188 protein-coding genes, 2 tRNA genes and 6 pseudogenes (2 of these 196 only partly in view) are annotated in these 230,686 nt (G+C 71.0%); 87 read left to right on the top strand and 109 right to left on the bottom strand.

What is annotated here, in order from left to right; genetic code table 11:
* The 4 genes in view from IH68_RS0116815 to IH68_RS0116830 are tightly spaced (at most 49 nt apart) and all read right to left on the bottom strand, a layout consistent with a single transcriptional unit that may run on beyond the window.
* Positions 1-854 carry the 5' portion of a maleylacetate reductase gene (locus tag IH68_RS0116815; protein ID WP_030935660.1) on the bottom strand. It extends 229 nt beyond the left edge of the window, so the window shows 854 of its 1,083 coding nt (coding positions 1-854); it begins with the start codon at positions 852-854; the stop codon falls past the left edge of the window.
* Entirely contained in the window at positions 851-1,726 is an 876-nt protein-coding gene (locus IH68_RS0116820) for a dioxygenase (RefSeq protein WP_030935663.1), read from the bottom strand. Before IH68_RS0116820 ends, IH68_RS0116815 begins: the two co-directional genes overlap by 4 nt.
* A gap of 26 nt (positions 1,727-1,752) precedes the next feature.
* Positions 1,753-2,346, bottom strand: a complete 594-nt coding sequence (locus IH68_RS0116825) for a hypothetical protein (RefSeq protein WP_030935666.1) — start codon at positions 2,344-2,346, stop codon at positions 1,753-1,755.
* 49 nt (positions 2,347-2,395) lie between these two features.
* A complete protein-coding gene (locus IH68_RS0116830; protein WP_030935668.1) occupies positions 2,396-2,908 on the bottom strand; it encodes a hypothetical protein in 513 nt (170 codons plus the stop codon).
* A gap of 127 nt (positions 2,909-3,035) precedes the next feature.
* Here IH68_RS0116830 and IH68_RS0116835 point away from each other — a divergent pair, with 127 nt between their 5' ends.
* Positions 3,036-3,380: a cupin domain-containing protein gene (locus IH68_RS0116835; RefSeq protein ID WP_030935670.1), complete on the top strand. Its 345-nt coding sequence runs from the start codon at positions 3,036-3,038 to the stop codon at positions 3,378-3,380.
* On the opposite strand, the gene IH68_RS0116840 is transcribed toward IH68_RS0116835, so the two are convergent.
* Positions 3,370-4,374 (bottom strand): LacI family DNA-binding transcriptional regulator, encoded by a 1,005-nt coding sequence (locus IH68_RS0116840; protein WP_030935673.1) that lies wholly within the window; start codon positions 4,372-4,374, stop codon positions 3,370-3,372. The genes IH68_RS0116835 and IH68_RS0116840 overlap by 11 nt on opposite strands.
* Positions 4,375-4,496: 122 nt before the next feature.
* On the opposite strand from IH68_RS0116840, the gene IH68_RS0116845 reads away from it, so the two are divergent.
* Positions 4,497-5,654, top strand: a complete 1,158-nt coding sequence (locus IH68_RS0116845; RefSeq protein ID WP_030935677.1) for a Gfo/Idh/MocA family protein — start codon at positions 4,497-4,499, stop codon at positions 5,652-5,654.
* Here IH68_RS0116845 and IH68_RS0116850 read toward each other — a convergent pair.
* Positions 5,638-6,252: a poly-gamma-glutamate hydrolase family protein gene (locus tag IH68_RS0116850; protein ID WP_051833493.1), complete on the bottom strand. Its 615-nt coding sequence runs from the start codon at positions 6,250-6,252 to the stop codon at positions 5,638-5,640. The two genes, IH68_RS0116845 and IH68_RS0116850, sit on opposite strands and share 17 nt — an antisense overlap.
* Positions 6,249-7,292 (bottom strand): LacI family DNA-binding transcriptional regulator, encoded by a 1,044-nt coding sequence (locus IH68_RS0116855; RefSeq protein WP_030935683.1) that lies wholly within the window; start codon positions 7,290-7,292, stop codon positions 6,249-6,251. The genes IH68_RS0116850 and IH68_RS0116855 overlap by 4 nt, the downstream gene beginning before the upstream one ends.
* 118 nt (positions 7,293-7,410) lie before the next feature.
* On the opposite strand from IH68_RS0116855, the gene IH68_RS0116860 reads away from it, so the two are divergent.
* From IH68_RS0116860 to IH68_RS0116885, 6 genes are all read left to right on the top strand, one after another.
* Positions 7,411-8,577: a phytanoyl-CoA dioxygenase family protein gene (locus IH68_RS0116860; protein ID WP_030935686.1), complete on the top strand. Its 1,167-nt coding sequence runs from the start codon at positions 7,411-7,413 to the stop codon at positions 8,575-8,577.
* Between the two features lie 27 nt (positions 8,578-8,604).
* A complete protein-coding gene (locus tag IH68_RS0116865; protein ID WP_030935688.1) occupies positions 8,605-9,381 on the top strand; it encodes an SDR family oxidoreductase in 777 nt (258 codons plus the stop codon).
* Positions 9,382-9,487: 106 nt separating this feature from the next.
* A complete protein-coding gene (locus IH68_RS0116870; protein ID WP_030935690.1) occupies positions 9,488-10,492 on the top strand; it encodes a Gfo/Idh/MocA family oxidoreductase in 1,005 nt (334 codons plus the stop codon).
* Between the two features lie 160 nt (positions 10,493-10,652).
* Positions 10,653-12,014 (top strand): protoporphyrinogen/coproporphyrinogen oxidase, encoded by a 1,362-nt coding sequence (locus IH68_RS0116875; protein ID WP_078912485.1) that lies wholly within the window; start codon positions 10,653-10,655, stop codon positions 12,012-12,014.
* Positions 12,011-13,027: a Gfo/Idh/MocA family protein gene (locus IH68_RS0116880; RefSeq protein ID WP_030935693.1), complete on the top strand. Its 1,017-nt coding sequence runs from the start codon at positions 12,011-12,013 to the stop codon at positions 13,025-13,027. Before IH68_RS0116875 ends, IH68_RS0116880 begins: the two co-directional genes overlap by 4 nt.
* A 42-nt stretch (positions 13,028-13,069) precedes the next feature.
* Positions 13,070-13,513 carry a GNAT family N-acetyltransferase gene (locus IH68_RS0116885; RefSeq protein ID WP_234341393.1) on the top strand — a complete coding sequence of 148 codons (444 nt, stop codon included), beginning with the start codon at positions 13,070-13,072 and terminating at the stop codon, positions 13,511-13,513.
* On the opposite strand, the gene IH68_RS0116890 is transcribed toward IH68_RS0116885, so the two are convergent.
* From IH68_RS0116890 to IH68_RS0116910, 5 genes are read right to left on the bottom strand one after another with little or no spacing between them, the layout of a single operon-like run.
* Entirely contained in the window at positions 13,494-14,531 is a 1,038-nt protein-coding gene (locus IH68_RS0116890; protein ID WP_030935697.1) for a Gfo/Idh/MocA family protein, read from the bottom strand. The genes IH68_RS0116885 and IH68_RS0116890 overlap by 20 nt on opposite strands.
* Before the next feature lie 24 nt (positions 14,532-14,555).
* Positions 14,556-15,458 (bottom strand): sugar phosphate isomerase/epimerase family protein, encoded by a 903-nt coding sequence (locus IH68_RS0116895; RefSeq protein WP_030935700.1) that lies wholly within the window; start codon positions 15,456-15,458, stop codon positions 14,556-14,558.
* A gap of 1 nt (position 15,459) precedes the next feature.
* Positions 15,460-16,374 (bottom strand): ATP-binding cassette domain-containing protein, encoded by a 915-nt coding sequence (locus IH68_RS0116900; protein WP_030935703.1) that lies wholly within the window; start codon positions 16,372-16,374, stop codon positions 15,460-15,462.
* Positions 16,375-16,379: 5 nt separating this feature from the next.
* Entirely contained in the window at positions 16,380-17,456 is a 1,077-nt protein-coding gene (locus IH68_RS0116905; RefSeq protein WP_030935706.1) for an ABC transporter permease, read from the bottom strand.
* Complete coding sequence (locus IH68_RS0116910; protein ID WP_030935709.1) at positions 17,456-18,475, bottom strand: sugar ABC transporter substrate-binding protein; 1,020 nt, start codon at positions 18,473-18,475, stop codon at positions 17,456-17,458. Before IH68_RS0116910 ends, IH68_RS0116905 begins: the two co-directional genes overlap by 1 nt.
* Positions 18,476-18,769: 294 nt before the next feature.
* Between IH68_RS0116910 and iolC the strand changes: the two genes are divergently transcribed.
* From iolC to galE, 7 genes are all read left to right on the top strand, one after another.
* Positions 18,770-19,747, top strand: a complete 978-nt coding sequence (iolC, locus tag IH68_RS0116915; protein WP_030935712.1) for a 5-dehydro-2-deoxygluconokinase — start codon at positions 18,770-18,772, stop codon at positions 19,745-19,747.
* Between the two features lie 14 nt (positions 19,748-19,761).
* The gene (locus IH68_RS0116920) at positions 19,762-20,649 is read left to right on the top strand and encodes a Cgl0159 family (beta/alpha)8-fold protein (RefSeq protein ID WP_030935714.1); all 888 of its coding nucleotides are present in this window, start codon (positions 19,762-19,764) and stop codon (positions 20,647-20,649) included.
* Positions 20,650-20,686: 37 nt separating this feature from the next.
* On the top strand, positions 20,687-21,601 hold the full coding sequence (gene iolB, locus IH68_RS0116925) for a 5-deoxy-glucuronate isomerase (RefSeq protein ID WP_030935717.1): 915 nt from the start codon (positions 20,687-20,689) through the stop codon (positions 21,599-21,601).
* Positions 21,601-23,478: a 3D-(3,5/4)-trihydroxycyclohexane-1,2-dione acylhydrolase (decyclizing) gene (iolD, locus tag IH68_RS0116930; protein ID WP_030935721.1), complete on the top strand. Its 1,878-nt coding sequence runs from the start codon at positions 21,601-21,603 to the stop codon at positions 23,476-23,478. The genes iolB and iolD overlap by 1 nt, the downstream gene beginning before the upstream one ends.
* 38 nt (positions 23,479-23,516) lie before the next feature.
* Positions 23,517-25,010 (top strand): CoA-acylating methylmalonate-semialdehyde dehydrogenase, encoded by a 1,494-nt coding sequence (locus IH68_RS0116935; protein WP_030935725.1) that lies wholly within the window; start codon positions 23,517-23,519, stop codon positions 25,008-25,010.
* Between the two features lie 32 nt (positions 25,011-25,042).
* Entirely contained in the window at positions 25,043-25,825 is a 783-nt protein-coding gene (locus IH68_RS0116940) for a GntR family transcriptional regulator (protein ID WP_030935728.1), read from the top strand.
* A 186-nt stretch (positions 25,826-26,011) separates the two neighbouring features.
* Positions 26,012-27,049 carry a UDP-glucose 4-epimerase GalE gene (galE, locus tag IH68_RS0116945; RefSeq protein WP_037884950.1) on the top strand — a complete coding sequence of 346 codons (1,038 nt, stop codon included), beginning with the start codon at positions 26,012-26,014 and terminating at the stop codon, positions 27,047-27,049.
* On the opposite strand, the gene IH68_RS0116950 is transcribed toward galE, so the two are convergent.
* Entirely contained in the window at positions 26,997-28,802 is a 1,806-nt protein-coding gene (locus tag IH68_RS0116950) for a glycoside hydrolase family 15 protein (protein ID WP_030935734.1), read from the bottom strand. The genes galE and IH68_RS0116950 overlap by 53 nt on opposite strands.
* Before the next feature lie 172 nt (positions 28,803-28,974).
* Between IH68_RS0116950 and IH68_RS0116955 the strand changes: the two genes are divergently transcribed.
* From IH68_RS0116955 to IH68_RS0116975, 5 genes are all read left to right on the top strand, one after another.
* A complete protein-coding gene (locus IH68_RS0116955; RefSeq protein ID WP_030935736.1) occupies positions 28,975-30,264 on the top strand; it encodes a nucleotide sugar dehydrogenase in 1,290 nt (429 codons plus the stop codon).
* 161 nt (positions 30,265-30,425) lie between these two features.
* Positions 30,426-31,865 (top strand): glycosyltransferase family 2 protein, encoded by a 1,440-nt coding sequence (locus IH68_RS0116960; protein ID WP_037884951.1) that lies wholly within the window; start codon positions 30,426-30,428, stop codon positions 31,863-31,865.
* Positions 31,862-32,017, top strand: a complete 156-nt coding sequence (locus IH68_RS56385; RefSeq protein WP_159403682.1) for a hypothetical protein — start codon at positions 31,862-31,864, stop codon at positions 32,015-32,017. The genes IH68_RS0116960 and IH68_RS56385 overlap by 4 nt, the downstream gene beginning before the upstream one ends.
* Positions 32,014-34,182, top strand: coding sequence for a polysaccharide deacetylase family protein (locus tag IH68_RS0116970; protein WP_051833495.1), 2,169 nt, complete (start codon positions 32,014-32,016; stop codon positions 34,180-34,182). Before IH68_RS56385 ends, IH68_RS0116970 begins: the two co-directional genes overlap by 4 nt.
* A complete protein-coding gene (locus IH68_RS0116975) occupies positions 34,179-35,051 on the top strand; it encodes a hypothetical protein (protein WP_234341398.1) in 873 nt (290 codons plus the stop codon). Before IH68_RS0116970 ends, IH68_RS0116975 begins: the two co-directional genes overlap by 4 nt.
* A 40-nt stretch (positions 35,052-35,091) precedes the next feature.
* Here IH68_RS0116975 and IH68_RS0116980 read toward each other — a convergent pair whose 3' ends face one another.
* Together IH68_RS0116980 and IH68_RS0116985 are read right to left on the bottom strand one after the other, a co-directional pair.
* Positions 35,092-35,748 (bottom strand): TetR/AcrR family transcriptional regulator, encoded by a 657-nt coding sequence (locus IH68_RS0116980; RefSeq protein WP_030935744.1) that lies wholly within the window; start codon positions 35,746-35,748, stop codon positions 35,092-35,094.
* Positions 35,749-35,836: 88 nt separating this feature from the next.
* Positions 35,837-37,078, bottom strand: coding sequence for an FAD-dependent oxidoreductase (locus IH68_RS0116985; RefSeq protein WP_037884885.1), 1,242 nt, complete (start codon positions 37,076-37,078; stop codon positions 35,837-35,839).
* Positions 37,079-37,203: 125 nt separating this feature from the next.
* Here IH68_RS0116985 and IH68_RS0116990 point away from each other — a divergent pair, with 125 nt between their 5' ends.
* The 3 genes from IH68_RS0116990 to IH68_RS0117000 are packed head-to-tail and all read left to right on the top strand — an operon-like array spanning position 37,204 to position 41,033.
* A complete protein-coding gene (locus IH68_RS0116990) occupies positions 37,204-38,583 on the top strand; it encodes an exopolysaccharide biosynthesis polyprenyl glycosylphosphotransferase (protein WP_051833499.1) in 1,380 nt (459 codons plus the stop codon).
* Between the two features lie 12 nt (positions 38,584-38,595).
* Positions 38,596-39,834 (top strand): hypothetical protein, encoded by a 1,239-nt coding sequence (locus tag IH68_RS0116995; RefSeq protein ID WP_063763522.1) that lies wholly within the window; start codon positions 38,596-38,598, stop codon positions 39,832-39,834.
* On the top strand, positions 39,831-41,033 hold the full coding sequence (locus IH68_RS0117000; RefSeq protein WP_063763523.1) for a glycosyltransferase: 1,203 nt from the start codon (positions 39,831-39,833) through the stop codon (positions 41,031-41,033). Before IH68_RS0116995 ends, IH68_RS0117000 begins: the two co-directional genes overlap by 4 nt.
* On the opposite strand, the gene IH68_RS0117005 is transcribed toward IH68_RS0117000, so the two are convergent.
* Both IH68_RS0117005 and IH68_RS0117010 read right to left on the bottom strand, forming a co-directional pair.
* Positions 41,004-41,777, bottom strand: coding sequence for a polysaccharide deacetylase family protein (locus IH68_RS0117005; RefSeq protein ID WP_078912487.1), 774 nt, complete (start codon positions 41,775-41,777; stop codon positions 41,004-41,006). The two genes, IH68_RS0117000 and IH68_RS0117005, sit on opposite strands and share 30 nt — an antisense overlap.
* Positions 41,774-43,927 carry a glycosyltransferase gene (locus IH68_RS0117010; protein WP_030935761.1) on the bottom strand — a complete coding sequence of 718 codons (2,154 nt, stop codon included), beginning with the start codon at positions 43,925-43,927 and terminating at the stop codon, positions 41,774-41,776. Before IH68_RS0117010 ends, IH68_RS0117005 begins: the two co-directional genes overlap by 4 nt.
* Before the next feature lie 280 nt (positions 43,928-44,207).
* On the opposite strand from IH68_RS0117010, the gene IH68_RS0117015 reads away from it, so the two are divergent.
* Entirely contained in the window at positions 44,208-44,933 is a 726-nt protein-coding gene (locus IH68_RS0117015; RefSeq protein WP_037884886.1) for a TetR/AcrR family transcriptional regulator, read from the top strand.
* 45 nt (positions 44,934-44,978) lie between these two features.
* Positions 44,979-45,980 (top strand): glycoside hydrolase family 43 protein, encoded by a 1,002-nt coding sequence (locus IH68_RS0117020; protein WP_078912528.1) that lies wholly within the window; start codon positions 44,979-44,981, stop codon positions 45,978-45,980.
* Positions 45,981-46,048: 68 nt separating this feature from the next.
* On the opposite strand, the gene IH68_RS0117025 is transcribed toward IH68_RS0117020, so the two are convergent.
* The 6 genes from IH68_RS0117025 to IH68_RS0117050 all read right to left on the bottom strand — a co-directional run bounded on the left by IH68_RS0117025 (position 46,049) and on the right by IH68_RS0117050 (position 54,145).
* Positions 46,049-47,902 carry an RICIN domain-containing protein gene (locus tag IH68_RS0117025; RefSeq protein WP_030935769.1) on the bottom strand — a complete coding sequence of 618 codons (1,854 nt, stop codon included), beginning with the start codon at positions 47,900-47,902 and terminating at the stop codon, positions 46,049-46,051.
* Positions 47,903-47,969: 67 nt separating this feature from the next.
* Complete coding sequence (locus IH68_RS0117030; protein WP_030935772.1) at positions 47,970-49,706, bottom strand: amylo-alpha-1,6-glucosidase; 1,737 nt, start codon at positions 49,704-49,706, stop codon at positions 47,970-47,972.
* Between the two features lie 143 nt (positions 49,707-49,849).
* Positions 49,850-50,674, bottom strand: a complete 825-nt coding sequence (locus IH68_RS0117035; protein WP_030935774.1) for a carbohydrate ABC transporter permease — start codon at positions 50,672-50,674, stop codon at positions 49,850-49,852.
* Positions 50,671-51,654 carry a carbohydrate ABC transporter permease gene (locus tag IH68_RS0117040; RefSeq protein WP_030935777.1) on the bottom strand — a complete coding sequence of 328 codons (984 nt, stop codon included), beginning with the start codon at positions 51,652-51,654 and terminating at the stop codon, positions 50,671-50,673. The genes IH68_RS0117035 and IH68_RS0117040 overlap by 4 nt, the downstream gene beginning before the upstream one ends.
* A 19-nt stretch (positions 51,655-51,673) precedes the next feature.
* Positions 51,674-52,921, bottom strand: a complete 1,248-nt coding sequence (locus IH68_RS0117045; RefSeq protein WP_030935782.1) for a sugar ABC transporter substrate-binding protein — start codon at positions 52,919-52,921, stop codon at positions 51,674-51,676.
* Positions 52,922-53,131: 210 nt separating this feature from the next.
* Complete coding sequence (locus IH68_RS0117050) at positions 53,132-54,145, bottom strand: LacI family DNA-binding transcriptional regulator (protein WP_030935785.1); 1,014 nt, start codon at positions 54,143-54,145, stop codon at positions 53,132-53,134.
* Positions 54,146-54,650: 505 nt separating this feature from the next.
* Here IH68_RS0117050 and IH68_RS0117055 point away from each other — a divergent pair.
* On the top strand, positions 54,651-58,265 hold the full coding sequence (locus IH68_RS0117055; RefSeq protein ID WP_030935786.1) for a LamG-like jellyroll fold domain-containing protein: 3,615 nt from the start codon (positions 54,651-54,653) through the stop codon (positions 58,263-58,265).
* A 209-nt stretch (positions 58,266-58,474) separates the two neighbouring features.
* Here IH68_RS0117055 and IH68_RS0117060 read toward each other — a convergent pair whose 3' ends face one another.
* Positions 58,475-59,074 carry a TetR/AcrR family transcriptional regulator gene (locus IH68_RS0117060; protein WP_030935788.1) on the bottom strand — a complete coding sequence of 200 codons (600 nt, stop codon included), beginning with the start codon at positions 59,072-59,074 and terminating at the stop codon, positions 58,475-58,477.
* A 327-nt stretch (positions 59,075-59,401) separates the two neighbouring features.
* On the opposite strand from IH68_RS0117060, the gene IH68_RS0117065 reads away from it, so the two are divergent.
* A complete protein-coding gene (locus tag IH68_RS0117065) occupies positions 59,402-60,052 on the top strand; it encodes a peroxiredoxin-like family protein (RefSeq protein ID WP_030935791.1) in 651 nt (216 codons plus the stop codon).
* 224 nt (positions 60,053-60,276) lie between these two features.
* On the opposite strand, the gene IH68_RS0117070 is transcribed toward IH68_RS0117065, so the two are convergent.
* The gene (locus IH68_RS0117070; RefSeq protein ID WP_030935793.1) at positions 60,277-61,836 is read right to left on the bottom strand and encodes a sigma-70 family RNA polymerase sigma factor; all 1,560 of its coding nucleotides are present in this window, start codon (positions 61,834-61,836) and stop codon (positions 60,277-60,279) included.
* A 588-nt stretch (positions 61,837-62,424) separates the two neighbouring features.
* Between IH68_RS0117070 and IH68_RS0117075 the strand changes: the two genes are divergently transcribed.
* The gene (locus tag IH68_RS0117075) at positions 62,425-63,261 is read left to right on the top strand and encodes a class II glutamine amidotransferase (RefSeq protein ID WP_030935796.1); all 837 of its coding nucleotides are present in this window, start codon (positions 62,425-62,427) and stop codon (positions 63,259-63,261) included.
* A gap of 42 nt (positions 63,262-63,303) precedes the next feature.
* Here the strand turns inward: IH68_RS0117075 and IH68_RS0117080 are convergent, their stop codons facing one another.
* The 6 genes from IH68_RS0117080 to IH68_RS0117110 all read right to left on the bottom strand — a co-directional run bounded on the left by IH68_RS0117080 (position 63,304) and on the right by IH68_RS0117110 (position 96,228).
* Entirely contained in the window at positions 63,304-63,672 is a 369-nt protein-coding gene (locus IH68_RS0117080) for an amphi-Trp domain-containing protein (protein WP_030935799.1), read from the bottom strand.
* Positions 63,673-63,882: 210 nt separating this feature from the next.
* Entirely contained in the window at positions 63,883-65,016 is a 1,134-nt protein-coding gene (locus IH68_RS51765; protein WP_051833503.1) for a hypothetical protein, read from the bottom strand.
* A gap of 19 nt (positions 65,017-65,035) precedes the next feature.
* On the bottom strand, positions 65,036-92,986 hold the full coding sequence (locus tag IH68_RS49845) for a scabin-related ADP-ribosyltransferase (RefSeq protein ID WP_159403683.1): 27,951 nt from the start codon (positions 92,984-92,986) through the stop codon (positions 65,036-65,038).
* Positions 92,987-93,024: 38 nt separating this feature from the next.
* Complete coding sequence (locus IH68_RS0117100; protein WP_030935805.1) at positions 93,025-93,423, bottom strand: WXG100 family type VII secretion target; 399 nt, start codon at positions 93,421-93,423, stop codon at positions 93,025-93,027.
* A 166-nt stretch (positions 93,424-93,589) separates the two neighbouring features.
* Positions 93,590-94,054 carry a YbaB/EbfC family nucleoid-associated protein gene (locus tag IH68_RS0117105; RefSeq protein WP_051833505.1) on the bottom strand — a complete coding sequence of 155 codons (465 nt, stop codon included), beginning with the start codon at positions 94,052-94,054 and terminating at the stop codon, positions 93,590-93,592.
* A 227-nt stretch (positions 94,055-94,281) separates the two neighbouring features.
* Positions 94,282-96,228: a hypothetical protein gene (locus IH68_RS0117110; RefSeq protein ID WP_159403684.1), complete on the bottom strand. Its 1,947-nt coding sequence runs from the start codon at positions 96,226-96,228 to the stop codon at positions 94,282-94,284.
* A 2,254-nt stretch (positions 96,229-98,482) separates the two neighbouring features.
* On the opposite strand from IH68_RS0117110, the gene IH68_RS0117115 reads away from it, so the two are divergent.
* Positions 98,483-99,070: a hypothetical protein gene (locus IH68_RS0117115; RefSeq protein WP_159403685.1), complete on the top strand. Its 588-nt coding sequence runs from the start codon at positions 98,483-98,485 to the stop codon at positions 99,068-99,070.
* 30 nt (positions 99,071-99,100) lie between these two features.
* On the top strand, positions 99,101-99,511 hold the full coding sequence (locus IH68_RS0117120) for a hypothetical protein (protein ID WP_030935813.1): 411 nt from the start codon (positions 99,101-99,103) through the stop codon (positions 99,509-99,511).
* 408 nt (positions 99,512-99,919) lie between these two features.
* Here IH68_RS0117120 and IH68_RS0117125 read toward each other — a convergent pair whose 3' ends face one another.
* The 9 genes from IH68_RS0117125 to IH68_RS0117165 form a co-directional block, all read right to left on the bottom strand.
* On the bottom strand, positions 99,920-100,465 hold the full coding sequence (locus IH68_RS0117125) for a hypothetical protein (RefSeq protein WP_030935815.1): 546 nt from the start codon (positions 100,463-100,465) through the stop codon (positions 99,920-99,922).
* Positions 100,465-100,755 carry a WXG100 family type VII secretion target gene (locus tag IH68_RS0117130; protein WP_030935821.1) on the bottom strand — a complete coding sequence of 97 codons (291 nt, stop codon included), beginning with the start codon at positions 100,753-100,755 and terminating at the stop codon, positions 100,465-100,467. Before IH68_RS0117130 ends, IH68_RS0117125 begins: the two co-directional genes overlap by 1 nt.
* A gap of 68 nt (positions 100,756-100,823) precedes the next feature.
* On the bottom strand, positions 100,824-101,159 hold the full coding sequence (locus IH68_RS0117135) for a WXG100 family type VII secretion target (protein WP_030935824.1): 336 nt from the start codon (positions 101,157-101,159) through the stop codon (positions 100,824-100,826).
* A gap of 134 nt (positions 101,160-101,293) precedes the next feature.
* Positions 101,294-104,602: a right-handed parallel beta-helix repeat-containing protein gene (locus IH68_RS0117140; RefSeq protein ID WP_030935827.1), complete on the bottom strand. Its 3,309-nt coding sequence runs from the start codon at positions 104,600-104,602 to the stop codon at positions 101,294-101,296.
* Entirely contained in the window at positions 104,599-107,799 is a 3,201-nt protein-coding gene (locus IH68_RS55215) for a hypothetical protein (RefSeq protein WP_159403686.1), read from the bottom strand. The genes IH68_RS0117140 and IH68_RS55215 overlap by 4 nt, the downstream gene beginning before the upstream one ends.
* 11 nt (positions 107,800-107,810) lie before the next feature.
* Positions 107,811-109,148 (bottom strand): type VII secretion protein EccB, encoded by a 1,338-nt coding sequence (gene eccB / locus IH68_RS0117150; RefSeq protein WP_030935833.1) that lies wholly within the window; start codon positions 109,146-109,148, stop codon positions 107,811-107,813.
* Between the two features lie 10 nt (positions 109,149-109,158).
* The gene (gene eccD, locus IH68_RS0117155) at positions 109,159-110,565 is read right to left on the bottom strand and encodes a type VII secretion integral membrane protein EccD (protein WP_030935836.1); all 1,407 of its coding nucleotides are present in this window, start codon (positions 110,563-110,565) and stop codon (positions 109,159-109,161) included.
* A gap of 145 nt (positions 110,566-110,710) precedes the next feature.
* Complete coding sequence (locus tag IH68_RS0117160) at positions 110,711-114,682, bottom strand: type VII secretion protein EccC (RefSeq protein WP_030935839.1); 3,972 nt, start codon at positions 114,680-114,682, stop codon at positions 110,711-110,713.
* Between the two features lie 43 nt (positions 114,683-114,725).
* Positions 114,726-115,400 carry a response regulator transcription factor gene (locus IH68_RS0117165; protein ID WP_051833510.1) on the bottom strand — a complete coding sequence of 225 codons (675 nt, stop codon included), beginning with the start codon at positions 115,398-115,400 and terminating at the stop codon, positions 114,726-114,728.
* 845 nt (positions 115,401-116,245) lie between these two features.
* Here IH68_RS0117165 and IH68_RS0117170 point away from each other — a divergent pair.
* From IH68_RS0117170 to IH68_RS0117185, 4 genes are all read left to right on the top strand, one after another.
* Positions 116,246-116,740, top strand: a complete 495-nt coding sequence (locus IH68_RS0117170; RefSeq protein ID WP_030935843.1) for a MarR family winged helix-turn-helix transcriptional regulator — start codon at positions 116,246-116,248, stop codon at positions 116,738-116,740.
* A gap of 136 nt (positions 116,741-116,876) precedes the next feature.
* Positions 116,877-117,494 carry a DsbA family protein gene (locus tag IH68_RS0117175; RefSeq protein ID WP_030935846.1) on the top strand — a complete coding sequence of 206 codons (618 nt, stop codon included), beginning with the start codon at positions 116,877-116,879 and terminating at the stop codon, positions 117,492-117,494.
* 47 nt (positions 117,495-117,541) lie between these two features.
* Complete coding sequence (locus IH68_RS0117180) at positions 117,542-118,348, top strand: MBL fold metallo-hydrolase (RefSeq protein ID WP_030935848.1); 807 nt, start codon at positions 117,542-117,544, stop codon at positions 118,346-118,348.
* Positions 118,349-118,350: 2 nt separating this feature from the next.
* On the top strand, positions 118,351-118,761 hold the full coding sequence (locus IH68_RS0117185; RefSeq protein WP_107057477.1) for a nuclear transport factor 2 family protein: 411 nt from the start codon (positions 118,351-118,353) through the stop codon (positions 118,759-118,761).
* 28 nt (positions 118,762-118,789) lie between these two features.
* On the opposite strand, the gene IH68_RS0117190 is transcribed toward IH68_RS0117185, so the two are convergent.
* The 5 genes from IH68_RS0117190 to IH68_RS0117210 all read right to left on the bottom strand — a co-directional run bounded on the left by IH68_RS0117190 (position 118,790) and on the right by IH68_RS0117210 (position 121,999).
* The gene (locus IH68_RS0117190; protein WP_030935854.1) at positions 118,790-119,434 is read right to left on the bottom strand and encodes a dihydrofolate reductase family protein; all 645 of its coding nucleotides are present in this window, start codon (positions 119,432-119,434) and stop codon (positions 118,790-118,792) included.
* A 103-nt stretch (positions 119,435-119,537) separates the two neighbouring features.
* Positions 119,538-120,533 (bottom strand): helix-turn-helix domain-containing protein, encoded by a 996-nt coding sequence (locus IH68_RS0117195; protein ID WP_063763524.1) that lies wholly within the window; start codon positions 120,531-120,533, stop codon positions 119,538-119,540.
* Positions 120,534-120,605: 72 nt separating this feature from the next.
* Entirely contained in the window at positions 120,606-121,139 is a 534-nt protein-coding gene (locus tag IH68_RS0117200; RefSeq protein WP_030935863.1) for a 2,4'-dihydroxyacetophenone dioxygenase family protein, read from the bottom strand.
* Between the two features lie 289 nt (positions 121,140-121,428).
* A complete protein-coding gene (locus IH68_RS58025) occupies positions 121,429-121,623 on the bottom strand; it encodes an amino acid synthesis family protein (protein ID WP_234341421.1) in 195 nt (64 codons plus the stop codon).
* A gap of 76 nt (positions 121,624-121,699) precedes the next feature.
* On the bottom strand, positions 121,700-121,999 hold the full coding sequence (locus IH68_RS0117210; RefSeq protein WP_267883733.1) for an amino acid synthesis family protein: 300 nt from the start codon (positions 121,997-121,999) through the stop codon (positions 121,700-121,702).
* A gap of 190 nt (positions 122,000-122,189) precedes the next feature.
* Between IH68_RS0117210 and IH68_RS0117215 the strand changes: the two genes are divergently transcribed.
* Positions 122,190-124,478: a transglycosylase domain-containing protein gene (locus IH68_RS0117215; protein WP_051833513.1), complete on the top strand. Its 2,289-nt coding sequence runs from the start codon at positions 122,190-122,192 to the stop codon at positions 124,476-124,478.
* A 10-nt stretch (positions 124,479-124,488) separates the two neighbouring features.
* On the opposite strand, the gene glpK is transcribed toward IH68_RS0117215, so the two are convergent.
* Positions 124,489-126,003, bottom strand: coding sequence for a glycerol kinase GlpK (gene glpK, locus IH68_RS0117220; protein ID WP_030935871.1), 1,515 nt, complete (start codon positions 126,001-126,003; stop codon positions 124,489-124,491).
* A 42-nt stretch (positions 126,004-126,045) separates the two neighbouring features.
* Positions 126,046-126,813 (bottom strand): IclR family transcriptional regulator, encoded by a 768-nt coding sequence (locus IH68_RS0117225; protein WP_030935874.1) that lies wholly within the window; start codon positions 126,811-126,813, stop codon positions 126,046-126,048.
* Positions 126,814-126,954: 141 nt separating this feature from the next.
* On the opposite strand from IH68_RS0117225, the gene IH68_RS0117230 reads away from it, so the two are divergent.
* Positions 126,955-127,389, top strand: a complete 435-nt coding sequence (locus tag IH68_RS0117230) for an ATP-binding protein (protein WP_030935876.1) — start codon at positions 126,955-126,957, stop codon at positions 127,387-127,389.
* Positions 127,390-127,419: 30 nt separating this feature from the next.
* Here IH68_RS0117230 and IH68_RS0117235 read toward each other — a convergent pair whose 3' ends face one another.
* From IH68_RS0117235 to IH68_RS0117245, 3 genes are all read right to left on the bottom strand, one after another.
* Positions 127,420-127,797: a hypothetical protein gene (locus IH68_RS0117235; protein WP_030935879.1), complete on the bottom strand. Its 378-nt coding sequence runs from the start codon at positions 127,795-127,797 to the stop codon at positions 127,420-127,422.
* Positions 127,798-127,881: 84 nt separating this feature from the next.
* Complete coding sequence (locus IH68_RS0117240; RefSeq protein WP_030935882.1) at positions 127,882-128,949, bottom strand: ferritin-like domain-containing protein; 1,068 nt, start codon at positions 128,947-128,949, stop codon at positions 127,882-127,884.
* Between the two features lie 91 nt (positions 128,950-129,040).
* Positions 129,041-129,484 carry a cupin domain-containing protein gene (locus IH68_RS0117245; RefSeq protein ID WP_078912493.1) on the bottom strand — a complete coding sequence of 148 codons (444 nt, stop codon included), beginning with the start codon at positions 129,482-129,484 and terminating at the stop codon, positions 129,041-129,043.
* A 166-nt stretch (positions 129,485-129,650) separates the two neighbouring features.
* Between IH68_RS0117245 and IH68_RS0117250 the strand changes: the two genes are divergently transcribed.
* The 3 genes from IH68_RS0117250 (at position 129,651) to IH68_RS58030 (ending at position 132,128) form a co-directional block, all read left to right on the top strand.
* Positions 129,651-130,559: an RNA polymerase sigma-70 factor gene (locus tag IH68_RS0117250; protein ID WP_030935888.1), complete on the top strand. Its 909-nt coding sequence runs from the start codon at positions 129,651-129,653 to the stop codon at positions 130,557-130,559.
* A gap of 101 nt (positions 130,560-130,660) precedes the next feature.
* On the top strand, positions 130,661-131,407 hold the full coding sequence (locus IH68_RS0117255; RefSeq protein ID WP_030935891.1) for an SDR family oxidoreductase: 747 nt from the start codon (positions 130,661-130,663) through the stop codon (positions 131,405-131,407).
* 256 nt (positions 131,408-131,663) lie between these two features.
* Positions 131,664-132,128, top strand: a complete 465-nt coding sequence (locus IH68_RS58030) for a sigma factor-like helix-turn-helix DNA-binding protein (protein ID WP_234341400.1) — start codon at positions 131,664-131,666, stop codon at positions 132,126-132,128.
* A 147-nt stretch (positions 132,129-132,275) separates the two neighbouring features.
* Here the strand turns inward: IH68_RS58030 and IH68_RS0117265 are convergent, their stop codons facing one another.
* Positions 132,276-133,238, bottom strand: coding sequence for an RNA polymerase sigma-70 factor (locus tag IH68_RS0117265; protein WP_051833515.1), 963 nt, complete (start codon positions 133,236-133,238; stop codon positions 132,276-132,278).
* A 225-nt stretch (positions 133,239-133,463) separates the two neighbouring features.
* On the opposite strand from IH68_RS0117265, the gene IH68_RS0117270 reads away from it, so the two are divergent.
* A complete protein-coding gene (locus tag IH68_RS0117270; protein WP_030935897.1) occupies positions 133,464-134,051 on the top strand; it encodes a DinB family protein in 588 nt (195 codons plus the stop codon).
* Between the two features lie 193 nt (positions 134,052-134,244).
* Here IH68_RS0117270 and IH68_RS0117275 read toward each other — a convergent pair whose 3' ends face one another.
* On the bottom strand, positions 134,245-134,895 hold the full coding sequence (locus IH68_RS0117275; protein ID WP_030935900.1) for a response regulator: 651 nt from the start codon (positions 134,893-134,895) through the stop codon (positions 134,245-134,247).
* A gap of 85 nt (positions 134,896-134,980) precedes the next feature.
* Entirely contained in the window at positions 134,981-135,931 is a 951-nt protein-coding gene (locus tag IH68_RS49855; RefSeq protein ID WP_324607674.1) for a sensor histidine kinase, read from the bottom strand.
* A gap of 249 nt (positions 135,932-136,180) precedes the next feature.
* Here IH68_RS49855 and IH68_RS0117285 point away from each other — a divergent pair, with 249 nt between their 5' ends.
* Positions 136,181-136,906 carry a class I SAM-dependent methyltransferase gene (locus tag IH68_RS0117285; protein WP_037884890.1) on the top strand — a complete coding sequence of 242 codons (726 nt, stop codon included), beginning with the start codon at positions 136,181-136,183 and terminating at the stop codon, positions 136,904-136,906.
* Positions 136,903-137,553 carry a DedA family protein gene (locus tag IH68_RS0117290; protein WP_030935907.1) on the top strand — a complete coding sequence of 217 codons (651 nt, stop codon included), beginning with the start codon at positions 136,903-136,905 and terminating at the stop codon, positions 137,551-137,553. Before IH68_RS0117285 ends, IH68_RS0117290 begins: the two co-directional genes overlap by 4 nt.
* A gap of 137 nt (positions 137,554-137,690) precedes the next feature.
* On the opposite strand, the gene IH68_RS0117295 is transcribed toward IH68_RS0117290, so the two are convergent.
* The 8 genes from IH68_RS0117295 to IH68_RS0117335 all read right to left on the bottom strand — a co-directional run bounded on the left by IH68_RS0117295 (position 137,691) and on the right by IH68_RS0117335 (position 149,793).
* Positions 137,691-140,660 (bottom strand): aminotransferase, encoded by a 2,970-nt coding sequence (locus IH68_RS0117295; protein ID WP_030935910.1) that lies wholly within the window; start codon positions 140,658-140,660, stop codon positions 137,691-137,693.
* Positions 140,661-140,710: 50 nt separating this feature from the next.
* A complete protein-coding gene (locus tag IH68_RS0117300; protein ID WP_030935912.1) occupies positions 140,711-141,151 on the bottom strand; it encodes an Lrp/AsnC family transcriptional regulator in 441 nt (146 codons plus the stop codon).
* Positions 141,152-141,585: 434 nt separating this feature from the next.
* Complete coding sequence (locus tag IH68_RS0117310; RefSeq protein ID WP_037884892.1) at positions 141,586-144,615, bottom strand: glycoside hydrolase family 2 TIM barrel-domain containing protein; 3,030 nt, start codon at positions 144,613-144,615, stop codon at positions 141,586-141,588.
* Positions 144,616-144,947: 332 nt separating this feature from the next.
* Positions 144,948-145,928: an NADPH:quinone reductase gene (locus IH68_RS0117315; RefSeq protein WP_030935918.1), complete on the bottom strand. Its 981-nt coding sequence runs from the start codon at positions 145,926-145,928 to the stop codon at positions 144,948-144,950.
* 15 nt (positions 145,929-145,943) lie between these two features.
* On the bottom strand, positions 145,944-146,507 hold the full coding sequence (locus IH68_RS0117320; protein WP_051833517.1) for a PadR family transcriptional regulator: 564 nt from the start codon (positions 146,505-146,507) through the stop codon (positions 145,944-145,946).
* Positions 146,508-146,650: 143 nt separating this feature from the next.
* Positions 146,651-148,210 (bottom strand): alpha/beta hydrolase, encoded by a 1,560-nt coding sequence (locus tag IH68_RS0117325; protein WP_107057498.1) that lies wholly within the window; start codon positions 148,208-148,210, stop codon positions 146,651-146,653.
* A 5-nt stretch (positions 148,211-148,215) separates the two neighbouring features.
* Complete coding sequence (locus tag IH68_RS0117330) at positions 148,216-149,436, bottom strand: serine hydrolase domain-containing protein (RefSeq protein WP_037884893.1); 1,221 nt, start codon at positions 149,434-149,436, stop codon at positions 148,216-148,218.
* Between the two features lie 283 nt (positions 149,437-149,719).
* Positions 149,720-149,793: transfer RNA gene (locus IH68_RS0117335), tRNA-Pro, on the bottom strand.
* Positions 149,794-149,893: 100 nt separating this feature from the next.
* Between IH68_RS0117335 and IH68_RS0117340 the strand changes: the two genes are divergently transcribed.
* The 4 genes and pseudogenes from IH68_RS0117340 (at position 149,894) to IH68_RS0117355 (ending at position 153,970) form a co-directional block, all read left to right on the top strand.
* Positions 149,894-150,433, top strand: a complete 540-nt coding sequence (locus tag IH68_RS0117340; RefSeq protein ID WP_030935926.1) for a DUF309 domain-containing protein — start codon at positions 149,894-149,896, stop codon at positions 150,431-150,433.
* Positions 150,434-150,516: 83 nt separating this feature from the next.
* Positions 150,517-151,293 (top strand): precorrin-6A synthase (deacetylating), encoded by a 777-nt coding sequence (cobF, locus tag IH68_RS0117345; protein WP_030935928.1) that lies wholly within the window; start codon positions 150,517-150,519, stop codon positions 151,291-151,293.
* A 64-nt stretch (positions 151,294-151,357) separates the two neighbouring features.
* Positions 151,358-153,440: pseudogene (locus tag IH68_RS49860) on the top strand (MDR family MFS transporter).
* 44 nt (positions 153,441-153,484) lie between these two features.
* A complete protein-coding gene (locus IH68_RS0117355; protein ID WP_030935930.1) occupies positions 153,485-153,970 on the top strand; it encodes a hypothetical protein in 486 nt (161 codons plus the stop codon).
* Here IH68_RS0117355 and IH68_RS0117360 read toward each other — a convergent pair.
* The 4 genes from IH68_RS0117360 to rpmG form a co-directional block, all read right to left on the bottom strand.
* Positions 153,957-154,703 (bottom strand): cobalt-precorrin-6A reductase, encoded by a 747-nt coding sequence (locus IH68_RS0117360; protein ID WP_030935931.1) that lies wholly within the window; start codon positions 154,701-154,703, stop codon positions 153,957-153,959. The two genes, IH68_RS0117355 and IH68_RS0117360, sit on opposite strands and share 14 nt — an antisense overlap.
* Before the next feature lie 94 nt (positions 154,704-154,797).
* Complete coding sequence (gene ykgO / locus IH68_RS0117365) at positions 154,798-154,920, bottom strand: type B 50S ribosomal protein L36 (protein WP_030935932.1); 123 nt, start codon at positions 154,918-154,920, stop codon at positions 154,798-154,800.
* Positions 154,921-154,955: 35 nt separating this feature from the next.
* Positions 154,956-155,216, bottom strand: coding sequence for a type B 50S ribosomal protein L31 (locus tag IH68_RS0117370; protein ID WP_030935933.1), 261 nt, complete (start codon positions 155,214-155,216; stop codon positions 154,956-154,958).
* Positions 155,217-155,288: 72 nt separating this feature from the next.
* Positions 155,289-155,453 (bottom strand): 50S ribosomal protein L33, encoded by a 165-nt coding sequence (gene rpmG / locus IH68_RS0117375; RefSeq protein ID WP_030935936.1) that lies wholly within the window; start codon positions 155,451-155,453, stop codon positions 155,289-155,291.
* Between the two features lie 123 nt (positions 155,454-155,576).
* Here rpmG and IH68_RS0117380 point away from each other — a divergent pair, with 123 nt between their 5' ends.
* Entirely contained in the window at positions 155,577-156,431 is an 855-nt protein-coding gene (locus IH68_RS0117380) for an HAD-IIA family hydrolase (RefSeq protein ID WP_030935939.1), read from the top strand.
* Between the two features lie 5 nt (positions 156,432-156,436).
* Here the strand turns inward: IH68_RS0117380 and IH68_RS0117385 are convergent, their stop codons facing one another.
* Both IH68_RS0117385 and IH68_RS0117390 read right to left on the bottom strand, forming a co-directional pair.
* Positions 156,437-157,210 carry a sulfite exporter TauE/SafE family protein gene (locus IH68_RS0117385; protein WP_030935942.1) on the bottom strand — a complete coding sequence of 258 codons (774 nt, stop codon included), beginning with the start codon at positions 157,208-157,210 and terminating at the stop codon, positions 156,437-156,439.
* Positions 157,211-157,392: 182 nt separating this feature from the next.
* Positions 157,393-158,580 (bottom strand): thiolase family protein, encoded by a 1,188-nt coding sequence (locus IH68_RS0117390; RefSeq protein WP_030935944.1) that lies wholly within the window; start codon positions 158,578-158,580, stop codon positions 157,393-157,395.
* 165 nt (positions 158,581-158,745) lie between these two features.
* Between IH68_RS0117390 and IH68_RS0117395 the strand changes: the two genes are divergently transcribed.
* The 5 genes from IH68_RS0117395 (at position 158,746) to IH68_RS0117415 (ending at position 162,017) form a co-directional block, all read left to right on the top strand.
* Entirely contained in the window at positions 158,746-159,555 is an 810-nt protein-coding gene (locus IH68_RS0117395; RefSeq protein ID WP_030935948.1) for an alpha/beta hydrolase, read from the top strand.
* A 98-nt stretch (positions 159,556-159,653) separates the two neighbouring features.
* Positions 159,654-160,136, top strand: a complete 483-nt coding sequence (locus IH68_RS0117400; protein ID WP_030935951.1) for a Dps family protein — start codon at positions 159,654-159,656, stop codon at positions 160,134-160,136.
* A gap of 42 nt (positions 160,137-160,178) precedes the next feature.
* Entirely contained in the window at positions 160,179-160,502 is a 324-nt protein-coding gene (locus IH68_RS0117405) for a DUF3140 domain-containing protein (RefSeq protein WP_030935954.1), read from the top strand.
* Positions 160,499-161,146: an endonuclease gene (locus IH68_RS0117410; protein ID WP_030935956.1), complete on the top strand. Its 648-nt coding sequence runs from the start codon at positions 160,499-160,501 to the stop codon at positions 161,144-161,146. The genes IH68_RS0117405 and IH68_RS0117410 overlap by 4 nt, the downstream gene beginning before the upstream one ends.
* Before the next feature lie 58 nt (positions 161,147-161,204).
* Positions 161,205-162,017 (top strand): SAM-dependent methyltransferase, encoded by an 813-nt coding sequence (locus tag IH68_RS0117415; RefSeq protein WP_030935958.1) that lies wholly within the window; start codon positions 161,205-161,207, stop codon positions 162,015-162,017.
* Here IH68_RS0117415 and IH68_RS0117420 read toward each other — a convergent pair.
* From IH68_RS0117420 to IH68_RS0117460, 9 genes are all read right to left on the bottom strand, one after another.
* Positions 162,007-162,915 (bottom strand): NAD(P)-dependent oxidoreductase, encoded by a 909-nt coding sequence (locus tag IH68_RS0117420; RefSeq protein ID WP_234341403.1) that lies wholly within the window; start codon positions 162,913-162,915, stop codon positions 162,007-162,009. The two genes, IH68_RS0117415 and IH68_RS0117420, sit on opposite strands and share 11 nt — an antisense overlap.
* Positions 162,912-163,601, bottom strand: a complete 690-nt coding sequence (locus IH68_RS0117425; RefSeq protein ID WP_030935965.1) for an SDR family NAD(P)-dependent oxidoreductase — start codon at positions 163,599-163,601, stop codon at positions 162,912-162,914. Before IH68_RS0117425 ends, IH68_RS0117420 begins: the two co-directional genes overlap by 4 nt.
* Positions 163,598-164,473, bottom strand: coding sequence for a cupin domain-containing protein (locus tag IH68_RS0117430; protein ID WP_030935968.1), 876 nt, complete (start codon positions 164,471-164,473; stop codon positions 163,598-163,600). The genes IH68_RS0117425 and IH68_RS0117430 overlap by 4 nt, the downstream gene beginning before the upstream one ends.
* Positions 164,470-165,837 carry an amidohydrolase family protein gene (locus IH68_RS0117435; RefSeq protein WP_030935971.1) on the bottom strand — a complete coding sequence of 456 codons (1,368 nt, stop codon included), beginning with the start codon at positions 165,835-165,837 and terminating at the stop codon, positions 164,470-164,472. Before IH68_RS0117435 ends, IH68_RS0117430 begins: the two co-directional genes overlap by 4 nt.
* Before the next feature lie 22 nt (positions 165,838-165,859).
* Entirely contained in the window at positions 165,860-166,858 is a 999-nt protein-coding gene (locus tag IH68_RS0117440) for an alpha-ketoacid dehydrogenase subunit beta (protein WP_030935974.1), read from the bottom strand.
* Positions 166,846-167,826 carry a thiamine pyrophosphate-dependent dehydrogenase E1 component subunit alpha gene (locus tag IH68_RS0117445; RefSeq protein ID WP_030935977.1) on the bottom strand — a complete coding sequence of 327 codons (981 nt, stop codon included), beginning with the start codon at positions 167,824-167,826 and terminating at the stop codon, positions 166,846-166,848. The genes IH68_RS0117440 and IH68_RS0117445 overlap by 13 nt, the downstream gene beginning before the upstream one ends.
* Complete coding sequence (locus tag IH68_RS0117450; protein ID WP_030935981.1) at positions 167,826-169,160, bottom strand: M24 family metallopeptidase; 1,335 nt, start codon at positions 169,158-169,160, stop codon at positions 167,826-167,828. Before IH68_RS0117450 ends, IH68_RS0117445 begins: the two co-directional genes overlap by 1 nt.
* 52 nt (positions 169,161-169,212) lie before the next feature.
* Positions 169,213-169,869 carry a helix-turn-helix domain-containing protein gene (locus IH68_RS0117455; protein WP_030935984.1) on the bottom strand — a complete coding sequence of 219 codons (657 nt, stop codon included), beginning with the start codon at positions 169,867-169,869 and terminating at the stop codon, positions 169,213-169,215.
* A 158-nt stretch (positions 169,870-170,027) separates the two neighbouring features.
* Positions 170,028-171,209, bottom strand: a complete 1,182-nt coding sequence (locus IH68_RS0117460) for a sensor histidine kinase (protein WP_051833522.1) — start codon at positions 171,207-171,209, stop codon at positions 170,028-170,030.
* A gap of 96 nt (positions 171,210-171,305) precedes the next feature.
* Here IH68_RS0117460 and IH68_RS0117465 point away from each other — a divergent pair, with 96 nt between their 5' ends.
* The 3 genes and pseudogenes from IH68_RS0117465 (at position 171,306) to IH68_RS57130 (ending at position 172,857) form a co-directional block, all read left to right on the top strand.
* Positions 171,306-171,773: a DUF4333 domain-containing protein gene (locus IH68_RS0117465; protein WP_324607675.1), complete on the top strand. Its 468-nt coding sequence runs from the start codon at positions 171,306-171,308 to the stop codon at positions 171,771-171,773.
* A 28-nt stretch (positions 171,774-171,801) separates the two neighbouring features.
* A pseudogene (locus IH68_RS57125) lies at positions 171,802-172,413 on the top strand (ABC transporter ATP-binding protein); the annotation flags it as partial.
* Between the two features lie 6 nt (positions 172,414-172,419).
* On the top strand, positions 172,420-172,857 hold the full coding sequence (locus IH68_RS57130; protein WP_234341423.1) for a response regulator transcription factor: 438 nt from the start codon (positions 172,420-172,422) through the stop codon (positions 172,855-172,857).
* Here IH68_RS57130 and IH68_RS0117475 read toward each other — a convergent pair.
* The 3 genes and pseudogenes from IH68_RS0117475 to IH68_RS0117485 all read right to left on the bottom strand — a co-directional run bounded on the left by IH68_RS0117475 (position 172,854) and on the right by IH68_RS0117485 (position 175,833).
* Positions 172,854-173,744, bottom strand: coding sequence for a Cof-type HAD-IIB family hydrolase (locus IH68_RS0117475; RefSeq protein ID WP_030935992.1), 891 nt, complete (start codon positions 173,742-173,744; stop codon positions 172,854-172,856). The genes IH68_RS57130 and IH68_RS0117475 overlap by 4 nt on opposite strands.
* Before the next feature lie 79 nt (positions 173,745-173,823).
* Positions 173,824-175,229 (bottom strand): annotated as a pseudogene (locus IH68_RS49865) (cytochrome).
* A gap of 136 nt (positions 175,230-175,365) precedes the next feature.
* Positions 175,366-175,833 carry a potassium channel family protein gene (locus tag IH68_RS0117485; RefSeq protein WP_030935994.1) on the bottom strand — a complete coding sequence of 156 codons (468 nt, stop codon included), beginning with the start codon at positions 175,831-175,833 and terminating at the stop codon, positions 175,366-175,368.
* A 151-nt stretch (positions 175,834-175,984) separates the two neighbouring features.
* Here IH68_RS0117485 and IH68_RS0117490 point away from each other — a divergent pair, with 151 nt between their 5' ends.
* The 6 genes from IH68_RS0117490 to IH68_RS0117515 all read left to right on the top strand — a co-directional run bounded on the left by IH68_RS0117490 (position 175,985) and on the right by IH68_RS0117515 (position 181,206).
* Complete coding sequence (locus tag IH68_RS0117490) at positions 175,985-176,227, top strand: hypothetical protein (RefSeq protein ID WP_234341404.1); 243 nt, start codon at positions 175,985-175,987, stop codon at positions 176,225-176,227.
* Between the two features lie 97 nt (positions 176,228-176,324).
* Positions 176,325-177,155 (top strand): hypothetical protein, encoded by an 831-nt coding sequence (locus tag IH68_RS0117495; RefSeq protein ID WP_030935998.1) that lies wholly within the window; start codon positions 176,325-176,327, stop codon positions 177,153-177,155.
* Between the two features lie 113 nt (positions 177,156-177,268).
* The gene (locus IH68_RS0117500) at positions 177,269-178,078 is read left to right on the top strand and encodes an SAM-dependent methyltransferase (RefSeq protein ID WP_030936000.1); all 810 of its coding nucleotides are present in this window, start codon (positions 177,269-177,271) and stop codon (positions 178,076-178,078) included.
* 39 nt (positions 178,079-178,117) lie between these two features.
* On the top strand, positions 178,118-179,521 hold the full coding sequence (locus tag IH68_RS0117505) for a glutamine synthetase family protein (protein ID WP_030936001.1): 1,404 nt from the start codon (positions 178,118-178,120) through the stop codon (positions 179,519-179,521).
* Between the two features lie 2 nt (positions 179,522-179,523).
* Positions 179,524-180,654, top strand: coding sequence for an amidohydrolase family protein (locus IH68_RS0117510; RefSeq protein ID WP_030936003.1), 1,131 nt, complete (start codon positions 179,524-179,526; stop codon positions 180,652-180,654).
* 15 nt (positions 180,655-180,669) lie between these two features.
* Positions 180,670-181,206: an NUDIX hydrolase family protein gene (locus tag IH68_RS0117515; protein WP_107057478.1), complete on the top strand. Its 537-nt coding sequence runs from the start codon at positions 180,670-180,672 to the stop codon at positions 181,204-181,206.
* On the opposite strand, the gene IH68_RS0117520 is transcribed toward IH68_RS0117515, so the two are convergent.
* The 3 genes from IH68_RS0117520 to IH68_RS0117530 all read right to left on the bottom strand — a co-directional run bounded on the left by IH68_RS0117520 (position 181,169) and on the right by IH68_RS0117530 (position 182,892).
* Positions 181,169-181,999 (bottom strand): DUF427 domain-containing protein, encoded by an 831-nt coding sequence (locus tag IH68_RS0117520; protein ID WP_030936009.1) that lies wholly within the window; start codon positions 181,997-181,999, stop codon positions 181,169-181,171. The genes IH68_RS0117515 and IH68_RS0117520 overlap by 38 nt on opposite strands.
* Positions 182,000-182,075: 76 nt before the next feature.
* Positions 182,076-182,492 (bottom strand): hypothetical protein, encoded by a 417-nt coding sequence (locus tag IH68_RS0117525; protein ID WP_159403687.1) that lies wholly within the window; start codon positions 182,490-182,492, stop codon positions 182,076-182,078.
* Positions 182,493-182,532: 40 nt separating this feature from the next.
* The gene (locus IH68_RS0117530; RefSeq protein WP_030936014.1) at positions 182,533-182,892 is read right to left on the bottom strand and encodes a hypothetical protein; all 360 of its coding nucleotides are present in this window, start codon (positions 182,890-182,892) and stop codon (positions 182,533-182,535) included.
* Positions 182,893-182,960: 68 nt separating this feature from the next.
* Between IH68_RS0117530 and IH68_RS0117535 the strand changes: the two genes are divergently transcribed.
* From IH68_RS0117535 to IH68_RS0117550, 4 genes and pseudogenes are all read left to right on the top strand, one after another.
* Positions 182,961-183,932, top strand: coding sequence for a Clp protease N-terminal domain-containing protein (locus IH68_RS0117535; RefSeq protein WP_030936016.1), 972 nt, complete (start codon positions 182,961-182,963; stop codon positions 183,930-183,932).
* Between the two features lie 202 nt (positions 183,933-184,134).
* Positions 184,135-185,088: pseudogene (locus IH68_RS0117540) on the top strand (sigma-70 family RNA polymerase sigma factor); the annotation flags it as partial.
* A gap of 64 nt (positions 185,089-185,152) precedes the next feature.
* A complete protein-coding gene (locus IH68_RS0117545; RefSeq protein ID WP_030936021.1) occupies positions 185,153-185,710 on the top strand; it encodes a dihydrofolate reductase family protein in 558 nt (185 codons plus the stop codon).
* Entirely contained in the window at positions 185,707-186,018 is a 312-nt protein-coding gene (locus IH68_RS0117550) for an EthD family reductase (RefSeq protein ID WP_030936024.1), read from the top strand. Before IH68_RS0117545 ends, IH68_RS0117550 begins: the two co-directional genes overlap by 4 nt.
* A gap of 21 nt (positions 186,019-186,039) precedes the next feature.
* Here the strand turns inward: IH68_RS0117550 and IH68_RS0117555 are convergent, their stop codons facing one another.
* The gene (locus tag IH68_RS0117555; protein ID WP_030936029.1) at positions 186,040-186,372 is read right to left on the bottom strand and encodes a DUF2218 domain-containing protein; all 333 of its coding nucleotides are present in this window, start codon (positions 186,370-186,372) and stop codon (positions 186,040-186,042) included.
* Between the two features lie 50 nt (positions 186,373-186,422).
* Entirely contained in the window at positions 186,423-187,154 is a 732-nt protein-coding gene (locus IH68_RS0117560) for a flavodoxin family protein (protein WP_030936030.1), read from the bottom strand.
* Between the two features lie 176 nt (positions 187,155-187,330).
* Between IH68_RS0117560 and IH68_RS0117565 the strand changes: the two genes are divergently transcribed.
* Together IH68_RS0117565 and IH68_RS0117570 are read left to right on the top strand one after the other, a co-directional pair.
* Positions 187,331-187,783, top strand: coding sequence for an SRPBCC family protein (locus tag IH68_RS0117565; RefSeq protein WP_030936032.1), 453 nt, complete (start codon positions 187,331-187,333; stop codon positions 187,781-187,783).
* 8 nt (positions 187,784-187,791) lie between these two features.
* Entirely contained in the window at positions 187,792-188,121 is a 330-nt protein-coding gene (locus IH68_RS0117570) for a TfoX/Sxy family protein (protein ID WP_030936035.1), read from the top strand.
* 12 nt (positions 188,122-188,133) lie between these two features.
* Here the strand turns inward: IH68_RS0117570 and IH68_RS0117575 are convergent, their stop codons facing one another.
* From IH68_RS0117575 to IH68_RS0117590, 4 genes are all read right to left on the bottom strand, one after another.
* Entirely contained in the window at positions 188,134-189,117 is a 984-nt protein-coding gene (locus IH68_RS0117575) for an aldo/keto reductase (RefSeq protein ID WP_030936038.1), read from the bottom strand.
* Positions 189,118-189,207: 90 nt separating this feature from the next.
* Positions 189,208-189,870: an NUDIX domain-containing protein gene (locus IH68_RS0117580; RefSeq protein WP_030936039.1), complete on the bottom strand. Its 663-nt coding sequence runs from the start codon at positions 189,868-189,870 to the stop codon at positions 189,208-189,210.
* A 57-nt stretch (positions 189,871-189,927) separates the two neighbouring features.
* Positions 189,928-191,376: an alpha-amylase family glycosyl hydrolase gene (locus IH68_RS0117585; RefSeq protein WP_030936040.1), complete on the bottom strand. Its 1,449-nt coding sequence runs from the start codon at positions 191,374-191,376 to the stop codon at positions 189,928-189,930.
* Positions 191,373-194,108 carry an MGH1-like glycoside hydrolase domain-containing protein gene (locus tag IH68_RS0117590; RefSeq protein ID WP_030936042.1) on the bottom strand — a complete coding sequence of 912 codons (2,736 nt, stop codon included), beginning with the start codon at positions 194,106-194,108 and terminating at the stop codon, positions 191,373-191,375. Before IH68_RS0117590 ends, IH68_RS0117585 begins: the two co-directional genes overlap by 4 nt.
* Before the next feature lie 165 nt (positions 194,109-194,273).
* On the opposite strand from IH68_RS0117590, the gene IH68_RS57135 reads away from it, so the two are divergent.
* A complete protein-coding gene (locus IH68_RS57135) occupies positions 194,274-194,507 on the top strand; it encodes an FAD-linked oxidase C-terminal domain-containing protein (RefSeq protein ID WP_199931898.1) in 234 nt (77 codons plus the stop codon).
* On the opposite strand, the gene IH68_RS0117600 is transcribed toward IH68_RS57135, so the two are convergent.
* From IH68_RS0117600 to IH68_RS58040, 3 genes are all read right to left on the bottom strand, one after another.
* Positions 194,450-196,084, bottom strand: coding sequence for a serine/threonine-protein kinase (locus IH68_RS0117600; RefSeq protein ID WP_030936046.1), 1,635 nt, complete (start codon positions 196,082-196,084; stop codon positions 194,450-194,452). The two genes, IH68_RS57135 and IH68_RS0117600, sit on opposite strands and share 58 nt — an antisense overlap.
* Positions 196,085-196,556: 472 nt before the next feature.
* Positions 196,557-197,645: an FAD-dependent oxidoreductase gene (locus IH68_RS0117615; protein ID WP_030936050.1), complete on the bottom strand. Its 1,089-nt coding sequence runs from the start codon at positions 197,643-197,645 to the stop codon at positions 196,557-196,559.
* Positions 197,642-197,797, bottom strand: coding sequence for a hypothetical protein (locus IH68_RS58040; protein WP_234341406.1), 156 nt, complete (start codon positions 197,795-197,797; stop codon positions 197,642-197,644). Before IH68_RS58040 ends, IH68_RS0117615 begins: the two co-directional genes overlap by 4 nt.
* A 123-nt stretch (positions 197,798-197,920) precedes the next feature.
* On the opposite strand from IH68_RS58040, the gene IH68_RS0117625 reads away from it, so the two are divergent.
* A complete protein-coding gene (locus IH68_RS0117625; protein ID WP_037884896.1) occupies positions 197,921-198,484 on the top strand; it encodes a GntR family transcriptional regulator in 564 nt (187 codons plus the stop codon).
* Positions 198,485-198,503: 19 nt separating this feature from the next.
* On the opposite strand, the gene IH68_RS0117630 is transcribed toward IH68_RS0117625, so the two are convergent.
* Positions 198,504-198,998, bottom strand: a complete 495-nt coding sequence (locus IH68_RS0117630) for a PaaI family thioesterase (protein WP_030936055.1) — start codon at positions 198,996-198,998, stop codon at positions 198,504-198,506.
* Positions 198,999-199,098: 100 nt separating this feature from the next.
* Between IH68_RS0117630 and IH68_RS0117635 the strand changes: the two genes are divergently transcribed.
* A complete protein-coding gene (locus IH68_RS0117635) occupies positions 199,099-199,566 on the top strand; it encodes a winged helix-turn-helix transcriptional regulator (protein ID WP_030936057.1) in 468 nt (155 codons plus the stop codon).
* Positions 199,567-199,615: 49 nt separating this feature from the next.
* On the opposite strand, the gene IH68_RS0117640 is transcribed toward IH68_RS0117635, so the two are convergent.
* A complete protein-coding gene (locus tag IH68_RS0117640) occupies positions 199,616-200,164 on the bottom strand; it encodes a DUF1062 domain-containing protein (RefSeq protein ID WP_030936060.1) in 549 nt (182 codons plus the stop codon).
* A gap of 190 nt (positions 200,165-200,354) precedes the next feature.
* On the bottom strand, positions 200,355-202,334 hold the full coding sequence (locus IH68_RS0117645; protein ID WP_030936063.1) for a heavy metal translocating P-type ATPase: 1,980 nt from the start codon (positions 202,332-202,334) through the stop codon (positions 200,355-200,357).
* 96 nt (positions 202,335-202,430) lie between these two features.
* On the opposite strand from IH68_RS0117645, the gene IH68_RS0117650 reads away from it, so the two are divergent.
* Positions 202,431-202,790 (top strand): ArsR/SmtB family transcription factor, encoded by a 360-nt coding sequence (locus IH68_RS0117650; protein WP_030936065.1) that lies wholly within the window; start codon positions 202,431-202,433, stop codon positions 202,788-202,790.
* Here IH68_RS0117650 and IH68_RS0117655 read toward each other — a convergent pair.
* Both IH68_RS0117655 and IH68_RS0117660 read right to left on the bottom strand, forming a co-directional pair.
* Positions 202,787-203,956 carry an acyltransferase family protein gene (locus IH68_RS0117655; protein WP_030936066.1) on the bottom strand — a complete coding sequence of 390 codons (1,170 nt, stop codon included), beginning with the start codon at positions 203,954-203,956 and terminating at the stop codon, positions 202,787-202,789. The two genes, IH68_RS0117650 and IH68_RS0117655, sit on opposite strands and share 4 nt — an antisense overlap.
* Positions 203,957-204,090: 134 nt before the next feature.
* A complete protein-coding gene (locus IH68_RS0117660; protein WP_030936067.1) occupies positions 204,091-205,008 on the bottom strand; it encodes an SGNH/GDSL hydrolase family protein in 918 nt (305 codons plus the stop codon).
* A gap of 288 nt (positions 205,009-205,296) precedes the next feature.
* Between IH68_RS0117660 and IH68_RS0117665 the strand changes: the two genes are divergently transcribed.
* The 8 genes from IH68_RS0117665 to IH68_RS0117700 all read left to right on the top strand — a co-directional run bounded on the left by IH68_RS0117665 (position 205,297) and on the right by IH68_RS0117700 (position 215,438).
* Positions 205,297-205,548, top strand: coding sequence for a hypothetical protein (locus tag IH68_RS0117665; RefSeq protein WP_030936072.1), 252 nt, complete (start codon positions 205,297-205,299; stop codon positions 205,546-205,548).
* Positions 205,549-205,563: 15 nt separating this feature from the next.
* Positions 205,564-206,757 (top strand): flotillin family protein, encoded by a 1,194-nt coding sequence (locus tag IH68_RS0117670; RefSeq protein ID WP_030936075.1) that lies wholly within the window; start codon positions 205,564-205,566, stop codon positions 206,755-206,757.
* 170 nt (positions 206,758-206,927) lie between these two features.
* Positions 206,928-208,049: a PP2C family protein-serine/threonine phosphatase gene (locus IH68_RS0117675; protein WP_030936077.1), complete on the top strand. Its 1,122-nt coding sequence runs from the start codon at positions 206,928-206,930 to the stop codon at positions 208,047-208,049.
* Between the two features lie 87 nt (positions 208,050-208,136).
* Positions 208,137-209,768, top strand: coding sequence for a PucR family transcriptional regulator (locus IH68_RS0117680; protein WP_051833524.1), 1,632 nt, complete (start codon positions 208,137-208,139; stop codon positions 209,766-209,768).
* A 198-nt stretch (positions 209,769-209,966) separates the two neighbouring features.
* Positions 209,967-211,427, top strand: coding sequence for an amino acid permease (locus tag IH68_RS0117685; protein WP_030936084.1), 1,461 nt, complete (start codon positions 209,967-209,969; stop codon positions 211,425-211,427).
* Between the two features lie 238 nt (positions 211,428-211,665).
* On the top strand, positions 211,666-212,361 hold the full coding sequence (locus tag IH68_RS0117690; protein WP_030936086.1) for a transglycosylase SLT domain-containing protein: 696 nt from the start codon (positions 211,666-211,668) through the stop codon (positions 212,359-212,361).
* Positions 212,362-212,521: 160 nt separating this feature from the next.
* Positions 212,522-214,549: an ArnT family glycosyltransferase gene (locus IH68_RS0117695; RefSeq protein WP_234341408.1), complete on the top strand. Its 2,028-nt coding sequence runs from the start codon at positions 212,522-212,524 to the stop codon at positions 214,547-214,549.
* 43 nt (positions 214,550-214,592) lie between these two features.
* Complete coding sequence (locus IH68_RS0117700; protein ID WP_030936092.1) at positions 214,593-215,438, top strand: trypsin-like serine peptidase; 846 nt, start codon at positions 214,593-214,595, stop codon at positions 215,436-215,438.
* A gap of 220 nt (positions 215,439-215,658) precedes the next feature.
* Here the strand turns inward: IH68_RS0117700 and IH68_RS0117705 are convergent.
* Positions 215,659-215,735, bottom strand: a tRNA-Pro gene (locus IH68_RS0117705).
* Between the two features lie 154 nt (positions 215,736-215,889).
* On the opposite strand from IH68_RS0117705, the gene IH68_RS0117710 reads away from it, so the two are divergent.
* Both IH68_RS0117710 and IH68_RS0117715 read left to right on the top strand, forming a co-directional pair.
* Entirely contained in the window at positions 215,890-216,597 is a 708-nt protein-coding gene (locus IH68_RS0117710; RefSeq protein ID WP_030936095.1) for a transketolase, read from the top strand.
* A 53-nt stretch (positions 216,598-216,650) separates the two neighbouring features.
* A complete protein-coding gene (locus tag IH68_RS0117715) occupies positions 216,651-217,574 on the top strand; it encodes a transketolase family protein (protein ID WP_030936098.1) in 924 nt (307 codons plus the stop codon).
* A 222-nt stretch (positions 217,575-217,796) separates the two neighbouring features.
* Here IH68_RS0117715 and IH68_RS0117725 read toward each other — a convergent pair whose 3' ends face one another.
* The 7 genes from IH68_RS0117725 to tdh form a co-directional block, all read right to left on the bottom strand.
* Entirely contained in the window at positions 217,797-219,068 is a 1,272-nt protein-coding gene (locus tag IH68_RS0117725; RefSeq protein ID WP_051833528.1) for an MFS transporter, read from the bottom strand.
* Between the two features lie 327 nt (positions 219,069-219,395).
* Complete coding sequence (locus tag IH68_RS0117730) at positions 219,396-219,755, bottom strand: MmcQ/YjbR family DNA-binding protein (protein ID WP_030936102.1); 360 nt, start codon at positions 219,753-219,755, stop codon at positions 219,396-219,398.
* Between the two features lie 78 nt (positions 219,756-219,833).
* The gene (locus tag IH68_RS0117735) at positions 219,834-220,367 is read right to left on the bottom strand and encodes a GNAT family N-acetyltransferase (protein ID WP_030936106.1); all 534 of its coding nucleotides are present in this window, start codon (positions 220,365-220,367) and stop codon (positions 219,834-219,836) included.
* A complete protein-coding gene (locus tag IH68_RS0117740) occupies positions 220,364-220,948 on the bottom strand; it encodes a helix-turn-helix domain-containing protein (RefSeq protein WP_030936108.1) in 585 nt (194 codons plus the stop codon). The genes IH68_RS0117735 and IH68_RS0117740 overlap by 4 nt, the downstream gene beginning before the upstream one ends.
* Before the next feature lie 121 nt (positions 220,949-221,069).
* Positions 221,070-221,972 (bottom strand): LysR family transcriptional regulator, encoded by a 903-nt coding sequence (locus IH68_RS0117745; RefSeq protein WP_030936111.1) that lies wholly within the window; start codon positions 221,970-221,972, stop codon positions 221,070-221,072.
* Between the two features lie 36 nt (positions 221,973-222,008).
* A complete protein-coding gene (locus tag IH68_RS0117750) occupies positions 222,009-223,202 on the bottom strand; it encodes a glycine C-acetyltransferase (protein WP_030936114.1) in 1,194 nt (397 codons plus the stop codon).
* A 36-nt stretch (positions 223,203-223,238) separates the two neighbouring features.
* A complete protein-coding gene (gene tdh / locus IH68_RS0117755; protein WP_030936117.1) occupies positions 223,239-224,267 on the bottom strand; it encodes an L-threonine 3-dehydrogenase in 1,029 nt (342 codons plus the stop codon).
* 194 nt (positions 224,268-224,461) lie between these two features.
* Here tdh and IH68_RS0117760 point away from each other — a divergent pair, with 194 nt between their 5' ends.
* A complete protein-coding gene (locus tag IH68_RS0117760; protein ID WP_159403688.1) occupies positions 224,462-224,662 on the top strand; it encodes a hypothetical protein in 201 nt (66 codons plus the stop codon).
* A gap of 129 nt (positions 224,663-224,791) precedes the next feature.
* Here the strand turns inward: IH68_RS0117760 and IH68_RS0117765 are convergent, their stop codons facing one another.
* Positions 224,792-225,199: a RidA family protein gene (locus tag IH68_RS0117765; protein WP_030936122.1), complete on the bottom strand. Its 408-nt coding sequence runs from the start codon at positions 225,197-225,199 to the stop codon at positions 224,792-224,794.
* A 137-nt stretch (positions 225,200-225,336) separates the two neighbouring features.
* Here IH68_RS0117765 and IH68_RS0117770 point away from each other — a divergent pair, with 137 nt between their 5' ends.
* The 3 genes from IH68_RS0117770 to IH68_RS0117780 all read left to right on the top strand — a co-directional run bounded on the left by IH68_RS0117770 (position 225,337) and on the right by IH68_RS0117780 (position 227,071).
* Positions 225,337-225,717 (top strand): winged helix-turn-helix transcriptional regulator, encoded by a 381-nt coding sequence (locus IH68_RS0117770; RefSeq protein ID WP_030936124.1) that lies wholly within the window; start codon positions 225,337-225,339, stop codon positions 225,715-225,717.
* A 668-nt stretch (positions 225,718-226,385) separates the two neighbouring features.
* Positions 226,386-226,715, top strand: coding sequence for a CBS domain-containing protein (locus tag IH68_RS0117775; RefSeq protein WP_030936126.1), 330 nt, complete (start codon positions 226,386-226,388; stop codon positions 226,713-226,715).
* Between the two features lie 62 nt (positions 226,716-226,777).
* Positions 226,778-227,071, top strand: coding sequence for an SCO5918 family protein (locus IH68_RS0117780; protein WP_030936129.1), 294 nt, complete (start codon positions 226,778-226,780; stop codon positions 227,069-227,071).
* A gap of 6 nt (positions 227,072-227,077) precedes the next feature.
* On the opposite strand, the gene IH68_RS49870 is transcribed toward IH68_RS0117780, so the two are convergent.
* Complete coding sequence (locus IH68_RS49870) at positions 227,078-227,674, bottom strand: hypothetical protein (RefSeq protein ID WP_159403689.1); 597 nt, start codon at positions 227,672-227,674, stop codon at positions 227,078-227,080.
* Positions 227,675-228,097: 423 nt separating this feature from the next.
* Between IH68_RS49870 and IH68_RS58045 the strand changes: the two are divergent.
* Both IH68_RS58045 and IH68_RS0117790 read left to right on the top strand, forming a co-directional pair.
* Positions 228,098-228,384 (top strand): annotated as a pseudogene (locus IH68_RS58045) (MFS transporter); the annotation flags it as partial.
* 208 nt (positions 228,385-228,592) lie between these two features.
* Positions 228,593-229,198 carry a GOLPH3/VPS74 family protein gene (locus IH68_RS0117790; RefSeq protein WP_030936134.1) on the top strand — a complete coding sequence of 202 codons (606 nt, stop codon included), beginning with the start codon at positions 228,593-228,595 and terminating at the stop codon, positions 229,196-229,198.
* A 116-nt stretch (positions 229,199-229,314) separates the two neighbouring features.
* On the opposite strand, the pseudogene IH68_RS53190 reads toward IH68_RS0117790, so the two are convergent.
* The 3 genes and pseudogenes from IH68_RS53190 to IH68_RS0117800 form a co-directional block, all read right to left on the bottom strand.
* Positions 229,315-229,495 (bottom strand): annotated as a pseudogene (locus IH68_RS53190) (TetR/AcrR family transcriptional regulator); the annotation flags it as partial.
* A gap of 90 nt (positions 229,496-229,585) precedes the next feature.
* The gene (locus IH68_RS0117795; RefSeq protein WP_030936136.1) at positions 229,586-230,167 is read right to left on the bottom strand and encodes a GAF domain-containing protein; all 582 of its coding nucleotides are present in this window, start codon (positions 230,165-230,167) and stop codon (positions 229,586-229,588) included.
* 60 nt (positions 230,168-230,227) lie between these two features.
* Positions 230,228-230,686, bottom strand: partial view of a GTP-binding protein gene (locus tag IH68_RS0117800; protein WP_030936139.1) — the 3' portion only. 141 nt of this gene lie beyond the right edge of the window; the window shows 459 of its 600 coding nt (coding positions 142-600); its start codon lies off the right edge, out of view; it ends in the stop codon at positions 230,228-230,230.

The following is a 230,686-nucleotide window of genomic DNA, read 5'->3' on the forward strand; positions in this document are numbered from 1 at the left end:
CGGGCGACGGCGGCCGCCGCGTCCGGGGCCGCGGACGCGTTGTACGCCAGGGCGTACGGCAGGACCACGGTGTGGGTCTCGGCGTGGGGCAGACCGAAGGTGCCGCCGAGGACGTGGCACAGCTTGTGGTGCAGGCCCATGGTGGTGGCGCCGAGGCAGGAGCCGCACAGCCAGGCGCCGTACAGGGCGCGGCCGCGGGCCTCCAAGGAGTCCGGGTCGGCAGCCACCTCGGGCAGGGCGCCCGCCATGGCCCGAACGCCCTCCTGGGCCATCAGCGCGATCAGGGGCGAGGTGTCGGGGGCGTACAGCGCCTCGACGGCGTGGGCGATCGCGTTGACGCCGCTGGTGACGGAGAGCGGCACGGGCAGCGAGAGGGTCAGTTCGGGGTCGTAGACGACGCTGCGTGGGAGGACGACGGGGTCGCGGCCGGTGCGTTTGGCGCCGTGTTCGGTCAGGCCCCAGACCGGGGTCATCTCCGAACCGGAGTATGTGGAGGGCACGGCGATCAGCGGCAGGCCGGTGCGCAGGGCGATCGCCTTGCCGAGGCCGATCGAGGAGCCGCCGCCGACGGCCACACAGCCGTCCGCACCCGCCGCCCGGGCCGCCTCGACGCCCCGGTCGGCGACCTCGACGGGCACATGCATCCGGGCACCGTCGTGCAGGCCCGCGCAGGCGGGGCCCAGCGAATCGGCGACCGCGCGTGCCGTCTGCGCGCCGTGGCTGCCGCACACCACCAGCAGCCGGCGCAGGCCGAGCGCCGCCGCCTCGCCGGCGGTCGCGGTCGTGGCGGCCCCGGGCCGGAAGACGACCCGCACGGGCCGGGACTCGTAGGAGAAGTCGAGGCGGTGTTTCACGAATGCTCCAGTACGAGGTCGAAGCGGGCGTGGCGGAACGGGTTCGGGACGCCGAACTCCCGCGCCAGGGAGGAGTCATCCGTTCGGGTGAACTCCTGGACCAGGCTCGGCTTGACGGCGAACACCGCGTCCGAGTCGAGGTAGTCGCTGCCCGCGACGAAGATGTGCGTGGTCACCGGTACATGATCTTCGGCCGAGGCGATGAAATGGATGTGCGCGGGCCGGTAGGGGTGGCGGGCGGTCGCACGCAGCAGGTCGCCGACCGGGCCGTCGGTGGGGATCGGGTACGGGCTCGGTACACAGGTGCGGAACCAGAAGCGGCCCTCCGCGTCCGCGGTGAACAGCCCGCGCCCGTTGCCGGGAGGCTGTACTTCCGGGCGCTGGACGTCGTAGAAGCCGTTCCCGTCGGCCTGCCAGACGTCGACGACCGCGCCCGGCAGCGGAGTTCCGTCCCGGGACAGGACCCGGCCGCTGACCACGCACGGCTCGCCGCCGCCCACCAGGTCGATGTCGGCGCCGAGTTCGCGGGCCGGGGACTCGGTCATGTGGAAGGGGCCGAGAACCGTCGACTCGGTGGCTCCGGCGGCGCGGTCGGCGTTGTTGCCATGGATTGTCTCGACGAGCATCGACAGGCCGAGGACGTCCGACAGGAGGATGAACTCCTGCCGGGTGTCCGTGCAGGTCTGCCCGGTCGCCGTGAGGAAGCCGATGGCCCGCTCCCACTCCTGCTGTGTCAGCCGGGTCTCACGGGCGAAGGCGTGGAGGTGGCGGATCAGACCGGTCAGCAGTTCGCGCAGGCGCGGGTCGGTGGTGGCGTGCAGACTTCGTACCGCCTCGTCCGTGACCGTCGTGTCGGTGGCGTCGGTGGTCATGTCGGCTCCCTTCACCGGTGTGCGGGTCAGCCGAACCAGACGACGAGCCGTACGTCCTCGTCGCCGTACCTGGCCGCCAGGTCCCGCATGGCGCTCCATACCTGTGCCCAGCATCCCTCGTCCGGAGGGGCGAGCATCCGCGCCGTGAGGATCACGGGGCGGTGCGCCACGTCGTCCAGGCGCACCTCGGCGCCGGGGGGCCACTCCGGCGGGGCCAGCAGCAGGTTTCCGCCGAACGTGTCGGCGGCCGCCGCGCGCAGGCCCGGAGTCACCCGCACGAGTTCGTCACCGTCCGGCAGGGCCCGCACCGCCCAGTTCCAGGCCGGGCCGTGGGCGAGCGGGGCGTCCCAGTCGACCTCCTCGACCTCGGCCCAGGTGGCGTAGGTGTGGTCGTGCTGGAATTCCCCGATGGCCGACTCCCGTACCGGATCGGAGATCCCGTCCGGCAGGCCGCGGCCCGCGAAGAGCGGACGTTCCACGTCCCCCGCCCCGCGGACGCCGAAGAGACACTCCCAGGCGACGTAGTCCCGGGGTGGCTGGAAGTCCAGCAGATCGGCCGTGAACCGCCAGTGCCCGTCGGGCGAGCGGCTTTCGATGACACCGTCGATGTCCGTACCCACGAGGGATGACCATACGACAGTCCGGGCGCCAATCGGCCCCCGGGAGCCGTTACTTGATGATGGCGTTCGCGACGACCACGACGACGCCGAGCAGCGCGTCGACCACTCCGGTGCACAGGGCGACGGCCCAGGAGCGTCCCGACCGCCGTGCCGCCACCACCCCCAGGCCGAACAGCAGTCCGATGTTCAGCGTGAACGCCGGATCCTCCACCCCGTCCGCCGGCCACCAACCCCAGCCCGCCCCCGCGAGGATCGCCACGGTCGGCAGCACCGCCGTGACCAGGGGCCACTCGTCGGCGAGGGCGCGCAGGGCGTCCCAGCGGCGGTGCGGTGCGCGCTCGGCGATGTAGTGGGCGTAGCCGTGGGCGAGGGCGGAGGCGAGCGCGGTCACCAGCAGCCAGATGGCGTCGTAGCGGCGGCTGACGCGGGAGCTGTGGCCGTACTGGCTGAGCGCCGCGACCATCGAGCAGGCCAGCACGGCACCGTAGACACCGCCGAAGAGGACTCCCTCGCCGCTGTCGTGCTGCCGTTGCCCGGGGGCGGCCGTCGTTGTCCGCGCCATGTCCTCCACGATCACCCGGTACCTGCCCGGCCGCCAGTCGCGACCCGACGAAGTGTCCTCCTACCTGGGACGATGCCGCACACAGTGTCCATGCACAGGCTCCGGGCGGTCTCGCTAGGGTCGGTCCATGACGCACAGCTTCGTTCTTCACATCCCCGACGCCGAGCTCGAGCCCGAGCCCCTCGACCCGGAGCAGATCGTCTCCGGGACGCCGGAGGTGACCGGGAAGGTGGTGTGGGAGTCGGCGGACGGCCGTCAGGTCCGCGGGGTCTGGCAGATCACGCCGGGCGTCGTCACCGACACGGAGGCGGACGAGCTGTTCGTGGTGATCAGCGGGTCGGCGACCATCGAGGTCGAGGGCGGGCCGACACTGACGGTGGGGCCCGGGGACATGGCCGTCCTGCGTGCGGGCGACCGCACGACGTGGACGGTGCACGAGACGCTGCGGAAGGCGTACGCCATCAGTCTGTGAGCGGTGCCGCCGTGGTGCCGCGGATCTCCAACGTCGGTGCGGTCAGGTGAAGTCGGCCCGCTCCCCCGGAGCGTTCGAAGCGGTCCAGGAGGCAGCGGGCGGCGCGGCGGCCGACCTCGTGGCTGCCGTTGTCGACCGTGGTCAGCCAGACGTGGCGCAGCCGGGCGATGCTCGTGTTGTCGTAGCCGACCACGGACACGTCACGCGGGACGCGCAGGCCGAGCTCCTCGGCCGCCGAGAGCGCGCCGACGGAGGTGATGTCGTTGACGGCGAAGAGGGCGGTGGGCCTCTGCGGGCGGCTGAGCAGCCGGACGGTGGTGCGGTAGCCGCCCTCCTCGGTCATGTCTGCGGCCTCCACCAGGGCCTGGTCCGCGAGGCCGTGCGCCCGCATCGTCGCCTCGAAGCTGCGGCGGCGCAGTTCGCCGACGGCGCCGTAGCCCGCGATGTGGGCGATGCGGCGGTGGCCGAGGCCGATGAGGTGTTCGGTGACCAGGCGGGCGCCCCGCTCGTCGTCGCCCGCCACGACGTCCACGCCCGCCGGGGCCGCCTCGCGGGCGCCCGCGACGACGACCGGGATCCGCTCGGCGGCCGTGCCGAGGGCGGCCGGGTCGGGCAGCGTGCCGACGACGACGAGGCCGTCCACCCGCAGGTCGAGGAGCGGGTCGGCGGGGTCCTGGCCGGTGCGGCGGTTGAGGCGGGCGTCGGCGAGCAGCATGCGCAGGCCGTTGTCGTGCAGCAGTGAGTTGAGGCCGTCGAGCAGGTCGACGAACCAGGGGTTGCGCAGGTCGTTGAGGAGCACGCCGACCGTGCGGGTGCGCTGCTCGCTGAGGCTGCGCGCAGCGGCGTTGGGCCGGTAGCCGAGTTCCCGCACCGCCCGCAGCACGGCCTCCCGCTTCTCGGGCCGCACCTGCTCGGAGCCGCGCAGCACGAGCGAGACCAGCGACTTGGACACTCCGGCCTGCTCGGCCACGTCGCGGATCGTCGGCGGTTTCATGCTGTGGACCGTTCCATGGGCTGGTGCGACTTGTCAAAGAGAACGGGGAGGGTTGACAGCCACTGAGCGGGGGCTTCAGGGTGGCCTGGACAGATTATGGACCGGTCCAAAGAGGGGCTGTCATGGTGGATTCGCTCGGTGTCGCCGTCGTCGGGTTCGGCTGGATGGGCCGGGTGCACACCCAGGCGTACGCCCGCGTCCTGCACCACTACCCGCAGCTGGGGCTGCGCCCGCAGCTCATCACGGTCGCCGAGGAGGTGCCCGGCAGAGCCGAGGAGGCGGCCACGCAGTTCGGGTTCGCCTCGACCACCCGGGACTGGCGTGATGTCGTCAAGGACCCGCGCATCCAGGCGGTCAGCATCACCGCCCCGAACTTCCTGCACCGCGAGATCGGCGTCGCCATGGCGGAGGCGGGCAAGCACATCTGGATCGAGAAGCCGGTCGGTCTGAGCGCGGCGGACGCCAGGGCGGTCGCCGACGCGGTGGCCACCGCAGGCGTCCAGGGCGCCGTCGGCTTCAACTACCGCAACGCGCCCGCCGTCGAGGCCGCCCGCGAGCTGATCGCCTCCGACGCCATCGGCACCGTCACCCATGTCCGCATCCGCCTGTTCAGTGACTACGCCGCCCATCCCGAAGGCGCCCTGACCTGGCGCTACGAGAAGGAGCGCGGCGGCAGCGGCGTCCTGGGCGACCTCGCCTCGCACGGCGCGGACCTGGCCCGCTACCTGCTGGGCGACATCGAGGCGCTGACCGCCGACACGGCCGTGTTCATTCCGGAGCGGGCCCGGCCCACCGGCGCCACCGCCGGTCACACCCGAGCCACGGGCGGCGAGCTCGGCCCGGTCGAGAACGAGGACTACGTCAACTGTCTGCTGCGCTTCGCCTCCGGCGCGCGCGGTGTGCTGGAGGCCTGCCGGGTCTCGGTCGGCGAGCAGAACAACTACGGCTTCGAGGTGCACGGCACGAAGGGCGCGGTCTTCTGGGACTTCCGGCGCATGAACGAGCTGGGCGTCAGCCGCGGCACGAGCTACCAGGACCAGCCCGTCAGCACGGTCTACGTCGGCCCGGGCGACGGCGAGTTCGGGGCGTTCCAGCCGGGCGCGGCGAACGCCATGGGCATGGACGACCTGAAGGTGATCGAGGCCCACCGCTTCCTGCGCTCCATCGCGGAAGGCGAGCCGCACGGGGCCACGCTCCCGGACGCCGTGCACAGCGCCGCCGTACTGGAGGCGATGGTGCACTCGGTCGAGAGCGGCTCCTGGGTCAGTCTCCGGGCATAGCCGCGGTCAGGGACTCCACGCCCTTGGCCAGGGCGTCGATCACCGACCGCGGGGGTGTGTCCGGCACTCCCGGCGCCCATCGCCTTCGCTCGGTCCTGGCCGCGAGCGGGAGTTCCACCTGGACCCCGCCTTGGCGGGTCAGGTTCACCGGGTTCCTGGAGTGCAGGCCGCGCAGGGCCACGGGGATCTCGTCCAGGTCGGTGACCGGGTCGAACTCCGGCCGCAGGGCGTCGAGTTCGCCGGCGACGAGGCGGGCGGCCCGCCGGTTGCCGCCGCCGAGGAGGATGGCCCGGGGAGTCGCACTCCTGTTGTGGCCGTGCAGGGAGACCGTGAGCGCCACCCGGGACAGGAAGTCCCGCAGCAGCGTGCAGTGCCCGACCGCCATGCGCGGGGAGGGGATGTGCACCGGATCGGGCACGCCCGGCTGGGTGAAGACCAGGCTGGTGGCACCGCACCGCTCGGCCACCGACCGCGCCAGCTCGGCCGTACCGCCTTCGTTGCTGCCGTGCAGCGCCAGCAGTCCCAGCTCGCTGCCCGTCGTGAGCGTGGCGAGCAGCCGGACGCCCTCGATCTCCACGTATTCGCTGCTCGTCGTCACCCGGCTCCTCGGTTCGTCGCCTGCGGGGGCATGTTGTACGGCGTCACCACCTGGATCGCCGACGGCAGCGTAGGCCCCGCGGGCGGCAGGGCGCCGTGGGCGCGCATCACGATGTGGCAGGCCTCGCGCACGTCCTGGCGCAGATCGTGGTGGAGGACGGCGGACAGGCGGTGCTCGCGCAGCAGCCGGGTGTTGTCGTGGTCGAGGTCGTGCGCGACGAACACCGCGCACTCGCGGCCCAGATCCTCGAAGGCGCGCAGGGTGGCGTTGTTGCCGCCGCCGATCGAGTAGACGGCACGGATGTCCGGGTCGCGTTCGAGGGCGGCGCGGACCAGGTCGTACTGGGTGGCGTCCAGGCCGTGTCCCTCGGCGATCTCGACCAGGGTACGGTCCGGGTGACGGCTGCGCATGGCGCTGCGGAAGCCCATCTCGCGCTCTTCCTCGTTGCGGAAGAAGCCGCTGCTGAGGCTGGTGAGAACGTTGCCGGGCCGCTCGCCCAGCCACTGGCCCATGAGGTAGGCGGCGGTCGCGCCTGCGGCCCGGTTGTCGATGCCGACGTAGGCGAGGCGGGCGGTGGCGGGCAGGTCGGTGACCAGGGTGACGACGGGAATGCCGGCGGCGGCGAGGCGGCCGACGGCGGCCGTCACCTGAGGGACGTCCGGCGCCTTGAGGATCACGCCCTGCGAGCCGCGGCGGGCGATCCGGTCCAGCGTCCTCGTCAGCTCCGCCACCGGGCCGGTCTCGCGGAAGTGGAAGCGCGAGCGCACCACGGCCGGGTGCAGGGACGGCAGCTCCGCCTCCAGCGCGGCGCGTACGGCGGTGGAGAAGCGCTCCGGCGTCTGCATCACGATGTCGATCATGAAGGTGCGGCCGACGAGCCGGACCTGGGTGCGCTGGCGGTCCAGGTCGGCGATGGCCTGCTGGACCTCCCGCGCGGTGCTCTCGCGGACGCCGCCCCTGCCGTTGAGGACCCGGTCGACGGTGGCCTCGCTCAGGCCCGCCTGACGTGCGATCTCCCGGATCGGGAAGGGATGGCCCACCGCGGGCTCCTCTCGCCGGCTCTTGAGGGGTTTTTGATGGCTGACTGCTGGTTGTTCGACGGGTTTGTAATGACAAGAATGACAGGGCTGAGTCGCCCCTGTCACCGAGAGGACACCGATGTCCTTCACCGCCGTACACCACCGTGCCTGGCTCTCCGAGCAGGACTGCGACCTCCACTCGTTCCGCGCGCTCGTCGAGCGGACGGCCGACCCCGCCGACTACCCGCACGCCTCCGGGGTGGAGCGGAACGTCCTGCTGTACGACGCCGAACGCCTCGGTGCCGCCGAGGACCGCCGGGGCATCCAGGAGGAGCTCGTCAGGGCCCTCACCGACGGACCCGGAGTGGTGGTCTTCCGGGGCGCCTTCCCCGATCACGCGGTGGTCGACCGGGCCACCGAGGTGTTCGACGCGCTGATCCGCGAGCAGTACGCGGCGGGCACCACGGCCGGCGACCACTTCGCCAAGCCCGGCGCGAACGAGCGGGTGTGGAACGCACTGGAGAAGGCGGCCCTCTACGACCCGGTGGCGTTCGCCGACTACTACGCCAACCCGGTCCTCGCACTGGTCTGCGAGGCCTGGCTCGGCCCCGGCTACCAGGTGACCTCCCAGGTCAACGTGGTCAACCCGGGGGGCCTCGCGCAGACCGTGCACCGCGACTACCACCTCGGCTTCCTCTCCGACGAGACCGCCGCGGCCTATCCGGCACACGTCCACCGCCTCTCCCCCGTGCTCACCCTGCAGGGCGCGGTCGCGCACTGCGACATGCCCGTGGAGTCGGGGCCGACGCTGTACCTGCCCTTCTCGCAGGCGTACGAGCCGGGCTATCTGGCGTGGCGGCGCCCGGAGTTCCAGGCGTACTTCAAGGAGCACCACGTCCAGCTGCCGCTCGCCAAGGGCGACGCCGCCTTCTTCAACCCGGCGCTGTTCCACGCCGCCGGGACCAACCGCACCACGGATGTGCGGCGCATGGCCAACCTGCTCCAGGTGTCCTCCGCCTTCGGCAGGGCGATGGAGACCGTGGACCGGGAGGCGGTGACGAACGCGGTCTACCCCGTGCTGCTGCGCCGCAAGGCGGACGGAGCGGACGAGGGCTGGCTGGAGAACGTGATCGCCGCGAGCGCCGAGGGCTACCCCTTCCCCACCAACCTCGACAGCGACCCGCCGGTCGACGGCCTGGCCCCGCCCTCGCAGGCGGACCTCGTACGCCGGGCGCTTCGCGAAGGCCGGCTGCCGCGGGCTCTGCGGGACGAGCTGCGGGCGAGCACCGAGCGCCGCACCAGCTGACGTCAGCCGAAAGGACAACAAGGATCCATGGGACTTCTCGACGACAAGGTCGTCCTCGTCAACGGCGGCAGCCAGGGAGTCGGGGCCGCCATCGCGCGCGCCGCCGTGCGTGAGGGTGCGGTCGTGGCCGTCACCGGCCGGCGTGCGGAACCCGGCGAGGCGCTGGTGACCGAACTGACGGCCGCCGGCGGCAAGGCGATGTTCGTGCGCGCCGACCTGTCCGACGCCGAACAGGCGAAGACCGCAGTGGGCGAGGTGGTCGCCGCGTACGGGCGGATCGACTGCCTGGTCAACTCCGCCGGTCTGACCTCCCGGGGCACGCTGCTGGACACCACGCCCGAGCTGTTCGACCAGCACATCGCGATCAACCTGAAGGCGCCGTTCTTCGCGATGCAGGCCGCCGTCGCCGACATGGTCTCCCGCAAGGCGCCCGGCACGGTCGTCAACATCATCACGTCCTCGGCGCACGGCGGCCAGCCGTTCCTGGCGCCGTACGTCGCCGCCAAGGCCGGCCTGATCGGCCTGACCCGCAACGCCGCGCACGCGCACCGCTGGGACCGGGTGCGGATCAACGGCCTCAACATCGGCTGGACGGCCACCGAGGGCGAGGACGCCACCCAGAAGACGTTCCACGGCGCCGACGACGACTGGCGCGAGGCGGCTGCCGCCAAGCTGCCGATGGGCAAGCTGGGGCAGCCGGACGAGATCGCGGACTTCGTGGTGTTCCTGCTGTCGGAGCGGTCGGGCGTGGTCACGGGATCGGTGATCGACTGGGACCAGAACGTTCTGGGCGGCCTGGACTGATATTTCAAGCCCGTCCGGCGATTGAGGACGAGCCCGAAGGGCGATCGGGGTCCGGGGCGGAGCCCCGGCAACGGACAGCAACAAACACCAGAAAGCAGCGGAGCTCATGCGTATCGGAATCCTCGGCCTCGGCCGCATCGGCGCCTTCCACGCCGAAACCCTCTCCGGACTCGACGCGGTCGAGTCGCTCGTCCTGACCGACCCGTTCACGGACGCCGCCAAGTCCGCGGCGGAGCGGTTCGGCGGCGAGGTCGTGGACTCCCCGGAGGCCCTGCTGGCCGCCGGCGTCGACGGCATCGTGGTCGCGGCCGCGACGGACGCCCACCCCGGGCTGATCCTGGCCGGGGTCGAGGCCGGCATCCCCGTCTTCTGCGAGAAGCCCGTCGCCAAGACGATGGCCGAGGGCGTCCAGGTCCTCAAGGCCGTCGAGGGCAAGGACGTGCCGATCCAGATCGGCTACAACCGCCGCTTCGACGCCGGTTTCGTCGCCGCACGTGCCGCCGTGCAGAGCGGCGAGCTGGGCAAGCTGCACACCGTACGGTCGACCACGCTGGACCCGGCGCCCCCGCCGGCCGGATACATCGCCGCCTCGGGCGGCATCTTCCGCGACTGCTCCGTCCACGACTTCGACATCATCCGCTGGGTGACGGGCCGCGAGGTCGTCGAGGTGTACGCCGTCGGCGGCAACCGGGGCGCCGAGTACATCAAGGAGGCGGGCGACGCCGACACCACCGGTGCGATCCTCACCCTCGACGACGGCACCATCGCGGTGGTCTCCAACTCGCGCCACAACGCCCGGGGTTACGACGTCCGCATGGAGATCCACGGCTTTACGGACTCCATCGCTGTGGGTCTGGAGGACAAGCTGCCGCTGCGCTCCGTCGAGCCCGGCGTGACCTTCCCGGCCGGTACCCCGCACGACTTCTTCATGGACCGCTTCACCGCGGCCTACCGCGCCGAACTCACGGCGTTCACCGAGGTCGTGGCCGGCACCCGCCCCTCGCCCTGCACGATCGCGGACGCCCTGGAGGCCGGCTGGATCGCCGACGCGTGCACGCTGTCGCTGCACGAGCACCGCCCGGTGACCATCGCCGAGGTCCGCACCGCCTGAGCGGCGGCTGCAGTCTCTCGTGCTCCGGGCGCCGGCCCGGCCTCCGGCGCCCGGAGCACGAGTGTGCGAATCGCCACGTTGTCCTTGTCGGTCACGACCACGAGATCTCCCCGTACGACCATGAGATCCACGCACGTCGGACCGAACGAGGAGCAACGACATGAGTACCGGCGAGATATCCCGGCCGCACGCCGACAACCGTCAACCCGCCCTGTCCGGCGGGCAGTTACGCAGCGAACGGCGTGTGGTCGTCATCGGCGCCGGGCCGGGCGGCCTCACGGTCGCCCGTGAACTGGAGCGTGCCGGGCACCGGGTGACCGTTCTGGAGGAGCAGGAGACGGTCGCCGGGAAATGCCAGAGCGTGCACGTCGACGGCCGGGCCCACGACCTGGGCGGCCACATCTGCACCAACCGGTACGAGCGGACGGCAGAATTGCTGACGGAACTGGACATGGAGACGGAGCGCACCACCCGCTACCGCGTCCTCGACGCCGAGGGGCGCACCGCGACCCGCCAGGCCATGTCGTTCCTCCGCGACGGCGCCTTCCAGCGCTACCGGGCGCTGCGCGAGCGGGACTTCCCGCGCATCGCCGAACCCGGGCTCGCCCACTCGGCGCGGGCCCTGGCCGCCCCGGTCACCCGCTGGCTCGCCGAGCACGGCCTCGAGTCCATGGCCGAGTCGTTCGGCACCGGATACACCGCGGCCGGGTACGGCTACCTCGACGAACAGGTGCCCGCGCTGTACTTCGTCAAGTACGCCGAGATGACCGGACTGCTGTCCGACACTCCCCAACTCCTCGGCCACGCAGGCGCGTTCACCGTCACGGGCGGATTCGCCACCCTGTGGCAGCGGGTCGCCGAGAAGCTGAAGGACGTACGGTGCGCGGTGCGCGTGGAGTCGGTCGAGCGGCACGAGGGCGGGGTGCGGGTGCGCACGGACTCCGGTCCGGTGGAGGCGGACGACCTGGTGCTCGCCGTCACCCTGGACCGCATCCTGCCGGTCCTGGACGCCACCGACGAGGAGCGCGACCTCGCCGGGCGGATCCGCAGCAACGCCTACCACACCACCCTCGCCACCGCGTCCGGCCTGCCCCAGAACGCCTTCTACTTCCTCGACCGCCACACCGCGACCCGCGAGGCGGCCGGCCACTGCGTCTCGTACCACCACCGCTACCCGGGCAGCGACGTGCGGACCTTCTACTCCTACGGCCGCCCCGAGGACGTCTGCGCGCTGCTGGGGGACGACGTGGCGGGGCTCGGCGGGCGGCTGGAGGAGGTGCATCTGCACCGCCAGTGGGCGTTCATGCCGCACTTCGGCAGCGACGACCTCGCGGACGGCGCCCTGGACCGGCTCGACGCGCTTCAGGGCCGCGGCCACACCTATTACGTCGGAGGCCTGCCCGCCTTCGAACTCATCGAATGCACCATCGCCCACGCCCAGGACCTGGCCCGCCGCCATTTCCCGTCCGTCGGCGGCACACTGACCCTGCACGAACGGACAGAGAAGGAAACGACCTCATGAGCGAACCGGTCCGCGAACCGCTCCGCATCGGCGTCCTGGGCGCCGCCCGGATCACCGAACGCGCCCTGATCGACCCGGCCCGCACCACAGGCCACCGCCTGGTCGCGGTGGCCGCCCGCGACCGCTCCCGCGCCGAGGCCTTCGCCGCCGAGCACGGCGTGGAGCGGGTCGCGGACTCCTACGCCGCGCTGCTCGCCGACCCCGAGGTCGAGGTCGTCTACAACCCGCTCGCCAACGGCCTGCACGGCCCGTGGAACCTCGCCGCCCTCGCGGCCGGCAAGCACGTCCTGAGCGAGAAGCCGTCGGCGAGCAACGCCGAGGAGGCCGCCGAGGTGCGGGAGGCGGCGGCCAAGGCCGGCACCGTCTTCATGGAGGGCTTCCACTACCTCTTCCACCCGGTCACCCGGCGCCTGCACGAACTCCTCGCCGACGGTGAACTGGGCGAGCTGCAGCGGGTGGAGACCACGGTCGCCATCGAGGCTCCCGCAGACGCCGACCCGCGCTGGTCCCTGCCGCTGGCCGGCGGCGCCGTGATGGACCTGGGCTGCTACAGCCTGCACGCCGTGCGGATGCTGGCCCCCTGGGCGGGCGGCGCACCGAGGCTGGTCTCCGCGCGCGGCGGGGAGCGCGCGGGCGCGCCCGGGGTCGACGAGTGGCTGGACGCCGACCTGGCCTTCCCGAACGGCGCCACCGGCTCCGCGCGCTGCCACATGGCGTACGACAGGCTGGAGATGAGCTGCCGGATCATCGGCAGCCGCGGTGAGGCGCTGGCCCCGAACTTCGTCCTGCCCCAGATGGACGACCGGATCGTGGTCCGCACCGCGGACGGCGAGCGGACGGAACGGCTCGGCACCCGGTCCTCGTACACGTACCAGCTGGAGGCGTTCGCGGCGCGGGTGCGGGAGGGCACGCCGCTGCCGCTGGACGCGGACGACGCGCTGGCGACGATGACCCTGATCGACGAGAGCTATCGGGCGGCGGGGTTCGAACCGCGGCCGCGGACCCGGGTGTAGGCAAGCTTCTGACACGGCCATGGCTCTGCGATGATCGACGCCATGGCCGTACGTATCGCACCCGCGCGCGTCCCCGACATCCAGCAGGTCCTCGCCGACCACCCCCGCTACTGGGGCGAGCGTGATCTGCGCGAGCTTCATCTCCTGGCCCTGCTGCAGGAGTTCGGCGAGACCTGTCTGGTCGCCCGCTCCGACGACGGCATTCTCGGCTATCTGATCGGCTTCGTCACGCCCGGCGGCACCGGATACGTGCATCTGATCGCGACGCGGGACGACGCCCGCGGCAGCGGTCTGGGGCGGGAGCTGTACGCGGCGTTCACCGAGGCCGCGCGGCGGCAGGGGGCGGTCCGGCTGAAGGCCATCACGAGCCTCGGCAACAAGGGGTCGGTGGCCTTCCACCGCGGTCTCGGCTTCGAGGTCCGTGTGGAGGAGGACTACAACGGGCCCGGCGAGGACCGGGTCGTGTTCAGCAGGGTACTCGGCTGACGTCGTACAGCGCGGGCCGCTGCACCAGCTCGACCTCCGCCCGGCCGCCCTCCTCCAGCGCGCGCACGCCCGCCTCGCACACCGCGGCCACCGCGTAGCCGTCCCACACGCTCGGGCCGATGACCTCGCCGCGACGGGTGGCGTCGACCCAGGCCTGGATCTCGCGGTCGTAGGCGTCGGCGAAGCGTTCGATGTAGTCCTGGGTGATGGTGCCGCCCCAGCGGCCGGCCATGTTGGTGACCATGGCGTGGCCGTCGCCGATGCGGGCGGTGCCGCGTTCGCAGACCACCTCGGCCTGGACCTGGTAGCCGAAGCCGCAGTTGACGAAGATCTCGACGTCGACGATCGCGCCGCCGTCGGTCTCGAAGACGACGAACTGCGGGTCCTGCACGCCGTCCGGTGCGTTCGCGGACGGCGTCGGGCGCAGGACGGTGACGGCGGTGATCTCCTGGCCGAGCAGCCAGCGTGTCACGTCCATCTCGTGCACGACGGAGTCGTTGATGAGCATCTCGCTGCGCCATCCGGGCGGGGAGGCGAGGTTGCGGTGCCGGTTGTGCAGCATCAGCGGGCGCCCCAACTGGCCTGTGTTCAGGAGGGACTTGAGCTTCATGTACTCGGTGTCGTAGCGCCGCATGAAGCCGACCTGGACCCGGCGGCGGCCCAGCTTCTGCTCGGCTTCCAGCACCCGTAGCGCGGAGGCCGCGTCCGGGGTGAGCGGCTTCTCGCAGAGCACGGGGAGATCGTGCTCGAACGCCGTCAGCAGGGCCGCCTCGTGGGCGGGCCCCGGGGAGGCGATCAGCACGGCGTCGACATCGGCCGCCGCCATGGCGGCGGCCGGGTCGGAGTAGGCGGTGCAGCCGTCGATACGGGCCGCGACGTCCTTGGCGCGTTCCGTATCGACGTCCACGACAGCGGTCACCCTGGCCCCGCTGATGACCTCTTGAATACGGCGGACATGGTCGGCGCCCATCTTGCCGGTGCCGACGACCGCGACCTGCAGTGTTCCTTGCCCAGCCATGGTCGTTCGTCCCCCTTCGGAGGGTCAGGCGCCGCAGGACCTCAGGAACTTGCGGGTGCGCACCGCGATCGGCAGCGGCTTGTCCGGTTCGCACGGGTACATGTCCTGCTCGACGATGGCGAACAGCTCCACGCCGAGCTTCTGTGCTGCCTCCATCACCGGCCCCAACTCCGGGACACCGGCGGGCGGTTCGCACATCACCCCCTGCGCCACGGCAGGCCCGAACGGTGTGCCCTTGGCCTGGACGTCGGCGAGGACGGCCGGGTCGACCTGCTTGAGGTGCAGATAGCCGATGCGTTCGCCGTAGGTCTCGATCAGCTTGACGCTGTCGCCTCCGCAGTAGGCGTAGTGCCCGGTGTCCAGGCACAGGTTGACCAATTCGGAGTCGGTCGAGTCGAGGAAGCGCTCGACGTGGTCCTCGGTGTCGATGTGGGTGTCGGCGTGCGGGTGTACGACGATGTCGAGGCCGTACGCCTCCTTCACCTCGTGCCCGAGCCGCTCCATGCCCTTGGTGAGGTGGGCCCACTGCTCGCCGGTCAGCTCCGGCGGCTCCAGGATCTCGGCCGTCTTGTCGTCCCGCCAGAAGGACGGGATGACGACGAGATGCTTCGCGCCCATCGCCTGGGTGAGGGCGGCGACCTGGCTGACGTGCTCCCAGGTGGACTCCCAGACGGAGGGGCCGCGGTGCAGGCCGGTGAAGACCGTGCCCGCCGAGACCTTCAGGTCACGCCTGTCGATCTCGTCGGTGAGGCGGGCCGGGTCGGTGGGCAGATAGCCGTACGGGCCCAGCTCGATCCACGCGTAGCCGGCCTCGGCGACCTCGTCGAGGAACCGTTCCCAGGGCACCTGCCGGGGGTCGTCGGGGAACCAGACGCCCCAGGAGTCGGGGGCCGAGCCGACGCGGATGCGGTCCAGAGCGCCTGCCATGTCAGGAGGTTCCTTCCGGGCTTGCCGCCACGGGTGCGGTGAGGTCTTCCTGCTCCGGGAGCTTCTCGACGTCGACGCCGCTGACCTGGGACAGCTCGTGCTTGAGTGCGGCGAGTTCGGCGCCGCCCGCCATGTGGTTGGTCAGTTCTTCCAGGGTGATCTGGCTGCGTTCGGCGGACAGTTCCATGGTGCCCAGGCGCAGCACGCTGAAGTGGTCGCCGACCATGTAGGCGTGGTGGGGGTTGTGGGTGATGAAGATGACGCCCAGGCCGCGCTCGCGGGCGGCGGCGATGTACTTCAAGACGACACCGGACTGCTTGACGCCGAGGGCGGCGGTGGGCTCGTCGAGGATGAGGACGCGGGCGCCGAAGTAGACGGCGCGGGCGATCGCGACGCACTGGCGCTGGCCGCCGGAGAGGGTGCCGATGGGCTGTTCGAGGTTGTCGAGGACGATGCCCATCTCGCGCAGCTCGTGGTCGGCGGTCTTCTTCATCTTCTCGATGTCCAGGCGCCGGATGGGCCAGGGGCCCTTGGTCATCTCGGAGCCGAGGAAGAAGTTGCGCCACACCGGCATCAGCGGGACTGTCGCCAGGTCCTGGTAGACGGTGGCGATGCCGCGGTCCAGGGCGTCACGCGGGGTGGTGAAACGCACCGGGGTGTTGTCAACGAGGAACTCGCCCTCGGTGTGCTGGTGCAGCCCGGAGATGATTTTGATGAGGGTGGACTTGCCGGCGCCGTTGTCGCCCAGCACGCAGGTGACCTGGCCGGGATGCACCTTCAAGCTCACGCCGTGCAGGGCACGGATGTTGCCGTACGCCTTGCCCGCGTTGCGCAGTTCGACGATCGCGCCGTCCGTCTCCGCCGGAACGGTGTCCTGGAGGATGGCTCCGTGCGTTCCGCTGTTCTTGTCTGTCATCGGATTCACCTCCGGGTCATGGTGCGCTGGACCCACAGATTGATCAGGACGGCGCCGAGCAGCATGACGCCGAGGAAGGCCTTGAACCAGTCGGGGTTCCAGCCGGCGTAGACGATGCCCTGCTGCACCATGCCGAACATGAACGCGCCGAAGACCGGGCCGATCGCGCTGCCGTAGCCGCCGGTCAGCAGGCAGCCGCCGATCACCGCGCCGGAGATGTAGATCAGCTCGATGCCGACGCCCTCACCGGACTGCACCGTGTTGAAGGAGAACAGCTGGTGCATGCCCACGAACCAGGCACCGAAGCCGACCAGCATGAACAGGGAGATCTTCGTGAACGCGACGGGCACACCCACCGCGCGGGCGGAGTCCTTGTTGCCGCCGACCGCGAAGGTCCAGTTGCCGTACTTGGTGCGCAGCAGCACCCAGGTGGCGATCGCCGCGAACAGCAGCCACCAGAACACGGTGATCTTCACCTGGACGCCGCCGATGTCGAAGCTGGAGGCGAAGACCTTCTTGGCCTGGTCGAAGCCGTCCATGTTGCTGATGTCGTCGGTGGCGACGTTGCCGGTGACCAGCTTGGTCACCGCGAGGTTGACGCCCTGCAGGATCAGGAAGGTGCCCAGGGTGACCAGGAAGCTGGGCAGTCCGGTCTTGACGACCATCCAGCCGTTGAAGAAGCCGATCGCCAGCGACACGACCAGGGCGGCGATCACACCGACCCACACGTTCATGGTGAGCTGGTAGCTGATCATGGCCGCGGTCAGCGCCGAGGTGATCACCCCGACACCGGCCGACAGGTCGAACTCCCCGCCGATCATCAGCAGCGCGACCGGGATCGTCACGATCCCGAGCGTGGAGGACTGGTAGAGGATGTTCGCCATCGAACTGGCGTCGCGCACCGGCGGCGCCGAGATCAGGAAGAACACGTACACCGCTACGGCACCCAGGAACACACCCACCTCGGGGCGGGCCAACAGCCGTACGACAAGAGGCCGTTCAGCGGTGCGCCCGTCGGTCTCCTTGGGGCCGGGGGCCGGCGGTGAGGACACCGCCGGCTCGGCATGCTGGGTCATGCTCATCACCGCGTTCCGTTGGCGGCAAACTTGGAGACCGCCTCGACATTGGACTTGTCGACGAAGGCCGGACCGGTCAGCACCGGCTGCTCACCGCCGCCCATGTAGTTGCCGTTGTTCTTGTACAGCCACAGCGAGTCGATCGCCAGGTAGCCCTGGAGGTAGGGCTGCTGGTCCACCGCGAACTGGATCGTGCCCTTGCTGATGGCGGCCGTCAGGTCCTTGTTGAGGTCGAAGGTGGCGATCTTCGCCTTGCTGCCGGCGTCCGAGACCGACTGCACCGCGGTCAGCGCGTACGGGGCGCCGAGGGTGGTGACGTAGTCGATGGAGGAGTCCTGCTTGAGCTTGGCGGTGATCGTCGACTTCACGGACGGCATGTCGGTGCCGTTGACGTAGAGGACGTCGGTCTTGCCGGAGAAGGTCTTCTTCACACCGTCGCAGCGCTGGGTCAGGCCGACGTTGCCCTGCTCCTGGATGACACAGACGGTGTGCTTGGCGCCGAGGTCGTTGAGCTTCTTGCCGAACGCCTCGCCGGCCACGGACTCGTCCTGGCCGAAGAACTCCATCAGGCCGAGCTTCTTCCAGTCGCTGACACCGGAGTTGAGGCCCACCACGGGTATGTTGGCCGACTTCGCCTTGCCGACGACGGTCTTGAGGGCGTCCGGCTTGGCCAGGGTGATGGCGATGCCGTCGACCTTCTGGTCGATCGCGTTCTGGACCAGGTTGGACTGGTTGCCCGCGTTCGGGTCGGCCGAGTAGATGAGCTTGATGTTGTCCTTGGCCGCGGCGGCCTCGGCGCCCTTGCGGACGATGTCCCAGAAGGTGTCGCCGGGCGACTGGTGCGTGACCAGCGCGACCGTCATCCGGGGCGTGGTGGCCTTGCCGGCCGATGCGTTGGCGCCACCCTCCTCGGACTTCTTGCCCCCGGAGCTGCTGGAGCAGCCGGCGAGGGTGAGGGCAGCCGCCGCGGCCACCGCGACAACGGGGGCGATTCTGCGGGAGCGGGGGTGAGAAGAGCGGTCCATCTTTCCTGGCACCTCACTGTGCGTTGCGGGGGAAAGGGAGAGGGGGATCACGATGATCCAGCGGCCCGGGATCTTGGCATGCCCGGGTCGTCTGCCGCAAACGCGGCGGTCGGCCTGGGACGGGATCAAACTCCTGGCCGCGCCTGCTGTCAATACTTTGTTAAGACATCATTTCACGAGCTAGTCCGAATGTAAGTACAAACTATTGACAGCGTCGCCCTTCGAGGCCTACACCTGGGAGGCGGCAGGCCCTCTGGGACCCGCACCCCCAGACCAGCTCGAGGAGCGTCGCGCATGGCCGAGTCAGACCAGTCCTTCGACTTGATCACTATGGGCCGTATCGGAGTCGATCTCTACCCTCTGCAGTCGGGGGTGCCCCTGGCGCAGGTCGAGACCTTCGGCAAGTTCCTCGGCGGTTCGGCCGCCAACGTGGCGGTCGCCGCCGCCCGGCTCGGCCGGAACACCGCGGTGATCACCCGCACCGGGGACGACCCCTTCGGCGCCTATCTGCACGAGGCGCTGAAGGAGTTCGGCGTCGACGACCGCTGGGTTGCGCCCGTCGCCGCGTACCCGACACCGGTGACCTTCTGCGAGATCTTCCCTCCGGATGACTTCCCTCTGTACTTCTACCGGCAGCCTAAGGCTCCTGACCTGGAGATACATTCCGAGGAGCTGGACTACTTCGCCATCAGGGCGAGCCGGGTCTTCTGGATCACCGGCACCGGCCTGAGCGAGGAGCCCAGCCGCTCCGCCACGCTCGCCGCCCTCAAGGCACGCGACAAGGCGGGTACGACGGTCTTCGACCTCGACTGGCGGCCCACGCTTTTGAATGACTCAGCCTGGCGCGACCCGGCAGAGGCCCGCCCGTACTACACGGAGGCGCTGCGGCACGTCACGGTCGCGGTCGGCAACCTCGACGAGTGCGAGGTCGCCACCGGCGTCCGCGAGCCGCGGGCCTGCGCCGAGGCGCTGCTGGAGGCGGGCGTGGAGCTGGCGGTCGTCAAGCAGGGCCCCAAGGGCGTCCTCGCGGTGCACCGCGACGGCACCAGCGCCGAGGTACCGCCGGTGCCGGTCGAGGTGGCCAACGGTCTCGGCGCGGGCGACGCCTTCGGCGGCTCGCTCGTGCACGGTCTGCTGGCCGGCTGGGAGTTGGCCGAAATCATGCGGTACGCCAACGCGGCCGGCGCCCTCGTCGCCTCCCGTCTCGCCTGTTCCTCCGCGATGCCCACCGAGGCCGAGGTCGAGGACCTCCTCGCGCGAGCCACCCTCTGAAACGGAGCTTCCCCTTGTCCCTCAGCATCCCCGACCTCGTCTCGGTCAGGGCCCGGCATCCCGAGGCCGTCGCCGAGGCTGCCGCCCGGCGCGCGCGCCGCCCGCTCATCGGCGACAGCGGCCGCCTGATGATCGTGGCCGCCGACCACCCGGCCCGCGGCGCTCTCGGCGTCGGCGACCGGCGGCTCGCCATGGCCGGCCGTGCCGATCTGCTGGAGCGCCTGTGCATCGCGCTGTCGCGGCCGGGCGTGGACGGGGTGCTGGCCACCGCCGACATCCTGGAGGACCTCCTCCTGCTCGGGGTGCTGGAGAACAAGGTCGTCATGGGTTCGATGAACCGCGGGGGCCTGGCGGGCGCCGTCTTCGAGATGGACGACCGCTTCACCGGCCACCGCGCCGAGGACATCGCCCGGCTCCGCTTCGACGCGGGCAAGCTGCTGCTCCGCATCGACTACGACGACCCGGGCTCGCTGACCACGCTGGAGTCGACGGCGCGCGCGATCGACGCCATGGCGGCACACCGGCTGCCGCTGTTCGTCGAGCCGTTCCTCTCCCGCCGGATCGACGGCCGGGTCAGCAACGACCTGTCCGCCGAGGCCGTCACGAAGTCCATCGCGATCGCCGCGGGCCTGGGCGGCACCTCCGCCTACACCTGGCTGAAGCTGCCCGTCACCGACGACCCGGACGACATGGGCGAGGTCCTGGAGACCTCCACGCTGCCGACCGTGCTGCTCGGCGGCGAGGTGGGCGGGTCCGCAGCGGAGCAAGCGGGCGCGTACGAGCGCTGGCGCAAGGCCCTCCGGCTGCCGACCGTGCAGGGCATGGTCGTCGGGCGGTCGCTGCTGTACCCGGCGGAGGGCAGTGTGGAGACGGCGGTCGACACGGCCGTGGGACTGCTGTGACGGAGGAGTGCTGTATGACATACCACCGGAGTGCCATATGACATACCACCTGCCCGCCGGCAAGGCCCTCGGCGGCCCCTACGTCGTGGACGTCACCCCGGAGAAGGCCGGCTGGGGCTACTCCAGCCTGCGCGTGCTGGAGCTCCCCCCGGGCGGCACGCACACCTTCGACACCGGCGACAGCGAGTGGATCGTGCTGCCGCTCAGCGGCGGCTGCACGGTCGCGGCCGCCGACGACTTCGGCCACGACACCTTCGAACTCACCGGCCGCGACAGCGTGTTCAGCTCCGTCAGCGACTTCGCTTACGTGCCGAGGGACGCCCGTACGACGGTCACGTCCGCCGGCGGCGGACGGTTCGCGCTCACCGGCGCCCGCTGCACCCGGCGGCTGCCCGCCCGCTACGGACCCGCCTCGTCGGTGCCGGTGGAGCTGCGCGGCACCGGGAACTCCTCCCGCCAGGTCAACAACTTCGGCGCGGCCGCCCGCGCCGGAGGCGCTGATGGACAGGGTTTTGAGTGCGACAAGCTCATCGCGGTCGAGGTGATCACGCCGGGCGGCAACTGGTCGTCGTTCCCACCGCACAAGCACGACGAGCACCGACCCGGCGAAGAATCAGTGCTCGAAGAGATCTACTACTTCGAGTTCGCCGACCACGAGGGCACCCCCGGCCTTGGCTACCAACGGGTCTCCCCCTCCGGTCAGGGCCGCAACACCGACGTGCTGGCCGAGGTGCGCGGCGGTGACGTCGTGCTGATCCCCGACGGCTGGCACGGGCCCTCCATGGCCGTGCCCGGCCACCACATGTACTACCTCAACGTCATGGCGGGCCCGGAGCCCGAGCGCGCCTGGCTGATCTGCGACCACCCCGATCACGCCTGGGTCCGCGAAACCTGGCCCGAGCAGCCCGTCGACCCCCGCCTTCCCCTCTACACGGCACCGGAGAAGTCCTGATGAGCACCACCACCCGCCGCCTGACCGTCGCCCAGGCCCTGGTGCGTTTCCTGTCCGTCCAGTACACCGAGCGCGACGGCGTGCGCCACCGGCTGATCGCCGGTACCTGGGGCATCTTCGGCCATGGCAACGTTGCCGGGATCGGCCAGGCCCTCCTGGAGGCGGGCGAGGACACCATGCCGTACCACCAGGGCCGCAACGAGCAGGCCATGGTGCACGCGGCCGTCGGCTACGCCCGCCAGCTCGACCGCCTCTCCGCGCAGGCCGTCACCACGTCCATCGGCCCCGGCGCCACCAACCTGGTCACCGGCGCCGCGCTCGCCACCATCAACCGCCTGCCGGTCCTGCTGCTGCCCGGCGACTACTTCGCCACCCGGGTCGCCGACCCGCTGCTGCAGCAGCTGGAGCATCCGACCGAGGCGGACGTGTCGGTCAACGACACCCTGCGCCCGGTGTCGCGGTACTTCGACCGCGTCACCCGCCCCGAGGCCCTGATCCCTTCCGCCCTGAACGCCATGCGGGTCCTCGCCGACCCCGCCGAGACCGGTGCGGTCACCCTGGCCCTCCCCCAGGACGTGCAGGCCGAGGCGTACGACTGGCCGGAGGAGTTCTTCGCCGAGCGCGTGTGGCACGTACGGCGGCCCGTGCCCGACCCGTACGAGCTGGCGGAGGCGGTGGCTGCGATCCGGGCCGCCGAGCGTCCGCTGATCGTCGCGGGCGGCGGCATCCACCACAGCCGGGCCGAGGAGGCGCTCAAGGCGCTGGTGGACGCCACCGGCATCCCGGTCGCCTCGACCCAGGCGGGCAAGGGCTCGCTGCGCTACGACCACCCCGCCGACCTCGGCGGCATCGGCCACACCGGCACCGCGGTCTGCGACGACATCGCGCGTACGGCCGACCTGGTGATCGGCGTCGGGACCCGCTACACGGACTTCACCACCGCTTCCAACTCGCTCTTCCAGCGGCCGGAGGTCCGGTTCGTCAACCTCAACATCGCCCCGTTCGACGCGCACAAGCTGGCGGCGCGGACCGTGGTCTGCGATGCGCGCGCAGGGCTCACAGCGTTGACGGAGGCCCTCGCCGGTCACCGCGTGAACTCGGTTTACGAGGCCGAGTACCGATCCGGCAAGGAACGCTGGGAGCAGGTGGTCGACGCCGCTTTCACCGCCGCCGACGAGAGCGCCGTACCCACCCAGACCCAGGTGCTGGGCGCCCTGGACGCGGTGGTGGGCGACGACGACGTGGTGATCAACGCGGCCGGCTCGCTCCCCGGCGACCTGCACAAGCTCTGGCGGGCCCGCAGCCCCCGCCAGTACCACCTGGAGTACGGCTACTCCTGCATGGGCTACGAGATCCCGGCCGGCATCGGCGTCCAGCAGGCCGCCCCCGACACCCCGGTCTGGTCCCTGGTCGGCGACGGCACCTACCTGATGATGCCGACCGAGATCGTCACCGCCGTCCAGGAGGGCCTGCCCCTCAACCTCGTCCTCATCCAGAACCACGGCTATGCCTCCATCGGCGGCCTCTCCGAGTCGGTGGGCGGCGAGCGCTTCGGCACGGCGTACCGCTACCGGAGTGCCGACGGCACCTTCTCCGGCGCCCCGCTCCCCGTCGACCTGGCCGCCAACGCGGGCAGCCTCGGCATGGACGTGCTGCGCGCCAAGACGGTCCGCGAACTGCGCGAGGCGCTCGCCGCGGCCCGCGCCTCCGACCGCCCGACCTGCGTCTACGTCGAGACCGACACCGCCACCCCGACCGCTCCCCCGGCGGCGGCCTGGTGGGACGTGCCGGTCGCCGAGACCGCCTCCCGCGAAGCCGCCGTACAGGCCCGCGAGGAGTACGAGCGCAACGTCGCCGACCAGCGCCGCCACCTCTGACCTCCCTCCGCACGACCCCTTGTGAAAGGCCCCGCACCATGAAGACCATCACCCACTGGATCGACGGCAAGCCCGTCGAGTCCGCCTCGGGCCGCCACGGCGCCGTGTTCAACCCGGCGACCGGCGCGCAGGAGAAGCAGGTCGGATTCGCGACCGTCGACGAGGTGGACGCCGCCGTCGCCTCCGCGAAGGCCGCCTTCGAGACCTGGGGCGCGTCCTCGATCGCCAGGCGCACCGCGGTCCTCTTCAAGTACCGCGAGCTCCTTGACGCCCACCGCGACGAGATCGCCGAGCTGATCACCGCCGAGCACGGCAAGGTGCACTCCGACGCGCTCGGCGAGGTCGCGCGCGGCATGGAGATCGTGGAGCTGGCCTGCGGGATCAGCGTGCAGCTGAAGGGCGAGCTGTCGACGCAGGTCTCCACTCGTGTGGACGTCGCCTCGATCCGGCAGCCGCTGGGCGTGGTCGCGGGCATCACGCCGTTCAACTTCCCGGCCATGGTGCCGATGTGGATGTTTCCGCTGGCCATCGCGTGCGGCAACACGTTCGTGCTCAAGCCGAGCGAGAAGGACCCCTCGGCCTCCTTCCGCCTGGCCGAACTGGCCACCGAGGCAGGCCTGCCCGACGGCGTGCTGAACATCGTGCAGGGCGACAAGGTGGCCGTGGACCGCCTCCTTGAGCACCCGGACGTCGAGGCCGTCTCCTTCGTCGGCTCGACGCCGATCGCCAAGTACATCCAGCTCAAGGCGGTCGAGCACGGCAAGCGCGTCCAGGCTCTGGGCGGCGCCAAGAACCACATGCTGGTCCTGCCCGACGCCGACCTGGACTTCGCCGCCGACCAGGCGATCAACGCGGCGTACGGTTCGGCGGGCGAGCGCTGCATGGCCGTGTCGGTGGTGGTCGCGGTCGGCGACACGGGCGACGAGCTGGTCGCGAAGATCGCCGAGCGGGCGAAGGACCTGAAGATCGGTCCCGGCAACGACCCGTCCTCCGAGATGGGCCCGCTGATCACCCGCGAGCACCGCGACAAGGTGGCGTCGTACGTGGCGAGCGCCGCCGAGCAGGGCGCCGAGGTCGTCGTCGACGGCACCGGCTACACGGTCGAGGGCCACGAGGACGGCTTCTTCCTCGGCGTATCGCTGCTGGACCGGGTGCCGCTGACGGCGGACGCGTACCGGGACGAGATCTTCGGTCCGGTCCTTGCGGTGGTCCGTGCGGAGTCGTACGACGAGGCCATCAAGCTGATCAACGACTCCCGCTGGGGCAACGGCACCGCGATCTTCACCCGGGACGGCGGCGCCGCCCGCCGCTTCCAGATGGAGGTCAAGGCGGGCATGGTCGGCGTGAACGTGCCGATCCCGGTTCCGGTCGGCTACCACTCCTTCGGCGGCTGGAAGGACTCCCTCTTCGGCGATCTGCACATCTACGGCAACGACGGCATCGCCTTCTACACGCAGGGGAAGGTGATCACCACGCGCTGGCCGGACCCGGCCGACGCGGGCATCAACCTCGGTTTCCCCAGCCACTCCTGACGTCTCGTCAGCACTCAGAGGGAGGTACGCCCATGGCGAAGACCGGCGGTACCGCACGTGCCGCGACGGCCGCTGTCGACTCGCTGGACTTCGCCCTGGACCGGGGCAGTCCGGTGCCCCTGTACTACCAGCTGGCCCAGCAGCTGGAGGCGGCGATCGAGCACGGGGCCCTCGCCCCGGGCAACCTCCTGGGCAACGAGATCGACCTCTCGACGCGCCTGGGCCTGTCCAGACCCACCGTCCGCCAGGCCATCCAGTCCCTGGTCGACAAGGGACTGCTGGTGCGCCGCCGAGGGGTCGGCACGCAGGTGGTGCACAGCCAGGTCAAGCGCCCGCTGGAGCTCAGCAGCCTCTACGACGACCTGGAGTCGGCGGGGCAGGGCCCCACCACGAAGGTGGTGCGCAACGAGCGCGAGCCGGCGTCCCCGGACGTGGCGGCCGCGCTCGGCATCGCGGAGAGCAGCGAGGTGATCGTCCTGGAGCGGCTGCGCCTCACCCACGGCCAGCCGGTCGCCCTGCTGTGCAACTTCCTTCCCGCGACCCTCCTCGACCTGGACACCGTCCGCCTGGAGTCGACCGGCCTGTACCGGATGATGCGCACCGCCGGCATCACCCTGCACAGCGCCCGCCAGACCATCGGCGCCCGCTCCGCCAGGGCCGAGGAGGCCGCCCGCCTCGACGAGGAGGAGGGCGCCGCCCTGTTGACCATGCAGCGCACCGCGTATGACGACACCGGCCGCCCGGTGGAGTACGGGACGCACATCTACCGGGCATCGCGCTACGCCTTCGACTTCCAGCTGCTGGTCAGGCCGTGACCGTGTCCGGCTGAGCCCGTCCCCTTGACTCCGGGCGGCAACGGGCGCACAGTCGTGAATATACGCCGTAAACATACGGCGTCACCCAGCTCAGGGTCCGGTCTCAAAGTCCGGTGAGGCACCGTGGACAAGGAGCGGCCAGCGCATGCGCGCCCGGGGGCGGAGTCCCCGTGGGCCCCATCCACCATCCTTGTCACCGGCGGCGCGGGCTTCATCGGCAGCCATGCCTGTGTCGAGCTCCTCGACCACGGCTACGAGGTGATCGTGGTCGACGACTACGCGAACAGCACGCCGCACGTCTTCGCCCGGGTGGAGCGGATCGCGGGCCGGTTCGTGGGGGCCGTCTACGAACTGGACCTGCGGGACCGGCGTGCCCTCTCGGCGGTCTTCGACCGGCATTCCGTGGACGCCGTCATGCACTTCGCCGCGCTCAAGTCGGTGAGCGGATCGCTGGAGGCCCCGGTCGAGTACTACGACACGAACGTGGGCGGCACCACCGCACTGCTGCGGACCATGCACGAGCACGGGGTGCACCGGCTCGTCTTCTCCTCCTCCGGCGCGGTCTACGGCGACGCCGGCCCCGGCCTGCTGGACGAGTCCGCCCCCGTCCGGCCTGCCAACCCGTACGCTGCCTCGAAGTGGCTGTGCGAGCAGATTCTCGCCGACGTCTGCCGCCGCCGGCCCGAGTACACCGTGCTGTGCATGCGGTACTTCAACCCGGCGGGTGCGCACCCCAGCGGGCTGCTCGGGGAGGACCCGCACGGCGTCCCCGGCAACCTCGTGCCCTACGTGGCTCAGGTCGCCGTCGGCCGCAGGGAGCGGCTGCACATCTTCGGCGGCGACTATCCGACCCCCGACGGCACCGCGATCCGCGACTACATTCACGTCATGGACACGGTGGAGGCGCACCGCGTCGCGCTCGACCACCTCTCCGACGGGCCGGGCATGCGCGTGTTCAACATCGGTCTGGGACAGGGCAGTTCGGTCCTCGATGTGGTCGCCGTGTTCTCCGAGACCTGCGGTGTGCAGGTGCCGTACGACATCGTGCCCCGCCGCCCTGGAGACGTCGCCCACGTCGTCGCCGACGCGAGCGCCGTGACCCTCGCCTGGGGCTGGCGGCCCGCCCGGAACCTCGCGGACATCTGCCGGGACGCCTGGCGTTTCCAGCAACTCAACCCGCGCGGGTATGCCGGCGCCGGGCGGGGCCCCGACTCGAAGCGCTGAGGTGGAACGCCGTCTCGACCAGGGCGATGTGGCTGAAGGCCTGGGGTGCATTGCCCAGTTGACGGCCCGCGTTCGGATCCCACTGCTCCGAGAGCAGCCCGACGTCGTTGCGGACGGCGAGTACGCGCTCGAAGGCCTCCCGGGCCTGTTCGGCGTGGCCGGTCGCGGCGAGGGCGTCGGCGTACCAGAGGGAGCAGGACACGAACGCGCCCTCCGAGCCGTGCACGCCGTCGCCGTTCTTCGCGTACCGCCGCAGGAAGCCTCCGTGCTGCAGCCGCCGCATCGCGCGGACGGTGCCGCGCACCCGCTCGTCGCGGGCCGGCAGGAAGCCGAGCCGCGGCATCAGCAGCGCGGAGGCGTCCAGGGCCGGCGAGCCGTAGGACTGCACGAAGGAGTGCTGCCGGGGGTCCCAGCCCTCCCGGCACACCTGGCGGTGCACCTCGTCCCGCATGGCCCGCCATTCGCCGGAGGAGCCGTTTCGGCCGAGCAGCTCCCCCATCCGCAGGGCGCGGTCGGCGGCGACCCAGGACATGACCTTCGAGTGCACGAACTGCCGCCGGGGGCCCCGTAGTTGCCACAGCCCCTGGTCCGGTTCCCGCCAGTGCCGCTGCAGATAGCCCATCATCGCCTCCACCAGATGCCACACATGGGCCGGCATGGGGATCCCGGCGCGCAGTGACAGGCAGAACGTGTCGAGGACCTCGCCGTAGACGTCCAACTGGAACTGGTTCACGGCGGAGTTGCCGAACCGGACGGGCCGCGAACCCTCGTAGCCGGGCAGCCACGGCGCCTCGGTCTCCGGCAGCAGGCGCTGCCCTCCGACGCCGTACACGGTCTGCAGATCGGCGGGGTTGCCGGCGATGGCCCGCACCAGCCAGTCCAGCCAGGCCGTCGCCTCCTCCCGGTAGCCGCTGCGCAGAAGACAGGACAGGGCGAGGGTGGAATCGCGCAGCCAGCAGTAGCGGTAGTCCCAGTTGCGCTCGCCGCCGATGCATCCGGGCAGGGAAGTGGTGGGCGCTGCGACGATGCCGCCCGTGGGACCGTAGGTGAGCGCCTTCAGTGTGATCAGCGAGCGCACCACGGCGTCCCGCCAGGGGCCGGTGTAGCGGCACTGGGCGGCCCAGTTCCGCCAGAAGTCGGCGGTCTCCTTCAGCAGGGTCTCGGCCGGGACACCCAGTGGCGTGGGCGGCTCGGGCAGGTGCGAGGGCGACCACACCAGGGTCAGCGCCAGCCGCCGGCCGGCCGGGACGGTGAAGTCGTGGACCGTGGAGTCGTCGTCACCGCATGCCTGTACCGCCCCGTCGGTGCCCAGCCAGACGGCGTCCGGGCCGGCGACCCCCACAGCGCACCGGTCGACGGCCCGGACCCAGGGCACGACCCGGCCCTGGTGGAAGCGCAGCCGCAGCTCGCTGCGCATGGACACGGCGCCCGCGAGTCCCTCGACCACGCGGACGAGGCAGGGCAGTTGGGCACGGGGCGGCATGAAGTCCGTCACCCGCACGGCACCGGTCGGGGTCTCCCACCGCGAGTCCAGGACCAGCGTGTCGGGCCGGTAGGACCGGTGCGTGCAGGGGCCGGCGCCGAGGGGGGCGACCCGCCAGAACCCGTTGTCCGGCGTGCCGAGCAGCGCGGCCAGACAGGCCGGGGAGTCGAAGCGGGGCAGGCACAGCCAGTCCACGGAGCCGTCCCGGCCAACCATGGCGGCGGTCTCCAGGTCACTGATGAGGGCGTAGTCCTCGATGAGAGTACTCATGATCACCAGAGCCGTATATTTACGACGTATACGTACATCTTCGCTTCACGAACACCTCGCGTCAACCCCAGCCCCTTTCGCTCTTGACGACATGCCCGAATGGGGCGAAAGATGTACGTATACGCCGTAAATATATGGTGTTTCGGATCTTGAGCACCGGAACGGAGCACCGATGTACCACCTTCCTGCCGATCATGCCGCCGAGGCCGTCGCCGTCGTCGGCCTCGGATACGTCGGTCTGCCCACGAGCCTGGCCCTGCTCGCAGCAGGCAACGAGGTCATCGGCGTCGACGTCAGCCAGAGCCGGCTGGATGCCATCCGCCGCCTCGAGGTGGACCTGACGCCCACCGACCACCAGCGCCTCGCCGCCTACGTGGACGACCCGCGCTTCACCATCACCTCGGACCTCGCTGCGACGGCCCGGGCGCGCACCGTCGTGATCTGCGTGCCGACCCCGATCGACCGCCACCTCGTACCCGACCTGCGCGCGCTCTCCGCCGCCTGCGCCTCGGTGGTCGAGCACGCGGTGCCCGGCCAGCTGCTGATGCTGACCTCCACCACCTACGTGGGCGCCACCCGCGATCTGCTGGTGGCGCCGCTGACCGAGCGCGGATTCCGGGTCGGCAGCGACGTCTTCGTGGCCTTCTCGCCGGAGCGCATCGACCCGGGGCTCGTCAACGACCACCCCGGTGTCGCCCACGACGGCACCCCGCGCGTGGTCGGCGGCACGGGCGAGCTCAGCACCGACCTGGCCGCGGCCGTGCTGCGCCGCACCGCGCCCGCCGTCCACACGGTCTCCTCGGCCGAGGAGGCCGAGATGACCAAGCTGTGGGAGAACACGTTCCGGGCCGTCAACCTCGCGCTGGCCAACGAGTTCGCGGAGGACTGCCGGGCGCTCGGCCTGCAGCCCCTGCCGATCATCGAGGCGGCGGCGACCAAGCCCTACGGTTTCGTGGCGCACTACCCCGGGCCCGGAGTGGGCGGCCACTGCATCCCCTGCGATCCGCACTACCTGCTGTGGCAGTTGCGGGCGCTGCGCGTGACCTCGCCGCTCGTCGAAACGGCCATGTCCGCGATCGCGGCCCGGCCCCGGCAGGTGGTGCGACGCATACGCGACATCCTCGCCAACCGGGGCACCAGCACCCTGGGCGCCCGGATCCTGCTGGTGGGCGTGTCCTACAAGCCGGGCGTCGCGGACCTGCGCGAGTCACCCGCCCTGGAGATCCTCGCGGAACTGGCCGCGGAGGGCGCCCAGGTGCACTTCACGGACCCGCTGATCCCCGTGCTCAAGCTCGGCCCCGCGACGTTCGACGCGATCGCCGAGCCGGAGGCGGAGCAGTGGGACCTGGTCGTGGTGCACACCGTGCAGCCCGGCACCGAACTGGAATGGCTCGCCGATCAGCCGGCCGTACTGGACGCCACCTACCGGCTCGGCCCCCTCAAGGCCAAGGCAGTCCTGTGAGCGCCGCCTACACGGACCGCAAACAGCCCGGGGCGGTGTCCGCCTCCGCCCCGCAGCGGCTGGCAGAGCACGGGGCGCCGCACCTCGCTCCCGTGCCGGCGCGGTCCGAACCGGGCCGGGGCGTCCTCACCGCACCGAAGCCCAGGCCGGCGCCGCCGCCGTTGCCGCCGCTGCGCTCGGCGCGGCCGCAGCGGCCCGGACCGATACGCCGCCAACTGGACCGGATGGACCCGGACACCCGCTACGACGCACGGCGCGTGCTGACCCTGATCTGTCTGCTTCCGCTGCTGCTGCTCCTGGCGCGGGGGGCGTACGCACTGCAGCGGGACCCGCTGCTGCTGAGCTACGGCTTCACCGTCCTGCTCGGCACGATCACCATGTTCTACCTCGCCTTCACCCGCTACGACGACCCCTCGGTGCGCCCCATGCGCAGGCGGCCGAAGGATCTCGACAGCTTTCCGGCCCTGCCCACCACGCCGAAGGTGAGCTTCCTGCTCGCCGTCAAGGACGAGGTGGACTGCATCGAGAACTGCGTGCGCTCCATGGCCACGAGCGACTACCCCGACCTCCAGGTCGTCGTGGTCGACGACCTGTCCGAGGACGGCACCCAGGACGTGCTGCTGCGGCTGGCGGAGGAGCTCGACATCACGGTCATCTGTCTGGAGAAGAACCTCGGCAAGAAGGGCGCGCTGGTCCGCGCCTGCGAGGTGGCCGACGGCGACATCATCGCCATGACCGACTCCGACTGCTTCCTGGCCCCCGACGCCCTCTCCCGCTGTGTGCGCGCTCTGGTCACGCACCGCGAGCTGGGCGCGGTCAGCGGCCACGCCCGCGCGCTCAACGCGGACTTCAGTTTCTGGACGAAAGCCCAGGACGTGTGGTTCGAAGGCCAGTTCAGGATCGGGAAGGCGACCGAGTCCACCTGGGGGACCGTCACCTGCGTCTCCGGCCCGCTGGCGGTGTTCCGACGGGACGCCATCTACAACTACCTGCCCGCCTGGGAGAACGACCGCTTCATGGGCGCGCCCTTCCGCTTCTCCACCGACCGCCAGCTCACCGGTTACGTCCTCGGCCAGAAGTGGAAGGGCCAGTCCCTCAAGGCCCAGTACGCGGACTCGCCGTTCGTCACCGAGCGGGACTACCCGGAGCGCAGATGGCGCATCGGCTACTGCTACTCGGCCAAGGTGTGGACCAACGCGCCGCCCCGTTTCCGGCCCCTGATGAAGCAGCAGATCCGCTGGAAGAAGAGCTTCATCCGCAACCTGTGCTTCACCGGCACCTTCATGTGGCACATGGGCCTGGGGCCGGCCACCCTCTACTACGGACACGTCCTGTGGGTGACCGCCGCACCTTTCATGGCATTCCGGCACATGATCTGGGCCCCGGCTCACGGAGCGGGCTTCCTCACCCTGCTCTACCTGTGCGGAATCATCCTCAAGGGCTGTGCCTACGGCCTCGCCTTCAAGATCGACAATCCGGGGGACACCCGCTGGATGTACCGGCCGGCGATGGGCCTGCTCTCCACGCTGCTGCTGGCCTGGATGCTGCCGTACTCCCTTGCCACCATCCGGCGAGGGGTCTGGTCGAGGAGCGCCACATGATGAACCACCTGCACAAGGCAGACCTGCGCGCAATCGACCCGGGCCGAGTCGACCTGCGCAGGATCGGGCGACAGCTCGGCCTGTTGCTGGCGCTCGCCGTGGTCGTCTTCCTGTACCTGATGGTGCTCACTCGAGGAGGCATCCTGCGGTGACCGCCACCGAACCCCGGCCGAAGCTCAAGCCTCTGTTCGACGACGTCCGGGACCGGGCGAGGCGAAGCGCCCGGCTGCTCACGCACTGGTGGGTCCGCACCGCACTGATCCTGCTCGCTCTGGCCGTGCTCGTGCTGCCGTTCTTCGCGGCCACGCAGTACTACCTGTACCAGCGGTACATGAGCAAGCAGGCCGTCCCGCCCGTGACCCACATCGACGCCACCACCGCCGCGGCGGCGACGCGGATGGCCCAGGTGCTGCCGGCCGCCACGGCCCCCGTCGTGCTGACCTACCACGACATCAACACCCGCAACCCCAGCCAGTACGTGGTCACTCCGGCCGCCTTCGACACCCAGATGGCCGCGCTGGAGAAGGCCGGATACCGCAGCATGACCGCCGACGAGTTCGTCGACTACCTCAGGGGCGGCCCGGCCCCGCCGAGGTCGGTCTTCATCACCTTCGACGACGGGCCGCGCGGCCTGTGGGCCAACGCCGACCGCATCCTGGGCCGCCATCATCTGCACGGCACGGTCTTTCTGATCACCTCGCGGGTGGACGACCGCCCCTACTACCTCTCCTGGCGGGAGGTGGGGCGGATGGCCCGCTCCGGCCGCTGGGACTTCCAGGCCCACACCCACGACCTGCACCGGCGCAAGCAGACAGACGCCGCCGGACACCTCGCCTCGGCCCTCTCCCACCGGGTGTGGCTGCCGGACCGGCACCGGCTGGAGACCCGGTCGGAGTACCAGGCCCGGGTGACCGCCGACATCGCCAAGAACCTCGCAGAGTTCAAGCACCACGGTCTGCCGAAGCCCGAACTGTTCGCCTACCCCTTCGGCGAGGCCACGGACCGCGGCAACCTGCCTCCCGGGGTGACGCTGCAGGGCCTGCTGTACCAGCACTACGCGGCCGCCATGTCCAACGAGTCCCCCGACCCGCTGCTGCCCCCGGTCGCCGCCAGCCGCCGCGCCGCGGCCGAGCGCACGGTGCAGCGGCTCGAGGTGCTGAACTCGACCACCGCGAACAAGCTGCTCACCGAGATGGGCCAGTGGACCCAGACTCCGCCCGCCGCCACCGATCCCCTCACCCAGCCCGCGCTGTGGATCCGCAACGACGGCGCCGGCCGGACCGGCATCGGGGTCTTCACCCGGGGCCGCCGATTCCCCGGCAAGGAGCGCTACGCGGCCGCCGAGTACCGAGCGCTGGGGAGCGTGGACTGGACCGACTACCGGGTGGACGCCACCGTCACCCGGCTCGGGGACGGAACCAACCAGGCCGCCGTCGCCGTGCGCGACCGCAGCAACGACCCGGTGGTGATCAGCGTCAGCCAGGGCACGGCAACGCTGCAGCACTCCGGACACCGGGCGGTCGTCCGCCGGCTGGTACCGAACAGCTCGCACACCCTCAGCGTCAGCGTGCACGGCCCCACGACCACGGCCCTGGTGGACGGCGCCACCGCACTCAGCTGGACCGCCAAGGGCATCAGCCCCTATGAGCTGACCGGCGGCTTCGGCATCCGGGTCGGCAGCAACCAGGCAGGGGTCGCACCACCGGCCTTCAGCGCGCTGCACCTCTCCGCGCTGCCCGAGAAGACGCCTGCCGCCAGGAAACCCTCGGTCCCCCTCGGCCGTCAGGCCCTGACCGCATCGGCGCCGCCGGCGCCCGTCCCGTACTGGGAGAGCAGCCCCGGCGTGCGGGCCCCGTTCCAGATCAAGGACGACGCGATCACACCGCTGAGCCGTAGCCGACTGTCCGTCTACGGGGCGTATCAGCCCGCCCGTACGCACGAATGGACCGCCTACACGGCGAGCGGCACCGTCTCCAAGCTTTACGATCCGAGTGTGAAAGGTGCAATTCAGGTCAAGGTGGGCAGCCCGCAGGTGATCAGTGTGCAGGTCTCCCACAGCCTGCTGGAGGTGCTCGTCGGGAACGCCGACAGCCAGCGCCTGGCGGGCACACGCAGTCTGAAGGCGGCGGACTCCCACGACGTGTCGGTCACCGTGAACCGCCGGTCCACGGTGATCAGTGTGGACGGCAGGACCGAGCTGACACTGCCGGCCAAGGGAGAGAGGGGAGGCGTGGCCTACGGCGCGTACCGGCAGACCACCCGGACCTCCTGGCCGACCGTGTCGCACCTCAACGTTGTACCGATGGCGGGCGGATGAGCGACGAGCCGGGGCACCGGGAGATCCTGAAGCCCAGGCGCCGGGGGATCTCCCGGCGGACGCTCGTCGCCGTCCTGCTGCTGGCCATCGCGGCGCTGGTGGCGACCGGCACGGCCCTGTTCATCAAGTCGTCGGAGAAGGGATCGCCGAAGGCGACAGCACCGTTCGCACCGGCCTTCGCCAAAGCGGGCCTCGTCACCAACGCGTTCGCCTTCCTCCACCCCCATGACCCGCACGCACGTCTCTCCCCCGACTGGATCACCACCAGCGGTTCCCTCTTCGCCCGGAACGGCGCCGGCTGGACAGGGGTGCCCGACGCCGACAACACCGGCCCCTACTCCGACCGGTACACCGACTCGGCCGTCTTCCGCCTGGTCACGCGCCGACGGGACTTCGGCCCGGTGACGGTGCATCTGTGGGTCCGGCTGGATCCGCCCGTCACCACGCCGAGCACTCCCGCCCGCGCCTGGGACGGCGGCCACGTCTGGCTGCGCTACCACAGCCCGCAGGAGCTGTACGGACTCAGCTTCCGCCGCCGCGACGGAACGGTGGTGATCAAACGCAAGATCCCGGGGGTCGGCCCCGAGAACCCCGTGAAGGAGGACACCGGGGCCTACGCGACCCTGGCCGAAGGCAGGCACGCCATCCCCTACGGCACCTGGCACCAGGTGACGGCGAGCGCGGTCAACCTGCCCTCGGGATCCGTACTGCTCCGGCTGGACATCGACGGGAAGAGGGTCCTCACCACCCGGGACCGCACCCCTGGCCGGCTGCGCCGGCCGGGCGGAGTGGGCCTGAGGGCGGACAACACCGACATGCTCTTCCGGGACTTCCGTGCCACCCCGATGCCCGAACCGGCGTCCGGCTGACCGGACTTCGGCTGTCAGATGCCCGCCGTGAAGCGATCGATCAGGGCGTCCAGGCCCGCAGCCGGGGGAGTTCCTGCGCGGGCATGAGATGCAGGCCGAGCCGGAACGCGGGTTCGGGCTCCTCGGGGTTGTCCACCATGGCCCGCAGCTCGACGAGGATGCAGCCGAGGAGCCAGCCGGTGACGGCCTGCAGGAGCAGCGCGGCGGTGCGGTCGTCCAGGCCCGCCCGGTCGAACAGTGCGAGGAGACGCTCGTGGAACCGCAGCACGGCCAGCGGGCGCCGGGCCAAGGGCACGGCCAGCATGCGGGTGGCAAGCAGCGGTACGACCTGCGGGTGCGCCAGCGAGACTCTGCGGCCCTCCTGGGCGATGCGATGCAACTCGTCGCGCCACGGAGCAGGTTCACCGGCCCCCTCCCCCGCTGCGGACGCGGCGGCTGCTTCCAGGCTCTCCTCGAGCTCGAGGTACAGGGCTTCGACCAGGCCGTCCAGCAGCGCCTCCTTGCCGGCCGCATAGCGGTAGAGGGCCATGGCCTCGACATCGAGCTCGGCGCCGAGCCTGCGCATGCTCAACGCGGACAGCCCCTCACGGTCGACCACGTCGAGAGCAGCAGCCAGCACCCGCTCCCGGTTCAGGCCCCCGTAGCGCCCGCGGTCGCTGACGCGCCGCCCCCGGCTGGGGACTGTCCGACTGGTCATGCATCGCCTCCGAGCCTCGGCCGGCCCGTCGGGGCCTGTGCTGTGTCACATCGCACCTCCTGTGCCGTGTGACATAGCACTGCCTGTGTCATGCGGCAGAGGACCGCTCGAGTGAGGTGCTGATCCTTCTGGCAGTGAACCCCGTCCCGCACACGAACCGCAGCAGCGGCCCGAACGTAGGAGCGGCGGCCAGTCCCGCGAAGTACAGGCCCGGCACCGATGCCTGGAAGTCGGCGGACAGCTGCGGGGCACCCGCCAGCTGCGGCGGGGCGGCTGCGCTCTTGCGCAGCGCGCGGCGCAGCCCCGGGCCGAGCAGTTCCATCCTGTCGACGTCGACCAGGTAGCCGGTGCCCGCGATGACGTGGTCGGCGTACAAGGTCTCCACGTCTCCGCCCGCATTGCGCAGGTTCAGCCGCACGCCGCCGTTCTGGCGCGCCGCCGAGTGGAGGCTGCGGCCGGAGAGCACCGGGACGGCGCCCTGCACGCGCTCGCGCAGCCACCATGCGCCGGACGGCCCGAGGACGGTGCGCAGGAGGTGGGCACGGATGCGGGCCGGCAGGTGCCGGATGGCCTCGGGCCCGCGGCTGCAGACCACCAGCGGCCATCCGGTGCCCATCACGGCCTCCGGCCACAGCAGTCGGGCGTGCAGCGGACGGTCCTTGGCCCAGTCGGCCTCGGGGGGAGGGCCGAAGGACGGGCGGGTGCGGGCGACCACGGTGGGCTGCGCACCGGCCTCGTGCAGCAGGGCCGAGGTCTCCAGGGCCGACTGGCCGCCGCCCACCACGACGACGCGCCGGCCGGCGAACACCGACAGGTCCGTGTGGTCCGCCGTGTGGGAGACGAGGCCGTGCTCCCGCAGCCCGGTCAACTCGCGCGGTATGTGGGCGAAGGGGCTGACACCCGCGGCCACGACGACAGCGGGGACGGTGAACTCCTCCCCGGAGTCCAGCGTGACCCGGAACCGGCCGTCGGGGGGCCGGTCGATGCGGCGCACCGCGGTCCGCTCCAGCTCGGGCACGCAGTTCTCCTGGAACCAGAGCCCGTAGCGGACGAATTCGGACAGCGGCACCGGTTCCCGTTCGCGGCCCGGGTGGCGCCCCTCCCGGGTCCGGAATTCGCCGAGCCCGTACCCCGGAGCGGGGGCGGAGATCGACGAGGAGAACGGGGAGGACTTGAGGTACATCTCGCGCGGCATGTGCGAGCGCCAGCCCTCCATCGGCTCCCCGAAAACCCGGCACGGCACTCGGCGGGCCTTGAGGTGGGCGGCGATGGCGAGCCCGTAGGGGCCTGCCCCTACCACGGCGACTTTGGCGGCTCCTGGAGGCTTCATGGCTCTGGGTGCCCTTCCCATCAGCGAGTTCTTGACTATTGCCCTGTATGCGGCGTATGTATATATACATCGTAAACATACGGGTTGAGGCAAGCAAGACCGGCCAAGAGGTGAGGTACAAAACCGTGGCCGTCACCGACGAAGTGACCCGCACCGGACGGGCGAGGACCTCGGGAGGGACGCGCAGGCACGATCGCCGCCGCTCTTCGGTCCCGGTACTGCTTGCGCTGGACGCGCTCGCCGCGGCCCTCGCCGCGGGCGGGGTGCATCTGCTCTTCCAGCGCTGGTTCGTCCCGGCCGTGCTGGTCCCGCTGTGGCTTCTCCTGCTCGCCTCCCAGCGGGCGTACGGGGCCGGTGCCGACGCGGAGTGCCTGCGCCGGGTGCTGCGGGCGGCCTGCCTGGCCGCCGCCGTGGCCGGCGTCGCGTGGTGGTTCGTACCGCGTGACGCGTTGCTGCACGACACGCTGGTCGCGGTGCCGCTCGCCGCCGGGCTGACATTCGGGCTGCGCCACTGCCGACGGGCGGGCACGCGCACGGGCGCAAGCCGGGTGCTGGTGCTCGGGCCCGCCGAGTCCACCGCCGAGTTGATGGCGGCCCTGCACAGAGGGCACGGGCCCGGGCCGCAGGTCGTCGGCGTCTGCGGCACCGGCCCGCCGGCCCACGACGGCACCGCGGTGGACCTGCTCCATGCGGTACGGCGGACCGGCTGCGACGCGGTCATCGCGCTGCCGGGCCCCGAGCTGGGCGCCGAACGACTGCGGCAGCTGTCCTGGGAGCTGCGGGCGGCAGGCGTCGAGCTGATGCTCGCGCCGATCCTCGCCGACGTCACAGCCGCGAGGCTGGCCGTGTGCCCGGTCGCCGGTGTGCCGCTGCTGCGGCTGCGCCCGCCGAGGCTCTCCGCGCTGCCCCGCATCCCCAAGGAGCTGACCGACCGGCTGCTGGCCCTGCTGGGCATCCTGCTGCTGGCTCCGCTGATGGTGGCCGTCGCGGCCTGGATACGGCTCGACAGCCCGGGGCCCGCGTTCTTCCGGGAGCGCAGAATCGGGCGCGACAACCGTGAGTTCACACTGCTGAAGTTCCGGACGATGCACCGTGGTGCGGAGCGGCGCAGGGCCGAACTCGCCCACCTCAACCGCTATGACAGCGAACGGTACTTCAAGATTGCCGACGATCCGCGGGTCACCAGAGCCGGGTCGTTCCTGCGCTCGTACTCACTGGACGAACTTCCGCAACTGTTCAACGTGCTGGTGGGCCAGATGTCCCTCGTCGGGCCGAGACCGCTGGTGAAGAACGAGGTCGCCGCCCTGAGCGAGGACGGCAGCCACCGGCATCTGGTGAAGCCGGGCATGAGCGGGCTCTGGCAGGTCAGCGGCCGCTCCTGTCTGCCGACCGAGGAGCGCGACCGGCTCGACGTGAGCTATGTCGAGAACTGGTCGCCCGCCCTGGACCTGTCCATCCTGCTGCGGACGCCGTCCGCGGTGGTGCGCCGCACCGGCGCATGCTGACAGGAGACCCCGATGACCGGCCAAGTTCCCGCGCTGCTCGTCAAGTTGGGGCGTTTCCCCCAGCTCCACGGCGGGCTCGGGGTGGTGCGCACTCTGGGGCGCATGGGTGTCCCGGCGTACGCCATGGTCGAGGACCGTTTCACTCCGGCCGCCCTCTCCCGCCATCTCGCCGGCCGCTTCGTCCGCCCCACGACCGGCCGGGAGGAGGAGTCGGAACTGGTCGCGGCCCTCCTGCAGATCGGCCGGGAGATCGGACGCCCCGCTGTTGCTGTGGCGGAGGGCGACGAGGCCGCCGTACTGCTCGCGGAGAACGCCGACCGCCTGGCCGAATGGTTCGTACTGCCCCCTGTGCCGCCCGCGCTGCCGCGCAGGGTGGCCAGCAAGGAGGGCCTGCACCGGATCTGCCAGGAGCACGGGATACCCACCCCGCGGACCTGTGCGCCCCGCGACCGCGCCGAGTTGGTCGCCGTGAGCCGCGCGTGGGGGTATCCGGTGGTTCTCAAGGACAGGGAGCCGTTCACCAAGCTGGACGACTCCGCCATGGGGCACACCACGATCGTGCAGGACGAGGGTGAGCTGCTCGACCGGTGCGGGACGGCCGAGTTCCCCTCCGTCATCGTGCAGGAGTACATCCCCCTCGACATCGCCGAGGAGTGGTTCACCCATCTCTACGTCGGCGCGGGAGGCACCCCCCGGCTCGTCTTCACCGGGCACAAGCTCCGCTCCTGGCCGCCCGGTACCGGGCTGACCACCCGGGCGCGGGCCCGGCCCAACCCCACGCTGGCGGCGCTGGCCGCCGAGTTGTGCCGGACGATCGGCTACTGCGGGATCGCCGACCTCGACTGGCGCTTCGACCGACGCGACGGCCGCTACAAGCTGGTGGACTTCAACCCCCGCTTCGGGCAGCAGTTCCGTCTGTTCAGGACCGCACGGGGGCTGGACGTGGTTCGCGCGATGTACCTGGACCTGACCGGTCAGCACGTTCCGGACGGGTCGCAGATCCACGGCCGGGGTTTCATCGTGGGCAATCTGGATGCGGTCTCGGCGACCGTGAGTGCCTGGCGCGAACGCCGGCTCCCGGCGGCGCTGCCGCGGCGGAACCTCGAACGGGCCTGGCTGAGCCGGGACGATCCGGTGCCCGCGGTCGCCGAGGCGGTGCGCTTCAGCGGCACCGTGGCACGGCGGCTCACCAAGCCGGTGCGCACCATGGTCGCAGGCCCCCTCCTGCCCCAGAAGGGCGCGGTGCCGTGAGCCTCGCCATCCTGCACATCGCGCAGCCCGGCGAGGCGGGCGTCGCCCGCGTGGTCGCGGACCTGGCCGCCGAACAGTGCGCACGCGGCGACCGCGTGGTGGTGGCGTGTCCGGGCACCGGCACGCTGGCGCGGACGGCCGAGCGGCGCGGCGCCCGAGTGCTGCGGTGGGACGCCGCACGCTCCCCCGGCCCGGCGCTCCCGCGCGAGGTGGCCGCGGTGCGGCGCATCGTGGACCTGGTGCGTCCGGACGTGGTCCATCTGCACAGTGCGAAGGCGGGCCTCGCGGGCCGCCTGGCGATCCGCGGGCGCCTGCCCACCGTCTATCAGCCGCATGCCTGGTCGTTCGACGCCGTGTCCGCCGTGCTGCGGGCCGCCGCCGTCGGGTGGGAGAGGGCGGGAGCGCGCTGGGCGCACCAGGTGGTGTGCGTCAGCGAGGGCGAGCGGAGCCACGGGGCGGCCGCCGGCGTCCCGGCCCGGTACACCGTCGTACGCAACGGGGTGGACCTCGGCTGGTGCACCGCGCCGGACGCGTCTTCGCGTGCAGCCGCGCGGGACCTGCTCGGGGTCTCCTCCACCGCACCGCTGGCGGTGTGCGTGGCGCGTCTTTGCCGGCAGAAGGGGCAGGATGTGCTGCTCGACGCCTGGGCGGAGATCGAGGACCGGATGCCTCAGGCACGGCTGGTCCTGGTCGGGGGCGGGCCGGACCGTCCGGTGCTCGCGGCACGGGCATCCCGGGCCGTCGGTTTCGCCGGCGCCGTCGCCGACCCTCGCGACTGGTATCTCGCGGCCGATCTCGTGGTGCTGGCCTCGCGCTGGGAAGCGGGACTGGCGCTCGCGCCCCTGGAGGCCATGGCCTGCGCCCGGCCGGTCGTCGTCACCGATGTACCGGGGGCGCGGGAGTTCCTGCCGCCCCGTCATGTGCCGTTCGCCGTCGTGCCGTTGGAGGCTCCGGGTGCGCTCGCGGCCGCGGTGGTGCGCCTGCTGTCCGATCCGGCGGCCGGCCGCGCACTCGGCGAGCAGGCGCGGGCACACGTCCGCCGCCATCACGACGTACGGCAGGTCGTGGAGCGCATGTACACCGTGTACGAGGATGCGTGCCGCGTCTGGTCCGCGGGCGTAAAGGGCCCGGACAGTACGACGGTCCGGGCGCGGGAGGCCTGGGCGCGCTCAGGGTCGCTGGGCGAAGCCGATCAGTGAGTGCACGGCGGGGCGCAGCAACGGTACGGCCCCCGACATCCGGCGGGCGGCGCGATAGCCCCGCCAGGTCTTCAGGCGGAAGGTCGCGTCGACCTCGGTGGCGTTGATGTCGACGCGCGGCACGGCGTAGCGTCCGGCTCCGTCGTGCACGCTGAACGCGATCTCGAATCCGGCGTCGGCCACGGCTCTGCGGGCGGCGGCGTCGTGCGTGCCGTACGGGTAGGCGAAGGCGCGGGCGCGCCTGCCGGTGATGTCGGCCAACGCCGTTGCGGCATCGGTGATGTTGCGGGTGAGGGTCTCGGGCGAGGCGTTCGCCAGGTCGCTGTGGTCCCATCCGTGGCATTCGACGTCCAGCCCCGCGTCGGCCAGTCGACGCACGCCTCGGGCGTCGAGCAGCGGCTCGTCGGGCATGTCGGCCATCCATGTCGAGGTGCCGCCGAGCACGCCGCTGAGCACGAAGGCGGTGGCGGGGAACCGCAGCTTGCGCAGGACCGGCACCCCCTCGTCCAACAGACCCTGGTAGCCGTCGTCGAAGGTCACCAGCACGCTGCGCCTGGGGCAGCCGCCGCGCAGGTAGCGGCCGAGCGTCAGCGGCGTCCAGCCCCGGTCGAGCAGGCCTCGCAGTTGTCTGTGGAGGGTGTCCGGTGGGACGAACAGGCAGAACGGGTCCCGGTGGGCGGGGCGGGTGCCGACGCCGTGGTACATCAGCACCAGCGGCCGGCTGACGGTCATGGGGTAACTCATCGGGGATCGCCTCCATCCGTGGCATCCGTGGCAGCCCCCTCCGCTCTCCTCCACTCGATCAGTCCACGCCCGGCCCCGGCCGCCTTGGCGAGGTCGCGCACCACCGCGGCGAAGGGGACGAGGGGCAGCGCCGTCCAGTGGTGCCGGCGGACGGCCCTGGTGAGCGGCAGCGACAGGTACGCCGCGAACGCAGTGGCCGCGGCCGACCGGGCGCGCGGGCCCGTCAGCACGGCAGCGAGGGCGACGGCGTAGGCGCACGCCCGGGCCGTGTCCCGTCCCCACAGGCGCGGGGTCGCCGACTGCCCGCCGCCCTCGCCGTATCGGAAGTACATCGCCGCCGTGCGGCGCAGCGTCGGCCGCTGCTCCCAGCGGACCTCGGCGCAGGAGGCCAGGACCGCCCGGTGGCCGGCCCCGGCGACGGCGCGGCCGAAGAGCACGTCCTCGGCGGCCCGCAGGTGTTCGGGGAAGCCTCCGGCGTCCTGCCAGGCGGCGCGGGTGAAGGCCATCGAGCGCCCGGTGGGCATCGTCGGGTCGAATCCGCGGCCGAAGAGCCGGCAGTGCACTCGGGTCCACGGTCCCGGGTGCCGGGCCTCCTCGGGGACCGGATAGCCCACCGCCGACATGGCCCGGGCCTGCGCTCCCTGGCCGTCCACCCGGTAGACGCCGGTGATCAGGGCGGCCGGGACGGGTTCTGCCGCCGCCGCGCGCAGCCGGTCCAGCCAGTCAGGGTCGGGGTAACAGCCCGCGTCGGTGCAGGCGATCAGTGAGTTGCGTGCCGCCTTCACGCCGGCGTTGCGGCCGGCCGCGATGCCGGAGCCGGGAAGGCGGAGCAGGCGGATGCGGGCGTCCTTCGCGGCCCATGCCTCGACCCGGTCGGCCGTGTCGTCGGTCGAGCCGCCGTCGACGACGACGAACTCGTCGCCGTCCTCGGTCAGTTGGGGCATCAGCAGGCCGAGCAGCCGGTCGATCACGCCGGCTTCATTGAGCACGGTGGTCACCACCGAGACCGGCGCTTTCCCGGTCAGTCCCGCGCCGGGCAGGCGGGCGGCCTCGGACAGGATCTGCACCAGCCGTGCGGCGCACTCGGCCGGACCCGGATGGGAAGCAGTCAGCCGGTGTCCCTCCGCGCCCATGGCGGCGCGGGTGTCGCGGTCCGCCAGGCGCCGTAGCGCCAGGCCGACTTGGGCGGGGTCGCCGGCCGGTACGGCGACCCCGGCGGGCGCCGCACCGGGCTCCGCCACCCGGTCGGCGACAGGGCCCGGCGTGGTGATCACAGGCACTCCGGAGCGCATCGCCTCCAGAGCGACCGCGCCGAACCCCTCCGGATAAGGCTCTGCCGGGGTGGGCTTGGTCAGCACTGCTGCCGCGTCGGCCCCGGGGATGATCCGCCACGCGTCCTGGATCCAGCCCGTGAAGTCGACGCGGTCACTCACCCCGAGGTCGGTGGCCAACTGTGAGAGCCGGCTCTGCGCTCCCGGTTCGGTCGGGGTTTCGCCCCCGACCACCGCCAGCCGCCAGCGCTCGCCGCCGGGCTTCGCCAGGGCCTGGATGGCGTCGTCCACGCCCTTGTTGGCGACCAGCCGGCTGACGGTGAGCAGCAGGGGCTCGTCGTGACCGTTCAGCCGCGCGCCCCGTCGTGCCAGCTCCTGCCGGGCGGCCTCGCGGGACAGTGCGGTGCCCTCCGGCGCGGGGAACGGCACGAGTACGGCCCGGGGGTGCCGCGAGGCGACGGCGAGTCCTTCGGCGGTCGCCACGCAGTCGTCGATGAGCGCGGCCAGGAGCCTCATCAGACGGGGGTGGCTGTAGTCGTGCTTGACCCACACACAGCGCATCCCGGTCAACCACGCGGCCGGCCCGCACACGCATGCCGCCTTGATCCCGTTGGCGAGGACCACGTCCGGCGGATCCGCCCGCAACCGGCGCGCGACGGTCACCGCGGACGCGGCGATCGCCGCTCCGGTCCGGCCCGTGGGGCACGTGACCCAGGGGATGCCCCGGCGGCTGAACTGCTCGCCCAGCGGCCCCTTCCCCAGCATCACCGCGTCCACGTCCAGCCGGCCGGTGGCGTCGAGCAGAGCGAGCAGCCAGAGTTCCGCGCCGCCGAGGATTCCGGCGGTCGTGACCACCGTGACGCGCAGGGGACGGTTCATGGGCCCTCCTCCATGAGGCTCGGAAGGTCGGGCGGGTGGAGTCGCGGCCCTGGTCTGCCGCCGACCCAGGGACGGCAGACCAGGGCCGACCAGAGGATTCACGGCAGCTGTCTGCGTATATTTACGATGTATACGTATAGATTAGACCGAAAGGGGCACGCGGTCAAGGCGAGGTCTCGGAAGATGCCGGGACTCCCGTCGCTGCCGGGTAGCATCCGTGTTTACGTCGTATACAGACGGTGACCTCATGAAGACCGGCCGCATGACGAGGAGACGCGCAATGGCGAATGGCCCGCAACCCGTCCCGGCACGTCGCGCCAGCGACCGCGGCCGCTACGGCAGGCTCAACCGTGAGCGCGTACTGACCGCCGCCCTTGCACTGGTGGACCGCGAGGGCCTGTCCGCGCTGAGCATGCGTCGGCTGGGCGCGGAACTGGGCGTGGAGGCGATGGCGCTCTACCGGTACGCGGCGAGCAAGGACGCTCTTCTCGACGGCCTGGTCGAAGCCCTGTACCTGGAGCTCGAGGAACGCCTGACCACCGAGACGGACACCGCCGCCGAGGCACCGTCGTGGCGCAGCGAGCTCCACCGCATCGCCCGCGCCACCTACGACATCTGTCTCGACCACCCCCAGGCAGTCCCGCTGCTCACCACCCGCATGCTCGCCGTCCCGCTCGCGCGTCGCCCGCTCGCCGTGCTCAAGGACCACGAGAGAGTGCTCGCGCTGCTCAGGGAGGCCGGACTCGACGACGCCGCAACGGCCGCCGCCTTCCGGGCCTTCACGGCCTGGCTGCTGGGCTATGTGTCCGTGGAGCTGCGGCCGATGGTGGACAACCCCGACGAACAGGACCCGGCGTTCCGCCTCGGCCTGCACCGCATGCCGCCCCAGGAACTGCCCGGGCTCCGGGAGGTCACCCCCGCCCTCACCGAGCCGGGCGGACCGGAGGGCCTGGCCGCGGGCCTGGACGCCCTCCTCGACCGGTTCGGGAAGAGCGCCGGAAAGTAGGCATCCGTCTGAACGTATTCTTCGACGGTGGCTGAGACCGACCTGATGCGGCTTCCCGACATGCCGCTGCACGATCCGTACATCGTCGCCGACAGGGCGACCCGGACGTACTACCTCTACACCTCCAACGAGCCGTCCGTATCGGGCGTGGACGGCACCGGCACGATGGTCTACCGCAGCCACGACCTGCACGACTGGACGCGCCCCGTGGTGGTCTTCCGGGCCGGCGAACAGAGCGGAAGCTGGGCGACGGACGGCGCTTGGGCACCCGAGGTCCACGAACTGGGCGGCAGGTACTACCTGTTCACCACCCTCCACAACGAGGACAGACCGCTCCCGGTGCCACCCGCCAACCAGTGGGGCACACCGTTCCAGCTCCGCAACTACATGCGCGGCACGATCACCGCCGTGTCCGACTCGCTGCTGGGCCCCTTCACTGCCGTCGACCCGACACGGCCCACCCCGCCCGGGAACCTGATGACCCTCGACGGCACACTCCACGTCGACCCGTCCGGCCGGCCCTGGATGGTGTACGCACACGAGTGGCTGCAGACCATCGACGGAACCATGGAGGCGATCCGGCTGACCCCGGACCTGTCCGCCACCGTCGGAGATCCGGTCTTCCTGTTCAAGGCCTCGGACGCGTTCTGGCTCGGCGAGCAGATCCCCGCCGGCGTCCCCAACCAGCTCCCGCCCTACATCACCGACGGCCCCCAGCTGCACCGCACCCCCGACGGGTCGCTGCTCATGCTGTGGTCGACGTACGAGAAGAACACGCTCGGCAAGGACGGCACCGTCAGCGGCGGCTATGTGCAGACGTACGCCGTCTCCGAGTCCGGCGAGATCACCGGGCCCTGGCGGCAGCAGCGGCCGCTGGTCCGGGACGACAGCGGTCACGGCATGCTGTTCCACACCTTCGACGACCTGCTGATGATGGTGCTCCACCGCCCCTTCGAGAACGCGCGCGGGAAGCTGTACGAGATGCAGCTCGTCGGCCACGAACTACGGGTGCTCCGGCAGCGGACGGACCTCGACGGCGGCGGATGACACGCCTCGCACAGCACATGTGGCCGTCCGGCAGCGGCGCCGGACGGCCACATGTCTGAGAAGGGCCGTCAGCTCTTGCCGAGGAGCCGCCAGATCTGGTTCCTCTTGCTGTTCAGCGCGCTCGCCGGGTCACAGGTCCACTGGTGGATCAGCGCGCCGGGTGTGGTCGAGACCCCGCTGACGTCCACGCACTTGCCGCTGTGCACCGCGACCAACTGGTAGTCCTTGCTGTTGGCGAGCGCGGTGACCGGGTTGAGGGTGAACATCTGGTTCGTGCTGCCGCTGCAGGTCCACTGGATGACGGCGGCGCCGTCGGCCGTGGAGGCGCCCGAGACGTCCAGGCACTTACCACTGTGCTCATTCACGATGGTGTAGGTGTTCGCCCGGCCGACCACCGGCTTGAAATCGAGCATCTGCTGGTAGCCGCCCTCGCAGGAGTACTGCTGGTACTGCGTGCCGTCGGCGGTGCTGAGGTTGGTGTCGTCCAGGCACTGACCACTGTGCTGGGCCACCGCGACAGTGGAGACGGTGGTGTTAGACGGCGGCAGCAGCGTGACCGTGTAGCCGTCCGCGGAGTCCGTCCACGGCACGCTCACCGAAGCCGAGTTCCCGCTCACCGTCAGGGTCTGGTCCAAGACCGTCACCGGACCTGTCACCGCGCCTCCGCCGTTGTTCGGTATGCGCTGGACTATCGCGCGCACCCGGCTGTTCTCCACGACCGAGGTGGTGTCGAGACGGTTGAGGCTGACGGTGACATTGCCGGTGTTGCCGTTGCTTCCCAGCAGGATCTTCGCGTTCCGCGCGGAGTTGTCCTTCGTCGCCAGCCCGTCGGTGTTCGTACCGGGCGTGAGGTTCACGATGTTTCCGGTCTGGGAGCCGTAGTACCGGTACAGGAACCACTCGCCGAGCGGCAGGTACTGGCCGGAGCTGTTCTTGGTGAGCAGGTTGGCCGCGTAGTCGTGCAGGCTGGGGCCCCCTCCCCAGTTGGAGCGCAGGCCGTCGGCGCCGGCCCGCTCCAGGCGGCTGATGAACCAGCCGCCGCCACCGGGGTTCTGCTGTTCCCGCCCGGCGTACTCATTGATCTGGTACGGGCGGGTGTTGGTCAGGCCCGCGGCGGCGATGGTCGAGTTGGCGTTGCTGACGGCCGGGACGGGGTCGTGCGGAATGGCATGCCAGCTGTAGATGTCGGGGGCGACGTTGTTGGCCTTGACGTAGTTCAGGTAGGTGGTCCACCAGGTGTTGGAGGAGCTGGGCGGGTTGGCCATGCTGGGGCCGACGATGAGCTGACCGGGGAGGTTGGCCCGCACGGCGGCGTGGAACCGCGACCACATCTGAAGATACTGGCTCTGGGACCGGCCCCAGAAGCCGCTGAGCTCCGGCTCGTTCCACAGGTCCCACTCCACCGTCATGTTGTTGGCCTTGACGTCGGAGATGAGCTGGTTGACGAAGTTGTCGAACAGCGTCCAGTTGCCGTTGTCGCCGGGAAAGCCCTGGCTGGTGGTGCCGTCGGCGCCCCACAGGTCGTGCGGCAGGATGACGAACGTGCCGCCGAGCGCCTTGGTGCGCTTGTACTGGGCGAGGGTGGCGTTCCAGCGGGTCTGGTAGTCAGCGAGGCTGGTGGCGTAGCCGCCACCGTTGAGCTGGGCGCCGCCGGCCCGCTCGAAGTGCCACTTGATGTCCTTGAAGAAGTGGTCCGGCGGCAGCGACCCGTCGGGAGTCAGCCCGTAGATCATGCCCGAAGCGCGGTAGGTGGGGGCGCCCCCGGCGACGGAGAAGTCGACGGCAACGGTGGTGTCCGCGGCCTGTGACGGGCCGGCGGGCACCAGGGTGGCGGCCAGGGTGGCCAGGAGGACGGCCGCGGACGAGATGGCTCGGCGTCTGGTGCGCGATGCGCGTCCGGGCGGTGCGGGGAGCGACTTCATTGTGCGACTCCTAACAGGGGGACGGACCGGGGACCGAACGGCCCCGGAGCTCGCGTAAGGCGGCCGGTCAGCGGCTGCCCCGGTGTGCGTGGGCTTCGGCCAGCAGGAGGTAGCTGCTGGCGGTCCACGTGTAGGCGCGGTCGCGCAGGCCCGTTCCGGTGAGGGCGTCGAAGTTCTCGGCGAACCCGTGGGTCTCGCACAGGGCGCGGAAACGGGCGCTGACGTCGTCGGCCAGCCGGTGGTGCCCTGCGCGGCGCAGTCCGTCCTCGACGAGGACCGTCGCGGGGGCCCAGATCGGGCCGCGCCAGTAGCCGTCGGCGAGGTAGTGGGGAGAGGAGGGCAGTTCGGTGGCCAGTCCGTACGGGGTGAGGTGGGCCTTGATGTGATCGGCCAGCGCGCTGCTGACCTCGCCGGGCAGATGCTCGCCCAGCACGATGGGCATCAGGTCGAGGAGGCTCGCGCTGCCCCAGGTGTCCCCGCCGGCGGCTCCCCGGGCGACGAACCGGTCACCGGTCCAGAGCTGGTCCAGCAGCGCCCTCTGTGTCTCCTCGGCTACGGCCGTCCACCGGCGCGCCGCCTCCGCCTTGCCCAACTCCTCGGCCAGGTCGGCTAGTTCATGCAGCTGCAGGACGAGGAAGGCCGCCAGGTCGGCGGTGACGACCACCCGCTCCGGATCGAAGGTGGTGGCGTTGTCCCAGCCGCTGTCGTTGCCGTGCTGGTAGTAGGCCAGTTCGGCGCCGGGGGCTCGTCGTGCGGTGAGCCAGAAGTTCGTCCAGCGCTCCAACCGGGCGTACACCTGGGCCAGTTGATCCTGGTCGGGAGGTGTCGGCAGGCGGCGGCGCAGATGGCCGAAGGCCCAGCCGTGGATGGGCGGCTTGACGAAGTTGTACAGGACCTCTGAGTGCGTCACCGAGTCGGGCAGGGCGCCGGCGGCGTCCTGGTGGTCGAAGGGCAGGTGGAACTGATCCAGCGCCAGCCCCGGCGAACCCGGCGCCAGGGCAAGCGCGTTGAAGCAGTGGTCCCAGCTCCAGACCTTGTCCATCCAGTGCTTGGACATCAGCACCGCGGGCCGGGTGACCAGGCCCTTCGCCGCCACGGTCGCCGACCAGACGACATAGGCGGCAAGTTCGGCGGCCGGTGTGGCGGACGAACGCCAGGGGGCCACCGCGTCGACGAACGCCGCGAACGCCCCTTGTGCACTCTCCGCGATCTCCACGAAGCTCGCCGGGGACGCGTACGGCGGGCGGGCGGTGTCGAGTTCCTCGACCGCGATCTCCCAACCACCGCCCGCCTCCTCGGTGACGGCGAGTCCGCGGTCGGCGCTGCCCAGGGCCTGGGCTCCGGCCGCCTCGGCGAGGGTGCCGGACAGCACGGTTGCGCGGTAGCGGCGCCCGGTCTCGTACGACGTGAAGACGTGCGCCTCCGCCGCCGGGTCGTGGAAGAAGTACGTCCCGCTGAACGGGGTCAGTGCCTGCGCGGCGGCGAAGACTCCGATGCCCAGGCCGCTCCCCCGCAGCCGTACGGTGTCCGGCGACTCGTAGGCGAGGTCGACACGCCCGCTCTCACCGATCCAGCTGAGCAGGCCCGGTGTCACCTCGACGCGGGTCTCGGCGCGGTCGCCCGTCGCCGGGTTCAGGGGGACCAGGCGCAGAACGCCGTGCATGCCGTTCTGGTGCGAGACGAGGTGGAGGTCCTCGGCGTACGTCTTCTCCGCGATCACGGGCGAGATGTCGAACCAGGATCCGTACGTGCTGAACGGGATGTCGTGGACGGAAAAGGCCGGGCCGGATCGGGCGGCGGTCATGTGGCGTGACTCGTTTCTGGAGCAGGAGGCAACAACGGGGGCTCTGAGCAGGTCAGGGGGACAGCGCTCCGCAGGGGCGCGGGGAACTGCGCGACCGGCCACGACGGACCCGCAGAGGGCTGACGGCGCGTCGGGCGGACGGCTCAGTCCTTGACGGCTCCGGCGGTCACGCCGGCGGCGACGTAGCGCTGGGCGAGGACGAGGATCACCGCGGCGGGCAGGGAGGCCACGACGGCGGTGGCCATGATGGCGTTCCACTGCTGGTTGTTGTTGCCGATGTAGTGGTAGATGCCGAGGGTGATCGGCTCGTGGGCGCCGCCGTTGACGAGGGTGCTGGCGAAGACGAAGTCGGACCAGGACCACAGGAACGCGAACAGCGACACCGTGACGACGGCGTTGCGGCTCATCGGCAGCACCACCGACCAGAAGGTCCGCAGCGCTCTCGCCCCGTCCATCTGTGCGGCCTGGAGGAGTTCGCGGGGGATGCCGGACATGAACGCGGTGAAGATCAGGACCGCGAACGGGACGGCCAGGGTGGAGTCGGCGACGATCAGGCCCAGGACGGACTGGAGCAGCCCGAGCTGGAGGTAGATGGCGTAGAAGCCCATCGCCATGATGATGCCGGGGATCATCTGGGCGGCCAGCAGGACGAAGCTGAGGATGCCGCCGCCGCGCGGGCGCAGCTTGGCCAGCGCGTAGCCGGCGGGGGCGGACAGCAGCACGGTCAGAACGACGGTGCCCAGGCCGATCACGAGGCTGGTGCCGAGGTAGGGCAACTGCTCGTCCAGGACGGTGCGGTAACCGGCCAGCGTGCCGTGCAGCGGCAGCAGGTCCGGTGGGCTCTTGCGCATGTCCTGGTCGCGGGTGAAGGACACGTTGATCATCCAGTACACCGGGAACAGCATGATCGCGGTCAGTATGACGCCGATCGCGGTCTTTCCCCCCGTACGCCTGCGGATGCGGCTCATGACAGCGCCTGCTTTCTCTGCACCCGGACGTGGACGAGGCCGAAGACGAGCGCGGCGACGACGAGCAGGTTGCCGACGGCGGCTCCGGGGCCGAAGGCGGGCAGGAGGTTGCCGAAGCCGAGCTGGTAGGACCAGGTGGCGAAGGTGGTGGAGGAGTCGGCGGGGCCGCCCTTGGTCATGATCCAGATGATGTCGAAGACCTTGAGCGTGTAGACCAGGCCGAGGAGGAGGGTGATGGCGGACACCGGGCGCAGCAGCGGGAAGGTGATGCTCCAGAACCGGCGCCAGGCGCCCGCGCCGTCCAGGGCTGCGGCCTCGTACAGGCCGGCCGGGATGGACTGCAGGCCGCTGTAGAGCACGACCAGGTTGAAGGGGACGCCGATCCAGATGTTCGCGATGATCACCGAGGTCAGCGACCAGGACGGTGAGGTCAGCCAGTTGACCGGGCCGATGCCGAGGGCGTGCAGGGTTGCGTTGACGATGCCGGAGTCGGTGTTGAGCATCCACGACCAGGTGGAAGCCGACACGATCAGCGGCAGCAGCCACGGCACCAGGAACAGCGCGCGCAGGGTCGCCGAGAGCCGGAAGTGCTGGTGGAAGAAGACCGCCAGGGCGAGCCCGATGGCGTACTGGAAGACCAGGCAGACGGCGGTGAAGAGCGTGGTGTGCAGCAGGGCCGGGGCGAAGGTGGGGTCGTCGAAGACCTTCCGGTAGTTCTCCAGCCCGGTGAAGGGGGCGTCGCCCTGGACGAAGGAGCGGACGGTGTAGTTGCGCAGGCTCAGGTCGAGGTTGCGGTAGAGCGGATAGGCGTAGAAGAGGGCGAGGTAGAGGGTGACCGGGGCGAGGAAGCCCCAGGCCGCCCACTGGGTGGAGGCAGGTCGGCGGCGCTTCCTGCCGCCGGCCTGGGGCGGGGCGGCGGTGGCCGCCCCGTTCCGGGCGTCCGCGGGCCGGTGGTCCGGCGGATGGGTCGTCTGCTTCATCTGCTTCATCGGGCTCATGTCACTTGGCCGCGGCCTGCGCCGAACTCAGTGCGTCCTTGGGCGACTTGGAGCCGCTGAGGGCGGACTGGACGGCCTTCCACATCTGCTCGGAGATCTTGGGGTACTTGGTGCCCAGGTCGTCACTGGTACGGCCCTTGGCCGCCTTGACCGCCTCGACCCACGGCTTCAGGTCGGCGTTCGCGGCCACCTGCTTGTCCTGGACCTCGCTGGTGGGCGCCACATAGGACAGCGTGGTGTCGGTGGCGTTGAGGTTGTCGCCGCTGGTCAGGCAGGTCACCAGCTTCTGGGAGGTGGCGTAGCGGCCGGTGTCCTTCTGGACCGGGACGGTCACGAACTCGCCGCCGGTCGGGGCAGCCGCGGTGCCGCCCGTGGCCGCCGGGACCGGGATCACGCCGTAGCCGAAGCCGGCCTTCTTGGCATTGGCCAGCTGCCAGGTGCCGTTCTCGGCGAACGCGTAGTCGCCGCTGGCGAACTCCTGCCAGCTGGTGGTCTGGGTGTTGTTGAGCACCGAGTTCGGCGCGTAGCCCTGCTTCAGCCAGTCCTTCCACAAGGACAGCGCGGACACGGCCTGGGCCGAGTCGAGTTCGGTCAGCTTGGCACCCGCGCCCCACAACCAGGGCAGGAACTGGAAGCTGCCCTCCTCGGTGCCGATCGCGGAGAAGGTGATGCCCTTCTTGCCGGCCTTCTTGACCTTGGCCAGCGCCGCCGTCAGCGACGTCCAGTCCTTGATCGAGGCGACGTCCACGCCGGCCTTCTTCAGCACCTCCTTGTTGTAGTACAGGGCCAGGGTGTTGGCGCCGATCGGGGTGCCGTAGGTCTTGCCGCCCGACTGGCCGGCCGCGAGCAGGTTGGGATCCACCTTGGAGGTGTCCAGCTTGTTGTCGTCGGTCGTGGTGAGCACCCCCGCCTCCGCGAGGGTGGACACCACCGGGTTGTCGACGATGAGGACGTCCGGGGAGTTGCCCTGCTGCGCCGCCAGCAGCGTCTTGTTGCCCAGGTCGCTGGTGTCGAACGCGGTGCGCTTGACCTTCACGCCGGCCTTGGTGCCGCACTGGTCCAGCAGCTTCGCCCAGTCCGAGGTCTTGTCGAACTGCGGGTACGGGTCCCAGATCGTGTACGTGCCGCCGCCGGCACCCTTGGTGTCGGTACTGCCCGAGCCGGAGGAACAGGCGGTGGCGGAGACGGCCACGGCGAGCGCGGTCACGGCCGCGGCGGTCAGACGACGCTGTCTGGAGGAGCTGTTCATGGCGAGGGTTCCTTTGTTCTGGGCATGCGGGTGCCGAAGGCACGGGTGAGTGAAGGCACGGGTGGGTGAAGGCACGGGTGAGTGAAGGCATGGGTGGTACAGGCCTGTCCTGGCGTGGCGAGGACAGGCGGGCATGACGGACGGAGCCCTGTCGAGCGGTGTGAACGTCCGGTGAAGTGAGGTGAGTTGAGGAGAACTACGCGGGTGGGGTCAGGGCGCGGTGACGGGCCCGGTGCTGGCCCGTAGGGAGATCGGCGGGGCGAGGAGGTGGTGGCGGGGCGGCGCGTCGGGATGGTCCAGCCGTTCCACCAGCAGGTCGACGGCACGTCGGCCCATCTCCTCCGCCGGTACGTCGGCCGCGGTGAGCTGCGGGGTCACCGTCTCCGCCCAGCGGCTGGCGACGACCCCGGTGACGGAGAAGTCACGCGGCACATGACGGCCCGCGTGCGCGAGCCCCCGGTAGAGGCCACCCAGGGCGGCCTCGTTCAGGGTGACCAGGCCGGTGGTGGCCGGGTCGTCGCGCAGGATCTGTTCCAGGCAGGCCTGGCCGGACGCCGGGTCGTCCCCGCAGCAGTACGTCCGCACCGTCAGCCCACGCTCGGCCGCGGCTTTCGTGAACCCCTCCAGCCCCCGGTGCGCGGACTCGTACCCGGCCCGCAACAGCTGCTCGGGCCGGTTGACGAAGGCGATGCGGCGATGGCCGAGGTCCGCCAGGTGGTGGACGCACGCCGCCGCCAGCGCGGTGTGGTCCAGGCCGACCCACCAGCCGCCTTCCGGATGGGCGGTACGCCCGATGGCAACAGAGGGGAAACCCAGGTCGGCCAGGTGGTCCACCCGGTCGTCCTCCAGCCGGATCTCCATCAGGATCGCGCCGTCGACCCGCCGCTCCCCCAGCAGCCGCTGGAACGAGCGGTCACTGTCCACGCCGCTCGGGGAGAGCAGTACGTCGTAGTCGTAGGCCGCGGCGGCCTCCACCACACTGCCGATGAAGTCCAGCTGCATACCTGTGTAGTGGTTCCCGGCCGGCGGAAACACCAGACCGATCGTGCTGGTCCGCCCGTTGGCCAGGGCACGTGCGCTGGCGTTCGGCCGGTAGCCCAGCTCGTCGATGACCTCCTGGATCTTCCGACGGGTGTCTTCCGAGACCGGACGCTTGCCGCTCAGCGCATACGAGACGGTGCTCCGCGAAACACCCGCCCGGCGGGCGATCTCTCCGATGTTCACGGCGGCTCCTTGCTCGGAATCCTTGCCCGAACCGGTTCGAGTCCTCGGTGGAGAGAGTACTCGCCGGACGTGAAGGTGTGGGGTGGAACGGAGAGCGAGAGCCGGTTGTCGAACCGGTTCGCGTGAAGTGAAGGTAGGAACTGACCGGACGCCTGTCAACACCCCTGGCGACACTTTCCAGCCCGTTCGAAGGTCCCGCTTTTCTTGATGTCCAGGGGATTGCTGGCCGGGATTCCCGGTGCTAGCTTGCCGAACCGGTTCGATGAAGTGATCCTTCCGACGACCGTGGGCCGGTTCCACCCCCTCTCCGGGCAGGTGCAGCCTCCGCCCCGGCCGACCGGACGAGCTCCCTCGCATCCGCGGCGAACGGGAGCGGAGCGAACCGGTTCGACACACGAGACGACACACCGCCAAGCCGATACGCCGTCACGCCGATACACAAGGATTGAGGACGCAATCCATGCCATCCGCTGACAGATCCGCCCGGCGCCGGGCGCCGGCCGCCATGGTGCTGGCTCTCGGTGCGGGCCTGCTGGCCGCACCGGCCGTCCCCGCGCAGGCAGCCGACACGCCCCAGCCCGCCGCCCACTACACCTTCGACCAGGACGACCTCGACTCCGGCAGGATCACCGACAGCTCCGGCAACGGGCTGACGGCGACCCTGGTGAACGGCTCCACCGCCCAGTCCGTCGCGGGCCCGGACGGCGGCAAGGCACTGTCGCTGCCCGGCGGGGCACCCACCTCGGACGGCGCGTACGTCCGTCTGCCCCGCGAAGTGCTCGGGGACGCAAGCGACTTGACGGTCTCGGCCCGCGTGAAGTGGAGCGGCGACAAGTCGGCCTGGCAGCGCATCTTCGATCTGGGCACCGACACCACCAAGTACCTGTTCACGACGCCGTACAACGGCAGCGTGCTGCGTACCGCCGTGACCACCGGCGGAGGGGGCGCGGAGGCGCAGGTATCCGGGTACGCGCCGCTGCCCGCCGACGGCTGGCGGACCGTCACCGTCACCCTCGACACCGCCGCCCACCGGGTCACCACCTATCTCGACGGCGTGGCGGTCTCCTCCTCCGCGACGAACGTCAAAGCCAAGGATCTGCTGGACGGTTCGGCCACCGCGGCCGGCTACATCGGCAAGTCCTTCTACCCGGACCCGCTGCTGAAGGGCGCGGTCGACGACTTCACGGTCTGGCACTCGGCGCTCACCGCCGAGCAGGTGGCCGGTACGGTCGGAACCCTTCCCACTCTCCAGCAGCTCTCGCAGACGTCCTTCGAGGTCCGTACGACGACCGGGACGGCCCCCTCCCTGCCCGCCTCGGTCCGCTCCTCCTTCTCCGACGGCTACGACCGCGACACACCGGTCACCTGGGACGCCGTACCGGCCGAGAAGTACGGCCGGCCGGGCACCTTCACGGTGGCCGGAACCGCCGCCGGGCAGGCCGTGAAGGCGACCGTCACCGTGGTCCGCGAGGGAGCCCTGACCGTCGATCTCGGCTCGGACACCGGCAGGTTCCACGGCGGTGCCTCCGGCACCCTCTACGGCGTGTACGGACCGGGCGTCCCCACCAACAACCTCCTCGAGGGCATGGGTCTGCGCACCGTCTCCACCAAGGCGCAGGACGGCCCGCAGCACCCGGGTGCCGACGCGCTGGACGTGGTCAAGCCGCTGGCCGACTCCACCGATGGTGACGTGTACATCTACATGACGGACATCCACCGCGGGTTCCCGTACGAGTGGCCCGGCGGCACCCCCGAGGAGAAGCTCAAGCTCTACGAGGAGAAGATCGCCAAGCAGGTCGACCAGGTCCTGAAGCTGCCCAAGCAGTACCAGGACAACATCGTCTTCGTGCCGTTCAACGAGCCCGAGGGCAACATGTTCGGCACCGGCGAGTGGAGCTACAACAAGGTCAGCTGGCTGAACGACCCCAAGGACTACTTCGCCGCCTGGGATTCCGCCTACAGGCTCATCAAGGGCAAGATGCCCGAGGCCCGCGTCGCCGGTCCCAACACCAGCATCCTGTACGACCAGGTGAAGGGCTTCCTCACCCACACACTGGCCGCCGGCACCCTCCCGGACGTGATCACCTGGCACGAGCTGAGCCACCCGGAGGCGGTGCGCGAGAGCGTGGCCAAGTACCGGGCGTGGGAGAAGGACCTGTTCAAGGGAACCGCCCGCGAAGGAACCCGACTCCCCATCAACATCAACGAGTACGCCTTCAACTACCACACCTCCGTCCCCGGCCAGATGGTCCAGTGGGTGTCCGCGATCGAGGAGTCCAAGGTGGACGCCGACATCGCATACTGGAACATCGACGGCAACCTCTCCGACTCCGCGGTGCAGTCGAACCGCGGCAACGGCCAGTGGTGGCTACTGCACTCGTACGCCTCGATGAGTGGGCACACCGTGAAGGTGACGCCGCCGTTCCCGGGCCAGAACTACACCATGCAGGGCGTGGCCACCCTCGACGAGAAGAAGAAGCAGGCCCGGCTGATCTTCGGCGGCTCGACCGGGAAGGGCCACATCACCTTCGCAGGCGTCCCCAAGAAGGTCTTCGGGGACCAGGTCCACGCCTGGGTGCGGGAGATCGACTGGAGCGGGCAGGTCGGCGACAACTCCGGCCCGAAGCTGCTGACGGAGACGAACCTCAAGGTCGGTGACGACGGGACGGCCGTCGTCGACTTCGGCGACGGCACCCTGCCGAAGCTGAAGGAGTCCTCGGCGTACGAGATCGTCCTCAGCCCGGCCGGGAAGGCGAAGGGCACCCAGTCCGCGCCCGTGCGCTGGCAGGGGTCGTACGAGGCGGAGGACGCAGCCCACACGGGGGCCGGCTACTCCAAGAACGGCCCCGAGGGTTCGACGAGCGACGTGTCGAAGTTCTACACCTCCGGCGGCTACGACGTCGGCGGCCTGCGCACCGGCTCGGACGTCACACTCGACTTCGCCGTGGACGTCCCCGAGGACGGCATGTACGACCTGAGCGCCTTCGCCAACTCCCTGAACACCTTCGACAAGGTGAAGGAGCAGGGCCCCACCAACGTCTTCCTGCGCGTGGACGGCAAGGCGGACAGCGAGCAGGAGCTCTTCCTGCCGCTCGGCTACAAGTGGGTGGTGTGGGACCACACCGACACCAAGGTGCATCTCACCAAGGGCAGGCACACCCTGACGCTCGCCGCGAAGAGCCTCGACGGCAAGCGCACCACCAAGGGCGACGCCATCGTCGACCGCCTCACCCTGTCCCTGCCGGACCCGTCGGCAGCCACCGAGGTGTACGAGGGCGAGCTGGCCTGGCTGGGCGGCGGGGCGCGGCCCGTCTACGACCTGCCGAAGCAGGCCGGAACCCCCGCCACGGGCTCGGGAGCGGCCCGGCTCACGAAGGGCCAGACCGCCACGTTCTGGGTCTACTCCCCCGCCGACCGCGAGGCCACCCTCGACGTCGACACCCTCGGCGCCGCAGACGCACGCCTGGCGGTCAACGGGCACGACGTCCTGAACGTGAGCAAGGCCAGGCACGAGGTCGCCGTCTCCCTCTCGGGCGGCCTCAACAAGGTGACGGTGACCGGCGGTTCGGCCGCCACCCTCGTCGACCGGCTGACGGTCACCCCCACCGACGGCACGCTCAAGGCACGCACGTACGAGGCGCAGGACGCCAAGCTCGCGGGTTCGACCACGCTGACCTCGCTGCCCCTGGCGACCGACGGTACGGCGATCACGGGGATCGGCGGCGACCCGGGCAACGGCAACACGGCGACGTTCACCGTCGCCGCGGACAAGGCCGGCCTGTATGCGCTGCGCATCCGCTACTCGAACCCGGAGCAGTCGGAGGCCACGCACTACAACCCGGACCCGCTCGCCCGCCACGCCGACCTCACCGTCAACGGCGGCGAGATGCAGCGCGTCGGCTTCCCGCACACCTTCCACCAGGACAACTTCTGGGAGCTGACCGTCCCGGTCCAGCTGAAGAAGGGGCAGAACACGATCGCGTTCCACTCCGAGGAACTGCCGAACTTCGACGGCACGACGTACGCCTCGGACACCTTCCCGGGAGTACTGCTCCGCTCCCGCTACGCACCGCTGATCGACCGGATCGTGGTCGCGCCGTACGCGCGGGAGGTGCGATGAGTTAGCCGCCGAAGCCGCAAGCAGGGCCCGGGTCCGTCAGGGCAGGCGGAACCGGGCCGCTGGCGTTGCCGACGGGCCACGGTGAGCCGCTCCGGCGGACCGCCGCGAGGGAGACGACGACGGCGGAGCTGAAGCCGTGCCGGCTTCCGTCGTCCGTACGGGCACTTCACCTGCGCTCAACCCCGGTTGAGAGCCGGGCCCGCGGATGCCTACGCGGCCGTCCTCACACCCAGCGAGTCCAGGGCGGCGGTCACCGTCTTTCGCAACGTCGCGGCGTCAGCACCGGCACGCGAGCGCAGGTTGACGCCATAGGCGAGCAGGGCCAGCAGATCCGCGGAAGCATCGGGGGCGGCCCCTGGGGCAAGCTGCCCCCGGCGCTCGGCGGTTACCAGCGCCGCGTACATTGCCTCGCGCAGCTCCCGGTGGTGCCGGTCCAGGAGGGCACGCACGTCCGGATCGCTGTTCTCGACCCCGGCGTGTGCGTTGGAGACCATGCAGCCCCAGCGGGCGTACTCACCCGAGCAGCGCGCCTCGATCAGGCCGGCGAAGAACTCGGAGACGGCCGGCAGACCCCGCTCGTCCTCGGCCAGGCGCCGAAACACCGGCTGGGATCGCTGTTCGAGGTAGCGGCGCAACGCCGCGAGGTAGAGCTCCTGCTTTCCGCCGAACGTGGCGTACAGGCTGGAACGGTTGAGCCCGGTCGCGCTCACCACGTCCTGGATCCCGGTCGAGGCCACGCCCTGCCGCCAGAACAGCCGCACCACGGTCTCCAGGGTGGCATCCGGATCGAAGTGCTTGATGTCGGGCATGGCCCACCCCGCTATCCTGAAATGAGGGTTCCAAGATACTTCCGCTTCAGCACGCCGCAAAGATTTCGGCAGGCACGCAGCAGCCCGCCGGGCGCTCCTGAACGGGTCCCAGCCCTCCCACCTTCGCCGACACCTCACCCATCGCGCAGTCCAACTCGCCGCGTTCATCAAGGCGTTGACCCTGACCGACCGTCATCCCTTCACCGACCTCCGCCCATTCGCACCTCCGTACGGGCTGGCGGTGGACCACGAACACCCTTATCTTGGAACGGTCATTTCAAGATTGACCGGTCCCGCCCGAGTCACCGACCACAAGGAACGAGCACCATGACCACCCTCAACACCGAACTGCGCGCTTTCTACGCAGCACGTCAGCAGCAGATTCCCGCCGAGATCCGGACAGTCATGCAGCGAGCCGGCCAGGAACTCGCCGACTCCGGCCAGGCCGACCGCGCCCTGACCGTCGGCGCCCAAGCCCCACGCTTCAATCTCCCCACCGCGACCGGACACACCCTGGCCCTGGACGACCTGCTCACCGACGGCCCGGTCGTGCTGACCTTCTACCGCGGCGCCTGGTGCCCGTACTGCAACATCGCCCTGCGCTCACTCCAGCAGCACCACGAGGCCATCACTGCCCGCGGCGCCCGCCTGGTGGCCGTCTCCCCGCAAATCCCCGACGAGTCCCTCACCCTGACGGAGAAGCACGACCTCGCCTTCGACGTCCTCAGCGACATCGGTTCCGACACCGCCAAGCAGTACGGCCTCGCCTTCGACCTCCCCGACGACCTCGCCGCCGTCTACGCCAAGCTCGGCTTCGACCTCCAGCGTGTCAACGACGGCCACCCGCGCACGCTCCCGCTGCCCGCCACCTACGTCATCGACCGCGACGGCGTCATCCGCTGGTCCTTCGTCGACACCGACTACACCACCCGCGCCGAACCGGCCGACATCCTCGCCGCCCTCGACGCAATGCATTGATCCCGACCTGATGGACGATGCCTGCCCTGGGGCCGCATCCGCTCTCGCCTGCTCGACCTGGAGCATCCAACCGAACGTGCCGCCCAGAGCCCACCGGTGGAAGCGGGGGGAGCGTGACCCACGGGCCGTGCCGCTCGGGCACAGCCCGCCGCCACGGAACACCCCGGCGCGTCCCATCGGCCTGACCTGGCGTCACGCGAGTTTCAGAGCAGGGCCGTTCCGTGTCAGGTCCAGGGCGCCACGAGGACGAAGGAGCGACTGGCCCGGTAGGCAGCGGTGTTCTCGGAGGGGTCGAGCCACAGCTGGAGGTTGCCCCGGTGGCGGAGGTAGCGACCGGCGTAGTTGTACGACTCCAGGGAGACCGAACCGGCCATGGAACCGGAACGGGGGCAGAAGGTGGCGTCCTTCCGGAAGAGGGCGGATCGGTCGTCGCTGTCCAGCCGGATGCGGAAGGCGTAGTGCCGCAGATACCTGCCGGTGGCGTCCCTGAGTGAGTAACAGCGGGAGTCCGCCAGGCCGGGAACGAAGGTGAAGGTGGCCGCCTGCCGGGTGGCCGCGGAGCTGGTGGCGCCGACCGGCCCCAGGATGCCGAGCCGGCCGGACTGGCTCACGTAGTCGCCGGGGTTGTCGACCGACCGTAGGGCGTGCCGTCCCGAGAACCGCACCGCAGCCGTCGTCGCCGGGACTGCTGTCGGCGCTGACGTGGGTGCCGGTGTCCGGGAGGCGGACGCTCTCGGGGTCGGCGGCACGGACGAGGCGGCGGGCGAGAGCGGGGCCGCGGCGGCGGGCCGCGGGGCCGGCTCGTGAGACCCCGCGACGGTGTACCAGGCCACTCCTGCGGCCGCGAGTGTCACGGCACCTGCGGCTGCCGCCGCCGCGGGCTTGGCGGCCAGCTTGCCGATCGTCCGCGCCGTACGGCTTGCACCACTCGCCGTCCGGGTGCCCGCGCCGACGGTCGCCCCTGCCGAGTCCGCCCTCAGCACCCTGGCCACTACCAGGCCGGCCAGGCCGAGCGGCACAGGCACCAGCGCGAGGCCGGCCAGCAGCCCCTCCGCCGGTATGAGGTCGGACGAGCTCGACAGGCACTGCGGACAGTCGCGGACATGGCGTGCCAGCCGCTTGCGCCACAGCGCCGACGGCCGCCCGTCCCATGAGGAGAGCAGGGCGGTCAGGTCCGGGCAGCGTGGCGAGGCCGTCACGGCACGTACCACTGTGCGCGCCGCCTCCAGCCGCTCCTTGACCCGCTGGATTCGGACCGCGGCATGCCGACGTGTGAGGCCGCAGGCCGCCGAGAGCTCGCCGCGGGTCAGTTCACCGGCGCTCTCCATCCACCACAGCGCGAGTACCTCGCGTTCCTCGTCCTCCAGCCAGCGGGTCGCCTCCACCGCTTCGCGCCGCTGGCCCGACAGCGCAAGCCGAAGAATGACGAGCTCGGAGAAGTCGGCCTGCGGGTCCGGCTCCTGGGCCTTCTCCTCCAGGGGGTCCGCAGTGAGCCCGGTGCGCCCTCTGCGCCACCGGTCACGGATCTGCCGCACGGTGATGGCGACGAGCCAGGACCGGAACCGATCCGGTTGCTCCAGTCCGGGCAACCCGTCCAGGACCCGCATCATCGTCTCCTGGACGACGTCGTCGACGTCGCTGTGACCGTCCAGCGCCCGCCCGACGATGTTGTAGACCAACGGCAGACAGTCACGTATCAGCTGTTCCGAGGCCTGCCGGTCCCCGGCCCGCGCCGCCATGACGACGGTGATGTCCGGCTGTTCCTGCGTGCCCTGCGAGCGCACCCCGTCCCACCTGTCCCGTCGCCTTGTCGATGTGTCGAGGGCGACAAGTGTGTCAGGAGCGGATCCGCAGGATTTTGCGCGGGTCGCTCCCCCCCAGGTGCCGCCTCCACGCGTTCGCCCGTTCCGTGTTTTCCGTTATGCGCCGCACGCCGGCGCGTCTCCTTTGTGTACGACCCCACGGGTCCGTCCGGCACATGCCGGTGCTGAGATACCACGTCGATGCGTCGCGGACGGCCACCGATGTATGCCGACGTGTCGGATCCGGACTGTCGCCCGCCGACTGGCAGCACAGCCATGGCCGGCTCCATCTCCCCGTGCTCGGAGCGATGGCCGTCCGATCCGCGCCCGCATGGCGATGCGCGGCGAGAGAGGCGAAAATGAGATCGGAACAAGAGCCACCCGATCATCGGAGACGGCGTCGCCGCCGGCGCGAGGGACGCCCACCATCCTCAGTGCCCTCGAGCCGAGCCGGCAGAGCAGCGGGGTGCGGCAGCCAGGTGACCGGCGGACTCATTGAAGACTCCGGGCGCCGCGGGCGGGACATCAGCGCAGTCCCGCAGGTGCAGCTGGGAACACAGGTGATCGCTCATGTGCCGATGGCTCGCTTACTGGGGAACACCCCTGCTTCTCGACACCATCCTCTACAAACCGGCCCACTCGCTGATCGATCAGAGCCTCCACTCCAAACTGGGTGTCGAGACGACGAACGGCGACGGTTTCGGCATCGGGTGGTACTCGCAGGAGAGTATCGACACCCCGGCCTTGTTCAGGGACGTCGGCCCCGCCTGGAACAACCGCAACCTGAGGGAGATCGCGGATCATGTCCGCTCCCCGTTGTTCTTCGCCCACATACGGGCGACGACCGGCACGGCGGTGCAGCAGACGAACTGCCACCCGTTCCGGCACGGCCGATGGATGTGGATGCACAACGGCGTCATCACAGATTTCCACCTCATGCGTCGCGAGTTGTCCCTGCTCGTCGACCCTGGGCTGTACTCCGACATCGAAGGAACGACGGACTCGGAGGTGATGTTCTACCTGGCGCTCACCCTCGGCCTGGACCAGGACCCGCCGGGCGCTGTGTCCCGGATGGTGGGAGTGGTGGAGCGCAGCGGCCGCAACCACGGTGTGGAGTTCCCGCTGCAGATGACAATCGCCGTGACCGACGGCGAACGAGTATGGGCCTTCCGCTACTCGAGCCAGGGCGCTTCCCGGTCTTTGTTCTACAGCACCCGCGTGGACGCACTGCGCAAGCTGCACCCCGATGCGGCCTTCCTGCAGGAAGTGTCGGACGAGACCCGCCTCATCGTTTCCGAACCTCTCGGCGACCTGCCTGGCGCCTGGAACGAGGTACCGGAGAGCAGCTACGGCGTCGTGGAGGCAGGGGCCGACGCGTTGTATCCCTTCGTCCCGGAACCGGCATGACACGTGGACTGCTTCTCATCAGCCCGAGGCCCCCAGCACGACTCATGCCGTTCTTGTGGCGGACCGCTTCGCGCTCTTGCCCCTGCTGGTGCCCGTGCCGCTCCGACCGGGCTTGGCGGGCACGTTCTTCCTGCTCGTGGCCTTGGCGGTGCCTGCGGCCGGCTGCGACGGCGCTGTCCGGCTCGGTGCGGTCGGCCACTTGAACTCGATCTCCAGCTCGATCTCCCCGTTGCCTACCTCGACTTCCACCTCGCTGCGAAGGTCGTCGGGAATCCGCAGGCTCAGCGTCGCGGGGCCGATTTCCAGTTCGGCATCCCCGCCCTCTCTCAGTGCAGCTGCAAGTGCGGTGAGCTGGTCAGCCGCCTCAATGCGTGACAGCGAGGCCTTCTGCTCGAACTTGAGATCCTTCATGGGTGCCTCCGATCCGGAACAAACAGGGCATAACGCCAATTCTGAGGCCATATGCAGGATCGGACATCCTCACGGCCGGGCGAAGAGCCCGCACTCGCGCCGCCGGAGTGGACGAGTGATCGTCGCCGAGCCGGCATCGCCCAAGCGCAGAGGAAGCGCCCGAGCTGGTCTTTCGTCCGTCCGGCGCCTCCCCCGGTTCGATCATCGGCGTCAGTAACGTCCGTTCTGGTACACCTCTTTGCTGTCGCCGACGGCGGTGGTCACCACGGCCCATATGTCGTGGCCCGTGTCGCGGGTGCCCTTGTCGTGGTTGTACTGGAACTCGAAGACGTATGTTCCGGGGTCGAGGGTGATGCCCGCGTTGAGCGTCACGACGTAGTCCGCTCCGCCGTCCGAGGCTCTTCCGGTGTGCACCGTGACCTTGCCGCCGAGGGACGTCCAGACGCCGGTGTTCGCCACGCCGCCGGTCTGGGCCACGTGCAGGACGACTTTGAGCGCGCTGAGCTTCTTGGTGGTCGTGACGCTGACGTTGCTCTGGCTCCAGTAGTCGTTGGGGGACGTCACGGAGGTCCGTACGGAGAGGTAGCTGCTCTGCCCGGCCGTCGAGGACTTGGCCGCGGCCTTCTGGGGTGAGACCGCGGCGGGGTGCCCTGACGAGGGGGTGTGACCGTTCTGGGCGTCGGCGGCCGCCAGGCCTACGGCGGGGGGCGCTGCCGCGGCTGCCTTCCCGGCCCCTGCCGCAAGGCGTCCTTTCGCAGGCGTCGTCGGGGTCTGGGTCGGGGTGCCCGCCTCGTCGAGGCCCTTGCCGGGGCCCAGGATCGGCTCCGGCTTCTCCTTGGCCGTCGCGGTGGAGGAATGCGAGCCCAGTCCCTCGGTCACCCCTACCGCCGCGAGAAGGGCACCGGCCGCGACGGCCACGCCGAGAAGCCACTTCGAGACGGCGTGACCGGCGACGGCCCCCGTGGGAACCGGCGCCGCGTGCGCACCGCGCTGCTGCTCGGCGACAGCCGCCTGCCACAGTGCCACCGAAGACCCCTCGCCGGCAGCCTCCGTGTCGGCCTTGGTGTCGTCACCAGCCGGCTGCGCGGAAGGGGGTGCCGGGGCCGCCGGCTGCTCGGCCTGCGCAGACTTCGGCTCAGCGGTGCTCTCGTCCTGGCCTTCGGCCTGCGGGGCGGCCCACGGCAGGGGTTGATCCCACACGGCGCCCGTCTGCGCGGCAGCCTGGTTGCCGGTGTCGGCGTCCGGTGCTGTGGGCGCCGGGGCGAGCGCGACCTGCGCCTGGGACTGCCCGGCGGATCTGTCCGTCCCGCCGGGTTCCTTGGCGGACTGGTCTCCTGCTGTCATCTGAGCTTCGTTCCCTTCGTCATTGCATGTCGGTACTGCTGCCGGTGTCGGCAGCGTGTTGATCACCGTTGATTCGCGTGAGGAACCTTTCCGCGCTGGCCTCGGCGGTCTCCGCGCCGTCCGCCTGGTGCGCCGGGCCGGCGGATCCGCTCCCGGGCGCCGTCTCCAGGGGCGGCTGCGGTGGAGAGTCGTCCGGCGCGGTATCGCCGTTGACCCGGGTCAGGAACCCCTCGACGAGGCCGTCCGTCGTCCGCTCCGCGCCGGACGCCGCCCCGGCGTCGTCGTCGACGTGTGCGGTGGTCGTCTCCGGTGCGGTGACGAGGACTTCCGCCAGCGCGGGTGAGTCCGCGAGGTCGATGGGGAGCATGAAGTACAGGCCGCCTGGAACGTTGACGAGCAGCTTTCCGTGCGGGCCGGAGAGGACGACGTCCAAGTCGGCCTTGTAGTAGCGGAACGGCCGGACACTGGCGACGTTCCGCTCCAGGATCTCCTCGGCCTCCGCGGCCCGCTCCCCGGACGTCTCCGCCTCGTAGCGCAGGGGTGCCGAGTCCCGGAGCGAGTGGCCGTCGATGTCTCCGCCGAGGTCGGGGCCGGCCCCGGCGAACCATGCGCCGGTCCGGCCATGGACGTGCTCCTGTGTCTCTCGGCCCTGGTTGAAGTGGCGCGAGAGGATCTCCACGTCGGACTCCGGCAGGACGGTGACACGGGTGATGCGCATGCCTGCGGTCACCTGCTCGCCGCCCACCTGCACCTGGTACCGGTGCCGCAGCAGGCGTTCCAGGCTCAGCCGCAGCTGCACCTCGTTGGTGAGGTGGTCGTACAGGATGCCGGGGAGCGTGGTGCGGTCCGGCCGCCAGGTCTGCGGCGCCTCGGGCCGGGGGCGTGTGGTGGTGGGCGCCGCGGGCAGCGCGACCCAGCGGTTGATCTCGGTCGCGGCGGGCAGTGCCCAGGGATGTCCGTGCTCGGACATCAGGTCCACCAAGGCGTCGTTCAGGGGATGTTCCTGGGGCTGCCACACCGGCGGGGCGGCATCCTGGGGGTGGTCGGGCGTCGGTTGCGGTGCCTGGCCGGGCTGGACGAGGTGCTCGGGGATGACGACGCGTACCCAGCCGTCGACGGTGCCGTCCTCGGGCCGCTGCGGGAACCGGGCGAGGTACGACCGGGGCCGGGAGCCGGCCGCCGCCCAGCGCCGGCGCCCCATCAGGCTCGAGACGGCGAGGGGCACCCCGTGGAGGAGTCGGACGGGTGCGGAGAGCACCTCGGGCAGTTGTCCGGTGAGGGTCATCTCGACCCTGAACCGCTGCCGCAGCCGGAACTCGACCGACGGGTTGCGGGTCTGGCCCCAGTAGACCTCCACGTTCTCTTCGTGCTGCTCGTGGGCCGTGCTCGCCTCACCGGACCAGCCGCCCGCGACCTGGAGGCCGCCCTGTGTCCCCCCGCCGACCCTGCCGTGCAGTTCGCCGTGGACCTCGACCTCGGTCGAGCGGGAGGTGCTGGTCGTCTCCTCGGTGATCGCCTTGCCCCGCAGCAGCATGGTCAGCTCGGGACGGGCGTGCTGCGACAGCGGTTCCAGGGTCTCGGCGGTGACCTTGGTCCACAGGTAGCGGGTGGCGCCGAACGCCGAAGGGATGGGCAGCCACCGGGTGACTCCGCCTGTGTTGAGCAGGGTGAACTGGTCGAGCAGGGCGGCGGGTGAGTAGGAGGCCTCGATGGAGCTCAGCAGCAGGCTCGGGCGGTGACCGAAGCCGTCGGCGTCGGGCCGTAGCAGGCCCTGCTCCGTCAGCCACTGCTTCATCGTCTCCAGCACGCCGTCCGCCTGCAGCACCTCCGGGTGGGTGCCTCCGGGCAGCAGCGCCAGGTCGAAGTGACCGGTCGGCGGCTGCGGTTCGACGGGCGCCACGCCGTCCGGCACCGGCAGAGACAGGTCGAAGATCCGCCGCTCGGGGACCACGAACTCCAGGCCGTGCCTGACCTCCAGCACCCGCTCGACGTCGGTCGTGCCGGATGCGCTGCGGGTCAGTGCGTCGGTCAGGTGGGGGCTGCGCCAGCGGTGCAGGGTGATCCGGAACACCGCGTGGGCGCGGTAGGTGTGCTTGGGCCCGCCGTATGTGCCGCGGGTGATGCCGACGGGGCCGACGGCCGTGCCGTGGCCGCTCTCCCAGCCCCACTGGAGGCCGCCGCCGAAGGTGGCGCGCAGTTCGCCGGTCAGCGGGTGGTGCTGCTGGGCCGGGGACTGCCGCTCGCCGGTCGTGAGCCGCTCCACGCCGGTCGCCGCCGACTGCTCGCCGTCCTCCTCGCCGTGGCCGAAGTGGAGGGCCGGACCCAGGCGGCCCGCCACGCCGACGGTGCGGGTGCGCTCGGCGGTGCGTTCGTAGTGGGCGGTTCCGCTGGTGTTCTGCCACAGCTGGAAGGCGGCCCCGGTGTGCGCCTGCACATGCTGCGGTTCGGCGGCGACGAGCTGCAGCCGCAGGGCCTGGTGCCACCCGTCGGGCCCGTCGGGCAGCTCCACCAGCCGCCCCTGGCTGGTGGTCAGGGACGGGAAGTGGGCCACCAGTTCGTTCGGCGCGAACGGCTTCTTGATCTCCGCAGGCCAGTTCGCCGGGTCCGCCTGCCACTCGTCCGCAAGTCTGTTGGCCTGCTGGTACATCGTCGCCGCCGTACGTGCCACTTCGGGCGCGGACAGGAACGACCGGTACACGACTGCGGAGCCGTGGCTGGTGAAGTCCACCAACTGGTCGGCGGCCGGCAGGGATTCGAGGGGCCGCACCCGCCCGGCCTCAGCCAGCAGCTGCGCCGGGATCCTCCCCGACGGCACGTGCAGATGCGGCATGGCCACCCGGGCCACCACCTCGTCCGGCCGGTCGATCCACCACTTCTGCTCTCGGTGGCCGTCGGTGCGTACGGACAGCTCGTACACGGCGTCGTAGACGTGCTCGTCGGCCTTGCCCCCCATGTCGGCGCGCTGTGTGGACTTCGCCGCGCCGGAGAACTGGTGCTCGGTGCCGCGCCCGATGCTGCCGGTCAGCCCCGCCTGTCCGAGGCGCAGCCGCAGGAGCTTGGTCGGTCCGGCATCGCCGCGGGCGCCCACGAAGGCCCGCAGCTTCCAGGCGTTCTTGCGCTCTCCGCTGACCGTGGCGCCCTGCCCGGAGCGGATGTTGAGCGACATCGGCCGCGTCTCGTCGCCGGTGGCGCCGCCGACGCGCTCCCGCAGCCGGGCGGTCACCGACACGTGGTACGTCCGCCCGCTCAGCCGCACGGAGTGCTCGACGCCCGACATCAGCTGCGTGAGGTCGGTCTCCAGGGACGGCCGCCCGAACGCGGTGAGCAGTTCCCGGTCCGCGCCCGCCCAGTTCACCCTGGGGCGGCCCAGCTTGAGGAAGGGCAGGTGGCCGGTCAACTTCAGTCGGCGGCCGGTCAGTTGCTGGTGCGTCTGGCCGATGACGGTGCGGATCTGGTCGTGGACCAGTTCGGCGCCGGGCAGGCCGAGGAGGGTTCCGAAGCCCAGACCGCGCCGCGTCGCCAGGGCCAGCGGTTCGCGTTCGTGCGGCTGCGGCAGGGGTGAGTCCAGCCGCTCCGGGCGCCGGTACGCCGCCTGCGGCAGGCCGACGCCCAGTTCGGCCGCCTCGGCGAGCAGCGCCCGCACATAGGGCCGTGCCTCCACCGGACCGACCGGCTGGGGCTGCCGCAGCAGCGGGGCGTCCGCACCGAGCACGCGGCGCTCGAAGTCGGCGGCCTCATGGCTGGGGACGCCCAGTTCGGCCGGCACGATGCGGGTGAGCGGCTCGATGCGGTGCGTGGTGGAACGCACCTCGAGGGAGACGTTCAGCGAGGCGCGGTAACGCGCGTGGTCGTCCGTGGTCTGGACGATGGTGTGGAGGGCGGTCGACACGGCCAGGCCCTGGCTGGTGCCGCGCTGGACCTCGCCGGTGAGCGAGACGAACTCCGCCGGCCCCACGACGACCCGGCCGCCCAGCGAGACGCTGCTCTTTGCGCCCTCCTTGCGGTGCGCCACCAGCGTGCTGGCGGAGTCCTCGCGCACGGGGACCTTGGCGGTGTCGCCCAGGTACTCCAGGCCTTCGATCGTCGCCCTGATCGCCACATGGCCCTGGAAGGACCGGCCGAGGCCGGTGGAGAGGGACACCCGGTCCGTGACCAGCTCGTTGCCCAGCAGGTAGCGGCTGCGGTTGATGGCGGAACGCTCGTTCAGCTGGACGAGGGTCCGTTCCATCAGTGTTCGTACGGCTTCGGCGGGCAGTCCGGCGGCGTGCAGCCGACGCTCGAACTCGGCGGCCAGCGGTGTCAGGTCGATGGCGTTGAGGATTGTACGGGCCCGATGATGCCCGGCGTCCTGCTGTTCGCCCTCGCGCACGGGGGCGGCGTGGGGCACGTGCTGCAGAGCGCCCGGGACCGTCAGCGACTTGGGCAGCCGCACGGTGAGACGTTCAGGGATGACCCGGTCGTGCCGGCGTTCCTCGCCGTCGACGAAGATCCGCAGCTGCAGGCCCGCACGGAACGGGGTGCTCTGCTGCATCCAGATCTTCCGGTCGAAGACCACCCTGCGGCTCGTCTGTGTCTGGCCGGTGCGGTGCGCCTCGACGCTCAGCACCGGCGCCGGCGTCACCGACGACACGACCCTCGATCCGGTGGAGATCGCCGTCAGCAGGGAGCTCGCGCCGGACCAGCCGCCCTCCCCGGCGGACTTGTGAGTGGTCGCCAGGGAGCCCCAGTTGAGGGCGTACCCGTCGACCGGGGACGCCTCCTGCGGCAACGGCTCCACATTGCGCAGCACCGGCCGCACCCACACCACATGACCGTCCGCGGTGAGCAGCCGGCCGCGCTGGAGGGCCGCCTCCCAGAAGTCCAGCAGCCGCTCCCGGTCGGCCGCGGCGTTGCGGGTGTCCTCGCCGGCCGCCAGTGCCTCGGGCACCTCCCCACTGCGGAGCAGTGTGCGAAGGGCCTCGCGGATGCCCGTCTCCAGCTCGGCGCTGTCGCCGTCGTGCCGTACCGCATACGCGATGTTGTTGGCCCACTGCCGGATCAGCGCCTCGTCCCAGGGGTCGACGGCGGTGACGTTCAGTTCGCCGTGCGCGTCCATGCCGTTCCCGCCCATGTACCAGGGGACTTCGGCGTGCGGCGGGCTCGCAGCGGCGTCCGTCTGCGGCTCGCGCTCCTGTACGGCGTGGGCGGCGGCCGCGTCGGACTGCTCGCGCACCTCCGTCACGTCGGCGGCAGGCCGGTCCGGCTGCTCGGGCTCGTGCACCGTGGACGGTGAGTTCCCCGGGGTGTGAAGCGGCTCGGTCGGTGTGCCTTCGGCGCCGAAGAGGAACGTGTCTGCGGTGGCCTGGTTCCCGATGACGAACTGACGGCGGGGATCCGTGCTCGTCCCGGTTTCGTCGCCCACCCAGCCGATGGTGAGGTGGCCGCCGACCTGCGCGGCGTCCGCCCACGCGAATCCGAGTTCCCCGTCCGGGTGGTGGCTGACCTGGACCGGCCGGCCCGACAGCTCCGGGGGGACCTCGTGCAGGTAGATCTGGTGCGAGACCAGTTCGCCTCGGGGCCCGAACACGGTCTCCAGGCCCGTGGCCTCGTGTGTCACCGGCCGCAGCCCGTCCGGCCGAGCGGGCAGCACGGTGAATCCGTTCACGGAAAGTCCCGCCGCGTCCACGACCGGCCCGGCCTCCTCCAGCGCCCGGCGGGCGGCCGCCCACAGCGCCTCGTGCGCCGCGGCCCGCAGTTCGGCGAGCCCGTCGGGGTCCGCCCACGGATTCAGCCCGGAACGCCGCAGGAAGTCCGTGGCATCGCGCGAGATCAACGGCACCAGCACCTGCGCAGGCTCACTGCGCGGGCCGGACGACCGCTCCCCGGGCAGCATCTCGTCGAAGATCCGGGCCAGCTCCTGGTCGTACTCCACGCCGACCGTGCCCACATGGTTCTGCGGCCGTGTCCGGGGCGCACGCCTCGCCGGCAGCCCCTCGTTCAGCCTGCGCAGCCAAGTCCGCCACGGCACCGCACTGTTGTGGCGCGCCGGGACCAGAATCCCGTCCGTGCCGAAGCGGAGCGCCTCGCCGGTCACCCGGTCGGTGAGGACGTATCCGTCCGAGGTGGTCTGCAGGCCGTGGGACGCCACGACCAACGGATCGTCGGCGACCAGCTCCGCGACCCAGCCGTGGGGTGCGCCCTGCGAGACGGGGACCCGGAGCCTGCGGATCAGCGCACCGGCCAGGTGCTCGGGCAGGCCCTCACCGTAGAGCGGGACCTCGACATCCCGGGGCACGCCGTTCCCGTCGACCCGCCACCCCAGGTCGTCCCCAGGGGCGTTGATCCAGACCTCGGTCAGCGTCCCCGACGCGTCGCGCACCTCGCCCAGTTCGTAGTGGTCCGCCCCCACCACCGACAGTTCGGGACCGTCCTCGCCCGCGGCGAACCGCAGGAAGTCCTCCGTTCCCGTCAACCGCACGTCCAGCGCCTGCGGCACCCCGTCCACGGCGAACTGCCAGCGCACCTCTCCCGCCGCGTCGGACGCGGTGTACCCGCCGTCCGCCCGCGACGTCACCGTCCAGCCGGGCAGCGGCCTCATCTGCGCGTCCACGGCCTCCGGGAGCGCCGGCAGTCCCAGCAGCTCGTACCGGGCTACGGCCTCCGGGGACGGCACCACCAGCCGGAACCCGGGAACCGCGGGCAGTCCCTCGGGAACGGCCGGCAGTCCCGGCCGCCACTGCGCCCGCTGTCTGCCGCGGGACTCCGCCTGCCCGGACTGCTCCTCCCGCAGCTCCTCGTGCGGGGCGTCACCGGACGCCTCCGGCACAGCGGGCTGCTCGTGCCGCGCCTCGGCCGACGGCGCCTCAGCCTCACCCATCGGGGTCTTCCCGCGGTCCGAGTTCGCGCTGCCGGACGACTCGCCGGCCTGCGGCAGCCTCTGACGGACCAGCACGCCCCGGGTGTCGAAGCGCCACTCGGCCACCGCACCCTCGTACGGGCCCGCCAGCGGCAGCGTGACGGTCAGACCGTCCCTGAACCGGGCCATCCGCCCGCCCTCGACCGGAACGCCGTCGCGGTCCAGCAGTGCCAGCGGGCCCTCGATACCGGCCGGCTCCCGCAACCGCACCACATGGTCGACACCCGGCAACTCCAGTTCGCGGTACTCGAAGCGGACACGGGAATCGAGGAACAGGGCGCCCTCGGCCCCCTGGACAACGAACCCGCCGCCCTCACGCGGCAGCACCGTGCGGTCCGGTACCACCGCACCCTCGGCGTCCGCCAACTCCAGCCGCGAGGACGCCTCAGAGGTGCCGGTCGCCCCGGTGTCCGTCCGCCGCAGTCGGTACCCGGCCAGCGGCGTGGCACCGTGCAGCGGCTCCTCCACCACACGCACCGCCGGAGCGGCGGCGGGATGCGGCACCTGCTCCGGTCGGTCGCTCTCGGGGGCGTCGGCTAGCGTGTGCGGCTGCTCGTCGACGGACAGGGCCTCGTCCTCGGACCCGTCGCTCGGTGCGGTGGCCTCCGCGTCCTGCGTGCCGTCCGCGTGCTCCGCGGGCTCCTCAAGCTCCTCGGGCACGGTCGACAGCACCGGCTGCCAAGTCCGCCCGGTGCGGCGACGCTCCCGCACCTCCCCGGTGCTCGGGGCGGCGTCGTCACCCGGCTCCGACAGACCCAGTCGGCCCAGTCCCTCCCGGTCCACCACGACCAGGATGGGCTCGTCCGGCCCGGTGGTGATCGGCTCCCGCCACTGGGCGGGGAGCTTCTTGGCGCGGTAGGCGGGAGTGACCGTCCACCGGGGTGTCAGCCGTACCAGGTAGCGGGGCCCGGCATCGCCCTCCCCCTCGGGCTTCGGCTCCTTGCGGGTCGTCTCGCCGGTGACCGACTGCGCTCCCCCGTACGTCAGCCAGGTGCTGTACGCGTCGTCGCCCAGTACGAAGGGCCGGTTCGCCGCGGTGTGCTCCCCGAGACGGATCGTCGGTTCGCGGAGGTCGGCGTACCACGCGGGGCCCGCTTCACCGGAGCTCGTCCAGCTCGTCTCGGCCTTCGAGGTGTCGGAGGCGGTGGTGGTCAGGGAGCCTTCGCGGATCGTCCGGACCACATCCCGCGCCACCACGTCGGCCTTGACGGTCACCTTCTCCAGTGCGCTCCCGGTGATCTCAATGACGTGTCCCCGCGGCGACAGGACGTCCGGCAGCTTCGACCGCAGCACCGCGGCCCCCGTGCGTGCCTGCAACTCGAAGCCCGCACGAGGACGCAGCACCGGCCGCCCGTCCTGACCCCCGAAGGCCAGCTCGTCCAGCACGGTGCGAAGCCCGGGTGCGTCGAACTGGCGTACCAGCGCCTTCGCGGGCAGGCCCACTTCGAGCCCGGCACCGTGCGGCCACTCGGCCAGCGAGCCGTGGACCGGCGCCGCCACCGACGGGCCCGCATCGTCCGCCAGGGGCAGCACCTCCTCCGCCGGCACCGTGGAGCGCGCCGCGCCGGGCAGCGTGAACCGCGCGGTCCACGAGCCGCCGAACGAGCGGCCGCCCAACTTGGGCATCCAGTCCGGCAGATGCCTGCTGTAGTGCCCCGGACGCGCGTACGGGTACACGTCCATCGTCACCAGCAGGTCGTGAAGGAACTGCACACTCTCCCCCGGCCCGGAGCCGGGCCTGGACCTGGACCTGGAACGGGAGCCCGACCGGGCCGTGGCCCCGGAGCCCTCCGCGGACGCGGCGCCGGACTCGGAGTTGATGACCGACGCCGTGTGCTCCTTGGTCACCTCAGTCTTCGTGGCCCATGAGTGGGAGTGGCCGAATCCGGCCATGAGCAGGGAGGCAGGACGGTGCGCCACGCCCGGGTTGGCGATGGCGTACACGCTCCACGAGGCGGACAGACCGGACTGGGTCGTGTCGGTCGTGCGCTCGGTCGTGTCCAGGCCGTCCTTCGAGGTGTGGCGCGAGAGCGTGGCGTGGTAGCGCCCCTGGCCGAGCCGGGCCCGCAGCACCACCAGCTGCTCCACCTTGCCGAAGGGCGTGTCGCCCGCCAGGAACACCGGCCGTCCACCGTTCAGCATCTCCTCGATCACCGTGCCGAATCCGGACGCGGTCAGCGACGGGCCCAGCACGTCGTGGATCAGCCTGTCGTTGATGCGGTCGAACTTCGCCACCCGTGCCGACGCCGTCCGCCCGTTCTCCACCGACCACTGGTCGAGCCGGCGTGCGATCTGCTGGACCAGCTCTCCGCCGGCCTCCAGCCGGTACAGCTCGACGTGCCCGTTGCCCCGGCCCGTGTTCGCCGGCGCCCTCACCGCCTCCCATACGTCCGATGTCGCGGCCACCTCGGACGGTTCCTCCAGCCGTGTGTCCACGGCCGGTTGTGCCGCCGGTGTACTGCCGACGGGCTGCGGTTCGGCGTCCGCGTCGGTCTCGGCCGCGTCGGTCTCGGCCGCCGCCGCGCGGTACCGTTCGGCGTCGTCGGCGATCAGACTGGCGATGTCCTGCTCGGTCAGCTCGCCGATACGGTGGATCTCCCGCGCCGGTACCCACAGGGTGGCCGCGTCAGGCACGAGTGCCCAGCTCGACCGCTCGTCGGCCGGGGTCCGGTGGACCATGGTCGCAAGGTCCTGCCAGGCCGCGTCCTTGCGTGTGCGCACCTCGTACGTCACGTCGAAGGTGACCAGGTACCCGCGTTCGACCCACTCGTCGGCGGACATGGCCTCAGCACCATGTGCGGTGGACGTGCCCTGTGTCCTGGCGTAGATCAGTGAGCCGCCGAGCTCGGCGCCGACGGAGGTGTGGAGGTCGTTGAGCGGGGTCATGACGCCGCCGGCGAGCTTGCCCTTGACGGACCACCCTCGCTGGGTGTCCGACGTCTGCTCGACCTGGCCGACGCGCGTACCGCCGAACGTGTGCTCCTCGTCGACCGCCACGATCCGGGGGTCGCCGAGCCGGGCCGACAGGTCCACGCGCGCGAGCAGTTCGCGGTTGCCGGCGAGTCCCGCCCGGTTGTGGCTCTTCAGGGTGACGGTGTCCTTGAATCCCACGGTCCGCTCGAACCCGGCCATGCGAGCCGCCGGACCGGTGAAGTTCTCCAGGACGTCCAGGGCGGCGTTGCGCTCGTTGATCTCGTCCGGTGTGCGCTCCAGCCAGTTCTTGCCCTGGTGCTGGTCGAACCCGGCCGGGGCACTGCCCAGCAGCGGCCGGCGGTAGAGCTCCCGCCAGCTCGTTCCGCCTGGTGCGGACAGCATCCCGGCCACCGTGCTCTGCAGCCCCGGGACCGGCTTGAGCGAGTCCAGCCGGTAACCGGCGGGCAGGTGTCCCTCGCGTTGGACGGGCCGCGGCGTGTCCCCTTCCCGCCACAGCGGGGCGGACGGTTCGGCCGGCGCCGGCGTCGGTTCCGCGAGCGGCACCAAGGTCCGCTCGGGCACTGCCACCTCGACCCGGCCGGGAATCGTCGCGGCCGCGTAGCCGGCGGCCGCGTCCGCCTCACGCCACCGCGCCACCTCGCCCGGCGCCGACCAGCGGCCACCCACCCGGACCTCGAAGTCGACCGGGAAGTCGAAGTGATGGATTCCCGTGCCGCCGCCCAGGGGCTGTTCGGCCCGCAGGCTCTGGGTCACCTTGCGGGCGACGACCTGGTTGGCCTTGTAGGCCAGTCCGGTCCCGAGGTACTCGACCTCGTGCGTCGGGGCGATGGATCCGGCGCCCGCCACCCCGACGGAAGCGTCCTTCCGCCGGGTGACGGCGGTGTTCTGGGCGTGGCTCGCGGCGACGGTTCCGCTGAGCGTCACCTGCGCGCCGTCGCCCAGGTACCGGCCGTCCGCGGGTCGTAGTGCACCGCGGACGAAGACGTCCGGGGCGCCGCTGCGCCATGCGCTCAACGGGAAGCGTACGCCGTCTCCGCTGTGCGCCACTTCCCGCGCGTGCTCCCGCAGGAAGCTGCGGAACTCCGTCGCCACGTCCGGCAGTCGGGCGGCGTCCAGCAGCCCTTCCGCCTCCAGGCGGTGCAGAACCCGGCCGGCGATTTCCTCCACCGTCTCGTCCGCGAGCCGGTAGGCGGCGTCCAGCCGGTCCGCCACGGTGAACCGGCTCGCGCCGGCCGGCTCCGGAGTTTCCGTGGGGGGTTCTTCGAGCGCCGCGGCTGCAGGTGTGGCGTCTTCGGGTGTGGCATCCGTGGACACCGTGCTCCGGGTGTCGTCCGCCGGCGCCGCGTCGTCACGCTCCCGCGTCCACAGCGTCGCCACACCGCCGTCCACCCGCTGCGCCACGCCGTCGTGGCCGCCCACGCGGACGACGAGGGTGAACTCCGCCTGACGCTTGTGGACCGGTCCCCTGTACGTCTCCTCTTCGGTGCGTTCGCGCGTGTCGGTGACGTCGGTGACGTTCTTGGTCATGCGGTAGCCCAGAACGACCGGACCGAGAGTCCCGGCGATGTGGGTTGTGTTGCCCACGCCCAGCGTAATGCCACCGCCCCAGCGCCGGGTCACTCCCTGTCCCCAGGTGCTCTCCGCGCTGATCCGGTGGGTACGGGTGACCGTGCCTTCCGCCTCGGGGAGGTCCCGTACGACGATGTCCTTGGCGATGGCCACCGCGATCTGGGTCCTGCCCCAACGGCCCTTGAACGGGAAGGACTTGCGGACCACCTGACCGCCGAACAGTTCCGGCGCACGCCCTGGAAGCTGATCCAGCCAGGCACGCAGTTCCCGCGCCACGGGATCGTTCACCCGGAACGTGCTGCCCAGCGCACCCTCCACGGCCTGGAGGACGCCGGGGCCGACGCCTGCGAACTCGGCGTGCAGCACCTCCTCGGTGCGCCGCTGCCCCGCGTCCTGCGCCATGGCGGGCGGCGTGACGGTGTCCGCGGTCGGCTTGGGCCAGGCGAGCGTCACCGGTATGTGGACGACGTCCTCCCGGTTCCTGGCCCTGCTCCAGGGCCAGCGGCCGGGCTTGCGCACCGAGACGCGGTACGTCACCGTGTGGCCGGCCTGCGCGACCGGTACCCCGGTCTCGGCGATCTCCGTCTTCATGTCGCGCTTGGTCTTCGTGGACAGGCTCGTGTCCCGGGCGTTGATCAACCCGGCGATCTTTCCGGCGATCTGCAGGAAGGGCAGGGGGATGCGGGCCGCCCGCGGCTCGAGGGCCGGTTGCTGGCGCGTGACCGACGCGCCGCGGTTCTCCGCGGCGCGGGTGCGGCTGAATTCGAAGTCGTCGGTGGCCGACGCCACCCCGTGCGGGGTGCCGAGACCCACGGCTTCCACCACCACCTGCGGTCCGCCGTTCGCACGGGCGCTGAAGTCGACGCGGTATCCGCCGTCCAGGGAGTGGTGGAAGTGCTCCTTGAGCTGCTCGTCCGAGAAGGCGCTGTCGATCAGGGCGTACGTGGCGTGGTCGGCGGCGGTGCGTCCGACCATCCGGACGATCGCGGTGCGCACGTCGAAGCCGTCGATGTCACCGGTCACCTTGGGCCGGTCCGCCCGCGCCCGCCGCATCAGTTCGGCGGGGTCGAGCGGGTTGTCGCTGCGGCCGAGCACGTCCTCCAGGTCCGCCTCGGCGAACAGCTGGGTCAGCATCCGCCCCTCGGTGGCGGACCGGTGCGTGACGGCGGGCGCCGGCTGCACCAGGTCCGTGGCGCCGCCCGGCGCTGCCGGCTCGGCGGACTGGTGCGGCTGCCCGGTGGTGGTGTCGGCCGTGTCCTGCTCGGGGAGCTGCTCCTGCCGTGCCTCGGCCGCCGGTTCCTCCACCGCGTCCAACGGCAGGTCCGGGCCCGCTGCGTCCGTGTCCCCCACCGGCTCCGGCCGCGAGGACACCGCGGAATCCTCGCCCGCAGCACCGTCCGTCCGCGGCGGCCGAGACCCGGCAGGCTCCGCATCGCCGTCCTGCCGCTCCGGCTCCTCCACCGCCCGCGCCGCCGACTCGGCGTCCGGCTGCGGCGGCTGCTCCGTGAGACCGTCCGGCTGCTCCACGACGGGCCGCTCGAACAGCACTCGGGGCGCCTGCCCGTCCGGCCCCGGAAGAACCGCGCGCACGTCGCCGCCGTCGGTGGCCTCCAGTACGGCGTGGTCGAACCGGCCGCCGGCGAAGGTGACCGGCCTGCCGTCGTCGCCGACACGCAGGGCGATACCGGCCCGGTAGTCGAACTTCCAGTGGCTGCCGGGGAGTTCGTGGCCGCCGGGCGCGGCAACGGTCTCCTCCAGGCGGTGCCCGGTCTCGGCGTCGACCACGATCCGCTCCAGCGGCGACGTGCCGGACGCGGTGGGCACCAGGGCCACCCTCTCGCCGTCGAGGTCCTCCGCCCGGTGCAGCGTCGACGGCTCGCCCGTCGGGTCCAGCAGTCGGGGCTTCCCGCCCGGGCGGGCCATGTCGAACCGCAGCTGTCCGAGCCCGTCGGCGAGCGGCTGGTCCTTGGCGATCACCCTGCCGTCGGCGAGGTAGTGCAGCCACCGGCCGCCGTCCTGCTCCAGGACGCTGAACGCCGCCTGGTGACGGTCTCGCAGGTCACGGGGGGCCTCACGGACGACGAACCGGTCCACGACCTCGGGGGCGCCGTGGAGCCGGTACCGCACGTCGATGCGGCCGTCCTCCTGCCGGACGTGGTCGACGGCCACCTTGAGGCCACGCAACTCCCTGGGCCCGAAGTCCGGAACGGCCTCGTGGTGGACGACCTCGTGCCGCTCGCCGGCGAACCGGGTGACCAGGCCCGTGGGCGTGTGGACGACCTCGTGGCCGTCGTCCACCGCGGTGATCGTGAAGTCCTGGTCCGATCGGTTCCGCTGCCGTGCGCCGAGGTGGTCGGTGAGGGCCTGGCGGGCGTCGTCCACCGGGTCGTAGGCCGCGACGCCGGGGCCGCGCACCAGTTCGTCGGGGAACAGCCCCTCCGGGGTGACGTGCTCCCGCAGTTCCTGCTCCGTCAGAGGGCCCAGGTGGCGGTACCGCTCCCAGTCGTCCTGGTACCGGAAGCCCAGGGCACGGCGGGTGCCGGCCTTGCGCGCCCACGCGTCGGCCCCCGCGAGAATCTCGTGGAGCGTGTGGTGACCGGCCGACAGCATGTCGCCGACGATCGCGAGCCGGAGCCATCTCAGGTCGATGTCCGCGTTCCAGACGCGGTTGGCGAAGTAGGCCTCCTTCAGGAAGATCTGGGTCGTGCCGGAGATCCCGGACGCGACGAGTCCGCCGGTGCGCTGCGCTTCCGCGTGCGGCCCCGCACCGAACACCCTGTCGTCGAACGGCACCGGCTCGCCGTCCTCCGCGACGGGCAGGAGGCGTATGCCGGTCTTCTCGGCTCCGCTCTTCCACGACGTCCCGCCGTCCGACCAGTCGGCCTCCCGCTCGCTCAGGGGGACGGTCTCCCGGTACGCGCCATGGACCGGCTCCGGAACGGTGGGGTTCTTGTCCTCCCAGGGCTGCTCGGCGTCCTTGCCCTGCCGGATGTCATCGAAGTCGATGCCCAGGGCCTTGGGGATGACGTTGTTGTAGCTGCCGTTCATGAGGAAGCCCATGTGCTCACGGATGTTGCCGTGGCGTACGACCTCCTCCGCACGGTCCTCGCCCGGACCGACGGCCCCCACGGAGGCGCGGCGCTGGGTGGCGAACTTCGCCCGGTCCTCGGGATCCGCGTGTTCCCAGGCCGCCTCGACGAACTTGCGGACCGCCCGCCGCACCTCGGGGTGCTGCACCAGGTAGGCACCGAGCCTGCGCTCGAAGCGCTCGGCCTCGCGCTGGAAGGCCAGCCGCTCCCGGTCGGCTCGGCTCGCGGGGGCGTGCGTGGCCGCCTCCGCGGGGGTGGGTGCCCCGAAGCCTTCGGGGTGCAGCCAAGCGACGCTGTCGTTCGTGCCGGGCCGCTCGAACAGGACGCGCCGCCCCTGGTCCTCGTCAGCCGGCCGGATCACCCGGAGCCTGCCGTCGTCGGCGAACTCGATCAGGCCGTGGTCGAGCGGACCGTCCACGGACGCGCCGTTCTCGCCGTTCGCGGCTTCCTCGCCGTGCTCGCCGTTCTCGCCGTCCTCACCCAGGCGTACGGCCGTTCCGGTCCGGAAGTCGAGCTTCCAGTGCGTATAGCCGTGCAGTTCGCCGCGCTCGCGCGGCGCGGCGACGGTCTCCTCCAGCACACGCGCCTTCCCCGTGTCGACCACGAGACGAGCTTCCTCCCGCCCCGCGCTGTCCTGGCGGATCACCGCCGTCCGGCCGTCGCCCAGATCCCGCGTCGTCACCACGAAGTCGCCGTTCAACGGCCCCGAGGGCCCGACGAGTTGCGGCTCCCGGTTCTCGCCGAGCCGCAGGAACAGCGGTGCGAGGCCGGCCGGCACGCGCTCGCCGGCCGCCCCCGGAGACAGCGGTATGTCCCGCGCCACCAGTCGCGCGCCGCGGCTGTAGTGGTGGCGTATGCCCTGGCGGGAGTCGGTGACGGTGAACTCGACCGCCGGGTGCTGTCCGAGGTCCGCGGATGCCGGGCCGATACGGAACCGTTCCAGCGCGGCCTCGGGGCCGTTCAGTGTGAGGTTCGGCCCGCCGGAGGTGTGCCGTACGACGAGCCGAAGGTCGTCGAGGGCCGCGTCGTCGCCGCCCAGCAGCGGGAGTTTCTCGAAGCGCGGCCGGCCCCTGAGGCTGAAGTCGTACTGCGCCTTGACGCCGTTGACCGCACCGGGCACCCCGACTTCCACGGTCAGGATGTCCGCCCGCGAGAACCGCACCGGCACGTCGATCCGTTCACCGCTGCCCTGGTCCACCAGACGCAGGGCCTCCGGCTCTCCCAGGGGCGCGTCGATGCGCACCGACCGGTCGCCGTCGGCGAACCCGATGCGGAAGCCGAACGCTCCGGGACCGACCGGCAGTCGGCGGCCGTCCGCCATGACGTCGCCCAGCGGCGGGCGTTCGAAGAGCAGCGTGGAGTCGGGCCCGTCGCTCAGCAGTCTGAGGCCGCCCTCCTCCTCGGTGACCACCGAAGGGTACGAGGAGCCGTCCGCGGTGACGGGACGCCCCGTCTCGTCCAGGCGCACCGCCCGGGCGCGCGGGTGGTCGATCTCCCAGTAGCCGGTGACCTTCCCTCGTCTGCCGCGGATCGCGACGGTCTCCTTCAGCAGCCGGCCGGTGGCGCCGTCGACTTCCAGGTGCTCGATCGCGTCGGCCGCCGCGTCGGAGCGCACCAGCTTCACCCGACCGCTGCTGTCCAGCGGACCCGCGCTCCATTCCTGCGACGGCGTACGGTCCGCCTCCAGCACCTCGGGACCCTGGCCCGGGAGCGTCGCGTCGTACCGGAGACGACCCAGTCCACCCTCGATCCGGACCTGACGCTCCATCACGACAGCCGTGGCGTCGACCGTGTAGCGGTGGCCGTGGACGTCGTCGACGATCTCCAGCCCGCCCTCCTCCTCGAGCCCGGTCGTCTCGTTCGGGGATGCGGCATAGAACCGCGCGTTCGCCCCTTCCCCGCTCTCACCCGCCAGATCGCTCCACAGCGCATCCGACCCGTCTCGCTCGAACTCCCGGTGGACCACGAGCTTCACGGAGGCCATCTCCGAAGGCGCGTCCACCAGCCGGAACTCGCGCGAGGTCCACGCCGGCCCACCGTCGACCAGCTCGAAGGTGGCGCGCAGCCCGGTCGTGTCATGCACCGCGGCGATGTCGCCGTCCTCCAGCGCGGCGACGGTGAAGCCGTCGACATGCGCCCCCTGCGACCGCTGGGACGCGTCGAGCCACTTCTGCGTCGCCTCGGCCGCGTCCTGGAGCAGCTTGTCGTAGGCAGCTTCCCGCCGCTCGACCGCCCGGACGTAGTCACCGGAATCCACGTCGGCCGCGGCCAGTCGGGCCCTGGCGTCCAGTACCGCCCGGTCGACCATGTCGAGGGTCTGCCGGGTCTCGCCGGAGCCCTGCTCGGAGCCGCTCTCGCGACTCACCGGCTGCGAGGGCGCCTCGTCGGGGATCGGCGACTGCGTACGCGGCTCTTCGGGAACGGCGGCGGCCCCTTCGGAGCGCACCGTGGACACCGCCTCCTGCTCTGCGCCCGGCTCCGGCGCCTGCGAAGGCTCGGCCGTGGTCTCGGCAGGCTCGAGCAGCGCCCGGGAAGGCCCGTGCGACACCGCCGTCCCGCCCACGGCGCGCGCCTCTTCGGGGCTCGCCCCGTCCTCGACGGCACGGGCCTGCTCCGCCGTACGCGCCTCATCCGGGATCACCGCGTCCTCGGCAGCAGACGCCTCCTCGGCGCCGTGCACCTGCTCCGGCGCACGCACCTCTCCGGGAACCGTTGCCTCGCCGGCGGCAGGGACCCCGTCGGGCGCAGGCCCTGCCTCGGCCGAACGCCTCTGCTCCGGCGGACGCACCGCCCCGGGACGCGTCACCTCACCAACGGCAGGCACCTGCCCTGACGCCCGCACCTCCTCGGAAACCCTTGCCTGCCCGGCGGCAGGGACCCCGTCGGGCGCAGGCCCTGCCCCGGCCGAACGCCCCTGCTCCGGCGGACGCTCGGGCTCTTCCTGGGCAACCGTCCCGTCCCCAGCCGATTGCGCCGCCCCTCGCCGGGGCGAGCTCGCCAAGAGGTCCGCCAAGGTCGGCCGTGGGTGGGTGATGGTGATGACCGCGCGGCGGAGGGCGCCCGCGCCGTCGGTGGGGCTGGTGCCGGGCGGGTACTCGCGGCCGCGGGACGTGACGACGACGCGGAAGTGGGCGGCGTTCAGTGTGGCGGGCGCCCCTGCCTCCGTCAGGTGCCTGCGGAGGCGTTCGGTGAAGGCCCCGGCCACCGCCTCGGCTCGGTCCTGGCCGCGCAGGACGGCCCGGCCGTAGTGGGGCCGCCCGAGTACGGTGCCGTTGCCGTGACCGCTGATCGACACGACGGGCAGCGGCCGTCCCCGCTCGGCGGCCGCGATGCCCTCCTGGGCCGTGCTCGCGGCGAGAGCGTCGATGGCACGCACGGCATCGGTGGTCAGCCGGTGTGATCCCCGGTCGAAGAGGATGTGCCGGGTGACCGGCTCGGGCGCCGGCATCTGCTGTGCCGAGTGATCGAAATGGCGTGCGTCGGTCTGGACGGGCCTGGGCCTGGAGCCCGGCGCGGTCGGGGCGGCCGCGACGGGGCCGTCCGCCAGGTCGGAGCGGCTGGAGACCGGGTCGAGGGCGAGCGTGCCGGGGTCGGCGAGGAGCGCCGTATGGGCGGGCGTCTCCTCGTTGCCGACCGCCCGGATCCGGTCCAGGGAGTCGAGGACCCACGTCAGCTCCGGACCCGGCTGCTGCCCGCCCAGCGCCTCGGTGATCCGGCCGCGCATGCCGGCGGCGAAGGCGCGGTACTCGTCGTTCCTGGCTGGGAGGACGGTGCTGTCGCCGACCTTGAACCGGTAGTCGTCGACTATCTCCTTACGGCGTTTGCCCAGTTCGCTGAGCGCAATGCGGACGTCGCGCGGCGGGTCCTCCCCCAGCGCGGCCGCGGCGTGCTCGCCGAGGGCCTCGAAGCCGGAGCGGATCGCGAACCGCTCAGCCAACAGCTCACCGTGGACCCGGCCCAGTTGCCGGTCGGCGGTCCTGCGCTGCCCCCGCAGGGTGGGCTGCACCTCGGTGAGGCGGTAGTCCACCGGCCTCTCCGACGGGTTGCTGGTGAGGAACTGCTCGTACTCCTTGTAGAGGGTCTGCGCGATACGCGCCTGGGAGGCCCAGAGGCTCACGTGGTCGCGGACGAACGCGTCGACGGCCGCCCGCTTGCCGGCACGGTCGTCGATGCCGTTCTTGAGGTGCTCGGGGGCGTGCTGGTCGAAGTACGCCTCCACCTGCTTTCTCGACAGGTACTTGTCACCGGGCTCGCGCAGCCCGGGGTTGTTGTAGTGGGCCGCGACGATCTCCCGGAGTGTCCTCGCGTTGGCCTCGTTCGTGACGGGACTGACGAAGCCGTTGCCCTCGGTGAAGACGGGGAGCCCGGGCATGCCCTCGTTCGGGACGCCGAGCCTGCCGCGGAGTTCGCCGATGGGCCGGACGTCGCCCCAGGAGTCGGGACGACCCTGCGTCGGTCCGTCCGTGTAGGTGCGCACCGAATTGGGCAGCGCCGACCGGCGGAGCAGTTCGAGGGAGCGGGGGTTTCTGATGCCGAACTGGTTGGACGCGTAGGGCTTGTCGACGTTGAAATCGTCCATGATCTCGCCGGGCCCGTACGCGGAATCCCCGGCGTTGTGCTCGGTGACCGCGCCACGCGAGATCTCGTTGGCGATGCGGAGCGGCACGAGGAAGGACCGGATCATCGGCTCGGTCGCGCCCTGGGTCTTGTACTTGTCGATCCATTTGATCTGGCGCAGGGGCTGGCCGATGCTGACCCAGAAGACGCTCTCCGTGGGTTTCTTGGCGTCGTAGTTCGGGGTTCCGGTGTGGATCTGGACAACTCCGTTGGCGTCCAGACCGACTTCCTTGTACTGCGGTTTGTCCGCGCCCAGTTCGTCCCCGAACACGGCCGAATAGACCGTCACATACGGTTCACCGTCGATGACGACGACCTCGGGGATGTCGCGGTGGACGAAGCCGGCTCCCCTGGGGGCCGTTACGCGGCTCGCGCTCACGTACTGCGCGCCGGGGACGGCCAGGGTGCTCCGGTCGGTGTCGAAGGCGTTCAGAGCCCGGTGGGCGGCGTTGACCGACTCGTCGGTGTACTGCGTGTCGGGCAGGGTGTCGATCAGCTGCCGTGTCTCGTGGACCCAGGCCGCCCGGCGCTGCGGAGCGACACCGTCCAGGAACGCGCCGATGCTCTGCCGCAGCTGCTCGGGATCAGGGTGGGGCCTGACCACCAGGCGCTTCAGCTCGTCACGGAACCGACCGAACCGCCGGTGTTCCGCAGGGTCACCGGTGGTCTGGCGGACGCCCTTCGTCCTGGCCCTGGTCGACGAGGACTCCGTCAGCGGGTGGTCGCGCACTACCGGGCCGGAGTCCACGGCGTTCTCGATGGCGGCCAGGTATTCCTTCGGAACGCCCGGAGAGGGTGCCTCGACGACATCGGCCATGATGCCGGTACGGCTGGACTTCCCGGCGGTGTTGCGGAAGACCGACTCCGGCGCGTAGTAGGTGTCCGGCAGGCCGATGAAGTGGCCGAACTCGTGCAGGCCCAGCAGGTCGTTGAGCTGTCGCCGCTGCGCCAGCTCCTCGGGGCGAAGCCCGGGGTCCTCGCTGTGCATGCGGAAGTGCAGCTGGTCGGAGCGGCCGGGCTCGGGCGACGTGCTGATCTCGATCGCCTCGGGGTGGTCCGGGACGTGGCTGAGGTTGAGATCGATGTGAAGCTGATCGCCGGAACGGGGCAGCCGTAGACCGGTGTTGAAGTGGTCGTCCAGCGCCTGCCGCCAGCGCGCCTCGTACCGCGGAAGCATGTCCTGGTGGAAGCCGTCGCCGAACCGCACCGGCAGGTGCAGGTTCAGGTTGCGCACCCAGCGGCCGTCCTCGGCCTGGATCCGGCGCACCCACGCCCGGATGAGGGTGCTGCTGCCGGGCAGCGTGCCGTCACCGGCCGGCCGGCCCCGCTCCGGATCGAAGCGCTCGGTCCGCAGTTCGCTGCCGACGGCGTCTGCCCGGCGATGCCGCCACTGCTCGGGTCGTACCGGATCCGCCGCCGGGAACACGAGTGCCTGCGACGGACGACCGACGTCGCTCTGTACGGCCGATGCCCCGGCCGGTGCCTGCGAAGGCCGCTGGCCCCCGGTGCCCAGGAGGCTCTCGAGCGTCGCGCCCTCGCGCCGGCCCCTGGCCAGCCTCTCGGCCAGCATCACACCCTCGACGGTTCCCCGGCGGGGACCGCCGTGCAGGTGGATCTCCTGCGCCACCCGCATGGTGTGCCAGTACTGCTCGGGATCGCGCTTGAGCAGCGACGGACTGATCAGACGGTGCCCGACCAGGGGAGGCAGGGGCTCGTCGACCACCGTGTCGAACCGGTTGTAGGTCCGGGTGACGAAGACGGCGCTGTCCCAGAGGGCATGGGACTTGCTGATCGTCATCTCGGCCAACTGCTGTGCGAACCGCCGCAGTTCCTCGGGTACCTCCACCGGCGCCGACATCTGCGTCCCGGCGATCGCGGCGGACGTCGCCCGCTCCAGGATCTGTTCGACCTCCTGCGTGGTGACCGGCCGTCTCACCTCGGTGTTGACGGAGGTGGGGTCGAACGCGGGGTTGGACTTCCACTTGCCCCTGAGGTGGCTGCCCTGCGCGTCCTTGATGTGCTGCGCCCGTCTGATGAACTGCGGGCGGATACCACCGGGGAACGCGATCTCGTGCTCTTCGGTGTGCGGGTTTCCGACCTTCGCGCGTTGCGGCTCATGGCCGAGCTCATCGCCCAGTTCGTCGAACCGGTGGTCCTTGAGCGTCTGGTTGACGTCGATGCCACCCGGCGCGTGGATCTCGTACCGGAATTTCGCGGGGTGGGTGTAGTTGTCGTCCTTCGACGTGCTGACGAACATCGAAGGGCCCCACGCGACCACGTACTGCGCCAGGTCGGCCCTCTCGCTGCCCTTGGCCTCGAAGCCCTGCTTGAAGACGACCTTCGGCGGCCTGAGGTCGTAGCGCCACAAGGGTTCGTACGAATCGCGCCATACGACGCCCTCCGGACGCAGACCCGAAAGGTCCAGTGTGCTGTCGACGGCCGCCGCGAGCCGGTCCGGCACGATCAGCGACTGGTCGCGCAGCGCCCCGTCCTCGTCGAAGTCCCAGCGCAGCCGCGTCTCCTCCTGCCCCGGCACCGGGAGGGTCACCGCCACACCGCCGTGACCGACGCGCCGGATGTCCGCTCCCGGCACCGGCGAACCGTTGCTGTCGACCAGTCGCGGCGCGGTATCCACACCGGACGGTGTGTTGAACCGCGCGACGTGGCCGGTGCCCGGCAGCGGCACGTCCCGGTGCGTGAAGTCGCCGTCCGCGGTGAAGTGCAGTTCTCCTCCGGTGCCGGTGACTGTGAAGCCTCCGTCCGGACCGGACCCCACCGCGTGGCCGGGCAGCCGCAGACCGTCGGGGCCCACGAGCTCCAGCCGATCCGGGGCTCCGGAGGCGGCGTCACCCGCGGCCCGCGTGATCCGCACCCCCTGCTCCGACAACACCCCGGCTCCGCGCAGCGGCAACACCTGCCGCGGCGTCCTCGCGTCGGACGCCGAGGTCGAGCCCTCCCCGGACGAGTGGACCTCGGCAGGGGCGCCGGGGACGTCAACCCGCTGTGCCGCAGGCGTTGCGGACTCGTAGGTCGGGGTCGGGGGCGGGCCGTCGGCCTGACGGGTCCGGTCCGCGGTCGCGGCCTCTGCAGCACCGCCCCGCAGGCTCTCCCGCACGGCGCCGACGCCACGCTGTGCGGCCAGATCCCTGGCCGCGGCCTCGGCCCGGATCTCCCGGTCCGCCGCACCCTCGTTCTGGTGCAGTGCCTGCGCCACCCGCATCGTCGCCCAGTACTGCTCCGGGGCGCGCTCCAGCAGACCTCCGGAATTCTCGTCGATCGTGAGCCGGAACGGGAAGTGCTCCGCGGTGATCTGCGACGCCTCGGCCCAGAGCTGACGGGCCTTCGGCTCGCTCAGCTTGCCGAACTGCTGCTCGGCGAACCGGCTCAGTGATGCGCCGGGCTCGACGTCGCGGATGTCCTGATCCGTCGTGTCGTCCCGCGCGTCCTGAGCGGCGGTAATCGTCTGCCGCTCGCGCTCGGAGGCCTCTCTTTGCGCAGCCGTCTCGTCTTGCGGGGCATTCTTGGCCTGCGCAGCTGTCTTGGCCTGCGGGGCTGTCTTGGCCTGCGCAGCTGTCTTGGCCTGCGACACCGCGGGCGGCTGCGCTTCTTCGAGCCGGGAGACCATCTGCTGGGCCGCGTCCGGGGTGGGTACGGCGTCCCGCGCATCGTGGGGCGCGGCCTGCTGTTCGGGTGTACGGACCGGGGACTGGGGCTCGGCCGGGGTCGAGGAGGTCGCCGGTTCCTCCGCGGCGGCCGCGGGTGCTGTGTCGGTGGTGTTGCCGGGTGTTTCGGCGGCCTGACCGAGCCTGTCCGGCGCCACCGGCCTGGGAGCATCCCCCGGCTGCTCGGACCCGCCCGACACCACCGCCCCCGGAACATCCGCCGTCCGCGGCGCCGCCGGTCCGCCGGACTTGGCGGCCGTGTCGGGGCCGTCGGCCACGGTCTGTTCCGTGGACAGCACCTGCGGACGCTCCGGCTCGCCGGACCGTGCGGCCGCGTGCGGAGCGGACGCCGCCGAGTCCGGCGACTCCTGGCCGTCCATCCGGCCCGGTCGGGACGCGGGGGCGTCGGCGGCGGTCCGGCCGGCGCGTACTGCGGTGCCTGAGCCGGCACCACCATCCGTGCCCGCGCTGGTGCGGCCCGCGTCGCCATTGCCCGTACGGCCGACGACTGGCACCACCCTGGCGCCGCTGTGTGAGTCGGCCTGGGCGGTGTCGGAAAGGCCTGTGTCGGCAAGGGAGTTGCGACCGCCCACACGGGCGTCGTCCGCCACGCCCGTCCTTCCGGCATCACCGTCGACCGCCCGGTCCGCCGCGGGCGAGGACACAGGCGCGCTGCCGGGCGCGGGTGCCCGCTCTGTCTCGGAGAGCTTCTGGGAAGGCGGGGCGACATGCTCCGCAAGCCGGCCGGGTTCAGTGCTCTGCGCCGTCGGCGCGGCGGGGTGCTCCGTCGGACCGGTGGCGTGCTTCGTCTGCCCGGTGGCGTGCTCGGGCTGCGTCGCCGAGGTGCCGCGGGCAGGCACCGGAGACACGTCCTGCTGCTCGTGCGTCGCCGAAGTGTCGTGGGCGGGCGCCTGGGCCGCGTCCTGGTGCTCGATCTCGGCAAGCGTCCTCTCGAGGTCCGAGACCTGCGGGACACGCGAGGGCATGGTCGCCCGGTCGACGCGTGGGCCGGAGGCCGGCGCGGGCGGCAGCTCAGAGTCGGCGGCCGGGCGGGGCCGCTGGGCCTGGGTGACGTCGGACCCGGGACGGGGTGCGGACGGTTCGACACGCACCGGCCGCGCCTGTGAGGACGTCTCCGTGTGGCCTTGGCCGGTCGGCACATCACCCGGACGCCCCAAGGGACTCAGCGGCGCGCTCGGCAGCCCCTCGATCTCGGAGGCGATCCGGTCGGGCGCCTCGTGGGACGGCGGCACATGCTGCTCGTCCCCGACGGGGTGCAGCTCGGGCGGGACCGTCGCATCGGGTCTGGCGCCGCTGCCCGGCACGTTCCGCATGTCCGGCAATGGATCGGGCCCGCCGATGGTCGACGGCTCCGGTCGGGTGGCCGGCACACTCGGCGGGACCTCCGGCTCGACGGTGTGGACGCTCGGCAGAGCGTCCGGGTCCACGGCGTGGGCGCTCGGCACGGACTCCGGCCTGCCAGTCGGCACCTCGGGCACACCGTCCAGCCCGTCGGTGTGGACGCTCGGCAGGACGTCCGGCTCGACAACATGGGTGCTGGGCATGGCGCCCGGCTCGACGGCCGGGGCGCTCGGCACGGACTCCGGCCTGCCGGTGGGCACCTCGGGCAGACCGTCCAGCCCTTCGGTGTCGATGCTCGGCGAAGCGTCCGGCTCGACAGCATGCGCGCTCGGCAGCGCGTCCGGCTCGACAACATGAGTGCTCGGCCTGCCGGTGGGCACATCGGGCAGCCCGTCCAGCACGTCGGTGGGGGCGGTCCGCAGGGGCTCGGGCGTGGTCGTGGGGGTGCTGGGCAGGTCGTCGAGCTCGTCGAGAGTGAACGGGACATGCTCGTCCGGCTCCTGGTGCAGGGTCTGGTGGTCCTGCTCGGACTGCCTGGAGATGCCTTCCTGGACCAGTCGGTCCAGCCGGCTCCCGGAGCCCGTACCACCGGACTCCGTTCCGCCGCCGCGGCCGGACCCGGCACCGGGGCGGTCCGAGCCCGGTGCCAGGTGGTCGATCTGCTGCTGGAGTTCGTGGCGCAGCGCGGCGGTGTTCTCGTCGGGGGTGCGCGTCGTGGCCAGGCGCTGTTCCGCCTGGTCCAGGTGCTGCTGGGCCTCCCGTACGGCCTCCTCCGGCGCGCCGGACCGGCGCTCCTGGGTGAGCTGGTCGCGCAAGCGGGCGACTTCCTGCTCGTGGACACGGACCTGCGCCACCCGCTGCTGCTCGGCGTCCTGGCGCTGCTGCTCCCGCTCGCCGAGATAGTCGTTGAGGTGCTGTTCGGCGGTACGCGCCTCCTGCGGGCTGTCCGCCGCCTCCATCCGGCGTATCAGCTCGGCCTCGCGCGTGTCCTGATGCGAGCCGTCGCCGCGCAGCGCCTCGAACCGCCGCATGAGATCCGCGTGGGCCGCCGCGGCAGCCGACCCCGCACTGCTGCCGCCCTGCTGGCGCAGCCGTTCCTCCAACTGCCGCGTCTGCTCTTCGATCCGGCGGTCCGTGAACTGCTTGAGCTCCTGCTGTGCCTGACGCGCTTCCTCCGGCGTCCGGGCCTGCTCCACCTGCCGTACAAGGTCCGCGCGGTGGGCGTCCGCCTCGGGCGCGCCGCCCGGGTTCAGCACCGTACGCAGCTCGGCCATCCGACGCTCCACCGGCGTCCAGTTGTTGAACCCCGCCTGCGCGTCGAGCGCCTGCCCCCGCTCCTGTGGCGTCGTCGCGGCCTCGACCCGATGCTGCAGCACTTCCTGCTGGTGCACGCCCAGCTCATGGGTGATCCGGGATCGCTCCTGCGGGCTCGTCGCGGCGTCGAGCTGCTGACGCAGTTCGGCCTGGCGCGGATCCTGCGGCGTACCGCCGTTCAGACGGTCGATGCGCCGCAGCAGGTCCTCGTCCGCTGCATGCGTCCGGGCGTCCTCCTGCGTGTGCAGGCGCTCGGTGAGCGTCTGCTGCTGCTCCTGGATCTGACGGTCCGTGTACTCCTTGAGCTCCTGGTGCGCCTGACGCGCCTCCTCCGGCGTCCGGGCCTGCTCCACCTTCTGCACCAGCTGCTCACGCTGCGAGTCGTCGACGGGCAGCAGCCCCTCGCGCAGGGTGTTGAGCTGCCGCTCCTGCGGCGCCGACTGGTTGTGCGCGACCAGGTCACGAAGCGCCTGCTCGTGCTCCTGCGGCGTGTTCGCCTCCAGGACCCGCTGCAGCAGCTCCTGCCCGCGCGTGTCAGGCAACGCCCGTTCGCGCAGCGCATCCAGCCGTTGCTCCAGCCTGGTCTCGGCGCTGCCCCGGCGCACGTCGTCCAACCGCTGCTGCAGATAACGCTGATCCTGGAACTCCCGCAGCCCCTCACGGGCCCGCGCCGCCTCCTCCGCCGACCCCGCCGAATCCTCCAGCGCGACCGTCCGGCGCCGCATGATGTCGGACGCGGGGTCGGACTGAGCCAGCCCGTCCAGACGCTGCTGCATCTGCTGATGCCACTCCAGGTCCCTCTGCAGCGCCTCCCGCACCGTCGGGTCGCTGACGGCGGCGATCTCCCGGCGAATGTGTTCCGCAGCCGGGTCGAAGGACCGCGGACCGTTCTCGGAGACCACCTCGACCGGGAGGTGGCGCTCGACGAAGTCGGTGTACTCCTTCAGCGCGCTGTCCAGCAGGACCGGCTTACCCGTCCGCTGCGCCCGCTCCACGGCGTCCACCTGGGAACGCCAGGCGCGCTCCGCCACCCCCAGCTCACGCAGCCGGGAGAAGCCGCCCTCCACATGGGTACGGAAGTCCGTCATCCGCTGGTCGAGGATTCCGTGCTCGACCGTCGTACGGAATGTGTGCAGACGCCGGGCCGCCCCACCCCAGTCACCCGCCCCGGCCGCCTCGCGCACCGAGTCGGCCTGCCGTCGCCACTGCGTCTCGGGCAGCCCGGCCGTCCGCGCGATCGTGCTGAGCCCGTCGACACGGCTGCGCACCTGCTGCGGCAGCGGAGCCTGCCTCCCGGTCGGAGCGGAAGGAAGGTCCGTGACCAGCGCGCGCGGCGACGGGTCCGGCAACACGGACGCGTCGAACGGCTTCGGGGCGTCCGGCAGATCCAGGTGTTCCTCGTCGGGACGCTGCCCTGTCGCGTCCGGCGACCGGTCCTGCGAGGGGTTCTGCGACGGGTCCGGCGACAGTTCCGGCAACGCGGCTGCGTCGAACGGCTTCGGAACATCCGGCAGATCCAGCTGCTCCTCGTCCGGACGCTGCCCGGTCCCGTGCTCCTCGGGCAGCTGCTCCGAAGCCTCTCCTGGCACCTGCCCCGAAGCCTCTTCGGGCACCGACACGGGGTGGTCGGGGGTGCCCGGTCCGAGCTCGCTCTCCAGGCTGTGCTTGAGCGCCTCCGAGAACGACTTGTCGACCGTGGGTACTTCGATGTGCTCCGGCGACTTCCCGCCGTGCAGGGTGTGGCCGTGGGCGATGGCCCCGCCCAGTGCTCCGGCCGCGGCGCCCAGCCCGAGATCCTGGCCGGCGTCGAAGATGAGATTGGACGCCTCCGCCGTGCCGAGACCGGACAGAGCGCCTTCGACGGCATTGCCGAGGAAGGACTTGGAGAACCCCGGGGCCAGGTGGCGCATGAGCTGCCCCATCCCGCCGCCGACGAGCCCACCGAGGGCCCCCATCTCCGCCGCGCTCTTGGTGGAGTTCCAGTCCCAGTGCTTACGGTCGCCCTTCAGGAACTGGAGGACCTGCACCGCGGCGTCCATGCCGACCTGCATCACGATCGACGTGATGACGGCGATGAACAGCTCGCGCAGGATCGTCTGGACCGCGAACCGGCCCATCGTGACCACGGCCGGAACCGCCGCCGCGCCGAATCCCGTGGCCGTCAGATACGCGATTTCCGCGGCCATCCACGCCAGCTGCAGGATGATCATGTACTTCGCGTACTCGATCTCCAGCGCGATCTCCTGCGCCATCTGCCCGAGCTGCTCGGCCGACGTGGCCATCACGGGCAGCGTCGAGCTCAACTGGTTGACGAACTGCCCGAACTCTTCCGCCGGAGCCCCGGCCAGACTCTCGAACGTCGCGGCGGTCGCCGGATTGAGCTCACCGAGCAGCTGGTTCAGCTCCTGGGCCGTCGAATTCCACACCGCACCCAGTTCGGCGAGGTGATCCTCGTTCCCGGTCGGAAACTCCTGACCGACGGTAATCTTGGCGAAAGGCTGCAATTCCGGCGGAATTATTATGCTCATGAATTGCGGGCCTTTCTACCAGAAAACCACAAAAAAAGTCAGTGATGCGCAGGGCCGTGGCCGCGCGAACCACCGGACGGATTCGCGTTCCCGGCGGGATCCGCGTGCGTGTCGGTGCCGCGATCGAGGCCACGCGCCGTCGCCTTTGCCTGCTCCTCGGTCTGGTGGAATCCCTTCGCCATGGTCTCCAGACCGTCAGCCGTGCTGTCCAGCACGTCCACGATCCCCTTCAGCCCGTCGATCATCTGATCCCGGGGGGTGAGGTACTGCTGCGCAAAAGCTTTTCCCATCGGGTCGTCGCCCCAGCAGTCGCCGAGCTCGTTCATGCGAGACTCCAGTTGGCTGAGGACCTGCCTCATCTGGTCGGAAAAGGCCCGCACCTGAGGGGCGTTCTTCGCCAGACCGTCGGGATCCACAGCGAAGTAGTCGGAAGACACTGCGATCTCCTGTCTCGTGTCGACTCAGCGGGGAGAAATCCCGGGATTCCAGGGTTTCTGGGACTCCGGGGCTCCGGGGCTCCGGGGCTCCGGGGCTCCGGGGCTCCGGGGCTCCAAGATCACGGGTTTCATGAATTCCACTCTTCAGGAATTCAATTCCTGGGTTTCAGGCGAGCGGAGGCCGCGCGATCCGGGGACCGCCCGCGCCTCGGCCGGGACGGCCGTTGACGACGTACTCCTGGACCTCGTCCGCCATGGCCGGCGTCTCAGGCAGCAGTCCGCCCAGGTCGGCCTTGCCCTGCAGCAGATCGGTGGCGGAGATCCCCTCGGGAAGGTGGCCGGACAGCACCTCGGCCACTTCCGCCATGGCGGTGGTCCGGGCCTTCTGGATGGTCGAGACCAGCATCTGCGAGAGCTCCACAGGAGCCATGCGCTTGTAGGCGCCGGTGGGGAACTCGATCGCGGTCACCTCGCCCTGCGAGTTCACCGTGACCTTCAGCGCCTGCCGAGGCGCCGTCGCGCTCGCCTTGACCTCACGCATCCTGCGCTGCAGTTCGCCGATCTGCGCCCGCTCCCTGCGGTACGCGCCCAGCAGCTCTTCGATGTGCTGGTCGTAGGGACTACTTGGCACGTTGCTCCTCTCCCACCTGTCGTCACGCGCCCCGTACTGTCGGGGACGCTGCCCGCGCCTTTCGCGCGGAGTTCGTGGAGACAGGAAACCCGGCACCCTCAGGCCGCGGAAACGGATCGGCCGACGGGTGACCCGACGGACACCGACCTCTGCCCCAACGACCAGGTGCGGCGAAGACGGCGGGATGTCCCGGCGCGCTCCGCCGCACCTTTCGCGGCACTGGACGGTCAGCCGAGCATGTCGGCCTCGTCGGGGACGGCGCCCCAGGAATCGGCGCGCTGCCTCAGCAGGTCGGCGATGCCGTGGCTGTTCTTCGCCTCCTCGCCGTCCTCCTCCGTCTCCTCCGCCTGCTCGTCCTCCTCCTCGTCATCGGGCACGTCCGCGGTGCTGAGCAGCATCCCGGCGTACGCCGTGACCGGCATCGGCGGCTGTTCGGCGGCTGGGGCCTGGGAGCGGTCGGGCCGCCAGGTGGCCAGGGCCGGAGCGGTGACAGGCTCGGCGGAGCTGCTGTCGGGGGCGGGGGTCTGCGGGAAGCCGAGCCCGGCGGCGAAGGCCGCGCCGTCCTCGTCGCTCCACCCCGGTTCCCGGGCAGCGGTGTCCTCGTCGTCCTGCTGGCGCTGCTGCTCGTCCTCGTCGGCGCCCATGCCCGCCTCGGGCGCGGCGCCGTCCTCGTCGCTCCACCCGTCGTCGTCGCTGAGGACGTACTTGGGCAGGAGCTCTTCCTCCTCCTCGTCCTCGGTACGACGCCCGCCGGGCGCCCACAGCATCGCGGGGTCGGAGGCCTCCCAGGCGCTGGTGTCCTCCACGGTCTCGGCACTGCGGACCATCGCGACACGGTCCTCGGCAAGCTCGTCCGACGCCGCGGACCCGGCACCGCGGAGAAGCGCCCCGCCGGCCGGAGCCCCCTGCGTCTCGCTCGGCAGGTCCTCGGCTCCGGGATCGGCCCAGCCCTTCTCGGTGTCCCCCAGCAGCCCCGAGGAGTCCGAGCGCTCGTCACCGCCCTTGGAGGCCCCGCCGGGCATGCCGTACGGCGGCATCATGCCCCCACCTGCCTGCGCAGCCGCTTCCTCTCCTGTCTGCGCTGCCGCTTCCTCGGATGCGGCAGCCGCACCGAGACCGGCCTCCTCGGCACCCTGCTGCGCGCCGGCGACCGTCTCACCCTCGGCGGGCACCGACGCCCCGGCGACACCCACGCGCGCGGCGGTGGGCAGCGGGCCCGGACGCACCGCGGAGGGCTCGTCCACGCCGTCCTCCTGGGTCGTCGCCGGCACCGGCGGTACTGCGGGCGGGGTCGGCTGAGCGGCCCCGGTCAGCGTGCCGGGCAGAGGAAACAGTGCGGGAACGGCCACCGCGTCGTCGTGCTCGTCCTTCTTCTTGGGCGCGGGCATGCCGGCACCCGTGGCGCCGGGAAGTGTCAGACCATCGACGTCGGAATGTGGCGACACGGTCGCACCGGTGGTCTGGTGCACCAGTCCGGGACCGCCCGCGGACGCCCCTCCGGACGGGGCAACCTCGCCGTCACCGGGTACGTCGCCGTGCGCATCCGCCCACGGCTCGACCCCGCGCGACACCAGTCCTGAGGCGTCCGAACGCTGCTCCTCCTTCGGCGCACCACCAGCACCGGGCGCCATGGGCATGAACGGCATCCCTGCACTGGCCCCCTCCGGCACTGCCCCTGGGACGGGAGTCGCGCCCAACGACACACCGCCGGCGCCGGCGCCACGCACCCCACCACCACTGCCGTGACCCAGCGAGTCGGCCGGCGCAGGGGAAACAGGCGCGTGCGGCACCGATCCACTGGACACCGACAGGTGCCGCGCGGACACGGTGGGCGCCGACGCACTCGGCACCGACACATGCGGCACAGATCCCGCGGGGAGCGACCCCTCGGGCAACGGCGCCATCGCCCCCGGCACAGACCCGGCGGGCAACGACCCGTCAGGCAGCGGCGCCACAGACCCGCTGGACACCGACTCGTGCGGCACAGCCCCGGCCGGTAGTGACCCATCAGGCACCGACACATGCGACACGGACCCGGGGGCCAACGACCCCTCGGGCAGCGGCGCCACCGACCCGCCCGGCACCCCGCCGGCGACCTGGCCCGGCATCACCAGCCCAGGCCCACCGGCGCCGGCACCCGCGGTCGGCGACAGCTCACCCTCAACGGGCGACACCGCACCCTTGCCCGACCACGGCTCAACACCGCGCCCCACCAGTCCGGACGCATCCGAACGCTGCTCCTCCTTCGGCCCACCCCCAGCACCCGGCGCCATCGGCAAAAACGGCATCCCCGCACCAGCACCCACACCGGCACCGGCACCGGCACCAGTCCCGTTCGGAACAGACCCCAGACCAGGAACCCCGCCCAACGACACACCACCAGCACCAGCCCCGCGCACCCCGGCACCGCCCGCACCACCATGACCCAACAAGTCAGACGGCAACGGAGAAACCTGCGGCACAGATCCGGAGGGCAACGACACATGCGGCACGGACCCGGAGGGCAACGCACCCTCAGGCAGCGGCGCCACCGACCCCGGCACAGATCCAGCGGGCACCGACACTTCCGGCACCGAACCGGACGACAGGGCCCCGTCGGGCAACGGCGCCACTGACCCGCTCGGCACAGACCCGGCGACCCGGCCCGGCATCACCAACCCAGGCCCGCCAGCGACGGCACCCCCGGTTTGCGACAACTCACCCTCCACGGGTGCCACCGCGCCCTTACCCGCCCACGGCTCAACACCACGCCCCACCAGTCCGGACGCATCGGACCGCAGCTCTTCCTTCGGCGCACCCCCAGCACCCGGCACCATCGGCATCCCCGCACCCATGCCAGCACCGGCACCGGCACCCGTCCCCTCCGGAACAGACCCCAGACGGGGAACCCCACCCAACGACACACCACCAGCACCAGCGCCGACACCGCGGCCCCCGACACCACCCACGCCACCATGCCCCAACAAGTCAGACGGAAACGGAGAAACCTGCGGCACAGGCCCAGAAGGCACCGACACACGCGGCACAGCTCCGGAGGGCAACGACCCACCCGGCAGCGACACGTGCGACACGGACCCAGCAGGCAGCGACCCCTCGGGCAACGGCACTACCGGCCCGCTCGACACCCCGCCGGCGACCTGGCCCGGCATCACCAGCCCAGGCCCACCGGCACCAGCACCGGCGGTCGGCGACAGCTCACCCGCAACGGGCGCCACCACACCCTTGCCCGACCACGGCTCAACACCACGCGCCACCAGTCCGGACGCATCCGAACGCTGCTCCTCCTTCGGCGCACCACCAGCACCCGACGCCATCGGCAAAAACGGCATCCCCGCACCAGCACCGGCACCCGTACCCACACCGGCACCAGCACCGGTCCCCTCCGGAACAGACCCCAGACCAGGAACCCCACCCAACGACACACCACCAGCACCAGCACCAGCACCGCGGCCCCCGACACCACCCACGCCACCATGACTGAGCAAGTCAGACGGCAACGCAGAAACCTTCGGCACGGAACCACCCGGCATCGCCAGATGCGACACAGCACCACCGACACCAGCACCACCCAAACCGCCGTGACTCAGCGCGTCGGACGGCAACGGAGACACATGCGGTACCGACCCAGCGACCTGGCCCGGCATCACCAGCCCAGGCCCACCGGCACCGGCACCCGCGGTCGGCGACAGCTCACCCGCAACGGGCGCCACCACACCCTTGCCCGACCACGGCTCAACACCGCGCCCCACCAGTCCGGACGCATCCGAACGCTGCTCCTCCTTCGGCGCACCACCAGCACCCGGCGCCATCGGCAAAAACGGCATCCCCGCACCAGCACCGGCACCCGTACCCACACCGGCACCAGCACCCTCCCGAACAGAATCCAGGCCAGGAACCCCACCCAACGACACACCACCAGCGCCAGAGCCGACACCAGCACCGCGCACCCCGGCACCACCCACACCACCATGACCCAACAAGTCAGACGGCAACGGAGAAACAGACACACCCGGCACCGACCCGCCCGGCGCCGTCACCCCGCTCGTCGGCACATGCGACGAGAGGGACACGGGCTTGATGCCGGCGAGGCCACTGCCGGTCGGCAGGCTCACGCCGCCCGCGTTGACACCCTGCGAGGTGGGAAGCACGCTCCCGAGCTTGCTGCCCTTCAGCAAACCCGACGGCATCGGCGACGGAGAGCCGAGAGTGGGCGACGTACGCCCATCGGCGGCGCCCTTGCGCTGGCTCGACGGCATGGTCGGCAGAGGCATCGCACCAGGGCCGACCAAGCCCCCCGTGGGCGACAGCCCTCCACCGGCGGTCGGGACTGAGCCGAGGGAGACGGGCTTGACGCCTGCGCGGCCGCCGGCCGGCACGGTCACGCCACCCGCGTTGACACCTTGCGGGGTGGGAAGCACGCCCCCGAGCTTGCTGCCCTTCAGCAAACCCGACGGCATCGGCGACGGAGAGCCGACCGGCGGCGACGAGGGCATGCCCTTGGTGCCGGGCGCCGTCGGCATCATCGCGTCCGGCGCGGAGCCAGGGTTGAGGGCCGCGTGCATCGCCGGGTTCAGTTTCCCGGGGAAGGGTGTGGGTGACGGCAGGGACGCCGGCAGGGGCGAGTTCACCGGCGCCGAAGCCAACTTGGTCGACGTCACCGGCGAGCTACCCGGCAACCCCATCGGCGGCGCCCCCAGCACAGGCGAGGTCAGCGGCGTCCCGCCGCCAACGCCCGACGGATCCGGCAAGCCCGACGCACTCGGCGCACCCTGCAGCGCGGGCCCCCCGAGTCCCCCCGGGGAGACGGACGTCGGGGACGACAACCGGGGCACGGATATCGGCGACGAGGGCCCCACAGGCGCGGATATCGGGGACGAGGACAACTGGGGTACGGATACCGGCTGCGAGGACCCCGGGGACGGGGACAGCGAAGGCACGGATACCGGGGACGGGGACACCGAGTGGATGGTCGGCGTGGAGGGCGTGTTGATGGGGGGGAGAGCGACGCCGTGGTGAACATCCGGCAGCTGACGGATCTCCGGCGGCGTGAGATTGGGGTTCGAACCGCTGGTCGGAGACGAGATGTCCGCCGGGGAGACCTGGCCGAGCGCGCGCGTCTGGACGGAGTACTGCCGGGCCAGCGAGTGCAGCACACCGCGCATGTCGTCCGTCATCATCTTGACGATCTCCGGCTTCTTGCTGACCGGAATGAGCCCGTTGTCCATCGGCTCGACGCCGAGGTTCAGCGCCTGCTGCGCGTACCAGTGGTCGATGGTGGCGATGTTCGCCTGGGCCACCGCGAGGTTGTTGCCGGCATCGACGAGGGTCTGCGCGACCGATGCGCCCATACTGCCCCCGGACAGCGCGTTGGCGCCGGACGCCACCTGCTTGGAGAAGGTCTGCATCATGGTCATGAAGGAGTCCGCCGCGGCGCCCTTCCACGGTGCGTCCTGGTGACCGGCCAGGGCGTTGGCCTGCGCGACGATGTTCTCCGAGACCATCTGCAGGACTTCCTGCACGAACTGGAACGTGTCACCCGCGTCATAGAGGCTCTGCGGGGAGACCACGCTCTCCGCCCGATGCGCGTCCTGCTGGGAAGGAAGGTTCGAACCACCGACGATGACCGCTTCGATCTGTTTCCAGTTCCAGGTGTCGTAGTCACTCGAGGACCCCATGACGGCGTTGTTGCCGAAGATCCCGGAGGTGTCCGACTCCTGGGTGGTGTTGCCGGTGTTGTAGTTCTTGCTGTCGGGTTTCCATCCCATGGCGTCCAAGCTCCCGTTCGTGCTTGTATGGGCAAACGCCTAAAGCGGCGTCAGGTAAACACACACCTGACGCCGCCCGCGGCAGCCGTACGGCTTGTTCTCATCCGCCAGTCCCCATCTTGGTGAAATCGCTCTGGGCGGACTGCATCGCATTGTTAAGATCCTCGGCCGTCATCTTGGCCTCTTCCTCGGTGGTCTTGTACTTGGTGCTCAGCTGGCGTACGCCGGTGCTGAGATCCGCCAGACCCTGGCCGAGATCGTGGAGCATCTTGAGGTATTTCGCCTGGAGTCCCGAGTCGCCGTTGGCTCCGCACGTGACCTGCCGGAGTGCGTAGCCGTCGTAGAAGGCGCCGGGATTGACCCTTTCAAGCTGCATGAGCTTTTCGTACGCCTCCTTCACCGGCCCGGCCAACTTCTCCATGTTGTCGGCGAAGAGTTCCATGGACGGCGTGTCGACGGATGTCTTTCTTCCGCCGGCCGAACCGCCAGGAACCGACGGCGGCGTGGGGTCGAAATGGCGCGGTCCGGATCGGGTGTCCGGCGCGTGGAACGTCGTCGGATCCCACTCCTTGGGGGACGGCTCGGGCTTTTCCTTGCCGTACGAGCCGCCGTTGTCGCCCCAGTCGATGGAACCGTGGTCCGGCATCAGCGGTTCCAGATGTTGACGCCGGACCGCTCACCATCGGCGTAGTGGCCGGTGATCTGGTTCAGTGCGTTCTGGGCGTTGACGGCCTGCGTGGCCATGTCGGCGGCACCCTGCGCCCAGATGGTGCGCTGCTGGTCGAACAGGTCGCGCGCGCCGCTCTCCCATTCGATGATGGACTTCATCGTGCCGCTCTGCAGCTCCTGCAGAAAGTCGTTGATCTGCCGGGAGATGGTGCCCATCTGGGTGACCGCCTGCTCCAGGCCGTCAAACTGGAGGCTGTAATCCGCCATTTCTTTCTCCTGTTTCTTTTCCGTGCAAGCCGTGCAGGTCGTGCAAGCTCTTGAATGGTGACTGTTTCTCAGAACCCGGGCAGGCGCGGCGCGGTGATTCCGGCTGCGGCCTGCTGGGCACGCTCGATGGTCACCTGGTTCGTCTGGTCCAACACGCTGGTGTTCTGGGTCAGGGCGTTCTCCATGCCGTTGAGCACCTGGATCACCTTGTTGAAGTCGACGAGCCAGTTCTGCAGCGCCCGGTCGAATGCCTGGTAGGCCTGGCCGGTCCACACGGACTGGATGTTGCTGACCGTCTGGGACATCGACCTGTACTGGCTGTCGAAGTTGGAGACGCCATTGGAGAAGACGTTGATGGCACTCCGGAGTCCGGCAAGGTCGACCTGCGTCATGTTGCCCGCCATGGAATCCTCCTGTTCGGGTTTCGAGTTCCTGGTGGAACCTTGTGCTCATACCTTCTCGGAGCCCGGGGGCGACAGGAATGGCATTCCGCGTCCCTTGCCCCGTCCACCAGCGATCGTTGCCCCGACGACTCCCGTCAGGCGCCCGCGCCCGCGCCGGCCAGAGCCGGGCTGCCCTCCTGCCCCTCCACCTGACCTGCGCCGACGGGCCCGGAGGCATCCTCGCGGGGGGCCGGACGGATCGCCGGGGAGTCGGCCGCGGCAAGACGTTCGGCGAACTGGTGCGCGCCGTATACCCCGGCCGGAGGAGGCGAGTCGGTGAAGTGCTCGACGAGCGAGCCGCGGACATGGTCCTCGACCGTGAATCCGCGAACGGTCAGGTAGCGCAGCGAGAGCTCCGCAAGCTCCGCTCCGGAGTAGTCGGCGAACGGCAGGTACTCGGCGAAACACGTGGCCAGTTCGGAGCCGGGGCGCGCGTTCAGCGCCTCCGCGAGGGTCGACTCCTCGCCGCAGAGCACCAGCGCGACCTCGGCGTCGGCCGCCGCGGCGGCGCGCAGGGCGCCTGTCACGGCGCTGCGCTCGGCCTCCGGGCGGGCCTGGAACGCCTCGTCCAGTTCGAGCAGCAGCAGCCCGCCCGCCGCCTCGTCGAAGAGGGCGGCGGCGTACGTCTCGGCCTGCTCCCGCCAGCGCGCCGGGAACGCCGAGAGGGCCTGCCGGTGCACCGCGCCGGTCGCCAGGAGGCCGTGCTCGGCGAGGCATCGCGCGTACAGTCCGGCCACGGCGCTGCGGCCGCTGCCCTGCTTGCCGGCGAACACCAGGTTCATCAGCCCGGCGACCGGCTGGCGCTGCCGGTGCAACTCCGCAAGCCCGGCGAGGCGTTCGAGCAACGAGGTGCGGACCGTCTGAAGTCCGACCAGGTTCGCCAGGCGCCGACTGCTGCGCGCGGTCGGCTGCCGGCTGCCCCCGGAGCCGGGTGCGGAGGGCTCCGCCCCGGGCGGCAGCTCCACGTCGTCGGCCGTCAGACGCGTGAACTCGCAGTCGGCCGTGGGTGGTTGAGTGGCCAGCCGGGATGCCTGCCGGTTGATCATCGACTCGAACAGCTGGCGGGCCACACGGCCGTTGCCGAAGGTCGGCCCCTTCGGGATCCGCTCGAAGTAGGAGGTGAGGCGGTCCAGGGCGGAGTCGGTGAGCTCGTAGTAGTGCTTGCCGCACAGGCCCCGGACGATCGTCACCAGCTCGTCCACCGAGTAGTTGGGGAACTCGACGGTGCGCGAGAAGCGTGACGCCATGCCGGGGTTGGAGGACAGGAACTGGTCCATCTGCTCGGAGTAGCCGGCGACGATGACCACGATCTCGTCCCGGTGGTCCTCCATGAGCTTCATGAGGGTCTCGACGGCCTCCTGGCCGAAGTCGGGGCCGCTTCCCTTGGCCTGGCTGGTCAGGGTGTAGGCCTCGTCGATGAAGAGCACACCGCCGATCGCCTTGGTGAAGACCTCCGTGGTCTTGATGGCCGTGGCGCCGATGTACTGCGCGACGAGATCGGCGCGTGCGACCTCCACGATGTGGCCCTGGCTGAGGATGCCGAGTTCGGCGAGGACCGCGCCGTAGAGCCGGGCCACCGTGGTCTTGCCGGTGCCCGGGGGGCCGGCGAACACCAGGTGCCGGCTCATCGGAGGCATGGGCAGGCCCATCTCCTCCCGGCGCTGGGCCATCTTGTTGAGGTTGATGAGGCCGGTGACCTCCTGTTTGACGCTCTCCAGCCCGACCAGCGCGTCCAGTTCGGCCAGCGGGCCGGTGCCGGTGTGCTGTGCGGTCTCCGGCGCGCCGGGCTCCTGCGCGCCCTCCTGCGGCCGCTGCTTCCCCTTGGCCCCGGACTTGTTCTTCCGGTCGCCGCCGGTCAGGTTGGTCGCGGTGAACTGCGGGTTGTCCCGGAGCTGGTGCACCTGCCGGCCGCCGTTGTCCCGCACCTCGCAGTCGCGGACGAGGACGGGCTCCTCGGTGTTGGTGCGGACGCCGTCCCCCGCGTTGTCGAAGATGGTGCAGTTGCTGATCTCGGCCCGCGCCTTGGCCTGGATGTTGAGGCCGTGCCCGCGGGCACTGTGCACCCGGCACCCGATCGCCGTGACCGATCCGCCGCCGGTCACCCGGACGGCGTCGGTCCCGGAGCCGACGACCTCGCTGTCGCGCAGGGTGAGCGCCGCGCCGGTCCCGACGAGGATCTCGCAGCCCTGGAGCCTGGCGGACACCACCTCCGCGGAGCCGTCGGTGACGGAGATCCCGGAACCACCGGCGGTGCGCAGACGCAGCCCCTGGAACGTACCGGTCCCCTTCTCGGCCAGCTCGACCGCGTTCGCCCGCTCGGTGGCGATCTCACTGTCCCGCAGCGCGACCTTGGCACCTCCCACCACCCGCAGTCCGACGCCGGCGCCCTCGGCCACCGTGAGCCGCTCCAGCTCGGCGGTGGCGCCCTCCGAGACGACCACGGCGGCCTCGGCCGCCTCGCGTACGGACAGCCGGCTGAGGTCGGCCGTACTGCCGCCGTCCACGGCGACGCCCACCGACGCCTGCGCGATCTCGCAGTTCTCCAGCCGGGGCCGCGACTTCCCGGTGATCCGGACCGCGGTACGGCCGGGGGCGGCGACGTGGCACTCCTTGAGCAGCGGGCTCGAACCGCCGGCGATGTGCACCGACTCCGCGCCCGCCCCGGAGAACCGGCACCCGGCGAGGGTGATGCGGCCCTTGCCGGTGAGGTACGCGTCCACGCTCACGCTGTCCGTCACGGTGAGGCCCGAGACCTCGGCCGCGCCGTTCTGCTCGACGACCAGCGCCGGCTTGCCGCTCCCGGTGACCGTCGTGTCCTTGATCTGAGCGCGCCCGTGTCCGTTGACGCAGATCCCGTTGCCCGCGGCCCGCTCGACGACGCTCTCCCGGACCGTCAGCCGTCCGCTCTCGGCGACCACGATCGACGACGAGCGGGTCTCCTTCACGACGGTCCGCTCGACGGTGTTGCCACCGGCCGAGGTCACCACGATCCCGGCGCCCTGCGCCTCGTCGATCCGGCAGTCCCGTGCGACCAGTGTTCCCTGGTGCCACGCCAGGATCCCCGTCCAACCGGCGCCGGTGATCCGGCAGGTGTCGAGCGCGGCCTCGCCGCGCCGGATCTCGACGGCGGCCGTGTCGTCGTCCCCACCGGAGATGGTCAGTCCGGAGAGCTGCACGGCCTCGGCGTCGATGACGACGGCGCTTCCCGAGCCGCTCCGGATGAGCACCTCGCCCGCGCCGCTCTCGGCGGCGAGGGTCACCATGCGCGTGATGACCAGCGCTTCCTCGTACGTCCCTGCGGCCACGGTGATCAGCGCGCCGTCGGAGGCGGCCCGCAGTGCCTCGCCGATGGACTGGTAGGCGCCGGGTCGGTCCCGGGAGACCAGCAGGACCTGCCTCGTCATGGCGTCGTTCCCTTCCTGGGTGGTGCGGTGTCGGTGCCGCGCCGTGCTGCGCCGCGGTCGGTGAGGATCAGCCCCGGCGGATGCCGCAACGCGCCGACGGCCGTCGCCGGGAGCCGTACGGCGGGTTTGGTGTCCCGCCACTCGGTGGCGGCCTGCTCCAGCCGGGTGAGGGCGATGTCGTCCAGCGGGAGGCGCCGGAGGTCGACGTTCCCGTCCGCGCCGATCTCCGGCCCCGTCAGCTCCCGCAGCAGCAGCACGCGCCGTTCCTCGTCGCGCACGCCGAGCACCTTGAAACTGGTGCCGGGCAGGTAGAACACCCGGTCGGGGACGGTCGGGTCGAGCAGCGCGGTGCGGCGCGCGGTCATCGACCAGATCATGACGTCGACGTCGCCGGGCAGGTCCGGATGCGCGGTGGTCAGTGCGGAGCAGAACGCCCACTCGGTGACGACCCGGCGCTTGCCGTACCACTGCCACTCCGCCTCGCTCAGCGTGGTGCGCAGCATCGTGGCACCGCGGCAGGAGGGCAGTCGGCGCAGCCCTGACGCCACGCAGCGGGCCAGCGGCACGTGCGGGCCGACGGCCGCTCTGCGCACGGCGCTGTCGATCCGGTCGGTTCCGCCGGACAGGTACAGCCGGACCGCGACCAGGTCGGTGACCACGTCGTCGGCCGACTGCCGGGATCCGCCCCGCAGCCCGGGCGACTCCGACAGCACCCGCGCCACGTGGTTGGCGGCGCCGTCGTACTGCTGCTGGAACGTCCGCCGCAACCAGGTGCGCTCCTGCTCGATGCCGCGCTCCGGGAGGGCCGCGCAGGCTTCGGCGGTGGGCACGGGCTGCACGCGGACCGCCGACCGCTGGGCCTTGGGCCGCGCGGCAGGCGTGGCAGGCGGCGCGGGCGTCGCCGAAGGGCCGGGCTCAGGGGGCGCGGGCGTCGCCGGGGCAGCCGTTGCAGGAGGTACGGGGGATGACGTCGGTGCCGGTGACGCAGGGGGCGGCGGTGAGGTCCGCGGCGCCCGGTGGTCGTCGGACTCGGGGTCCACGGTGTCCGCACCCGTGGCGGGAGTCTCGAGCCCGGCGGACGGAACCTCGGCCCGACCGGCGGAAGCTGGATCGGCCGCACCGCCGAAAGGGCCCTCGGCCGATTCGGCAGGTGCGGGCCCGGAGGGCGGGGCGGACTCCAGGCGAAGGCCCAGCGGGCGGATGGGCGCCGGTAGGGGCGGGGGCGCCTGCGCGGTTGGTGCGCCCGGCGTCGCCGGTCCGGTGAGCGGGGGTTCGGCCGCGCCGGGCGCGGGGCCCGCGCCGACGACGTCAGGGATCGAGGTGTGCGCCTCCTGCTCGCCGACGGTCCCCGGCCCGTCCACCGCGTGCTCCGGTACGGAGCCGACCGGCCCCGGCGCACCTGATGCGGACGCCGACACGGCCGCGGGCACACCATCCGCCGCCTCGGGCGCCGCGACGTCGGTCGCAGGCAGCGCACCGCCGACTCCGGGAACTCCACCGCCGGCTCCGGGCACCCCACTCGCAGGCCCGGTCAGGCCCCGCGCAGGATCAGACGCTCCCACCGCCGGATCAGGCTCTCCTGCCGCAGACCCTCCGCCGGAGTCAGCCCCTCCTGCCGCAGTCCCCTGCACAGAATCAACCGCTCCTGCCGCAGCCACCCGCGCGGACGCCGCGGCTTCACCCGCAGCCCCCGAGGACGAACCGAGCCCCCCAGGGCCCGCAGGCACCACCTCGGACTCCGCGGACCCGCCAGAAGCCGCGAGTTCGGCAGAACCCGCAGGACCCGCAGAACCCGGCTCCCCAGCCACGGATACGGGCCCCGCCACCGGGCCCCCGGCCCAGCTCCACGGCGCCCCCGCACCCCACCCCTCCACGGAACCCCCGCCGGAGTCCGTGTCAGGCGTGTGCTTCGGCGCAGGCAGCACCCGGCAGCGCTCGCCCAGCACCGGATCGAGCCCCCGCCGTACCTGTTCGGCCAGCGACCGCATCCGTTCCGCCGACTCGGGGGTGCCCGCGTCGAAGTGGATGACCATGCGGGCCGGGTCGGCGGGCACCCGGTGCACCGCCGGGGCGTCGGCCGACGCTGTCGGCGGTCGTAGCCACAGACCGCTCTGGGTCACCTCCAGCACGGCGTCGGGCGTGTACCGGTAGACACCCGGGGAGACCTCCGGCAGGCCGTCCGCCGGCGAACGGCAGCCACGCAGCTCGGGCTGCGGCGCGACCCCGCCGGCCGCACCCGCGGGCCGGTAGACCAGCTCGCGCACGAGGGCGGGCGGTCCGGGCGTGCCGTCGGCGCCCGGTACACGCGGTTGAGGCCCGTCCGTGCCCGGCTCGGCGGGCGTCGGCAGCCCGGCGTAGACGGTGATCTCATGGCCGAACCGGTCGGCCAGCACCTGACCGAGTGCGCTGCCCTCCGGCACGGCGACCGGCCCGTAGGGCGCGAAGCGCACCAGCGGCCGGGCGTCCGGCGCGACGCATCCCCAGAATCGTTCGATGTCCTTCAGCGACAGGTCCGGGCCACCGGGGCAGCCCAGCACGACGGTGAGCCGGTCGGACTGGCTGAGCAGGCAGACCGCGAGCCGCCTGCGGTGCACGTCCTGCTCACGCTCCCGCTGGTCCGACCGCCTGATCCAGATGCCGGCGGGCAGGGGTTCGGCCGTTGCGTCCGCGCCGGTCGCGAAGGAGCGCTGCGGTACGGCCTCGTCCCAGTCGGGCACGGGAAAGCGGCGCGACACCCGGGCGACGCGCTTGTGCGACACGAGCCGTGACCAGGCGGAGGGACGGGTCGGGTGGAAGCCCAGCCAGCCCGAACCGGCGTCCTCCGGCACGAAGAGCACGCCCCCCGGTGCGGGAAGCATCCAGCCGTCCGGGGCGAGCACGGTCCGGTCGAGCCGGTCGGCCAGGAGTTGCCCGACCTTCTGGGCGCTCTCGCGACACGGCCGTCCCGTGATCAGCCGGAAGGACCGCCCTCGGCGTCTGAGCAGTCGGGCGACCGACTCCCAGTCCTCGGCCGGCGGATCTTCCGGGAGGTCGACGACGACCAGAGTGTGCTCCGGGTCCTGGGCCAGTCCGCCGACGAAGGCACGCACCTGTGGGTTGAGCTTCCCCTCGGGATGGACCAGCAGCGCATCGCCGATGCTGCGGCACTCCAGGGGCGTACGGTTCACGTCGCTCGGCCCTCGCTCGAGTTGCACCATGTCGCGCCCCCCTAACCGGCACGGGCCGTGACGGCGGCCCTGGCCTTGTTGGTGTCCAGCGTCGGGCCGGTGGGTGCCAGGTCGAGCAGTTGCCCGGGCAGGGTCCGCACCTTGGCCTGGCCGTATCCGAGCGCCGTGAGTGCGTTGGTGTCGGCGAGCGGGTACTTCTCGCCGCTGTCGGTGATCAGGAAGATCCGCGAGGCCGAGTCGGACGCCTTCTGCGCGGACCGTGCCGTGACGAGCAGGCCCTTGGCCGGGGGCACATACAGACCGGAGGGCCGTGAAGCGGCGACCGGCTCGGTCACGACCGAGCCGCCGGTGGAGCTGTCGGCCTTCTGCAACACGCACAGAGCCGAGTCGCCGGGATCGAAAGCCGGCCTCGACAGGAGGTCGGGCACGGCGGTCAGCAGGGAGCGGTCCCGCGAGAGCGAGGCCGCCGCGATGTCGGCCGCGCTCACCTGCCTCGGCGCGCTCGTGCCGGGTACGGCGCTGAGCAGGGCGAACTCGGTGCGGTTGACCGGGGCGAGGCCGTCGGACCGCAGGACGTACATCTCCTGGGCGCCGGCGGCCGTGGTCTGGAACAGCTGTCCCACCTTCGCGGAACGGCCGGCCACCGACCGGCCCCGGGAACCCGCCCCGGGGATGTGCGGTGCGCTCAGCGTCCCGCCGGACGGCAGCCGGGCCAGCCACGCCGAGGAGACCGGGACGGTCTGCTGGGCCATGAGGCCGAGCGCGACCAGTTCGCCACGGGAGCGCAGCTTGAGCGTGCGGCCGTTCCACAGGATGTACGTGGTGCGATCCGGCCCGGAGAGCAGGATCCGCCGATTGCCCGGGACGGGCGTGGCGCGGCCCGCGGGGGCGAGGTCCACCAGTGTGTGCGCGCTGCCGGGCGACAGGCACACCGCGCGGTCTCCGGAGAGCAGGTCGGCGGCGCCGGGCACGTCGTCGGGTGCACCGAGGATGCCGAGCTGCGGGCCGCGCCGGACCTGCGCCAGGGACTCCCGTGCGACGGAGACGGTCTTGCCGCCGTTCCCGGCGGCCAGCAACGCGGAGGCGTAGTTGGCCATGGGGTAGAGCTGATCGTCGATGTAGAGGTACCGGTTGCCGGTCTCCTGCTCGATGATGATCGCCCCGGGACTGCGCCAGGCCGTGCTCTCCTTCGGGCTGATCAGCCCGAAGACCGCGAAGCCCGCGGCGAGCAGGACCGCGACCAGCGCGCCGAACTGCACACCGAGGCTCCCGCGCCGCATGGGGACCTCGACCGGGCCGGGGTCACCGGCCACCAACGCCGACACGAGCCGGCCGACGGCGAACCGGTGTGCCTGGACGTGATCGCGTCGATTCTGCACCGCAGCCCCCTCAGCCGGCCAGCGAGCGGAAGTACGCGTACGCGTCCAGGACCTGCAGCAGCAGGGGGATGAGGGCGAGGGCCGTGAGGCCCTCGAGGATCTCACCGAGTCGCCCCCAGATGGGCCGCAGCCTCGCTCCGGGCAGTCGCCGGGCACCCGTCAGCAGCAGTGCGGCGGCGGCGCACAGCCCGAGCATGGCGGCGGCCCGTACCGGCGGGGAGGCGTGCAGCGCGAAGGACAGCACGACCAGGATCGCCCCCAGCCCCCCGGCGACCACGAGCGCGATGCGTTGCACCGCGTTGCCCACGCCGCGTGCGCGCAGCAGCACCGCGGCGCTGAACACGCCGGTGAACAGCGGGCCCGACCAGTGCGGGACCTGCACCAGCAGTGCGAAGGCCACCGTGAAGACGCCGGCGGCGGAGAGGGAGTAGACACCGAGGTAGCCGTCCGCCACCGCGACCCGGCGGGTGACCAGGGCCTCCGGCAGAGGGTCGATGCCCTGCTGGAGCTCCTCGGAGTTGTGCGGGAGTTCCACCACGCGCAGTCCGGCCGCGAACAGCGCCAGTCGCGGCAGCACCGGGGACACGGCGAACATGGCCGCCGCGAGGACCGCGGCGACCCTCGTGGCGTCCCACGCGAGGACGATCGACAGGAACGACCCGATCTCGATCGTGCCGGCCAGCATGAGCAGCGTGCCGAACACCGCGATCGGCACCCTGCCGGTGGCCAGGACCGCGGCGGCCGCCACTCCGGTGAGCGCGGCGGTGACCAGCCCGTCGAGTCGCCCCGGTACCAGCAGCCCGGCCGGGCCGGCCGCCACGGACAGTCCGGCCAGCGCGGCGAACAGACATGCCCCCAGACCGGTGATGGTTCCTGTGGCCCGGTCCTGGAACGTCTTGGTGACCACGGCGCAGCCGACGACCAGTCCCAGGGCGAGCACACCGCAGGTGAGCCCGGTCAGCAGGTGCGGGCGGGCGACGACGACCAGGGCGGCGAGGGACGCCAGTGTCAGACAGGCCAGGAGGAGGCAGAGCAGCCGGGTCAGCTCCGGTCGCCAGCGGTCGCGTCGGGCGTTGATCGTGGTGGCGACCCCGTCGGCCACGTCGTCGAACTGCAGCTCCGACAGAAGGGCGTCCTTCGGCCGCAGGTACAGGACGTCACCGTCGCGCAGGCCGAGGGACTCCGGGGTGCCGTCCAGGTCGAGCGGGGCCTCGCCGAGCCGCTGGAGCGCCCACCGGTCACCGCGATCCTCCTCGCTCACGGCCCGCTGCAACACCACGGGCAGGACGCTGCCCACCGTGGCGGAGACGGGGACCGCGAGGTCGGTACGGCCCTTGGCCGCGCTGATGGTCAGCCGGCAGACGTCGGCGGTCCCCCGGGGCCCGGTGCGGGTGGGGGACGACGCGGCGGTGCTCATGATTCTCCTGCGGTGCGCGAACGGGGAAACAGCGATGCGGGACGCGAGGCCGAAGCGGGACGGGGATCCGAAACGGGACGCGGGCGCCGCACGCGAGGGGCGGGGCGCCCGGGGGGCGGGCTCATGGCAGTGCCGCCGGTCCGGCTCATGACGGTGCCACCAGTCCGGTCTGGAGCAGTCCGACCCCGCGCCGGGTGACGAACTGGGCGCGGCCCGGGGGAAGGGTGCGCGGCTTGGCCTCGCCGATGAACTTGCCCTCCTCCTTGGGGTAGGAGAAGAGCAGCGCCGGGGTTCCCAGTTCCCACATCCGGCGCAGCAGCGGGTCCATCATGGCGCGCATCGCTCCGGAGGTACTGCGCGCGACCACGATGTTCAGTCCGATGTTGGCCGCCTGGGACAGCAGCGGCACCATGGACGACATCGGGTTGTCCATGGCACCGCCGGTGGCGAACAGGTCGTAGTCGTCGATGAGCATGAACAGCCGTGGCCCCTCCCACCAGTCGCGCTGCGCCAGCCGCTCGGGGGCGATGTCGGGGCCGGGCACCCGGCCGCTCACCGACACCGCTGCGCTGCCCGCCAGTTCCGCCAGGGCCTCGGTGCCCACGGCGTAGCCGACGCGGTACTCCTCGGGGACGTCCCGCAGGAGCTGCCGACCGGGGTCGGCGAGCAGGATGCGTGCCTCGGCGGGGGTGTAGCGGGCGGTGATCGCCTTTGCGGCCAATCGCAGCGCGTTGGTCTTGCCGGTGGCGTCGTCGCCGAAGAGCATCAGGTGCGGCACCTTCTCGAAGTCGTGCCAGACGGGCTGCAGGCGCTTCTCGTCCCACCCCAGGCAGACGCGCAGGTCGCCGTTCGGGGGCGGCAGCTGGTCGACCGGAAGGCTGGTGGGCAGCAGCCGGACGCCGGGGGCCGATCGGCCGGTCCAGAACGTCTCGATCTCCGCCGCCGCGGACTTGGTCGCGGTGGTGAGGTCCTCGATGGCCGACGAGCCGTCGAGCCGGGGCAGCGCGGACAGGAAGTGGTGGCCCGAGCTGGTGAGGCCGCGGCCTGGACGGGAGGGCACCCCGGCGGCCTGACGTGTGCCGACCTCGGACTCCATGCTGTCGCCGAGGCGCAGTTCCAGCTTGGTGCCCATCAGGTCGCGTTGCTTGGGGCGGATCTCCGACCAGCGGACCGCCGAGGCGACCACGTGCACGCCGAAGGAGAGCCCGCGGGCGGCCAGGTCGGCGACGCGGTCCTCCAACTCGTCGAAGTCCTGCCGGAGGGTGGCCCACCCGTCGACCACGAAGAAGACGTCGCCGTACGGGTCGTCGATCTGCCCGCTCCTGCGCAGCGCGCGGTAGGCGGACATCGACTCCAGGCCCATGCTGGTGAAGAGCTCCTCGCGCGTCTCCAGCACCTGGGTGATCTCCTCGACCGTGCGCAGCACCCGGTCGCGTTCGAGGCGGGTGGCCACCGAGCCGACGTGCGGCAGGCCCGCGATGGACACGAGGCCGCCGCCGCCGAAGTCCAGGCAGTAGAACTGGACCTCCTCCGGGGTGTGCGTCAGGGCGAGGGAGAGGATCAGGCTGCGCAGCAGGGTGGACTTGCCGGTCTGCGGGGACCCCGCGATGCCGACGTGTCCGTCGGCTCCGGAGAGGTCGGCGACGAGCAGTTCGCGTGCCTGCTCGTAGGGCCGGTCCACCAGGCCGAGCGGTACTCTCAGGGCGCCGAGCGCCGGGTGGTCTCCGGCGCTCATCCCGCGCACCGGGTCGGGCACGATGCCCGGCAGCAGCTGGTCCAGGCTCGGCGACTCGTCCAGCGGCGGCAGCCACACCTGGCGGGCCGGCGGGCCGGCGTCGGTGAGCCGGTCGATCATGATGTCGAGCAGGCTCTCGGACTGCTCCTCGTCGTGGTCCGGTCCGTCCGGTTCCGGTACGCCGGCCGCAGGGTCGGCGTGGTCGGGGCCGGCCGGCAGCGGCGGCCGCTGCTCCAGCCCGAACGGGACGATCTCGGCGGCCGGTCCGCCGGGGCCGTCGTCCGTGGCGGCGTGGGTCTGCGGCTGCGGACAGGGCCCGGAGACGTAGGCGGCCTTGAACCGCACCAGGTTGGTGGTGTCGATCTTCAGATAGCCGTGGCCGGGCGCCGAGGGCAGCTCGTAGGCTCCCGTGATGCCGATCACGCTGCGCGATTCCATGGAGGAGAAGGTGCGCAGGGCGATCCGGTAGGAGAGATGGCCGGCGACCTTGTGGATGCTGCCTTCGTCGAGGCGCTGCGAGGCGAGCAGCAGGTGCACGCCGAGGCTTCGCCCGACGCGTCCGATCATCACGAACAGCTCGATGAACTCCGGCTTGCTGGAAAGCAGTTCGGAGAACTCGTCGACGATGAGGAGCAGCGAGGGCATCGGGGCGAGCCGGGCGCCGCCGAGCCGGGCCTTCTCGTAGTCGTAGAGGTTGGCGTAGCCGGCCTCGCGGAGCAGTTCCTGGCGGCGGATCACCTCGCCCTGGAGGGAGTCGCGCATCCGGTCGACCAGCGGCAGCTCGTCGGCGAGGTTGGTGATGACGGCGGAGGTGTGCGGCAGCTTCTCCATGTTGAGGAAGGTGGCGCCGCCCTTGAAGTCGACCAGGACGAGATTGAGGATCTCGGAGGAGTGGGTCGCGCACAGGCCGAGGACCAGGGTGCGCAGAAGTTCGCTCTTGCCGGACCCGGTGGCGCCGATCAGCAGGCCGTGCGGCCCCATGCCGTTCTGGGCGGACTCCTTGAAGTCCAGCTCGACGACCTCGCCGTCCTCGGTCACGCCGAGGGGCACCCGCAGCCGGGCGTGCTGAGGGGTGCGTGGCCGCCACTGGCCGGTGACGTCGAACGCCCGCGGGTCGCGGATGCCGAGCAGGGCGGTCAGGTCGAAGTCGTTCTCGAAGGGTTCGTCGACGAGGTCCACGATCCCGCTGGTGCGCATCGGGGCCAGGTATCTGGCCAGGCGCTCGGCCGCGGCCGGGCTCAGCTCGTCGGCCCGCGCGGACGCGGTCGAGTCACCGGAGGGGAACGACACCCGTCCCTTCTCGGTGGTCAGCCGCAGCACCTTGGGGCCACCGGTCATGGCGCCGGTCAGGTCGAGCAGGACGACGTTGCGCAGCCCTGCGCCGAGCAGCCGGGAGCCGGGCGGGATGCGCTCCCCCGCGGCGACGATCACCACGAACGGCTCGGAGGTGCTGGGGGCCTCCGACTTGTCGTGGTCGGGGCGGTCGCTGACGTCCTGGCCCAGCAGCTCCATGAGGGCGTCTTGGTCGGTGGCGACGAGCCGCAGCGCACCGGCCGAGTCACCCTCGTGCGGGTGGGCGTTGTGCGGCAGCCACTTCACCCAGTCCCAGTCCGCGCGCCTGTGCTCGTCGGTGAGTACGGCTATCCGCAGTTCGTCCGGCGAGTGGAACACGGCCAGCTGACAGAGGATCGCCCGGACCATGCCGTAGGCGGCGGTGCCGTCCCCGGCGAACTCGACGCTGCTGAAGCTGCGCAGCGAGACGGGTACGGCCATGCCCTCGACCGTCTGGTGGGCCTTGATGAACCTGCGCAGCGAGATCGCCGTGAGCGGTTCGAGGTCCTCGACGGGCTTGGTCTCGGGGGGTACGAAGCGCAGCGCGGCGCGCCGTGAGCCGAGCCCGACCCGGACCCGGGCGAAGTCGTCGTGGCTGGCGCGGCGCTCCCACAGCCGGGGACCCATCGCCAGGGACCACAGGTCCTCGGGTTCCGGGTGGTCCCAGCAGACCGCGGCCCGCTGCCCGGCCGCCGCGTCCCTGGCCTGCTTGCGCAGTTGGGCGAGGTAGCGCAGATAGTCCCGACGCTCGGCCCGCATCCGGCGTTTGCGTTCCTTGCCGGACTGCCCGAGCTGGGTCAGGCTCATGGCGATCATGGAGATGCCCATCATCCCGGACATCATGTACGTGGTGGGCGACCCGTGGCCCATGGAGAGCCCCACAGCCATGACCGCCGAGCCCAGTCCCATGGGCAGGAAGGCCAGGGCGGACCCGAAGTCGGCACTCGCCGGCTCGCCGAGCACAGGCGGCTCGGCGAGCTCGATCTCGCCCTCGGGCATCTCGGGTCCGGTCGCGCGCGATCCGCGCTTCACCGCCACGGTGTTCGTCATGGTCGTCCTCCACCGCGCAGCCCGCGGGAGCGCTCCCAATAGCTCACAGCGCCCCGCACCGCATCGCGTAGGCGACCGCGTGCGAGCGGTTGCGCAGGTTCAGCCGCGTCAGCATGCCGCTGACGATGTTCTTGATGGTCCGTTCCGAGTAGTTGAGCTGCTGCGCGATCTCCACGGTGTCCAGGCCGTCGGCGAGCAGCCTCAGGACCTCGACCTCCCTCTCCTGGAGACCGCCGACGGTCAGGCCCTGCGGCACGAGCACGGTGCGCTGGATCGTCCGGACCTGCTCGAGCAGCCATCCGACCATCTTCTCGGGGACGACGGCCCGGTCCCTGCTGCAGCCCCGGATGGCCTTGACCACCCGGTCGCGGTCGGCCTCCTCGCGCGGCACGAAGCTCACCAAGCCGCTGGTGACTGCCCGCATCAGATGGTGCTCACTGACGGTCTCGGCGACCAGCACGATGCGCATCTCAGGGTTGGTCGACTCCGAGGCGCAACGTTCCATCCAGAGGACGACCTCCTCAGTGGTCTCGTGGACCGTCACCAGCAGGACGTCGGCCTCGCATCTTCGCTCAGGTGGGAGCAACGTGATCCCGGGCACGGAGCGCAGACAGGCGACGGCGCCCTCGCCGGTGACGGGGTCACCGGCGTGCACGGCCACGGTGATCGCCTCGCGCCGCTCCCCCACCGGGTTCGCCTCTGCCGTGCGGGCGGTCATATCGACCAGTCCGCGTCGACCGGGTGATGCGCGTCAGCCACGATGGGCACCGCAGGGGAACAGACACTGCTCATGGACGCTCCAAACTGTGGTGGTGCAGCCCCCCAAAACTCGCCGCGCACCCAGATGTTGACCTGTCCCTCACCATGCCGAACGAACCGGAACGACCGGCGAGGGTAAGCGGTTTAACTCTTAAGCCCTTTCACGCAGGACGGTCAAGCAAAGGTTGGGCAATTCGGAGCCTGCCGGAGGCACCCCTGAATTCCCGGCCGATCCACGGCCCGGCGGTACGGTGCACAAGAGGCAGCCACCGCCGCAATGACCCCCCGGACAAACGCGCGGCACTTCATGGAATGTTCACCAGTAGGCCACCAAAATTGGTGAAAATTGACGGACATGTCGGATTAGGAATCCGCTTTCGCAGCCCCTTGCAGCGCACGAAGTGTCCAGTGCATCCCCTCCCGACGGGAACCCCTCGCTCCGCCACCCCTCGGGCAGCAGAAGGATGTGAAGTCCGTCACCCGGGATCGGCCTAGCCACGGAATGCTAACGATCCCCAAACCTGGAACCGGTATAAGCCGCGGGCGCGTCCAGGCCTGGAGAAAAGGCAAGCGGAATCATCGGCGACGAGTAATTCCACGCCTTTCCATCTGCGCGTCCATCGCAAACCAATTGGTATGTGATACCTAAACTACTGATCCGGCAGACGACCCTCAGACGGGCGCCGATACCGTAGGCGCCCATTCCTCGCCCTGACCAGGCGGCGCCCTGCCTCCCCGTCCGGCGCGCCGACACGGCATGATCAGTGGATGGAAGCCATGGAAGACCCGACAGGCGGTGGCGACGTGGGCGAGCAGGCGGACATCTCCTCGGCGAAAGAGGCGGCGAACGACCCGCTGGTGCTGGCGTTCGGAAGGCTGCAGGGGGCGGCGAACCGGCTGGAGTACGTCCTGGGGCGGGCCCTGGAGGAGGAGTGCGGGATCAGCCACCTGATGTTCGAGGTGCTGCTGATCCTGGGACGGGCGGGCGAGCCGGGCCTGTCGATGCGGGCCATCGCCCAGGAGCAGGTACTGACCACGGGCGGCGCCACCCGGCTGGTGGACCGGATGGAGGCGGCCGGACTCGTCGAGCGCGCCGAGGATCCCGGCGACCGGCGTGGCCGCCTGGTGCGCCTCACGGAGTCGGGCGAGCAGACCGCGGTCCGCGCCTCCCGGTTGCACGTGGAGAACATCCGCCGCTACTTCCTGGCTCCGCTGCCGGCCGAGGATTACGAACGGTTCGCCGAGGACCTGCGCATCCTCAGCCACTCGGCCCGGGACGTACTGCCACGCCTCCCCTGAAAGACATCTGAGCTCGCTCGAACAGCGATGTGTCCGGCGTCACACGTACAGGGAAATATCTGACGAGTCAGTTACTGTTTTCTCAGGCGAACCGCTCGCAGTAGGCGAGCGCACCCTCCCCTTGCCGAGGTCTTCAATGAAGCTGGTCTACGTCTTCGACGCCTACTGCGGTTGGTCGCACGGATTCTCCGGAACGCTGCTCGACGTCGTCTCCCGTCACCGCGGCCTCCCGGTCGAGGTGGTCTCCGGTGGCCTGTTCACCGGAGGTCGCCGGGTGCCGATCCGGGAGTTCGGCTATGTCCAGGGCGCGAACGCCAAGATCGCCGAGGTGACCGGCGCCGAGTTCGGCGCGGCATACGAGCGGCTGATCGCCGACGGTTCGTTCGTGATGGACTCGGAGGCCGCCGCGCGTGGGGTCGCCGCCCTGCGCCAGGCAGCTCCCGCCCGCGCGGCGGAACTGGCCGCTGCCCTTCAGGATGTCTTCTACGTCGACGGCCTCAGCCTCGCCGACCCGGCCACCTACCGGAAGGTCGCCGAGCAGGCCGGGCTGGACGCCGAAGCCGTCGTCGCAGCCTTCCAGAGCGGCGAATCGCAGCAGGCGGCCGAGGCCGACTTCCGTCGTGCCGCCGAACTCGGCGTCACCGGCTTCCCCACCCTCCTCGCCGTCGACGGCGACCACGTCACCCCCTTGGCCTACGGCCGCGCCGACGCCGACGAGATCGACCGCCGGCTCACCGCCCTGCGCACCCGCTGACCGCCTCCCCCGTCCCCACCCGGCCCACTCCCCTCAAGGAGCCCTCCATGAGCACCCTGTCCTTCAAGGTCCTCGACCTGGACTTCCCAGCAGGCAGCAAGAACAAGACCGCCACCCTCGTCACCGGCGAGAACGAAGCACTGCTGGTGGACGCCGCCTTCACCCGCGCCGACGGCCACCGCCTGGCCGCCGAGATCCTCGACTCCGGCAAGACCCTCACCACCGTCTTCGTCTCCCACGGCGACCCCGACTTCTACTTCGGCGCCGAAGTCGTCGCCGACGCCTTCCCCGAGGCGAAGTTCGTCGCCACGCCCATCGTCATCGAGCACATCGCCCACTCCTACGAGGGCAAGCTCAAGGCCTGGGCCGCGCTCGGCCCGAACCTCCCCACCCGCCTGGTCGACCTGGAACCGCTGACCGGCGACCTCACCCTGGAGGGCCACCGCTTCGAGCTCAAGGGCGGCCCGGCCGGACTGCCCGACCGCCACTACCTCTGGCAGGCCGAGCACCGCGCCCTCCTCGGCGGCGTCCTGCTCTTCCAGCAGGAGCACGTCTGGGTCGCCGACACCCCCACCCCCGGCGACCGCGCCGCCTGGATCGACCTGCTCGACGAAATGGCCGCCCTCGACCCGGAACTGGTCGTCCCCGGCCACCGCCTGCCGGGCGCGCCCGCCGACGCCTCCGCCATCGCCGCCACCCGCGAGTACCTGCTCGCCTTCGAGGAGGAGCTGGGCAAGGCGGCCGACGGCGCCGCACTGACCGAGGCGCTGGTCAAGCGCTACCCGGGCAACGGCATGCAGATCGCCGCCCAGATCGGTGCGAAGGTCGCCAAGGGCGAGATGAAGTGGGGCTGACGATGAGCGAGTTCGCCACCTCCACCGCCCCGGCCGATGTCGTACGCCGTCAGTACCTGGCCTCAGCGACCGGCGACCCGGAGGCCCTGCGCGCCACCCTCGCGCCCGACGTGGCGTGGACGGAGATGGCCGGCTTCCCGCTGGCCGGCACCTACCGCACCCCCGAGGGCGTCACCTCGAACGTCATGGAGAAGCTCGGCCAGGACTGGGACGGCTGGACGGCCCACGACGACACCTACGTCGTCGACGGCGAGAACGTAGTCGTCCTCGCCCGCTACACCGCCGTCAACAAGGCCACGAGCAAGCCGATCGACGTCCGGGTCGCGCACCACTTCGTCGTACGCGGCGGCCTGATCGTCCGCTTCGAACAGTTCGTGGACACCGCGCTCGTACACGAGGCCATGGTCCCCTGAGGCAGTACGAGGCGGCCGCGGCCGTGGTTCAGGCCGTGGCCGCCTCGTACTGCGGGCGGCCGGTGGTGCGGTAGGTCTGGATCGTCAGCCCCTTCGGGGTGGACTGCAGGTCGACCAGGTCGAGTCCCAGGTCCGGGCCGGTGGCGGCGAACAGGCGCGTGCCCTCACCGACGACCACGGGATAGGTGAGCAGCACGATCTCGTCGACCAGCCGGTGGTCGAGCAACCAGCGGATCAGGGTGCCGCTGCCCCACACCTGCAGCTCACCGCCCGGCTCGGCTCGCAGCTCACCGATGGAGCCCGCGACATCACCGGACAGAACGGTCGTGCCCTTCCATTGCGGGTCGGTGAGGGTGGTCGAGGCGACGTACTTGGGCCGTCTGTTCAGCGCCTCTCCGACGGGGTTTCCCGGATCCATTCCTGCTCCCCAGGAGCCGGCGAAGATCTCGTAGGTCCGCCGGCCGAACAGGAAGGCGTCGGCGCGCTGGAAGGCCTGGCCGATGAACGTCGAGGCCTCCTCGTCGAGCAATGGCGGGGCCCATCCGAAGCGCTCGAATCCGTCGCTGCCGTCCTGGTCCGACGCGTCGGCTGCGCCCCGGGCCCCTGCATCGATCCGTCGATGTCCTTGCGTCACTCCGTCGACGGAGACGTTCGTGATGGTCGTCAGTTTCATGGTGGCCGTTTCCTTCGCGCCGGTGTCGTCGTCCGGTAGGACCGGTCCGCGGCGCTTACCTCATCGGTCGTGCACGGAGCTTCCGGCGAGCCGCGCGGCGGCCTCACCCCGTCGGCCGGTCCTTCGCGCGGGGTCGGATCTCCCCCGGCGTGTGACCGAAACGGCTGCCGAAGACCCGGGTGAAGTGTGCCTGGCTGGCGAAGCCCCAGTGGTGGGCGATCTCGGCGACCGTGAGGTGGCGGAACGCCGGGTCGCCGAGCTGCTCGCGCGCTCGCGACAGCCGCTGGTCGAGGATGTGGCGGGCGGGAGTGACACCGCTCGGCTGGAAGATGCGGCTCAGGTGCCGGGTGGAGACGCCGAGTGCCTCAGCGACCCGTTCCGTGCTCAGGTCGGGGTCGGACAGGTGCCGGTCGATGTGGGCCCGGGCCATGGCCAGCCGGGAGGACGCGGCCGGCAGGGTGGAAGGGTCACCCAGCCTCGGGGCCGCGAGCGTACGGACGAGGTCCAGCACCGTGGCCTCGGTCTGCACGGGATCCTGGCAACCGCGTCCGGCGGCCCAGTCGGCGAGCACCGACTCCAACGCGCGTGCCGCCGCATCCCGTCCGAGGAGGAGGGGCGCCGTCAGGTCACCCGGTGTGCACCGCTCGGCGAAGACTTCGCGCGGGATGTCCACCAGCAACTGGCGCATGGCTGTGGGGAAACCGAACAGGTACGACCGGCGGGTGTCGTAGAGGACCAGGTCGCCCGCCCGGACGGTGAGACAGCCGCCTTCGTGGAAGAACACCGCTTGGCCGGTCGTCAGCAGGCTGACGAAGACCGAGTCCTTGGGCAGGTCCTGGCAGCTGCGCGGAGTGCGTTCGATGACGTGCTCGTTGCCGGTTATCTCGGCGAGGCGCAGGCCGCCCAGCAGGAGGTTGGTCTGTGCGGCCAGTAGGCCGTCCGGCGAGTAGGAGGAGCAGGTCAGGCCGACCAGCGCCTGGCGGTTGTACTCCTCCCAGAAGTCGATCCGGTCGGCGGGGTCGACGGACCGCGTCGACACCCGGGAGACGATGCGGGAGTTGAGGTGGGGGCCGGCATCGGGGACGCGGGGGACGCTCACCGGGGGTCTCCTTTCCGGCCGATCCGGTCCGGATCCCGAGCGTAACCGGGCAGCGCCCCCCGGCGAAGAGCTCTACCTGAACAGCGAGTTCACATAGTCGGCCCCGAGGCCGACCTTGTCGTAGTGCGTGCGGCACATCTCGATGTAGTGGTGGACGTCGAAGAAGCCGTCGGGCTCGCCGTTGTCGTCCAGCCAGATCAGCGGCCCCTTGACGATGAAGAACGCCTTCATCGGCTCGTCGCTCTCGTACGCCACCAGTGTGTGTCCCTCGCCCGGCGCCTCGTAGACGAAGTCGCCGGCGCGGGCGGTCCACGGCCGCTCCAGATAGCCCCACTTCCCGGAGATCGTGTACGCGAACACCTCGTGCGGGTGGTAGTGCCGGTTGACCAGTCCCGCTTCCTTGGCGCGCAGGATGTCGGCCCAGGAGTTGTCCTTGACGTTGATCCACAGCGGGCGTGAGCCGACGGTGTCGGTGAACGGCACGTAGTACCGGTCGTCGTCGGTGGCCACCTGGGAGAGGTAGACCTCGGGCAGGGCGTCCGGCTTGAAGGAGTTCTGGATCGGCTTGAGGTTCTTCCAGAACTCGGTGCCGGCGGCTTCGGGCATGGTCGGCTCCCTGTGTGTCGTGGGTGGGTGGCAGTCAGTGAACCCGGTGATCGGTGGCAGGTCTTTCCTGTGGCGGACAGCTCGTCTTGCCTGTTCGGGACATGGGGATGGGGCGGCACCGCTGAGGGCGCCGCCGCCCCATCTTTGACGTTTCGTCAGGATCCCGTGAAGGCTGTCGAGTTCTGGGTATGGCGCCCTGACGTGGTTGCGCCCTCGCGTATCCAGAGGGGCTTGAGGCGGTAGGTAAGCAGGTAGAGCACCGCGCCCGCGCCGGCCGCGACGAACATGCTCAGACCACCCGCACCCGGGAACACCTTCGAGCACGGCCCGGTGTAGAAAGCTGGACTGCCAAAACGGCACCGACGCTGCTACCCACCCGCCCCAGTGACCACAAACCCCAGTCCAGCCCCCGATGCGGGGTGAGATCCTCGACGAAGCCCTGACCGGCCCAAGGGTTCTCGATCACCGCAGCGACGACGGCGATCCGCGCGGGACGGGCGAGCTCCCGGCCGCCCTCGCGTGGATCTCCTCGACGACGGTGACGATCCTGCGGACGCTCATCAGGGAATTACCTCCAGGGCTTCCGTGGTCACGACGGGGCCGGTCAGGCGGTCCCCGATCCGGCGATGCGGGCGCGGGCCGGTCGAGGCGGCCGCGATGACGACGATCTCGTCGGCACGCGGTCCGTCGGAGACGCGGGCGCTGATGGTCCGGTAGTGACTGCGCGTCGCGGCATGGGTCTTGTGCCACAGGGGGATGATCAGCGACTCCCCGGCCTCGGCACGCGTGTCGGCGAAGCCGATGATGGACTCGCCCCGGAGGAACTCGCACACCAGGGGGCTGTTCGTCGTGCCGGGCACCGGTCGAGGACCCGACCCGCCCTGTCGGGAAGCTGCCCCCACAAACCACCGTCACAGGCATGGTTCGGCCACAAAGGGGAAATTGCTATTCCATTAGTGGTATTTACGGCACTTCGGAGCGGCGCGCCGCGTCCGGTACGCGCCCCGAGGCGCACCCCCCGACCCTGCCGGCCTGAAGAACGGCGCAGGTATGAACAAGGGGGACGGCAAGACGACGGGTAGAGCCGTCGCCGCCTGGCGCAGGCAGCTGCGCACCGCGCGGCAGACGCGCCGACGCGCCCGGCTGCTGCGCAAGGCGGCACGCGAGGCGATGCCCTGGTGGCGCAGGATCTTTCCCACCTGGCGCATGGTGCTCAGCAGCCTGCTCACCATGGTGCTGCTCGCGGTCGCGGCGTTCTTCGCGCTGTACGTGACCGTCCAGGTCCCCGACCCCAACGCCGCGGCGGTGAGCCAGAGCAACGTCTACTACTACGCCGACGGCACCGAGATCGGCCGCACGGGCGCGGTCAACCGCGAGTCGCTGCCGCTCTCGGAGATCTCCGTCGCCATGCAGCACGCCGTGGTCGCCGCGGAGGACCGGACGTTCTACTCCAACAAGGGCGTCGACGCCCGCGGCATCCTACGCGCGGCCTGGAGCACCGTCACCGGCAAAGGGCTGCAGGGTGGTTCCACCATCACCCAGCAGTACGTGCGGAACTACTACCTCACCCGCGAGCAGACCCTCGACCGCAAGGTCAAGGAGGCGATCATCGCGATCAAGGTCAATGAGACGCAGAGCAAGGACTCCGTCATGGCCGGGTACCTGAACACCAGTTACTTCGGCCGCAATGCGTACGGCATCCGTGCCGCCGCAGAGGCTTACTACGGCATCCGCGCCTCCCAGCTGAGCGTTCCTCAGAGCGCCTACCTCGCCGCGCTGCTCAAGGCACCCAGCAGTTACGACGTCTCCACGGCGACCCCGGCCCTCAGAGCCGCGGCCGTCGCCCGCTGGAACTACGTCCTGGACGGCATGGTCGACCTCGGCTACCTGGACAAGGACCGGCGCGCCGGAATGACTTTCCCGGCACCCCGGGCGCCCCGGCCCACGCCCGGTGTCGGCGGCCAGGCCGGGTACCTCATCGACATCGCCCGCAAGTACCTGGTCGACAACGACATCGTCGACGAGGCCACGCTCGGCTCGGGCGGCTGGCAGATCACCACCACCTTCGTGAAGAAGGACCAGCACGCGCTGGTCGCCGCGGTGAGCAAGGGGCTGCGGAAGCTGCCGGACACGCGTAAGGCCAGGTCCATCCGGGTCGGCGCGGCATCCGTGGACCCGTCGACGGGACGGATCGTGGCCGCCTACGGCGGACCCGACTACGCCGTCCGGCCCTACAACGACGCCGTTCGGCACGACCTCCAGGTGGGTTCCACCTTCAAGCCGTTCGACCTCGCGGCCGCACTGCAGCACCACGCCATCACCCAGGACGGCCGTGCCATCACCCCCCGGACCCGCTACGACGGCACCAGCCGCCACTGCGTGCAGGGCCTGCCCCGCGGACTGCACTACTGCCCGCCCAACGAGGACGACCGCGACTACGGCCGGATCAGTCTGCGTACGGCGATGATGAAGTCCGTCAACGCCGTGTACGCGCAGGAGGGCGCCGACGCCGGTCTCGCCCGTGTCCGCAGGGCCGCCGTCGCGGCCGGACTCCCCGCCGACACGCCCGACATGGGCGCCACACCCGCCCTCACCCTCGGCGTGGCCACGCCCAGTGCGCTCGACATGGCCGGCGCGTACGCGACCTTCGACCACCACGGCCGGCACATCGCCCCGTGGGCGGTGCAGAAGCTCACCCGCGACAACAAGGCGTACGACCTGCCCCGTCACGAGGCCACCCGGGCGTTCTCCCGCACCGCCGCCGACCAGGTCACCTCGGTGCTGAAGGGCGTCGTCAGCCCCGGGGGGACCGGCTACCTGGCCACCGCTCTGGGCCGGCCGGCCGCCGGCAAGACCGGTACGACGGACAACAACCTCTCCGCCTGGTTCGTCGGCTACACCCCCGAACTGACCACGTCGGTCGCCATGTTCGCCGAGAACCCCAAGGACCACACCCGGATGTCGCTCGGCGACGCCGCCGGCATCAGCCGGGTCAACGGCGGCTCCTATCCGACCCGGATCTGGACCGCCTACATGACCGCCGCGCTGAGAGGCCGACCGGTGGACGACTTCCGTCTCAAGCTGCCCGCACAGACCCACAGCCCGCGAACCGAGGCCAGGCCACACCCCGCGAACCCGCCGAGCCACACCAGGCCCCCCACTCACGGGCCGACGACTCCCGCCCCCACGACGCCTACACCCACGCCGCCCCGGAGCACGCCCCCTGCGACCACTGCTCCCCCTACGCCCACGCCGAGCGAGACCGAACCGCCCGCTCCCACGGACCCGCCGTCCACCCCGCCACCGAGCGGGACCGGCACCAGTCCCCCGCCCTCCTGACACCGGCACGTCACGACCGCTTCGTCGGCTGGATCCACCCCAGGGACCGCTCGACTGCCCGCTTCCAGCTGGCGTACTCCCACTCCCGCCGTCCGGCATCCATGTCCGGCAGCCACTGGGCGGCCATGTGCCAGTTGCGGCGCAGGACCTGCAGGTCCGGCCAGTAGCCGACCGCGAGCCCCGCCGCGTAGGCGGCGCCCAGCGACACCGTCTCGTGGACCAGGGGCCGTACGACGGGAACGTCGAGCACGTCGGCCAGGATCTGCATGAGCAGATGGTCGGAGGTCATGCCGCCGTCGACCTTGAGCTGCTTCAGGGCGAGCGCGGAGTCGGCGTTCATGGCGTCGACGACCTCGCGGGTCTGCCAGCCGGTGGCCTCCAGGACGGCCCGGGCCAGGTGCCCCTTGGTGATGTACGAGGTGAGGCCGACGATGACGCCGCGGGCGTCGCTGCGCCAGTGGGGCGCGAACAGACCCGAGAAGGCGGGGACGATGTAGCAGCCGCCGTTGTCCTCGACGGTGCGGGCCAGCGTCTCGATCTCGGGTGCGCTGTGGATCAGGCCCAGCCGGTCGCGGAACCACTGGACGAGCGAGCCCGTGACGGCCATCGGGCCCTCCAGCGCGTACACCGTGGGCTGGTCCGCGATCTTGTACGCGACGGTGGTGAGAAGCCCGTGCTGGGAGCGCACGAGGTCGGTGCCGGTGTTCATCACCAGGAAGCTGCCGGTCCCGTACGTGCACTTCGCCTCGCCGGGCGAGAAGCAGGTCTGTCCGAACAGGGCCGCCTGCTGGTCGCCGAGGGCGGCCGTGATGGGCACGCCCGGCAGGAGCGAGCGGGCCTCGCCGTAGCGTTCCGCCGAGGAGCGGATCTCCGGGAGCATCGAGTGCGGCACGCCGAAGAAGTCCATCAGGGCGTCGTCCCAGGTCAGCGTCCGGATGTCCATGAGCATGGTGCGGCTGGCGTTGGTGGCGTCGGTGATGTGCAGGCCGCCGTCCGTGCCACCGGTGAGGTTCCAGATCAGCCAGCTCTCGATCGTGCCGAAGAGCACCTCGCCGTCCCGGGCACGCTGCTCCAGCCCGTCGACGTGGTCGAACAGCCAGCGGATGCGGGGCGCGGAGAAGTACGTCGAAGGGGGCAGGCAGCAGTGTTCGAGGAAGAACTCGTCTCCGGGCTGTTTCCTCAGCTCCTCGACGAGCGGGGCGGTGCGGGTGTCCTGCCAGACGATGGCCCTGACCAGCGGGGCCCCGGTCCGCGGGTCCCAGAGCACCGTCGTCTCGCGCTGGTTGGCGATCCCCATGGCCGAGATCTGTCCCGCGTCGACGCCGGCGTTCGACAGTGCCTCGGGGACCACGCGCTGGAGGTTGCGCCAGATCTCGACGGCGTCGTGCTCGACCCAGCCCGGCCGCGGGAAGTACTGCTGGTGCTCCCGCTGGGCGACCGACACCAGCCGTCCGCTGTGGTCGAACAGGATGCATCGTGTGGAGGTGGTGCCCTGGTCGATGGACATCACATACCGCTCAACCATGATCGGCCCTGCCTTCCGATGTGTCGCGGAGGTGCTGGGGACCTACCAGCGGGCCGCGCCCAGGTCTCTGGAGATCGCACGTGCCGCCTCCCGGAGCACGGTGATCAGGGCCGGCTGAGGCCGGCCTTTGGTGTCGCAGATCCGCTCGACGGCGCCGGACACCCCGATGGCACCCACCACCAGACCGCCCTGCCCCCGGATCGGCGCGGCGATGCCGGCTTCGCCCATGCTCATTTCCTGCACCTCGGCGCCCCAGCCGAGATCCCGTATCTCGGCCAGCGCCCGGTTGAGCTCCTCCGGGTGGACCAGGGTGTGCCGGGTGTACGACTCCGGTGCGGCCTCCAGCATCGCGTCGAGCGGCGTGACCCCGAAGGCCAGCAGAACCTTGCCGAGCGAGGAGGCGTGCAAGGGCAGCAGAGCACCGACGTCCAGGGTCTGGAGGGTGTCGTCCGGCCGGAAGACATGGTGGATGACGAGCACCCTGCCCTCCAGGGGCGTGCCCAGGCGTACGGCCTCCCCGCTGCGGGCGGCCAGGGCGTCGGCCCAGTTGATGGAGCGCGAACGCAGTTCGTTGACGTCGAGATAGCTGGTGCCGAGGTGCAGCAGAGCCGCCCCGAGCTGGTACTTTCCGGTCGCCGGGTCCTGCTCCACGAAGTCCACATGTTGCAGGGTGCGCAGGATTCCGTGGGCGGTGCCCTTGGCCAGACCCAGCGAGGACGCAACCTCGCCCAGTCCCATCCGACGGGATCCGCCGGCGAGCAGGCGCAGGATCGCCGCCGCTCGCTCTATGGACTGGACTGGGCCGGCCATGAAGCGATGGTAGTCCGAGTTTTGCCGGTTTGGGACTGTCGTTCGGTAATGCCGACCGATGTTCATTGACCGCCGGTATTTCCCTCCTTAGCCTGCATCACGCCCGGACTGCAGGCCCCAACGTTTCCCCGAGGAGGACACATGACAGCAGCGCAGCTCGATGCCGCGCCCCGCGGGGAAGCCGAACACGTCTTTCCGCTGCCGCACGCGCCGGGGGCCGTCTCGGCCGTACGCCACCACATACGGCAGATCCTCACCGGCTGGAACCTGGCCACGGACTTCACCGAAGACGTACTGCTGGTGGCCTCGGAACTGCTCACCAACGCCATCGTCCACGCCCTGCCCCCGGCGACGCTGGCCCTCTCGCGGAGCGAGGTGGACAGGTGCAGAGCCATACGCGTCGAGGTGACCGACATGGGGCCGGTGAGCCCGGCAGGGCTGACCGCCTCCGCCCTCGACCCGGACGAGCACGGCCGCGGCCTCGCCATCGTCACCGCACTCGCGACCCGGTGCGGCGTACACGTGCACTCGGCCGGGTCCAGCCGGTGGGCGGAGCTGCAGATCGGGCGGGGCTGAGGCTCGCAGCCCTTGGCGCTGGTGCAGTCGTCACTCGAGCCAACGGGCAGCGGCCTCGTAAGTAGTGGCGGGGGTGCCGTTGAACGCGATGGCGGCATCGGGAGCGTGCCGCCGAACCAAGTTGATCACCTGCTCGAGGAGTTCAACCTGATCGTCCGAGTGCCGCAGGCCACCGCCGATGGTGACGCACTCCCACGGGTGGGCTCTCAGCGCGTCCCCGACGACCGCTTCCACGTCGTCACTTCCGTCGAGGCCGATCAGGCAGGACTCCACGCCCACGCCGTGTTCGGCGAACTTGGCCAGTCCCGCATCGATCGCCTTGGCCACCGGCTCGGGATCCCACGGCCCGGGCACCCGATATGGATCGAGCCCGATGACGAGGACGCGAGGTGAGGCAGCGGAGTCCATGTCTGGACGATAGGCGACCGGGTACGTCGGCGACGCCGGGCGGTAGGTGAGCGAGTCGCCGTGATCGGAGGCGCGCGTCGCCGCTCACCCGCGTGCCTCGGGGGCGACGTACTCGAAGGTCGGGCCGGCTGTCGTGCCCTCGCCGTCCGGCATCTCCAGCAGGCGCTGGGCCTGCGCCTTGAGCGCGTACATCATGCCGATCGCAGCCCCGAGCATCTGCGGGCTGCCGTTGAATGCCTGGTCCAGCTGGTGGAGCATGCCGCAGTAGGTCCGATTGAAATCCTGCTGCGCGGTGCGGATCGGACTGCCCGAAAGGTGGTCCGTCATGCGCTGGTTGGGGCGCATGGGGCGGACCGCGGTGAGGTCGACGGCGACCGCCTCACCCGTGGGGCCGGACCGGGGTGTGTCGCCGCGGCGGTAGCGCCGGCCCAGTCTGAGCTCCTGGAAGCGGTAGTAGTGGGAGACCTCGTCGCGGTCGGGGTGGAAGATGTCCTGGTCGCCGTCCCAGACCTCGCCGCGTGCCGTGCCCTCGCCCTGCTCGACGATCTCCTCCAGTGCCGCCAGGGCCGAGGCGAGGTCGTTGATCGCCGTCAGTCGTCCGCCGGTGTGGGAGAAGGGACCCGCGGTGACCTGACGGGTGGGGTCGCCGCAGAAGACCTCCTTTTCACCGAGTCCGGCGCACAGATGACGCAGCCCTTTCCCTATCGCGTCGTAGAACTGGCCGATCGTCTCGTAGTCGTCGCCCTCGGCCGGAGCGCCCGGCAGCGCAGGCTGTTCGAGGCGGAGGAACATCTTCAGCGCCTCCGGGCCGAACGGGACGAGAGAGAGCTGCAGGGAGCGGTCGCCGTGCGGCAGGGGCCGGGGGTGGGGCGGCAGCATCTGCGGTGTGTCCAGGCGCGGTTGGCCACCAACGGCGTTGAGGAGATTCGCTGCCAGCGCCAGGTGGATCATCTCCTCGACGAAGACGCCGCCCACCGCCTCGACGGCGTCCGGGTTGCTCGACGGGTCGAGGGAGTAGAGGGCGCAGAGATAGGGCGGGAGGGTGGCGTGTTCCAGTTCGATCGCCCACTGCAGGTGCTCACGGAGGCTTTCCAGGCTCGTGATCCGTGCAGTGGAAGGTGTCTCGGCGACGTCAACTTCCGGTTGGGGCATGGGTGTTCTCACTTCGGCTGTCGGAAAGGGGCGAGTGATTCGCCTGTCGGAGAGGCGTGAGTGCGCGAAGGCCGGGGAGCTGGACGGGCGTTCAGTCGGTGGGGCGTGGTGCGCGCAGGTGGGCGCGGTGTTCCAGCTCCGCCTCGTCGACCAGCGTGAGCATCGGCCGGCCCGGCGCGCACAGCATGGTCACCACGAACCGGGTCCGTGCGTCGGCCAGTGCGTTGCCGTCCTGGTAATGGATCACGTCGCCGCCCGGCTCCCAGAACGTTCCGCCGGCCTCGATCACCCGCTCCGGCTCGCCCTCCAGCTCGAAACGCACCGCACCCTCCAGGACGTACCCGAACGCCGGTCCCGGGTGACGGTGTGGCGGGCTCCCCGGGTCTCCCGGTTCCCACTCGACGAGAATGGTCATCCCCGAGGCTCCCTCGGGGACGGAGAGCGGGGAAGCGTCCTGCAGCACCGTCACCGCGGTCTTCCAGCCCTCCGAACGTGACCGCACATCGGTCCCCTGCGCCGATTCGTCGTTCGCCATCGTGCCGCACCTCCACACATCGGTGGCGCCATGGCTTCCATGGCATCCGTGTTTCTCAGGGATGACCGGGCTCGGTGTGGATCTGTGACACCACGGGCCGCTCCATCCGCCGTGGCCGTACGGCCCGCACAGCCATGACATGCTCTGAGAGACCGAAGGGGGCTGCATGAGCACCGGGGACGACACGGACTCCCTCGACGAGGCGACCAAGGTGTTCGTGGCGGCGCGTCCCCAGCTCTTCGGCATCGCCTACCGCGTGCTCGGCAGCACCGCGGAGGCGGAGGACGTACTGCAGGAGGCGTGGCTGCGGTGGCAGCACACCGACCGCGCCGCCGTCCGCGAGCCCAGGGCGTTTCTGACCACCGTCACCGCCCGTCTGGCGATCAACCTCGCCCAGTCGGCCCGGGTGCGGCGCGAGTCGTACACCGGGCCCTGGCTCCCGGAGCCGGTCGACACCGGCGCGGATCCGCTTCTGGGCGCCGAGCGGTCCGAGGCGCTCGACCTGGCGGTGCTCTTCCTGCTGGAGAAGCTGAATCCCGTGGAGCGGGCCGCGTATGTGCTGCGGGAGGCCTTCGACTATCCGTACCAGGACATCGCGGAGATGCTGGAGACGAGCGAGGCCAACACACGGCAGTTGGTCAGCCGTGCCCGCAGGCGGCTGTCGTCGGACCGCCGACGGCCGGTCAGCGCCGCCGCGCACCGACGGCTGATGGGGGTCTTCCTCGCCGCGGCACAGACCGGCGATCTGGCCGTGCTGGAGAACGTGCTCACCGAGGACGTGGTCAGCTACTCCGACGGTGGAGGCATCCGCGGGGCGTCCAGGATCCCGGTCATGGGCCGGCTGCGTGTCTCCAAGTACCTGGCCGCCTTCGCCCCGCGGTTCTGGCCCGACAAGGGCGTCCGCTGGGTCGAGGCCAACGGCGGCCCGGCCGTGCTCGTCCTGGCCGACGGGGTGGCTGTGGCGCTGCTAGCCCTGGACGTTTCGGAGCGCGGCATCGAACGCATCATGTGGGTCATGAACCCGCAGAAACTGGCACCGTACATGGCATCCCTGGACGGCGGCGGCACCGAATAGGCAGCTGTCACAAAAGCAGGCCCTGCTCTGTCTCCTCTGGTACAGGCATCTCGTACGGCATCTCGTACAGAGATCAGGAAAAACCGGAGAGGAATTCCGTCATGAAGGTCGTAGTGATCGGTGGGACCGGGCTGATCGGCTCGAAGGTGATCGCCAGGCTCGGCGAGCACGGGCACGAGGCGGTCGCGGCCGCGCCCGGTACCGGCGTCAACACGCTGACGGGCGACGGGCTGGCCGACGTCCTGCAGGGCGCGTCGGTCGTGGTCGACGTCTCCAACTCGCCCTCCTTCGAGGACGAGGCCGTCATGGAGTTCTTCCGCACCTCCACGACCAACCTGCTGAAGGCGGAGACCGAGGCCGGCGTCCGGCACCACGTGGCGTTGTCCGTGGTCGGCACCGACCGCCTCCAGGGGAGCGGCTACTTCCGTGCCAAGCAGGTGCAGGAGGACCTGATCAAGGCGGCGGGCATCCCCTACTCCATCGTCCACGCCACGCAGTTCTTCGAGTTCGGGAAGGGGCTCGCCGACGGGATGACCGAGGGCGACACCGTGCGGGTGCCCGAGGCCAAGATCCAGCCCATGGTCTCCGACGACGTGGCCGCGGCCGTCGGCCGCACCGCTGTCGGCGCCCCGGCGGACGGCGTGGTGGAGGTCGGGGGTCCGGAGGCGTTCCGGCTCGAGGAGTTCATCCGTATGGCCCTCGCCGCTCACGACGACCCCCGCACGGTCGTCACGGACCCTCAGGCGACGTACTGGGGTGCGGAGTTGACGGAGAACACGCTTCTGCCGGGGTCGGACGCGCACATTGCCGAGACCAGGTTCGCCGACTGGCTTGCCCAGCAGAAGTAACCGTCTCCCAAGGGCCCTTCCTCTGCGGACAAAGGGCAGGACGGTTCGCGGCCGTCCCGCCCTGATGGTGTGTGCCGGTCAACGGACCATGCGTGCGGGACAGGAGCGTCGCTTTCTGCTGGATGTCGCCCCATGGATGCTGAGCGCCCCGGGCACGGCGGAGAGCACGGTCGACGAGGCCTGTCGCCGGTGGTAGGGGCTGTCCGATACGACGCGACGGCAGATCACGGTTCCCCGGTCATGGCCGGCGAAGACCGTGGGCGGGATCTGTCTGGGCCGGCTCGCCCTGCCCGGCCGGGGCAAGGCCGCGCGCGAGGAGGAGCAGCGGGCGCGGCCGAGGAGAGGGAAGGACGAGGCCGGCCGGGTCGTGCTGAACGCGCTGGAGTCGCTGTCGCCGGTCGAGCGGGCGGTGTTCGTGCTCCGCGCCTTCGGGATGGGCCCCCGCACGGTCGCCGCCCTTGTGGGCCGCTCGGAACCGGAGGTCGCCGAACTCGCCGACCGGGCCAGGCGGTGGCTGCGGGTGCAGCGCTCGCGGCCCACGACACCCCAGCAACAGGATGCCGTCGCCCATGCCGTGCGCCGGGCGTGCGTCACGCAGAACGGCGAGTTGCTCGCGTCACTGCTGTGCTCGCACGTCACGGCGTTCTTCGACGGGGGCGGCGAGGCACGGGCGCTGACCGGGCCGGCCACGGCAGCCGGCGGGTCCCCGACAGCCTGCTGACGCTCCTGGCCGACCGTCCGCGCACCACCCTGGCCACCCGTTCCGTCAACGGCCGTACCGGCCTCCTCGTCCGCTACGGCCGCCAGGTCGGCGCCGTCATCAGCCTCGATGCCGCCGACGGCCGAGTCACCCGGGTCCGGGTCGTGCTCAACCCCGACAAACTGCTGTCCTGGAATCCATCGCATCCGGCGTGAGAGCAGCGGCAGTTGAGAAGCGGGTACGCGAGTCGAGGAAGGCGGCGATCTTGCTTGGGCTGAACACCCACATGAGCTGGTGGATGCCTTCCTTCGAGGCGGCCATCGTCATGAACGCGGTGGGCTCGCCGTCCCGGTGAAGCAGCACGCCCGTCAGGCCGTTGGCGTCGACCAGCCCGACCTCCGCCTCCCGCCACAACGGCCGGTAGGTCGCCAGGTGGGCCACCCGGGCACGGCCCAGCACGGGAATCCGGGCGCAGCCCCGCATGCCGTTGCCGTCGGACAGGCTGACGGCATCGACGGTGAGCAGGGCCTCCAGTGACGCGACGTCCCCCGTCCGGGCCGCCGAGACGAAGGCGCTCAGCAGGCGCCGGTGTTCGTCTGCCTCAACGCTCTCCCGCCGCTCCCCCGACAGATGACGGCGGGCACGGCTCACGATCTTCCGCACGTTCACGAGGCTGAGCTCGAGGATGTCGGCGATCTCCGCGTAGGCGTAGTCGAACGCTTCGCGCAGTACGTACGCGGCGCGTTCGGTGGGGGACAGTTTCTCCAGCACCAGCAGCAGCGCCATTTCGAGGGCCTCGGCGCGCTCGGCGCCCACCTCCGGGTCCGCGCTCGTGTCGACGGGCTCGGGCAGCCAGGGGCCGATGTAGGTCTCCCGCCGCACGCGGGCCGACTGGGCGACGTTGATGGCCAGGCGGGTCGCGGCGCTGGAGAGGAAGGCCCTGGGGTTGACCACCGCCGAGCGGTCGGTCTTCTGCCACCGCAGCCACACCTCCTGGACCACGTCCTCGGCCTCGGCCGCGCTGCCGAGCATGCGGTAGGCGATCCCGAAGAGGCTCCTGCGGTGCTGCACGAAGACGGAAACTGCCTCGTCCAGGTCGTCAGTCGTCGCAAGGGACGATTCATGATGCATGATCCTTGGGCCTCCGTTGCTCCGCTGCCGCTGCATCTGCTTCATTGACCGCGGCCGCCCCGCGCCTGTGACAGAAATCAGGAAAACCAAAAACACGGGAAGCGGGCGCGCACGGTGGGCGGCGCAGAGGACGACCGCCGGTCACCAAGCCTCGGCTCTGCCGGTCGTTGCGGACCACGTCCGGGATCTTGAGACCAGGAACAGCCCATGACAGGCTCATGCCGCATGATCGATGAATTCGCGAAAGACAACCTGCACGGGAGACTGCGGCGGGACCGCAAGGCGCTGCTCTGGAAACTCGACGGCTTGTCCGAATACGACGCCCGCCGACCTTTGACAGCGACCGGGACCAACCTCCTCGGCCTGGTCAAACACGTGGCCAACGTCGAGGCCAGGTACTTCGGCGAGGTCTTCGACCGCCCTTCCCCGCAACCGCTGTGCCGGTGGCAGGACCACTCCAACGGCAGCGATCTGTGGGCGACCGAGCACGAGACGCGCGATCAGATCATCGGGTTCTACCGGCGCACTTGGGAACACTCGGACGCGACGATCAACGAGCTTCCCCTAGACGCCCCCGGCCACGTGCCGTGGTGGCCGGAGCCTTATACCAACACGAACCTGTTCGCCGTCATGGTCCATGTCCTCGGCGAGTCCATCCGGCATGCCGGGCACGCCGACATCCTGCGCGAGGGCCTCGACGGCCGGACCGGGCTGCGCGCCGAAAACGAGCAGCAGATCGACGAGGAAGCCCGTGCGGCCTACTGCGCGAAGATCGAGCAGGCCGCCAGGTCGGCCGCACCAATCAAGGCCTAGAGGCAATCCCTGCATTGCCTCTAAGACCGACCGGCAACAGGCAGCCGCGGCCGAGCGGTCACGGCAACCACGTGGTGGTGATTTCGTCACCTTCGTTGAGGGTCTCCCGGTGGTGGGCACCTCTGGATTCCATGAAGGACAAGGTCACGGGCGGAGGTTGCTCCCTGGCACGCGATGAGCAACCATCGGTTGATCAGGGGGCGAGACCGGCGTCGCGGGCGAGGAGCGCGGCTTGGACGCGGTTGGTGACGTCGAGCGCGGACAGGATGCGGCTGACGTGGGCCTTGACGGTGCTTTCACGCATGGCGAGGCGGGTGGCGATGTCGGCGTTGGTGTCCCCATGAGCGAGGAGGGCGAGTACGTCGCGTTCGCGGGGGGTGAGCCGGTCGAGCCGGGCCTGGGCCGCGGTGGCTTGGGGCTGGTTGGTTGCGTGGTAGCGGTCGATGAGACGACGGGCCGCGGCGGGGTGGAGCATGGCCGAGCCGGCGGCCACCAGGTGGACGGCGCGGAGGATTTCGGCCGGGTCGGTTTCCTTGAGCAGGAATCCGTCGGCTCCGGCGGCGAGGGCGTTGTACACGTACTCGTCGAGGTCGAAGGTGGTCAGGGTGATCACCTTCGGCGGGTGGGTGAGGGCTCGGAGCCTGGTGGTGGCGGTGATGCCGTCCATGCGGGGCATGCGCACGTCGACGAGGGCGACGTCGATGCGGTGCGCGGTGGCCTGTTCGACGGCCTGGAGACCGTCGGCGGCCTGGGCGACGAGGTCGATCTCCGGGTCGCTGTCGAGGAGGTCGGCCAGGCCCAGGCGGACGAGGGCGTCGTCGACGACGATCATGGCGCGGATCATGTGCGGGGGCCGTTCTGTTCGATGCCGGCGGGGTGGGGGATGCGGGCGGCCAGGCGCCAGGCGCCCGCGCCTGCGGGTCCGGTGTTCAGATGGCCGCCGAGGCGGTGACGCGTTCCCGTAGGCCGATGAGTCCGTACCCGGACTCGACGGAGCCACCCTCCCCTGGCGTGCCGGCCGTGTTGGTGACCTCGATGAGTGTGGTCGGCGGCCCGTGGTCGACGTGTACGGTCACCAGGGCGCCGTCGGCGTGTTTGCGGGCGTTGGTCAGTGCTTCCTGGACGATGCGGTATACCGCCAGGCGATGGGTGGTGGGGGCCTGGTCCGGGTGGCCCTGGGTCGTCATCCAGACGCGCTGGCCGGCGGCGCGGGCTTCGTCGACCAGTTCCTGCACATCTCTCACGGCCGGGCTCAGTGCGGCAGATGCCTGTGTGGTGTCGGGCTCGCGCAGGGCGCCGAGTACGTCGCGAAGGTCGGCCAGGGCATCGGTGGAGGCGGTGCGCAGCAGGCCGAGCCGTTCGGCGACCGGCGCGGGGAGCATGTCACTTCTGGTGATCAGCACGCCGGTGTGCAGGGCGATCAGGCTGAGCCGGTGGGCGAGGACGTCGTGCATCTCCGCCGAGATCCGGGACCGCTCCGCGACCCGCGCGGCCTCCTCGCGCAGCTGCGCCTCGACGCGCAGGTGCTCCACATCGGCGGCCAGCGCCCTCATCAGACGCCGGCGGCTGCCGATCCACATGCCGACGACATACGCGAAGGCCCATAGGAACAGCGCGGTGACGTACTGCTGCTGGTGCCACATCCGGGTCGGTGGATAGCCGACGAGGTTGGCGCCCAGCGCGGCGGCGACGCAGAGGACCGCCGGACGCGTCCGGCGGGCCGCGGCCAGGTCGTACAGGACCAGAGCCAGCAGCAGTGTGCCGATCCACCCCCACCACGCGGTGACCACGGTGACCACGATGGGCGCGACGGGCCAGCGCAGCCGCGGCACGAGCAGCACCACCGCGCACGCCACGGCCGAGGCACCGATGGGGACCACTTACCGGCCGTCGCTGACCAACTGCGCGCCGTTCACTGCGGCGACGCCGGCGAAGAACGTCACGGCTGCGCCGCGCCCGACGGCCGCCACCCACGCCTGGATCTTGCTGCTGTTCACCGTCAGAATCCTAGGCAGGTACCCGCCTGCCGCCCCTCGACGATCGGCGACGCCCACCCCCTACTTTCGTCGGGGGACGCCGTCGAAGAACGGCGGATCTGCTGCAGGGTGGCGATTCCTAGCGTCATTTGCATGGATGACTGGACCACCTCCCACCAACGTGTTCTGGCGCAGCGCGAAGCCGACGGCTGGATGTTTCTGATCGAAGCAGCCCGTGATCTGCGCACCACCGGCGCGATCGCTCCCAGCGGCAGGGCCCTGGCCCGCGCCCTGACCGCCCCCGTGCGGGCCCAGGCGTCCCGTCCGCTGGCCGTCCTGGAAGCCGGCGCCGGTACCGGTCCCATCACCCGGGCCCTGATCCCCCACCTGTCCGGGGGCAGCCGCCTGGACATCGTGGAGGCCAACCCCCGCTTCGCCGCCCAGTTGCGCCGCCTCATCGCCGCGCACACGGACCTGGTCCACGCGTCCGGACGGGTAAGCGTGCACGAGACGTTCGTCGAGCAGCTGGACATCGACCAGCGCTACGACGTCATCGTCTCCGGCCTGCCACTGACCAACTTCACCCCCGACCAGGTCGAGCGGATCATGGCCCGCTACATGGACTTGCTGCACCCCGGCGGCACTCTCACCTACTTCGCCTACGTCGGCACCCGCAAGGTCCGCACGCTGACCGCCTCTCGAACCGAATCCCGCCGCCATGCCGCCGTGGACGAGGTCATGGCCTCCTACCAGCGCCGCTACGCCACAGGCCGCTGGACGGTATGGGCCAATCTGCCTCCCGCCCACGTCTGGCACCTGCGACGCCCCCTCGTCCGCGGCGACTTCCCCGGGCAGCAGTCCGACAGGGCACGACCGTGAACGCGCTCTCCGACCTCGTCGGCCACCTCCCGCCGTCCTTGGCCTACACGGTGGTGGCCCTGGCCGTCCTCGCCGAGTCGATCCTCCTGGTCGGCGCGTTCATCCCCACGCTCTCCCTGCTGCTGACCGCCGGCGCCCTGGCCTGCGCCGGTCACCTCAGCTTTCCACTGGTCATCGCTGCCGCAACAGGCGCCGTGGTGGTGGGCGACTTCCTCGCCCACCGCACCGGCCGGCTCCTCGGTGATCAGCTGCGCGCGGGCCGCGTGGGCCGTCGCATCCCCGGTGCCGCCTGGCACCGGGCCGAGACGCTGATGACCCGGCACGGCGGCCGGGCCGTCCTCCTGGCCCGTTTCCTGCCCGTGATCCGAACGCTCACCCCTCACTTCGCAGGCGCCACCCGACTCCCCTACCGCCACATCGCCCCCTACAGCGTCACCGCCGCCTGCCTGTGGGCCACGGCCGAAGCCGGCGTCGGCTACGCCGCAGTGACGTCTCTTCAGCAGATCCTCATTCTGGGCGGCCCCGCCGTTGCTGTGGCCGTCCTGATCACCATCGGGTTCACACTCCTCTGGCGTCGCTCCCGCCACCCAGCACGACAGGCCGACGCGGCCTTGCGCGCTGACTCCGACCGCCGGGACGGGGCTTGAGCCTGCCAACCGGAGCTCCACCGTCTTTGCTTTCCGATCCTCGGCGGAATCTGACCGGCCACACCCCGGCACCGCCTCGCTGACCTGATGATCGCCGCCGTCGCGCCGCCGGGCCCCGGGCCTCCGGATGTGCGCCGTCAGCGGGAGTGGCCGAGTTGGGTGAGGGCCAGGTCGAGCATGTCGGCGAAGAAGTCGGCTGCGGTGGTGTCGATGCACAGCGGAGGCTTGATCTTGAGGATGTTGAGGTGGTCCCCGGTGGGCTGGACGATCACGCCGAGGTCGAGCATGCGGTCGCAGAGTTCGGCGGTCTCTTCCGTGGCGGGTTCCAGGCCGGCGCGGTCCCGGACGAGTTCGAGGCCGAGGTAGAGGCCCGAGCCGTGGACGGCACCGATGATGCCGTAGCGGTCGGCCAGTGTCTCCAGCCGGCTTTTCAGATGGCCGCCGACGCGTGCCGCGTTGCCCTGGAGGTCTTCGTCGCGCAGGGTGTCCAGGACGGTGAGGCCCACGATGCTGGAAACGGGGCTGCCGCCGGTGGAGGAGAAGAAGTAGCCCTGGTCGCGGTACCGGTCCGCGACCGCCCTGGACGTGATGACGGCGCCGAGAGGGTGTCCGTTGCCCATGGCCTTGGCGACACAGACGATGTCGGGGACGGCCTGCTGCTGCTCGAAGCCCCAGAACCAGTGTCCCAGGCGGCCGTATCCGACCTGGACCTCGTCGGCGACGGCCAGGCCGCCGTGCCGCCGTACCGCCGCGTACACCTGGGCGAGATAGCCGTCGGGAAGGGCGACTCCTCCGGCGTTGCCGTAGAAGGTCTCGCCGATGAATGCTCCCGCCGGGTGGCCGGCAGCGGCCAGTTCGTCGATCACCGCGACGGCCTCGGGTGCGTAGCGCACGGCATCCGGTCCGCGGTGGCGGCCGCGGTAGGAGTTGGGCGAGTCCACGGTGTGCACCCAGCTCGGGCGGGTGGCCAGGGCGTTCGGGTTGTCCTGGAGCGAGGTGGAGACCGCGTCGGAGGCGTACGTCCAGCCGTGGTACGCCTCGCGCAGCGCGACGACGTCGTGCCGGCCGGAGGCCCCGATGGCCAGGCGAAGGCCCAGATCCACCGCTTCCGAACCGGAGTTGACGAGGAACACCGTGTCCAGGGGGTCGGGGAGGAGGGCGGCGAGGCGCTCGGTGAACTCGACCACGGAGGCGTAGTGGAAGCGCGAGTTGGTGTTGAGCCGCCGCAACTGCCGGGAGACAGCCTGCTCGACACGGGGGTGGGCGTGGCCCAACGGGGTGACGTTGTTGACGATGTCGAGGTACGCCCGGCCGTCGGTGGACAGCAGATGGTGGCGCCAACCACGTTCGATACGGGGAGGGTTGGCGTAGTAGTGCTCCTGCACGGGGGCGAACGCGGCGTCACGCCGGTCGAGCAAATCACTGCCGCGCGTGCGGTCGGAGTCGGCCGGGAGGCCGAGGAGCGGGGCGGGGTCGGCGGTGAGCGCGAGCCAGCCGGCGGCGTACTCGGGACGGACCAGACGCGGGGCGGCGGGGCCGTCGGCGTGGCGCAGCGCAACGTGGACCGAGGCATCGGAGCCGAGGTGGGCGATGTCGTCGCCCACCTGCACCGCCGCACCGGCGGTGACCACGGGCTGGACCGTGCGGGGGAAGGACAGCGACAGCGTCTGCGCGCCGTGGGTGAGTTCCACGTGCCCCGGCGCCGCGGCGAGGACCTCCCCCGCGGCGGGCGCCTGCACCACGGCATCCCGGCCGAGCCAGAGGTCGATTCCGGTGGGCACGGTGGCGGTGGACACCGCCGACAGCGCGGGTGTCCGAGTGAGTCGCGCCTGGGCGTACCGGGTGGCGACGGCGGCCGCTCCGTCCGCGAACGCGGAGGCCACCAGCCGGGCCTCTGTGCCCGCGTCCATCCAGGCTCCGTGGTCCCAGGAATCGGCGTCGGTGGACAGATCGAGGAGGGTGATGTCGTCGGTGGCGAGGTCCCGCAGGAGAGGGCGCGCCGGAGCATCGGCCTGCGCGGTCCGAGCAGGGACGTCGGCCATGCCGGTCGCGTGCCCGATGAGGTGGATCATCACCGGCAGGGGCAGCGAGGTGGCCTGTTCGAAGATGCGCCATTCACGGTCGAGCGCGGCCTTGGCGTAGACGTTGTCCTCGTCGACGGCGGCCTGGTGCCGTCCGCTGGCCACCAGGACGGCGGCGCGCAGGACCACTAGCGGCCACACCGCCTCGGCTTCCTCGGAGGAGAGCGGCCGAACGGCGTGGAAGGCGCGGACGGCCGGCAGCACATGGTGAGGCTCCATACCGTCGTGGTGGAGCATCGAGGACAGTGACACGGCGAGTTCACCGACCGCCCAGCTCGTGGTCACGTCACCGAAGTCGATGACCCCGTCCGGCATGGGCGGACGGCTGTCGGGATGGCGGATCAGATTGTCGTCGGTGAGGTCCAGGTGCACGGCCTGCACCGGCAGCGCGGCGGCGAGCTTCCGGACATGAGCCCAGGCCTCGGCGGTCGCCGTCCGGACGGCGGTGCGCCGGTCGGGTTCGTCGATGTGCCCGGCGAGCTTGGCGACGACGCGGTCGGCGTGCTGCGGGTCCCACTGGAGCACGCGGTCGAGGCCCGGGTGCCGGAAGTCGCGCAGGGCGGTGCTGACCTTTCCGGCGATCGTGCCCATGCCCGCCACGGTGCCGGAGGACAGATGCCGTGGTCCCGAGAGCGTGCCGCCGGGCAGGTGGCGCAGTAGACGCGCCAAGGCCGGACCGTTCTCGGTGTCCACGGTCGTGCGCCGCGGGGAGCCGTCAGGGCGGCGCAGGACCGTGGCGATGCGCAGTTCCGGGCAGGCCGAGGCGACGAGGTCGGCTGCCGCGTCCTGGGCTTCGACCTCCACCGTGCCGAAAGCGGGGTTGGCGATCTTCAGAATCGCCGCGGGCGTCCCGTCGTCGGCGTGCAGCAGGAAGTTGGCGTCCTGCTGGCTGCCCAGCGCCTGCGCGCGAGCAGTGAGGCCGAGGTGTTCTGCAGCGATGAGCTCAGCCTCGGCCGGCGTCATGCGGGGTGCGGGAAGGGCGTCCTCGGTGAAGAAGTCGATCGTGCGGTACTCGTCGGGCAGCATGCAGGTTCCTCGGCTGGTGCGGGCAGACAGGGCTCGGACGCTTCGATGCCTCAGTCGACGTGCCACAAGAAGCGGTGCGTGTGAATACCGAAGTAGGGGAAGTTCTCCACGGATGCGACACCCTCGACAGGCCGCACGACGTCGTTGATGAAGTCCAGAAGATCCCGGGGCTGAGGGCACACCACCTCCGCGAACAGGTCGAAGCCGCCGGCCGTCAGGACCGTGTACACGACTTCGTCGTGCCGGGACAGTTCATCGGCGACCGCCCGGGGATCGCCGTCGATGCGCAGGCCCAGGAGTGCCATCGCCTGCTGGCCCAGGGTCATCGGGTCGGTCACTCCGACGACCTGGACCGCCTTGGCGTCGATCAGCCGCTGCAGCCGCAGCCTCGCAGCCGAGGGTGACAACCCCACCTTCGGCCCCAGATCGGCGTACGGGATCCGGCCGTCGACCTGCAGCTCCCGCAGGATGGCCCGGTCGATGTCGTCCATGCAGCACCTCCCTCTCCTGCGTGAACGGCAGACATTGCGCTTGTTTCAAGCACGATGCCGGATCCACGCGCTCGATTCAAGTGTGAAGACGACGGAATCGAGCGAAAGGCGCTGACACCCGACGAGGTCCAGGCTCACAGCGCCACACGGCCCGCCGACCGCATGGGGCGATCGACGGGCTTCAGTGGCCACGACGACCTCCCTCGATCGTGCGGGGGTCGACACCTCCACCCTGGTGGCTCCCAATGGCGCCGAGGTCAAGATCTCGAACACCTTCGCCGCCGACAGGTCCAGGCGCGGGTGACCGTCTGCGGGCTGTCGACCTCCCGGGCCGTCGCGGCCGACGCGGAGGCGAGTGGGGTGCGGGCGAAGACGTCCCGGTGCACCGACACGGCTTCCTCTCCCTCTCCGGTGTGGCGGGCCGATCCCTGGGCTCAGCTCTGGTGCAGGGGAGTCAGGATGAATGCGAAGTCCGCCGGGGCGAGTTCGAGCCGGTACTGGGGAAGGACACCCGGTCCTACAGCGGCGGTGCCGAGGCCCTGGACGGCATGGTCGGTGTGGAGGTGGATCGCCGGGCCCGGGACGAGATCGCTGTGGTGCCGTGCGGCGTCGAGGTGTCGGTCGGTCCAGCGTCGGGCGGCGAAATGGAACGGCTCTTCGCTCGCGACGTGCAGTCCGTTTCCGGCTCCGTCAGTGAAGGTGGCCCAGCGGGTGTCCGCACGGTTGCCGTTCTCCTGGGGGCGCACGTAGGGCGTCTGCAGTTCGTCCACGGTCGCACGGAACCGTCCGACGCGTACCGCCTGCCGCGAGTCGGGGTAGGCCTCGCCCGGGCCGGTGCCGAACCACTCCGCCTGGGACAAGCCGGCGGGCAACTCCCAGTCGAGTCCCATGCGGGCCAGTGATCGTGACCTGTTTCTGCGGACCAGTTCCCGGTACTCCTCCGGCGGGAGTTGCGGGTCCGCCATGACGTCCGGGAAGTCGTCGCCCCGCTCCGGCCAGTGACCGTCGGGCTCGGCGTGCACCCGCACGCGCAGGCTGTCACCGTCGCTGTCCCAGCGGTAGGTGGTGAGGTAGCCGGAGCTGCTCGCGGCGGCGGCGCTGCGGACGACGACGGTCATGCCCTCTGCGTCGGCGGTGACGGAGACGGTGCGCTGCCGCAGCCTGTCGAGTCCGCGGTCTTTCCAGTAGGCGGCGTCGCGCTGGTGCCATCCGCGGTCGTTGTCCGTGGGGGCGCGCCACAGGTTCAGCCGTGGTCCGCAGAGAGGGAGTTCACCGAGGGAGAGCAGAGTTCCGCTGGTCCGGTCGAAGCGGCCGGGGCCGAGCAGAATGTGCTCTCCCTCTCTGCGGGCCGGCCCCGGCAGGCCGACCGCTCGCCGGCGGTCCGTCGCGGAGAGCTGGAGCTGCCCCCAGGCGACCACGTGACCTTCGGGGGCCCAGTCGGCGGGCTTGGCCAGCTCAGCCTGGACGGTGAGCCAGAGCTCGCCCGCGCCGCCCTCCTCGCCCTGCGGGTCAATGCGGGGCAGCGGCAGCCGGCCGCGCTCGCCGGCCGCGACCTCCGGTGTGGGCAGCACGCCCTGGGCCAACTCGACCCCTTCGCGGGCCAGCGACCAGGTGAACCGCAGATGGGACAGGTCAAGCAACTCGTAGCGGTTCTCCACCACGAGGGCGTCCACCTCGGGGCCGGGGACGATGCGGACGGGGGCGATCACCTTCGCGTACTCCAGGAGACCGGGGGAAGGGGTTCGGTCGGGGAGGACCAGGCCGTCGCAGATGAAGTTGGAGTCGTGCAGGTCTTCGCCGAAGTCGCCGCCGTAGCCGAAGAACTCGCGCCCCTGTGCGTCGTGGGTGCGCAGTCCCTGGTCCATCCACTCCCAGACATAGCCACCCTGGAGGCGCGGGTACTCGGCCCACAGCCGCACGTATTCGGCGAGCCCTCCGGGCCCGTTCCCCATCGCGTGGGCGAACTCGGTGAGCAGGAAGGGTTTGCGGTTGCGCGGGTCGTCCGCCGGGTCGCCGGAGCCGGCCTGCGGCGGGTAGTTGACCTCCCCCGGCAGCAGCTCGCCCCGGCCGATCCGGGCGACGGCGGCGGGCGGCCGGTACATCTCGGCGTGAACGTCGGTGTACTCGCCGAGCCGGTCGCCCTCGTAGTGGATCGGGCGGGACGGGTCGCGCCGCCGGACCCACTCGGACATGGCCCGGAGGTTGCGGCCGTCCCCGGCCTCGTTGCCGAGCGACCACAGGATGACGCTCGGGTGGTTCTTGTCCCGTTCCACGGTCCGCTCGATGCGGTCAAGGTACGCGTCGTGCCAGCGGGGGTCGTCGGAGGGGTTGCGCTGCCAGGGCTCCGGATCGGCCTGCTCGAAGCCGTGGGTCTCGAGGTCGCACTCGGTCATGACCCACAGGCCGAGCTCGTCGCACAGGTCGAGGAAGGCGGGATGCGGCGGGTAGTGCGCGGTGCGCACGGCGTTGATGTTGTGCTGCTTCATCAACTCCACGTCACGGCGCATGGTTTCGAGGGAGAGCGTACGGCCGTGATGGGGGTCGAACTCGTGCCGGTTCACGCCGCGCAGCACCACCCTGCGGCCGTTGACCCGGAGCACCCCGGCCTCGTCGACGGCGACGCTGCGGAACCCGACCCGGATCCGGACCCGCTCCCTGGTGGTGGCCACGTACGCCTCGTAGAGCTGTGGATCCTCCGCGCTCCAGGGCCGTACGGCCGCGAAGGCGAACCCGGCCTCAACCGGCTGGTTGTGGATCCCGAGGGAAGGGAGGTCGATCCGCACCGGCGCATCCGCGTCGACCTCCACCCGGAGCCGGCCCGCGCCGGTGTCCGCGTCGTAGTCGGCGTGCACGAAGACGTCGCGGATGCCGCCCGCGGGGCGGGCCAGCAGGGACACGTCGCGAAAGATGCCGGACAGGCGCCAGGTGTCCTGGTCCTCGAGGTAGGTGCCCGCGGAGAACTGGTGCACCCGGACTGCGAGGACGTTCCGGCCCGGCCGCAGCACCTCGGTCACATCGAACTCGGCCGGCAGCCGGCTGCCGTAAGTGACGCCCAGCTCCCGGCCGTTGAGCCAGACCCGGGCGCAGGAGTCCACGCCCTCGAAGCGCAGGACGGCCGGAGTGTTCGCCCAGGTGTCGGACAGATCGAAGATCCGGCGGCAGTCCCCGGTCTCGTTCTCGTCCGGGACGAAGGGCGGGTCGACCGGTATCGGATAGGCGATGTTGACGTAGATGGGCCGGCCATGACCGTTCAGCTGCCAGTGCGCGGGGACGCGAAGGGTGGCCCACGACCGGTCGTCGAAGTCCGGGGCCTGGAATCCGTCCGTTTCCGCGCGCAGGACGGGCGAGAACCGGAACGCCCAGTCCCCGTTGAGGTCGATTCGGGGGGCGTCGGAGTCCAGGGCCGCACGCGACGCGGCCCTGCCGCGGCCGGGTGCAAAGTCCTCGAAATAGCGTGCGGACATGCGGAATCCTCCGGCGGTTGTGGGTGATCCGCGTGACCGTACTATCGAAGGCGTCTTGCGGGAAGCGCCGCCATCACCGAAGCCGAGTCAACTCCGCGAGCGGGAAATCGGGTTGAGAATTCCGTCATGCACGAGAGGTTGACGTTGCCTACGGGCTCCTATGATTCACGGCGTCCGGAGCTTCGCTCACCGTCCGAGATAACGACCGTTTCAGCGACAGCACCCGCAGCACGCAGTCCAGGCCGTACGGCCGCAACTGGCCGGCCTGCGCGTGAGACACCAGGGCCCGTACTCCTACGGGGGAAAGATGACGAGGTCCTGCCGGAGCTTCTCTACCGAGGGATGTCGATCAGGACGCGGCCGCGGCCTCCGGCGTCGATGCGGTCGTGGGCCTTGGCGATGTCGGCGAGCGGGAAGCGGGCGCCGACATCGACGGTGAGGGCGCCGACGGCGGCCGCGGCGGTGAGGTCGCGGGCGGCCTGTCGTCTGGCCTCGGCTGGGAAGTCGTCGCTGCCGAGCAGGCGCAGGGTGACGTTGTTGAACAGCAACGTCCAGAACGGGATCTCGGTACGGTCGTCGCGGGTGGCGTACGCGGCGATGACGGCGCCGTTGGCGGCGACGGCGTCGTCCAGGTCGGCGTTGTCGGACAGGGCGACCTCGATGATCCGGTCCACGCCGCCGGGTGCGTGGGCGCGGATCGCGGCTGCCGGGTCTCCTGAGTCGAGGGCGACGGCGTGGGAGACGACCGCGGGATCGATCCGGTCCAGATCGGCGGAGTGCCGCACGGTGCCGATGACTGTGGCCCCACCCCAGTCGGCGAGCTGGGCGGCCAGCGAGCCGACGCCGCCCAGGACGCCGTTGACCAGGACGAGTCTGCCGTCGACGGGGCCGTCGGCGAAGACGGTGCGGTGCGCGGTGATGCCGGGGATGCCCAGGCTCGCGCCGAGGTCGTCGGAGAGGTGGTCGGGCAGCGGGACTGCGAGGTCGCCGGGGACGACGGTGTACTGGGCGGCGGTACCGAAGGGGCGGTAGGACTGGGCGCCGTACACCCACACGCGCTGCCCGACGCGGCGCACGTCGACGCCGTCGCCGACGGCGTCGATGGTGCCGGCGGCGTCGCTGTGGGGGATCACCCGCGGACAGGGCATGGCCGAGCCGGTCCAGCCGCGTCGCTTCTTGGTGTCGCCGGGATTGGCGCCGGAGACGGTGACGCGGACACGTGCCTCACCGGGGCCGGGGGTGGGGTCGGGCAGCTCACCGAGCTGGAGCACCTCGGCGGCCGGGCCTTGCTGGTCGTACCAGGAGGCAAGCATGTTCAGTCCTTCCGGTCATGGGTGCGGGGTCCGGGGTCGGGGCTGCTCGTCTGCCCCTTGGCTGCCGTCGCCGTCCAGGACCTCGTGGAGCCAGGCGCGTTCGGCGCGGCTGGTGGCACGGGCGGTGAGCAGCATGCCGCGCCGGTAAGGGTCGCCGGCCTGCTCGGCGCTCAGCGGTGTGTCGCCGTCGTAGAAGAAGCTGGCAGGCGCCTCCAGGAAGTCCAGGCGGCGGCGCAGCACGGCGTGCTGCTCGGCCCGGTCGGGCAGCAGCGAGAGGAACGCCAGGATCACGAACCAGCGGGAGAAGTCGGTGATCTCGTGCTCGGCCGGTTCCCGCAGCCGCCGCAGCATGTCCTCGCGTCCTGCCGTTGTCAGGTTCAGCACATACCGGCCACCCCCGGCCTCGGGGGCCGGGCGCCGTTCGATCAGCCCGGCCTTCGTCAGCCGGGTGATGGCCGGGTAGAGGGTGCCGTCGCTGACCGGACGGCTGTAGCCGGTCAGGTGCGTGATGCGGCGGCGCAGCTCGTGACCGGGCAGAGGGCCTTCGGCGAGGAAACCGAGGATCGCGAGTTCGAGCATGCCCCCAGACTCTCACATCGAAACGATGTGCACATCGTTTCGATGTGACGTGGGCCAGGGCGCGGATGACGGGCGTGTGGCGGGCGGTGCGCGCGGCGCCCATGAGCACCCGGGATGCGGCGTACGCATGTGCAGCCCGGCGCTCACAGGCGGCGCGCCCCGCAAGTGACGTCCGTGGCCGGGAGGCGGCCGGTGGCGAGGTAGGTATTGACCGTGGCGTCGACGCACGGGGTGCCGTAGACGCCGTACACCGCGTGCTGGTCGGCGCCGCGCAGGGTGACCAGGCGGGAGGCGGGCCACGTCCGGCGCACCGCTGTGGCGCCGTCGTAGGTGGTGCGCGGGTCTCCGGTGGCGTTGACGAGCAGTGCTGGGAGGTCGTCCCTGATCGTGGTCGGGTGCTCGCGGGGCGGGTCCCAGAAGGCGCAGGGGTTGAGGTTGTTCGTGACAGGGCCGAACAACGCGTCCCGCACGCGTGCGTGCTGGACGTCGCGCCAGTAGACCTCCGGATCCCGCGGGGCGGCCATGTCACCGCACAGGATCGCCATCTGGACGCTTCCGTAGTGGGAGTCGGCCCCGGTCAGCTCGAACTCGAGAACCTCGGCGAGCCACGGGGACGGGATGACCCGGTGCCCGTCCGCCGCGCGCTGCATGTCCCGTACCCCCTGCGCAAAGTCCCCGTAAGCGGCGTCGTTGTCCTGCGAGAGGCCGTTGAAGACGATGAGGGGCACTACGTGCTCGTCCACTCGGTGGGCGCCGAGCCGCAACGGTGTGCGGGCGGCGACGGCCTGGACGCCATCCACGACCGCCAGCACCGCCCCTCGGGTACGGCCCAGGCCGTAGGTCGCGTCACGGGCGGCGGCCCACGAGGCCCAGCCTTCCAGTGCATGGCGGTTGGCCTTCTCGGTGCCCCGCAGCAGCCGGGGACCGTACCGGCCCGGGTTTATGACACCGTCCAGGACGACCCGGTCGGTGCGGCCGGGGAACATCGTGGTGTACACCTCGCCCAGGTAACTGCCGTACGAGTACCCCAGATAGGAGATCCGCCGTTCACCGAGCGCGGCGCGGATGACGTCCAGGTCGCGCGCGGTGTTCCGGGTGGTGACGTACGGCAGCACGTCACCGGCGCGCTGCCGGCAGCGCTGGGCGAGGTCCTCGGAGAACGCCGCCATGCGCTCGAACCCGTCGCGGTCGACGCCCGCGCTCCGCAACGCGGAGCCGGTCGGCCAGTGGCAGTCCAGCGGGGTGCTGCGGCCGACGAAGCGGGGATCCACGCCCACCACGTCGTAGCGTGCGCCGACCTCCTTCATCGCCTTGCGCACCCATGGCGGGTCACCGAGCGTCTGTCCGCCGGGGCCGCCGCCGTTCAGCAGCAGCGGGCCGACGCGGTGGGCGGTGTCGGTGGCGGGGATCCGGGAGATCGCGACGGTGATCGTACGGCCGTCGGGGGCGCTGTAGTCCAACGGCACCGTCACATCGGCACATTGGGCGCCCGCCTGCTCCAGCTCCTTGCCGGTCGCGTCGTTCGGGCCGAGCACACAGCTCTTCCAGTCGAGGCGCTGGTGGTGGTAGCGGGCGAGGGGGTCCGAGGCTGCCTGGGCCGGGAGGACCGTGGCGGGCAGCGCGGTGAGGGCGAGAGCGGTGGCGGCCAGGCCCAGGGCGGCCTTTTTCGCCGTTCCCGACGCACACGGCAGCGAGCGGGCCAAGCGGATCACTGATGTTCCCCTTCTGTTGGTTCTGTTCCTTCGGAAGGCCGCTCTTCGCAGAAGGCGGTCTGGACCGTGTCGAGGAAGTCCTGTTCGGCCTGGAGCGTGGCCGGTATCTCGTTGAGCGTGACGGCGACGCTCCGCCCGTCGGGGCCCACGGCGGTCAGCGCCCGGTGGCCTCCCGGCACGGTCCCTGCATGGCCCCACCACAGGCCGCCGCAGCGCAGCGGGGAGGCGATCAGGCCGAGCCCGTAACGGGCGCCGGGCCACAGCCGGTCGGGGTCGGCTGCCACCGTCCGCCGCATGTCGGCCAGTTGGTCCGAGGGCAGGAGACGGCCGCCGAGAAGCGCGGTGATGAACCGGGTCAGGTCGGCGGGCGTGGAGACCAGTGCGCCGCCGACCCCGCCGAAGGTCGTGTTCCAGGCGGTGCCGTCGGCGAGGCGGCCGTCCTCGGCGGTGAAGTAGCTGCGCGAGTGCGGTCCGTGGATGCGCGTGTCGTCCCCGGGCCAGTATGTGTCGTGCAACCCGAGGGGCCGGATCACGCGGCGGGTGATCTCCGCCTCCGGAGAGTGGCCGGTGACCTCGCGGATGATCAGGCCCGCGAGGAGGTAGTTGGTGGTGGCGTAGTGCCACTCACCGTGCGGGCGCGGCAGGCCGAGGGCGCGGGCGACGAGCTCACGAGGCTCGAAGTGGCGGTACCGGATGCGTTCGGGGTGCTCCCATTCGGGGGCGTCGAGGTAGTCGGGCAACCCGCTGGTGTGTTGCAGAAGCTGCCGTACCGTGATTCGGCGGCCGTCGTAGCCGTTCTGCCGGATCAGACCGGGCAGGTAGCGGTCGACGGGAGCGTCGAGCGCGATCCGGTGCTCGGCGGCGAGCTGGAGGACGACCGTCGCGGTGAACGTCTTGGTGACGCTGCCGGCGCGTAATCGGTCGGTGGCGTTCATGGGGCGGCGCGTGCTCAGGTCGGCCGTCCCCGCGGTCTCCGTCCAACTCCCGCAGGATGCGCCCGCGGTGTCGGTGACCAGGACAGCGGCACCGGTGATCCGGTGGCGATCGGTGAGCGTGCGCAGTGCCTGACGCAGTTCGCCGTGCGGTCCACAGACGGCGTGCTGCCGGGCAGCGGTCGGCTGTGCGGCAGCCGGAGCGACGGGCACGACGACGGCCGCCAACAGGACCGCCACGCCTGTGCGTCTGCCCAGCGTCGAGATGATCAGGGAGGGTGTCATGCGCCATAACGCTAGGCACGCGCCGCGACGGGGTCACTCGGGCTGGCAGCCGATTCGCGGGTGGGGGCAGCCACAGTGCGCGACAGGGGGCATGCCCCCGGGCGAAGAGAAACGCCGCCGACTCGGCTGCCTCGGCCCCACTTCCGGGCCGTGCACCCGCGGATGCACGTGGTTCGCCGGCCGGGCCGGTCAGGTGCGTCGGTCCCCAACTGGTCCCCAAAAATGATCAAGGGGCCGTTTCAGATCTCCTCTGAAACGGCCCCTGACCTGCGACTTCGCAAAGTCGGGACGACAGGATTTGAACCTGCGACCCCTTGACCCCCAGTCAAGTGCGCTACCAAGCTGCGCCACGTCCCGGTGCGCTTCCCGCGGTGGACCGCGTGATCGCGCGGACAGCACTTTACCCCACGTGCGGGGTGGTGCCGAAGCGGGCCGGAGGCGCGGGACAATCGGGCGTATGGGCAGTACGGGACGCAGAAGCAGCGAGTCGTTGGGCCGGGTGGCCGGGGCGCGGGACCGGGACGGCGAGGGGCGGGCGCGCAATGCACGGCCGCGGGACGGGCTCGGGCGGCCGTTGCCGTACGGCGCGGACGGGGTGGCCCGGCAGCCCGAGGGAGTCGTGCGCACCCCGGAGCAGAGCGTCGCCGAGGCGCAGGAGCTGTTGGACGCCGGTAAGCCCTTCCATGCGCATGAAGTGTTCGAGGATGCGTGGAAGTCGGGGCCGGAGGAGGAGCGGGAGCTGTGGCGGGGGCTGGCGCAGGTTGCCGTGGGGCTCACGCATGCCGCTCGGGGGAATGTCACCGGCGGTGCCCGGCTGCTGCGGCGGGGCGCCGGAGCCGTGGAGCGGTGGGCGGCGGAGTCGGGGCGGCAGCGGCCGTACGGGCTGGATCTCGTGGAGTTGGTTGGGTGGGGGCGTGCGCTCGCAGATGACGTGGAGGGCGGCGGAACCGTCGATGCCGGGGCGCGGGCGCCGCGGTTGCGCGGGCGGACCTCGTAGGGCCGGTAGCGCCTGCGGCGTCCGTACCCGCTCGGTAGGGATGCGGTGTACGGACTGTCAGTGGTGTGGGGCAGACTCGGGGTGTGCGAAAGATTCATGTCATCGGTATCGGCGCGGGCGACCCCGACCAGCTCACCCTGCAGGCGGTCAGGGCGCTGCGGAGCACGGACGTGTTCTTCATTCTCGAGAAGGGTGAGGTGAAGGACGACCTCACCCGCCTCCGCCGGGACATGCTCGACGCGCACATACCGGACGGGACGTCGTACCGGGTGGTCGAGGCGCGGGATCCGGAGCGGGACCGGAAGGCGGGCGGTGCGGCCTACTCCCCAGCCGTCGGGGACTGGCGCAGTGCCCGCGCCGACATCTACGAGCGGCTGATCGCCGAGGAGCTGGGCGAGGACGAGAGCGGCGCGTTCCTGGTGTGGGGGGATCCGGCGCTGTACGACAGCACGATCGGGATTCTGGAGGAGGTGCGGGAGCGGGGTGGTGTTGAGTTCGACTATGACGTCGTGCCTGGCATCAGTAGTGTCTCCGCGCTTGTCGCCCGGCATCGCACCGGGCTGAACCGGGTGGCCAGGCCCGTTCAGATCACCACCGGGCGGCGGCTCGCCGAGGGCTTCCCGGAGGGCGTGGACGACGTGGTCGTGATGCTGGACGCCCACCAGACCTTCCGGCAGTACGCCGACGAGGACATGGACATCTACTGGGGCGCGTACATCGGCACTCCGGACGAGATCCTGGCCTCCGGGCCGATCCGTGAGGCCGCGCCGCGGATCGAGCGGCTGCGGGCCGAGGCCCGGGAGCGCAAGGGGTGGATCATGGATACGTATCTGCTGCGCAGACATCCCGGGGAGCGGTAGGCATGCGCCACCCGAGTGGATCGCCCCGCATGCACCGGTAGTCCACCGGTGTGATCGTGACCTCGTGACAGTGACCGAGGACGCCGCCCCGCCTGCCGCCGCACCGCAGCCGCCCGTGCTGGACCCGCGCCGCCGCAACGTCATCTTCGTGACAATCATGCTCGGGATGCTGCTGGCCGCCCTCGACCAGACGATCGTGGGCACGGCCCTGCCGACGATCGTGTCGGATCTCGGCGGTGCCGCGCACATGTCGTGGGTGGTGACCTCGTATCTGCTCGCGGAGACCGTCTCGACCGTGCTGGTCGGCAAGTTCGGCGACCTGTTCGGCCGCAAGGTGGTCTTCCAGGTGTCGGCGATCGTGTTCATCACGGGCTCGTTCCTGTGCGGTCTGGCCACGAACATGTCGCTGCTGATCGCCTGGCGGGCGATGCAGGGCGTCGGCGCCGGCGGGCTCATGGTGACCGCGATGGCGCTGATCGCCGATGTGATTCCGCTGCGGGAGCGGGGCAAGTACCAGGGCGCGATCGGGGCGGTGTTCGGGGTGGCCACCGTCATCGGGCCGCTGCTGGGCGGGGTGTTCACCGACCATCTGACCTGGCGCTGGGCGTTCTACGTCAACGTCCCGATCGCGATCGTCGTCGTCGCCGCGGCCGCCCGCACCATCCCGGTGGTGAAGTCGGCCTCCCGGCCCGTCATCGACTACCTCGGCATCGCGCTCGTCGCGGTCGGGGCAAGTGCCCTGATTCTGGCGACCAGTTGGGGGGGGCAACGAGTACGCGTGGGGTTCGGGCGTCATCATCGGCCTGTTCGTCGGGGGTGCGGTGGCGCTCGGGCTGTTCTGCTGGGCGGAGACCCGGGCGCGTGAACCGATGCTGCCCATGCGGCTGTTCGGCAACCCGGTGTTCACGGTGTGCTCGATCCTCAGCTTCATCGTCGGCTTCGCGATGCTCGGCGCGATGACGTATCTGCCGACCTATCTGCAGTACGTCGACGGCGACTCCGCGACGATCTCGGGCGTGAGGACGCTGCCGATGGTGATCGGACTGCTGATCGCGTCGGTGTTCAGCGGCAATGTGGTCAGCAAGACCGGCCAGTACCGGTTCTTCCCCGTCGTCGGCTCCCTGGTGATGGGCCTCGGCCTGTATCTGATGTCGCTGATGGGGCCGGGGACGGGGGCCTGGCTGGAGTCGCTGTACATGTTCGTGCTCGGCACCGGCATCGGACTGAGCATGCAGGTCCTGACGATCGCCGTGCAGAACACCGTCGACTACGCCGACCTGGGCACCGCGACCTCCGGTGTGACCTTCTTCCGTACGCTGGGCAGTTCGTTCGGCACCGCGGTGTTCGGCACGATCTACACCAACAGCCTCAAGCCCAACCTCGCCGACGGGATCGCGACCGCCGCGAAGACCGGCGCCGTCGGCCCGGCCGCCCTCACCAAGGCCGCTACCAGTCCGGAGGGTTTGCACAGGCTGCCGGCAGCCACCGCCGCCCCCATCGTCGAGGCCTACGCCGACACCATCCAGACCGTCTTCCTGTGGACCGTGCCGGTCGCGGCCGTCGGCTTCCTGGTCTCGCTGTTCCTCAAGCAGGTCGAGCTGCGGGACAGCGCCCGCAAGGGCTCGACCGACATGGGCGAAGGTTTCGCGTCACCGCACGGCGCCGACTCGCAACGGCTGCTCGAAGCGGCCGTGGGGAAGCTCATCGGCGGCACGGATCTGGACACCGTGCGCCGGATCATGGCGGAGTCCGACACCCGGCTGGACATCGCCGGTGCCTGGGCCGTGATGCAGGTCGAACTGCACACCCGGCTGGTGGGACACGCCAGTCTCGGCATGATCGCCGCCCGTCGTCATCTGCCGCCGGAAGTACTGCTGCCGGTCTTCGACCGCATGGTCGAGGAGGGCTGTCTGACCCGCGACGGCTATCTGCTCTCCCACACCGAGACGGGTGAGCGGGAGGCCGCAGTGATCAGCAAGGCGTGGGGCAGCTGGCTGGAGGCAAGGGTGCAGGAGGACGTGGGCCGCCCCACCGGAACGGACCTGCGGGCAGCGGTGGACACCATCGCCAAGCGTCTCCTGGTCGAGGACCTGAGCACCGGGCTGCCCCAGCGGTCGCGGGAGACGGCCACGGCTGCCGCCGCCTGAAAACGGGGTGCTCCGCGCGGCGGACGGTCGCCATACTCGGCCCCATGTCTCCCGCACCCGTCCGCTTCCACGACACCCGCCGCACGGCATACGACTTCGCCGAGTCCGCACTGGTGCGCTGCCCGCGCTGCGACCGCGTCGCCCACTTCGAGCAGCGGCCGGGCCGGACGGCGGACGCCCGGGGCCGGACGTATCCGGAACGGCGTCTGGTCTGCCGCTCCTGCGGCCTGTCCCGCATCGGCAACGGACCGCACTGTGGGCCGCGGCGGCCCGGGCAGCGCTGTTACAGGCCGGCCCTGTGGCTGCGGGCGGAGACCAGGCACGGTGAGCTGTGGGCGTACAACCTCGAACACCTCGACCTGATCAGGCGGTTCGTCGTCGCCGATCTGCGGGAGCGGGCTCCCTGGTACGACACGGGGAGGAAGATGACGCTGGTCGCGAGGCTGCCCGCCTGGATCAAGAGTGCCAAGAACCGCGGTGAGGTGCTGCGCGCGATCGATCGGCTGCGGGCGTCGGTCACGTCGGGCTGAGGCCCAGCCGGGCGAGGGCTTGCGGCACGTCGGGGACGGCGGTCACGCCTTTGGGCAACGGCGGCCTTTGTACGACCACGACCGGCAGCCCCAGTCCGCGGGCGGCCGTGAGCTTGGCGGCCGTCGCCGCTCCGCCGCTGTCCTTCGTCACCAGGACGTCGACCAGGTACTCGCGCAGCAGCGCCGTCTCGTCGTCCACCGTGAACGGCCCGCGGGCCAGCAACACTTCCGTGTGCGGCGGCATCGGCGGCTCGGGGGCCTCCACGGACCGTACGACGAAGTGACGGTCCGTCAGATGAGCGAAGGCGGACAGGCCCATGCGTCCCGTGGTCAGGAAGACGCGGGGGCCGAAGCGCGGCAGCAGGTCCGCCGCCGCGGCGAGGGACGGGACCAGGTGCCAGCGGTCCTCGGGGCCGGGCCGCCAGCCCGGCCGGCGCAGGACGACGGCCGGGACGCCGGTGGCCGATGCGGCCTGTGCCGCGTTCGCCGTGATGGCCTCGGCGAAGGGGTGCGTGGCGTCCACGAGGGCGTCCACGTGCTGCTCGCGCAGCCAGTCGGCCAGCCCCTCCGCCCCGCCGAAGCCTCCGACGCGCACCTCCCCTGCCAGCGCGCCCGGCCGGGTCACCCGCCCTGCGAGTGAGGTCGTGACGCGGACGCCGGGGTGTGCCGTAAGCGCGGCGGCCAGTTCGCGGGCCTCGGTGGTGCCGCCGAGGATCAGGACGTGGGGGGACATGGGTGCGAGCGTACGAGGTCGGCGGTGGGCGCGAATGCGGGGGATGCGGGACGGCCGCCCGGTGGGTGCACCGGGCGGCCGTCTCATCTGGCGCTCAGCCCTGGCGGGCCTTGAAGCGGGGGTCCTTCTTGTTGATCACGTAGACCACGCCCCGTCGGCGGACCACCTGGGCGCCGGGCTTGGACTTCAGTGAGCGCAGGGACTTGCGGACCTTCATGGTTCTGCTCTCCTCGGGTAGGGCGCGGGGCCGCGTCAGTGACGGGTCGCCGGGGAGCGGCCGTAGCGGCGCTCGAAGCGCTCCACCCGGCCGGCCGTGTCCAGGACCCGCGACCTGCCCGTGTAGAAGGGGTGGGACGCCGAGGAGATCTCGACGTCGATCACGGGGTAGGTGTTGCCGTCCTCCCACTCGATCGTCTTCGACGAGTCGGCGGTGGAGCGGGTGAGGAAGGTGACGTCCGCGGTGCGGTCGCGGAAGACCACGTAGCGGGAGTCGGGATGGATGCGGGGCTTCATGGGGTTTCCTTTCCGGGGCCGCGGTCCTGAGGTTGATACCTCGGGGCCTCGGCCCGGTCGTCGCGGGATGCTTCAGCGCTCCTCGCGGAACTCGACGTGCGCGCCGGCCACGTGGTCGTACTTGCGCAGGACGAGTCGGTCGGGGTCGTTGAGGCGGTTCTTGCGGGTCACGTAGGTGACGCCGGTTCCGGCCGTCGACTTCAGCTTGACGACGGGGCGCGCGGTGCTGCGTGCCATGAGGTTCTCCCTTCGCCCACGCCACGGATCTATGATCCGAGCATGTCAATCACAGCTGGTCCAACAACGCCTTCGGCCGTCGCATTCCCGGGGTGGCGGGTGGTGCGCGGTTATCGTCCAGGCATGGAGTCAGTACGTGAGTCCGTGCGTGGGTCCGTGCGTGCCGTCCTCATCGACATCGACGGGGTGCTCACCGTCTCGTGGGAGCCGTTGCCGGGGGCGGTCGAGGCGCTGCGGGAGCTCAGGGAGGCCGGGTTCGGGGTCGCGCTGGTCACCAACACGACGTCGCGGACCCGGGCGTCGATCGCCGGGACCTTGCGGGAGGCGGGGTTCGCGGTCGACGCGGACGACATCTTGACCGCGCCCGTCGCCACCGCCGCCCACCTCGCCGAGCAGTGTCCGGGTGCGCGGTGTGTGCTGCTGAACAGTGGGGACATCCGGGAGGATCTCGACGGGGTCGCGCTGTTCGACCCTGCGGATGCCGCCCCGGAGGCTGTCGACCCGGACGATGCGGAGAGCGTGCCGGACGTCGTGATCGTCGGGGGCGCCGGGCCGGAGTTCGACTACGACGCGCTCAACCGGGCCTTCGGGTATCTGCAGCGCGGGGCCCGGCTGGTCGCCGTACACCGCAATCTGTACTGGCGTACCGATGCCGGACTACAGCTCGACTCCGGGGCGTTTCTCGTCGGGCTGGAGCAGGCCGCCCGGACGGAGGCGGAGGTGACCGGAAAGCCGTCGGCGGCGTTCTTCGAGGCGGGGCTGGCTCGGCTCGGGGTGGGGGCCGGTGAGGCGGTGATGGTCGGGGACGACATCGAGTCCGATGTGCTGGCGGCGCAGCGTGCGGGGATCACCGGGGTGCTGGTGAAGACCGGGAAGTATCTGCCCGAGACGCATCGGGATGCGAGCGGTACGCCGGATCACGTCATCGAGTCGTTCGCGGATCTGCCGGGGCTGTTGCGGGGTTCGGCGGAGGAGTAGCTCGGTCAGCGCAACAGCAGCTGCAGGCCGCCCACGACCGTCGCAGCGATCACGAGTTGTTCGAAGAGGCGCTGGTTGATTCGGTTCACAGCCCATTTGCCGAACAACGCACCGGGCACGACGAACACCGCGAGTGCGGCGTCAAGGAACAGCGAGCGGCCGTCGATCAGGCCGAGGCCGGCGCTGAAGGGCACCTTCGACACGTTCACGATCAGGAAGAAGAACGCCGAGGTGCCCAGGAACCCGAGTTTCCGGAAGCCCGCCGAGAGCAGGTACATCGACATCACCGGGCCGCCCGCGTTGGCGACCATCGTGGTGAAGCCGCCGAGGACGCCGTACGAGCGGGCCTTGACCCGGCCGGACCTCGTGGCCACCGAGTCCGGCTCTTCGTCGGCCTCCGCCGTGCGCCGCCGCCACACCGTCACGCCCGCCATGAGCAGCAGGATCGCGCCGATCGACGTCCGTACGATCCCGTCATTGGCCCACATCAGGAACACCGTGCCCACGACCACGCCCGCCGCGACCGCCGGGAACAGCCGCCACAGCGTGGGCCAGTGGGCGTGCCTGCGGTAGGTGAGGACGGCGAGGACGTCGCCGACGATCAGGACGGGCAGCAGGACGCCGGTGGAGGCGCGGGCGGGCAGGACCGCCGCGAAGATGGCGAGGCTCACCGTGTTGGCCCCGCTCACGGCGGTCTTGGAGAAGCCGACGAGGAGGGCGGCGAAGGCGAGGGCGGCGAACTCCCAGCCGGTTATGTGCCAGAGCGTCATCGTGTTCATGCGGGGACCGATGCTATGTGCAGCCAACGGGGCGTGTAAGTACCGTCTCGCTGGTTGGCGCCGGCGGTGGTGCGGCCGTCACTGGGGGCTGCCGCCCCCAGACCCCCGCTTTCAGCCTGAACGGCCTCGTCCTCAAACGCCGGACGGGCTGAATTACCTGAACCGGCGCCCAGAAGTGCCGTCTAGTGCCGCTCCACCAGCACCGCGCTCCCCTGCCCCACCCCCACGCACATCGTCGCCAAGCCCCGCTCCGCCCCCGTTCGCCGCATCCGATGCAGCAGCGTCGTAAGAATCCGGGCTCCCGAGCAGCCCAGTGGATGGCCCAGGGCGATCGCGCCACCGCTCGGGTTGACGAGGTCGGGGTCGATGCCGAGCTGGTCGATGCAGGCCAGCGCCTGGGCGGCGAACGCCTCGTTGAACTCGGCCTCCTGGATGTCGGCGACGGTCCAGTCGGCGCGGGCGAGGGCCTTGCGCGTGGCGGGGACCGGGCCGATGCCCATCACGTCGGGGTGGACCCCGGCCGAGGCGCCGGCGACGTAGCGGCCGAGGGACTCCAGGCCCAGCTCGTTGAGGGCTTCCTCGCTGACCAGGAGGAGGCCGGCGGCGCCGTCGTTCATCGGGGACGCGTTGCCCGCCGTGACCGTGCCTCCGGTGCGGAAGACCGGCTTCAGGCGCGCGAGTTTCTCGTACGACGTGTCCTCGCGGATGCATTCGTCGGCGTCGACGAGCACGCCGTCGGGTCGTTCCACCGGCAGGAGTTCGTCGTCGAAGTGGCCGTTCTTGCGGGCGTCCGCGGCTAGTCGGTGGCTGCGCAGGGCGAACTCGTCCTGGCGTTCGCGGGTGATGCCGTGGCGGTCGGCGACCTCCTCCGCGGTCTCGCCCATGGACAGCAGGCCGTGGAGGTCCTTCATCGCCGGGTTGACCAGGCGCCAGCCGAGACGGGTGTCGACGGTCTCGATGCGGTGTGGGAGGGCCTCGTCGGGGCGGGGCAGGACGAAGGGGGCGCGGCTCATCGACTCGGAGCCGCCCGCGAGGACGATGTCGGCCTCTCCGGCGGCGATGGTGCGGGCGGCCGTCGTCACCGCCTCCAGGCCCGAGGCGCACAGTCGGTTGACCGTGGCGCCGGGGACGGATTCGGGGAGGCCGGCGAGCAGGGCGGCCATGCGGGCGACGTTGCGGTTGTCCTCGCCGGCCTGGTTGGCGGCGCCCCAGTAGACGTCGTCGATGCGCGCCGGGTCGAGAGCGGGGACGTCGGCGACGAGGGACCGGATCACGTGCGCCGCGAGGTCGTCGGGGCGCACGGAGGACAGGGCTCCGCGCAGCTTTCCGATGGGGGTGCGGCGGGCGGCCGCGAAGTGGACGGGGCGCACGACAGGACTCCTGACCGACGGCACACTTAATTAGCGCTGCTAGTTTTGGAGTGTAGACCGCTGCCGCGTCGCCTGGGAAGATCCCGGAAGGTCACCAGGTCACCAGGTCACCAGGACACCAGGACACCAGGGGCCAGGACCTTCACCGATGCAGCTGGAGGAGACATGGCCGACGCCCGCGAGCACGTCGTCACGGGGAGCCACGGATCGATCGCCGTACGCGAGTGGCTACGGGAGCGGCCCCGGTATCTGGCGCTGGTCGTGCATGGCTACGGGGAGCACGCCGGCCGGTACGAGGAGGTGGCCGGGGTGCTGGTCGAGCACGGGGCCGCGGTCTTCGCGCCCGATCATGTGGGGCACGGCAGGTCGGCGGGTGAGCGGGTGCTGGTCGAGGACTTCGAGGACGTGGTCGGTGACGTCCACCTCGTGGCGGAGCTGGCACGGTCCGTGCACCCGGGGGTGCCGGTCGTGCTGATCGGGCACTCCATGGGCGGGCTGATCTCGGCCCGTTACGCCCAGCGCCACGGCGACGGGCTCGCGGCGCTCGTACTGTCCGGGCCGGTGATCGGCGCATGGGAACTGCCGGGGCAGCTGCTCGCGCTCGACGAGATCCCCGATACGCCCATCAGTCCGGCCTCGCTCTCCCGCGATGCGGCGGTCGGGGCGGCGTACATGGCCGACCCGCTGGTCTGGCACGGTCCGATGAAGCGGCCGACCGTGGAGGCCTTCGCCCGGACGCTGGAGACCGTCGTCAAGAGCGGTGATGTCGGCCGCCTGCCGCTGCTGTGGCTGCACGGCGAGGACGACCGGTTGGTTCCGCCGGCCGGGAGCCGCGTCGGCGTCGAGCAGCTCAGCGGCGGCGACCTCACCGAGCGGATCTATCCAGGCGCCCGGCACGAGGTGTTCAACGAGACCAACAAGGCCGAGGTCTTCGCGGATCTGTCCCGATTTCTGGACGGCGTGCTCACACACTGAGACGTCATTAGGCGGCCCGGCGTCTTGTTTGCACCACTTCGCCATGGGCACCCGAGCCCGCGTGGAGTGACCGCAACGACTGGAAGGAGAAGCGCCCTATGACTGCGGTGAAGAGCACACTTCCGGAACCGGCCCGCAAGATCGCCGGTGACGCGCTGCAGAGCACTCTCGTGGATCTTCTCGGGCTCTCACTGATCGCAAAGCAGGTGCACTGGAACATCGTCGGCCCGCGGTTCCGCTCGATCCACCTCCAGCTCGACGAGGTGGTGGCCACGGCCCGCTCGTACGCCGACACGGTCGCGGAGCGCTCCTCGGCGCTCGGCCTGCCGCCCGACGGACGGCCCGAGACGATCGCGGCGGCCTACACGCTGCCGGGTCCGAAGGACGGCTGGGTGCGCGACGCGGACGTCGTCCAGCTGATCGCGGACGCGCTGGAGGCGGCGATCGGACGGCTGCGCGAGCGCATCGCCGCGACCGCCGAGCCGGATCCCGTCACCCAGGACCTGCTGATCTCCCTCACCGCGGAGCTCGAGAAGCAGCGGTGGATGTTCGACGCGGAGAACTGGCCTCGCGACGACTGACCCGTCGACGGCCGGACCATGCACGTACGGAAGGGGCACTCGATGACCGACGCCCTCGAACTCGACGCGCTGTGGGAAGACTTCCACCGCGCGGTGAACATGACCTCCCAGGAGCTTGCCGCCTGGCTGCGGGTGAGTGACGCCGACGAGAGCACGGAGTCCCTGCCCGACCAGGCGGGCTCGCCCACCGGGCAGCACGTGCTGGCGATCCTGCAGAAACGGCGCACGGATCTCACGGACGACGACATCCGTGTGATGTACGAGGTCGTCGACACGGTCACGGACCTGGAGAGCGAGCCCGAGGCAGAGGACACCGACCGCCGGCACCGGCTGATGACGATCGGCCACGACCCGCTGAAGCCATGAGCGGTCAGAAGGACGTCGTACGCGAACTGGTGTGGGCGCATGGGCAGACGTTCGCCGAGGAGGCGGGCATCACGCTCAAGGACACCCCGCAGCCGCTGTACCGGCTGCTGGTCCTTGCGCTCCTGTTCAGCGCCCGCATCCGCGGGTCCATCGCCGTCGACACCGCCCGCGAGCTGTACCGGGCGGGCCTGCGCGACCCGCGCCGGATGGCCGAGGCCGACTGGCAGCAGCGGGTGGACGCGCTGGGCCGCGGCGGCTACCGCCGCTACGACGAGCGCACTGCCACTCAACTCGGCGACGGCGCCGAGCTGTTGACCGAGCGGTGGGGCGGGGATCTGCGCCGGCTGCGGAAGGAGGCGGACGGCGATGTCGACGAACTGCGCCGTCTGCTCCAGGAGGTCCCGGGCCTGGGCCCGGCCGGCGCCGACATCTTCCTGCGCGAGGCACAGCAGGTGTGGCCGGAAGCCGCACCGTACCTGGACCGCAAGGCGCTCGACGGAGCGGAACGGCTGGGGCTGCCGAAGGACCCTGACCGGCTGGTGAAACTCGCCGGGGACACCCAACCGGCCGTGCTCGCCGCGGCGTTGGTGCGGGCGGCGCTCGACAAGGAGGTGGCCGAAGACAGTCTCCGCCGCGCGGCATGATCGTGTAACACTGCTCGCACGCACGCCTTTTTGGGCCTGTCGAGCAGAGGAGCGTCACGTGACGGGGACCGAGCCGGCCGCACAGCGGATCGACACGACCAGGCCGCACCCGGCCCGCGTCTACGACTGGTTTCTCGGCGGCAAGGACAACTATCCCGTCGACGAGCAGCTGGGCCGGCAGATCGCGTCGATCCAGGGAGACGCGCCGCGGGCCGCGCGAGCCAATCGCCGGTTCATGCAGCGCGCCACGCGCAGGCTCGTGGAGGAGTCGGGAATCCGCCAGTTCCTCGACATCGGCACGGGCATTCCCACCGAGCCCAACCTGCACCAGATCGCCCAGCGTGTCGCACCGGACGCGCGCGTCGTCTACGTCGACAACGACCCGATCGTCCTCGCCCACGCGGGCGCACTGCTGCGCGGCACCCCGGAAGGCGTCACCGAGTATTTGCAGGCCGACGCCCGCGACCCCGCCGCGATCCTCGAACAGGCGGGCCGGATCCTCGACTTCGACCGCCCGATCGCCCTGTCCCTGATCGCCCTGCTGCACTTCATCGCCGACGAGGACGGCGCCTACGACCTGGTGAGCACCCTCGTCGACGCCCTCGCGCCAGGCAGCTGCCTGATCCTGTCCGCGATGACGGCCGACTTCGAGCCGGAGAACGTACGGCGGGGCATCGAGGCCTACGCGGCAGGCGGAGTGACCCTGGTGGCCCGCACACACGCCGAAATGGGCGGCTTCTTCAAGGGACTTGATCTGATCGAGCCGGGGATCGTGTCCGTGGTGGACTGGCATCCCGAGCTCGGCGTGGACGAGACACCGGACGGTGAGGGGCCCGTGTCGCTGTACGGGGGCGTCGGCGTCAAGGGCTGACTGAAGGCCGTCGGTCACCGCGGAGGAAGTCGGCCAGTGCACTCAGGTCCCGCTGGCCCAGGCCCTGTTCCACCGCTTCACCCACCAGCCGTCTGTTGGCGGCGGCCTGGTGCATGGGCGCACCCACGCGCTCGGCGAGCGCAAGGGCCAGGTCGAGGTCCTTGGCGACGAGTTCGAGGGTGAAGGCGACCGTGGCGCTCTCCGGGTGCAGATACGCGTCCTTCTTGTACTGCACGAACGGCGCCCCTGCGGCGCCGGCCGCGAACACCTCGTATGCCGACTCCCGGGACACTCCGGCCCGTTCGGCGAGGACGAGTGCCTCGGACAGGGCCTGGTTGAGGCCGAGAAGCAGGGAGTTGACGGCCAGCTTCATCGCCGCGCCGGTGCCGGCGGGACCGACATGGACGACGTGGGCGGCCAGGACGTCCAGCGCGGGGCGGGCTTGTTCGAGGGCCGACAGGTCCCCGCCCGCCATGACGGTGAGCCTGCCCTGTTCGACGAAGACGACGCTGCCGGAGACCGGGGCGTCCAGCAGGAGCGCGCCCGCCTTCTCGACCAGGGGTGCCAGGGCGGCAACCGTCTCGGGGGCGACGGTGCTGGTCTCCACGACCACCGCGCCGGCACGCAGCCCCGCGGCGATGCCGTCCTCCCCGCCGTACGCCTGCCGTACGGCCGTGTCGTCGGCGAGGGAGACGAGGACGACGTCTGCCACGGCGGCCGCCCGGCGGGGCGTGTCGGCGACCGCGGCCCCGGTCGCCTCGGCCTTGGCGCGCGTGCGGTTGTACGCCGTCACCGTGAAGCCGGCCTCGCGCAGCCGTACCGCCATGGCCGCGCCCATCCGGCCGGTGCCGATCACCGCGAGGTGCGGTCGCGCAGCGCTCGTCCCGGTGTCGCTCACCCCAGCAGCCACCCCCCGTCCACGCTCAACTCCACTGCGTTCACTGACCTGTTGCGCAGCAGGAAGTCCACCGAGTCCACCACGTCCGTCATGGTGGCGAGCCGTCCGGTCGGGGTCCTGGCGCGCAGGGCGGCCAGGACCTCCTCCGGCTTGGACTGCCAGTAGGGGCTGTCGCCCACGACTCCGGGGTGGACGGCGTTGACGCGGACCGGCGCGAGTTCGACCGCGAGGGTGTTCACCAGGCCGCGTACGCCCGCATTGACCGTGGCCACCGTGGTCGCGCCGGGGTAGGGGCGTTCCTTGGCCTGGCCGCCGAAGATGACGATCGCGCTGTCGTCGGTCATGCGCGGCCGCAGCACGTGCACGACCTCGGTGTAGCCGACGAGCTTGAGCGTGACGAGGCGCAGGGCTGCGGCGATGTCGTAGTCGGTTGCCCGGTTCTCGTCGCGGGAGACGCCCGCGAGGACCAGATGGTCGACGCGTTCGACGTCCGCCAGCGCCGCTGCGATCTCGTGCGGCCGGGACAGGTCGAGGGCGAGGCCTCGCGCGCCGATCTCCTTGGCGACGGCGTCGGCCCGGTCGGGGTCGCGGCCGGTGAGGATCACCTCGTCGCCCCGCTCGGCCCGGACCCGGGCGAACTCGCGGCCGATGCCCGACGTACCACCGACGACCAGGACGCTGCTCATGACTCCAGTGCCTCCCTCAGGTACTCCCAGTCCCGCGTGAACCGGTACGAGTGGCGCGGCGGTGGCTGCGGCGCCTGGGTCTCCAGCCAACGCAGCGGCCCCGTACCGGCGTTGGCGAAGCCGTGCACGCAACCGGCGCCCGCCCAGGCGCAGTCGCCGGGGCCGAGCCGGTGGCTTTCGCCGTCGAACACGGCGTCCGCCTCGCCTTCGAGGAAGTAGTAGGTCTCCTCGAAGGGGTGGTCGTGGGTGCCGGCGACGCCGTCGGGCGCGTACTGGACCATGAACATCGTCGAGGCGACCGCACCGAGGTCGCTGTCGACCATCATCTTGACGGTGATGCCGCTGTAGACGAGCAGCGCGGTGCGCATGCTCGCGGAGACGGCGAGGAGGTCCTGGGACTGCTTGCCCGGGTCCATCTGTGCGGGTTCGAAGTGGCCGAAGGAGCGGGTGCGCGGGTCGCGGACGTCGATGCGGGCGGGGTTCGTCGCCGGCAGGTCGCGCACGGCCTGGGTGTCGTACCCGTAGCGTGCCCGCGGGACCGGCGCCAGCATGTCCGCCCAGCGTGCGGGCGTGTCCCCGGTGCCGCGCCAGGCGTGCGGGACACCGGTCGGGAGGATGCCGTAGTCGCCCTCCTCCAGGAGGTACGAGCCGTCGGGCACGTCGAGGATCACGGTTCCGTCGAGGATGTGGAAGCTCTCCTCGTAGGAGTGCACATGCGCCGACACCGCGCCGCCCGGGCGCAGTTCGCAGAGGCCGAAGCCGGTGTGCACGCTGCCGTCGTCCTCACCGACCAGGGTGCGGCGCCGGTAGCCGTGTGCGTCGTACGGCGGCTCGGCCGCGTCGGCGGCCCGCCGCACCAGATGCCGGGTCATGCGGTCGGCTTCGCCTCCTTCGCCTTCGCTTCCTTCGCCGCGAGGAGCCGGTCGCGGGACTCCTCGACGAGTTGCCGGGCCCGTGCGACGTCGGCCGTCAGCCTGCCCTCGCGCTTGCGGATCACGCCGTCGACGATGACCGTCTCGACGTTGGAGACGTCCGCGCACAGCGTGACCGCGGACGCCGCGTCGTGCACCGGCGCGATGTTGAGAGCGGTCGCGTCGAGGGCGACGACGTCGGCGCGCTTGCCGGGGGTCAGGGAACCGGTGCGGTGCTCCAGTCTCGCGACGTGCGCGCCGTTGCTCGTCGCGATCTCCAGCATCTGACGGGCCGTCAACATGGTCTTCGGCACGGGCATGTTGGCCTGCCAGCAGTCCGCGTTGAGCCGGCCGCGCTCGGCGCCGAAGGCCGCGCGGATCTGGGTGAACATGTCGCCGGGCACGGTGGTGACGACGTCGATGCTCAGGGACGGCCGGAGTCCGTGCTCGATCGCCGCCATCACGGGCGGCCAGCCGTGCCCCATCTGGATCTCCACCTGCGGCGCGACCGAGACCGTACCGCCGCTGTCGGCGACCATCTGCCACTCGTCCTCGTGGAGGTAGCAGCAGTGGATGTAGGTGGTGTCCGGGCCGAGGAGCCCGAGGTCGTTGAGCTGTTTCACCATGCCGAAGCGGCCGGCCAGCCGCCCCATCGCCACATGCACGGTGATGGGGATGTCCAGTTCGCGGGCGAGGGCCCATTCGGAGGTGACGACGTCGTTGACGCAGAATCCGGGGCCGCGAGTGGCCAGCGCCATGGTCAGCAGGCCGTCATCGGAGGAGAAGTACTTGGCGCGGATACGCCGGACGTCGTCGCCCGGGATCGCGATCTTGCTCTCGAACCAGTAGTCCGCGAGGGAGGTGTTGGCGCTGCCGTAGGCGTACTGGGCGCGGATGCCGGTCTCCGTGAGCGCCTGGACCGCGGCGTCCGGGTGCTCGGGCGTGTTGTTGATGTGGGACCAGTCGACGAGGGTGGTGATGCCGGCGTTGAGGCACTCCAGGGCGCCGGCGAGGTTGGCCGCGTACACGTCCTCGGGCGTGTACAGCGGGGCGAAGGTGTCCAGGATGTCGACGAAGTAGTCGTCCAGGGTGGCGTCGGGGGCGACGCCACGGATCGAGGCCTCCCAGGTGTGGCGGTGGGTGTCGACGAAGCCGGGGATCACGATGCGGCCGCTCATGTCGAGGACCTCGGCATCGGCGCTGATCTCCGGTTGCACCGCCGCGATCCGGCCGTCCTCGATGAGGACGTCACCCTTCGGCAGATCCCCGACGGAGGGATCCATCGAGAGCACGTGCCCCGCGCGAAGCAGTATCCGATCGGTCATCGCGCTTCCTCCTCAGGGGTGTTCAGTACGTTGCGAGATTCCGCACCGCCGCCACGACCTTGTCCACGGTGGGAATGACCTGCTCCTCCAGCACGTCGGCGAACGGCAGCGGCACGCACTCCCCCGCCACCCGGCGCACCGGCGCGTCCAGCAGTCCGAAGCCCTCGTCGGCGACGACCGAGACGAGGGTGGCGCCCCAGCCGCCCTGGTAGGGGTTCTCCTCCACGGTCACCAGCCGTGAGGTCCTGTCGAGGGAGGCGAGGACGGTGGCGACGTCGAGCGGGACGAGACAGCGCAGGTCGACGACCTCGGCCTCGATGCCCTCTGCGGACAGCTGCGCGGCGGCCTGCAGCGCCACCGGGACCATGGCGGCGAGCGCGACCAGGGTCACGTCGGCGCCTTCGCGCACCACGGCCGCCCGCCCCAGCTCGACCATGTGATCCGGTGGCGCGGGCGCGCCCTTGCTCGCCAGCAGCCCCTTGTGCTCGAAGAAGACCACGGGATCGTCGCTCCGAATGGCCGCCGCCATCATGCCGATGACGTCGGCGGGCGTGGCGGGGGCCGCGATCTTCAGCCCCGGGACGGTCAGTGCCCAGTTCTCGGTGGCCTGCGAGTGCTGCGCGCCGAAGCCGAGACCGCCGCCGTTGGCGGTGCGCACCACGAGCGGCACGGTGACCTGACCGCCCGTCATGTACCGCACCTTCGGTATCTCGTTGGCGAGGTAGTCCCAGCAGCAGGCCAGGAAGTCGGAGAACATGATCTCGGCGACCGGCCGCATCCCGGTCATCGCGGCGCCCATCGCCGCGCCCACGATGGCCTGTTCGGAGATGGGCGTGTCCCACACCCGCTCGGGCCCGAACTCCTTGAACAGCCCGGCGGTCGTCTTGAACACCCCGCCGGCCTCGCCGATGTCCTCGCCGAGGCAGACGACGGCCGGGTCGCGGCGCATCTCCCGCGCGATGCCCTCGGCGACCGCCTCGCGGTAGGTGATGACGTCACGGTCCGCGCTCATGTCCGCCATGCCGCACCTCCGTCCGCCCATACGTCGGTCAGCGCCTCGCCCGGATCGGGCGGCGGCGCGTTCTTGGCCGCCTCGACGGCTTTCTCCACGACGTCACGGGCGCGCTCGTCGGCCGCGGTGATCGTCGCCTCGTCCACCCCCAGCTCGACGAGGCGTCCGCGGGCGAGGTCCAACGGGTCGTGCTTGAGCCAGCGTTCGACCTCCTCGGCCGGGCGGTAGGTGGCCGGGTCGGCGCGGCTGTGCCCGAAGTGGCGGTAGGTCTCGGCCTCCAGCAGAGCGGGCCCGTCTCCTGCCCGGGCCCGCTCGGCGAGGCGGGCCACCGCCTCCTGCACGGCGAGGACGTCGTTGCCGTCGACGACCTCGCCGGGGATGCCGTACGCGGGCGCCCGGTCGGCTGCCGGGCGGGCGACCGCCGTGACGTCGGCGATCGGCGTGTACTCCATGTACAGGTTGTTCTCGCAGACGAACAGCACCGGCAGCTTCCATACGGCGGCCAGGTTGAGCGCCTCGTGGAAGGCGCCGATGTTGGTGGCGCCGTCACCGAAGAAGGCGACCGCGAGCTGCCCGGTGCCACGCAGCCGTGCCGACCAGGCCGCCCCCACCGCCATCGGCAGGTGGGCGCCGACGATGGCGTACGAGCCGAGCATGAACGCGTCCGCCTTTGTGAGGTGCATGGAGCCGCCCTTGGCCCTGCACAATCCCGTAGCCCTTTGCATGAGTTCGGCGAGGCACTCCTCGGGGGTGGCCCCGCGGGCCATCGCGTGGTGGTGGCCGCGATAGGTGGCGAAGACGAAGTCGTCGGGGCGCAGGGCGGCGCTCGCGCCGACGGCGATCGCCTCGTGCCCGGCGGCGAGGTGGGTGGTGCCCTTGACCAGGCCGGAGAGGAACAGGTCGTGGGCGGCCTTCTCCGTACGGCGGATGACGGCCATCTGCTCGTACAGGGCGAGGAGTTCGTCGCGGTCGGCCATCAAGTACCCCCGTTGGTACGGGAGTTGAGGTGGGACTGTGCCTCACGGCGGGTGTTGAGCTCGCCGCCGACCGTCCAGTACTTGCGGCCCGCGACCAGCAGTTCCTCGGCGGGGAACTTGGTGATGACCTCGCAGCCGTCGGCGGTGACGACCAGCTCCTCCTCGATCCGGGCCGCGGACCAGCCGTCGGCGGCCGGCCAGTAGGTCTCCAGGGCGAACACCATGCCCTCTTCGAGGACTTCGGGGTGGTCGAGGGAGACCAGACGGCTGAAGATGGGTTTCTCCCAGATCGACAGGCCCACCCCGTGGCCGTACTGCAGGGCGAAGGCGGCGGTCTCGTCGGCGAAGCCGAACTCCTCGGCGCGGGGCCAGACCTGGACGATGTCGGCGGTGGTGGCGCCGGGCCGGACCAGGGCGATGGCCTCGTCCATGTACTCGCGGCAGCGGACGTAGGCGTCCCGTTGGGCGCGGGAGGCGCTGCCGACGGCGAAGGTGCGGTAGTAGCAGGTGCGGTAGCCGAGGTGGCTGTGCAGGATGTCGAAGAAGGCGGGGTCGCCGGGGCGGATCAGGCGGTCGCTGTAGACGTGCGGGTGGGGTGAACAGCGTTCGCCGGAGATGGCGTTGACGCCTTCGACGTACTCGCTGCCGAGGTCGTAGAGGACCTTGCTGACGAGGCCGACGCACTCGTTCTCGCGCACGCCGGGGCGCAGGTGGCCGTACAGCTCCTCGTAGGCCGCGTCGACCATCGCGCAGGCCTGGGTGAGCAGGGAGATCTCGTCGCGGGTCTTGGTGCGGCGGGCCTCCAGGAAGACCTGCTGGCCGTCGACGACGTCGATGCCCTCGGCGCGCAGGGCGGCGAGGACCGGCATTTCGGCGACGTCGATGCCGAGCGGCTCGTTCGCGAGGCCGTGCTCGCGCAGCTCGGTGGCGATCTTGGCGGCGACGTCCTCGGCGATGCCCGCCTGCGGGTGGAAGGCGCCGCGCAGGGTGGAGATGCCGGCGCGGGCGCCGGTGGGCGGGCCCTCCTTGCCGTCGCTGTAGTCCAGCCACGGGTTGTACAGCTGGTGGTGGCGGGCCGCGGAGCCGAAGTCCCAGACGACCGGTTCGCCGCCGCGCACCAGCAGGGCGAAGCGGATCAGCTTGTCCATCGCCCAGGTACCGATGTGCGTGGCGGTCATGTAGCGGATGTTGGCGAAGTCGAAGCTGAGCACCGCGCCCAGGGAGGAGCGGTTCAGGGTCTCGTTGAGCCTGGCCAGGCGCTGTCTGCGCAGCCGGTCCAGGTCGATGCGCTCTTCCCAGTCGACGGCGTTGGGTCCATATGTGCGGATCGCCATGGCGACCACCCCCACTCCGGAGTGAACGACCATGCCGGGCAGGTGTCAAGTGCTACTGAACGCTCTGGCTGAACACGAACCAGACCCCGACGGCCGGTTCAGCTCCATCATTGCGGTAGCGGTGCGGGGTCGTCGACTCGAAGCAGACGGCGTCGCCGGGGCGGAGGGTGTACTCGTCGAAGCCGAGGGTGAGGACCAGCTCGCCCGAGGTCAGACAGCCGTACTCGGTGCCGGTGTGCCGCATCAGACCGCCGGAGCTGGACGAGGAGCCGCCGGGCCGGTAGGTCACCAGCAGGAAGTCCACGTCGGTGCCCGGAACATGCCCGAGCCGCTCCCACACGACCCCCGAGTCCAGCTCCAGCTGCTCCCGCTCCCCCGGTGTGACCAGCGGTCCGATGCGCCGGCCGGGGTCGGCGGCGAAGGCCGCCAGAGCATGCAGGACGGTTGCGGGGGCGGCGGCCGCGGCCACGACCGGCGAAGCGGCGGCCTCGTCCTCGTAGGCGTCGAAGAGCGACTCCACGGAGATCGACAGTGCGGTGGTGATCGCGTACAGCGTGCTCACCGACGGCTGGCTCTTGCCGGTCTCGATCTGGGAGACCAGGCTCGCGGAGACGCCGATCTCCCGGGCGAGGGCGCGCAGGCTCACGCCTTTGGCGACGCGCGCCTGCCGGATGCGGGCGCCCACCGGCGGCACGGGGGCAGGGGTCACTGGCGTTCTCCTCTCGCCTCTCGGCGCGGGTGTGTGCAGCTCCATTGAACAGCGAGCAGCGGCCGCGGGGCTACGTCTGGCCGTCGATCGTCTGCCTGTACGTCGTGGCTGGTCGCGCCCCGCGGCGGAGCCGCAAATGGATGCAGCCCCGCGCCCCTTCAGGGCGCGGCCGAACCGCGGGCTGCTTGGAACACCGCCCGTACTTCCCACCCGACCCCTGCCCGAGGCCCCGCGTGCAGTTCGCCGCCGAGGGCGGTCACCCGCTCCTTGAGGCCAACCAGGCCGAAGCCGCCGCCGTGGGCCGCGGCGGGGAGTTGGGTGCCGCCGCGGCCGTCGTCCGTGACCGAGACGCAGAGGTGGCCGGCGTCGTAGCGCACCTGGACGGTGATCTCGGCGGCGTCGGCCGCGTGGCGCCGCACGTTCGTCAGTGCCTCCTGGACGACCCGGAAGGCTGCCGCCTGAACCTCGTGCGGGAGGTCGTCGGGGACGGCGGGGTCGTGGTGCAGGGTGGCCTTCTGGATGGGGCTCGCGAAGCCTTCCGTCAGGCCGGCGATGCCCGCCAGGTCGCCCACCGGGCGGCGGTCGGCCTCCTCCCCGGTGTCGCGCAGCACGCCGACCGTGCGCCGCATCGAGGCGAGCGCCTCGGTCGCGGCGCGCTCGATGCCCGCCAGGACGGGATCCAGTTCCCGCGGCCGGGTGTCCGCCATCATGCGGGCCACCTGGGTCTGCACCAGGATGCCGGTGACGTGGTGGGCGACGAAGTCGTGCAGGTCGGCGGCGATCGCCACCCGCTCCTCTCGGCGGGTGTCGGCCACGGCGACCGTACGGCGGTAGTCGAGGGAACGAAGGTAGGCGGCGAGCCCCGCGACAAGACCGGCGAGGGCCAGGCCCACCACCATGAAGCCGAGGGCTTCGCCGCCCTCCGTGCCGCCCAGGGAGTGGGAGTAGCGGACCGGTGTGGCCAGCAGGACGACCAGGTCCAGCAGGCCGCACACCACGGCCGAGCGCGGCGGGCAGTCCCGTACGGCGATGAACAGCAGACACAGCAGGATCGCCGTCTCACCCGGGCCGAACAGGTCCGCCCGGCCGGACACCAGGGCGCCCACCGTGTAGAGCGCGGACAGCAGCGCGGGCACGGCGGTGCGCAGTTGCGGGGTGAGCCAGGCGGGGCGGCGCCGGGGCGGCCACAGGACGGCGGCCAGTCCGACCAGGAGCAGTACGACCGTCGGCCATACGCTCTGGCCCGCGTTGCCCGCTCCCGCGATGTCGGCGAGCGACGCCGCGAGCAGGAAGCCGACGCCGAATCCCTGGGCGCAGCCCCGGCCGGAGATGGAGGTCATGCGGCTCACCGTAGGCGAGGGTCTGCGGCGCCCGGATCGGCCGAATGGTCGAGGCCCCGCCGCCCGACCATGGCCGTATGACCGAGGCGCGCGCACATGCCCGCGGGCGAGGGTGAAGGCACCTCGTCGGAGGTCACCTCGTCAGCGAGCCACCTCGTCGGCGGTTTCCTCCCCAACCATCAGGAGTACGTGATGCAGCTCGGCAAGTTCCTCGTCGGCGCCGTCGGTGGGGCGACCGCCGTGGTCGCTCTGGGCGGTCTGGGCACCTATCTGCTCTCCGGGACCGAGTCGACGACCCACCTGGACGAGTACACCACCGCGCAGGTCGACGGGCACAAGGCGCTGGCCGCCAACATCGTCGCGGGCCGCACCGAGGGCAAGTACCACCCGCTGCCGTGGGTCGGCAAGGACGTCTCCGGCGTCACCTGCCCGACCGGACTCAAGGCCGTCGCGGGGGCCTCCGTCACGTGCACCGGCAAGACCGGCGGCGGCAAGAGCGTCGACATCCGCGTCTCCGTGGTCAAGGCCACGAGTAAGTCCGTGACCTGGAAGTTCGAGCGCTGAGAAGAACCGGCGACCTGGGGAGACCATCGTGAACACCGTTCTGGCCGGACCCGGCCTGACCAAGAAGTACGGCTCGACCGCCGCCCTGGACGGCGTCGACGTGGAGGTCCGCGAGCGGGACTCGCTGGCCATCATGGGTCCCTCCGGATCCGGCAAGTCGACCCTGCTCCACACCCTCGCCGGGATCATCCGCCCCGACGGCGGCACCGTCCTGCTGCGCGGGCAGGCCATCGACGGCCTGAGCGAGAACAAGCTCAGTGCCCTGCGCCGTAAGCGCTTCGGCTTCGTCTTCCAGTTCGGCCAGCTGCTGCCGGAGCTGCCCGCCGAGGAGAACGTCGCGCTGCCGCTGATGCTGGAGGGCATGCCCCGCCGGCAGGCGGTCCGGCAGGCCCGCCGCTGGTTCGCACCGCTCGGCCTCGACGGCCTGGAGCAGCGCCGGCCCGGTCAGCTCTCCGGCGGGCAGGCCCAGCGGGTCGCCATCGCCCGCGCCCTGGTCGTCGAACCGGACGTGGTCTTCGCCGACGAACCGACGGGCGCCCTCGACCAGGCCACCAGCACCGAGGTCGTGCGCCTGCTCACCTCCGTCGCCCGGGAGCAGGGCGCCGCCCTGGTCATGGTCACGCACGACGCGGACGTCGCCGACCCGATGCGGGTGGTCGTGGTCACCACCTTCGACCTCGACGAGTACGTGTACGGTGCGCTGCGCGGCGGCGCCTGCGGGTTCCTGCTGAAGGACTCCGGGCCGACGCTGCTGGCGGAGGCGGTGCGCGCCGCGGCGGCCGGTGACTCACTGGTCTCCCCGTCGGTCACGGTCCGTCTGCTCAAACACGTCACCGCCGACCCGAAGACGGATGTCCGCGCGCGGACCGCACCGCCGACCGAGTCCCTCACCGACCGCGAGCTGGACGTGGTCCGTCTGGTCGCCCTCGGCCGCACCAACGCCGAGATCGCCGCCGAGCTCTATGTCTCCCTCTCCACGGTCAAGACCCACCTCTCCAGCGTCCAGCTCAAGCTGGACGCCCGGAACCGGGTCGAGATCGCGGCCTGGGCGTGGCAGAACGGGTATGCGCAGCCGAGTACCTAGAGGTGCAGCACGCGCGCGACGGTGCGCAGCACTCCGTTGTCGTTGTTGGACGGGGCCAGGTGGCGGGCCCGTGCGATGACGTCCGGGTGGCTGTTGGCCATGGCGAAGGACCAATCGGCGGCGTCGAGCATCTCCAGGTCGTTGAGGTAGTCGCCGAAGACCATGGTCTGGGCTGGTGTGATGCCCAGTTCGCGCTGGAGGCGGCGCAGGGCGGCGCCCTTGTTGGCGGTGCGGTTCATGACGTCGACCCAGTGCTCGCCGGAGACCACGACCATGGGGGTCCCCCCGCTCGAGCGAAGTCGAGAGTGGGGGAGGGTGGCGGTGAAGGACTCCAGCGCGGGCGCGGTGGTGTGCGCGGCGGAGCCGAAGTCGAAGAGGGCGACCTTGATGACGTCGTCGTCGAGCGCGGTGGCGTCCTCGACGACGCGGTGCTCGACGTAGTACTTGCGTACCTCTGCCAGGAACGCCTCGTCACTGCGCTCGACGTAGGCGGAGCGCTTGCCGCAGACGACGGCGCCCACGTCCACGCCTTCGGCGGTCAGCCGCCGTACGGCCTGCACGACGCGGGCCGCGACACCGGGCTCCAGCGGGTCCGAGCTGAGCTCCACGCCGTCGCGCACCACGTACGTGCCGTTCTCCGCGATGAACACCATGCCCTCGGCGACCGCGGCGAACTCCCGTGCCAGCGTGGCGTACTGCCGTCCGCTCGCCGGGCTGAACAGCACCCCGCGGCGGCGCAGTTCGGCCAGCGTCTCCCACAGCCCCGGCGGGATCCGCTTGGCGTCGTCCAGCAGCGTGCCGTCCATGTCGGTGACGACGAGGCGTATGTCGGCGGGGCCGGTGGGCGGGCCGGAGGCGGTGAGGAGCGGCGAGGCGGCGGAGGACATGACCTGCTTCCGGTGGGGCGCGACGGGGCGCGGGCTGGCTTACGGCGGTCCCGTCACCCTACGCGAGCTGCGCGGACGCTCAGCTTCCGGACCGGATCAGGCCCGCCAGGTAGCGCCACAACGACGAGCGCCGCTTGGCGGCCTGGTCCGGTACGGCGGGTGCATCGGGTACGTCCGCTGCAGGCGCCGGCGGGAGGGGCAGCGGCGGCCCGGACAGTTCGTAGCGCACCGGCAACGAGCGCAGCCCCGCATGAACGGCGAGGAACGCCACGGCAGTTGGTCGACGGGGAGGGCGAGCTCCAGGTGCCCGAACCGTTCGAAGACACGGCTCACGCCCGCTGCCGCGATCGTCGAGGCCAGCTCGCGGGCCGGGCACTGGCGGGGGCCCGCGCCCCACGAGAGGTGGGCGCGGCTGCTGATGCCGGCGCCGGGTGCCATCTGGCCGGCGAAGAGGGGGTCGGCGTGCGCGGCGGCGGAGGAGACCCACACGGGGTCGCCGGTGCGGATGGTGTAGTTGCCGAGCCGGGTGTCCGCGGCGGCGAACCTCGGCACGAAGTTGACCAGCGGCGGTTTGCGCATGACCACCCGGTTCATGGTCTCGCGCACCATGCCCGCGGACAGGGTGGTGCGGACCCCGCCGTCGCTGTCTCCTGCGATCACCTCGACGACCGTGTTGGAGATGAGGATGCCGACGTGGTCGGAGGTCATGCCGAGCAGCATGAACAGCTCGCGGGCCAGCGCGTCGACGGACAGGTCCGGGTGGGCGGCCAGCAGCTGGGAGGGGAAGTCGTCGCCCGGCTTCTCGATCTTGGCGGCGGCGAGTTCGGTGAGCGTGACCAGCAGGCGTTCCAGGGCGGGTTCGGCGTCCGGGCCGGCGTCCAGCACCCGCCACATGTCCATCAGGGCGTCGTCGCCCTGCGAGCCGGGGAAGCCGAGCAGATGGCTCGCCGCCATCAGCGGGAGCGGGCGGGAGAACTGCGCCGAGAGGTCGGCCATGCCCGTGGCGCCCCCCTGGGCGAGCAGGCTGATCAGCTCGTCGGCGTAGCCGGTGACGGCCGCCTTGAGCCGCTTGGCCTGCGGGTTGTGGGGGTCCTGGAAGGGGCGCAGGGCGGTGTCCCAGGCGCCGCGCAGCGTGCGGTGGCCGGGGCCGCCCTGGATCAGTACGTGGTTGACCTCGAGGGAGGGGCCGAGCGGCCAGTCGGCGGGCACGCGGCCTTCCGTGCGGGCCCGCCAGTTCTCCAGGCCCTTGGGCCACCCGGAGTCGTCCTGGAGCATCTGCAGCGACTCGCGGTAGCCGAGCACGAGCCAGGCGGGCACTCCCAGCAGGTCGACCGGCGCGACCGGGCCGTGGCGCTCCCGCAGCCGCTCGTAGACGAGCGCGGGGCGGGTCTCGTAGTCCCGGGTGAGCAGGGGTTCCGGAGCCAGGTCCTCCAGCCGCGTGCCGCGCCGCTCCGCGCTGCTCTCGTCGACCAGGTGGAACTCCATGCCTCCGCCGCCCCCTTCGACACCGCCCGTGACAGTCCGCGGCGTGCGGGTACGCGCGGATCCCGGGGACCGTACCTCAGGCGTCACAGAGGTCACACGGCAGGGTACTCACGGGTAGCAAGGCAGGCGCCTGCCTTCAATTCCGCTCGCCGCTCCCGGCCACCATCCGCTCCAGCCGGTCGAAGCGTTCATGCAGGGCATGGACGGTCTCCTCGCCCAACTCCTGTGCGTGCAGGGCGAGATGGTGGCGGCGCCGTTGCTCCCGTCCGACGAACCAGGTCGCGAGGGCCGCGGTGACCATGCCGTACGTGGTGATCCCTACGACCATCACGACGGCGCCGATGATGCGGCCGCCGAGGGTCACGGGATAGAAGTCGCCGTACCCGACGGTGGTCGCCGTCTCGATCGACCACCACAGCGCCTGCGGGTACGTCCGCAGGTTGGCGCGCGGTGCGCCGTGTTCAGCGACGACGACGGCCCACGAGCCGATCAGCATCACCACCCCCAGGACGGCCGTCGCCCCGCCCGCCGCCTTCAGATGCAGCGATCGGCCCTGCCGGCCGAGCAGCAACGCGACTGCCCTGGCCAGGAATCCGGGCAGCATGGTCACTCCTTGGGACACGTCGGCATGAGGTCAGTGTCACCGCGGGCGGGATTGCCGGCATGCCGGGCGGGGCGTTCGAGTTGCCGTGCGACGTGGCGCGTTGTGCGCTGGAGGGCATGTACTTCTCGTCACCGGGTGAAGGACCGGGGCCATGACGGCGGATCCCCCCTCGGTGCCGGAGACCTACGGCTTCGACTGCACGGACTGCGGCCACGCCTGGCGGGCCGTCTTCCAGCTCATGTTCTTCACCGACCCGATGGACTTCACGGGACTGACCACCCAGGAGTACGTCGACGAGGCCGGCCGGGCCGTGCGGTCGCCACTCGCTGACGCGGTCTGCCCGGAGTGCGGCGGGCGCAGGGTCCGCGTGCACGCGGAGCGGGGGACGCCTTGACGGCCCGCTCACCCGAACGGGCTTGTGTGCCTGGTGGGGCGGTAGGGCCGGTGGTGCGCTGAGGGGAGGTCCCCCAGCTGCTCCGGAGGCATCCGCAATGAGCCCTAGACCGTCCCCTCTCCTCGGTGTGTTCGCCTCGGCCGTGGCGGTGAGTGCGCTGCTGGCCACCGCGTCGTGCTCGGGCGAGGGAGGCGGCTCCCAGGCCTCCGACGCCGCCGCCTCACCCCTCGCGGCCCGTACGTCGGCCCCGGCCCCGACCCGCACGTCCGCCCCACCGCGTCTCACCCAGGCCGGAGCACAGGCCGCGCTCATCACCGAGGACGACCTGGAAGGCAACTGGAACCAGGTCAAGGGCGCCGCCGCCTGGGGCGACACCCTGCTCATCGGCAAGGTCGACGTCGCCCAGTTCATCACCGCCAAGGCCGACGCGGCCGACTGCCAGCGGCTCCTCGACGCGCTCTACGACGACGACCTGCTGGGCAAGCCGGCCGGCGCGTCCGCGCTGACCGGGTTCGAGCAGGGCGATTCCCGTCTCCTCCACCAGGTCGCCGCCTACAACCGCGTCCGGCTGAGTGCCGCGCTGGCCTGGCTCAAGACCCTGCCGGCCAAGTGCGACCAGTTCACCGCGACCGACGCCAAGGGCGGCAAGCGGACGGTCCAGGTGACCTCCGCCACGGTGCCCAAGCAGGGCGACGCCCGGCAGGGTCTGCACGTGACAGTGCAGGGCACCGCGAACGGCGAACCCGCCACCCTCACCCTGGACGTGGCCGCCGTACGCGTGGGCAGCGACGCGATCACCGTCACCGCCGGCGGCCTGGCCGGGGGCGCGCACGACTCGCTGGAGCCGGCGGTACGCAAGGGCGCCCAGCGGCTCAAGGACGTCCAGGCCGGCAAGACGCCCGCCGCCGGTCCCGGCCGGGCCGGCTGACGGCCGTTCAACCCGCCCATTCCGCACACCTGATCGGCCGATTCCCGGGACAGCGTGATCACCGGGCGGCACAATGGCGGCGACAGCCACAGGTGTTGAGAAGGAGCAGAGTTGTGAGTGAGAGCCACACCCCGGGCGGGTCGGCGAGGCTGAACACCGGTGTGGCGCACAACGCGCGCGTGTGGAACTACTGGATCGGCGGCAAGGACAACTACGAGGTCGACGCGCAGGTCGGCGAGCACGTCGCCGGGATGTTCCCGATCATCCGGGAGATCGCCCGCGCGGACCGCTGGTTCCTGGGCCGGGCGGTGCGGTTCCTGGCCGAGGAGCGCGGGGTGCGGCAGTTCCTGGACATCGGCACGGGGCTGCCGACGGCGGACAACACCCACCAGATCGCCCAGCGCATCGCACCCGACGCGCGGATCGTCTACGTCGACAACGATCCCATCGTGCTCGCCCACGCCCGCACCCTGCTGACGGGCACCCACGAGGGCGTCACCGACTACATCGACGCCGACGTCCACGACCCCGACGCCATCCTCGAACGCGCCTCCGGGACCCTCGACTTCACCAAACCGGTCGCGGTGATGATGCTGGGCATCCTCAACTTCGTACTGGACGCGGAGAAGGCGCGCGAGATCGTACGGAAGGTCATGGCCGCGATGCCCGCCGGCAGCTTCCTGGTCCTCACCCATCCCACCTTCGACGACGACCTGGGCGGCGCGGGCCAGATCCCGGCCATGAAGTTCTGGAACGAGAACGCCACCCCGCCGATCACCGCCCGCAGCGGCGAGGACATCGCGGCCTTCTTCGACGGCCTGGACCTCCTCGAGCCCGGCCTGGTGTCCTGCTCGCAGTGGCGCGCCGAGCCCGGATCGCCCGCCGTGGTACCGCAGTTCGGCGCGGTGGCCGTGAAACCCTGACGGAGCAGCCCTGACGGACGTGCCGAGCGTGGAGGACGTATGACGACCCTTGCCGATCCCGTCCCCGGCGGGCGCCCCGGTGACGTCGAGCGGGCCACCGCGCTCAGCGAAGAACTGTCCGGGCGGGGCGTGCACGGCATCGTCCTGGCCTATGTCGACACCGCGGGCGTAGGCCGGGTGAAGACGATCCCGACGGCCCGCCTCGCCTCGGCGGTGGCCTGGGGCGTCGGCATGTCGCCGGTGTTCGACACGTTCCTGGCGAACGACTCGATCGTCTCCACCGACGTCCTCGGCTCCCCGGACGGCGATCTGCGCCTCTACCCCGACCTCGGCCGACTCGTCGTCCTGGCCGGGCAGCCCGGCTGGGCCTGGGCTCCGGTCGACCGGATCACGCAGGAGGGCGAACCACATCCGGGCTGCAGCCGCACGATCCTGCGCCGCATGGTCTTGGCGGCCGCCGAACGGCACGGCCTCACCTTCAAGGCCGGCATCGAGATCGAATGGGCCGTCGGGCAGGGTCCGACGGAGGGCGGCGACTTCGTGCCCGCGACCTCGGGACCCGCGTACAGCGCCACGCGCCAGGTCGAACTGAGCGACTACACCGCCGACCTGCTGGCCGCGTTCGCCGCGCAGGGCGTGGACGTCGAACAGATCCATCCCGAGTACGCGGCCGGGCAGTTCGAGGTCTCGGTGGGCGCGCTCGACCCGGTGGCGGCAGCCGACCGGAGCGTGCTGGTACGGCAGACCATCCGGGCGGTGGCCCAGCGCCACGGGCTGGTGGTGTCCTTCGCCCCTGCGGTCTTCGCGCAGGGCGTCGGCAACGGCGGCCACATCCACCTCTCCGTCTGGCGCGACGGCGTCAACCTGCACTCCGGGGGCGAGGGCCGCTACGGCATGACCGCCGCCGCGGAGTCCTTCGCGGCCGGGGTGCTCGCCCGCCTCCCGGCCCTCACGGCCGTGACCGCCCCCAGCCCGGCGAGCTATCTGCGGCTCAAACCCTCCCAGTGGGCCGGGGTGTTCACCGCGTGGGGCCGCGAGACCCGCGAGGCGGCGGTGCGGGTCGTCACGGGCACGGCTGGCCTGCGCGACCAGGCCGCGAACCTGGAGGTCAAACCGGTCGACCTGGCCGCCAACCCCTACCTCGCCCTCACCTGCCTGCTCGCAGCCGGAGTGGAGGGCCTGACCTCGTCCACGCCCCTGCCCGAGGAGATCACCGGCGATCCGGCCGGTCTGGACCCCGCGGACGCGGCGGCCCGGGGCGTGCGCCGCCTGCCGACCTCACTCACCGAAGCCGTCGAGGAGTTCCGCAAGGACGAACGGCTGCGGGCCGCGCTCGGCCCGGTCCTCGCGGACGCCGTGATCGCCGTACGACAGGGGGAGATCGCGGCGGCGCACGGGCTGGACGACGAGCGGGTGGCGGCGGCGTACCGCTGGAAGTACTGACCATGGGCGGGCCGGTCCAGGAGGCGCTGGACGCATTGGAGTTGGTGGACCACCACTGCCACGGCCTCGTCGACGCCGACCTGACCCGGGAGGACTTCGAGGACCTGATCACCGAAGGCGCGGCCTGGCCCGGCATCTCCCCCTTCGACTCTCCCGTCGGCGTGGCGATCCGCCGCCACTGCGCCCCGCTGCTGGACCTGCCGCGCCATGCACCGCCCGATGAATACCTGGCCCGGCGGGCGGAGTTGGGCGCACACGAGGTGCATCGCCGCTTCCTCACCGCCGCGCGGACAAGCACCTTCTGCGTGGACACCGGCTACGCCCCAAAGCTCCTCACCACGCCCGCGGAACTGGCCGGGACCGCGGGCGGGACGGCGTACGAGGTCGTACGGCTGGAGGGCGTCGCCGAGGCGGTGGCGGCGCAGGGCGTGGAGCCCGACGACTACGGCGACGCCTTTCAGGCGGCCGCGCTGGAGGCCGTACAGCGGCCGGGCGTGGTGGCGGTGAAGTCCGTGGCCGCGTACCGCACCGGCTTCGACCTGGACCCGGCCCGCCCCTCCGACGCAGAGGTCACCGAGGCGGCCCGGCACTGGCCGGCGCGCGGCGGACGGCTGGACGATCCTGTCCTCGTACGGCACCTGCTGTGGACCGCGGTCGACCTCGGCCTCCCCCTCCAACTCCACACCGGCTTCGGCGACAACGACATCCGCCTGCACCGCGTCGACCCCAGCCATCTCACCGACTGGCTGCATCTGACCGCCGGCGCCATCCCGGTGCTGCTTCTGCACTGCTGGCCGTACCAGCGCCAGGCCGCCTACCTCGCCGCCGTGTTCGAGCACGTGTACCTGGACGTGGGCCTCACCCTGCACTACGTCGGCCCGGCGCGCGCCCGGGCGGTCCTGGAGGAGGCGATGGAGATCACGCCGTTCCGCAAGCTGCTGTACAGCTCCGACGCGTACGGTGTGGCGGAGTTCTACTGTCTGGGCGCGCTCTCCTTCCGCCGCGGTCTGGCCGGTCTGCTGCAGGACCGGGTGGACGCCGACGAACTGGGTCTGCCCGACGCGCTGCGGTTCGCCGAGTGGGCGGGAGCACACAATGCCAGCCGGGTCTACGGCCTTTCCGGCCCCTCCTGAAAGTATGATCAAGCAATGTCTGACATGACCGATACCACGCCGGGCTGGCTCAGCCCCGACGACCTCGAGCTGGCACGCGCCCGTATGCCGATCCTGTACGTCGAGGCCGTGCCCGTGCGCGTCGACGACAGCGGCGAAGTCACCAGCGTCGGCCTGTTGCTGCGCATCGGCCCGGACGGGACGGTCAGCCGGACCCTGGTCTCCGGTCGAGTCCTGCACCACGAGCGGGTCCGTGACGCCCTGCTGCGCCACCTGGAGAAGGACCTCGGCCCGGTGGCGCTGCCCCGGATCCCGGCCTCGCTGCAGCCCTTCACGGTCGCGGAGTACTTCCCGACGCTGGGTGTCACGCCGTACCACGACCCGCGCCAGCACGCGGTGTCCCTGGCCTACGTCGTCCCGGTCACCGGCGACTGCCGGCCCCGGCAGGACGCCCTGGACCTGGTGTGGTTCAGCCCGCAGGAGGCCGTCTCGGAAGCGGTGCAGAGCGAGATGCCGGGCGGGCACGGGGTGCTGCTCAGGCAGGCCCTCGCCCACGTCGGCTGCTCTGTTTGAGCATCGCGCTGAAGGGTGTGGCGGGGCGCTCCACGCGCTCCCCGTCCACGGTGATGTCGACGACCTCGTTGTAGAACGCGAGGAGTCCCTTGACCGGGCCCACGGCGGGCAGCGGCGCCGGGTAGCTCCAGACGATGTTCGGCGGTGCATCGGCCTCGCCCCGCACCGACCAGTACTGTGCCGTGCCCTTGTAGGGGCAGCCGGTGTGGTGCTCGGTGGGTTCGAGGAGGTCGAGGCGGACGTCCTCGGGCGGAATGTAGTAGCGGGTCGGCAGGCCGGTCTCGAAGAGCAGCACGGGCCGGTGGGTGTCGGCGACGAGCGTGCCGCCGACCGAGACCTGGACGTGCCGGCTGCTCGGGATGGCATCCACCCGCTTGTGCGGGTCGCGGGGGTGGATGAAGATCTCTTCCTCCTCCTCGTACCAGTGGTCCAGGCCACTGCCGCTGCGCCGGAACCACTCGAAGGCGATGTACTCGGCCAGGTCGGCGGCCGGGAAGGTCCAGGCGGCGTTCTCCAGCAGCTCGCCGTCGACCTCGAGGTCGTAGAAGATCCTGGATCCGGTGTGGGCGCCCGTCCGCGGGTTCTTCGCGGGGCGCAGGAGGTCCTCGCGTACGTCCGCGCGCGGGAAGGCGTACTGCGGTACGGGCAGCGAGGGCTCCCAGACGAGGACGGGACGCCGGCTGTCGACGACGGTGACCTCACCCTTGCGGCCCCGCACCCAGCGTTCACTGGGCTCCCACAGGAGGCCTTCGGGGGTGGTGCGCAGGGAACGTTCGGTGGGGAGTGCACTCATGACCGCTCTCCTTCGGCTCGTTCTGGACCAGAACCAGCTTCGCCGCATCGGCGCCGGGAAGCGAGGACCGGGTCGGTCAGGCGCGGGAGCGGCGGGAGAACTCGCACCACCGGTTGTCGCCGGGGTCGCCGAGTACGGTGCGGAGGGCGATCGAGTCCCCCCTGCGGACGTAGTCGAGGTCGTAGAACTCCTCGCCGATCTTCAGGTCGAAGGTCTGCGGGGTGGCCCCGGCCCCGGCGTACAGATACCAGGTCCCGTGGCCGGCCGGCAGGCGCTTCACGGTTCCGGAGACCAGTGCGTAGTCCACGGGGAAGTCCCTGACCGTGAAGCTGCGGTCCGCTTCGACCGTCAGCGTCGATCCGCAGTCGCTCGTCCAGCGACCCACGACGTCCGCCGCCGTCATGTGCGGCACCGCCTTCGGGGCGCCACCGCAGGCGCCGGCCAGCAGGGCGACTGCCGCGGCGCACAGGGCGCTCGCCGTTCGGTCTCTCACCACATCCCACTTCCTGTACTGGATCCGGCTCGCCAGGTGGTCACTTCCGCTCCAGCGCGGCCAGCCGCAGCTCGAGCTGGTCGACCCGGTGTCGTAGCAGGGTGACCTGGGCTTCCAGGCTGACTTCCCGCTCCGCCCGGCGCTGAATGCGCGGGGACGCGGCGGCTCGCTCGATCACGGCGTCCAGCTGGACCAGGCGCTGCGGCCCGTTCGGGCCGTCCACCAGCCGGGACTGGATCTCGCCGTTGCGGTACCAGGACCGCAGGGCCGAGCGGGAAACGCCGGTCTCCGCTTCGGCCTTGGCCAGTGTGACCCAGGGTTTCTCGTCCAGCTGCTCGAACAACTCCAGCTCGTTCTGCCAGCGTGCGAGCCGGTCCTCCCAGTCCGACGGTGACTCCATCACACCCTCCCTTCACCACGGTGACCCTATCAATATCAGTGTATTGACAGGGTTGAGACCATGGAGCCATGACTTTTGAGAGGTTCACAGTGAAGGCCCGCCGGGTGGTCGTCGCGGCCCAGGAGCAGGCGAGGCTCCTCAAGCACGACCACATCGGCACGGAGCACATCCTGTTGGGGCTGCTCGAAGTGCCGGACGGCATGGCGGCGAAGGTCCTGGACCAACTCGGATACGACAAGGAGACCGCGCAGGCCGACATCGCCGCGGTGGTCGAACCCGGCACGAAGGAACTGAGCGGCCACATCCCGTTCGCGCCGCGCGCGAAGAAGACGCTGGAACTCGCCCTGCGCGAGGCGCAGCAGCTGCACCACAACGACATCGGTACGGAACACATCCTGCTCGCCCTGGTCAGGGAGGGTGAGGGCGTCGGCGCGAAGGTGCTCGCCCAGCGGATCAGCCCGATCAGCAAGATCCGTACCGCGGTGCTGGCCTCCGTGGAAGGAGCGCAGGACGCCGCGGCCGGCCCATGGCCGGCCGGCACACCCGCCACCGAGGACACCGTGTCCACCGCGAGCGCACTGGCCGGTGGCGCACCGGTCGGCAGCCACCACCTGCTCGAGGCGATGCTGCGGGCGGAGAACAGCATGGCGGCCAGGGTGCTGCGGGAACTCGGGGTCGACCCGGACGCCGTCGCCGCCAAGATCGACGAACTGGATCCGGAGACGACCACGGACGCGAACCCGGAGGAAGCCGCCGCGCGCAGGATGGAGATCCGGCTGGTCGACGACGAGGTGCACCTGATCCTGCGGGACCCGGCATCGGTCGCGGCGGCCAAGAAGGTGACCGAGCTGTCCGGCGGCCCGATCCAGGGCGTCGGGCCGGTCGCCGGCCTGTTCGTCCCGCTGTGGCGGTCCGCCAACCAGGTGCTGCAGCGGATCCAGCGCACGCTGGAACCGGAGCCCGAAGAGGACGACGGATCCGCCGCGAGCAAGGTGGCCAAGGCCGTGCGCACGGTCCTCGCTCCCCGGCTGCGCCGGTGAACCGGCTGGTCGGTGGGCCGAGGCCCGGGTGAGCGCAACCATCTCCATCGTGTGAGCCGGCTAGGGCGGCGTGGCAGATGCCCGTGTGCTGCGCGTGCACGGGCATCAGCGCCGTGGTGTACGCACGTGATGCCTCGCGCGGCGCGCGCGGTCAGGGCAGCATGCTCGATCTGCACTTCGGGGCCGGGCCCGAGCCACGCCCGGCATGATGGCCCCCATGGACCTTGAGCCGTACCGGGGCGAGTTGGTGGCGTACTGCTATCGGATGGTGGGCTCGTTCCACGAGGCCGAGGATCTGGTGCAGGAGACGATGCTGCGGGCGTGGAAGGCCCGCGAGCGGTACGACGCCTCGCGCGCGTCGGTGCGGACCTGGCTGTACCGGATCGCGACCAACGTCTGTCTGACCGCGCTGGCGGGGCGGGCGCGGCGGCCCTTGCCGTCCGGGCTCGGGGCACCGAGCGAGGACCCTGGGGCGCCGCTCACGCCGGCCTTCGACATCCCGTGGCTGCAGCCGTTCCCCGACGCCAGGTACGACGTCGAGACCCGGGCCGATCTGCGGCTGGCGCTGGTGGCGGCGATGCAGCTGCTGCCGGCGCGGCAGCGGGCGGTGCTGGTGCTGCGGGAGGTGCTGGAGTTCAGTGCCGCGGAGGTCGCGGAGCAGCTCGGGACGACGGTCGCCGCCGTCAACAGCTCGCTGCAGCGGGCCCGGGCCGCGGTCGCCGAGGCGGGCGATCCGGGAGAGGTCCACGAGCCGGACGACGCCGAGGCGCGGGAGGTCGTCCGGCGGTACGCGCGGGCCTTCGAGGCGGCCGATGTCCCCGCCCTGGTGCGGCTGCTGACCGACGCGGCCGTCCTGGAGATGCCGCCGGTGCCGCTGTGGTACCGCGGCCGCCGCGACTACGGCCTGTTCATGGAGCGGGTCTTCGAGATGCGCGGAACGGGGTGGCTCACCCGGCAGCTCACCGCCGGCGGACAGCCCGCTCTCGCCGCCTACGCACGCACCCCGGACGGCGGGCACCGGCTGCACACGCTGCAGGTGTTCACGGTGGCCGGCGGGCAGGTCGCACGGAACGTGGTGTTCGCGGACCCGCGCGTCTTCGAAGCCTTCGACCTGCCCGGAGAGATTTCCTCGGACGACTTCGGCCGCGGGCGATGAGTCCGGGCGGTGGCGCCGGTACGTACCGGTGACCACCGATCGAGACATCCGAGAGGACATCGCCATGAGCGTCATCGTCATCGCATTCACCACCCTGGACGGCATCGTCTCCGATCCGGACGGCCGCGACGGCACACCCGGCGGCGGCTGGATGTTCCGGCACGGCCCCGAGGCGGTGGCCGGGGACAAGTTCCAGCTCGGGGCCGCCCTGGACGAGGGGGTCCTGCTGCTGGGCCGCACCACCTGGGAGGTGTTCTCCCAGCTGTGGCCGCACCGCGACGACCCGTTCTCCGCGCGTATGAACGCCGCCCGGAAACTCGTCGCCACCCGCACCCTCACCGACGTCTCCGCCTGGGAGAACTCGCAGATCCTCACGGGCGACCTGGTGGACGCGGTCAAGCAGGAGAAGCGTGATGTGGTCGTCGCCGGGAGCCTGAGCGTCGTCCGTGCACTGATGGCCGAGGACCTGGTCGACGAATACCGCCTGATCACCTTCCCCACGATTCTCGGCACCGGCGACCGCCTCTTCCCCGCGGACACCCCGCCCGTCCACCTCGAATGCGAGTCGGCGCAACAGACGGGCCCCACCGTCCTCACACGCTACCGGAGGACGGGGCGATGACAGCACGCTTTCTCGTCCTCTACGAGACTCCGCCCGACCCCGCGGCTTTCGACCGGCACTACCGCGAGGTCCACCTCCCGCTCGCCCGCAAACTGCCCGGGTTGCGCCGGTACACGCTCGGCCGCGAGGCCACCGCCGTGCGCGGGGGCGAACCGTGCCATCTGGTCACCGAGTTGGAGTGGGACACGATGGCAGAGCTGCGCGCCGCGTTCGCCTCCCCCGAGGGCCGCGCCTGCGCCGAGGACTCGGAGCGCCTGCAGGAGCTCGCGCCGGTGCGCAGCATGGTCTTCACCGTGGGCGAGGCCTGACGTCGCCCGTGGTCACGGAGGTCAGGCAGGGTCCTCCGTCCTGCGCTGGGTGGTGCCGGGGGCGCCGGTGTCGCGGTGCCATTCGACGACCAGTTCGTCCTTGGTGCCGAAGCGGACCAGGTGGCGGCCGACGACGTCCTCGAGCAGGTCGAGGTGCTCGGCGTCGGTCTCCACCGAGAGCAGCAGGGCTCCCTCGGTCGCGGTGAGGGAGCCCGTCCCGTTCTGGAAGACCAGCTTGCCCTCCCCCGCCTCCTCGTCCCAACTCGCCTGGCTGCGGCGGCCGAGGTGGGAGGCGAGCTGCTTGGCGTAGCGGTGCGGACGGTCGGTGCTGACGCGGGCTTGTGAACGGGGCATGGCGGACTCCGTGGGTTCGCGGTGGGGCGGCTGGAGTCGATGGTAGGGAATCAGCGGTGTTCGGGGTTCTCCGCGTCGAAGCGGCAGCCGGCGTCCCATTCGGAACGCTGGTTGCCGTGGGCCGGGATGCCCTTGGCGCGCTTCAGCATGGCTGCCAGATGCATCAGGTTCCAGGTCATGAACGTGGTGTTGCGGTTGGTGAAGTCGTTCTCCGGGCCGCCCGATCCGGGGTCCAGATACGAGGGTCCGGGCCCCGCCGCTCCGATCCAGCCGGCGTCGGCCTGCGGCGGGATCGTGTAGCCCAGGTGCTGGAGGCTGTAGAGGACGTTCATCGCGCAGTGCTTCACGCCGTCCTCGTTGCCGGTGATCAGACAGCCGCCGACCCGGCCGTAATAGGCGTACTGTCCGGCGGGGTTGAGCAGCGACGAACAGCTGTAGAGCCGCTCGATCACCTTCTTCGTCACCGAGCTGTTGTCGCCGAGCCAGATCGGCCCCGCGATGACCAGGATGTCCGCGGCCATCACCTGCTCGTACAGCGCGGGCCACTCGTCCGTCGCGAAACCGTGCTCGGTCATGTCGGGGTACACGCCGGGGGCGAGGTCGTGGTCGACGGCACGGACCTCGGACGTCGTGACCCCGCGCGACATCATGATCGCCGCGCTCTTGTCGATCAGCCCCTGGGTGTGGCTGACCTGGGGCGACGGCTTGAGTGTGCAGTTGATGAACAGGGCGCTGAGGTCGTCGAAGCGGTACGCGTCGTCGGTCGGGGGCGATGCGGTCATGAACGCACTCCTTCACAGGGGACCGCCGGGCGGGTGCCTGGGCGGGTCCGAGCCGCGGCTCAGCAGCAGCGTCCCGCCCCGGCGGCGATTTGTCCTGCTCTGGCGCGGTCGCGTAAGAGACCCGTCATATCGGTGTACGCCGCGCGTTCGCACTCCCACGCGGGGATCCTGGAGGCATGGCCGTCGACGTGTCCGTGGAACGCGTGCTTCCGCTGCCACCCGAGCGGGTGGCGGCGTACGCCATGGACTGGCGCCACGACACCGACTGGACCCAGGGCATTCGTACGGCCGAGCTGACCCGCGAGGCGGACGGGGGCGGCTTCGGCGTCGGTGCCGAGGTCACCCGGACGGCCTTCTTCCTCGGCCGGCGCATCGACTACGTGCTGCGCGTGGCCGCCTACGACTTCCCGCGGCTGCTGGACATGGTGTCGGTGGCGGGCCCGCTGCCCATGCATGTGACGTACTCCTTCGAGCCGGACCCGGCCGGCACCCTGGCCCGCATCCGGGCCCAGGGCGGCTCGGGCGGCTTCTACCGGCTGGCCGCGCCGCTCCTGGCCCGCCAGGTCCGCTCCTCCCTGCGCAAAGACCTCCGCGACCTCGAACGCAGACTCATGCAACGCACGGATTGAGGCTCCTCATGGCGTACGACGAAGGACTCGCCGAACGGATCCGGCAGCACCTGGGCGCCGATCCCGGCGTTGCCGAAAAGCGCATGTTCGGCGGCATCGCCTTCCTGCTGCACGGCAACATGGCCGTCGGCGTGACCGGCGACGACCTGATGGTCCGGGTCGGCCCCGACGCGACGGACGCCGCGCTGGCCCGGCCGGGTGCCCGTCTGTTCGACATGACGGGCCGCCCGATGCGCGGCTGGGTGGTCGTGGACTCGTCCGCCCTCGCCGAGGACGAGACGCTCGGCGAGTGGATCGGCGAGGGGTACGCCTTCGCCGCGGGGCTGCCGCCCAAGTGAAGGGGAGCAGTCTCAGTGCGCGGCGTCCAGCCGGGCCCGCTGCTCCGCCGTCAGGTCCAGGTCGACCGCGGCCAGGTTCTCCTCCAGTTGGGCGAGCGTCGAGGCACCGGCAAGCGGGACGACCGGGAGGTCTCCGCCCAACTGCCAGGCCAGCACGACCTGGTTGGCGGTGGCGCCGGTCTCGCGGGCGATCTCGTGCAGGACGGTGAGGCGGGCCGGGGTGCCGGGATGGTCGTAGTCCGACGGCAGCCGGTCGGGGTGCGTGTAGCTGCCCTTCAGGAGGGGTGAGTACGCGACCAGGGTCAGGGCCGGGTCGGCCCGGAGATACGTCCGCAGGTCGGGGCCCGCGTGGCCGAGGCTGCCGTCCGGGAACAAGTCGCTGGGTACGTCGGAGCGGGGGCGCAGGTAGCTGTGCTCGTACTGGAGGACCTCGTAGCCCGGCAGGCCGGCCGCGGCGGCGATCGCGCGGGCGCGCTCCACCCGCCAGGCGGCCTGGTTGCTGACGCCGAGCAGGCCGACCGTGCCCTCGGCGACCAGCTCCGCGAAGCCCTCGACCGTCTCGCGCTGGGGCACGGTGGGGTCGTCGATGTGGGCGTAGAGCAGGTCGAGCTTTTCGACGCCGAGGCGCTCGCGGCTGCGTTCGGCGGACTCGCGGATCACCTTCGCCGACAGACCCTCCGCGTTGTCGATATAGCTGGTGCCGGGGGCCAGCGGGCGGGCGCCCAGCTTGGTCGCGATGAAGATCTCGTCGCCGATGCCGCGGCTGCGCCGCCAGCGGCCGAGGAGTTCCTCGCTCTGGCCGCCCTGGCCGCCGTCGACCCAGAAGGCGTAGTTGTCGGACGTGTCGATGAAGTTGCCGCCGGCCTCGACGTACCGGTCGAGCAGGGCGAAGGACGTCTCCTCGTCCGTCCGCGAGCCGAACAGCATCGCGCCGAGCGCGAGCACGCTCACCTCGCGGCTGGTGTGCGGGTCCGTTCCGATGGTGCGGTACTGCATGCCGGGTCCTCCCGTTCGCGCCCGCGGTTTCGGGTACGAACGGGAGTCTTCAGCTTGAAGCGCACACGAAGTCAAGGGGCCCCGCGCGCACTACTTGCTGAACGGGCCCTCAAGCGCCGCCCACTGGAGCAGCATGATGGTCTTGGCGTCGTTGATCTCGCCGGTGCGGATCATCTCCAGGGCGCGCCGGAAGGGCAGTTCGACGATCTCGATGTCCTCGCCCTCCTCGTCGAGGCCGCCGCCCTCGTGGGTGCGGGTCGAGGGGCCGTAGGCGGCGGCGTAGAAGCTGACGCGTTCGGTGACCGAGCCCGGGCTCATGTAGACGTCGAAGACGTGCCGGACCTCGCCGATGGTGTGCCCGGTCTCCTCCACCACCTCGCGGCGGACGGCGAGTTCGGGGTGCTCGTCCTCGTCGTCGAGGAGTCCGCCCGGTGTTTCGACGAGCATGCCGTCGGGGTGTCCGTTGACGTACACCGGGAAGCGGAACTGCCTGGTGAGCAGCACGGTTTCGCGTTCGGCGTCGTAGAGCAGCATGGTGGCGCCGTTGCCGCGGTCGTGTGTCTCGCGCTGCTGGGTGGACCAGGTGCCGTCGGCGTGCCGGTAGTCGAAGGTGGTGGCGCGCTCGACGTACCAGTGGCTGGAGAGCAGTTTCACCTCGCGCACCTTCACGCGGGAGTTGCCGGTCAGGTCGAGTCCGGTGCGGTCCAGGCCGGTGCGGCCGCGGCGGTCCGGGGTGTCGATGCCGGCGGTCATCGCGGACCGCCGGCCGTGTGTGCGTAGGTCATGGTCGCTGTCTACCACGGCCGCCGGTCAGGTCGGGGTCAGCACGTGGGAGTGCCAGGCCGGCAGGTCGACGAACAGGCCCGGGGTGAGCAGGTGGTCGCCGTCGCGGTCGTAAGTCTGGTCCGTGAGCAGGTCGGTCAGTCGGCACGGGCGGCCGGCCAGGTCGGGCCAGGGCAGGGGCACCTGTCCCTGGGCGGGGGCGTCGGAGTAGTTGACGATCACGAGGTGGCGGGTGCCGGGGCCGGTCCAGCTCCAGGCGAGCAGGCCCCGGTGGGTGTCGTTGTCCGGCCAGCCGGTGGTGGTCAGCAGGCGCCAGTCGCCGTCGCGTACGGCGGCCGCGGCGGGGAGCAACTGACCGTAGAAGGCGCGGAGTTGCTCGTCGGGCGGTTCCTGTGGGCGGCGGGCGAGGAAGACCGGCGGGCGGACCTTGCGGCCCTCGAACTGGCCCTCGTGCCAGAGCGTCGCACCCGGCAGGGTGGCGACGGTGACGGCTGCGGCGCGCTCCTGCGCGCCCGGGATGGTGGCGGCGGCCCGCGGCTCGTCGTGGTTCTCCAGGAAGCGGACCAGGCCGCGCTGGTAGGTGAGGTCGGCCTGGAGGTGGGTGCGGGTGGATCCGGCGTCCTCGTGGAGGAGTCGGTCGTAGAGCCGCTTGTCGTAGCAGTGGTCGAAGCCCTGTTGCTGCAGGGCCCATTCGAGGTCCCAGTACGCCTCGGCGACGAAGAGGAGGTCCGGGTGGTGTGCGCGGACACGCGGGACGACGTACGGCCAGAAGTCGTCGGCGGGGAGCGGGCCCGCCCGGTCGCCCCAGGTCTTGGCGAAGACGTCGTTCATCAGCAGCATCGCCATGTCGCAGCGCACGCCGTCCGCCTGGTCGCCGATGGAGACGAGGGTGTCGACGGCCGCGGTGCGCAGGTCCTCGCTGAAGGCGTTGAGCTGGACGACGTCCGGCCAGGGTGCGAAGTACGGGTCGCGGCCGTTGGCGTAGATGTGTCCGTCGACGTCGAGGAAGGCCCCGGGTGACCGGTCCATGTCTTCGCGGGTGCCCTGGATCAGGCGCTCGGGGTGCTCGGTGAGCCAGGGGTGGTCGGGAGCCACGTGGTTCGGCACGTAGTCGAGGATCAACCGCATGCCCCGGGCGGCGAGTTGGGCGCGTGCCTCGGCCAGGCCGTCCGGGCCGCCGAGGGAGGGGTCGACGACGTAGTTCCGTACGCAGTAGGCGGAGCCGGCGATGTCCGTCCCGGTCAGGTCGGGCAGCGCCCGGCGGAACGACGCGAGCAGGGACTCGTCGCGCAGGGCGATAGCGAGGCCTGCCGGGCTGCGCTCCCAGACGCCCATCAGCCAGACGGTGTCGAGGCCGGGCCGGGCGACCTCGTCCCAGATCTCGGCTGGGACGTCGCCCAGGGTGACGCGGCGCCCGTACCGCGCGCTCAACTCACCCAGCCAGACAAGGGTGTTGATCTCGTAGATGACGGTCATGACAGGGGCTCCTCGTCGCCCGAGCCCTCGAACCGTCGGTCCACCGGGCGCAGGGACTCCCGGCCGCCGCGGTGCCAGTCGTCGGCGCTGATGGCGTGGAAGAGGGTGGCGGTGGCGGCCACCAGTCCGGTCCAACCGGTCTGGTGGGAGGCGCCCAGGCCCGCGCCGTTGTCGCCGTGGAAGTACTCGTAGAAGAGGATCAGGTCCTTCCAGTGGGGGTCCTTGGCGAACTTGGGCTGTGCGCCGTGGACCGGGCGGTGACCGTCCTCGCCGGTCAGGAAGGTGGCGGTGAGCCGGTCGGAGATCTCGCGGGCGACCTCGTAGAGGTTCAGCTGCCGTCCGGAACCGGTCGGGCACTCCACGGTGAAGCCCGGGCCGTGATAGCCGTGCAGGTTGAGCAGGGCGCGGATGAGGAGGAGGTTCATCGGGAACCAGACGGGGCCGCGCCAGTTGGAGTTGCCGCCGAACATGCCGGAGTCGGACTCGGCGGGCAGATAGCCGACACCGTACGTCCGGCCGTGCACGTCGAAGTGGTACGGGTGCTCGGCGTGGTAGCGGGAGAGGGACCGGATGCCGTGCGGGCCGAGGAACTCGTCCTCGTCGAGCATGCGGGCGAGGATGCGGCGCAGCCGGTCCTCGCCGAAGAGGGCGAACAGGTAGCGGCCGTTCTCGTCGGCCGTCCCCAGGTCGTGCTGTTGGACGACGGCCTCGACGGCCGGGTGGCGCCGGATGAACTCCTTTGCTCCCTCGACCAGTTCGGGGAAGGTACGGTCGGCGCGTCCGCCGATGACGCTGGTCGCCGCGAGCGGTATCAAGCCGACCAGGGACCGCACCTTCAACCGGGTGGCGCTGCCGTCGGGCAGTCGCAGCACGTCGTAGAAGAAGCCGTCCTCCTCGTCCCACAGGCTGGCGTTGTCCTTGCCGATGCGGTTCATGGCGACCGCGATCCAGGCGAAGTGTTCGAAGAGCATCTGCGCCTGCTCGACGTAGACGGGGTTGTCGACGGCGAGTTCGATGGCGATGTCGAGGAGGTTCTGGCAGTACAGCGCCATCCATGCCGTGCCGTCGGCCTGGTCGATGTGGCCGCCGGTGGGCAGGGGTGCGCTGCGGTCGAAGACGCCGATGTTGTCGAGGCCGAGGAAGCCGCCCTGGAAGACGTTGTTGCCGTCGACGTCCTTGCGATTGAGCCACCAGGTGAAGTTCTTCATCAGCTTCTGGAAGGCGTTCTCGAGGAAGGCGCGGTCGGCGTGGCCGGTGCGGTGCTTCTCGAGTTCGTAGACGAAGAGGACCGCCCACGCGTGCACGGGCGGGTTGACGTCGCCGAAGTTCCATTCGTACGCGGGGATCTGGCCGTTGGGATGGAGGTAGAGCCGGCGCAGCAGGAGCTCCAGCTGCCCCTTGGCGAAGCCGATGTCGACCATGGACAGGGCGAGGGTGTGGAAGGCGAGGTCCCAGGCCGCGAACCAGGGGTACTCCCAGGTGTCCGGCATCGACATGACCTCGTCGTTGACCATGTGGTACCAGGCGCTGTTGCGGATGCCGGGGTCGGCTGCAAGGGGGTCGACGCCGTGCTCGGCGAGCCAGCGCTCGACGTCGAGGTAGTAGTACTGCTTGCTCCACAGCATCCCGGCGAGTGCCTGGCGCACCAGGCGGCGCTCGTCCTCGCCCATGCCGTCGGGGACGACGTCCTCGTAGAAGGCGTCGGCCTCGGTCCGGCGGATGTCCATGGTGGCCGCGAACTCCGCCCAGGGCTCGCCGAGTTCGGAGTCCGTCAGCCGCAGCCGGAGGGTCGCGCTGTCACCGGCGGGGACGGTCAGGGTGTGGTGGAAGGCAGCCTTGGTGCCGGTCTGTGCGGGGTTGACGGCGCCGGTCTCACCGTGGACGACGCAGCGGTCGATGCCGTCCTTCACGTAGGGCGTGCTGTTCGGGCTGCCGAAGATGCGCTGGTTGTTGGTCTCGTTCTCGGTGAACAGGGCGGGGGCGTCGGTGTCGCAGTACAGCCATCGCGGGCCGAGTTCCTCGTGGTCGGCGCGGATGGCCTCCGCCGTCTTTGTGAGACTCGGTACGGCTGTGCCGCCCGCCCAGGACCAGGTGTGCCGGAACCAGAGCGTCGGCAGCAGGTGGAGGGTGGCCTCGTCGGGGCCGCGGTTGTGCGCGGTGATCTCGATCAGCAGGTCCTCCGGTCCTGCCTTGGCGTACTCGACGAAGACGTCGAAGTAGCGGTCCTCGTCGAAGATGCCGGTGTCGAGCAGCTCGTACTCGAAGTCGCGGCGACCGCGGGCCTTGTTGGTGTCGACGAGGTCGGCGTAGGGGAACTCGCCCTGCGGGTACTTGTACAGGTACTTCATGTACGAGTGGGTGGGCGTGCTGTCGAGATGGAAGTAGTACTCCTTGACGTCCTCGCCGTGATTGCCCTCGGCGTTGGTCAGGCCGAACATCCGCTCCTTGAGGATCGGGTCGCGGCCGTTCCACAGGGCCGGCGCGAAGCACAGCCGCTGCTTGTCGTCGCTGATGCCGGCGATGCCGTCCTCGCCCCAGCGGTAGGCGCGGGAGCGTGCCTGGTCGTGGGTGAAGTACGACCAGGCCTCACCGTCGGGGCTGTAGTCCTCCCGGACGGTGCCCCACTGACGCTCGCTGAGGTAGGGGCCCCAGCGGCGCCAGGCCACCCGGGACGCGTCGGCCTCCGCCAGCCGCCGCCGCTCGGCGCCCACCGTGCCCGTGTCCTCCACCATCGCCGCCTCCTCCGCCCAGCCCGGCATTGTTCCCAGACTCGGACGTCCTGGACGGGGCCGCAATGGGTGGGGGGCGGAGGGGGGACTTCCCTATGCGGAGGTGACGGCGGCCGCCGGTTCCGGCTCTGCGACCGGCGGATGCGTGAGGTCGTAGGCGCTCTCCGCGTGCAGGTGGACGTCGACGCGGCCTTTCTCGACCTGGCCGCGCCGGCCTGCTCAAACGGCAGCGCCGACGAGTTGGGGCCCGAGGCGCGTGCCCTTCAGCGGCGGATCACGGAGGCCTTCGATCCGTACGGGATTCTCAACCCGGGAAGAGCCTGTGCGCCGGATGCCGTGGAGGATCAGCTGTCGGCCGGCATCACTCTGTTGATCTTGCCCTTCGTGTTCGCCACCAGATAGCCCGTCTGGCCGTAGTCGTTACTGAGGTAGATCCTCATCCCGGTGGGAAAGCCGAAGGCGTTGCCGGGGAGGTCCAGCAACAGGTAGCGGGTGTTCGCCTTGGGCACCTTGAGTTTCCTCTTGGCCTGGACCAGCAGTGAGGGGACCTTGTCCCAGTCGAAGCCGTCCAGGCGGACGGGCGTCCCTTCGCTGGACAGTGTGCCTTTGATGATGTCCTTCTGTACGCCTTGGCCGGGGCTGTATGTGTACTCGTCGTACGCGGTCTCGCTGCCCTTCACCATCACCCTGGCCGAGACGTGCTCCGGGTAAACCGTCAGGTCGCCGAAGCGGTCCCGGCCGGTCTCCTTCTCGATGGCCGCGATCGCGGTGCGGATGCCCTGCGGGGTCAGCAGGTCGGTCGTGGGGGTCTGTTCCTCGGCCGTGGGGGAGGCGGTGGATCCGGCCGAGGGCGATGTCGTGGTGCCGGAGCCCGCGGACTGGGAGCCGTGGGTGCCGGAGCCCGTGGCCCCGGACGCATGCCTGCCCGACCCCGGCAGCAGGGTCCACACGAGTACGCCGGCGAGGGCAACTCCGACGGTGGGCAGCACGAGCAGCGTCCAGCGGCGGCGACGGGCAGGCACCGGGGTCGTCGGCGGGGCGTACTGCGGTGGGGCGTCCTGCGGCGAGGTGCCCCACGGTGGGACGGCCGGGGGTTGCAGGGGGAAGGACGTCGGGGTCTCGGTCTGAGTGCGCCGGGCCGCGTCGGCCAGCATCCGTTCCAGTTGCCTGGCGTCGGGGCGGGCCTGGGGATCGCGGACGAGGACGCGGGCGAGGAGGTCCGTGAGGGGACCGGCCTTGACCGGCGGCGGTATGTCGTCGGTGAGGACCGCGGCGAGGGTCGCAAGGGTCGTACCCCGGCGCAGTGGATGGTGGCCCTCGACGGCGACGTACAGCATCATCGCGAGCGACCAGAGGTCCGAGGCCGCGCCGCCGTCCTTGCCGGAGACACGCTCGGGTGCCATGTAGTCGGGGGTGCCGATGACCGAGCCGGTGGCGGTGAGGGCGGTGGCGTCGCGGATGGCGGCGATGCCGAAGTCGGTGAGAACCGGGCGGCCGTCGGGGCGCATCAGGACGTTGGCCGGTTTCACGTCGCGGTGTTCGATGCCGGCCTCGTGGGCGGCCCTCAGCGCGACCAGCACCTCGAGGCCGATGCGTGCCGCCTCGATCGGATCCATCGGGCCGAGGGCGAGACGGTCGGCCAGGGAGCCGCCGGTCACAAGTTCCATGACGATCCACGGGTAGGTCCCGGGGCCACCGTCGACGATGTGATGGATCGTCACCACGTTGGGATGGTCGACCCGGGCCAGTGCACGGGCCTCCCGCAGCACCCGCTCCCGCAGCAGCCGTGCGGCCTCCGGGTCGTACTCGGCGAGGCCGGGGTCGGACGGCCGTACCTCCTTGATGGCCACACTGCGGTGCAGCATCAGGTCGGTGGCCCGCCAGACCATGCCCATGCCGCCGCCACCGAGCCGTGCCACCAGCTCGAACCGTCCGTCGACAACCCGTCTCGCGGGGGTGTCTCTGCCATCGTCACTCATGCGCGGGAGCCTAATGGGCCCCGCCCTGACAGCCTCGCATCCAGCCCAGTGAGGGACCCCAGCGACTGTGCCGTTTCGGCGCACTCCGGGTGGCCCCGGCCTCAGCTCGGCTTGGCGGTGTCGGAGCCGGGGGTGGCCGTGGTGTCCTTCTTGGGCTCGTGCACGAAATACGTGGTGTTCGGGGGAAGGCTGATCGTGCGCTGCGGGCAGTTCCTGCCGCTGCCGCTGCAAGCCTCCCGGCCGGGCGCGAACGAGTAGGCCTCGCAACTGCCGCATGCCGTCGGGGCGGCTGCGGGTGACCGGGCCGGTATACAGGACTGTGATGTCGTCGGGGCTGTCGCTCTTGCCGGTCACGGAGATGTGATCGCGCCCGCGACCTCGCCTTGTCCGGACTGCGAAGATGCGCTCCAGGGCCTTGTCGTCGGAATGGTCGGATTCCTCTGCCGGGTGGCGTGCTCGGCCGTCGGCGCGTCTATGCCGTGCGCCCCAGCCGGAAGCGTGGATGGGCCTCGGCGCGGCCGGTCGCAAGGTCGGCGGCCATCGCGCCGATGAGCGGGGTGAACTTCGCGCCGTGTCCGGAGCACGGGGAGACGATGACGAAGGGGCCGTGACGGTCGAGGACGAAGTCCTCGTCGGGAGTGGTGGTGTAGAGGCAGGTGGCCTCGGCGACCGGGTCGGGGTCGAGGCCCGGGAGACGGTCGCGGACGAAGCCGCTGACCCGCGTCCGAGACGACGCATCGACGATCCCGCTGCGGGTGCGGGCGGTGGTGGGCGTGCCGCGGTCGTGTTCGGCGACCTTGAACGTGGGCAGCGGGCCGCCGTCGCTTCCCGACGGCAGGCCGTAGAGGTGCAGCTCGCCGTCCCAGATCAGGGTCGGCCACTGCACGGACGGATCCCGCTGCGGGAAGTGGAAGACCTGCTGCTGGGTGACCTCCAACGGCGGTAGCGGAACGGGAAGTTCGAGCTCGGGCAGCCAGGCACCGGCGGCGATCACCACGGTGTCCGCGCGGACCTCGCGCCCGTCGTCGGTGCGCAGCAGGACTCGCTCGCCGCCCTGGACGTCGAGGCCCGTGACACGTGTGCCGATGATCGCTTCCGCACCGTGCTCGATCGCCTGCCGGACACAGGCCGCCACCGTCTGGTCGGCGTCGACGACGCCCGCGTCCGGGTGGTGGAGCACGGGGCCCGTGATGCGGATGTAAGGCCAGCGCTCCGAGGCTTCCTCCGGGCCGAGGAGTTCATGGGGCACGCCGGCCGCGGAGAGGAGCTCGGCGATCGCCTTCGGGTCGCGCTCCTCCCCCATGTCGAGGCCACCGGTCCTGCGCAGCAAGGGAGTTGAGCTGTCGTTCTCCAGTTCCCGCCACTTCTCGTACGCCTGCCCGGTCAGCTGTACGTAGAAGGGGTCGGCGTACGCCCGTCGGACGATCCGTGAGCTGCCGTGCGAGCTGCCGTGCCGGTGGCCGATGTCGTACGCCTCGATCAGCGTGACCTCGTGGCCGCGCCGGGCGAGCTCCCAGGCGGTGGCCGCGCCCATCAGCCCGGCACCTACGACGGCGATCACGGACCCTCCCCGGAGATCCAGTTCGTGCCCGCGAGCGGGACGCGGGCCATGGCAGCGGATTCGATGGTAAGGGCAACCAGGTCCTCGGGCTCGAGATGCAACAGGTGGACCCAGCCGCAGGCACGGGCGAGGGTCTGGGCCTCCTTGGTCATCACACGGAGGTGGTTCGTCGGCCGGTGACCGGCCTCGACGGGGTCCGGGCGGGACGTGGAGCTCCTCGTCCCGGTTGGAGCTGCCGGCCGGGTCGCGGCAGTCAGGGTAGTCGTCGAGACGCGTTGTCGGAGACGTTCGGCGTCAGCCGCACCTCGATCCGCGAGGCGCTGAAGCAGCTGCAGGTCGAGGGGCTGGTGGAGGTGCGGCCCCGGGTCGGCACCTTCGTCGCCGTGGCGTCGCGGCGGGAGATCACCGAGTTGTTCCAGATGAAGGAACTGCTGGAGGGTGCCGCGGCGCGACTGCCGGCCTTCCGGGGCAATGTGCCCGAGGTGGAGCGCCTGGCCGAGAACATGCGCGAGCCCGACGAGGCCGTGCGCGAGGGAGATGCCGAGCGGTACGCGCCGCTGGTGCACGAGTTCCACGACCTGCTGGTCACCGGCGCAGACAGCACCAAGCTGGAGGCGCACCACCGCACGCTCATGAACCAGCCGGCCTACGCCCGCCTGGTCCAGACGTCGCTCTCCCAGCCGGGCCGGCTCAGCAAGTCCGACCACGAGCACCACCGCGTCCTCGACCTGATCCTGGCCAAGGACGGCGACGGGGCGGAGCGCGTGATGCGCGAGCACGTCCGCCGCAGCCACCAGGCCCTGATGGCCGGCATGGACGACCGGCAGCACCAGGGCTGAGAGGTACGGGAGTTGGACCTCAGGCGCCCGGCACCGGGAAGAGCATGCAGCTGCTGGTGGCGTGCGCGAGCAGGCGGTCCGCCGAGTCGAAGAGCTGTGCCTCGGCGAGTGCGGTGCGCCGGCCGCCGTTGATGACGCTGCCGACGGCGCGGACCTTGCCCGTGTCGGCGGTGATCGGGCGCAGGAACTTCACGGTCAGGTCGAGCGAGGTGTATCCCATGCCCGGCGGCAGGGTGGACTGGACGGCGCAGCCGGCCGCCGAGTCGAGCATCGTGGCGTAGATGCCGCCGTGGACGCTGCCGATGGGGTTGTAGTGCTCCTCACCGGGCTCCAGGGAGAACACCGCGTGGCCGTGGTCGACCTCTTCGATCGACATGCCCAGCGTGGCGGCGATCGGCGGCGCGGGCAGCCGGCCGGCGAGGATCTCGCGGAGGAAGTGCAGGCCGGAGCCCTGCCCGACGGCGCCCGCCGAGATCGCGGGGTCGTCCCAGTCGTACGTACGAGAGCGTTCCATGCGGCTGCGTCTCCTCGCTGACCCACTGACTATGTTTCTCGAAGCTAGCTCTGCGGTCAGCTGACTGTCAATGCAGAAGCCAGGTGGCTACGATGGCGGTATGAAGTGGCTCGAGATGAGCACCGAGAACTGCCCGATCCAGCGCAGCCTCAATCTGATCGGCGAGAAGTGGTCGCTGCTGCTCCTGCGTGACGCCTTCAACGGGGTGCGCCGTTTCGACGACTTCCGCCGCCATGTGGGGCTGTCGGAAGCGGTCCTCTCCGACCGCCTGCGCAAGCTGGTCGCGGCCGAGATCCTGCGGACGGTCCCTTACCAGGAGCAGGGCAGCCGGACGCGCTACGAGTACCGCCTCACGCCCAAGGGCCGCGATCTGTGGCCGGTCATGGTGGCACTGCGGCAGTGGGGCGAGGCGTACGTCGGGGATCCCGAGGGCCCGGTCCTGGAGATCCGGCACCGCGACTGCGGCGCGCCGGTGCGGGTCGTGGTCGAGTGCCCCGACGAGCACACCGAGCTCTCCCCGAGGGAGGTCACCGTGACGCCGGGGCCGGCGGCGCGACTGCAGGCCTGAGGGCCTGTCCGGCGGGTCTTGCCGGACAGGCCAGTGTGCCCAGACGGACTCAGCGCTTGAGCGTGAAGGTGAAGTCGCCGGAGAGCCTGCCGCTCAGCCGGACTGCCGAGACGAGCTTCCCGTCCGTGATCAGTCGCTCGACCTCGGCCCGCGGGAGACCACAACCGTCAGCGATCAGACGCACCGGCCGGACAGGAATCCGCGCCGCGAAGCGGACGGATACGTCGATCACCTCGCGGTCCAGGTGATCCGATCCGCCGGTGTCGAGGCGCCAGGCGTCGTCCCAGTCGAGGGCTGTGCGATTACGGCGCTGCAGGACCGGATCCTGGAGCAACTCAGCTGCCAGGTCGAGGTCGTTGGCATGCATCCGGTCCAGCAGCTCAGGTCGTATGGAGCGGACGTTCATCCGTTCCAGGACCGTGAGCTTCGCCGTGTCCCCGCAACGTGTACAGAGCACGAGGAGCCACGCGTCGAGGAGCTTGTGGTTTGCGTTGACCCGAAACTTGCCGTTGGCCCGGAAACGCTCGGACGTACACGCGGGGCAACGGCGGAGAACGGTCGGCAGGCAGGTGGGCATGACCACCCAGGTGTTGAGCACAGAAGTACACCGGTTTCAGTGAGAAGTCCGCAGCAAGAAGCAGCGCGGCGCAGATGCGCGACGCGCGACAGATCAGCTCTCGGGGGGTCTCACACGGTGTACAACGGCACGTCCTTGCCTGGGCGACTTGGTTCGGCAGCACGTTAGGGCGGCACAGTGGCACTGATCCACTGGTTTTCGACCGCGGACGTCAGCCGCCTTCAGCGACCGCCCGCCGCCAAGCACCCTCCCCCAGCAGCCGCAGCCCGTTGAGGCCGACGAGGACGGTGGAGCCCTCGTGGCCGGCGACCCCGAGTGGCAGCGGCAGGGTGCCGGCGAGGTCCCAGACGACGAGGCCCGCGATGAAGACCCCGGCGATCACCAGGTTCTGCACGACCAGGCGCCGGGCCCGGCGGGAGAGGGCGATCACTGCGGGCACGGTGGCGAGTTCGTCGCGGACGATCACCGCGTCCGCGGTCTCCAGCGCCAGGTCTGATCCCGCCCGGCCCATGGCGACACCGGTGTGGGCGGCCGCGAGGGCCGGGGCGTCGTTGACGCCGTCCCCGACGACCAGCACCTTGCGTCCCGCGCGCTCCAGTTCCGTCACTGCGCTCACCTTGTGCTGCGGCAGCAGTCCCGCCTGGACGTCCTCGATGCCGACCTCGGCGGCCAGGTGCGCGGCCGCGCGAGGGTTGTCGCCGGTCAGCAGGGTCGGGGCGGTTCCGGTGAGGTGCGTGAGGGAGGCGACCGTGGCGGCGGCGTCCGGGCGCAACCGGTCGGCGAGGCCCAGGAGTCCGACGGGCGCGCCGTCGACCACGACGAGGACAGCGGTACGGCCGGACTCCTCCAGGTCGGCCGCATGGACCGCGGCGTGCGCCGCCACGGCGTCGGTCGCGCCGCTGAGGAGCCTCGCCGGTGCGCCGACCGTGACCCGCCACCCGTCGACCCTCGCCGTCACTCCCACGCCGGGCGTCGAGGCGAAGTCCTGCGCAGGTGGCAGGGGAAGTCCCCGCTCGCGCGCCGCCTCCACGACGGCCCGCGCCAACGGATGCTCGCTGGGGTGCTCGGCCGCCGCGGCCAGTGCCAGCAACTCCCGCTCCCCCATGCCGGATCCGGGCAACGACCGTATGTCGGCCACCCGCGGCACGCCCTCGGTCAGCGTGCCGGTCTTGTCCAGCGCGACGGTGTCGACCTGGCCGAGGCGCTCCATCACCACCGCCGACTTGACCAGCACCCCGTGCCGTCCGGCGTTGGCGATGGCCGACAGCAGGGGCGGCATGGTGGCCAGGACCACCGCGCACGGCGAGGCCACGATCATGAAGGTCATGGCCCGCAGCAGCGCCCCGGTGAGCTCGGCGCCGAAGGCGAGCGGCACGAGGAAGACGGCGAGGGTCGCCGCCACCATGCCGAGTGAGTAGCGCTGTTCCACCTTCTCGATGAACAGCTGGGTGGGCGCCTTGGTCCCGGACGCCTCCTCGACCATACGGACGATCCGCGCCAACACCGAGTCGGAGGCGTCGCGTTCGACGCGGACGCGCAGCGCGCCCGTGCCGTTGACGGTCCCCGCGAACACCTCGTCGCCGGGCTCCTTGAGGACGGGGAGCGGTTCACCTGTGATGGTCGCCTGGTCGACCTCGCTCGCCCCGTCCAGTACGCGGCCGTCGGCGCCGACCCGCTCACCGGGCCGTACGAGAATCGTGTCCCCGACCGCCAACTCCTCGACGGATACGGCCCGTTCGGAGCCGTCCGGGGCGGTCCGGGTCGCCGTGGCCGGTGCCAGGTCCAGCAGACCGCGCACCGAGTCGGCGGTCCGGGCCGTGGCCAGTGCCTCCAGTGCGCCCGAGGTCGCGAAGATGACGATCAGCAGGGCGCCGTCCATGACCTGCCCGATGGCGGCCGCGCCGAGTGCGGCGACGACCATCAGCAGGTCGACGTCGAGAGTCTTGTTGCGGAGCGCCTTGAGTCCTTCCCGGCCCGGCTCCCATCCGCCGGTGACGTACGCCGCCGCGTACAACAGCCCCCAGGTCCAGGCCGGCGCGCCGCTCAGCTGCAGCGGCAGAGCGAGCAGGAAACAGACGGTGGCCGCGACGGCCCAGCGCACCTCGGGCAGCGCGAGCATCCGGGTGCGTCGCCGGGGCGCAGGCGCGGATGTGACCGGGGCGGCCTGCGGCGCAGTGAGCGTGGAGGTCATGCTCCGACCATACAGGAACACATGAAGACCCATTCATTTCTTCATGAGTACATGGGTAGGGGGCTACGACCGCTCACCCTCCGTAGGATGAGCGGCATGGGCCACGGAGCTGACACCACCACCGCCGCAACGGCACGCGAGCGCCTGGAGACAGTGGGTGCCGCCGATGTGGCCGCCACCCTCCAGGCCCTGGCGACCCCGTCCCGGCTGCGCATCCTGGCCCACCTGCAGGAGGGCCCATGCGCGGCGACCGAACTCGCCGACGCCGTGGGCATGGAACAGTCCGCCTGCAGCCACCAGTTGCGCCTGCTGCGCAACCTCGGCCTGGTCACCGGCGAGCGCCGCGGCCGCTCGGTCATCTACGCGCTCTACGACAACCACGTCGCCGAACTGCTCGAGCAGGCCCTCTACCACGTGGAACATCTGCGGCTGGGCCTGCGCGACAGTACGTCCTAGGCTTCCTGGCCGTCCGGCTGCCGCACGACGGCCCGGGGCTCGGCGGAGGGACGGCGTCGCAGCAGCAGGCGTCTTGCGGGGCGCTCCACCGCCTCGTACAGGACCCAGGACAGACCGAGGGACACGGCGAACGCGACGGCTGTGACGGCCAGCCCCGCCGTCGGGCCGAAGAGAGGCTTCGTGCCCAGCACGTTGGTCCCGGCCCGCAGCACGAGCAGGTGGACCATGTAGAAGGCGAAGGAGAGCTCCCCCAGCCGTACCAGTCGCCGGTGGCGCCACATCGAGGGCAGACCGTGCAGGTCGGCGACGGCCGCCGCCGCGATGAGCAGGGCGAAGCCGATGACGGTGCAGACGGTGGCCGGGTAGCCGTCGGTGATGTGTGGGACGTGCGGGACGAGGAAGTAGCCGATGATCGCGAGGGCGAGCGAGGCTTCCAGGCCGGGTCCGCGCCACCGGTCGAGCAGCACCAGCCGGGCGACGGCGACACCGAGGACGAACTCGGGCAGCCGCGCGGCGGGGAAGGAGTAGATCTGCTGGCCCAGCCAGCGGTGCGCGTCCACCCACGCCAGCCCCAGCACCGCCAGCACCGACGCCCCGGCCAGCGCGGCCGCGCCGCGGGCGCCGAGACGGCGCAGGAGCAGCGCCAGCAGCGGGAAGACGGCGTAGAAGAAGGCCTCGCAGGCCAGTGACCAGCTGACCGGGTCCAGCGTCTGCCACCAGGGCCGCCACCAGGAATGCACCAGCAGGACGTTGGCCAGCCCCTGGCTCAGGGTCGGCTTGGACTGGTGGGCCAGCGTGTACGCCATGAGCAGCGCGATCGCGGCGGTGACCAGATGCACCGGCAGGATGCGGGCGATGCGGCGGCGCCAGAAGGCAGGCGCGCGGTCGCCCGGCCGGGCCGACCAGGTCAGGACGAACCCGGACAGCACGAAGAAGAACGACACCCCCGTCGCGCCGGCCCCGAACGCCCAGGTGACGAGGGAGCCGGCGGTGCCGTCGAAATAGTGGAAGTTGTGCACGTGCAGCCCGAAGACCAGCAGTGCGGCCATCCATCGCAGACCGGTGAGGGACGGCAGCGAGGGCGCCGGCGCGGACGGGGAACTCCTGGTGGTGGTTGTGGTCGCGGTGGCTGACGGCGTCCGGGGCGCCCTGGTCGCCGTCGTCATCGAATCACCTGCAGGGGACAGTTCGTGCTGTGCATGAAGCGGGGCATGAAGGGGAACGTTGCCCGTTCAGCACCTTTCATTCATTCCCGTACCCCACGTCACACCAATGGGGCCGAACCTGGGCGCCCTGGCGCTCAGCCGCGGCCGCGCCCCTTGTCCAGACGTTCGAGAACGGCACGCGCCATCGCTTCCTCACCCTTGGCGTTGGGGTGCGCGGGCGCGGCGGGCGAGGCCGGCTGCAGCGGTTCGATCCAGCGGACGTCGGGCGCCTTGCACATGTCGTGACCCACCGTGGCACCGTAGGTGTCGACGTACTGCGCACGGTCCCAATCGGCGACCAGCCGAAGCATCAGGTTCAGTCGCTTGCCGGTGTCCCGCAGATAGGCGAAGTCCTTGGCCGCGAACGGCACCGAGGGGTAGCAGCCGCTGCCGTCGTCGGGCAGCAGGTCGGGGTAGCCGACGACGAGCACCCGGGCGTGCGGCGCCCTGGCGTGCACGGCCCGCAGCACCGCGTCGATCTTCGGCGCCGTGCGCGCGACGGCGACCGCGAGCTGGTCGATGCCGGACGAGGCGTAGTAGCGCCGGCACGGGTCTCCCGTCGGATCCTGGGAGCTGAGGCGGGCGCAGGTGCCGATGATGGAGCTGAAACCGACGTCGTTGCCGCCGATCTGGACCGTCACCAGGTCGGTGCCGCGGTTCAGCGCATCCAGCTGGGGCCCGTTGGTGCCCTGCGCCTTCCACATGTTGTCGGTCGTCGCGCCGCTGCAGCTCACGTCCTTGAACGCGGTCACCTTTCGCTCCGCCGCCACGATCGAGGGGTAATTGTGGTCGGAGCGGGCGCAGTTGGCGTCCACCTGCTGCGGGATGAGGGGGCCCGCCGTGTAGGAGTCCCCGAGCGACACATAGCGGGTGTCCCGGCCGTGTCCACCGCCGTACGCCGCGGCAGGCGTCGTGGACGCGGCGACGAGGGCGCAGCCGCCGAGCGCCGCCCCCACCGCGATCCCCCTCCTCCGGCGTCTCGCCGCTGAGCCCGAACGCGTGTCGTCCGCCATGCGATTCCTCCCCCTGAGACCCGGACGTCGCGCGGAGCCGCACCGAGGCGCGGCATCACACGCGACGCAGCCTGTATACCGCCCGGTATGTCTGCGGGGCCAGAGGCAGGAAGCAGGCAACTGGCCTTTCCGGCAAAGGGAATCCATCGGTTCCGGGGGCCGGACTCCCCGCCGGCCGCGGACGAAGGCGTCCCTGCGGCGCGCGCCGAACCGACATGCCCGTTGGGTCCCCGACCCAGGTAGGTCTATCGTCTGAATCGTGGGCCAGAACATAGGAGAGCGGCCATGATGCCGCAGGACGAAGCCGTGATCGGCTGCACGGGGAAGGTGCTCGTCGGAACCCGCGGGTCCGCGGGGCCCGGCGAAATCCTGGTGCGGGTCAGAGGCGGTTCCGAGACCTTCCTCGCCTGGTCCGAAGATCCCCTGCCCACGGGGGCGACGGTGCTCGTGATCGAGTCGCGCGGATGTCGTGAGGTCGGCGTCATCGAGTGGGTGGATCCATTGGACGCGCTCGGCGGCGACGCCGTCGGCGCAGACTGAGGAGTAGAAAGAAACATGTTCGGATACCGCGTTCCCGCTCCCGACGAGGCGATGTTGATCTCGGGAGGCAGGCGGGGACTGGGGGGCGCGCCGTTCCGAGTGGTGACGGGCCACGGCAAGTTCGTGATCCCGTTCTTCCGCAAGACCCGCTTCCTGACCCTGTCGATGTGCGAGTCCGAGGTCACGGAGACCTGTGTGACCCGGCAGGGCATCGCCCTGCACGTCCGTGCAGTCATCGCGTTCAAGGTCGGCAACGACCACGAGAGCATCATCAACGCGGGCCAGCGCTTCCTCTCCGACCAGGACCAGATGTCGGTCCTGACCGGCCGTATCTTCGCCGGTCACCTGCGGGCGATCATCGGCTCGATGACGGTCGAGGAGATCGTGACCGAGCGGCAGAAGCTCGCCGCGGAGGTCCTGGACACGTCCAAGACCGAGATGGCGAAGATCGGCCTGATCGTGGACTCGCTGCAGATCCAGTCGATCGACGACGGCGACGCCGGATACATCGACGCGATGTCCGCCCCGCACAAGGCGGCCATCCAGCGGCAGGCCCAGATCGCCCAGGCACAGGCCACCCAGGCCTCCGTCGAGGCGGAGCAGGAGGCCGCCCGCAAGCAGGCCGAGTACGCCCGGCAGACCGCCATCGTGAAGGCGGAGTACTCCGCCGAGGTGGACCGCGCCCAGGCACAGGCCTCCCAGGCCGGACCGCTGGCCCAGGCGCACGCACAGCAGGAGGTGCTCGCCGCGCAGACCGAACTGGCCCAGCGCCAGGCCAAGCTCCGTCAGCAGCAGCTGGTCGCCGAGATCGTGAAGCCCGCCGAGGCCGAGGCCGAGCGGATCCGGGTGCTCGCCGCCGCCGACGCGCAGCGCATGAAGATCCAGGCCGAGGCGGCCGCGTCGTACGACCGGGTCGCGCTCGACCGGATGCTGATCGACCAGCTCCCGCAGATCGTGAAGGAGGCGGCGGGCGGCCTGGCCGGCGCCAACGTCAACGTCCTCAACGGCGCGGACGGCCTGGGCGAGATCGCCGCCGGCCTGGTCTCCCAGGGCCTGACCATCCTCGACTCGGTCCGGCAGAACCTGAACGGCCAGGACGCCACCGACGGCCGCCGACCCGAGGAGGGCAGCGGCGGCGCCGGCGGCAGCGGGCTGCTGCAGCTGCACTCGGGGAAGAAGTCGGACGACGGGCCGGTCGACGTCGACTAGGCGCTCCGCTGGTGGTACCCCGACAGGTCGTCTGTCGTCCGCGGCGCCGTCGTGGCTGGTCGCGCGGTTTCCCGCGCCCCTTCGGGGCGCGGGAAACCGCATATCGATACAGCCCCGCGCCTCGGCCTGCCATAACGTAGATGGTGATCACCATCTGCCCGGGAGTTCCCATGACCGGTAGCCGCCCGAAGAGACCCGTCGAAGTCTCCGACGCCATCGAGCCCCCGAGCAACGCCGAGCTGGTCGTCGGCGTGGTGTCGGTGACGGTTCTGGTGGAGGTCCTGGGGGTGCTGTCCGGGTCCGAGGTGTGGCTGCTCGGGCTGCTGGTCTTCCTGCCGGGGACGGCGTCGGCGCTGTGCACCGTCCGACAGACGGGGTTCGTCGCCGCCTGGACCTCGCTCGTCGTCACCACCACTGCAGTGGTACGGGCCCCGGTCGGCGGCCACTGGCTCGACCGGCTGCTGCTGGTGCTGTTCACCCTCGCGCTGGGCGTGGCCTCCGTCTACGCCTGTCATCGGCGCATCAGGCGCGAGCACGAGATGCTGCGGCTGCGTTCCACCGCCGCGGCCATGCAGCGGCACATCCTGCACCCACTGCCTCTGGTCACCGAGGACGTGCTGGTCAACGGCGTCTACGAGCCCGTGCAGGAGGACCGGCTCGTCGGCGGTGACATCTACGACGTCGTCGACTCGCCGTTCGGCACCCGGGTGCTGATCGGCGACGTGCAGGGCAAGGGCCTGGCCGCCGTGGGCGCCGCGTTCGCCGTCATCGGCGCGTTCCGTGAGGCGGCCCACCGCGAACCCACGCTCACCGCGCTCGTCGACGCCCTGGACGCGGCGGTCGTGCGGCACAACTCCTACGCCGAACAGACCGGCGACGACGAGCGGTTCGTCACCGCGCTCATCCTCGGCGTCGACGCCGACAGCGAGGTGCAGGTCGTCAACTGCGGGCACATTCCTCCCCGGTTGATGCACGAGGGCCTCGTCACCACACCGCCGCTGGACTCCGGTGTCCCGCTCGGTCTCGCCGAACTGGCCGCCGAACCCACGACCGTGGACTGGTTCGACTTCCCGGCCGGTTCGACGCTGCTGCTGACCACCGACGGTCTCACCGAGACCCGCGCCGACGACGGCACGTTCTACCCGCTCGACGAGCGGCTGACGAAGCACCTCGGCCTCTCCCCCACCGAACTGCCCCGGGCCCTGCACGAGGACGCCCTCGCGTTCACCGACGCCGACCGCCGGCACGACGACATCGCCGTGCTGACCGTCCGCCGCTCCCCGCGTCTGTGAGCCCGGTCGCTCATGCTGCGCTTCGGACCTGCTGACCGGGCCGGTTAGCATCAGAGCTCGGCATGGCTCCCAGCAGAGGCGACAAACATGGATCCGGCCGCGGTCTCCCCGCCCCCTGCCGGCGTCAGCCTGCGCCAGATGCTGATGACCCTGGGCGACTCACTGGTCGAGGTACAGGCCGCTCCCGCCGGACTGGACGTCGAGATCCAGGGCGTGGCGCTGCTCGATCCCGAGGACCCACCGACGGCACAGCCCGGCGAGCTGGTCCTCGTCATCGGTGCCCGTGGCCGGGCCGCCTTTCCCGCGCTGCGGGCCGCCGGGCGCGACGGAGCCGCCGCCGTCGTGGTCAAACTGGACGGCGCCGGCCAGGCCGCCGCGCTCAGCGAGACCGCCGCCGAGGCCGGGGTCGCCCTGCTCTCGCTGCGCAGCGAGGCCCGCTGGGAGCAGGTGAACGCGCTGGCCCGCGCTTCTCTCGACGACGCACCGCCGGGCGAGTACGAGGCAGGGGCCGAGGAGGGCGACCTGTTCTCGCTCGCCCAGACGACCGCCGTGCTGACCGGCGGCATCGTCAGCATCGAGGACGCCGCCAACCGGGTGCTGGCCTACTCCCGCTCCACCGACTCCGACGAGATCGACGACCTGCGGCGGCGCTCCATCCTCGGCTGGCAGGGCCCTGAGGCGTATCTGGCGAAGCTGCGCGAGTGGGGCGTGTTCCAGCATCTGCACTCCAGCGACAAGGTGATCGGTATCGACAGCCACCCGGAGCTGGGCATCCGGCGCCGGCTGGCGGTGGCCATCCGCTCCGGTGAACGGCAGCTGGGCACCATCTGGGTGCAGGAGGGCTCGACACCGCTGTCCGAGCACTCGGAGCGGGCACTGCTGGGTGCCGCCCGGGTCGCCGCGCACCACCTGGTGCGCCGCCGCCGGGAACTCTCCGACGACCTGACCCTCACCCGGACCCTGCTGGCCGGACTGCTGGAGGGCAGCACCGGCCCGCAGCCGCTGGCCACCCACCTGGGCCTGGACGCCACCCGCCCGGCCGCCGTCCTGGGCTTCTCCTACGGGACCGCCGAGGCGGTCACCGCCCCGGAGCTGACCCACACCGAGGTCACCAACCTCATCTCGGTGCAGATCGCCGCCCGGCACCGCAGCGCCCTGGTCACCCAGGTCGACCCCCGGATCTACGTGCTGCTGCCCCAGCTGCCCCGCAGCATCGACACGGACACCCTGCGCGGCTGGGCGCAGGAAATCACCGATGCCGCCCGCCGCCACCTGGGCCTGCCGCTGCGCGGCTCGATCGGCTGCCTGGTGTCCGGGCTCGGCCGGGCCCCCGACTCGCGCCGCGAGGCCGACCGCATCCTCGACGCGATGCTGGGCGCCGGCGTCGCCGCCGCGGTCGCCGCACTGCCGGACATCCAGGCGGAAGTCCTGATCAGCGAAATGCTGACGCTGCTCGCCGCCCACCCCGAAATACGGGACCCACGGCTGACCGCGCTGGTCGCCCACGACAGCCGGCACCAAGGGCAGCTCGCCGAGTCCCTCCTGGCCTACCTCAACTGCTTCGGTGACGTGCGGGCGGCTGCCGCGCAGCTGCATGTGCACCGCAACACGTTGCGCTACCGCATTCGCCGGGCCGAGGAACTGACCGGTCTCGACCTGAGCCGCCCCGACCAGCGACTGCTGGCCATGCTCCAGCTGCGGCTGCCGCCCGGCGCCTGAGGCCGACCCTGCGCATTGTCCGGCCGTACAGCCATTGAGAACGACTTCGTCCCCGCGAACAAACCCGCCCTCCCGCGGCCGCCCATACGCTTGCGCAAATCCATTTCCGCAAGTGAAACGGATCACTTCCCGCAAGGGAACGGAACGCGGCGCGGACCCCTCCCCCGCAGCCCTCCCCACCACTCAATGGATGTCGACATGACTACACGTCCCCCAGGTTCTGTGGCTCCTGCCACCGCGCCTTCCACCAGTGGTCAGACTCCCGAGCAGACAGCTCTGCGGCCCGGCCTCAAGAACCGCCATCTGTCGATGATCGCCATCGGCGGGGTGATCGGTGCCGGGCTCTTCGTGGGCTCCGCCTCCGGCATCGCCGCCGCCGGACCCGGAATCCTGCTCTCGTATGCGCTGGTCGGCGCGCTGGTCGTGTTCGTGATGCGGATGCTCGGCGAGATGGCCGCGGCGAACCCGAGCTCCGGCTCCTTCTCCGCCTACGCGGACCGCGCGCTCGGCCGCTGGGCCGGGTTCTCCATCGGCTGGCTGTACTGGTTCTTCTGGGTCGTCGTGCTCGCCGTGGAGGCGACCGCGGGTGCCGTGATCCTCGAGGGGTGGGTGCCTGCCGTACCACAGTGGGCCTGGGCGCTGATCGTGATGGTCGTGCTCACCATCACGAACCTCGCCTCGGTCGGCTCGTTCGGCGAGTTCGAGTTCTGGTTCGCCGGCATCAAGGTCGTCGCCATCACCGGCTTCATCGTCCTCGGCAGCCTGGCGATCTTCGGTGTGCTGCCCGGCTCCGACCATGCCGCAACGGGCTTCGACAACCTCACCGCACACGGAGGCTTCCTGCCGAACGGCCCCGGTGCGATCCTCACCGGCATCCTGCTGGTGGTTTTCTCCTTCATGGGCAGCGAGATCGTCACCCTCGCCGCCGGTGAGTCCGCCAACGCGCGGCAGGCGGTCGCCAAGGCCACCCGGAGCGTGATCTGGCGGGTCGGTGTCTTCTACGTCGGCTCCATCCTCGTCGTGGTCTCGCTGCTGCCGTGGAACGACCCCGCGATCGCCAAGAAGGGCTCGTACGTGGCGACCCTCGACTCGATCGGCATCCCGCACGCCGGCCAGATCATGAACTTCATCGTGCTGACCGCCGTGCTGTCCTGTCTCAACTCCGGCCTCTACACCGCCTCCCGGATGGCGTTCTCCCTCGGACAGCGCGGCGACGCCCCGCGCTCCTTCGTACGGACGAACTCCCGCGGCGTGCCGCAGCCCGCGATCCTGGCCTCGGTGGCCTTCGGTTTTGTCGCGGTCGGCTTCAACTACCTGTGGCCGGACACGGTCTTCCAGTTCCTGCTGAACTCCTCCGGCGCGGTCGCACTCTTCGTCTGGCTGGTCATCTGCTTCTCACAGCTGCGGATGCGGGGGATCATCCTGCGCGAGGCCCCCGAGAAGCTCGTCGTCCGCATGTGGCTGTTCCCGTACCTGACCTGGGCCACGATCGGGATGATCTCCTTCGTCCTCCTCTACATGCTCACCGACGACAGCAAGGGCGGCGGACGCATCCAGGTTCTGCTGTCCGTGCTGGTGGCCGCGCTGGTGGTCGCGATCTCCCTGGTTCGCGAACGCATCCGCCGCAACGACACCCAGGACGCACTCGCGTCCCGGTAACCACAGCGAACTGCCGCACCGTCTTCGGGGCTCCCCGCCGCTGCGGCGGGGAGCCCCGGCGCGTCAACTGGCCGCATCCGGCCGGGGTTTCACTGACATCAGCTGTGAGCATCCACACCTCCTTCACCATTGCGCCACCCGCCCCCGCACGGCAGAGTGTTCGAACTGCCGGAGTCGGCAAGCGAGTTGCCCGTACACGTCACGGCATGGCGTCGCGGACGAAGCGGAAGGAAAAAGTGTGAGCCCGATTTCGGTCCGGGGACTGGCAGTGGCTTCGGCCTCCGCGGTCACCGCTGTCGGAAGCGTCGTCGGAGCTGCCTCGCCCGGCACCACGCACACGAACGACGCCGAAGCGACGGCAGCCGACTCGACCCTGCTCGCGGACCTACCCGCGGGGCAGCAGGCCCAGGTCCAGACCGCGTCCCTGACGCAGCAGGCCGACGCCCAGGCCGTCCAGGCGGACGCGAGCGCCAGGAAGGACGCCGAGCAGGCGGCCCGCAAAGCTGCCGCCGAGACCGCGGTCGCGAAGAAGGAAGCCGCGCAGAAGGCTGCGGCGGAGAAGGAGAAAGCTGCAAAGGAGCAGACCGAAGCCAAGACGGCCGCCGGCCACAGCAGCACAGTCGTCCCGGCCAAGAGCTCGTACACCGTCGCCGAGATCCAGGCGATAGCCCGGCAGATCGTGCCCAGCGGCCAGTTCCAGTGCTTCAGCAACATAGTGGACCGCGAGTCCGGCTGGAACATGCAGGCCCTCAACGCCTCCTCCGGCGCCTACGGCCTCATGCAGGCGCTGCCCGGCTACAAGTACGCGTCCGCCGGCTCGGACTGGCATACCAACCCCGCCACCCAGATCAAGTGGGGCCTGAACTACATGAACAGCCAGTACGGCAGCCCCTGCCAGGCCTGGGCCTTCTGGCAGACCCACCACGCGTACTGAAGTGCAGCGAACGCCATCCACCTGGCGGTGCGAATGACCGGTCGCACAGCTGCGGTACACCTGATTCTCACCTGAATGCGAACCGATCCCAGGCAGCCCAAGCGGTGTCCTCGCCCTCTTGAACGGCGTACGGCTGACGCATGTTTGGGAAGGTTCGTCCATGGGGGCCACCACCTCAGAGCTCATCAGGCCGGTCCAACGCACGGGTGGCCCGCCGCCTGCGCGCAGGAAGGGGTTCGACGCCAGACTGGCCTGGTGGGCGATCATGCTGGCGGCGACGGTGCTGTTCACCTGGGACATCCAGCACAGCACCTACCACTCGTTCTACTCCGAGACCGCGCGCAGCATGACGGAGAGCTGGAAGGGCTTCCTCTTCGGCTCGTTCGACCCGGCCAACACGATCACCATCGACAAGCTCCCGGGTTTTCTCTGGCCGCAGGCCCTGTCCACGCGGGTCTTCGGCTTCCATCCGTGGGCACTGACACTGCCGCAGGTCGTCGAGGGCGTCCTCGCCGTCGCCGTGCTGCACCGCGCCGTGCGCCGGTGGGCTGGGGAGAGCGCGGGACTCCTCGCCGCCGGCGCCTTCACACTGACTCCCGCGGTCGCGGGAATGTTCCGTACGGAGGTCGAGGACCCCGCGTTCACCCTGTGTGTCCTGCTGGCCGCGAACGCCACGCTGCGCGCCGCCCGTGAGGCCCGGCTGCGTCCGCTGCTCATGGCCGGGCTGTGGGTCGGCCTCGGCTTCCAGGCCAAGATGCTGGAAGCCTGGGCGGTGCTTCCCGCACTCGGCCTGCTCTACCTGTTGTCGGCCCCGGCGCCGCTGCGCCGCAGGCTGATCCACCTGGTGACGGCCGCAGCGGTGTGCATCGCGGCGTCGGCGTCCTGGATGGTCCTGGTGGCCCTGACCCCGGCCCAGGACCGCCCGTTCATCGACGGCACGACCGACGACTCGGCATTCAGCCAGGTCGTCGGATACAACTTCCTCAACCGTTTCGCCGGCCTCGGCATCAGCGCCAAGTCCACCGGCAGCGTCGCCGCCACGATCATGGCCGGCGCCGCACCGGCACACTCCGGCGCAGACGGCCGGTCCGCCGCCCTGTGGGCCAAGATGTTCGGCCCGTCGCTCGCCTCCCAGGTCGGCTGGCTCTACCCGGTGGCCGCGCTCTCCGTGGTGTGCGGCCTGGTCTGGCTGCGCGGCAGGCACCGTACGGATCCGCTGCGGGCGGGCTTCCTGCTGTGGGGCGGGTGGCTGACCACGTATTTCCTGGTCTTCAGTGCAGGCGCGGTCGGCGCCCACACGTACTACATGGGAGTGGTGGCGGTCCCGCTCGCCGCGCTGTTCGGCGGCGGCATCGTGCAGTTCTGGCGGGCGTGGCAGCGCGGCGACCGGACCCGCTCGTGGGCGCTGCCTACGGCGGTTGTCAGCACCGTGGCATGGTCGGCGTTCATCGCGACGCGGTACTCGTTCCTGCCCTGGCTGGCACCCGCTTCGATCGTTGCGGGGACCGGAGGGCTGCTGCTGCTCGCACTGTCACGCACCACCGGCCGACGGGCGCCCTCCCGGATCGCGGTACTGGGCATCGGTGCGGTCATCGTGGGCATGCTGCTGCCGTCCGCCGCCTGGGCGTCAACGGTCCTGGACCCGAAGTACGGCCACTCGGGCATGGGCGCGGCCGGACCGGTCTCCACCTGGCACCACCACCGGCACGACCGGGCCAGGACCCGCGCCACGACGCACGAGCCGTACACGCACACAGTGAGGTACGGCTACCGGACGGCACTCACCCGCGAACAGCAGCGCTTCCTTGCCTTCATGAAGGCCCACCAGGGCCATGCCACGTTCGTCTTCGCCACGACCAGTTGGCGCTCGGCCTCCCCCTACATCCTCTTCGCGGGCGCCAAGGTGCTCCCCATGGGCGGCTTCACCGGCGCCGCACCGACGCCCACCAACGCCGAGTTCCGCAACCTGATCGCCACCGGCCGGCTGCGCTACGTCGTCCTCGGCGGCGTACCGACCGCCCCGGGCCGCGCCGCCGCGCACTGGGTACACGGCCACTGCACACGTGTGCCCCACCAGACGTTCCGTGTCTACGACTGCGCGCCGGCATCCGCCACGTCAAGCGAGGGCACCTCGGTGACGTTGCGAAGTCCGGTGTCCGTAAGGGTTTCACAGGAAAATCTCAGCTAAGTCGAGCGCTTGCCCTCACCTTCGTGAGACAGAGTGATCACCGATGGAGCGCATCTCACGCATCTTGGTCACCTCGCGTCACGCGTTGCTCGGCGTCGTGATGATGTTCACCCTGGCCTCGTCCGTGGCGGCCGCGGAGATCGGGCACAGGCCCTCGGGGCCTGCGTCGGAAGTCCCGTCGTCCGCCGGGAAAGCGGGCCCCGCGGGGCAGGCGCGACCGCCGACACAGGCCCTGGGGGCCACCGTCGACGTCGTCGCCACTCGTCAGACGGCGCGGATCGGCGCACTGTTCGACGCGGACCGGGCCGACGACCTGGCCGGCGGACACCTCTGCACGGCCTCGGTCGTGCACAGCCCTCAGCGCGACCTCGTGGTCACCGCCGCGCACTGCGTGAGCGACACCGATACCGACCTGGTGTTCGTGCCGGGCTACCGGGACGGGCACGCGCCGTACGGAGTTTGGAAGCTGGGGCACCGCTATCTGCCCGACGGATGGACCGAGGACCAGGACGAGGACAGTGATCTGGCCTTCGCCACCGTCGACGAGCAGGACGGCAGGGCGATCGAGGACGTCGTCGGGGCAAACCGGTTCACGCCCGGCACGGCCACGGGCGCCACCGCCGTGACCGTCGTCGGCTACCCCGACTCCCGCGAGGCGCCCATCAGCTGCACCAACAAGCCGACCTCATACGGCAGCACCCAGCAGCGCATCGACTGCCCCGCCTTCACCCAGGGCACCAGCGGCAGCCCCTGGATCAACGACGACGGCCAGGTCGTCGGCATCCTCGGCGGCTACGACCAGGGCGGCGACACCGACGACGTGTCCTACAGCGTGACGCTGGGCAGCCAGGCGGCCGACCTGTACAAGGCCGCCACCAGCGATCCGTGATCCTTCCGGCGCCGCACCGCGACCGTCCGGCGTGGTGGCTTCACCAGCCACGACGGCGCCGAGACGCGCTGCGGACGTTCCTGGCGGGCGAAGCAGGAGGGTTCAACGCCGACCGGCCCGGCCGAAGCAGCTGCGCTCACCACGCGACCACCAGCCCTCCAGGAACACGAAAAGCCGCCCTCCCGCAAACGAGAGAACGGCCTCCGACCTGCATCAAAGCTGGTCGGGACGACAGGATTTGAACCTGCGACCCCTTGACCCCCAGTCAAGTGCGCTACCAAGCTGCGCCACGTCCCGGTGCCCGTCTGACCTGGGGTTTCCCCCGGCCGAACGTGCATGGAAACCATACCGCACTCGGGTCGATGGTCGCGCATGGCTTTTGTGCGCGGCCGACGAGGAGCAGTCGACGACGCTTGACCTGAAGTTCGGTTGAGGTTGCACGATCGTCCGCATGACGATCACCGAGGAACAGCGGCGTACGTACGCGTACGAGGACCTGCCCAGGCTCATGGGGCTGATGACGGGCGACGAGAAGCACGGCCCGGCGGCGACGTCCACGCTCGACGTGCTGTGGGTGCTGTACGACCGGGTGCTGGCGGTGGGGCCGGAGCGGGTGGGCGACCCGGGGCGGGACCGTTTCCTGCTGTCGAAGGGGCACGGCCCGATGGCGTACTACGCGGTGCTCGCCGCCAAGGGCTTTGTGCCCGTGGACTGGCTGCCGGGGTTCGGCTCGTACGACTCTCCGCTGGGGCACCACCCGGACCGTGTGCTGGTACCGGGGGCGGAGATCGGCAGTGGGTCGTTGGGGCACGGGCTGCCGATGGGCGTGGGTACGGCGCTGGGGCTGCGTGCCCAGGGGTTGCGCGAGCCGCGGGTCTGGGTGCTGATCGGGGACGCCGAGCTGGACGAGGGCAGCAATCACGAGGCGATCGCCTTCGCGGGGCCCGCCGGGCTCGAGCAACTGCACACCGTCGTGGTCGACAACTCCTCCGCCAGCCATGCCCGGCCCGGCGGCATCGTCGCGCGGTTCCAGGCGGCGGGCTGGTCCGCGGTCACGGTCGACGGCCGCGATCACGAAGCACTCCACGCTGCCTTCACCGCTCCGCATCCGGGCCGCCCGCATGTCGTCGTGGCCCGGGTGGAGCCGAAGAGCGCCTGAGACCCGCTGCCTCCTGCGGTACTTCCTCCACCACGAGAAAGGCCAGACCTTCCATGGACACCATGCGTGACCGTTTCGCCCCCGTCGTCTCACGGCTGCTCGACGAGAACCCCCGGGTCGCGGTCGTCCTCGCCGAGATCGGCAAGGACGGTTTCGCCGAGGCACGGCGGCGACATCCGGACCGGGTCCTCAACGTCGGCATCCGCGAGCAGCTGCTGATCGGGGCCGGTGCGGGGCTGGCGCTGACCGGGCTGCGACCCGTCGTCCACACCTTCGCCGGCTTCCTCGTCGAGCGGCCCTTCGAGCAGGTCAAGCTGGACCTCGGGCATCAGGACGTGGGCGCGGTGCTGGTCAGTGCCGCCGGGTCCTTCGACTGGCCGGCCGGTGGATACACGCACATGGCTCCCGGCGACGTAGCTCTCCTCGACACCCTGGACGGCTGGACCGTGCACGTGCCCGGGCATCCCGACGAGGCCGAGACGCTGCTACGGCATGCGGTCGCAGCGGGCGACGACAAGGTGTACGTGCGGCTGTCCGTGCAGGCGAACACGGAGGGGCTTCCGGTCGACGGCGGGCGTTTCCTCACCGTCCGCGAAGGTCGCTCCGGTGTTGTCGTCGCCGTCGGACCGATGCTGGACGCCGTGCTCGCCGCGACGGAGGGGCTCGATATGACCGTGCTGTACGCGACGACCGTACGGCCCTTTGACTCAACCGCACTGCGCCGGGCAACGGAGACGGCCGGGACTGATGTCGTCCTCGTGGAGCCCTGTCTGGCGGGCACGTCGACGACCGCCGCGAACGACGCGCTCTCCGACCTGCCCCACCGCGTACTCGGACTCGGCGTGGGCCGCCGTGAGCTTCGCCGGTACGGCCGCATCGAGGAGCATGTGGCCGCACACGGCCTGGACGCCCGGTCACTGCGGGAGCGGATCGGCGGGTTTGTATCTGGCGGGCGGGTGGCGGCGCAGGTCGGGTGAGGCGGGGCGCCGGCGGGTGAGCCAGGAGCGATGGCGGTGAGCCAGGGCCTTTGGCGCGTGGCGGCTTGGCGTGTCGCGTGTAGGAGAGAGCGAGCCCAGTAGGTGGATGTCCACCGTCAGCCCGTCATCTCCGGGCGCGACCGCCCGTCTGCCGCACCCGTGCCGGCGCCGGTGCGTCGGCGCGTATCCGGAGAAAGCGAGCCAAGCAGGGGGAGTCCGCAGTCAGCCCCTCGCCTTCGAGCGCGGCCGCCGGTCTGTCGCTTCCGTGCCCGAACGCCCCGTCAGTGCGTCGGCGCGTATCAGGTTGCGTATCGCCGGTACCGACAGGAGGGAGATCGGGATGGCGAAGCTCATCGCTCCGGCGGCGAGGAGGACGTGGTCGGCGCCGACGGCCGTGGCGGCGGGGCCGGCGAGGGCCTGGCCGACCGGCATCATCGCGAGGGAGCCGGCGACGTCGTACGCGTGGATGCGGTTGAGGACGTCGGGCGGGACCTGGGTCTGGACGCTGGTCGCCCACATCACGCCCCAGAAGGACATCCCGGCCCCGGCGGCAGCCGCTCCCGCCGCCATGGCGGGTACGCCGAAGCCGGCACCGACGGTCGCCGGGAAGCCCGCGAAGGCGAACAGGGAGATGGCGCCGGCGCGCAGCATGCGGCGGGGGCGCAGGCGCAGGGCGAGGAGGCCCCCGATGACGGTGCCGGCGCCGAGGGCGGAGTTGACCAGGCCGTAGGCGCGCGGACCGTGCTGCTGCACGACCTCCGCTGCGACCAGCGGGACGGAAGGGCCCCAGACGGCGATCATGTACACGCACCAGACGGCGATCACGGCCCACAGCCAGGTCCGGGCTCTGAACTCCCGCCATCCTTCGATCAGATCGGCCCGGAAGGCGCTGCCGCCGCCGTGCCCCGTCGCGCTGGTGCCGGGAGCGAGCGGGGGCAGACGGAGCAGGAGGAGGCACAGGGCGCTGACCGCGTATGTGGCCGCATGGGCCGCGAAGACACCGCCGGGTGAGGCGAAGCCCACCAGGACGCCTGCGAGCGCGGGGCCCGCGAGCTGGGCCGCGGACTCGGCGATGCGTATGGCGCCGTTCGCGCCCTGGATGTCGGAGGCTAGCCGGGGCACCGTGCTGGCGACGCCGGGCTGGAACACGGCGCCCGCGACGCCGTTGACGAAGCCGATGGCGCAGATTTCCCAGAGCACCACGTGACCGGAGTAGAACAGCACCGCGGCCAGGGACTGTGTGCCGAGGCGTACGAGGTCGGCGCCGATCATCAGCTTCTGCGTACTGATGCGGTCGGCGATCACCCCGCCGAAGACCACGAGGCCGGCGAAGGCGACGGAGGTCGCGGCCATTGCGAGGCCGACCGCGCCCGCTCCGTACCCGTGCTGCAGGAGGCCCGCGGCGAGGGCGACGGGCAGCATGGTGTCACCGAGCCGGGCGATGGCACGCGCGACGAAGAACAGCGCGAAGTCCCGCGACCACACTGGCCGCACATCCCTCTGCCGTCCCTGTCGTCCCTGTCGTCGTCCTTTGCCGCCCGCCGCCTTGCCGCCCGCAACCCGGGCTTCGGCAACGATGTCACGCGGTCCGCGGACCGCTCCTTCCGAGCCGCCCTGTTGACCGCCTGCGCCCGCCCCGGCCTCCGGGTCCGATGGCTGTGATGGCGTCCCGGTCACCCCGTCCAACTCCCCTCCCCGCTGCCCGATCCCCCACAAGCCCCGCGCCCCGACCGCTCGGTGGTAGCCGAAGCCCCCTCCGCCCCGGCTCCCACACCCGCCTTCGGATCATGCCACGCACCACTGACAACGCTCGAAGCGTTTTCAGTCCGCTTCCGGCAGCCCCAACTCCGGGTAGGCGTCCAGCAGTCGGGGCGGGGCCGCCTGGCGCCAGGAGTCGGCGAGGATGTCGCGCAGTTCGCCCTCGTCCTCGATCGCGGCGAGGCGGGCTCTCACCCAGGCGAACTGCGCCTCGTGGTCGGCGATCCAGAACTTGCCCGGCTCGGCCAGCACCAGTTCGTCGCGCTCCTCCTTGGGGCAGCGCACGGCGATGGAGGTCTCGTCCTCGGGCAGCGTGGCGAACATCTTCCCCGCCACCCGGAACGTGGGCATGCTCCAGGCGATCTTCTCCGTCGTGTCCGGCAGGGCAAGGCAGATACGGCGTACGTCTTCGGCATCCGGCATGCTCCGCACCGTAGCGGCTGCCACTGACAATCACCTGGTGAGGGCATGGGGCAACCGTTTGGCGAGAGCGTCGGGCGATTACGTCACGAGGTCGGTGGGCGCCAGCTTCTTGAAGTAGATCGATGTCGGCCGCAGCACGCCGTCCGGCGCTGCCGCGTAGTCCGGTATCGCGCCGATCCGGGTCCAACCTGCCGCACGGTAGAGGTGCTCGGCGAGGCTGTCGGTCTCGGTGTCCAGGTGCAGCAGGGTGAGACCGGCCGCGGCGGCCGCCTCCTCGGCGGTGGTCAGGAGTGTGCGGCCGAGTCCTTGTCCCCGGGCGTCCCGGTGCACCATCAGTTTGACCAGTTCGGCGCGGTGGCGGCTGTTGGGCTTGTCCGGGAAGGCCAGGCTGACGGTGCCCACCACTCGCTCCCCGTCGCGCGCCGCCCACACGGCGAGCTGCCCGGCGGCGACGGCCGCAGCGCGCTCCTTCCACCAGGCGAGCGCCGCCGCTCGGTCGAGCGGTGCGAGAAAGCCGATGGAGGCGCCGCCGTCCACGGTGTCGACGAGGAGGTCCGCCAACGCGTCCACACGCGCGTGCAGTTCATCGCAGTCCAGTCGGTTCACGATCACGGCAGCACCACCGCCAGGACGTACCGCACATCGTCCGGTCCCGTGCACCGGAACCGCGTCGGCCCCCATACCCGAAGCCGCAGACAGTCCCCGGTGCCGAGGTGGTGCTCCATCTCCTGTGCCGTCACCTTGAGTGCTCCTTCCAGCACCCAGATGTGCTGTTCGAGACCCGGCACGGGCGGCCGGTCGTACGCGATGTCCGCGCCCGCGGTCAGCCGTCCCTCGACGAGTTCGCCGCGCAGCCCCGCGTGCGGCGGCGACACGGATCGTCGTACGAACCCGGAGGCCCGGTCCTCCCAGACCTGCTGCTCGGCGGCCGGTACCAGCAGCGCGGGCTCTGCCTCCACCTCGCTGAGCAGCTGGGACATGGTCCGCCCGTACACACCGCACAGTCGGTTCAGAAGCGAGGCGGTGGGGCTGATCTCGGCCCGTTCGGCACGGGAGAGAGTCGACCGGCTGACCCCGCTGCGCTCCGCCAACTCCCCCAGCGACCAGCCCCGTTCGGCCCGCAGCTCGGCCAGCCGGGTACCGAGCCGGGCGTCGACCGGGTCGGGCCCGGTCTGAGCAACGTCCTGTTTCATATTCGGGATGCTATCCCGAATCAGAGACGATCGGCGCCGTGGCTTCTGTCACTCCATCCACTGAAAAAAACACTGCCGCATGCATGACAATCCAGACCGGATGCGGCCGGCGGCCGAGTCTCTATATCCGCGCCGCCTCGTCGAGTGCCTCCAGCACCGGCCGGATCAGCGGGTGCTCCTCGGCACCCCGGCGTACTGCCGCGAAGACCCGGCGAGTGGGTGCGACCCCGTCCACCGGCCGCACGACCACGCCCGTGAGGTCCATCCCGCGCAGCGCAGAGCGTGGTACGAGGGCCACGCCCGCGTCCGCCGAGGCAAGCGCGACGACGGCCCGGAAGTCGTCCGAGGAGTGTTCCAGGCGCGGCTGGAATCCGGCGCTCTCGCAGGCCAGCACGACCACTTCGTGGCAGGGGTTGCCGGGGTACGGGCCGATCCACGAGTCCTTGGCCAGGTCGGCCAGCGGGATCTCGGCGGCCTCGGCCAGCCGGTGACTCACCGGGACGACCGCATCGAAGGGTTCGGCGTACAGCGGTACGTGCGTCAGGCGCGGGTCGTCGGCCGACGGCGCCCCTCGGTACTCGACCGCCACCGCGACGTCGACCTGACGGTCCAGGACCATCGGCAGGCTGGCGTCACCCTCGGCGTCCTGGACGCGGATGCGGATGCCGGGCGCGGAGGAGGCGAGGCGCGCCACGGCCGGCGCCACGACCAAGGCGATGCCGGTCGCGAAGGAGGCGACGGTGACCGTGCCGGCAGCGCCTGAGCCGTATGCGGCGAGCTCGGCCTCCGCCCGCTCCAGCTGGGCGAGAACCGCGTTGGTGTGGCTGAGCAGGATCTCGCCGGCCGGCGTGAGCCGTACGCCCTTGGCGCTGCGCTCGACCAGGCGGTGTCCCGTCTCCTGTTCCAGCGCCGTCAGCTGCTGGGAGACGGCGGAGGGGGTGAGGTACAGCGCGGCGGCAGCCGCCGTCACCGTGCGGTGGTCTGCCACCGCACGGAGGATGTGGAGCCGCCGCGCTTCGATCATGAGATCGATTATCTCAATATGTCCGGGACGGCCGGATCAGGCCTCCAGTTCCGCCCGTGCCGCCACGAAGGCGTCCACGGCCCGGTTGACGTCGTCCGTCGAGTGCGCGGCGGAGAGCTGCACGCGGATGCGGGCCTGGCCCTGCGGCACCACGGGGTACGAGAAGCCGATCACGTACACGCCCCGCTCCAGCAGCAGCTCCGCCAGGCGGCCCGCCCTGGTCGCGTCGCCGATCATCACGGGTGCGATGGCGTGGTCGCCGGGGAGGATCTCGAAGCCCTCCTCGGTCATCCGCCGGCGGAACAGCGCGGTGTTCTCGGTGAGGCGGATGCGCAGGTCGTCGGCCGACTCGAGGAGGTCGAGGACCTTCAGGGAGGCTGCGGCGATCACAGGGGCGAGGGTGTTGGAGAAGAGGTACGGCCGCGAGCGCTGGCGCAGGAGCGCGACGATCTCGGCGCGGGCCGCGACGTAGCCGCCGGACGCGCCGCCGAGCGCCTTGCCGAGGGTGCCCGTGATGATGTCGACGCGGTCCATGACGCCGTGCAGTTCGGGGGTGCCGCGGCCGCCGGGGCCGACGAAGCCGACGGCATGGGAGTCGTCGACCATGACCATGGCGTCATAGCGGTCGGCGAGGTCGCAGATCTCGCGCAGCGGTGCCACATAGCCGTCCATGGAGAAGACGCCGTCGGTGACGATCAGGCGGCGCCGGGCGTCGGACGCATCCTTCAACTGCCGTTCCAGGTCGGCCAGATCACGGTTGGCGTAACGGAAGCGGCGGGCCTTGGACAGGCGGATGCCGTCGATGATCGACGCGTGGTTCAGGGCGTCGGAGATGACGGCGTCCTCGGGGCCCAGCAGCGTCTCGAAGACACCGCCGTTGGCGTCGAAGCAGGAGGAGTACAGGATCGTGTCCTCCTGGCCGAGAAACGCGGACAACCGCGCTTCCAGCTCCTTGTGCACCTCCTGGGTGCCGCAGATGAAGCGGACCGACGCCATGCCGTAGCCCCAGCGGTCCAGGGCCTGGTGCGCGGCCTCGACGACCTCGGGGTGGTCGGCGAGGCCGAGGTAGTTGTTGGCGCAGAAGTTGAGGACCTCGCCGGGGCGGCCGCCCGCGGTGACGTTCACGGTCGCGGACTGCGGGGTGCCGATCACGCGCTCGGGCTTGTGCAGGCCGGCGGCGCGGATCTCGTCCAGGGTGGCGCGCAGGTCGTCGCGCACGGAGTCGAACATGGGGAAGCTCCTGAAAGTGCTGACGGGTGAAGGGAGTTACACGGTCCAGTCGAGGATGACCTTGCCGCCACGGCCGCTCGCCGCGTCGGCGAACGCCGCCTCGAAGTCGCCGTGGCCGTACCGGCCGGTGATCACGGGTGACAGGTCGAGGCCGGCTTCCAGCAGCACGGACATCGCGTACCAGGTCTCGAACATCTCCCGGCCGTAGATGCCCTTGACGGTGATCATCGAGGTGACGATGCGGGCCCAGTCGACCGGGAACTCCTGGGCGGGCAGGCCGAGCATGGCGATACGGCCGCCGTGCGTCATGTTTGCGATCATGTCGCGCATGGCCTCGGGGCGGCCGGACATCTCCAAGCCGATGTCGAAGCCCTCGCGCAGCCCCAACTCCCGCTGTCCGTCAGCGATTTCCGACTCCGCCACGTTCAGCGCGAGGCTCACACCGATCTTCCTCGCCAGCTCCAGCCGCTCCTCGCTGACGTCGGTGATCACGACGTTGCGGGCGCCCGCGTGCCGTGCCACCGCGGCGGCCATCAGGCCGATCGGGCCGGCCCCCGTGATGAGCACGTCCTCGCCGACCAGCGGAAAGGAGAGGGCCGTGTGCACGGCGTTCCCGAACGGGTCGAAGATCGCGGCGACGTCGAGGTCCACCGGCGCCCGGTGCACCCACACATTGGCGGCGGGCAGCGTGACGTACTCCGCGAAGGCCCCGTCCCGCCCGACGCCGAGCCCGACCGTGGCCCGGCACAGGTGCCGCCGCCCGGCCAGGCAGTTGCGGCACTTGCCGCAGACCAGGTGCCCCTCGCCGCTCACCCGGTCACCGGCACTGACGTCCGCGACATCGCGCCCGGTCTCCACGACCTCGCCGACGAACTCGTGCCCGACCACCAGCGGCGTACGGATGGCCTGCTGCGCCCAGCCGTCCCAGGCCCGGATGTGCAGATCGGTGCCGCAGATGCCGGTGCGCAGCACCTTGATCAGTACGTCGCCGGGTCCGACGGCCGGCTCCGGCACGTCCGCGAGCCACAGCCCGGGCTCAGCCTTCTCCTTGACCAGCGCCTTCAACGCGGCTCCTGTGGGTGCGCCCCCGGGTCCGGGCACGCCGAAGGCGCCCGTATCCGGGGAGAGGGGTGGAATCGCGTAGCAATCTGCCGTACGACGCCACCCGCGGTCCATCGAGGTTTTCTTAACCCGCGCCGCAGCTCCGCTTCACACCCGCCCCGCCCGCCGCACACCTGCCCCTCGACATGCTCATCGCGATGCGGAACACCCGGCCGTTCCCGGCGCCGGCCCTGGACGAGCTGCCCGCCTCCCTGCGCGAGCAGCTGCACGCGTACTCCCGCCTGATCGACGGACGCCTGCCGCCCGAGGCGGTGTACGTGTACGTGATCAGCCGACCAGGCCCTACGGACTGCTACTGCTGTGCCTGGAAGTCCTCCACCAGATGGACTTCGCCCTGACCGACATGGAACCGAGCGCGTGGTTTTGTCCCGGGTGCGGCGCCCTGCCGGGTATTGGCCGGGGCCTCCGCCGCCCAGCCAAGGAACCGAGTGCAGCGGCTGGTTGCTTCGGTGCTCAGTGGTACATGCTCAGTCGAGGACTGCGGTGGCTTCGATCTCGACCAGGTGCTCGGGGATGTCCAGCGCCGCGACGCCGATCAGCGTGGTCGGCGGCACCGGAGTGATCCCCAGCTTCGCAGCCGCCCGGGTAATTCCCTCCAGGAGCGGGGGCAGCTTGTCGGCGGTCCAGTCGACGACATGGAAGGTCAGCTTCGCGACGTCGTCGAAGGAACCGCCGGCCTCCGCCAGGGCGGTGGCGATGTTGAGGTAGCACTGCTCGACCTGCGCGGCGAGGTCGCCCTCGCCGACGGTGGCCCCTTCCGCGTCCCAGGCGACCTGCCCGGCGACGAAGACCAATTTCGAACCGGAAGCGATCGCCACCTGCCGGTAGACGTCGATCTTCGGCAGTCCGTCGGGGTCCTTCAGCACGATTGCCATGGTGTCCGTCTCCTTGCGCGGGCTCCTGTGAGCCGCTGTTCGTCAAACCGGCTCGCGGTCTCTTGTGGTTACTCAGGAACGGTAGGAGAGTCTGTATTGACATGGAAGAACGCACTTTTCAGTGACTGGGGAACCGGATGGTGACCAAGCAGTTCAGCGGCTCGGCCGAGGACGCCGACCTACGGCGCGCCGACTCCCTGGGGCGGGAGATCTTCTCCGACGTCGCCAACAAGTGGGCGCTGTTGATCATCGAAATGCTGGGAGAGGGCACGCTGCGCTTCAGCGAGCTGCGCGGCCGGGTCGAGGGCATCAGCCACAAGATGCTCACCCAGAATCTGCGGATGCTGGAGCGCAACGGCCTGCTCGTGCGGACCGTCCACCCCACCGTCCCGCCCCGCGTCGAGTACACCCTCACCGAAGCGGGCCACGGCCTGCGGGCGACGGTCGACGGGATGTGCGAGTGGACCTACCGGTACTTCCAGCACATCGAGTCCGCCCGGCGGCAATTTGAAGCTTGACTTGACGCGGCGCAGAGCTGATCGGAAATCTTCTGCGGCCACTGCGAACCCACAGGACCAATGGCATGAATTGGAACCGATGGCGCGAATACATGAGCTCCGCTCCTCGATCTGTGGTAACGTGCCAGATGTTGCAGTTTTGGTTACCAGAGACATCAGAAATCCCGGGTGCTCTTACGACTTTGCGTCGATGAGCACCCTTTCTTGTTTCCGAAGCTTTCCGGTTCTTTTCGGAGGGGCGATCATCGCGGCAACTCCAGATCGGCAAGGGTTCCGGATTCCGCTAATCCATTGGGACAAAACGGGGAGCCGAAGCCCCTTCCCGTCCATCTGAGGTCGGACCGAATGTTCGCAAGAACCATTCCGCCGTATTCCGCAAGAAACTCACGCTGCCGAAAGCCGTCGCCCCGCCGCTGTCGGCTGTTGACACTTTCGACGACCTCGATCTGCCCCGCCGGACCTGGCCGGGCGGGCCGTCCCGCGCCCCAGGTTCCCGCCGAGCACGGACGCACAACGCCCATCGGCGTTCGGATGAACCATCCGGTCGTCATGACCGCCCGCCCCGACGGAAACCCGTCGTAGAGGAGAAGCCATTGACGCCGGATCGAACTCGTTGGCCCCGTAGGGATGCTGAGACCGCCGACACCGGCCTGACGGCCCGGGACGCCATGGATGTCCCCGGACCCCAGGTCGACGAGCACATGACGGTCGACGTGGCCCTCTCCGTCCTCATCGGCGCCCGCGTCCCGCACCTGCGGGACGCGGACGGCCGGTGCGCAGGTCTGGTCACCAGGGCTCAGCTCTCCGGCCACCGCGGCGACGCGTGCTACCACGACCGCACCCGACTGCGGGACATCCCGTACGACCGGGGGCCGTTCACCTCGTCCGCCGCCGCCCTCGGCGCCGAGGAGGCCGCCATGCAGGTGCGCACGCTGCGCGCCTCACCCGTGGTCGGCGAACACGGCTACGCCCTGGGCGTCCTCGCTCTCATCCCCTGACCTACCGCACGGCGTCGGGCCGGGCTGGTCCGGCATCTCCCTCTCAACCCTGTGGAGGCATCATGCGCTGCGTCATCGCCCGTTTTCCCTTCGACTTCACCAAGTTCGAGGTGGAGCAGTCGATGCAGGGCATCAAGCCGGAACCCGTCACCGGGGTGTCCGTGACCATCGGCCGTCGCGTCTACCCGGTCATGCAGGTCGGGGAAGTGATCACCAGACAGAACCGCCGCGACTTCACCGTGGGCGAGGTCCGCAGGGCGCTGACCCAGCTCGGCTTCACCTGCCACGACGCCCCGCCCGCCCCGCCCGTGCAGCGGCCGGCGCCCTGGCAGGCAACGGCCGCAGAGTGGGACTGACCGGCGTCATGGGCTGAGCACCAGGGCCCTGCGCGAGGCTGGCGGGTGCACCCCGAACCCACCCGGGAGGCACCGCCAGCCCCAGGAACGCAGGGCCTCCAGCGTCGCGGTGTCCCCACGGCACACGAGCGTGACACCGAGGGCCGCGCCGTGGTCGCGGAGCAGCTGCTTCTGGAGGCGCCGGGCGAGGTTCCAGTCGCGGCCCTGGTACTGCCGGCACACCTCGGGCGGGACGACGATCTCGGGGATGGCGAAGAGCCGCCCCGCGGCGGCGAGGCGGAACAGGCCCATCGGCAGGTACGCGCCGAGTCCCTCCCCCGGGGTGCCCTCGCCCCGTACGGGGAATCCGTAGGCCAGTCCCGTCGGGTGGGTGTTCCCGGCGAGCACCAGGGCGAAGCCGGGCCGTTGTACGGCGGTCGCCAGCCGTCGCAGGAAGCGGGCGCGGGCCGCCTCGCCACCGTCCGAGGTGTGCGTGTACACGTCGCCCAGCTCCTGCAGACGGTCGTCGACCTGGCATCGGGTCAGCGGGCGGAGCACTGCACCTTCCCAGGGGGACGAGCCCCGTTCCCTGCCCGGCGTCGGCTCCGGCGCGTGCGCGGCCATGACGCGGTCCCTGCTCCGGGGCCGGACGCATCCACCCCGGCATCGTCGCTCGCCGGGGACGGCACCGGCGACGGAGCCGATGCGCGTGACATCCTCGGTTCCTCCACCGTACTCCCGGGATGCGCGACACCCCGCGCGTGCCGGAGCGGGCGCCTTCAGGCGCCGCGCTCCACCGCCCGGACCATGAGCCGGTCGCCTCCACCTCCCAACGGTCCTGATTCCTTCGCAGGTACAAGTCAACCCGCCCGAAAGGGGGCGGCAGTTCGGCCGCCAGGTCGTACGAGCGTGGCCACCAGGCACCGCCGATACGGCGGGCCGGCGGGCGCGCCCGGGCGTTGACACCGGCCGCAGCCGGTCGGCGCCGAGGGGAGGGAGTGGGCCGGGGCTCGTGTTGCCGTGTCTATGAGAGTTCCTGACGAGCGGGCCCACCTGCGCTTCCCCCGCTCGGTCGCCCTGATGACCGCCGGATACTCCGTCGGCCCGATCCCGGCCCGCTCGCCGTCGCCCCGCTGCTGCACCACGGCTACCACCGGGCACTGCTCCTGGCCACCCTCGTGGTCCGCGCCGCGGCCGCGGCCGCCGCCGTGCTGCGGATCGGCTTCCCGCACCACATGGTCGTAGTACGACACACAGCGCCGCCGCGACAGCGAGAATCGACCGAGGACGCCCGGCTTGCTCAGTGCCTGTCCGGCGGATCAGGGCGGCTGTAGGTAACCTCGCTTTGCAGCCGTCCAAGCGGGGTTCGGTGCGTGCAGCTGCAAGGCGGAGGAGGGCGGCGACGCGGAGCGTCGGCAACCGACGACAACGCCCCAGATGCACGCACCCAACCCCGCGACGTCGGCATGATCCGCCGGACAGGCCTTGAGGCCGGCCCCGACGCTTTCGCCCCGCACTCGGTCAACTGACGTGGAGCAGCCGATGAACACCGCACGGGACCTCGCGATCGTCGCCCTGGATGCGGCGCCAAGCCGTCAGGTCCAGCAGGGCGAGTTGTCGCTCGCGCTCGCGGGAGCCGAGGTGCTCGACCTCGTCGAGGCCCTGGCGCTCGCCCTGGACGGCGACCGCATCCTCCCCAGCGCCCCGTCACCCACCGGCGACCGCCTGCTGGACGAGGCCGTCTCCTCCCTCGTACGGCAGGAGCCGTACGAGTCGGTCGAGGAGTGGCTGTGGCGCCGGGGCCGCGGGCTGTCCTCGGCCTATGTCGACGACCTGGAGCGGGTGGGGCTGACCGCCCGGCCGCGCGGGCGCCGGATTCCGCTGCGGACCGTGCGGGCGGAGCTGGTCGACTCGCCGGCCCGGCGGCAGGCCGAGGAGCGCTGGGCTTCGGGCGAGCCGGTCCTCGCCGCCCTTGCTGCTGCCGCGGGGATCCACGAAGAACAGGCCGAGGACCAGGACGACCTCTCCGGTGAGGCGGTCACGACCGTGCTGGCCGCCGTCGGCGACGCGGTGATGGAGCTGGAGGCCGTACGGCAGCGGAAGGCGATCGAGGACTCCGCGTTCGACAACGTGTGGCGCGGCTACTAGTCGCTCCGCGGGTTGCGCCGATATTGGCCGTAGATCGTCTGCGGGCACGTTGTGGCTGGTCGCGCAGTTCCCCGCGCCCCTCGGGGGCGCTGCCGTACCGTCGGACTTCGCCCGCCGCGGACGGCCTCGGCCCGGTTGCTCAGCTCCAGGGTGAGTTTGCCGAACAGACAGCCCGACACGGTGCCGCAGCCGCTGCAGGGGTTCCGCGTCGCCGCCCACAGCGCGCGCCCAGTCGCGCTGTTGGGCCGTCCCCAGTGCTGCCCTTCGGCACCCGGCCGCCTTGCAGATCTCGGCCACTCCCAGCGCCGTGTAGCCGCGACCCTCGATGAGCGGGCGTGCGGCACCGAGGATCTGGACCGGTCGGCCGGCGACTGACCGTGCCCGCCGTCACAGCAGCGGGAGCCCGTCCGCCTCCCGTCGCTCCAGGCGGGCGACCAGGTCGGCCGCCATCGCCTTGATGGTGTCCAGGCCGGGCCTGCCCCAGGGCCGTGGCTCCACGTCGACGACACACACGGTGCCGAGCACCATTCCCGTACTGTCGATCAGCGGTGCGCCCAGGTAGGAGCGGATGCCGAACTCGTCGACCACCGGATTGCCCGCGAACCGCGGGTAGTCGCAGACGTCCTCCAGGACCAGCGCCTTGCGCCGGACCACCACATGCGGGCAGAAGCCGTGGTCGCGGGCCAGTTCGCGGCCCAGGACGGGAGTGGTGCCGTCCGCCTTCACCACGGGCCGGGGGACGTCCGAGAGATGCAGGCCCGCGAAGAACTGCCGGTTCTCGTCGATGAAGTTGACCATGGCGTACGGCGCCCCGGTGAGCTCGGCGAGGTGGTCCGCGTAGGCGTCGAGGGCGGGGTCCGGGTGTTCTGCGAGGCCCAGTTGACCGAGGCGCCGGGCCCGGGCGGGGGCCTCCTTGTCCTCGGGGGTGAGCAGCAGACGACCGGCCGGGCGCGACGGGTCGTACCTCATGGGCGGGCTCCGTCACTGTGGACGCAGGGCATATACGGGCTCCGTGGCGGTGTGCGGGGATCACATGTGGGCGCCGTGGCTCGGCGCGTGCGCCGGCGCGTGGGCGATGAGGTGCCGTACGAGGGTGAGCAGGGTCTGCACTCCTGAGCTGGAGATCCGGGCGTCGCAGCGCACGACGGGGATCGCCGGGTCGAGGTCGATGGCGGCGCGGACCTCCTCGGGGTCATAGCGGTACGAGCCGTCGAACTCGTTGATCGCGACGATGAAGCCGAGGCCGCGCTGCTCGAAGAAGTCGACCGCTGCGAAGCACTCCTCCAGACGGCGGGTGTCGGCGAGGATGACCGCGCCGAGCGCGCCCTCGGAGAGCTCGTCCCACATGAACCAGAACCGCTGCTGCCCGGGCGTGCCGAACAGATACAGCACATGTTCCGGGTCGAGCGTTATCCGGCCGAAGTCCATGGCCACCGTCGTCTCGACCTTGTTCTCGATCCCTTCGAGAGAGTCGGTCGCGGCGCTGAC

The organism is Streptomyces sp. NRRL S-646, from assembly GCF_000720765.1.
GTDB lineage: Bacteria > Actinomycetota > Actinomycetes > Streptomycetales > Streptomycetaceae > Streptomyces.

Excerpts from the sequence above, each read along its gene's own strand:
- IH68_RS0116820 (WP_030935663.1), bottom strand. The coding sequence starts at position 1,726 with ATGACCACCGACGCCACCGACACGACGGTCACGGACGAGGCGGTACGA.
- IH68_RS0116830 (WP_030935668.1), bottom strand. The coding sequence starts at position 2,908 with ATGGCGCGGACAACGACGGCCGCCCCCGGGCAACGGCAGCACGACAGC.
- IH68_RS0116835 (WP_030935670.1), top strand. The coding sequence starts at position 3,036 with ATGACGCACAGCTTCGTTCTTCACATCCCCGACGCCGAGCTCGAGCCC.
- IH68_RS0116840 (WP_030935673.1), bottom strand. The coding sequence starts at position 4,374 with ATGAAACCGCCGACGATCCGCGACGTGGCCGAGCAGGCCGGAGTGTCC.
- IH68_RS0116845 (WP_030935677.1), top strand. The coding sequence starts at position 4,497 with ATGGTGGATTCGCTCGGTGTCGCCGTCGTCGGGTTCGGCTGGATGGGC.
- IH68_RS0116860 (WP_030935686.1), top strand. The coding sequence starts at position 7,411 with ATGTCCTTCACCGCCGTACACCACCGTGCCTGGCTCTCCGAGCAGGAC.
- IH68_RS0116865 (WP_030935688.1), top strand. The coding sequence starts at position 8,605 with ATGGGACTTCTCGACGACAAGGTCGTCCTCGTCAACGGCGGCAGCCAG.
- IH68_RS0116870 (WP_030935690.1), top strand. The coding sequence starts at position 9,488 with ATGCGTATCGGAATCCTCGGCCTCGGCCGCATCGGCGCCTTCCACGCC.
- IH68_RS0116875 (WP_078912485.1), top strand. The coding sequence starts at position 10,653 with ATGAGTACCGGCGAGATATCCCGGCCGCACGCCGACAACCGTCAACCC.
- IH68_RS0116880 (WP_030935693.1), top strand. The coding sequence starts at position 12,011 with ATGAGCGAACCGGTCCGCGAACCGCTCCGCATCGGCGTCCTGGGCGCC.
- IH68_RS0116885 (WP_234341393.1), top strand. The coding sequence starts at position 13,070 with ATGGCCGTACGTATCGCACCCGCGCGCGTCCCCGACATCCAGCAGGTC.
- IH68_RS0116890 (WP_030935697.1), bottom strand. The coding sequence starts at position 14,531 with ATGGCTGGGCAAGGAACACTGCAGGTCGCGGTCGTCGGCACCGGCAAG.
- IH68_RS0116895 (WP_030935700.1), bottom strand. The coding sequence starts at position 15,458 with ATGGCAGGCGCTCTGGACCGCATCCGCGTCGGCTCGGCCCCCGACTCC.
- IH68_RS0116900 (WP_030935703.1), bottom strand. The coding sequence starts at position 16,374 with ATGACAGACAAGAACAGCGGAACGCACGGAGCCATCCTCCAGGACACC.
- IH68_RS0116905 (WP_030935706.1), bottom strand. The coding sequence starts at position 17,456 with ATGAGCATGACCCAGCATGCCGAGCCGGCGGTGTCCTCACCGCCGGCC.
- IH68_RS0116910 (WP_030935709.1), bottom strand. The coding sequence starts at position 18,475 with ATGGACCGCTCTTCTCACCCCCGCTCCCGCAGAATCGCCCCCGTTGTC.
- iolC (WP_030935712.1), top strand. The coding sequence starts at position 18,770 with ATGGCCGAGTCAGACCAGTCCTTCGACTTGATCACTATGGGCCGTATC.
- iolB (WP_030935717.1), top strand. The coding sequence starts at position 20,687 with ATGACATACCACCTGCCCGCCGGCAAGGCCCTCGGCGGCCCCTACGTC.
- iolD (WP_030935721.1), top strand. The coding sequence starts at position 21,601 with ATGAGCACCACCACCCGCCGCCTGACCGTCGCCCAGGCCCTGGTGCGT.
- IH68_RS0116935 (WP_030935725.1), top strand. The coding sequence starts at position 23,517 with ATGAAGACCATCACCCACTGGATCGACGGCAAGCCCGTCGAGTCCGCC.
- IH68_RS0116940 (WP_030935728.1), top strand. The coding sequence starts at position 25,043 with ATGGCGAAGACCGGCGGTACCGCACGTGCCGCGACGGCCGCTGTCGAC.
- IH68_RS0116950 (WP_030935734.1), bottom strand. The coding sequence starts at position 28,802 with ATGAGTACTCTCATCGAGGACTACGCCCTCATCAGTGACCTGGAGACC.
- IH68_RS0116955 (WP_030935736.1), top strand. The coding sequence starts at position 28,975 with ATGTACCACCTTCCTGCCGATCATGCCGCCGAGGCCGTCGCCGTCGTC.
- IH68_RS56385 (WP_159403682.1), top strand. The coding sequence starts at position 31,862 with ATGATGAACCACCTGCACAAGGCAGACCTGCGCGCAATCGACCCGGGC.
- IH68_RS0116975 (WP_234341398.1), top strand. The coding sequence starts at position 34,179 with ATGAGCGACGAGCCGGGGCACCGGGAGATCCTGAAGCCCAGGCGCCGG.
- IH68_RS0116980 (WP_030935744.1), bottom strand. The coding sequence starts at position 35,748 with ATGACCAGTCGGACAGTCCCCAGCCGGGGGCGGCGCGTCAGCGACCGC.
- IH68_RS0116985 (WP_037884885.1), bottom strand. The coding sequence starts at position 37,078 with ATGAAGCCTCCAGGAGCCGCCAAAGTCGCCGTGGTAGGGGCAGGCCCC.
- IH68_RS0116995 (WP_063763522.1), top strand. The coding sequence starts at position 38,596 with ATGACCGGCCAAGTTCCCGCGCTGCTCGTCAAGTTGGGGCGTTTCCCC.
- IH68_RS0117005 (WP_078912487.1), bottom strand. The coding sequence starts at position 41,777 with ATGAGTTACCCCATGACCGTCAGCCGGCCGCTGGTGCTGATGTACCAC.
- IH68_RS0117010 (WP_030935761.1), bottom strand. The coding sequence starts at position 43,927 with ATGAACCGTCCCCTGCGCGTCACGGTGGTCACGACCGCCGGAATCCTC.
- IH68_RS0117015 (WP_037884886.1), top strand. The coding sequence starts at position 44,208 with ATGGCGAATGGCCCGCAACCCGTCCCGGCACGTCGCGCCAGCGACCGC.
- IH68_RS0117020 (WP_078912528.1), top strand. The coding sequence starts at position 44,979 with ATGCGGCTTCCCGACATGCCGCTGCACGATCCGTACATCGTCGCCGAC.
- IH68_RS0117025 (WP_030935769.1), bottom strand. The coding sequence starts at position 47,902 with ATGAAGTCGCTCCCCGCACCGCCCGGACGCGCATCGCGCACCAGACGC.
- IH68_RS0117030 (WP_030935772.1), bottom strand. The coding sequence starts at position 49,706 with ATGACCGCCGCCCGATCCGGCCCGGCCTTTTCCGTCCACGACATCCCG.
- IH68_RS0117035 (WP_030935774.1), bottom strand. The coding sequence starts at position 50,674 with ATGAGCCGCATCCGCAGGCGTACGGGGGGAAAGACCGCGATCGGCGTC.
- IH68_RS0117040 (WP_030935777.1), bottom strand. The coding sequence starts at position 51,654 with ATGAAGCAGACGACCCATCCGCCGGACCACCGGCCCGCGGACGCCCGG.
- IH68_RS0117045 (WP_030935782.1), bottom strand. The coding sequence starts at position 52,921 with ATGAACAGCTCCTCCAGACAGCGTCGTCTGACCGCCGCGGCCGTGACC.
- IH68_RS0117055 (WP_030935786.1), top strand. The coding sequence starts at position 54,651 with ATGGTGCTGGCTCTCGGTGCGGGCCTGCTGGCCGCACCGGCCGTCCCC.
- IH68_RS0117060 (WP_030935788.1), bottom strand. The coding sequence starts at position 59,074 with ATGCCCGACATCAAGCACTTCGATCCGGATGCCACCCTGGAGACCGTG.
- IH68_RS0117065 (WP_030935791.1), top strand. The coding sequence starts at position 59,402 with ATGACCACCCTCAACACCGAACTGCGCGCTTTCTACGCAGCACGTCAG.
- IH68_RS0117075 (WP_030935796.1), top strand. The coding sequence starts at position 62,425 with ATGTGCCGATGGCTCGCTTACTGGGGAACACCCCTGCTTCTCGACACC.
- IH68_RS0117080 (WP_030935799.1), bottom strand. The coding sequence starts at position 63,672 with ATGAAGGATCTCAAGTTCGAGCAGAAGGCCTCGCTGTCACGCATTGAG.
- IH68_RS51765 (WP_051833503.1), bottom strand. The coding sequence starts at position 65,016 with ATGACAGCAGGAGACCAGTCCGCCAAGGAACCCGGCGGGACGGACAGA.
- IH68_RS49845 (WP_159403683.1), bottom strand. The coding sequence starts at position 92,986 with ATGAGCATAATAATTCCGCCGGAATTGCAGCCTTTCGCCAAGATTACC.
- IH68_RS0117125 (WP_030935815.1), bottom strand. The coding sequence starts at position 100,465 with ATGCCGGACCACGGTTCCATCGACTGGGGCGACAACGGCGGCTCGTAC.
- IH68_RS0117130 (WP_030935821.1), bottom strand. The coding sequence starts at position 100,755 with ATGGCGGATTACAGCCTCCAGTTTGACGGCCTGGAGCAGGCGGTCACC.
- IH68_RS0117135 (WP_030935824.1), bottom strand. The coding sequence starts at position 101,159 with ATGGCGGGCAACATGACGCAGGTCGACCTTGCCGGACTCCGGAGTGCC.
- IH68_RS0117140 (WP_030935827.1), bottom strand. The coding sequence starts at position 104,602 with ATGACGAGGCAGGTCCTGCTGGTCTCCCGGGACCGACCCGGCGCCTAC.
- IH68_RS55215 (WP_159403686.1), bottom strand. The coding sequence starts at position 107,799 with ATGGTGCAACTCGAGCGAGGGCCGAGCGACGTGAACCGTACGCCCCTG.
- eccD (WP_030935836.1), bottom strand. The coding sequence starts at position 110,565 with ATGAGCACCGCCGCGTCGTCCCCCACCCGCACCGGGCCCCGGGGGACC.
- IH68_RS0117160 (WP_030935839.1), bottom strand. The coding sequence starts at position 114,682 with ATGACGAACACCGTGGCGGTGAAGCGCGGATCGCGCGCGACCGGACCC.
- IH68_RS0117165 (WP_051833510.1), bottom strand. The coding sequence starts at position 115,400 with ATGACCGCCCGCACGGCAGAGGCGAACCCGGTGGGGGAGCGGCGCGAG.
- IH68_RS0117175 (WP_030935846.1), top strand. The coding sequence starts at position 116,877 with ATGAAGCTGGTCTACGTCTTCGACGCCTACTGCGGTTGGTCGCACGGA.
- IH68_RS0117180 (WP_030935848.1), top strand. The coding sequence starts at position 117,542 with ATGAGCACCCTGTCCTTCAAGGTCCTCGACCTGGACTTCCCAGCAGGC.
- IH68_RS0117185 (WP_107057477.1), top strand. The coding sequence starts at position 118,351 with ATGAGCGAGTTCGCCACCTCCACCGCCCCGGCCGATGTCGTACGCCGT.
- IH68_RS0117190 (WP_030935854.1), bottom strand. The coding sequence starts at position 119,434 with ATGAAACTGACGACCATCACGAACGTCTCCGTCGACGGAGTGACGCAA.
- IH68_RS0117200 (WP_030935863.1), bottom strand. The coding sequence starts at position 121,139 with ATGCCCGAAGCCGCCGGCACCGAGTTCTGGAAGAACCTCAAGCCGATC.
- IH68_RS0117215 (WP_051833513.1), top strand. The coding sequence starts at position 122,190 with ATGAACAAGGGGGACGGCAAGACGACGGGTAGAGCCGTCGCCGCCTGG.
- glpK (WP_030935871.1), bottom strand. The coding sequence starts at position 126,003 with ATGGTTGAGCGGTATGTGATGTCCATCGACCAGGGCACCACCTCCACA.
- IH68_RS0117225 (WP_030935874.1), bottom strand. The coding sequence starts at position 126,813 with ATGGCCGGCCCAGTCCAGTCCATAGAGCGAGCGGCGGCGATCCTGCGC.
- IH68_RS0117230 (WP_030935876.1), top strand. The coding sequence starts at position 126,955 with ATGACAGCAGCGCAGCTCGATGCCGCGCCCCGCGGGGAAGCCGAACAC.
- IH68_RS0117235 (WP_030935879.1), bottom strand. The coding sequence starts at position 127,797 with ATGGACTCCGCTGCCTCACCTCGCGTCCTCGTCATCGGGCTCGATCCA.
- IH68_RS0117240 (WP_030935882.1), bottom strand. The coding sequence starts at position 128,949 with ATGCCCCAACCGGAAGTTGACGTCGCCGAGACACCTTCCACTGCACGG.
- IH68_RS0117245 (WP_078912493.1), bottom strand. The coding sequence starts at position 129,484 with ATGGCGAACGACGAATCGGCGCAGGGGACCGATGTGCGGTCACGTTCG.
- IH68_RS0117250 (WP_030935888.1), top strand. The coding sequence starts at position 129,651 with ATGAGCACCGGGGACGACACGGACTCCCTCGACGAGGCGACCAAGGTG.
- IH68_RS0117255 (WP_030935891.1), top strand. The coding sequence starts at position 130,661 with ATGAAGGTCGTAGTGATCGGTGGGACCGGGCTGATCGGCTCGAAGGTG.
- IH68_RS0117265 (WP_051833515.1), bottom strand. The coding sequence starts at position 133,238 with ATGCATCATGAATCGTCCCTTGCGACGACTGACGACCTGGACGAGGCA.
- IH68_RS0117270 (WP_030935897.1), top strand. The coding sequence starts at position 133,464 with ATGATCGATGAATTCGCGAAAGACAACCTGCACGGGAGACTGCGGCGG.
- IH68_RS0117275 (WP_030935900.1), bottom strand. The coding sequence starts at position 134,895 with ATGATCCGCGCCATGATCGTCGTCGACGACGCCCTCGTCCGCCTGGGC.
- IH68_RS0117285 (WP_037884890.1), top strand. The coding sequence starts at position 136,181 with ATGGATGACTGGACCACCTCCCACCAACGTGTTCTGGCGCAGCGCGAA.
- IH68_RS0117295 (WP_030935910.1), bottom strand. The coding sequence starts at position 140,660 with ATGCTGCCCGACGAGTACCGCACGATCGACTTCTTCACCGAGGACGCC.
- IH68_RS0117300 (WP_030935912.1), bottom strand. The coding sequence starts at position 141,151 with ATGGACGACATCGACCGGGCCATCCTGCGGGAGCTGCAGGTCGACGGC.
- IH68_RS0117310 (WP_037884892.1), bottom strand. The coding sequence starts at position 144,615 with ATGTCCGCACGCTATTTCGAGGACTTTGCACCCGGCCGCGGCAGGGCC.
- IH68_RS0117315 (WP_030935918.1), bottom strand. The coding sequence starts at position 145,928 with ATGCTTGCCTCCTGGTACGACCAGCAAGGCCCGGCCGCCGAGGTGCTC.
- IH68_RS0117320 (WP_051833517.1), bottom strand. The coding sequence starts at position 146,507 with ATGCTCGAACTCGCGATCCTCGGTTTCCTCGCCGAAGGCCCTCTGCCC.
- IH68_RS0117330 (WP_037884893.1), bottom strand. The coding sequence starts at position 149,436 with ATGACACCCTCCCTGATCATCTCGACGCTGGGCAGACGCACAGGCGTG.
- IH68_RS0117340 (WP_030935926.1), top strand. The coding sequence starts at position 149,894 with ATGGGCAGTACGGGACGCAGAAGCAGCGAGTCGTTGGGCCGGGTGGCC.
- IH68_RS0117355 (WP_030935930.1), top strand. The coding sequence starts at position 153,485 with ATGTCTCCCGCACCCGTCCGCTTCCACGACACCCGCCGCACGGCATAC.
- IH68_RS0117360 (WP_030935931.1), bottom strand. The coding sequence starts at position 154,703 with ATGTCCCCCCACGTCCTGATCCTCGGCGGCACCACCGAGGCCCGCGAA.
- ykgO (WP_030935932.1), bottom strand. The coding sequence starts at position 154,920 with ATGAAGGTCCGCAAGTCCCTGCGCTCACTGAAGTCCAAGCCCGGCGCC.
- IH68_RS0117370 (WP_030935933.1), bottom strand. The coding sequence starts at position 155,216 with ATGAAGCCCCGCATCCATCCCGACTCCCGCTACGTGGTCTTCCGCGAC.
- rpmG (WP_030935936.1), bottom strand. The coding sequence starts at position 155,453 with ATGGCACGCAGCACCGCGCGCCCCGTCGTCAAGCTGAAGTCGACGGCC.
- IH68_RS0117380 (WP_030935939.1), top strand. The coding sequence starts at position 155,577 with ATGGAGTCAGTACGTGAGTCCGTGCGTGGGTCCGTGCGTGCCGTCCTC.
- IH68_RS0117385 (WP_030935942.1), bottom strand. The coding sequence starts at position 157,210 with ATGAACACGATGACGCTCTGGCACATAACCGGCTGGGAGTTCGCCGCC.
- IH68_RS0117395 (WP_030935948.1), top strand. The coding sequence starts at position 158,746 with ATGGCCGACGCCCGCGAGCACGTCGTCACGGGGAGCCACGGATCGATC.
- IH68_RS0117400 (WP_030935951.1), top strand. The coding sequence starts at position 159,654 with ATGACTGCGGTGAAGAGCACACTTCCGGAACCGGCCCGCAAGATCGCC.
- IH68_RS0117405 (WP_030935954.1), top strand. The coding sequence starts at position 160,179 with ATGACCGACGCCCTCGAACTCGACGCGCTGTGGGAAGACTTCCACCGC.
- IH68_RS0117410 (WP_030935956.1), top strand. The coding sequence starts at position 160,499 with ATGAGCGGTCAGAAGGACGTCGTACGCGAACTGGTGTGGGCGCATGGG.
- IH68_RS0117425 (WP_030935965.1), bottom strand. The coding sequence starts at position 163,601 with ATGAGCAGCGTCCTGGTCGTCGGTGGTACGTCGGGCATCGGCCGCGAG.
- IH68_RS0117430 (WP_030935968.1), bottom strand. The coding sequence starts at position 164,473 with ATGACCCGGCATCTGGTGCGGCGGGCCGCCGACGCGGCCGAGCCGCCG.
- IH68_RS0117435 (WP_030935971.1), bottom strand. The coding sequence starts at position 165,837 with ATGACCGATCGGATACTGCTTCGCGCGGGGCACGTGCTCTCGATGGAT.
- IH68_RS0117440 (WP_030935974.1), bottom strand. The coding sequence starts at position 166,858 with ATGGCGGACATGAGCGCGGACCGTGACGTCATCACCTACCGCGAGGCG.
- IH68_RS0117445 (WP_030935977.1), bottom strand. The coding sequence starts at position 167,826 with ATGGCCGACCGCGACGAACTCCTCGCCCTGTACGAGCAGATGGCCGTC.
- IH68_RS0117450 (WP_030935981.1), bottom strand. The coding sequence starts at position 169,160 with ATGGCGATCCGCACATATGGACCCAACGCCGTCGACTGGGAAGAGCGC.
- IH68_RS0117460 (WP_051833522.1), bottom strand. The coding sequence starts at position 171,209 with ATGACCTCCATCTCCGGCCGGGGCTGCGCCCAGGGATTCGGCGTCGGC.
- IH68_RS0117465 (WP_324607675.1), top strand. The coding sequence starts at position 171,306 with ATGCCCGCGGGCGAGGGTGAAGGCACCTCGTCGGAGGTCACCTCGTCA.
- IH68_RS57130 (WP_234341423.1), top strand. The coding sequence starts at position 172,420 with ATGCGGGTGGTCGTGGTCACCACCTTCGACCTCGACGAGTACGTGTAC.
- IH68_RS0117475 (WP_030935992.1), bottom strand. The coding sequence starts at position 173,744 with ATGTCCTCCGCCGCCTCGCCGCTCCTCACCGCCTCCGGCCCGCCCACC.
- IH68_RS0117485 (WP_030935994.1), bottom strand. The coding sequence starts at position 175,833 with ATGCTGCCCGGATTCCTGGCCAGGGCAGTCGCGTTGCTGCTCGGCCGG.
- IH68_RS0117490 (WP_234341404.1), top strand. The coding sequence starts at position 175,985 with ATGACGGCGGATCCCCCCTCGGTGCCGGAGACCTACGGCTTCGACTGC.
- IH68_RS0117495 (WP_030935998.1), top strand. The coding sequence starts at position 176,325 with ATGAGCCCTAGACCGTCCCCTCTCCTCGGTGTGTTCGCCTCGGCCGTG.
- IH68_RS0117505 (WP_030936001.1), top strand. The coding sequence starts at position 178,118 with ATGACGACCCTTGCCGATCCCGTCCCCGGCGGGCGCCCCGGTGACGTC.
- IH68_RS0117510 (WP_030936003.1), top strand. The coding sequence starts at position 179,524 with ATGGGCGGGCCGGTCCAGGAGGCGCTGGACGCATTGGAGTTGGTGGAC.
- IH68_RS0117515 (WP_107057478.1), top strand. The coding sequence starts at position 180,670 with ATGTCTGACATGACCGATACCACGCCGGGCTGGCTCAGCCCCGACGAC.
- IH68_RS0117520 (WP_030936009.1), bottom strand. The coding sequence starts at position 181,999 with ATGAGTGCACTCCCCACCGAACGTTCCCTGCGCACCACCCCCGAAGGC.
- IH68_RS0117530 (WP_030936014.1), bottom strand. The coding sequence starts at position 182,892 with ATGGAGTCACCGTCGGACTGGGAGGACCGGCTCGCACGCTGGCAGAAC.
- IH68_RS0117535 (WP_030936016.1), top strand. The coding sequence starts at position 182,961 with ATGACTTTTGAGAGGTTCACAGTGAAGGCCCGCCGGGTGGTCGTCGCG.
- IH68_RS0117545 (WP_030936021.1), top strand. The coding sequence starts at position 185,153 with ATGAGCGTCATCGTCATCGCATTCACCACCCTGGACGGCATCGTCTCC.
- IH68_RS0117550 (WP_030936024.1), top strand. The coding sequence starts at position 185,707 with ATGACAGCACGCTTTCTCGTCCTCTACGAGACTCCGCCCGACCCCGCG.
- IH68_RS0117555 (WP_030936029.1), bottom strand. The coding sequence starts at position 186,372 with ATGCCCCGTTCACAAGCCCGCGTCAGCACCGACCGTCCGCACCGCTAC.
- IH68_RS0117560 (WP_030936030.1), bottom strand. The coding sequence starts at position 187,154 with ATGACCGCATCGCCCCCGACCGACGACGCGTACCGCTTCGACGACCTC.
- IH68_RS0117565 (WP_030936032.1), top strand. The coding sequence starts at position 187,331 with ATGGCCGTCGACGTGTCCGTGGAACGCGTGCTTCCGCTGCCACCCGAG.
- IH68_RS0117570 (WP_030936035.1), top strand. The coding sequence starts at position 187,792 with ATGGCGTACGACGAAGGACTCGCCGAACGGATCCGGCAGCACCTGGGC.
- IH68_RS0117575 (WP_030936038.1), bottom strand. The coding sequence starts at position 189,117 with ATGCAGTACCGCACCATCGGAACGGACCCGCACACCAGCCGCGAGGTG.
- IH68_RS0117580 (WP_030936039.1), bottom strand. The coding sequence starts at position 189,870 with ATGACCGCCGGCATCGACACCCCGGACCGCCGCGGCCGCACCGGCCTG.
- IH68_RS0117585 (WP_030936040.1), bottom strand. The coding sequence starts at position 191,376 with ATGACCGTCATCTACGAGATCAACACCCTTGTCTGGCTGGGTGAGTTG.
- IH68_RS0117590 (WP_030936042.1), bottom strand. The coding sequence starts at position 194,108 with ATGGTGGAGGACACGGGCACGGTGGGCGCCGAGCGGCGGCGGCTGGCG.
- IH68_RS0117600 (WP_030936046.1), bottom strand. The coding sequence starts at position 196,084 with ATGAGTGACGATGGCAGAGACACCCCCGCGAGACGGGTTGTCGACGGA.
- IH68_RS58040 (WP_234341406.1), bottom strand. The coding sequence starts at position 197,797 with ATGACCAAGGAGGCCCAGACCCTCGCCCGTGCCTGCGGCTGGGTCCAC.
- IH68_RS0117630 (WP_030936055.1), bottom strand. The coding sequence starts at position 198,998 with ATGGAACGCTCTCGTACGTACGACTGGGACGACCCCGCGATCTCGGCG.
- IH68_RS0117635 (WP_030936057.1), top strand. The coding sequence starts at position 199,099 with ATGAAGTGGCTCGAGATGAGCACCGAGAACTGCCCGATCCAGCGCAGC.
- IH68_RS0117645 (WP_030936063.1), bottom strand. The coding sequence starts at position 202,334 with ATGACCTCCACGCTCACTGCGCCGCAGGCCGCCCCGGTCACATCCGCG.
- IH68_RS0117650 (WP_030936065.1), top strand. The coding sequence starts at position 202,431 with ATGGGCCACGGAGCTGACACCACCACCGCCGCAACGGCACGCGAGCGC.
- IH68_RS0117655 (WP_030936066.1), bottom strand. The coding sequence starts at position 203,956 with ATGACGACGGCGACCAGGGCGCCCCGGACGCCGTCAGCCACCGCGACC.
- IH68_RS0117660 (WP_030936067.1), bottom strand. The coding sequence starts at position 205,008 with ATGGCGGACGACACGCGTTCGGGCTCAGCGGCGAGACGCCGGAGGAGG.
- IH68_RS0117665 (WP_030936072.1), top strand. The coding sequence starts at position 205,297 with ATGCCGCAGGACGAAGCCGTGATCGGCTGCACGGGGAAGGTGCTCGTC.
- IH68_RS0117670 (WP_030936075.1), top strand. The coding sequence starts at position 205,564 with ATGTTCGGATACCGCGTTCCCGCTCCCGACGAGGCGATGTTGATCTCG.
- IH68_RS0117675 (WP_030936077.1), top strand. The coding sequence starts at position 206,928 with ATGACCGGTAGCCGCCCGAAGAGACCCGTCGAAGTCTCCGACGCCATC.
- IH68_RS0117680 (WP_051833524.1), top strand. The coding sequence starts at position 208,137 with ATGGATCCGGCCGCGGTCTCCCCGCCCCCTGCCGGCGTCAGCCTGCGC.
- IH68_RS0117685 (WP_030936084.1), top strand. The coding sequence starts at position 209,967 with ATGACTACACGTCCCCCAGGTTCTGTGGCTCCTGCCACCGCGCCTTCC.
- IH68_RS0117695 (WP_234341408.1), top strand. The coding sequence starts at position 212,522 with ATGGGGGCCACCACCTCAGAGCTCATCAGGCCGGTCCAACGCACGGGT.
- IH68_RS0117700 (WP_030936092.1), top strand. The coding sequence starts at position 214,593 with ATGGAGCGCATCTCACGCATCTTGGTCACCTCGCGTCACGCGTTGCTC.
- IH68_RS0117710 (WP_030936095.1), top strand. The coding sequence starts at position 215,890 with ATGACGATCACCGAGGAACAGCGGCGTACGTACGCGTACGAGGACCTG.
- IH68_RS0117715 (WP_030936098.1), top strand. The coding sequence starts at position 216,651 with ATGGACACCATGCGTGACCGTTTCGCCCCCGTCGTCTCACGGCTGCTC.
- IH68_RS0117730 (WP_030936102.1), bottom strand. The coding sequence starts at position 219,755 with ATGCCGGATGCCGAAGACGTACGCCGTATCTGCCTTGCCCTGCCGGAC.
- IH68_RS0117740 (WP_030936108.1), bottom strand. The coding sequence starts at position 220,948 with ATGAAACAGGACGTTGCTCAGACCGGGCCCGACCCGGTCGACGCCCGG.
- IH68_RS0117745 (WP_030936111.1), bottom strand. The coding sequence starts at position 221,972 with ATGATCGAAGCGCGGCGGCTCCACATCCTCCGTGCGGTGGCAGACCAC.
- IH68_RS0117750 (WP_030936114.1), bottom strand. The coding sequence starts at position 223,202 with ATGTTCGACTCCGTGCGCGACGACCTGCGCGCCACCCTGGACGAGATC.
- IH68_RS0117760 (WP_159403688.1), top strand. The coding sequence starts at position 224,462 with ATGCGGAACACCCGGCCGTTCCCGGCGCCGGCCCTGGACGAGCTGCCC.
- IH68_RS0117765 (WP_030936122.1), bottom strand. The coding sequence starts at position 225,199 with ATGGCAATCGTGCTGAAGGACCCCGACGGACTGCCGAAGATCGACGTC.
- IH68_RS0117770 (WP_030936124.1), top strand. The coding sequence starts at position 225,337 with ATGGTGACCAAGCAGTTCAGCGGCTCGGCCGAGGACGCCGACCTACGG.
- IH68_RS0117775 (WP_030936126.1), top strand. The coding sequence starts at position 226,386 with ATGGATGTCCCCGGACCCCAGGTCGACGAGCACATGACGGTCGACGTG.
- IH68_RS0117780 (WP_030936129.1), top strand. The coding sequence starts at position 226,778 with ATGCGCTGCGTCATCGCCCGTTTTCCCTTCGACTTCACCAAGTTCGAG.
- IH68_RS49870 (WP_159403689.1), bottom strand. The coding sequence starts at position 227,674 with ATGGCCGCGCACGCGCCGGAGCCGACGCCGGGCAGGGAACGGGGCTCG.
- IH68_RS0117790 (WP_030936134.1), top strand. The coding sequence starts at position 228,593 with ATGAACACCGCACGGGACCTCGCGATCGTCGCCCTGGATGCGGCGCCA.
- IH68_RS0117795 (WP_030936136.1), bottom strand. The coding sequence starts at position 230,167 with ATGAGGTACGACCCGTCGCGCCCGGCCGGTCGTCTGCTGCTCACCCCC.